This is a genomic window from Rhizobium sp. P43, assembly GCF_056730705.1.
The window spans coordinates 1456474-1677288 of the sequence record NZ_CM161539.1; the positions used below are offsets into that span (position 1 = coordinate 1456474).

Consider the following 220815-nt stretch of genomic DNA (forward strand, 5'->3'; position numbering starts at 1 on the left):
CATCGCCGAGGAGCGTGTCGATATCGAGATCAGCGGCACCGACCGTCGCGACGAGATTGGCGGCATGGCCAAGACTCTGGAGGTTCTGCGCGACAGCGTGCGCGATCGCATCAACCTGCGTGACCGCGAGGCTGAGCAGCAGGCGAGCCTGAACGGCGAACGCGAGCGCAACGAGCACAATCTGCGCACGGCCTCCGAGCGTCAGAATCATGCCATCCATGCCATTGGTTCGGCGCTGGAGCGTCTGGCCGAAGGTGATCTCACCGTGCAGATCGGCGTGCTGGGCTCCGAATATGAAAAGCTTCGCGACGACTTCAACCGTGCGGTGGAATCGCTCGGCAGCGTCATTGCAGCGATCAACCAGACGAGCGATATCGTCACCTCGTCGGCTGGCAATATTAGCGAAGCGACCAACAACCTGTCGCGTCGTACCGAACAGCAGGCTGCCGCTCTCGAAGAAACAGCAGCGGCCCTCGACGAGATCACCGCAACCGTGCGTACGGCGGCCGAGCGCGCCAACGAGGCACGGCAGATGGTGGCCGAGACGAAGTCGAGCGCCAACCGCTCTGGCGAGATCGTCCGCAGCGCTGTTGATGCCATGGGCCGGATCGAGGGCTCCTCGCAGAAGATCAGCCAGATCATCTCCGTGATCGACGAGATCGCCTTCCAGACCAACCTGCTTGCACTCAATGCCGGCGTTGAGGCGGCACGTGCGGGTGAAGCCGGTCGCGGTTTCGCGGTTGTTGCCCAGGAAGTGCGCGAACTTGCTCAGCGTTCGGCCAATGCAGCGAAGGAAATCAAGACGCTGATCAGTGCATCGGCCGCGGAAGTCGATACCGGCGTCGGTCTCGTTCGCTCCACCGGCGAGGCGTTGCTCGAGATCGAGGCGCTCGTCAACCGTGTCAACGAGAGCGTCAATACGATCGCGACCGCTGCGAAGGAGCAGGCCACGGGCCTCGCCGAGATCAACACCTCGGTCAACCACATGGACCAGATGACCCAGCAGAATGCCGCCATGGTCGAGGAAACCTCGGCTGCCGGCCAGTCGCTGGCGGAAGAGAGCTACAATCTGCGCCAGCTGCTCTCGCGCCTCAAGGTCAATGCGAGCCAGGCAGTATCGGGCCATCGTCGGGCAGCCTGACGGTTGAGCCAGAAGGGACACCAGGGGCCGGCGGAGCGATCCGCCGGCCCCTATTTTTTGCCTCTGATTCGTCCAGGCTTCCGGTCCAATTCCGTTCATGGCGCATTAAGCCGATCGGGCTTAGGATGGTGTGAGTTGTCCCATTTGGGGCCATCGAGGGTGAAATGAGTTTTGTGTTTTCGTCCTATGGCCGCCGCCTGACGGTGGCTGCGTTTTCCGCTCTGCTTCTAGCCGGCTGTTCCGGCAGCGATCGTATTCCCCTGGCGGATGTTGGTGGACCGCGGATTGGCGACGAGCTGATCGGCAAAGTGGACCCGAAGCGTGACGGGCGGCAACTGGTCGGGCGGGTTGGCGATCCCCAGGCGGAGGCGGCGGCCTATGCGCCGCCGGCCGCGGCCGAAAATACCGGCAGCGACGGGCTGGATTTTCTCGCGTCTTCCGAACCCTTAGGCAGCGACCCGGCCGAGCGCCAGACCATGAGCGCCATGGCGATCCCCGAGGGCGGCGTCAATATCGATGGCGAACTGGGGATCGGTGCCGCTCCCGCGACGGCCGGCGTGACCTATGCCGATGCGACCTATGCGGATGCCAGAAGCCCTGTCGGCGTACAGCCGCATCTGGTGACGGCGAACGGGGCCATGGCAATGGCCGAGGGCAATACCAGCCAGCCTGTCGTCGACGGGATCGGCTTTGACGAGCCGACAGAGATCGTGACCGGGCCGCGCGGGCCGCAGCCGGCAGCGCAGGAAACGCTGGTGGCCGGCGAAATGCCGGAGGAGGGCGGGATCCTGCCGCTTTCGGTGGACAGCGGCAATTCGGGGATGAGCGATCCGGCGCCGGTTTCGACCCGGCGGGCGGCTGCGTCTTCGCCCGCACCGGCCGGCAAGGATTGTTCGCTTTATCTCGACAAGCGGAATTGCCGCTGAGCGCTGGCGATTGATCGCTGGAGGTTTGGCGGCGGTGCATTTGGTACCCCCTCTGTCACTGCGTTACATCTCCCCCACACGGGGGGAGAGTGGAGCGTCGCGTTTGCCCATGTGTTGGGGGCGCCACGCGGGATGAGGGGGCCAGCGGACGCGGGCAGGACTTTGGCCGCGCCGTACCGCGTGGGGCTGTGGCGGGCTTGCGGGCGGGGCGGGCAGGGCCTAGAGGCTTGGCGGTATCCGTTGTCCGCTTCTGCGACTGTGTCGTGGGGCCACGCGGGCGCCTGATCCTGCCGCCTTTGGGCCGTCTCGAGCGGGCCCGCTGTTTCCCGGAGTGCCCCATGCCGCCGATTGCCGATATCCTGATGTTTGCTGCGATGCTGGCGGCGGCGGGGGCCGTGGCGGGGCTGTTGGCCGGCGTGTTCGGGATTGGCGGGGGTGCGGTGCTGGTGCCGGTCTTCTACCAGGTCTTCGGTTATGCCGGGATCCCGGAGGAGGTGATCATGCATCTCGCTGTCGGAACCTCGACGGCGCTGATCGTGCCGACCTCGCTCCGCTCGTTCCAGGCGCATCGCAAGCGCGGGGCGGTTGATACCGCGCTGCTAAAAGGCTGGACGGTCGCCGTGCCGCTCGGCGCGCTTCTCGCCACCGTCGTTGCCGCCTTCGTTTCCAGTGAGGGGCTCAGGCTGTTCTTCGCGGTCATGGGCCTGGTGCTGGCCGCGCGCATGCTGTTTCTCTCCAACCGGATGCATCTCGGCACGGAGCTACCCGGTCAGCCCTGGCGCTTCCTCACCGGTTCGGCGATCGGGCTTTTCTCCGGGCTGATGGGGGTCGGCGGCGGGGTGTTCAACAACACCTTCATGACGCTTTACGGACGGCCGATCCACCAGGCGGTGGCGACCTCCTCGGGCGTCGGCGTGCTGATCTCGATCCCGGCCTTTTTCGGCTTCATCTATGCCGGCTGGGGCGAGGCGGGCCTGCCGCCGTTTTCGACAGGCTTCGTCAACTGGATCGCCTTTGCGGTGATCTTTCCGATCGCCATGCTGGTCACGCCCTATGGGGCGCAGCTGGCGCATCGGCTGAACAAGCGGCAGCTGGAGATCGGTTTTGCGGTGTTTCTGCTGTTTGTGTCGGCGCGGTTCTTCTGGAGCCTTTACGGCTAGGAACGGACCGTCTCAGGCGCTTTTCCCGGTTGCCTCGACCCGTTCGATGACTATCATCGCGACTCCATGAATGGGCGAGGGAAATCGTGACGGTGCAGCCAAGGGTCGAGGCGTTTATCAAGCGCTGGCAAGGGCAGGAGGGTGGCCAGGAGAGGGCGAATTATGCGCTGTTTCTGACCGAACTCTGCGATCTACTCGACCTGCCGCACCCGGAACCGGCCTCTGCGGCCCATGAGAACAACGACTATGTGTTCGAACGGGTCGTGAAGGAAACGGCCCGCGACGGCGCGGCGACCCAAAAGCGCATCGATCTCTACAAGCGCGATTGCTTCGTGCTGGAGGCCAAGCAGAGCCGGTTGTCAGGCGACAAGAAGCTGCCGGAGGCGCCGCTCCTGCCAGGCCTTGATCGCGCCACGGAAAGCAGCCCGCGCGGCCGGCGCCAGAGCGCCAATCGCGCCTGGGACGTGCTGATGATGAATGCCCGCGCCCAGGCCGAAAACTATGTGCGGCTTCTGCCGGCAACCCATGAGCCGCCGCCCTTCGTGCTGGTCGTCGATGTCGGCCACGCGATCGAGGTCTATGCCAATTTCCGCCGCGACGGAAAGGCCTATGACCAGTTCCCCGACCGCCGCTCCTTCCGCATCTATCTGGAGGAGTTGCGCGACGAGACGGTGCGCGCGCGGCTGAAGGCGATCTGGACCGATCCGCTGTCGCTCGACCCGACGCGCCACGCGGCCAAGGTGACGCGCGAGATCGCGACGCGGATTGCCAAGGTGTCCAAGGCACTGGAGGAACAGGGACATCAGACCGAGGAGGTCGCCATGTTCCTGATGCGCACGCTCTTCACCATGTTTGCCGAGGATGTCGAGCTCTTACCGAAGGACAGCTTCAAGGAGCTCTTGGCCGATTGCGCACAGAAGCCTGAAATCTTCCCCGGCATGATGCAGGATCTGTGGAAGGCGATGGATGAAGGCGGTTTTACCGCGACGATCCGCGAGAAGGTGAAAAAGTTCAACGGCGAGTTCTTCAAGAACCGCCGCGCCCTGCCGCTGGCGAAAGAGGAGATCGGCGAGCTTGCGGCGGCTGCCCGCTACGACTGGAAAGATGTCGAGCCGGCCATCTTCGGCACCTTCCTCGAACAGGCGCTCGACCCCAATGACCGCCGCAAGCTCGGCGCCCATTACACGCCGCGCGCCTATGTCGAACGGCTGGTGATTGCGACCGTCATCGACCCCTTACGGTCCGAATGGGACGCTGCGCGTTCCACCGCCGACCGGCAGAAGGCCGAGGGCAAGGCGGATGCGGCGGTCAAAACCGTGCAGGCCTTCCACGACCGGCTCTGCGAAACACGCGTGCTGGACCCGGCCTGCGGCACCGGAAACTTCCTCTATGTCTCGCTGGAGCTGATGAAGAAGCTTGAAGGCGAGGTGCTGGAGGCGCTGGTCAATCTCGGCGGCCAGGAGGGCCTGGCGCTCGAAAGCCACACCGTCGATCCGCACCAGTTCTTAGGGCTGGAGGTCAATCCCCGCGCTGCCGCCATTGCCGAGCTGGTGCTGTGGATCGGCCATCTGCAATGGCATTTCAAGAACCGGGGTGTCGCCCCATCCGAGCCGATCCTCAAAGCCTTCCACAATATCGAGAACCGCGATGCGGTGCTGCTCTGGGATGGTTATCCGCTGCCCCAGGTGAAAGACGGTGTGGAAACCTATCCCAATCCGCGCCGGCCGAAATGGCCAGAGGCTGATTACATCGTCGGCAACCCGCCCTTTGTCGGCGGCAAGGATATCCGCGCGCGTATGGGGTCCGGTTATGCCGAGGCGCTGTGGAAGGCGCATAGCCACATGAACGACAGCGCCGATTTCGTCATGTATTGGTGGGACCGTTCCGCCGACATCCTGCTCAAACCCAAGACCCGGCTCAAACGCTTCGGCTATGTCACCACCAATTCGATCAGCCAGGTGTTTCAGCGCCGGGTGATGGAGCCCTATCTCAACGCCAAGAAGCCGCTGTCGCTCACCATGGCGATTGCCGACCATCCCTGGACCAAGGTCACGCGCGACAGTGCGGCCGTGCGTATCGCCATGACGGTGGCGCAGGCCGGCAAGCATGACGGGCGGCTGATGGAGGTGACGGCGGAGGAAGGGGTCGAGACCGACAGTCCGGTGATCCTGTTCGAGGAGAAGTTCGGGCGGATCAATGCGGATTTGACGGTGGGGGTGGATGTAACCTCGGCGTTGGAGTTGAAGGCCAATGCTGGTCTTTCTTCGCCGGGGGTGAAGTTGCATGGCGCTGGCTTCATCGTTTCACCAGAAGAGGCCGAGCATATCGGGCTAGGCCGAAGCCTTGGCCTCGAAAAACACATTCGTGTCTACCGCAATGGGCGTGATCTGACGGACCGCCCACGGGGTGTGATGGTAATTGATCTCTTCGGCCTGACGGCTGAAGAGGTGAGAACGAGGTATCCTGCTGTTTACCAGCATCTCCAGCTTACTGTGAAAGCCCCGAGAGACAAGCAAGTCACCGATGCAGTAAACCCGACGAAGGACGCTATTTCCTATGCTGAAAAATGGTGGCTATTCGGAAAGCCCCGAAGTGAGTTTCGCCCTGTGCTCGCCAACCTCCCTCGCTTCATCGCGACCGTCGAAACCGCCAAACACCGAGTCTTCCAGTTCCTCGATGCGTCCATCCTGCCGGACAATAAGCTGATCAACTTCGGAATGGATGATGGATGTTCTCTAGGCATCCTGCACTCTCGAATTCACTTCATCTGGTACGTGGCAAACTCAGCGAAGATTGGGATGTATGAGGGCGATGCTGTCTACGTCAAATCCCGCTGCTTCGACCCCTTCCCCTTCCCCGATGCTTCCGAAGCTCAGAAAGCCGCGATCGGGGCCATCGCCGAAGAGCTCGACGCCCATCGCAAACGCGTGCTGTCAGACCATCCGCATCTGACGCTGACCGGCCTCTACAATGTGCTGGAACGGCTGAAGGCGGGTGCCAAACCGGACGATCTCGACGCTAGGGAACGTCGCATCTTCGATGACGGTCTGGTGCTGATCCTCAAGGAATTGCACGAGAAGCTCGATCTCGCTGTGGCGGACGCTTATGGCTATCAGGCGGATTTGGCCGAGGAAGAGGTTCTGGCCCGGCTCGTTGCGCTGAACAAGGAGCGGGCGAAGGAGGAAAAGCGCGGGCTGGTCCGCTGGCTGCGTCCCGATTACCAGATCCCGCGTTTCGGCTCGGACAAGGAAAAGGCCGAACAGCTGGAGGCCGATCTCGGTGAGGCCATTCTGGAAGCCGTATCCGGCCCGAAGCCGAGCTTCCCCGCCGACGAACGCGACCAGACGGTGGCGATCCACGCCGCGCTGTTGTCTGCCGAGGGGCAGCTCGATGCGCTCACGATTGCGCAGAGCTTCAAGCAGGGCCGCAAATGTCTGCCCGCCGTCGAAGCGGTGCTTGCCGCCTTCTTCCGCATGGGGCTGGTGTCGAGTTCGGACGGGAAAAGTTTTCAGCTGCGGCGCGCGGCTTGAGACACACCCTCCCCTTGAGGGGGAGGGTCGGAGCGCAGCTCCGGGGTGGGGTGAGCGGGTGGCGGCAGGCGTGGGCTCACCCCACCCGCGCGTTTCGCGCGACCTCCACCTCAAAGGGAGGTTGGGTGTCGCAAGTGTTTTGCCGTGTGGTACCCCCCTCTGGCCTGCCGGCCATCTCCCCCTCAAGGGGGGAGATCGGACCCCGCGAGGGACTCCGATTGTAGCCGACGGCTTACACCACCACACCCGTGCGATTGCTCGACATCGTCAGCTTCCGTTCCGCGCGCTCCTGCTGGGGGGAGCGGTTGTAGAGTTCGCGGTAACACTTGGAGAAGTGGGAGGCGGAGACGAAGCCGCAGGCGACGGCGACTTCGACGACGGGCATGGAGGACTGGACGAGGAGGTGGCGGGCGCGGTCGAGGCGGATTTCGAGATAGTAGCGGGCGGGGGAGCGGCCCATCTCTTGTCTGAACAGGCGCTCGATCTGGCGGCGGGAGAGGCCGGCGTCGTCGGCGATTTCGAGGAGTGACAGCGGCTCGGACAGATTGGCTTCCATCAGCTCGATGATCTGCAGCACCTTGGAATTCTGCACGCCGAGGCGGGCGCGGAGCGGCAGGCGCTGGCGGTCGTTGGCGGAGCGGACGCGGTCGGTCAGGTGCTGTTCGCAGACGCGGTTGACGAGGCCCTCGCCAAAATCCTGGCCGATCAGGTTCAGCATCATGTCGAGCGAAGCGGTGCCGCCGGCGCAGGTGTAGAGATTGCCGTCGACTTCGTAGAGGTCGGCATAGACTTCCGCCTGGGGGAAAGTTTCGGAGAAGCCGGGCAGGTTTTCCCAGTGGATGGCGCAGCGCTTGCCGTTCAACAGACCGGCCTGGGCCAGCACATGGGCGCCCGTACAGAGCGAGCCGACGGCGACGCTGCGGTTATAGGCTTCTCGCAGCCAGGCATTGACCGACTTGTTGTTGAACTCCTCGACATAGATGCCGGAACAGACGATCGCCATATTCGGGCGGTTCTCGCCGCCGAGGAAACGGCGCTCGTCGGCCAGCGATGAATTCACCTCGATGCCGATGCCGGAGGAGGAATAGACCTTTTGGCCATCGACCGAGGCGAGGCGCCATTCATAGGCCGAATAACCCAGCATGCGGTTGGCAATGCGCAGCGTCTCGATGGCGCCGGCAAAGGGCAAAAGGGTGAAATGCGGAACGAGGAAGAAGACGATCGAACGCTTCTTGGTTTGTGGCTGCTGCTTGCTCATGATGTTGCCCCGTGGTGTGGCTGCCGTTCCCTTGTTTTCCGGCATGCTCCGCCTGAATCGATCGGCGCGATGGTCGTTTTACGACATTGTCATCTGATCGCGCGCCGCCGTCTCTTCGGTGATCGCTAAAGAGCGACATTTTTCGGCATTTTTCAGGCTGCGACGCCGTGGATCGGGCGGGGGGGCGTCACGGGTGGCAGGTGGTTGAAAAGCTTCGGCTTCGCGGGATCGGGCAGGTGGCGGATGATCGACGGGTATTGCCCCGTTTGCGACGCCATGGGGCGGCGGCGTCGCAAACGGGGCGGGGCCTGGGGGAGCCCCTGTGTGCCGTCAGCGGTTTGTGTCGCCGGCAGGCCAGCCGAGATCCTTGCGCAGATCGAAGGGCAGGGCTTCGAGCGCGCGCTGTTCGATGCGGCGGCGGCGGTGGTCGGACAGGGTGCGGGCCAGACCGTTGAGCCCGGTCGCAAGGCGGCCGGTCGCCGCCTTCGCCAGGCCGGCCAGCGTCGGGGCGGCGGTGGCGCTCGGGGTCATCGGTGAAACGCTGCAAACCATGGTCATGGTCGTGATCCTTTTCGGTTCGGTGGCCCCTTCGTCATCCCATGCCTTTCATCGGTGGCAGGGGCCGGGTTCGGTTATCGCGCACACTAATCAATCACTCAAACGAATGTTTCTGATGTTTATCATTCTGAAAACTGATGTATTGGCGATGGTGGGTCAGGCCGAGATCGTCGCGCAGGGCCGGGCCCAGCGGCGCGAGCATGCGGCACGCGGCAGCACGCATGGCGCGACGGCGGGATGCCTCCCCAAGCCTGGCAAAGATCGGCTGCAGGGTCTTAAACGTGTTGCGAAACATGGCGTGTCATCCTCCTTTCCGGTTGGTGACATGGAGGATGCGCCCGGATTGACATTCAATCAAACGCAATAGTATCGTCTTCAAGTTCAATTTTGTTGAAGGTCTATCGCCATGACGCTCATGCTGCGCCAGCCGCTTCCGCTTCTCGACAACGATGTTCTCCGGACCTTCGTGGCGATTGCCGAAACCGGCAGTTTCACCACCGCCGCCGACCGGGTGTATCGCACGCCCTCGGCGGTCTCGATGCAGATCAAGAAGCTCGAGGAGCAGCTGAACGTGACGCTGTTTTTGCGCGATGCGCGCTCGGTGGCGCTGACGGAAAGCGGCGAGGTGCTGCTTCCCTATGCGCGGCGGATGCTGGCGCTGTCGAACGAGGCGGTCGGGCGCTTCCGCATGCCGGAGATGAAGGGGGTCGTCCGGCTCGGCGCGCCAGACGATATCGGCGAGCGCTTCATGCCGACGATTCTGCGCCGTTTTGCCGAGCTTTATCCGCTGATCATGGTGGATCTGACGGTGGATACCTCGGGCGCCTTGCGGCGCAGGCTGGCCGAGCAGCGGCTCGATCTGACGCTGATCAATTGCGCGCCGGGCCAGGTGGTGCATGAGGGCGAGGTGATCCATCAGGAGCAGCTGGTCTGGGCAGGGGCGAAATGTGGCACGGCGCATTTGCGCGATCCGCTGCCCGTGTCGATCTGGGAGGATGGCTGCTGCTGGCGGGCGGATGCGCTGGCGAGACTCGACAAGGACAAGCGGCCCTATCGCATTGCCTATCTCTCGGCGCATACGATGGCGCAGCGGGCGGCCGTGATTGCCGATCTCGCGGTCGCGCCGCTTCCGCGCAGCTACCTGACCGACGACATGACGGCGCTGGGGGCCAAACACGGCCTGCCGGAGCTTGGGTCATTCGAGGTGCGATTGCTCACCGGCAGGGAGACAAGTGAAACGATCCAGGCGGTGGCCGACAGCGTGCGTTATGCCTTTGCCGAGATGATCGGGATGGCGGCGTGAGGTGATTGTGGATTTAGGGAAATAGCGAATAGCGAATAGCGAATAGCGAATAGCGAATAGCGAATAGCGAATAGCGAATAGGGTTTGACTGGATATGACGGATGACAAGGGGCAGCCGCTGCGGCTTGAGGATTTTGCCGGGCGGTCGTACGACAAGCTGCGTTATGGCGATACGGACCGGCAGGGGCATGTCAACAATGCTGTCTTTGCCACCTTCATGGAAACGGGACGTGTGGAGCTGATCTACAACCCTCAGGATCCGCTGCTGGAGGAGGGCTTTTCCTTCGTGCTCGCCAAGCTCGACATCAACTATATCGCCGAGGTGCTGTGGCCCGGAACGGTGGAGATCGGCACGCGCGTGCTGCGCGTCGGGCGGTCGTCGGTCACCATGCAACAGGCGGTGTTCCAGAAGGGCAAGTTGTGTGCATCCGCCGAGACGGTGGTGGTGCATTTCGACGAGAAGACGCGGAAATCGCATGCGTTTTCGGATCAGCAGCGGGCGAAGCTCGAGGGGTGGATCTCGGCGGAGTGAGGCCTGACGCGGGGTAGTTGCGCGAGGTTTGAGGGGCGGGCATCGGTTGATGCGCCGCCCTTTTTCATTCACAGGCTTAGGTATGCTTCTCATAGAGTGCCTGGCTCTCCGTCAAGACCTCGTCGAGGCGGCGGCCTTCGGCAAAATGCACGAGGTGGTCGGGGTAAGCCACGCCTTCCGGCACCTTGGGGCAGATTTCGGGGGCGCGCAGCCGGGTTTCGACCGGGATGACGCCGGCCCAGACGCGGGCGTCGACATCGGCGGGATCGTCGGAGACGCCGCCCGAGCGGACCTTGGCCGAGGCTTCCTCGATGCGCATGCCGATGACCATGGTGCCCTTGGCTTCCTGCGGGTCGTTGTCGCGCAGCACGTTCGTGCGGCCGGGATAGAAGCGGTCGACGACGGCTTTCAGCGCCTCGGCCTTTTCCTCCGGGTCGTCAATGATCTGGGCCGTGCCGAAGCACATGGCGGAGCGGTAATTGGCCGAATGGTGGAAGCCGGAGCGGGCGAGCACCAGGCCGTCGAGATGGGCGACGGTGAGGCAGACGGGGATACCGGCCTTCTGGCTCTTCAGCATGCGGCTCGCCGACGAGCCGTGCCAGAACAGCCAGTCCCCGTCGCGCCAGTGGATGGTCGGCGTGCAATAGGGCTGGCCGTCGATGACATAGGCGACGTGACAGAGGAGGGCCGCGTCGAGCACGGCATAGACGGCCTCACGGTCGTAAGCTGCGCGCTCATGCAGGCGCTTGGCCCGGTTGCGCGGGGTGACGGGGAAGGATTGCGGGTCGGGTCTGTCGTTCATGCTTGCCTCCTGACGGCTGATGCGGCAGGGATACTCGGATCAATTGGTCCAAAGAAGATCCACCATGATGCAGAAACTGCGAACCAATTCCGACTGGTCGGCCAGCACGCCCCTGCTGCCGGCCAAGGGTCCACGGCGGCTGGCGCTGTATCGCGCGCTGCGCGGACTGATCGAGAGCGGCCAGATGAAACCCGGCGACAAACTGCCGACGACGCGGGACATTGCCGGGCGCTTCGGTATTTCGCGCGGGGCGGCGGTTGCGGCTTACGAGATGCTGGTGGCGGACGGCTTTGCCGAGGCGCGGGTGGGGGCGGGGACCTATGTGGCCGAGGCCGTGCCGCTTTTGCCGCTAGCACCCGAGCCGCAGGTGATCGAGGCAAAGGAAGTGCTGGCGCCGCTGCCCGGGGCGCTCGGCTGCTCGACGGCGGACGAGACGACGCTCAGGATCTTCCGCATGCTGATGAATCGGCATCTAACGCAGCCCTCGGCGCGGCATTTTCATTACAACGACCCGGCCGGGAGTCTGGCGCTCAGGGTGGAGGTCGCGGCTTACCTCAAGGCGGCGCGCGGGGTGGCTTGCGAGCCGGACCAGGTGATCATGACGGCGGGCACGCAGCAGGGGCTGGATCTGGCGGTCAGGGCGCTTCTGAAACCCGGCGATCCCGTCTGGATCGAGGACCCCTGTTATGCGGCGGCGCGCGAGCTTTTCGAGGGCACGGGGCTATCAGTGACGCCGGTGCCTGTCGATGGCGAGGGGATCGATGTGGCCGCAGGGATTGCGGCGCGACCGGATGCCAAGGCGGTCTATGTGACGCCGTCGCATCAATATCCGCTGGGTGTGACGCTTTCCATGGCCAGGCGGCTGGCGCTCATCGACTGGGCGAGGGCTACGGGCGCCTATATCATCGAGGATGATTACGACAGCGAGTTCCGCTTTGCCGGGCCGCCCTTGAGCGCGCTTCAGGGCATCGATGGCTCGGGCCATGTGATCTATCTCGGCACGTTTTCCAAGACGCTGTTGCCGGGCTTTCGCTTCGGCTATCTCGTGGTGCCCCGGCATCTGCGTGAGCGGGTGCTGACCATTCGCCGGCTAACGGATCGCTTTCCCTCGACGCTGGCCGAGGATGCGCTGACCGAATTCTTGCGCGACGGGCATTTTTCGGCGCATATCAAGCGGGCGCGCAAGCGGGTGAAGGCGGCGCGGGATGCGCTGGTGGAGGCGTTGGAATGCGCCCGACTGACGGTGAGCGTGCCGGAGCAGGGGCTGCATCTGGTGGCCGAACTCGACGGCGCGGAAGACGATGTGGCGCTGGCGCATCAGGCACGAGCGGTCGGTTTCGGGGTCAAGGCGCTGTCGCCGCTTTATGCCGGGCCGACGGAGCGGCGGGGGCTGGTGATCGGCTTTTCCGGGTTTGAGCCGGATGTGCTGGCGGAGGCGGCGCGGCGGTTCGTGTCAACGCTCTAGATCGTCCAGCCTTGCAATTCCGGCCACCCAGATGTCCAGCATTTCGGCGAGCTGCGTCTCGGGCGGGGAAGGGCCGGGCCGGGCGGTCTTCAGCCAGTCGGACATTGCATAGACGATGACTTCGTGGAACAGCGCCTGGACGCCGCGGGCATAAAGCCGGGCCTGGTCCGCCGTGCAGGCGGGGTTGGCCTCGATGAACAAGCCGGCGATGCGGTCTTCGACTTCGAAGCAAAGCCGCAGGAAGGTCTCGGTATAGGGGCCACTGACGATCGCCGTCTGGCTGAGATAGAGGCCGGCAAAGGCCGGTTCGCGGCAGAAATAGTCGAGCCAGGGGGCGAGAAGGGCGAGGATCTTCTGTTCGAGCGGCGCCTGGAGGTCGATGCCGTCTCCCTGGCGCGTGGCTTCCGCAAGCGCCTCGATATCTGCGAGGCCGAGCGCCGCCAACAGGTTGGTCTTGTCGCCGAAATGGGCAAAGACGCTGGATTTCGCCACTTTGGCGGCTGCCGCGATCTGGTCGATGCTGGTCGTCTCGAAGCCCTGACGGGCGAAAAGCAGGCGCGCAGCGGCCAGGATCTGGTCGCGGGTCTGGCGGCTGCGTTGCTGGCGTAGCTTCATCAACGATTCCTTTTCCATGAGCCTAACCCGGGGAATAACTTGACCATGGTCATTTTATCGACCATATCTTGACCACGGTCAAATCTTGAGGAGCCTGCGATGTCCTTTCTTTCCACGACGGCCCAGCCGTCGCGCCTGCTTGTGCTGAACGGCAATCCGGCCCGCGACACGCTGTGCGGGGCAATCGCCGAACGGATCGCGGCGGTTGCCCGGGATCGCGGCCAGACCGTGCGGCTGGTGCATCTCGAGAATCTCGATTTCGACGCCAATCTGAAGGCAGGCTATCGCGCCCGGATGGACTGGGAGCCGGATCTGGTAGCGCTCGCCGACAGTCTCACCTGGTGCGACCGCCTCGTCCTCGTGCATCCGCTCTGGTGGGGTTCGGCGCCGGGGAAGCTGAAAGGCCTGTTCGACCGCGTGCTGATGCCGGGTTTTGCCTTCCAGTATATCGAGGGCAAGGCGCTGCCGAAGCCGCTGCTGGCGGGTCGCAAGGCACGGGTGGTGATCACCTCGGATACGCCGACATTCTTCCTCAGATGGATTTACGGCAATGGCTGGGTGAAGGTGCTGCGGCGGCAGATTTTGGCCTTTTGCGGCTTCAGGGATTTGAAGGTCAAGTATTTCAGCCCGGTGCGCGGGGCAAAACCGGAGGCGCTGGCGAAGATGGTGGAGGATGCGGCGGGGATTTTGGGGTGAGAGCCTTATTCAAAACCTCATAGAGCCAACAGAACTCCGACATGAAATTGACCATTCCGTCTAACGATTATTCCTTGTAGGGAATGCTGGCCTGAGTTACTAGATTCTACAACATGGAGTAGCGGAAATGGGAAGGCTGACGGGAAAAGTGATTGAGGCTTCGGTCGCTACCGAAATGCGTCAGGACCACGCTGCTGGTATTGATCTGCGTCGTCTTCGTCTTCTGTCAGGCCTAACACAGGCGGAAATGGCAGCTCGTATGAATGTTCAGCAAGCCGCTATCTCGAAACTGGAAAAAGGTGGGGAGGTGTATCTCTCCACCGTGCAGCGGTACGTTGAAGCTCTTGGTGCATCGTTGCGTGTCGATGCCGTATTTCCGGCAGACGCCCGCATCGTTCTTCGGATACGCGAAGGATTTGAGCTTGAGTATGGTCACGATGACCAACTTGTTTTTCCGATTTTGGCAGACGAACCGTTTCGTGCGCAGCGAGACGTGGTGCTATCCATACGACCGCAATACTCCGAGAAGATCTTGGATGGACAGAAAACGGTTGAACTGCGTCGCAGATTCCCTGTTTCGGCGCCCAGCGGAACAGTGGCCTACATTTATTCGACATCGCCGGTTCGCGCTATCGTAGGCATTGCTGAGATCCGGGATGTTCTTAAGCTCCCGATAAAGCAAATTTGGTCTGAATTCGAAGATGCCGCATCAATTGAGCGAGGCGACTTCGAAAACTATTTTCAGGGTCTGGATTTTGGGTTCGTGTTGATGTTTGAGGACGTGAAGCCTTTTTCCAGGCCTGTGCCCCTTTCAGAACTGCGCGAAAAGTATGGCTTTGAACCACCTCAGTCATTTTTGTACGCGAGCCGCGATCTGCGAAAGGCCCTGAGAGATGAGGCAACAGTCGTATCTCATTGATACGAACATTCTGATCGGCTTGGAAGACTATCGCGCGGTGGAGGCTGCCTACGCTAAATTTTCAAGCCTAGCAGCCGCGCATAAAATCACGATTTTCGTTCACGAAGCCGCGCGTGATGATATCGCCCGAGATCGAAATCCGGAGCGACGTCGCATCTCCCTTAGCAAGATCTCCAAGTACAGGATTCTTGAGAAGCAAAGGGGTTTGAGCCAGACCGACCTCGAATCGGATTTCGGTCCATTGAAGCGGCCCAACGACTTGGTAGACGCGACACTGCTTCATGCACTGAGGAGTGACGCAGTAGATTTTCTTGTCACTCAGGATAAGGGCCTTCACGAGCGTGCGTTAAGGCACTCTGCTGAGCTTGGTCGGCGTGTCTTGTTCGTTGGGGATGCCGTCGACCTTCTCACGCAAACTTATGAGCCAAAACAAGTTCCCATTCGGCATGTTGCTGAGGTCGAGGCACACACCATCAACCACAGAGATAGATTCTTCGACAGTTTAAGGGAAGGCTATCCAGAGTTCGACGATTGGTGGCGCCAAAAATGCGTGCGTCAACACCGGCCATGCTGGGTAGTCTACGATGACGACGAACTGGCTGGCTTGATCGTTCGAAAGGACGAGTCTGGTAGTGATACCGATGCCGCCACTAAAGCTGACAAGATCCTCAAAATCTGCACATTCAAGGTGGCGCCGGACAAGCGCGGCGTCAAGCTTGGCGAATTGCTTCTAAAGCAAGTTCTTTGGTATGCCCAGCGCAACGGATATCAGCTAGCGTATCTGACGACGTATGGTGACCAGGTAGCGCTGATCAATCTTCTTGAGTTTTACGGATTTTATAATGCAGGAAGTAAACCAGATGGCGAGCTAATTTACGAGCGTTCGTTCTCGTCCGCAAAGTTAACATACGATCCTAGTGCTAGCGTTTTTGAGGCTGCTAGGAAAAATTACCCGCGTTTTCTTTTGACTGACAAAGTCCGGGGGTTCGGAATTCCCATAAAGGAGGACTATCACGATACGTTGTATCCCGACCTGTGGCAGCCGATGCAGCGTGACTTTTTTCTCGGGGCTTCGCGGGCCGACCGTCCGTCACGGCCGGGCAATACGATTCGTAAAGTGTACCTCTGCAGAGCGCCATCTAATCTGGGCCCTTCGGGCTTGACCTTGCCCCCAAGTTTTATCCAGTTTTGAGTTCGCTCCGGCGGTTTTGTGTTGCTGTATTCGGGGCGGTAGCGGCGGGTTGCGGTGCGGAGCCATTCCGGCTGCGCAGCACCGCATCACGTCGCGGGTTGATGGTCTGGGCAAACTCGGTTGGCGTGAGCCAGCCGAGGGCTGAGTGTGGTCGATGATCGTTGTAGTCGCTACGCCAGCTTGAGAGCGCCGATCGGGCATGGTTCAATGACGAGAAGAGCGTCTCGTTCAGGAGTTCATCCCGCAGTCGGCCATTGAAGCTTTCGATGAAGGCGTTCTGGATCGGCTTACCCGGCGCGATGTAGTGCCATTCCACCTTGACCTGGTCCGTCCATTGCAGGATCGCGTTGCTGGTGAACTCGCTACCATTGTCGCTGACAATCATCTTCGGCTTACCGCGCTCCTTGATGATCCGGTCCAGTTCACGAGCAACGCGCAGACCGGAAAGGGATGTGTCGGCGACAAGACCCAGGCATTCCCTGGTGCAATCATCGACAATCGTCAGCACCCGGAACCTGCGGCCATCGGTGAGTTGATCCGACACAAAGTCCAGCGACCAGCGATCATTGGCCGTCATCGGGACCAGCATCGGTGCACGTGTGCCGATCGCTCGCTTGCGGCCGCCGCGCTTGCGCACCGTCAGCTTCTCCTCCCGATACAGCCGGAAGAGTTTCTTGTGGTTCACATGGTGCCCCTCGCGTTTGAGCAGCACGTGGATGCGTCTATAGCCAAAGCGGCGGCGTTCATGCGCCAATGCTTTCATTCGCTCGCGAAGACGATCATCGTCGCTGCGCCTGGTTTCGTAACGGACCGTCATTCGGCAAAAGCCGCTGGCTTTACACGCCCGCCGTTCGCTCATCTGGTGGTGATCCATCAGATGCACGACAGCTTTCCGCCTTGCTGCGGGCGTCACCACTTCTTTCCCAACAGGTCCTTCAAAGCTGCATTGTCGAGCATCGCGTCCGCCAGAAGCCGCTTCAGCTTCGCGTTCTCGTCCTCCAATGTCTTCAACCTCTTGGCTTCGGACACGTCCATGCCGCCGAATTTGGCCTTCCATTTATAGATGCTGGCATCGCTCACGCCGTGCTTGCGGCAAAGCTCTGAGACCGGCGTGCCTGCCTCGTGCTCCTTCAGTATCCCTATAATCTGTTCGTCCGTGAAACGGTTGCGCTTCATTCTCTGGTCCTCTCAATAGGCCAGAGCTTACTTCAAAATGGATTAGTTCAGCGGGGCAAGGTCATCTGGGCAAACTCGGTTGGCGTGAGCCAGCCGAGGGCTGAGTGTGGTCGATGATCGTTGTAGTCGCTACGCCAGCTTGAGAGCGCCGATCGGGCATGGTTCAATGACGAGAAGAGCGTCTCGTTCAGGAGTTCATCCCGCAGTCGGCCATTGAAGCTTTCGATGAAGGCGTTCTGGATCGGCTTACCCGGCGCGATGTAGTGCCATTCCACCTTGACCTGGTCCGTCCATTGCAGGATCGCGTTGCTGGTGAACTCGCTACCATTGTCGCTGACAATCATCTTCGGCTTACCGCGCTCCTTGATGATCCGGTCCAGTTCACGAGCAACGCGCAGACCGGAAAGGGATGTGTCGGCGACAAGACCCAGGCATTCCCTGGTGCAATCATCGACAATCGTCAGCACCCGGAACCTGCGGCCATCGGTGAGTTGATCCGACACAAAGTCCAGCGACCAGCGATCATTGGCCGTCATCGGGACCAGCATCGGTGCACGTGTGCCGATCGCTCGCTTGCGGCCGCCGCGCTTGCGCACCGTCAGCTTCTCCTCCCGATACAGCCGGAAGAGTTTCTTGTGGTTCACATGGTGCCCCTCGCGTTTGAGCAGCACGTGGATGCGTCTATAGCCAAAGCGGCGGCGTTCATGCGCCAATGCTTTCATTCGCTCGCGAAGACGATCATCGTCGCTGCGCCTGGTTTCGTAACGGACCGTCATTCGGCAAAAGCCGCTGGCTTTACACGCCCGCCGTTCGCTCATCTGGTGGTGATCCATCAGATGCACGACAGCTTTCCGCCTTGCTGCGGGCGTCACCACTTCTTTCCCAACAGGTCCTTCAAAGCTGCATTGTCGAGCATCGCGTCCGCCAGAAGCCGCTTCAGCTTCGCGTTCTCGTCCTCCAATGTCTTCAACCTCTTGGCTTCGGACACGTCCATGCCGCCGAATTTGGCCTTCCATTTATAGATGCTGGCATCGCTCACGCCGTGCTTGCGGCAAAGCTCTGAGACCGGCGTGCCTGCCTCGTGCTCCTTCAGTATCCCTATAATCTGTTCGTCCGTGAAACGGTTGCGCTTCATTCTCTGGTCCTCTCAATAGGCCAGAGCTTACTTCAAAATGGATTAGTTCAGCGGGGCAAGGTCAGGCTCGTTACTTTTCTTTTACAAAGGCGCCTCTAAAGAAGCGCCTTCGCAGGCCATAACGACCCTTGGCATCCTTGAAAGCGTAACTCTCGCCAACTCCACTAGAGAATTAATGCAACTAACTGGCGGACGGTCTGTATACAGTGAATCACAGTTGCAAGAGTGGGGCGCGACGTATGAACGGCCTGTAAAAGTTATAAATTACTTATTAGTTGCGTATTTGGAACCTCCAGTTGGCCTAAAAGAGCTGAGAGAATTGGGCGTGGTGAACGACAATCCGCAACAATCTATTTACGAGATTCGATCGGATATTCTCAGGCGGCTCATCGATCGCTGCAATCTGGAGTTTGAGGTTTAGCAGATAACAAACGGCGCTAATTGAATTTTCTAGGATTCAACGTCTATCTCCCAATGCTACTCCCGCGACCGCCTTCTCCTCCGTCCACCACCCTCGGCATCCCCCTCCGCCAGCACCTTCCGCTCCGGCAGCGTGACAACACTCGACAGCTTCGGGAACGGATCGACCTTGTTCGGCAGCGCCATGGCGTCGATGAAGAGTTGCTGGAAGTGGGGTTCCAGCGCCGTTTCGATCTTTTCGATGCGGGTGACGGTGTCTTCGATTTCGCGGCGGTGGTCGCGGTTGAGGAGGGCCATCAGGGCGCCGGTGCCGGCGGCGTTGCCGACGGCTTTGACGTCCGCGAGGTCGCAATCGGGAATGAGGCCCAGCACCATCGCGTATTTCGGATCGATGAAGGAGCCGAAGGCGCCGGCGAAGCGGATGGTGTCGACGGTTTCGACTTCGAGCTTTTCCATCAGCAGCTTGATGCCGGCATAAAGCGCGGCCTTGGCGAGCTGGATGGCGCGTACGTCGTTTTGCGTCACCGTAATCTTCTGGGCGCCGTCATGCAGCAGGTAGGAGAAGGTGCGGCCGTTTTCGAGGATGCGGTGGCTTTTCGCCGCCATCGCGCCATCGACGACGCCATCGGCGGAGATGACGCCGGAGAGATACATTTCGGCGACGACCTCGATGATCGCCGAGCCGCAGATGCCGGTGATGCCGGTCTTTTCCGCCGCCTCAGTGAATCCATCCTCATCCGACCACTGCTCGACGCCGATGACCTTGAAGCGGGGTTCCAGCGTTTCGGGGTCGATGCGGACGCGTTCGATGGCGCCGGGGGCGGCGCGCTGGCCGCAGGAGATTTCCGCACCTTCGAAGGCTGGACCCGTCGGGGAGGAGGCGGCAACGGTGCGCTCGCGGTTACCGAGCACGATCTCGGCATTGGTGCCGACATCGACCATCAGCATCATCTTGTCCTGGCGGTGCGGGCCTTCCGAGAGCGTCGCGCCGGCGGCGTCCGCGCCGACATGGCCGGCGATGCAGGGAAGCAGATAGGTGCGGGCGCCGGGGTTGAGCGACAGCTCGATGTCGGACGCCTTGCAGGCGACGGCACCGGAGACGGCAAGCGCAAAGGGCGCCTGGCCGAGTTCGGTCGGGTCGATGCCGAGGAAGAGGTGGTGCATGATCGGGTTAGCGACGAAGACCGCGTCGAGGATGTCGGTTCTGGCGACGCCGCCGGAGGCGCAGACCTGGTCGACGAGGTCTGAGACGGCCTGGCGGACGGCCTTGGTCATGGCCTCGCGGCCATCGGGGTTCATCATCACATAGGAGACGCGGCTCATCAGATCCTCGCCGAAGCGGATCTGCGGGTTCGACGCGCCGGAGGAGGCGACGATGCGGCCAGACAAGAGCGAGACGAGGTGCATGGCGATGGTCGTCGAGCCGATGTCGCAGGCGATGCCATAGGCCTCGTTGTGCAGGCCGGGCCAGAGGGCAATCACCGTCGGGCGCGAGGTTTCGCTGTCGCGGTGGATGGCGGCGGTGACGGTAAAATTCTGTTTGCGCAGGATCTTTTGCGCCTGGGGCAGGAGATAGGGTTCGATGCGCAGATCGGTGTAGCCCCAGTCCTTTTCCAGCATGACCTTCATGCGGTCGAGATCGCCCAGAGGCTTGTGCATGTCGGGTTCATCGACCTCGACATAGCAGAGATGGACGGCCGGGTTGCGCTCGATGACGCGGTCGGAGGCTGCCTTGCGCACGACCTGGGCATTGACCACGGCATCCTGGGGCACGTCGACGACGAGGTCGCCCTGGATGGTGGCCGAACAGGAGAGGCGGCGTCCCTCGGGCAGGGTGCGGACTTCGGCGTAGCGCTTTTCCTTCGGGCCAACTGGCGAGATATGGTCGTTGGACGAGGTGATGCCGTGTTTGGCGAACTGGCCTTCCTGAACCTCGATCTGGCAGCGCCCGCAGGTCGCTCTGCCGCCGCAGACGCTCTCGACATAGACGCCGAGCGTACGGGCCGCCTCCAGCACGGAGGTGCCGACCGGGAAATGGCCACGCTTGCCGGAGGGCATGAAGAGGACGAGGGGATCGGTGGTCTCGGTCATCAGGGTCTTTCGGTTTCGAGGGACGTCTCCCTCATCTGTGTTGCGAGGCGGTGTTACCCCCCTCTGTCACTGCGTGACATCTCCCCCACAAGGGGGGAGAGTGGTGTTTCTATCACTCCGTCGGCGCACCGCCTCCCACACGCGCCGCGCGGCCACCGCGGCGGCCACCGCCGGCTGCTGCGGATGCCGGGGCTGCGGCGGGGGCTGCGTGGGCGCCGCCTTCGGCGGGCTTGTAGTCGCGATAGGTCTTGATCCAGTTGTAGCAGTTCTCGTCGGTGCCATTGAGCACATTGGCGGCGCGGACGGCTTCCATTTCCTGTGGGCGGCAGGGGTTCATGATGGCGGATGTCATGCCCGCACCAATGACCATGGGGATGAAGCCGGCATTGATGCCGTGGCGATGGGGCAGGCCGAAGGAGATGTTGGAGAGGCCGCAGGTGGTGTTGACCTTCAGCTCTTCGCGCAGACGGCGGACCAGGGCGAAGACCTGCAGGCCGGCGGAACCGATGGCGCCGATCGGCATGACCAGCGGGTCGACGACGATGTCATGCGGCTTGATGCCGTAATCCATGGCGCGCTCGACGATCTTCTTGGCGACGGCGAAGCGCACATCCGGGTCCTGCGAAATGCCGGTTTCGTCGTTGGAGATGGCAACGACCGGAACATTGTACTTGGCGCAGAGCGGCAGGATGGCTTCGAGCTTTTCTTCCTCGCCGGTTACCGAATTGACCAGCGGGCGGCCCTTGGCGACCTTCAGCGCTGCCTCGATCGCGGCGGTAACGGATGAGTCGATCGCGAGCGGTACGTCGACCAGACCCTGGACGATTTCCATGGTCTGGACGAGCAGGCCCGGTTCGGTTTCGTTGGGGTTGACGGAGGTGACGCCGGCATTGACGTCGAGCATGGTGGCGCCGGCGGCGACCTGTTCCAGCGCGTCCTTGATGACGGTGTCGAAATTGCCGGCCTGCATTTCGGCGGCGAGCTTCTTGCGACCCGTCGGGTTGATGCGCTCGCCGATGACGCAGAAGGGCTGGTCGAAACCGATGATGATTTCCTTGGTGGCGGATGCGACGATGGTGCGGGTCATTTCAGTCCTCCGGTCGGTGCCGGCTCGCGCGCGGCGGGAATGGGATGTGCCGGCAAATGCCGGATAAAGGCAAGGCGGTTCATCAGTGTGGCTGGGCGTGTGCGGCCTTCGCGGCGAGTTCCTGCTGGTCCTGGACCGGATCGGCGCCGATCTCGCGCATGCGCTGGGCGGCCATGTCATCGGCGCGGGCATGCTCGCGCTTCCAGGGCTGGCGGCCCTTCAGGATGCCGGATTCATGCACGATTTCGGCGACATATTCCTCCTGGCGATAGGCCATGACATGCACGCCGGAAACGCCCTCGATCTCCTTCACCTCGTTGATGATGTCGATGCAGAGCTGCTTGCCTTCCTTCTTCTGATCCTGCGCGCCCTCCAAGCGAGCGATGACGGAATCGGGAATGTGGATGCCCGGAACGTTGGAGCGGATCCATTTGGCGGTCTTGGCAGAAGCGAGCGGACCGACGCCGACGAGGATGTAGCATTTCTCGTGGAAGCCGAGGTCGCGGACCTTCTTCATGTATTCGCGGAACATCGGTACGTCGAAGCAATACTGGCTCTGGACAAACTGGGCGCCGGCCTCGATCTTCTTGCCGAGCCGATAGGGGCGGAAATCGTAAGGCGGCGCGAAGGGGTTGATCGCAGCTCCGAGGAAGACCTTGGGCGGCGTCGTCAGCTTGCGGCCGGAAAGGAATTTCGATTCGTCGCGCATGGTGCGCACGGTTTCCAAGAGCGACATGCAGTCGAGATCGAAGACGGGTTTTGCGCCCGGCTGGTCGCCGGCCTGCACGCCGTCGCCGGTCAGGCAGAGGATGTTGGCGACACCCATGGCGGCGGCACCGAGAACGTCGCCCTGGATGGCGATGCGGTTCTTGTCGCGGCAGGCGATCTGCATGATCGGGGCGTAGCCCATGCGTGTCAGAAGCGCGCAGATGCCGACCGAGGACATATGGCAGTTGGCGCCTGACGCGTCGACCGCATTGATGCCGTCGACCCAGCCGTCAAAGACCTTAGCGCGCTCGTAGACGTCTTCCGGGTCGGCACTGTCCGGCGGGTTGAGTTCGGCAGTGACGGCAAACTCGCCGCGGCGCAGAACGCGCTCCAGGCGGCCGAGGGAGGAATGGCCGGGCAGGGGATCGAGCGGCAGGTGGACGCCAAGCGGATTTTCGTCGATCTGGGCCATGCTCTCAGGCTTCCTTTGCCGTCTGTTTTTCCCGCTCGGCGGCGGCTTCTGCCGTCACGCGCAGCCAGGAGGATGTTTCGCGCAGCGACTGGTTGACCGGCTTCTGAACTTTAAGGATCGCATCACCCGCGACCATGTTGCGCGAGCCGTTCCAGGCCTGGACCCAGACGCAGGGCATGTCGGGCTCCACCTCGCAATTGCCATTGGCGCGGACACCGCCGCAGGGACCGTTGCGCAGCTGTTTCGGACAGTTCATCGGGCAGGACATGCCGGTCGAGGAGAGCACGCACTGGCCGCACATGCGACAGTCGAAGAGAAGACCCTTCACATTGCGCTCGACAAAGGTGATCGGCTTTTCGACCCTGTTATAGCCGAGCTTCTTCCAGACCGGGTGGAGGAAGAGGAAGGCGTTGGCGAAGTTGCGGTAGAACCATTCGAGGAAGCGCGAATTACGCACCGCCCACAGACGGATCGTATAGGAGCGGCGGGCGCGGCGGTTGGGCGATACACCCGCCGGGGTGAAGGCGCCGCTGGCGGCCTTGGCGCCGGGGGCGGCATTGCCTTTTTTCGGTGGGCCGGGATCAACGAGTTTCGGTTCAGCCATTGTCGCGGCCTCCGGCATGGACGAGGGCCACGAGGCGGGCCTTGTCGTAAGCGGCCTCGATCTCGGCGGCGGCACTTTCGGCTTCGGTCTCCAGGTCGTCACCAACAGGCACCGGATCGGCCTTGCGCCAGTCGGCGAGATAGGCGTCGGTTTCGGCAGCACCCGATCGCATCGCGGCCATGTCGATCGCTTCGGTGAAGCGGAGCGAGAGCTCGCGTTTTGCGGATTTGCGTCCCTGCTTGACGATCACCTGGGCCGGGATATCCCGCCAGTAAACGACGATCTTGTCTGCCATGCCACTCACTCCCTTTGAAGCCAGAATGCACGGGGGGCATTCGCCGGACTGCGCTTTTCACGACGTCGCTTGTCGCCAAAAACGACGCTGCCATGAGTCCTGATGTTTTTACCAGATCCGGCGTGTCATGCCGCACCAGATCCACGACCAGAGGGTCGGCGGGAAGCGTAGCGCAGACGGGCCTTCCGGCGTCTTCGGAGAGAGGCGACCGTTGAGCGCGTCTTCGATCGATTGGCGCGTGATGTCGAGAGCGGCAAGGGTCAGCAGAAGCGGATAGGTGGAGATGAAATCGGCGCGCTCAGGCCGCGTGCGGACCTCGTAGAGCGTACCACCGGTATCCGTGCCGGCGTCGACGAGATGAAGCGTGGCGCCGAAATTCTGGCCGTCGTTTTCGCGCAGCGACCAGTAGCCACCCATCTGCCCCCGGTAATTCGGGTTGATCCCGGCATGCAGGTTGATGACAGGGCAGGGCATGGCGGCCAGTTGTCGTGCCGACATCAGGCGGGTCGAGACGAGCAGGATGGCGCCGGGCTTCAGTTCGGAGACGAGCGCTGCCGTTTCCGGTGCGTTGATCGAGGTGACCGGGTGGATCGGGACGGTCTCCGGCAGGGTGCGGTCGAGGCCGTGACGCGCAAGCAGGTCTGCAACGCGGCGGTCAGCAGCGCGGCGCAAGGCGCGGGCGGCGATCATCGTGCCGAGCTGGCCGAGTGCGTTGATCCAACCGAGCTTTTTCGCACGGCGTTTGACAATCTCCCCCTTGCCCTCGGGGTTTTCCAGGATGACCTGAACGTCCATGCCGGCGCGGGCAAGATGCTGGACAACAATCGTCGGGTTCAGGCCGCCCGCGGTCATCACAACCACGGGGCCTTGCTTGGTTTTGATATCGGTCATGGTCATCAGACGACGAGCGATACGACAGCGACAGCGGTGTAGATGACGAAGGCGGCGACGGCGAGCGAGAGAACGCCGATCAGACAGCCAATGAGCACGCCAAGCCCATCGCGCTGGGAATGGGCAAAGCCAAGGACGGCGAGGGCGAAGGCCGGCGGCCAGTTGCCGAGCGGGATCGGCAGGAAGACGACGATCGCCAGGATCAGCGCCAGGACACCGATCAGACGCTCGGCGAAACGGCTTTCGAAGAGCCAGAAACGGGGCACCACAAGCTTTTCGGCCCAGCGCATCCAGGGCACGAGCCGGTTGACGATGGCCTCGAAGGTCTGCGGTTCGACGCCGTAATCGCTGACAACGCGCGGAAAGAAAACGCGGCCGCCCGGAGAGGCCATCATCTGCCAAGCGACGAAGACGAGAGGAAGGCCGAGAATGAAGGTCGCGCCTGGCGGCAGCGGCACGAGATTGGGCAGGGCGAACACCAGCAGGAAGGCACCGAACGAGCGGTCCTGCAGGGCGATGGCAATGTCGCGGATCGTCACCTTGCGGTCCGTCGTGCGGGCCAGCCGGACCAGAAGGTCCGAAAGGTTTTCGGGATGCTTGTGTTCACGCGTGGTGACGAGACCCGCCACCCATGTATCCGCCCTGTCGGTCATTCCTGATTCTCTTGATTTCTTGTCGACCTGGAGCAGAGTTTCGCAAGGGGAGATTACAGGGGCATTAAAGCCCCCCGGGGTTGGCGTTCACGGTTTCGCGAATGGTGAAGGGAGGGTGAAGATTGACTGGATCAATATACCATATGTGATATAAATCGCTCATGTGGTCGGTCGAGACGCTGGGCAAAGTTGTTGACGATGAAATTGCGCGCTGGCCATCCGATCTGCGCGCTCGATTGGTGCGGGTTTCTGCCTTGATCGAGGACGTTGGTCTTGAACACTTGCCGAGCGGTACAATCAAACATGTCGAGGGCAGACTGTGGGAGTTGAGGCTTTCGGCTAAGAGCGGCATTTCTCGAGCCATCTATGTCACCGCATCGGGTAAGCGCGTCGTAATTGTGCATGCCTATGTGAAGAAGACCGAGAAAATGCCGAAGCGGCATCTGGAATTGGCCCGGCAACGGGCGAGGGACGTGATATGACGAAGATTAGAGATCTACACGAGGCCTGGCTTGAAAAGTCGGATTATCGCGCTGCCTATGATGCTCTTGAAGGTGAGTTCTCCCTCATTCGTGCCGTTATCGAGGCGCGACTTCAGGCAGGGCTGACCCAGGCCGAGCTGGCTGAACGCATGCAAACGTCGCAGAGTGCTGTGGCGCGACTCGAAAGTGGACGGGTGAAACCCTCCGCCGCTACCCTGGAGAAGCTGGCCAGGGCCACGGGTACGCGCCTGAAGATTTCCTTCGAGCCGGTGCTCGATACCATGCCTTCACCCTAAGCCTCTGCCTTGATTTCTCCGTGATGGCTTGTCACCTAAACGGCCTCAAACATGCAGACGGGGACTCAGGATGACTTTGATCGCTCATCGATCCGCAAAAATCGTGGCCATGCTTATGGTGCTGACGCTCAGCCTTTCTTCCTGTGGCAATACGATCCGCGGGATTGGGAATGATCTCGGCAATGCTGTGGATGCGACGCAGGATGCCGGGCGCAGCGTGGCGAATTCGGTGCGCTAAAGGCTGATCAGGCCGCCGTCTGTGTCGGTCTGCGGGCCGCAGCCACCAGTTCCGGATCGAGATCGCCATAGCCTGTGAAGCGGTATTCGTAGTCCAGCTTCAGATAATCCGCAGCCCATTTGGCCTTGGCCTGCAATTCGGCGTCTTCCGTCTGGGCGAGATAGACGATCTTTGTGTAATTGCCGAAGACCATGTCGCACAGTTCGGGGTGGCGGTCGAGTTTCAGGGGCTCGATGACGAAGGCCTCGAACTGCCTCGTGATCAGGTCCGTCAGGTAGAAGGCAGTGAATTCCGTTTCGCATTCGGCGAGGAATTTTTCCGTTCCGGTGAAGAAGGCGTAGCAATGCGGGCCGGAGAGGCGCTCGATGCCTTCCTCGCGACAGATGCGGTCGATTTCCCCTTGGGTGCCGCATTCGGCATAGCCGATGAAGATGTTGTCATGGCCGGCCGCGCGGGCTTCGGCGATCTTTTCGCGCAGCGCCGGCGCGATCTTTTCCGGCCAGACGTGCCAGATGGCCGGCAGACATTCCAGTGTCAGATGATCAAGCCCGTTCAAGGCTTTGACGGCCAGAATTTCGCGGGCGATCGCGCCGCAGGCGATCACGTGAACCTTTTCCGATTTGACGCGTTGTTCCATCGCATTCCACTCGTCACACCGACAGAAGGTATCTCAACATGATGGCGAAAAAACTGACAGCCGGCGCAGCCCTCGTTCTCACCGTCTTCGCACTCTCATCCTGCGGCAACACAATCCGCGGCGTCGGTCAGGACGCGGCCAACACGGTCAACGCGACACAGTCCGCTGCAAACAACGTCGACGCTGCGGCTTCACGCTAATCCCAGGCGAGGCAACGCTTCGAGCGCCGCTAGAACAGGAGAGGGAACATGACGCTCACGACGATTGCCAAGGCCAGTGCCATCTACATGCTGGCGGCCATCCTGTATGCCGGAGGGCATGTCGCATGGCAGTCCATAGCGACGGTCCCGCAGGACGACGCTTACGCAGAAGCCGGCCTCTAGGGCCGGCTTCTCTTTATTAGTCTCAGGCGCGGGCGCCGATGCTGTTGTGTTTGCGGCTGATGAATTCCTTGGCCGTTTCGACGGCGACTGCCGCATCGCGGCAATAGGCATCCGCACCAACGGCCTTGCCAAATTCCTCGTTCAGCGGCGCGCCGCCGACGAGCACAACGTAGTCGTCACGAATACCCTTTTCCTTCATCGTATCGATCACGACCTTCATATAGGGCATGGTCGTCGTCAGAAGGGCCGACATGCCCAGGATATCCGGCTTTTCGCGTTCCAGAGCTTCGAGATAGTTTTCGACCGGGTTGTTGATGCCGAGGTCGATCACGTCGAAGCCAGCACCTTCCATCATCATGCCGACCAGGTTCTTGCCGATGTCGTGGATGTCGCCCTTGACCGTGCCGATGACCATCTTGCCCTGCTTCGGCGCGCCGGTGGCGGCGAGCAGCGGGCGGAGAATCGTCATGCCGGCCTTCATGGCATTGGCGGAGAGCAGAACTTCAGGGACGAAGAGAATGCCGTCGCGGAAATCGATACCGACGATGCGCATGCCTTCAACGAGGGCCTGGGTCAGGATGTCATAGGGTGCCCAGCCACGGTCGAGCAAGATCTGTGTCGCTTCCTCGATCTCCTCCTTCAGGCCGTCATAGAGGTCATCATGCATCTGCTGCACGAGTTCCTCGTCGGAGAGTTCGGAAAGAATGATGTCGTCGTCGGCCATTGTGGTGCTTCCCGCTTCTTTTCAAACGCGATTCCGGTCGCGCCGGGCATGAGACTGCCCGATCGAAAGTTAAACCTCAAGTTCGTGAAAAACTCTTTTCGATTACGACGCCGCGCCCCTGAAAAGCGACGGTGACAGACAAGCCGCAGAAAAGACGATGTCTGTGAGACGCAAGCGCTTGGCGCATTAAGGATGGTTTCACATGCGGATTGGAATAGCATAATGAAGGAGAGAAGCAGCGCGGACGAGCGCTCGAGCGAGGAAGCAGACATGGACGACATCACGGCAGAACCGGGCGCAGGCCGCCGCCAACGCGGCGAGGGACGAGGGGCTGCGGCCCGCAGGGCATCGCGCAGCGGCGGCGGTGCCGGCCCGGCCATGCCTTACATCACCCGCAAGATCCAGACCTATGAGGTTCTGGACGAAGAAGGGCTGCAGCTGATCGAGCGCAATGCCGATATCGTTCTGGAGGAGATCGGCATCGAATTCCGCGACGACGCGGAGGCGCTTGAGCTGTGGAGACAGGCCGGCGCCGATGTGCGGGGCGAGCGGGTGCATTTCCCCAAGGGGCTTTGCCGCGAACTGCTGAAGTCCGCCCCTTCCGAATTCACCTGGCATGCGCGCAATCCGGAGCGCAGCGTTCGGATCGGTGGCAATGCCACGGTCTTTGCTCCGGTCTATGGTTCGCCCTTCGTGCGCGACCTGGAAGGCAATCGCCGCTATGCGACGCTTGAGGATTTCCGCAACTTCGTGAAGCTCGCCTATATGGCGCCTTCGATGCATTCCTCGGGTGGTACGGTCTGCGAGCCAGTCGACATTCCGGTGAACAAGCGTCACCTCGACATGGTCTACAGCCATATCAAATATTCCGACAAGCCGTTCATGGGGTCGGTCACGGCACCGGAACGGGCGGAAGATTCGGTTGCCATGGCCAAGCTCGTCTTCGGTGACGAGTTCGTCGAAAACAACTGCGTCATGCTCAACCTGATCAACGCCAACTCGCCGATGGTCTTCGACGAGACCATGCTGGGTGCGGCCAAGGTCTATGCCCGCCACAATCAGGCTTCCGTAATTTCGCCGTTCATCCTGTCGGGCGCCATGAGCCCGGTGACCGTGGCCGGCACGCTGACCCAGATCCTCGCCGAAGTTCTGGCGGGTGCATCGTTCACCCAGCTCATCCGTCCGGGCGCGCCGGTGCTGTTCGGTACCTTCGCGGCCTCGATTTCGATGCAGTCGGGCGCGCCGACGTTTGGTACGCCGGAGCCGGCACTCGTCTCCTATGGTGCCGCCCAGCTCGCGCGGCGCATGGGTCTACCATTCCGTACCGGCGGTTCGCTCTGTGCGTCCAAGGTACCGGATGCGCAGGCAGCACATGAAAGCGCCAATACGCTCAACATGACGCTGCTTGCCGGTGCGAATTTCGTATTGCATGCCGCCGGCTGGCTCGAGGGCGGCCTTGCCGCCTGCTACGAAAAGTTCATGATCGACCAGGATCAGCTCGGCATGATGCAGAAGATGGCGCAAGGCGTAGACCTGACGGAAAGCGGCCAGGCCATGGATGCCATCCGCGAAGTGGGTCCGGGCGCGCATTATCTCGGCTGCGCCCATACCCAGGCCAATTTCCAGACGGCCTTCTATCGCTCGGCGCTCGCCGACAACAATTCCTTCGAGCAATGGGAAATCGAAGGTCGCAAGCGCATCGAAGATCGCGCCAACGCGCTGTGCCGTTCGTGGCTGGATGCTTACGAAGCACCGGCTCTTGATCCGGCTATCGATGAAGCGCTGCTTGCCTATGTGGCAAAGCGCAAGGACTCGATGCCCGACGCCTTCACCTGAAAGGGTCCCGTTGCCAGGGAGCAAGGCGGAGCTAGCCAGGTTGCCGACATGATCCAGGAGGAGGTCTGGCGACCGCATTACAAGATCGAGGGGCCGCGATGAGCGGCCCTTTTTCCGTTGTGGCCGAGATCGGAGCGCTGCTTGCCCAGCATGGGCTTTCGCCGCGCGGACTGGTTCGCTTCGGGCCGCAAGACGAGGCACCTATTCTGGCCGATGGCTCAAGGGCCGAGGCTGTGCTGTTGATCGGTGTGACGGGTGGGGCGATGTGGCCGCATTTCGAGCGCTGGCGGATCGGTGAGGCCGATCAGGGAGGCGCCGACCCGCTGGATCGCTGGTCGAAGATCGTGATCGGCGAGATTGGCAGGCGTGTCGGGGCAGAGCCCTGCTATCCGTCGGATGCGCCTTACCAACCCTTCCAACGCTGGGCCATGCAGGCGGAAGGGCTAAAACCCTCGCCGCTCGGCATTCTCATTCATCCGCATTACGGTCTTTGGCACAGCTATCGGGGCGCGCTCATGTTTCGCGCTCTGGACGGCGCGGTGGAAACGCCAGTGCGCAGCGAGGTCCACCCCTGCGACAGCTGTTCCGACAAGCCCTGCCTTTCGACTTGCCCTGCCGGCGCCATCACCGCTGATGGCTTTGATGTAGCCGGCTGCCGCCGGCATCTCGTTACGCCGCCAGGGCAGGGCGGCTGTATGCTTGGCGGGTGCCTCGCCCGCAATGCCTGCCCAGTTGGAGCCGAGTACCGCTATCCGCAAGCGCAGCTGCGTTTCCACATGCAGGCGCTGACGTTGCCGGGCTGATGCAAGCCGGTCGAATGCGTTGATTTCCGTGCCACAGCCTTCACAAAGCCCGGAATCAGCGCCAAGACACCGGTCTCATTCCCAGGGGCCGTGCTTGTACACTCGATTCAGAACTCTCGTCCTTCTTGCCGCTTTCTTTCTGCCCTCGCTTGCCTTTGCGGCCTGCGAGGTAATGCGGGAGGGCTCGGCGAGCTATCTCGTTTGTCGTTTCGATCCCGCGCGCGACGATATCCGCCTGCATTTCGCCTCACCCGAGGGCCAGGCTTATGGCGGATTTCAGAGCCTGCGCCGGCAGCTCTGGGCCGAGCGGCGGGTGCTCACCTTTGCGATTAATGCCGGGATGTATCACGACGATCTGTCGCCGGTCGGCTACTTCGCCGAATATGGCCGCGTGGTGAAGCCCGCTGTCACCGGGGGCGGCTGGGGGAATTTTCATCTGTTGCCGAATGGCGTCTTCCTGATGAAGGACGGCAAGGCATCCGTGATGGAGACCAAGGCCTTTGTCGCGAGCGGCGTTAACCCCGACTTCGGGACGCAATCGGGGCCCATGCTCGTGATCGACGGAAAGCTGCATACGCGCTTCCTGCCCGACAGCGACAGTTTCAAGATCCGCAACGGTGTGGGCGTCGACGCGCAAGGCCGCGTCTTGATGGTCGTGTCGCGGTTTCCGGTCCGGTTCTATGACTTTGCCACTCTCTTCCGCGACCGTCTGGCTTGTGACAACGCGCTTTATCTCGACGGCACGATATCCAGCGTCTTCATCGCCGAGGAAAACCGGATGGACCGGCTTTTCCCGATGGGGCCGATCCTCTCCGTCAGCATGCCGATCCCGCAGTGAGGGTTAGACAGCGGCCTTGGGATAGGCGCGCTCGAGGCCACCGGAGCGCGAGAGGCCGGTGCGAAAGGCGGCGAAGGCCGGATGCTGGCTGGATTTTGCCGCCTCCATGAGACGGATCTGCAGACGCGCCGGTGCATGGGTGCCGATCCATTCGCCGTTACGCTCGAGCTTCAGCGAGTTGAGAAAACGGGATTCCGAGGCGATATCGAGATAGAGATAGAGGCCATCAAGCAATGCGTCGTCCTGGGCCGGATTCTCGAAGATGAGTTTCAGGAAGGCCTGGTCCGGCTCCTGCATCGAGGCAATCTTGGCGGCGACGGTGTCGCGGTCCGGAAAGGCGGACATGGGCTTACTCCCTGGTCTGGTCAAGCTGGCTGGAGGAGCGCGCGACGCGCCCGTCCATTAGGTCCAGCTACAGCATGCCAAGTTTGCCCGAGGCTGGTCGTCTTGGCCTTCGTCACGCAATCATTCGTGGCGCAGCGCGTCGATCGGGTTCATCTGGGCGGCGCGGCGGGCCGGGAAATAGCCGAAGACCATGCCGATCGCGGCCGAGAAGGCGAAGGCCAGAAGGATGATCGATGGGCTGGCGACGAAGGGGACGGACATTAGGGTGACCGCCGTATAGGCGATGGCGAGGCCGAGCGCGATGCCGACCACGCCGCCAAAGACCGAGAGGGTGACGGCCTCGACGAGGAACTGCATCAACACCTGGCGCTCGACCGCGCCGATGGCAAGCCGAATGCCGATCTCGCGCGTGCGCTCGGTGACCGAAACCAGCATGATGTTCATGATGCCGATGCCGCCGACGAGCAGTGACACGGCGGCGACCGCGCCGAGCAGTCCTGTCATCAGCGTTGTCGTGCCGGTCAGTGTGGCCGCCATCTGGGTCATGTCGTTGACGGTGAAATCATCATCGCGGCCGGCAACGATCTTGCGGCGCTCTCGCAGCAGTCGCTCGACATCGGCCTGGACCTTGGATGTCGAGACACCGTCTTCGGCCGAGAGCATGATGCTCGAGATATCAGTCGAGCCGCCGATGCGGCGCTGGAAGACCTTGAGTGGCATCATCACCACATCGTCCTGGTCGCTGCCCATGCCGCTCTGGCCCTTCTTGGCGAGGATGCCGATGACCTGGCAGGCGACATTGCCGACACGAATCGTCTGGTCGATCGCTGGCGTCGAGCCGAAGAGTTTGGAGCGCACGGTTTCGCCGACGAGACAGACGGCCTGGCCACCACGCTCTTCGGAGGCGAGGAAACTGCGGCCGGAGGCGAGCTCCCAGTTTTGCGCAACGAGATAGTCGGTGCCCGAGCCGATGATCGATGTCTGCCGGCTCTGGCCGCTGAAGATGACCGTCTGGCTCGACTGGTTGATGGCGGCGACGGCCCTAAGGCCCGGGATCTGCTCGCGGATCGCCTCGATGTCGCGGATCGTGAATTTCTTGGCATCGGTCGCGGCGCGCCCGGGGCCGAACTGGCCGGGGCGGACGAAGAGCAGGTTGGTGCCGAGTTTGGAGATTTCGCTCGTTACCTGGGCTGTGGTGCCATTGCCGATGGTGACCATGGCGATGACGGCGGCGACACCGATGACGACGCCGAGCACGGTCAGGAAGGAGCGGAGCAGATTGCGGCGGATGGCACGCAGCGCCAGCTTCAGGGTTTCACCGAACATTGGCCAGCTCCGTTGCTTTCAGACTATCGGACTGAATCCGGCCATCGACGAAGCGAAGCGTGCGTCGGGCGTAAGCCGCGATGTCGTCCTCATGGGTTACCATGATGACGGTGATGCCGTGGTCGCGGTTGAGGCCGGTGAGCAACTCCATGATCTCGCGGCTGGTCTTTGTATCGAGATTGCCGGTTGGCTCGTCGGCGAGCAGCACCGAGGGGCTGGTGACGATCGCGCGGGCGATGGCGACGCGCTGCTGCTGGCCGCCGGAGAGTTCCTGGGTGGTGTGGTGTTCGCGGCCGGCAAGCCCGACCTGGGCGAGCGCCTTCAGGGCAAGGGCACGGCGCTTGCGGCCATCCATGCCGCGATAGACCAGTGGCAGTTCGACATTCTCGACGGCCGAGGTGCGAGCCAGGAGATTGAAGCCCTGGAAGACGAAGCCCAACATGTGACGGCGCAGAAGCGTATATTGCGCACGGTCAAAGCCCGACGTGTCGATGCCCTGAAAGAGATACTGGCCGGAGGTCGGTACATCGAGGCAGCCGAGGATGTTCATGGCCGTCGACTTGCCGGAGCCGGAAGGCCCCATAATCGCGACGAATTCATGCCGGTTGATCGTCAGATCGACGCGGTCGAGCGCGCGGATGGTGGCTTCGCCGCGTCCATAGATGCGGGAGATCTGGCGGAACTCGATGAGCGGTGCAGGGGCCATCTGAGACCTCAGCGGCTGCGGACGGTCTGGTCGGTGATGACCTTGTCGCCCTCTTTCACATCGCCCTTGACGACGACGGTGTTCTGACCGTCTGACGCGCCGATCTCGATATTGACGGCAACGGGTTGACCATCGCGCAACAGCCAGATCGTACGCTCGGGCCCGGTCGGTTCAGGTGCGCTTGCCGGTGCCTGGCGCGGCGGACGGAAGAGGCTGAAGACGCCGCTGCCGCCGCTGGTCGTTTCCGTCACGGCGACCGGCGGGGCATAGCGCAGGCCGGCATTGGGGATCAGCAAACCGCCTCTGACCTGTTCGACGACAATGTCAGCGGTGGCTGTCATGCCCTGTCTCAGGAGGAGTTCGTCATTAGCGACCGACAGGATGCCTTTGTAGGTGACGACGTCATTCACGGTTTCGGCTGCGTAGCGGATGGAGGTGATCGTTGCGGGGAAGCGTTTTTCGGGGAAGGCATCGACGGTGAAGGTTGCAGCCTGACCGACGGAGACCTGGCCGACATCGGCTTCGTCGATCGAGACCTGCAATTCCATTTGTCTGAGGTCGCCGGCGATGGTGAACAGGGTCGGGGCCTCAAGCGAGGCGGCAACCGTGGCGCCGGGATCGACATTGCGCGACAAGACGATTCCGTCAATCGGAGAGACAATGGTCGCTTTGGACAGCGAAAGCTTTGATTGTTCAAGGGCCGCCTCTGCCGAGATGACATCGGCCTCGGCGCTTTCTCGCGCGGCAGATGCTGCCTGAAACGTAAACTCCGCCGTGTCGAGATCCTGCTGGGTGGAGACACGGCTGGAGACGAGGGCGGTCAGGCGATCGAGCTTGGCCTTGGCCGATTCTTCGTCGGCACGCGCTCTTGAAACGGCGGCCCGTGACGCGGCGAGGGCCGCCTGCTTCGCCTTCAAATCGGTCTTCAGCTTGTCCGTGTCGAGGCGCGCCAGAACGTCGCCCTTCTTCACCTCGCTGTTGTAATCCACCAGCACGTCACGGACGGTCCCGGATTGTTCGGAGGACACATCGACCTGGACGGTCGGCTCGACCGAACCGGTGGCTGTGACGACCACCGTGAGATCGCCAGGCTTCACGTCTGATGTCGTGTAACTGATCGTCGTATCGCCGGCAGACCAGAGATAGGCGCCGTAGCCGAGAGAAGCGAGAACCAAGAGGCCAAAAATACGCGGACCCCAGTGACGCTTCGGTCGCGCGGCAGAGGCGAGGAGAGCCTTCAGCTCTTCGGTCTCGGGTGAGGTCGAGGGGTTTGCGTTGTCGCTCACGTCTTGTCTTTCATTGTCATGCATCTGGCCCTGATCGTGCATCACGGAAGGGCCATTGCCCTTGATCGCGGTCAAGCGGCGTCTGTCTTCCATGGATACGGAGATAGACGTTCGGCGCGGAATTGACAGTGAAAGATTGGTAAGGTGACGGCAGGGCTGGCCAGACCCATCGGAAGGGCTCCAGTATCCGACTTTTCAGGCCGGGCCCAGCTGACGGCTAAGTGCGTGCATCATAGGCCACGCGGGCCGCATCAACCTCGGCCCGGTGCTCGATTGCCCAGGTCGCGAGATGGGAAAACCGAACGAAGAGGCTCTGACCCAGGGGGCGCAGGCGATAATCCACGCGCGGCGGAGCGGTGGGTGTGACAATGCGTTCGATCAGGCCATCCCGTTCCAGCTTGCGCAGGGTCTGGGTCAGCACCTTTTGCGATACATCGGGGATATCGCGGCGCAATTCTGAGAAGCGGCGCGACGACAGATGCAGCGCCGCCATCACCAGGATGGACCATTTGTCACTAATTCCGTCCAGCACATGGCGCACCGGACAGGTTGCCGGGTCGAGCGAGATTCCAGGTGTCTCGGGCAATTCCTTCGGGATCACGGCGTCCTCACGAGTTTCTGATCACGTAAGGATATGGTTACCAAAAAGTGCCTCCTTTATCAACTGCAACATTCCAAATAGAGTTTTGGTATCGATTGGAAACCAATGGTTCGGACAAGAGCTGCCCGGACCTCCGTCGAACCGATGCCGCATCGCTCTTGCCCTCGAAACCTTCAAGACAGGAAACCTTCATGTCCCTTCTCAGAACCGGCGCGCTTGCGCTCACCCTCACCCTTTCATCCCTTGCTGGAACCGCAATGGCGCAGGAATCCAACAAGGATTTTGTCGTGAAGGCGGTCACGGAGCTGTTTTCCAACAAGGATCTGACCGCGATCGACCGCTACTGGGCCGACAGCTACATGCAGCGCAACCCGGGTCTCGCCTCGACCAGCGCGGTGTTGAAGGAGGCGCTGAAGGATATGCCAGCCAACATGACCTATGAAATCGGCATGGTGATCGCCGAAGGCGATCTCGTCGCCATCCATGGTCGCTACACCGGCTGGGGACCGACACCGCTGATCGTTGTAGACATCTACCGTGTCGAGAATGGCAAAATCGCCGAACACTGGGATGTCGGCCAGGACGAGGTGCTGGAAACCGCCTCCGGCCTGCCTATGTTCGAACCCATGAAATGAGCCTGGAGGCAGGGGCTGCGGCTGCGATGCTCGGCCCCTGCCGTTTCAAGTCGGCATTTGCCGGCCACGTCGACAACAGGAGACAGACCGTGACCGACCAGAGCAAGACCTCCGCCCGTCGCAGGTTCCTGAAATTTGCGGCCATGGTGCCGGCCAGTCTTGGCCTCTCGGTCTCCTGGGCCGAGGCACAGGAAGCGATGATCCCGACCGCCGAAGACATGGAAGGGCCCTATTACATCAGCAACACCCCCGTGGTCCGCAACCTGAACCGTTTTGGCAAGCCGGGCGAGGTGATGCGGATCGCGGGCCGGGTGATGAATGCGGCGGCCCCGGACATGCCGGTGGCCGGCGCCCGGCTCGAACTCTGGCAGACGGACGGCCGGGGTCGCTATCACCCGCAGGCAAAGGGCGACTACAGCGATTTTCGCGATGACCAGATCGACCTGCGCGGCACCGTGATCGCGGACGAACAGGGCCGCTTCGACGTTCTGTCGGTCTTCCCGGCGGAATACTGGCCGCGACCGCCGCATATCCATTACTGGATCAAGGCCGACGGCTTTCGTCCGCTGGTCACCCAGCACTATCTCGACACAGGCCCCGGCAAACGGCCGCATCGCACCGCGCGCGTCCTGCGCGACCAGAGCCCGGCTCTCTATCCGGCGCCGACATTTTACATCGAACCAGTCTGAGCCGCTTGGACGCGCAATGTTCGGATTTCTGTCAACCGATTTTGATAAGTACTATCATAAGGTTGTGGCGGAAGAGGTGGGATTCGAACCCACGGTACGGTCTCCCGCACGCCGGTTTTCAAGACCGGTTCCTTAAACCACTCGGACACTCTTCCGGACGGCTGCGTTATGCGCAACGGAAGAGGATTTGGCAAGGGTGGCTTTTCGGAATTGTCGGGGCGAGGAGATTGTCAGGGCGGGTAGAAAGCCCCCCGCGCGCGGGCACCAATAAACCGCGCGTTAACCATATCCGCAGGAACTGCCCGGCCCAGATCGTTCAAATTGTGACTTTTCCCATTTTGGCCATTTTTGCACAGGCTTCATTGCGCGCAAGTGAGCGGGGCATGGGGGCCTCGCAGATAGGGCGTGGATGATCGGCGCCCGTGATCTGAAGTGGGACTTATGCAGCTTTCGATGCGCGGCCGCCTGGCCAATTCGGGGAAGTGGTTCGGGCTCGTGCTGCTCTGTGCCTTCACCGCCTCCTGTTCGACCACCAAAGAGACCGCCGAAAAGCCGAAGCGCTCCAAGGAGTTCTTTGCCGAGTCGGTCTATGGGGTGAAGGCCAGTCCGCGTGTCGTGGCGAGCGGTCCAGTGCCCAAGGGCGGCGGTCGTTATATGGTCGGCAAACCCTATGTGGTGAAGGGGAAGACCTTCGTGCCGAAGGAAAATCCCAATTACGACAAGGTCGGGGTTGCGTCCTGGTATGGCGATGCCTTTCATGGCCGGATGACGGCCAATGGCGAGCTCTATGACAAGGAGCACCTGTCGGCAGCCCATCCGACCCTGCCGCTGCCCAGCTATGCGCGCGTCACCAATCTCAAGAATGGCAGCTCGGTCATCGTGCGCATCAATGACCGTGGCCCGTTCCACAAGGGCCGGATCATCGACCTCTCCAGAAAGACGGCCGATCTCCTCGACATGAAGCATAGCGGTACCGGCGAGGTCCGCGTGCAGTATATCGGGCCGGCGCGCATGGACGGGCATGACATGCCCTATCTGATGGCTTCCTACATTCCGAAGGGGCAGCGCGGGCCGGTCATCGATCCGGGCGGACAGATTGCTTCTGGCGTGATGGTCGCGTCGAACGATGTGGCCGTGCCGCAGTTCCGGCCGACGGTCGAGCCGGTTTACCAGACGGCGCTCAATGGTTCGACACCGAGCGGCAATACAGCCGACCAGACACTCGATGCCCAGGATCTGATGCAGGGCGGCCATGCCGCGCCGGCAGGCGCTGTTCTCTCGGGCGACAGCTTCGCAGCCCTTCCGGATTTCGGGCCGATCCCGATGCCGCGTCCGCATCATATCGACGGCTATGATGGTTCAGGCTTTGCATCGGCCTATGCTGAGGAGCAGCGCAAAGCCGAAACTCTTGCTTTCGAGGCCATTCTTGTGCGCAATGAAGGTCTCACCGAGCGTTCGATTCTCGCCTCGGTCGCAAACGGCGGCATCCGGCTTTCGCAGGGGCAATGAACCGTCGGCGACGGGAAGAGCAGGGCACGGTGTCAACGAGTTCCGCAAGCGCGAACCCTGCCAGCCGAAGTGTGATGATGCGTTCCGTCTTTTCCGTTGTCGTGCTCATCCTCTCGCTTGTGCTGCCTCTCTTCGGTGGTGGCAATGCGGTTGCGCAGACCGTTCCAGCACCACAGCTGATCGAAACCAAGGCGGCACAGGCCTATCTCATCGAGGCTTCGACCGGCACGGTGCTGCTCGCGAAGAACGAGCGGCAGAGTTTTGCTCCGGCCTCGCTTGCCAAGTTGATGACGCTCGAAGTGGTGTTCGATGCGCTGAAGAAGGGCGAAATCCGGCCGGATACGATCTATCCGGTCTCCGAGTTTGCCTGGCGCACGGGCGGTGCGCCGTCGCGGACCGCAACCATGTTTGCGGCGGTCAAGAGCCAGGTCCCGGTTGCCGACCTCATTCGCGGGATTGCGGTGCACACGGCCAATGACGGCTGCCTTGTGATTGCCGAGGGCATGGCGGGCTCTGAGGCGAAATTCGTCGAGCGGATGAATGCGCGGGCGGCCGAACTCGGTCTCGCCGACAGCCGCTTCGGCAATGCCACCGGCCTGCCGCATCCCGATAACAGGTCGACACTCTATGATCTGGTCAAACTGTCGCGGCACCTCGTCGAGACCTATCCAGATCTCTACAAGACCTTCGCTTTGCCGGAATTCGAGTGGAACAAGATCCTGCAGCGCAACCGCAATCCGCTTCTCGCCTTCGGGGCGGATGGCTTGGGAACAGGCTTTGCCGAAGGCAGTGGATTTGCCATCGTCGCATCCATGGAGCGCAATGGGCGACGGCTGTTCTTGGGCCTGAGCGGACTTGCGACGGACAAGGAGCGGACGGATGAGGCGGTTCGGCTCCTCAACTGGGGTTTCGACAGCTTCGAAATTCGCACGTTGTTCAAGGCCGGCGAGGTGATCGGCGAGGCCAGTGTCTATGGCGGGGCTGAGGGGGCCGTGCCGCTGGTTTCCGCAAAGCCGGTCGAGGTCTACGTGCCGGTCAACAATCCCGAGCGGCTGCAGGCGCGCATCGTCTATCGCTGGCCGCTTTATCCGCCGGTTGCGGCCGATAGCGAGATTGCGTCGCTTAACGTTTTTTCCGGCGAGCGGCCGCTGGTCAGTGTGCCCCTGAAGAGTGCGGCTTCTGTTGAGGTGGGAACGCTGCGTCAACGGGCCTGGGATGCTCTGATCGAGCTCCTGTTTTTCTGGATCTGACGGAAATTTTTCCGCGACCGCGTGATCAATGGTTTCGCGGACTGCGGTCTTGGTTTAGAGCCGTAGGCATGCTCCTAGGGGCAGAACTTCAAACGCTCTAGGCGGGAAGCAGGCAAGACATTGGCGACGGCGCGCGGATTGTTCGTAAGTTTCGAGGGAGGCGAGGGGGCCGGGAAATCGACCCAGATCCGCCTTCTTGCCGAGAACCTGCGCGCCAAGGGCCATACGGTGATCACGACCCGCGAGCCGGGCGGATCGCCGGGTGCCGAGGCCCTGCGGCACGTGTTGCTGTCTGGAGCAGCCGAGGCCTTTGGTGTGCGCATGGAAGCGCTTTTGTTTGCCGCTGCCAGGGCCGATCATCTCGCTTGCGTCATCCGCCCTGCACTTCAGCGTGGCGAGATCGTGCTTTGCGACCGCTTCGTCGATTCCTCGCGCGTGTATCAGGGTGTCACGGGTAATATCGAGCCGCCGCTGATGGCAGCCCTGGAGCGCGTCTCGATCGGCGGGACCATGCCTGACCTGACGCTGGTTCTGGATTTGCCGGCGGAAGTCGGCCTGCAACGAGCGAGAAGGCGGGCAGGCGAAGAAGCCGAGGGGGCGTCGCCCGACCGCTTTGAGAAGGAAAAACTTGAGATCCACGAAAAGCGCCGGCAGGGCTTTCTCGACATCGCCTCGCGTGAACCGGAGCGCTGCCGGGTGGTGAATGCCTCGCTCGATCAGGCGCGGATCGCTCGCGACATCCTCGCCGAGGTGCAGCTGGTCATCGCCAGGCTTGCGCGCCTGGGCCACGACGGCGGGCAGGCGGCGCTGTTATGAGCGAGGAGAGGGCGGGGCTGCTTGACGGAGCGATTGCGCCGGTCAGCAATGTCAGGCTGTTCGGGCATGAGGCGGCGGAAACGTTTCTGGCGCGCAGCTATCGCTCGGGCAAGGGACACCATGCGATCCTCATCGAGGGGCCGGAAGGGATTGGCAAGGCAACGCTTGCCTTCCGCTTTGCCAACCACATCCTGCGCCATCCCGATCCCGCGACAGCACCGGAGGTGATTGCCGATCCCGATCCTGCCCATCCGGTGACCCGGCAGCTGGCATCCGGGGCGAGCCACAATCTCCTGCATCTGTCGCGGCCGGTGGACGAGAAGACCGGGCGCGTCAGGACCGCGATTACGGTCGATGAGGTGCGCAAGGCGGGACACTTCTTTGCCCAGACATCGGGCACGGGCAACTGGCGCATCGTGATCATCGATCCCGCCGACGATCTGAACCGCAATGCGGCGAACGCGATCCTGAAGATCCTCGAGGAACCGCCGAAACGGGCGATGTTCCTGGTGCTGTCGCATGCGCCGGGCAAGCTCTTGCCGACCATCCGCTCACGCTGCCTACCGCTCAAGCTGCACGAGCTCTCGCCGCAGGCGATGGATCAGGCGCTGGGGCAGCTGGGGCTCAGCATTCCCGCCGACAAGCGGGAAGCCGTGCTGTCGCTGGCCAAGGGCAGCGTGGCGCGGGCGCTAAAGCTTGTGAATTACGGCGGTGCCGATATCCTGGATGCCTTCGAGCAGATGCTGGCCGCCTCGGGGCCGGCGCAGCGCAAGCTGATGTACAAGATCGCCGAGGCGCTGTCGGGAAAGGATAGCGAGGTTGCCTTCGGCTTCTTTGTCGAACATCTCGGCGATCATCTGGCCGAGACCGCGCGCCGCCTGGCACTCTCGGGCAATCTTGCTTCAGCAGAGCATTACGCGCGGCTGACATCTGTCATCAACGAGCAGCTGACCGTTGCCTCGGCCTATAATCTCGACCGAAAGCAGACAATGCTCGACGTGCTGGCAGCGATCGTGCGCTGAGGGCAGCGCGGTCTGCTTCGTGGCGCTGCAGCAAAACGGATGTTCCTAAAGCCGCCGGAATGTTTTAAGAGCGTTCGACCCCATTTGTTTTTGCCGTTCATGGCCGGCCCTTCCGTGCCGCCATTGTTTGGCCCGTGACATCGCAACCGACGAAAAGACAACAAGAAGCCATGAGCGATCCCTTCTACATCACCACTGCCATTTCCTATCCGAACGGCAAGCCGCATATCGGCCATGCCTATGAGCTGATCGCGACCGATGCCATGGCGCGGTTCCAGCGGCTTGACGGGAAGGATGTGTTCTTCCTGACGGGCACGGATGAACACGGGCAGAAGATGCAGCAGACGGCACGCGCGGAAGGCATTTCGCCGGAGGAACTCGCCGAGCGGAACTCCAACGAATTCCGCGAGATGGGCAAGCTGCTCAACTCCTCCAACGACGACTTCATCCGCACGACCGAGAAGCGCCATCACGAGACGGTGCAGGAGGTCTGGCGGCGGATGGAGAAGAATGGCGACGTCTACAAGGGCGGTTACGCCGGCTGGTATTCGGTGCGCGACGAGGCCTATTATCAGGAAGAGGAAACCGAGCTGCGCGCCGACGGCGTGCGTTACGGGCCGCAGGGCACGCCGGTCGAATGGGTGGAAGAGGAAAGCTACTTCTTCAAGCTCTCGGCCTATGAAGACAAGCTGCTCAAGCTTTACGAGAAGCAGCCGGATTTCATCGGCCCGAACGAGCGCCGCAACGAGGTGATCTCCTTCGTCAAGTCGGGTCTCAAGGATCTGTCGATCTCGCGCACCACCTTCGACTGGGGCATCAAGGTGCCCGGCGACGACAAGCATGTGATGTATGTCTGGGTCGATGCGCTGACCAATTACATCACCGCAACTGGCTATGTCGAAGATGAGAACGGTCCGCGCGCCAAGTATTGGCCGGCGGACGTGCATATCATCGGCAAGGACATCATCCGCTTCCACGCCGTCTACTGGCCGGCCTTCCTGATGTCAGCGGGCCTGCCGCTGCCGAAGCGCGTCTATGCCCATGGCTTCCTGCTCAACAAGGGCGAGAAGATGTCGAAGTCGCTCGGCAATGTCGTCGATCCGGTGAACCTCGTGAACCATTTCGGCCTCGACCAGGTGCGCTATTTCTTCCTGCGCGAAGTCTCCTTCGGCCAGGATGGCAGCTATTCGGAAGAGGGCATCGGGACCCGCATCAATGCCGATCTCGCCAATGGCATCGGCAATCTGGCCTCGCGCTCGCTCTCGATGATCAACAAGAACTGCGAGGGCAGGGTGCCGGCACCCGGGCCGCTCACCGCAGAAGACGAGGCGATCCTGAAGATTGCCGACGAGGCGATCGACATCTGCCGCGAGGAGATGGGCAAGCAGCAAATCCACAAGGCGGTTGCTGCCATCATCAATATCGTCAACGAGGCCGACCGCTATTTCGCAGCCCAGGCGCCCTGGGTGTTGAAAAAGACCGACGAAGCGCGCATGGGCACGGTGCTTTATGTGACCGCTGACGTCGTGCGCCAGATCGCGATCCTGTTCCAGCCGATCATGCCGGCGTCTTCGGCGAAGATCCTCGATCTCGTAGCTGTGGCGGACGAAGACCGCGTGTTCGCCAAGCTCGGTGCCGTCGGACGGCTGACGCCGGGCACGGAACTGCCGGCACCGTCGCCGGTCTATCCGCGTTATGTCGCGCCGGAAGCGGCCAAGGCGTGAGACGATGCTGATCGATACCCATTGCCATCTGGATTTCGCCGACTTCGACAGCGAGCGTGACGAGCTTGTCACGCGCGCCCATCAGGCCGGCGTCAAACAGATGGTGACGATCTCGACGCGGGTTCGCAAGCTTCCGACGCTTCTGGCGCTGACCGAGCGCTATCCGAGCGTCTTCTGCTCGGTCGGCACGCATCCGAACAATGCCGGCGACGAGCTGGATGTGACGGCGGACGAGCTGGTGGAACTTGCGGAGAGCCATGAGAAGATCGTGGCGATCGGCGAGGCCGGGCTCGACTATTTCTACGACACGCAGAAGCCCGAGGACCAGAAGACCGGCCTGATCCGCCACATCGAGGCGGCGCGGCGCACGGGTCTGCCGCTGGTGATCCATAGTCGCAGCGCCGACGAGGACATGGCGGCGATCCTGACCGAGGAAACAGGGAAGGGGGCCTTCCCTTTCATCCTGCATTGCTTCTCATCGGGTCAGGCTCTGGCCGACACCGGCGTGGCGCTCGGCGGCTACGTCTCTTTCTCTGGCATTGTGACCTTTCCGAAGTCGGAGGAGCTGCGCGAGATCGCCAAAAGCGTGCCTATGGACCGATTGCTGGTCGAGACGGATGCGCCGTATCTGGCGCCGAAGCGCTGGCGTGGAAAACGCAACGAGCCGTCCTATGTGGTAAATACGGCGGAAGTGCTGGCAGAGGTCAAAGGCGTGAGCTACGCGGAGATGGCGGATATCACCACCGAGAATGCCTTCCGCTGCTTCTCGAAAATGCCGCGGGTGGCTTAAGGGAGCTTTGATGAAGGTCACGCGCCGGTTCACGCTGCTCGGTTGTTCCTCGTCTCCCGGCGTGCCCCGGATCAACGGCGACTGGGGCAATTGCGACCCCAACAATCCGCGCAACCGGCGCACCCGCGCCTCCTTCCTGATCGAACAAATTGGACCCGATGGCGGCAAGACGACTGTCGTCGTCGATACAGGCCCGGATTTTCGCGAGCAGATGATCCGCGCCAAGGTCGAGCGCCTCGATGCCGTCGTCTACAGCCATGCGCATGCCGATCATCTGCATGGGATCGATGATGTCAGAGGCTATTTCATCACGCAGCGAAACCGGATTCCGATCTATGCGGAGCCAGCTACGATGGCCCGGATCGAGGAAGGTTTCGGCTATTGCCTGAAGACGCCGCCGGGCAGCAGCTATCCGCCGATCGTTGCACCTGTCATCGTCGAGGACATGGACAAAGCGATCGTCATTGATGGCGCTGGCGGACCCATCGAGCTCATGCCGCTCGTCCAGCAGCATGGCGATATCATCTCGCTGGGATTGCGCATTGGTGACGTGGCCTATTGCTGTGATGTCTCCGACTTTCCCGAGGAAACCGTCGCCAAGCTCTCCGGGCTCGATCTGCTTTACATCGACGCTTTGCAGTATCGGCCGCATCCGAGCCATCTGTCGCTCGAACAGGCCCTTGGATGGATCGAGCGTTTGGCGCCCAAACATGCGGTTCTGACCCATATGCATACGCCGCTCGACTATGAAACGGTGATGGGCGAGACGCCGCCGCATGTCGAGCCAGGCTACGATCAATTTGTCATGGAATTTGAAATGGATGTCGCGGTTTCCTGAGAAACTGAATGCGAATTCCGGCGTCTATATTTCAGGCGCTTTGGCTGATCCGGGCCCTTGCAGGATGCGTCTTTTAGTTCCATAATCTATCTTATGCGATCTTTGTTTGTGGGTTTGTGGCGCTCGATCTGCAGGCTCCCCGGCTCCTAGAGATCCGCGACATGGAGGATAGTCTTGGCCGAGATCTCGGTTTCCTTGGGATAGCCGAAGGCATTGTTGATGTAGGTGACGCCGTCGATCTCCTTGTTGCGGTTCAGGTGGCTGTGACCGTAGAAATGCTTGGTCGAGCCGAGCGAACGAATGCGGCGCTCCAGGCGGTCTGTGCCAAGAACCGGAAACAGCGCCTTGTGCTTTTCCGGATAGCGCGCCGGCATCAGGTCGATGCGCGGCACGAAATGCGAGACGCTGTAGACGGCGGCGAAACCCGATGTGTCCGGGATCACATTCATCGCGTCGAAACGGGCCGCGACCTCGGCGGGTGTGAGGCCGTCCCAGTTGCATTTGTAAAAGTCCATCCAGCCGCGGCGGATGGTCGGTCCGGGTTCGCCGAAGGAATAATCATACCAGGCGAGCAAAGGCACGATCAGGGTCTTGCCGAAGGCCACCGGTCGGGTCTCTATGCCGTAGCCGTGGCAGAGCGCGTTCAGCGTCTCGAATTTCTCGAAGGATGGCCCCTTCCCGCTCCGCGCCGTCCAGAGATCGTGATTGCCGGGCAGGAAGAGCAGTTTCCGATAGCGCGGCACGAGTTCGTCGAAACAGGCTTTGACGAGATCGAGTTCGTCCGAGAGATCGCCGGCGACGATCAGGACATCGTCGGTGAAATCGGCGCGGGACAGCGCTCGCAGCCAGTCGAGATTCTGCCGGTAATCGACGTGAAAATCGGATCCGAGGAAGAGGCGCATGCTCAGGGGATCCGCTGCGGTTTCGAAGACATTCTAGCCTTCTAATTGAATTTCACGGCCCGGCAAGAGACGGCGGAGGCCGCGAAACCTCCGCCGCAGCGGATCAGTCGACGACATCAGGCAAAGGCGGTGCCGAGACCCCTTCCCGCCATTCGCTGGCCAGGGTCAGCGTCAGCGTGGCGCGGATATCCTCGGCATTGGCGGCAATCACGAGGTCATAGTCCCCGGCCTCGGCGATCCAGGCGCGCGCCTGCGGATCGAAGTAAGCGAGGTCGCGGACTGCGAGCGTGAGCCGTGCTGTTGCGGTCTTGCCGGCGGCGATATGCAGCTTGGCGAAGGCCTTGAGTTCCTTCACCGGACACAGCAGGCGTGAGGCCTTCGGCTTGACATAGAGCTGGACCAGTTCGGCGCCTGCCCGGTCGCCGATGTTCGTCACATCTACCTCGATGGTAACGCCTGTGGGTCCCATATCACGACTGGAAGCGCGTGGGGCTGACCAGTCGAAGCTTGTATAGGACAGGCCGTAACCGAAGGGGAAGAGCGGCTTGGCGCCATCGGCATCGTGATGGCGGTAACCGACGGCAAGGCCTTCCGCGTAGACGACATGGCCGTCCTTGCCGGGATAGGTCTTCGGATCGCCTGTCATGGCGGAATTGTCGGCGAGGCGCTTGGGGAAGGTCTGCGGCAGGCGCCCGCCGGGTTCGGCATCGCCGAACAGCACGTCGGCAATGGCATTGCCGGCCTCCTGCCCCGGATACCAGGCCTGGATGACAGCCAGGACCTTGTCGAGCCAGGGCATTTCGACCGGGCCGCCGGTCTGCAGGACGACGACGGTGCGCGGATTGACGGCGGCGACCTTCTCGATCAGTTCTTCCTGGCGACCGGGCAGGCGCATATCGGGCAGGTCGAGACCTTCGGTGTCCCACTCCCCTTCCCGGCCGACGAACAGCACGGCGATATCAGAGGCCTTGGCCTGTTCGACCGCAAGCTGGATGTCCTTGTCGGATGTCGGCAGCTCGACGCCGAAGCGGAGGGCACGAATTCGGATACCGGACTCGACCTCTGCCGGAGAGCGGTAATCCACGCGGATCTCGTAGCTTCTCCCCGCTTCGAGGAAATGTTCGACACGGACCTCGGTATTGCCATTGCCGAAGAAATTGTCGCCGCGCTTCCAGCCTTCATAGCTGTCGACCACAAGCACGTCATCAACATAGAGGCGGGCAAGTCCGGCATTGGCGAGGCCAAACAGGTGGTTGCCGCTTTCTTCCGGGCGATAGATCGTCTTCAGACGGACGGAGAAGTCGCGCGGATCGAGCGATGGCTTGGGCATGTCGAGCCAGAAGAAGTTCGAGACTTGCGCCTGGTCGCTATGCATCACGGGGCCCTCGCAGCGGGTCCCCTGGAAGAAGTCGAGGCTGATCTCGCCTTCGAGCATGCGGGTCAGGCGGTTGTTGCGGCAGCCCATGATGTGGCTGACGCGGTTGGTGCCGGAGAGCGCATTGCGGATACCCTCGAGCGGGCTCACCTTGTAATGCGCGTTGATCTGGGCGCTGCCGCCGCCCATGATACGTGGTTGCGTGGCATTGGGACCGAGCACGGCGATGCGGTCGAGGGCCGATTTGTCGAGCGGCAGGATGCCGTCATTCTTCAGGAGCACCATGCCCTCGGCGCCCAGCTTGCGGATGAGCGCGCGGTGTTCGGGGCGATCAATAGCTTTCTCGTCTGCCATGGAGGGATCGGCAAAGGCGCCGACGCGCTCGAGCAGCAGCAGGATACGGCGGGCGGCAGACTTGACGGTGTCTGCGGGCACCCTGCCCTCGCGGACAGCGCTAGCCAGCTTTTCGCCGCGGTCGCGGGTCGGACCCGGCATTTCCAGATCGAGGCCGCCGATTACAGAGGCTTCCGTGGTGTGCGAGCCGAACCAGTCGGACATCACGATGCCGTCATAGCCCCATTCCTCGCGCAGGAGTTCGGTCAGCAGCCAGCGGTTCTCGCTGGTCCAGACACCGTTCAGGCGGTTGTAGGAGGACATGATCGCCCAGACGCCGGCCTTTTTCACCGCTGCCTCGAAGGGGGGCAGGTAGATCTCGCGCAGTGTGCGCTCATCCATGTCGGACGACATGGTCTGACGCTCGATCTCGGATTCATTGCCGACGAAATGCTTGATCGTGGCGGCGATGCCCTCAGACTGCACGCCCTCGATATAGGCGACGGCCAGCACCGAGCTCAGCATCGGGTCTTCGGAGTAACATTCGAAATTTCGGCCATTGAGACCAGAGCGATGAATGTTGACGGTCGGTGCCAGCAGGACGCGGGCGCTCTTGGTCTTGGCCTCCTCCGCCAGCGCCACGCCCATCTCGCGCACAAGCTCCGGGTTCCAGGCAGCCCCGATGCCAATGGTAGCGGGGAAGCAGGCGGATTTGACGCCACCGACCAGCGAGCCGCCGCCGCGTGCGCCGTTCGGACCGTCGGTCACCTTGATCTTGGGGATGCCAATGCGATCGACTGCGACCGTCGTCCAGAAATCGGCGCCGGCCAGCAGGGCAACCTGCTCCTCAAGTGTCATCTGGTCGAGCAGGTCATCGATCATTGCAAGGCTCCTCATCTCGCAGTCGTGTTGGCGCGTGTCGCCACCTCCGGCAACGTTGCAGCCAACTCATGGTCTTTGTTTTTAAGCGGCTTCACCCCTGGCTTGTCCAGACCAGCCGGGGGTAATCCAGCGGGTTTTGCTCACGATATCGCGATGAACGACACGAAACCGTCATGAGGACTTTCCGACGGGGCGAATCGTCCTATCCTTTTGTTTCGGACCTTCTGAAACAAGGGGATGATGATGCGCATGCGGATTGGAATTGCCCTGTCTCTCGTGGTCGGCCTGCTTGCAGCACCGGTCATGGCCCAACAGGATGGAAAGACCGAGGCTGTGACCCTCGTGAAAAACGTCATCGAGCAGCAGATCACGGCCTTTCTGAACGATGATGCCCAGACGGCCTATTCCTTCGCTTCGCCGGAGATCAAGTCGGTGTTTCCCAATGCGGAGCGCTTCTTCGAGATGGTGAAGAAGAGCTATGGCCCGGTCTATCGTCCCGGCAACTATGCCTTCGGGCGCAATCAGGTGTCGCCCGATGGCACGGTGGCCTATCAGGAGGTGCTGATCTCGGCGCCCGATGGCAAGGACTGGGCCGTGTATTACGAGCTGAAGCGCCAACGGGACGGCCAGTTTGCCATCAATGGCGTGCGCATGAAGCGCGAGACGAACAGTCAGGGTATCTGAACCTTCAGGGCAGGACGATTGAGCGCCCTGCCCTCGATCACGCTCAGATCGGGTCGATGTCGCCGCGGTTCCACATCTCGATGGTTTCGGCCTTGAAATCCTCGAAGCGGTTTTCCGCGATCGCCTGGCGGATGCCCTGCATCAGTTCCTGATAGTAGCTGAGGTTGTTCCAGGACAAGAGCATTCCGCCGAGCGCTTCATTGGAGCGCACGAGGTGATGCAGATAGGCACGCGAGTAGTCGCGGGTCGCCGGGCAGGATGACTGTTCGTCCAGCGGACGCATATCCTCGGCATGGCGGGCATTGCGGATATTGACCTTGCCGCGGCGGGTAAAGGCAAGGCCGTGGCGACCGGAGCGGGTCGGCATGACGCAGTCGAACATGTCGATGCCTTCGGCGACCGATTTCAGCATGTCATCGGGCGTGCCGACGCCCATCAGGTAGCGCGGCTTTTCGGTGGGCAGCACCGGCAGCGTGATGCGCAGCATGTCGAGCATGACGGCCTGGGGTTCGCCGACGGCGAGACCGCCGATCGAATAGCCCTTGAGGTCCAACTGCTTCAGGCCTTCCGCCGAGCGGATGCGAAGCGCCGGCTGGTCGCCGCCCTGGACGATACCGAACATGGCCTTGCCGGGCTGGTTGCCGAAAGCGACGCGGCAACGTTCGGCCCAGCGCAATGAGAGTTCCATGGCGCGTTCGATCTCGCGCGGTTCGTTGGGCAGCGCCACGCATTCGTCGAGCTGCATCTGGATGTCACTGTCGAGCAGGCCCTGGATCTCGATCGAGCGCTCCGGCGACATGTGGTGCAAGCTACCATCGACATGGCTCTTGAAGGTCACGCCCTGCTCGTCGAGCTTGCGCAGGCCAGACAGCGACATCACCTGGAAGCCGCCCGAGTCGGTCAGGATCGGGCCGGGCCAGCGGATGAGTTCATGCAGGCCGCCGAGGCGGGCCACGCGTTCCGGACCGGGGCGCAGCATCAGGTGGTAGGTGTTGCCGAGGATGATGTCGGCGCCGCCTTCCTTGACCTGATCGAGATACATGGCCTTGACGGTGCCGACGGTGCCGACGGGCATGAAGGCCGGGGTGCGGATCGTGCCGCGCGGCATGGTGATCTCGCCAAGGCGAGCCTTGCCGCTGGTGGCCTTCAGATTGAACGTGAAATTCTCGGACATCGGTCAGTCGTCTTTCCGGAAGAGCAGGCTGGAATCGCCATAGGAATAGAAGCGGTAGCCGGTCTCGATGGCGTGGGCATAGGCCGCACGCATCGTGTCGAGGCCGGAAAAGGCGGATACCAGCATGAAAAGCGTGGATTTGGGCAGGTGGAAATTGGTCATCAGCATGTCGACTGCCTTGAAGCGATAGCCGGGCGTGATGAAGATGCCTGTCGCACCTGACCAGGCGGGAATGTGGCCATTCTCCTCGGCGGCACTTTCAAGCAGGCGCAGCGAGGTGGTGCCGACCGCAACAATACGGTTGCCCCGGGCACGAACGGCGTTGAGAGCGGCCGAAGTCGACGGCGAGATATAGCCGATCTCCTCATGCATCTTGTGCTCGGCGGTATCGTCCGCCTTGACCGGCAGGAAGGTGCCAGCGCCGACATGCAGGGTCACGAAATGGCGCTCGATGCCGGCGGCGTCGAGTTTGGCGAACAGGTCTGGCGTGAAATGCAGGCCGGCGGTCGGGGCGGCCACGGCGCCCTCCTCGCGGGCGTAGATCGTCTGGTAGTCGGCGCGATCCTTGTCGTCTTCCGGCCGCTTGGCGGCGATATAGGGCGGAAGCGGAATGTGGCCGACAGTGGCGATCGCCTGGTCCAGATCGGGGCCCGAGAGGTCGAAGGCGAGATCGATTTCGCCGGCTTCACCCTTTTCCGCAACGGTCGCAACGAGCGAGCCGAGCATGCAGGCGGCGCCTTCCCCCTGCCCCGTGCCGAAATCGATGCGGTCGCCGGCCTTGATGCGCTTGCCGGGCTTGGCAAAGGCCTTCCAGCGATTGGCGGCCACACGCATGTGCAGCGTGCAGGAGACGGCGATTTCCTCGGCACCTTCGCGGTGGCGCACGCCTTCGAGCTGGGCCGGGATCACCTTGGTGTCGTTGAAGACCAAGGCATCGCCGGGCTTCAGGAAGGAGGCGAGATCATAGACATGATGGTCTTCGAGAACCGGGTCGCCATTGGGGCGCACCACCAGGAATCGCGCATGGTCACGCGGGTTTGCGGGCCGCAGCGCAATATTGTCTTCCGGCAGGTCGAAGTCGAAGAGATCTACACGCATTGCTTCACATCAGGTCTGGATTGACGGGTTTAAACGCGAAAACCCGCCCGAGTGCCATGCACCGAGGCGGGCTTCCGTAGAAGAAGCCGATCAGGCGTCGGCAGCGACCTTCATCGAGACGATCGAGTCGGGATCGCGCACGGGCTCGCCCTTCTTGATCTGGTCGATGACGTCCATGCCCTCGATGACCTGGCCCCAGACGGAATACTGCTTGTTCAGCCAGGGTGCATCGGTGAAGCAGATGAAGAACTGTGAATTGGCCGAGTTCGGGTTCTGCGAACGGGCCATGGAGCAGGTGCCGCGAACATGCGGCGTGGCCGAGAATTCGGCCTTCAGGTCAGGCTTGGACGAGCCGCCCATGCCGGCGCGACCCGGGTTGAAGCTGTCTGCACCCTGCTTGCCATACTGGACGTCGCCGGTCTGAGCCATGAAGTCTTCGATGACGCGGTGGAAGACAACGCCATCATAGGCGCCTTCGCGCGACAGTTCCTTGATGCGGGCGACATGGCCGGGGGCCAGATCCGGGAAGAGCGCAATCACGACCTTGCCCTTGGTGGTTTCCATCAGGATGGTGTTTTCCGGATCCTTGATCTCGGCCATGGGGGTTCTCCTTGGTTGGGGCTTATCGCCCTTTTGATATCAGTTGCGACCGACGGTGACCTTGACCATGCGGTCGGGATCGGTGACTTCGCCGTTGCCGCCTTCGCCACGCTTGATCTTGTCGACGAATTCCATACCGGAGACGACCTGGCCGACGACCGTGTACTGGCCGTTCAAGAAATCGCCATCGGCGAACATGATGAAGAACTGCGAATTGGCGGAGTTCGGATCCTGGCTGCGGGCCATGCCGACCGTGCCGCGGACGAAGGGCTTGTCCGAGAACTCGGCGGGCAGATCCGGCAGGCTCGAGCCACCGGTGCCGGCGCGACCCGGCTCAAAGCCGTTCTCCATGTCGCCGAACTGCACATCGCCGGTCTGGGCCATGAAGCCCTCGATCACGCGGTGGAAGGCAACATTGTCATACTCGCCCTTGGCGGCGAGGTCCTTGATCTGGGCAACATGCTTGGGCGCGACATCCGTCGCCAGCTGGATCACGACCGGGCCGTCCTTCAGCTGGATGGTCAGGAAGTCCTCGTTGGACTGAGCCTGGGCGGCGCCGAAGCCGGCGATGGCCAGCACGAATGCGGTTGCGAGTTGGACGAGCTTCATGATCACTCCCGTTTGGATATTGCGGCTCAGCGGCCGTATCTTGAATTGAGGGCGGCCAGCACCGGAGCCGGCACGAAGGCGCTGACATCTCCGCCCATGGCGGCGATCTGGCGGACCAATGTGGCGGTAATGGGCCGCGAGGCGGTGGCGGCCGGCAGGAACACGGTCTGCAGTTCCGGCGCCATCTGGGCGTTCATGCCGACCATCTGCATCTCATAATCGAAATCTGTTCCGTCGCGCAGCCCACGAACGATGATCCGCGCGCCATGCCGGCGGGCGGCATCGACGGCGAGATCGGCGAAGGATACGACGTCCAGATCCCCTGCCCGGCCCGGCAAGACTTCAGCCAGGGAGGCACGGATCAGATCGGCACGCTGTTCGAAGGTAAAGAGCGGCGCCTTGCCCGGATGGGTGCCAATGGCGACCACCAGGCGATCAACGATGTTCAGCGCCTGAACAAGTACGTCCAGGTGGCCGTTGGTCATCGGATCGAAAGAGCCAGGATAGAAAGCGGTTGCCATGAGAACCCGTGTTTTGGTTTCGCCCGCCTTTTGTCACGGAAGCCGGGATATCGCAAGCACCCAACGGCCTCGCTTGCGTCACGCTTTTGCCAGATGAGAACCCTGCCCGCTGCGCTGAACGACAGATGAACGCGTCATTCAAGGCGGCTTCAGACGGGTTCCTCTATTCCTGAAGCATCAACCGAACCGACATACCCCAAGGATGTTCCGATGCTCGTTCTTCTGATTGCCTCCGCCATTGCCGCCTCGCTTCTCGTCGAGCTCGGCCTCATGGTTGCGCGGGAGTGGATGGAAGCGTCACAGTTCCGTCACGAAGATGAACCGCAGATGAACGGCGCGTTCAAGAGGACTTCAGGCGGCGGTTGGTAAACATCTTCCTACACTGTGCGGGAACTATTTTCGCACGCAAACATTTTACGGCAGCGAATGCCGGCATTCAAAGGACTAAAGCAATGCATGACAAGGTTACCCTGATCAACCTCGTATGGATGATGATGATGACTGCCATGGTTGCCACATCCGCAACCTTCTACGTCAAGGGCAGTGGTGACGCTGCTTTCTACGGCCCTCCGATGACGGCTCGCTATCACAGCTTCAGCCATTAATCGGATTTCAAATCTTCGCCGCTAGAAACGCAACATCACGCTGAACAAGAGAAAGGAAAAGACCATGTTTCTGACGCTTACGGTTCTTGCCGCTCTGATCAGTGGCATGTTTGTGGCCTCGGTCGTTTCCACGATCACGGCGCTCAAGCGCGAAAACGACGATTTCCGGGCCATGATGGAGCGCCGCAAGGCCTTCTGAGACCGATCCCAAGCGGTCACAGTCGGTGGATCCACACGCCGGCCCAAACAAGACCGCATCAAACCTGATGCAGACCTCCAGCAAAAAGCCCGCTCGGATCACAAATCCGGCGGGCTTTTCGCTTGTTCATGTCTCCATACGAAAACCGGCCCTTGCGGGCCGGCTCACATTCACTCGGTCGGGGCTTCGCCAGTATCGGTCGCCGGCTCAACGCCGCCCAAGCCTTCACTACCCTCTGCTGCCTCCGTTACTTCCTCGTCACCTTCCGGTTCCGTGATCCGCTCGACCGAGACGACCTTTTCGTCCTTGGCGGTGGAGAAGATCGTCACGCCCTTGGTGGCGCGGCTGGCGATGCGGATGCCGTTGACCGGCACGCGGATCAGCTGGCCACCGTCGGAGACGAGCATCAGCTGGTCGGTGTCTTCGACCGGGAAGGCCGCGACCAGTTCGCCGATCTCAGATGTCTTCGAGGTGTCGGTGGCGCGGATGCCCTTGCCGCCTCGACCGGAGGTGCGGAAGTCGTAGGAGGACGACCGCTTGCCGAAGCCCTTCTCCGAGACCGTGAGGACAAACTGCTCGCGGGCCTTGAGCTCCTGATAGCGCTCTTCGGACAGTTCGCCTTCGGCTCCGACTTCCTCGCCGACGAGAGCGATATCGTCTTCGTCGACGCCCAGGGCGCGACGCTCGGCGGCGGAGCGCTTGAGATAGGCCGCACGCTCCCATGGTTCGGCATCGACATGGGCGACGATCGCCATCGAGATCAGGCGGTCGCTGTCGGCGAGCGTCAGACCGCGGACACCGATCGAATTGCGGCCGGCAAAGACGCGCACTTCATCAACCGGGAAGCGGATCGCCTGGCCAAGCGCCGTCGTCAGCAGCACGTCGTCATGCTCGGTGCAGGTTTCGACGCCGAGGATCTCGTCGCCCTCTTCCTCCAGCTTCATCGCGATCTTGCCGTTGCGGTTGACCTGGATGAAATCGGAGAGCTTGTTGCGGCGAACCGTACCACGGGTCGTCGAGAACATGACGTCGAGGTTTTCCCAGCTCGTCTCGTCCTCGGGCAGCGGCATGATCGAGGTGATGCGCTCGCCGGGCTCCAGCGGGAACATGTTGATCATAGCCTTGCCGCGCGACGTCGGCGTGCCGATCGGCAGGCGCCAGACCTTTTCCTTGTAGACGATGCCGCGCGAGGAGAAGAACAACACCGGCGTATGGGTATTGGCGACGAACAGACGGGTCGCGAAATCCTCGTCCTTCATGGCCATGCCGGAGCGGCCCTTGCCGCCGCGACGCTGGGCGCGATAGGTCGTCAGCGGCACGCGCTTGATGTAGCCGGCATGGGACACGGTGACGACCATGTCTTCGCGGGCGATCAGGTCCTCGTCGTCCATATCCGGACCGCCATCGACGATCTGGGTGCGGCGCGGGGTGCCGAATTCGTCACGGATAGCCTTGAACTCGTCCTTGACGATCTGCTGGATGCGGACGCGGGACGACAGGATCTCAAGATAGTCGGCGATTTCGGCGCCGATCTTGTTCAATTCCTCGTCGATTTCGTCACGGCCAAGCGCCGTCAGGCGGGCGAGACGCAGCTCGAGGATGGCGCGCGCCTGCTCTTCGGAGAGATTGTAGGTCAGGTCATCGTTGATGCGATGGCGCGGATCATCGATCAGGCGGATCAATGCTTCCACGTCATGGGCAGGCCAGCGGCGCGTCATCAGCTGTTCGCGGGCGGTTGCCGGATCCGGCGCATTGCGGATGAGCGCAATGACTTCATCGATATTGGCAACGGCGATAGCCAGACCGACCAAGACATGGGCGCGCTCGCGGGCCTTGCGCAGCAGATACTTGGTGCGGCGGCTGACGACATCCTCGCGGAAGGCGACGAAGGCCCGGAGCATGTCGAGCAGCGTCAGCTGTTCCGGCTTGCCGCCGTTCAGCGCCACCATGTTGCAGCCGAAGGAGGTCTGCAGCGGGGTGTAGCGATAGAGCTGGTTCAGGATGACATCGGCATTGGCATCGCGCTTCAGCTCGATGACGACGCGGTAGCCTTCACGGTCGGATTCGTCGCGCAGGTCGGAGATGCCCTCGATGCGCTTTTCGCGCACCAGCTCGGCCATCTTCTCGATCATCGTCGCCTTGTTCACCTGATAGGGGATCTCGGTGATGATGATCTGTTCGCGATCGCCGCGCATCGGCTCGACGCGGGCAACGCCGCGCATCACGACCGAACCCCTGCCCGTCTCATAAGCCGACTTGATGCCCGAGCGACCGAGGATCATGGCGCCGGTCGGGAAGTCCGGACCCGGGATGATCTGCATCAGCTCCGGCAGCTCAATCGCCGGATTGTCGATCAGCGCCGTGCAGCCGTCGAGCACTTCGACCAGATTGTGCGGCGGAATGTTGGTCGCCATGCCGACGGCGATACCGCCGGCACCATTGACCAGCAAGTTCGGGAACTTGGCGGGAACGACGACCGGCTCCGACATGGTGCCGTCGTAGTTGTCGCGGAAATCGACGGTTTCCTTGTCGAGGTCGTCGAGCAGCGCGTGGGCGACCTTCTGCAGGCGGCATTCCGTGTAACGCTGGGCCGCCGGCGGGTCACCATCGACAGAGCCGAAATTGCCCTGACCGTCGATCAGCGGCATGCGCAGCGACCAGTCCTGCGCCATACGGGCGAGCGCGTCATAGATCGCGGCGTCGCCATGCGGATGGTATTTACCCATCACGTCACCGGTGACGCGGGCGCTCTTGACGTATTTCTTGTTCCAGTCGAGGCCCAGTTCGTTCATGCCGTAGAGGATGCGGCGGTGCACCGGCTTCAGGCCGTCGCGCACGTCAGGCAGCGCGCGGCTCACGATCACGCTCATGGCGTAATCGAGATACGACCGCTGCATTTCCTCCATGATGGAAATCGGCTGGATGTCGGACGGGAACTTGCCGCCGCCGGGAGTGCTTTGCTCAGTCAAATCAGGTCACGATCTCTGTTCGGAATCACTGGGGATTTTATAGCGGAACAGGCGGGGGAGCGCCAATTTTGCACCCGGTTATAAACAGGCTTTTGCGGCGCCGGAAAGGCATTTCTCCCAATATGTTGGGGGCGCGGCTTGCAAGGCTACCAGCGCTTCGGCTTTATGGGTGCTTCAACATGAGAAAGACCCGAGCATGGCCGTTACCGAAACGATGATCAGCGCCTTCACGACCCTCCTGGTCACCGTCGACCCGCCAGGGCTTGCACCGCTCTTCCTCGGCCTCACCCAGGGCATGACCCGCGCCCAGCGCCAGCAAGTGGCCATTCGCGGCTCGGTGATGGGCTTTGCCATCCTGACGGTCTTTGCGCTCTTCGGCGCCAGCATTCTCGGCGCACTCGGCATCTCCATGGGCGCCTTCCGCATCGCCGGCGGCCTGATGCTGTTTGCGATCGCCTTCGAGATGATCTTCGAGAAGCGCAACGAGCGGAAGGAGAAGACCACGGGCGACGCCATCACCAAGGATCACATCCACAATCTCGCGGTCTTCCCTCTGGCGATCCCGCTGATCGCAGGTCCGGGCGCGATTTCCGCGACGGTGCTGATCTCGGGAACGATGGAGGGCTGGGTCGGCAAGGCGCAGCTCGTGGCCGTGATCGCCGTGGTCCTCGGCCTGGTTTTCGTCTCGCTCTATCTGGCGGAGCGGCTGAACAAGTTCCTCGGCGTGACCGGCCGGGCGCTGTTGACCCGCCTGCTCGGCGTGTTGCTGGCGGCTCTTTCCGTGCAGTTCGTGGTCGACGGGGTGAAGTCCGCCTTTGCGGGCTGACGACCCTGCGCCAACGATAAGGCAATTCGGCAATCAGCTAACTTCCGTTTCGGCGCTCTGAGTTTGCCCGATCATGAAATGAAAATGGGGGCCGAAGCCCCCATCAATACCTGCCGCTCGCCGGGTTCTCAGAACGGGATGTCGTCGTCAAGATCGCGCGAGAAGCCGCCGGAGGGGGCGCTGCCGCCGCGGCTTGCGCCACCGGAAGAACCGCCGCGCGAAGGTGCCGGCGAGCCGTAGCCGCCGTCATAACCACCGCCGCCATAGCTGTCGCCGCCGAAGTCATTGCCGCCCCGCGAGGCACCGCCGCCATCACCGCGACCGCCGAGCATGGTCAGGTTGCCGTTGAAGCCCTGCAGGACGACTTCGGTCGAGTAGCGGTCGGCGCCGCTCTGGTCCTGCCACTTGCGGGTCTGCAGCTGGCCCTCGACGTAAACTGTCGAGCCCTTCTTCAGATACTGTTCGGCGACCTTGCAGAGACCTTCATTGAAGATCACGACCGAATGCCATTCGGTCTTTTCCTTGCGCTCGCCGCTGTTCTTGTCCCGCCAGGTTTCCGAGGTCGCGATGCGCAGATTGGCGATCGGACGACCGTCCTGGGTCCGGCGGATTTCGGGATCGGCACCGAGATTGCCGATCAGAATGACCTTGTTGACGCTACCAGCCATGACACTCACCTTACTGCCGCGCCGCCGCGGCGTTCAAACTTCAATCAATTTGCACCTTAGCCCAATCGCCGATGCGAATGGGCGTTGCGACCGTATAATCCACAGAATGTGGGCCGATGAAAAATGTTCTTTATTTGTTCTAGTATTTCCCTATGATCCTGTCAACAGAATCGAAATTGCGCTTCGGCGGCCCCTTGCGCCTCGACTCGGAGGGGCCGTTGCCTACATAAGGACAGTTCTCCCAGGAACCGTCCCCTTCCCTTTGCCGATCAGAGCCTGACATGAGCGAACTCAAGACCATTTCCATCCGTGGCGCGCGCGAGCACAATCTGAAGGGCATCGACCTCGATCTGCCGCGCAACAGCCTGATCGTGATGACCGGGCTCTCCGGCTCCGGCAAGTCGTCGCTTGCGTTCGATACGATCTATGCAGAGGGCCAGCGCCGCTATGTCGAAAGCCTCTCGGCCTATGCGCGGCAGTTCCTGGAAATGATGCAGAAGCCGGATGTCGACCAGATCGAGGGGCTATCGCCGGCGATCTCGATCGAGCAGAAGACGACCTCGCGCAATCCGCGCTCGACAGTCGGCACGGTCACCGAAATCTACGACTATATGCGTCTGCTGTTCGCGCGTGTCGGCGTGCCCTATTCGCCGGCGACGGGCCTTCCGATCGAGAGCCAGACGGTGAGCCAGATGGTCGACCGGATCCTGGCGCTGGAAGAAGGCACGCGCCTTTACGTCCTTGCGCCGATGATCCGCGGGCGAAAGGGCGAGTACAAGAAAGAACTCGCCGAACTGATGAAAAAAGGCTTCCAGCGCGTCAAGATCGACGGGCAGTTCTACGAAATCGCGGAAGCGCCGACGCTCGACAAGAAATACAAGCACGACATCGACGTGGTGGTCGACCGTGTGGTGGTCCGTCCGGACATCGCAAGCCGTCTCGCCGACAGTCTGGAGACCTGCCTGAGGCTCGCAGACGGGCTGGCGGTCGCCGAATTCGCCGACAAACCGCTGCCTGCAGAGGAGACCTCGGCCGGTGGTTCGGCCAACAAGTCGCTGAACGAGACGCATGAGCGCGTGCTGTTTTCGGAAAAGTTTGCCTGCCCGGTCTCCGGCTTCACCATTCCGGAGATCGAGCCGCGCCTCTTTTCCTTCAACAATCCGTTTGGCGCCTGCCCGACCTGCGATGGCCTTGGCTCGCAGCAGAAGATCGACGAGGCACTGATCGTACCGGAAGTGCATCGCAAGCTGAATGACGGGGCGATCGCGCCCTGGGCCAAGTCCAGCTCGCCCTATTACAACCAGACGCTTGAAGCGCTGGGCAAGGCCTTCGGCTTCAAGCTGACGAACAAGTGGTCGGAGCTTTCCGAGGCCGCGCAGAAGGCAATCCTGCACGGCACCGAGGAGAAGATCGACTTCCATTATGCCGATGGCGCGCGCTCCTACACCACGACCAAGACCTTCGAGGGCATTGTGCCGAACCTCGAGCGGCGCTGGAAGGAGACCGACAGTGCTTGGGCGCGCGAGGAGATCGAGCGCTTCATGTCGGCCGCCCCCTGCCCCGCCTGCAATGGTTTCCGCCTGAAGCCGGAGGCGCTGGCGGTGAAGATCAACGGGCTGCATATCGGTCAGGTGACCGACATGGCGATCCGTAATGCTGGCGCCTGGTTCGAAGACCTGCCGGGCAAGCTCACAGACAAGCAGAACGAGATCGCTGTCCGCATTCTCAAGGAGATCCGCGAGCGGCTTCGCTTCCTCAACGATGTCGGGCTCGACTATCTCTCGATGTCGCGCAATTCCGGCACGCTGTCGGGCGGCGAGAGCCAGCGTATTCGTCTGGCATCACAGATCGGCTCGGGTCTGACGGGCGTGCTCTACGTGCTGGACGAGCCGTCGATCGGCCTGCATCAGCGCGACAATGCGCGGCTCCTCGACACGCTCAAACACCTGCGTGACATCGGCAACACCGTGATCGTCGTCGAGCATGACGAGGATGCGATCCTGACGGCCGATTATGTCGTCGATATCGGCCCGGCGGCCGGCATTCATGGTGGCCAGGTGGTGGCCAAGGGCACGCCGCAGGAGATCATGGCCAACCCGAAGTCGCTGACCGGCAAGTACCTGACCGGCGAGATGGGCGTCAGTGTTCCGGCGCAGCGGCGCAAGCCGAAAAAGGGCCAGCAGATCAAGGTCGTCGGCGCCAAGGGCAACAATCTGAAGAATGTCACGGCCTCGATCCCGCTCGGCGTGTTCACGGCAGTCACCGGTGTTTCCGGCGGCGGCAAATCGACCTTCCTGATCGAAACGCTCTACAAGGCGGCCGCGCGGCGCATCATGGGTGCGCGCGAAAACCCTGCCGAGCATGAACGCATTGACGGGTTCGAATTCATCGACAAGGTGATCGATATCGACCAGTCGCCAATCGGCCGCACGCCGCGCTCAAATCCGGCAACCTATACCGGGGCTTTCACCCCGATCCGCGACTGGTTCACCGGCCTGCCGGAAGCCAAGGCGCGCGGCTATCAGGCAGGTCGCTTCTCGTTCAACGTCAAGGGTGGTCGTTGCGAAGCCTGCCAGGGCGATGGCGTGATCAAGATCGAGATGCACTTCCTGCCGGATGTCTATGTCACCTGCGATGTCTGCCACGGCAAGCGCTACAATCGCGAGACGCTCGACGTCACCTTCAAGGGCAAGTCGATCGCCGACGTTCTCGACATGACGGTCGAGGAAGGCGTCGAGTTCTTCCAGGCGGTGCCGGCGGTGCGCGACAAGCTGCAGGCGCTCTACAATGTCGGTCTCGGCTATATCAAGGTCGGCCAGCAGGCGAATACGCTGTCAGGCGGCGAGGCGCAGCGCGTCAAACTCGCCAAGGAACTGTCGAAGCGCTCGACGGGCCGCACGCTCTACATCCTCGACGAACCGACCACCGGCCTGCATTTCCACGATGTCGCCAAGCTTCTGGAAATGCTGCAGGAACTGGTCAATCAGGGCAACAGCGTGGTGGTCATCGAGCATAATCTCGAGGTCATCAAGACCGCCGATTACATTCTCGATTTCGGTCCGGAAGGTGGCGATGGCGGCGGCCAGATCGTCGCCGAGGGCACGCCGGAAGAGGTGGTGAAGGTCGAGGCTTCCTATACGGGGCAGTTCCTCAAGGAGTTGCTGCAGCGTCGGCCGGTGAAGAAGGTTCAGGCGGCGGAGTGATTTGCTGGAGGCTACCAGAGGCGTTGGATGCCAAAGGTGTCGAAGGCTGGATCGACCGAGATGATCGACAGAGAATCGAGCCGCACCTGCGCGGCCAGAATTCGATCGAACGGATCCTTGTGCGCGGACTGCATCTTGCCCGCGAGGATGGCGTGGGAGGCCGTCACCGGGAGCTTTTCGAAGCCCGCTTCTGCGACAACGAGTTCGAAGTTCTCGATGATTTCGCGCGCCATGTCGAGTTTGCCGATGCGGAACTTGTTCGAGATTTCGTAGGCTGTCACGGAGCTCACGTAGCGGCGTTCATTCGCGTTTTCGATGGCCGATCTGGCTGGTTGACTTAAGCGTGGATCTGCGGTGAGCCACCAGAGAAACGCATGAGTATCAAGGAGAAAGCTCATTCGCCGTTGTCGCCCGGAAATGAGTATTTGCCCTCCCATTCCGCGAGCTCGTCATCGGACATAGGCTCAAGAAACAGATTGGCCGGAAGCGTGGCGCGTAGATGCGCGAAGCGACCATAACCGCGTACGGGCTGCTGCTTCGGTTCGAACGGCACCAGTTTCGCAATCGGCTCGTCGCCGCGCGCGATGACGATCTCCTCGCCAGCTTCGACGCGGGCGAGAAGTTTGGAGAGTTCCGTCTTGGCCTTGTGGATAGTGACGACCGTCATCGCTCGCTCCTGGGCTGCAATTCATATTAGCTAATTGCCTAGCTAACTTCAATGGGAGGCATTTCGTGACCAAATCAGGCACTATTCGCACGGGGATCGGTGGTTGGACCTTCGATCCCTGGGACGACGGTTTTTATCCCGGTGATCTACCAAAGAAGCGGCAGCTCGAATATGCCAGCCGGCAGCTGACGGCGATTGAAGTGAACGGCACCTATTATTCCAGCCAGAAGCCGGCAACCTTTGCCAAATGGGCCTCGGACGTGCCGGAGGGTTTCGTCTTTTCGCTAAAGGCCAGCCGGTTCTGCACCAACAGGAAGGTGCTCGCCGAGGCCGGACCCTCGATCGACAAGTTCGTCAATCAGGGCATTGCCGAACTGGGCGACCATCTGGGGCCGATCCTCTGGCAATTCATGGGCACGAAGAAGTTCGAGCCGCAGGATTTCGAGGCCTTCCTGGAGCTCCTGCCGAAATCGCTGGAAGGCCGGCCGCTGACCCATGTGGTCGAGCCGCGCCATGAGAGCTTTCAGGTGCCGGAATTCATCGCGATGCTGCGCCGTCACGGCGTGGCGGCGGTCTGCGCCGATCACCAGGATTATCCGATGTTTGCCGATCCGACCGCGGATTTCATCTATGCCCGGCTGCAGAGGGGAACGGATGAGACCGAGACCTGCTATTCACTGGAAGAGCTTGATCAATGGGCCGGGCGGTTGAAGACCTATGCCAGCGGCAAGGTTCCAGAGGACCTGTCTCTGATCGCCAAGGACATGCCGGCTGAGGTTAGGCCGCGCAATGTCTTCGCCTTCTTCATCACCGGCGGCAAGGTGAACGCGCCGCGCGGGGCGATGGCGCTCAAGACGCGGATTGGCTGAGCAGGGCAACACGACTGACCGTCATCAATTTGTGACAATGGCGAATCTGGACTAGGCTCGGTCGCAGAGTCGCGGGCCTGCCCGCGATCTGGACCGGCATGCTTCCCCCTTTGGACGTGCACGTCCAGTCACTGAGGAATTGGGGCACTTCATGTCGGGCATTGCCGTTTTCATTCATCTCGCCGGAGCCGTGGCGCTGTTGCTCTGGGCGACCCGCATGGTGCGAACCGGCATTGAACGGGCCTATGGCGGCGTGTTGAAGGACAAGCTCCGGCATGCCGTGGGCAACCGCCTGTCCGCGGCCTTTGCCGGTTTCCTGTTTGCTGTCGCGCTGCAGAGCGCGACAGCCGTCGCCCTGATCGTCTCCTCCTTTTCTGCGGCGGGTTACGTTGCGCCGGCCATCGGGGTTGCCACGCTGCTTGGCGCCGATTTCGGCTCTGCCTTCGTCGTGCGCATCCTGCGCTATGATCTTTCGCTTCTCGTGCCCGTCCTGCTGCTCGCAGGCACGGTTGCCTTCCGGGCGTCGGAAGCGCGCGGCTGGCGGCAGATCGGGCGCATTCTCTTTGGCCTCGGCCTGCTCCTCTTGTCGCTGCGACTGATCGGCGAGGCTTCGGAGCCGCTGCGGGAGAGCCGCATCCTGCCGATACTGTTCAACTATCTGGCCAGCGACTGGATCAGCGCCTTTGCGCTTGCCGCTTTGCTCGCCTGGGCCTTCCATTCGAGTGTCGCCGCAGTGCTGCTGGTCGCCTCGCTCGCCGACAAACATCTGCTTCCTGACGCGCTGATCATCCCGCTTGTTCTCGGTATCAATTTCGGTGCGGCGATCATCGCTGCCTTGCTGACCAAGAATGCCGAACCGAACGCGCGGATCGTGCCGCTTGGCAATGTCGTCATTCGCGGTCTTATGACGCTGATTGCGCTTGCGGCGCAGTTTGTCTTTGCGCTCAGCCCCGCCGTTTTCGCCAGCCATCCGGGAGACGCGGTTGTCATGGTGCATCTGGCAATGAACGGCGCCGTGCTGGTTCTCGGGCTTCCCTTCGCCGGGCTCGTGGCCAATCTTCTGGCACGGTTTCTGGCGCGCAGCGGCGACAGAGCCGCGAATGACGACCGGCTGTCGGCGCTCAATGTCACCGATCTGGCCAACCCGCAGCAGGCGATCTCGAACGCGACGCGCGAAGTGCTTGCGGTGTGCGACAAGACCGAAGTCATGCTCAACGGGATCTTCGATCTCTTCGAGCATTGGGATCCGAAGAAGATGGAGCGGATTGCGGCGCTCGACGACCAGATCGACACGATCCATCGCGACATCAAGTTCTATCTCGCCCGGATTTCCGAGACCGCGCTTGACCAGACTTCGGCTGCGCAATGCCAGAACCTGCTTGGCGCCACCATCAAGATCGAGCAGGCGGCCGACATCATTTCGCAAAACATGCTGACGCGTGCGCGAAAGAAGAAAGAACGCAATGTCGCCTTCTCGGCGGAGGGCTGGGCGGAGCTCTGCGCCATGCATAACGAGGTGGTGCAGAATGCCCATCTCGCCTTCAATCTGCTTGTCACGCGCGATCTCGAACATGCCCGCCAGCTGGTCGCTCGCAAGGAGGCGATCCGCAACCTCGTCAAGACCAGCGAGGAAAGCCATCTGCAGAGGCTGCGCCAGGGCAATGCGGCCAGCTTCGAATCGAGTTCGCTGCATATCGACACGATGCGGGATCTGAAGGAGATCAACTCGCTTTTCGTTTCGATCGCCTATCCGCTGCTCGAAGGTGAAGGTCTGTTGCGGCGCAGCCGTCTCGTCCAGCCGGCAGAGCTGTAGTCGCGTTTCGAACCAATCAGTCGGGAAGGATATGGCGGACCAGAGTTTCCGCAGTCAGAGCGCGGCCGACACGCAGGCCCGCTTGCGCGTGTTGATGGACGCCGGCGCAGGCGGCCTCGAAGGCCGGCAGGCCGTTCGCCAATCGCGCGCCGATGATGCCGGCGAGCACATCGCCGGATCCGGCCGTCGCAAGGGTCGGCGGCGCCGTCTCCTCGATGGCGGCGCGTCCATCGGGTGCGGCAATGACCGTGTCTGCGCCCTTGTAGACGACGATGCCGCCCAGGGCTGATGCAGCCATCAGGGCTTTCTCGACCTTGCCTATCCGTGTATCGGCAGCGATATCGGGAAACAGCCGCGAAAATTCCCCCTCATGCGGGGTCACGACCAATCTTGGATCGCCTTTGCCGAATGCTTCTTTCAGCTCCCCGGCGCTCGCCTTGAAGGCGGAGATGCCATCGGCATCAAGCACGAGGCGGCGTCCGGCCTCGCCGATCATCAGGATGAATGCCCTCGCCCGATCGAGATCGCCAAAGGCAGGCCCGAGCACATAGGTGCTGCGGCGGGTGTCCGAGAGCCAGGCGGACAGATCTCCTGCTGTATCCATGCGCGTCAACATCACCGCGGTCAGGTGGGCGGCGTTGACCGAGAGCGCCGTTGCGGGAGAGGCAAGCGTCACGAGGCCGGCACCTGCAATCAGCCCCGCTTCGGCTGACAGTCTGGCGGCGCCGGTTGCCGTTTCCGGCCCCGACAAGACTGTCAGGTGGCCGCAGCTGTACTTGTGGTCTTCGGCGAGCGCCCGGCGGGCCTTGCCGGCCCAGACCTGCGGGCCGTTAATGCGGAGCCCCCCGGCTTCGGTTTCGACAATCCGCGAGGGAATCCCGATGTCGAAAACCTCAAGCGAACCGCAATACATGCGCCCCGGCAGAAGCACGTGCCCGGGTTTGCGGGCCATGAAGGTCACGGTGTGCTCGGCCTTAAAGGCATCCCCTCTGACAGCGCCGGTCTGGCCATCGATACCCGAGGGCAGGTCGACGGCGAGCACCGGAAGGTTCTGTTCCCGGACGCGACGGATGACGCCTTGCGCCTCGTCGGGCAGACCCCGGCTCAGACCAGCACCGAAGAGGGCGTCGATCACGAGATCGCCCTTTGCCGGGGTATACCGCTCGATTGGGAGAACCGGAACCGCGCAGGCGGTCTGCGCGCGAGCGGCGTCTCCCTTCAAGGCGGAAACCTGCGCCAAGCTGAAAAGGGCGACATGGCAGCCGGATCGGGCAAGGGCTGAGGCTGCGACATATCCATCGCCACCATTGTTGCCCGGACCACAGAGGACAACGAAGCGCAGCGCGCCTGGAAACAGGTGAAGGGCGGCTGCGGCCACCGCCTCCCCTGCCCGCAGCATCAACCCAAAGCTGTCGAGGCCGGAACGCGCCGCAGCGGCATCGACACGGGCCATGGCTTCCGGTGTCAAAAGAAACTCGGGATTTGAAGATCTGCTATGGCGGGTCATGGCCTCACGTTAGAGCACAATCCACGCCTTGCGCAACGCCGCACGTTTTTAGGCAGACATGTATGCATATTTTCTATGCATTTGCCTATTTTTAGCGCCGCCACATTCGAGATTGTGCAAGAAGCACAGGCGTTTAGCGCTGCGCCCGTTCACGAAAAAAGATTGGCCAAAATCGATATTTTGAACAAATCGGGCTGGCTTTTCCGGACATTTTGCTGGAGATTTGCCTTGTCGGACGGAGGAGGAACCGGTTTTCGCGGTATTTTTGCGAAAAACTGGCACATTCCCTGCATTCAGCCCGGCGGGCGGGGCTCATCCTGCTTTACTGAGGAAGCGGAGAGAAATTTTCTCATGAAAAAGATCGAAGCGATCATCAAGCCTTTCAAGCTCGACGAAGTGAAGGAAGCCCTTCAGGAAGTCGGATTGCAGGGTATCACCGTGACGGAAGCCAAGGGCTTCGGTCGCCAGAAGGGCCATACAGAGCTCTATCGCGGCGCCGAATATGTCGTGGACTTCCTGCCGAAGGTGAAGGTCGAAGTTGTACTGGCCGATGAAAACGTGGAAGCCGTCATCGACGCCATCCGCAATGCTGCCCAGACGGGCCGCATCGGCGACGGCAAAATCTTCGTTTCGAACGTCGAAGAAGTCGTCCGTATTCGTACCGGCGAGACAGGTATCGACGCCATCTAATCGGACCCGACACCTAGGGAGGTCGGGTTTAAATCGTCAGCTCACGCGAGGAACATAAAAATATGACGACCGCAAACGATATTCTGAAACAGATCAAGGACAACGATATCAAGTTCGTCGACCTGCGCTTCACCGATCCCAAGGGTAAGCTGCAGCATGTCACGATGGACGTGGCATGCGTTGACGAAGACATGTTCGCCGATGGCGTCATGTTCGACGGCTCCTCGATCGCCGGCTGGAAGGCCATCAACGAGTCCGACATGGTGCTGATGCCGGATCCGGCCACCGTGCACATGGACCCCTTCTTCGCCCAATCGACGATGGTCATCCTCTGCGACATCCTCGACCCGGTTTCCGGCGAAGCCTATAACCGCGACCCGCGCGGCACCGCCAAGAAGGCCGAAGCCTATCTCAAGGCATCGGGCATCGGCGATACGATCTTCGTCGGTCCGGAAGCCGAATTCTTCGTGTTCGACGACGTCAAGTACAAGGCCGACCCGTACAACACCGGCTTCAAGCTCGACTCGACCGAACTGCCGTCGAACGACGACACCGATTATGAAACCGGGAACCTCGGCCACCGTCCGCGCGTCAAGGGCGGCTATTTCCCGGTTCCGCCGATCGACAGCCTGCAGGACATGCGCTCCGAAATGCTGACGGTTCTAGGCGAAATGGGCGTCGTCGTCGAAAAGCATCACCACGAAGTGGCGGCTGCCCAGCACGAGCTTGGCATCAAGTTCGACGCGCTGGTGCGCAATGCCGACAAGATGCAGATCTACAAGTATGTCGTGCATCAGGTCGCCAATGCCTATGGCAAGACCGCGACCTTCATGCCGAAGCCGATCTTCGGCGACAACGGCTCGGGCATGCATGTGCATATGTCGATCTGGAAGGACGGCAAGCCGACCTTCGCTGGCGACGAATATGCAGGTCTCTCGGAAAGCTGCCTGTTCTTCATCGGCGGCATCATCAAGCATGCCAAGTCGATCAACGCCTTCTCCAACCCGTCGACCAACTCATACAAGCGTCTGGTCCCGGGTTATGAAGCACCGGTTCTGCTCGCCTACTCGGCCCGCAACCGTTCGGCTTCGTGCCGCATTCCTTTCGGCTCCAACCCGAAGGCCAAGCGCGTCGAAGTCCGCTTCCCGGATCCGACCGCGAACCCCTACCTCGCTTTCGCTGCCATGCTGATGGCCGGTCTCGACGGCATCAAGAACAAGATCCATCCTGGCAAGGCCATGGACAAGGATCTCTACGATCTGCCGCCGAAGGAACTGAAGAAGATCCCGACGGTCTGCGGCAGCTTGCGCGAAGCGCTCGAAAACCTGGACAAGGATCGCAAGTATCTGACCGCCGGCGGCGTCTTCGATGACGACCAGATCGATTCGTTCATCGAACTGAAGATGCAGGAAGTCATGCGCTTCGAAATGACCCCGCATCCGGTCGAATTCGACATGTACTACTCGGCCTGATTACCAGGGCTTCCAAGACCGGCGCCGGTGGAGAGATCCACCGGCGCTTTTCGTTGCGGGTCGTACTGTTTCGACGGAATGGCGCTTTCGCGAAGCGCTGCGGCACGGTAGCACTGAATTCCAGTTTCCAAGCTCGGTCAGAATTCTCCATGCCAGATTCATCCAAGACATCCGACCCGCGCCTCTATGACTGGCTGTTGTTTCTTTTGGCGCCGCTCTTCTTTTCATCGAACCTGATTTTCGGCCGGGGAATCACCGGCGAGGTGGGGCCGTTCACCACGGCACTGCTGCGCTGGGTGGGGGCTGCCCTTCTGATGTCGCCTTTCATCTGGCGGGAGCGCGAGGCATGCCTTTCCTTTGTCCGGCAGCATACGGCGCTCTGGCTGACACTCGGCATTTTGGGCATGGGCATTTGCGGCGGGGTCGTCTACTGGGCGCTGACGCTGACGACCGCCTCGAACGCGACCCTGATCTACACGACCTCGTCGCTGTTCATCATCCTGTTCCAGTGGCTGTTCCAGAAACGGGCGATCACGCGGCGCGAACTTTTCGGCATGATCATCGCATTTGCCGGTGTCGTTGCCATCGTGTTGAAGGGGCATCCCGAAGCTCTGCTCGATCTCACCTTCAATATCGGAGATCTGGCGATCCTCGTTGCTGCCATTGCGTTTGCAGCCTATTCGCTGCTGCTCCGGCGCCCATCGGTGCGGGAAATGCCGCCATTGCCGCTGTTTGCCCTGCTGGCGCTGTCGGGAGCGATCGTGCTCGTGCCGCCGGGGGTAATCGAAATGGCCTCCGGAGCCCCCCTGCCCGACACGCTCATGGAGTTTGCCAAGCTTGGCGGGATCATTCTCTTTGCCTCGCTTGCCGCCTTCTACTGTTTCCAGCATGCCGTCCAGGTCTTCGGAGCGGGGATTGCGGGTATGACGCTCTATCTGATGCCGCCGATGTCGATCGTGATGGCCGTCATCTTTCTTGGCGAGCGCTTCGAAAGCTATCATGCCGTCGGCATCGTGCTGGTCACGGGCGGTCTTGTTCTGGCGACGGCACCGGCGCGAAAGACGGGCTAGGGGTGACAGGCTGCCGCGCTGTCACACACCATCCCTTGATTTTGCCGGGCTTTCTTCCCAAATATGACAGGGAAAGGAAGTCATACCATGAAACAACGAAGCGCTAAATTTGGTATCGGGGACGTCGTACGGCACAAGTTCTTTCCGTTCCGCGGCGTAATCTTCGATGTTGATCCGGAATTCGCGAATTCCGAGGAGTGGTGGAACGCAATTCCCGCCGAAGTCCGGCCGCACAAGGACCAGCCCTTCTATCATCTGCTGGCTGAGAATGCGGAGACGGAATATGTGGCCTATGTGTCCGAGCAGAACCTGGAACGTGATCAGAGCGACCAGCCGCTGCGCAATCCGCAGATCCAGCAGATCTTCGTGATGGAGCAGGCCGGCCGTTACAAGCCGAAGATGAACTTCGCCCACTGACCTCCATCCGATGCCCTTAAACGAAAGAAGCCCGCGTCATCGACGCGGGCTTCTTGCATTTCATGCTGACGTCAGCCGATCAGTTGCCCTGCTTGGCAGCGTTCTGAGCGTCGGTGATCGCCTTTGTGCGTTCTTCCTGCTTCTTCTGCATGGCTTCCTGCAGCAGGCGCTGGCGCTCTTCGGCCTGCGACTGCGAGATGGCTTCGCCTTCAAAGGCGCCAGTAAAGCCGGTCAGCGGGATCTTGATCGGGTTCGGCGCACGGCGGAAGTTGATCGATGTGAAGACCACTTCGCCACCCTTCTTCAGGCTGTCGATGATGGCGTCGGTCAGCGGGATTTCAGCCGTGCAGCGGTCGGGCAGGCAGACGGCGTAATCGAGCTTGGTGCCCTTGCCGCCATCGATCTGCATCATGACACCCGGCGGGATCAGGCGCGCCGAGGGAACCGTGACCTGCAGAAGCTTGCGGTTGACCTTGCCTTCGACCGTGATCAGGCCAACGGCGGTGATCAGCTGGCCATTGGCCGCGACGAGCTGGTTCTGGACCACGCAGACGTCGGACTCTTCCTGCTTGGCGCAGGTCTTGAACCATCTTGCGTCGGTGGGGGCCGCAGCATCCTGGGCCTGCGCAACAACCGGCATGGCCGTGGCGGCAAAGGACAGTGCGAGTGCAGACACAGCCGTCCGCGTTGCGTTGGTAAGTTTGAACATCATACGTATTCCGTCTCCTGAAAACCCCTGTCGCGCGGACTTGCCTGCCGCGTCATTCGCCGGTCTTGCCTGCCCTCACCTGTCGTTCAAATGAGGCAAATACATGACCCGGCGTTCCGGCTCACCTGTTACATTGCAGCGGCTGGAATATCCAGCATTTCTTTGATGCCGGCGACTCAACATCCTTTGCATCTCACCCGCTTGTGTTGGTTTTATGGTGATTGTGGTAGCGTCCCGGCTTATTCGAGATTCTATTCCCTGGAGGATTACTGCCTTGCGCCGTTTGTTGTTCAGTCTTCTCTTGCTACCACTCGCCACTGTTGCCCAGGCAGAGCCCGTCCATGGCATTTCCATGCATGGCGAGCCGGCACTTAGCGCTGACTACACGCATTTTCCCTATGTGAATCCAGAGGTTAAAAAGGGCGGCAAGGTCAATTACGGCGTTGTCGGCACCTACGACGCCCTCAATCCCTTTGTTCTGAAGGGCATGCGCACCACGGCGCGCGGCGTCTGGGATCCGGAATTCGGCAATCTGCTCTATGAGCCGCTGATGACGCGCTCGGCAGACGAGCCCTTTTCGCTCTATGGCCTGCTGGCCGAAAGCGTCGAATGGGACGCGGACCGCACCTTTGTGCAGTTTAACCTTAATCCCAGGGCACGTTGGCATGACGGCAAGCCCGTCACTCCCGAAGATGTGATCTTCACCTTCGAATTGCTGCGCGACAAGGGCCGTCCCCCGTTCAATGGTCGGCTCAATGCCGTCGCCAAGATGGAGAAGGTCGGCGACAACGGCATCAAGTTCACCTTCAACGAAAAGGCCAATCGCGAGACACCACTGATCTTTGCGCTGTCGACCCCGATCCTGCCGAAGCATGCGATCGATCCGGCGACCTTCGATCAGGGCGGGCTTGCCATTCCGGTCGGTTCGGGCCCCTACAAGATCAAGGAGCTGAAGCCCGGCGAGAAGATCACCTGGGCGCGCGACCCTGACTATTGGGGCAAGGACATTCCGGCGAAGGTCGGTTTCGACAATTACGATGAGATCACAGTCACCTACTTCCTGCAGGAAGCGACCCTGTTCGAGGCCTTCAAGAAGGGTGAGATCGACATCTATCCGGATGGCGACGCCAATCACTGGGGGCGCGCCTATGACTTCCCGGCCGCGAAGAACGGCGACGTCGTGAAGGAGGCGTTCACGACGGGCCTGCCCACGGGCATGCTGGGCTTCGTGTTCAACACCCGTCGTCCGATCTTTGCCGACGTCAAGGTGCGCGAGGCGATCAGCACCGCCTTCGACTTCGAATCGATGAACAAGACGCTGTTCGGCAACGCCTTTACCCGCACGCAGAGCTACTGGCAGAACTCCAAACTTGGGGCCTTCGGCAACGCTGCCGATGAAAAGGAACTGGCCCTGCTCGGTCCCGCCAAGGACCGGCTTTCACCGGAAATCCTTGCCGGCACCTATACGCAGTCTGCGACCGATGGCTCGGGCGGCGACCGCAAGGCACTTGCGCAGGCGGTCAAGCTTTTCGGCGAGGCCGGCTACAAGATCCAGGGCGGCAAGATGGTGGATGCGTCCGGCAAGCAGCTCGCCTTCGAAGTGATGACGCAGAACGAGGGCCAGGAAAAAATGGCGCTCGCCTTTCAGCGGACGCTGAAGCTGATCGGCGTCGAGATGGCGATCCGCACGGTCGACGATGCCCAGTATCAGGCGCGGTCGAACAGCTTCGACTACGATATGATCATCAAGTCCTATACCTCCTCGCTCTCGCCGGGTGCCGAGCAGGTCAATCGCTGGGGTTCCGAATCGAAGGATGCCCAGGGCAGCTTCAACTATGCAGGCGTGGCCGATCCCGACATCGACCGGATGATCGAGGCACTGCTGCAGGCGCGCGATCCCGCCGATTTCCAGGCCGCTGTGCGTGCCTATGACCGTCTGCTGGTCGCCGGTCACTATGTCGTGCCGCTCTATCATATCGGTGAGCAATGGGTGGCGCGCTGGAAGCATATCGGACGGCCCGAAACGGCGCCGCTCTATGGCTACCAGCGGCCGACCTGGTTCGACGCGCGGGTGCAATAAGACATCAACCGTTTGACGCTGTGTTTTCGGGCCGGAGCTTGTCTCCGGCCCGCTTTGCTTTAAGGACGAGCCATCACACGGCCAGAAAGGACTGTAACATGGACCGCATCACCATCGACCTCGTATCGGACGTGGTCTGCCCCTGGTGTTATCTCGGCAAGGCGCGGCTGGAGCTCGCGATCGCCGAAGTGCAGGATGAGGTGAGTGTCGATATCAACTGGCGGCCCTATCAGCTCAATCCCGACTATCCGCCTGAGGGTGTCGACCAGCAGGTGGAACTGGCCAAGAAGCTCGGCGGCAAGGACAGGATGGACCAGGCGCATGCCCATCTGAAGTCGCTCGGTGCCGAGGTCGGCATCGCCTTCGACTTCGACGCCATCAAGATCGGCCCGAACACACTCGATGCGCACCGGCTCATTCACTGGGCGGGACAGGAAAGCCGCGAAACCCAAGGCCGTGTCGTCGATCTTCTGTTCAAGGCGAATTTCGAGCAGGGCCGCAACATCGGCGATCCGGCCGTGCTTCTCGACATCGCGACAGAAGCCGGGCTTTCGCGCCCCGTGATCGAATCGCTGCTCTCAGGCGATGCCGACGTGAAGCACGTGCTGTCGGAAGTCGATGCGGCCAAGCAGATGGGCGTGAACGGCGTTCCCTTCTTCATCTTCGATCAGCAATATGCGGTCAGCGGCGCCCAGCCGCCGGCAGAGCTTGCCAATGCGCTGCGCGAAATTGCCAAGGCGAAGGCCGAAGCTCTCCGCAATCTGAATTGACGGTTATGCCGAACACCCTTATCCCGGTGAGGTAACTCCTCCCCGGGATCGCCACCTTGTCCGCTGACACCACCTTCAAAGGCATCCTCCTCGCCTTCATCTGCTTTGCTGCCTATTCCTTCAGCGATGCTGCCGTAAAGCTCGTCGAGGGCCGCGTGCCGGCTTTCGAGGCTGGCTTCATCGGCAGTCTCTTCGGTTTTCTCGCCATACCCTTCCTGATGAAGCGCGGCGATCGCTATACGGATCTGGTGCGCAGCACCAACTGGCCGCTCTGGTGGCTGCGCTTCGTCTGCGCCACGGTCGGTACCGTCGGCAGCATCATTGCCTTTACCCGGCTGTCGATGGCCGAAGCCTTCTGCCTGATCTTCCTGCTGCCCTCCTTTGCCACGATCATGTCGGTGATCTTCCTCAAGGAACAGGTCGGCATGAAGCGCTGGGCCGCCGTTGTCATAGGCTTCATGGGCGTTCTCGTGGTTCTGCGCCCCGGTTTCCGCGAACTGGAGATCGGGCATCTCGCGGCCTTGATTTCGGGCTTTGCCGGCGGCGTGTCGATCGTCATCTACCGGGCGATCGGGCCGCAGGAAAAGAACATCTCGCTCTACGGCGCGGGCCTTCTCGGAAACGTCATCCTCTGCGGCGCGCTGTCACTTCCCGACTTCCATATGCCGTCGGCCTATGACATGGGCCTTCTCGCCGCCTTCGGCATCCTGGCTGCGGTCGGCAACATCTTCATGATGCTCGCCTCCTTCTATGCGCCAGCGGCAATCGTCGGGCCGATCCAGTACAGTCAGATGCTCTGGGCCATCCTGCTCGGCTATCTCGTCTTCGGCGACAAGGTCGATTGGCCGATGGGTATCGGCATCGCGCTGATCGTCGGGTCGGGGCTTTTGACGCTGATCCGCGAGCGCAAGCGCGACACGCCGCTTCCGCCGCCGGTGGCCGGCAAGACGGATGCGGCGCTGGCAATCAAGCCGGAGGATGGCGAAGCGCGCCGGGAGAGTACCTGACTACTCGCTGTCAGGCTGCTTCGGCCTCGCCGATCACTCCACCGTTCAAGAAGATGAAACGATCGAACAGTGAGAGATCAAGCGGGTTGGGAAGACGGATATGGGCATGGCCGGGTAGGCCTCCCTGCTCCGCATCAAAGCGTCGATCGACCTGGGAGATGAAGATCATCACGAACCCATTCGCCTTCGCGTTGGCGCGCACCTGGCGAACCTGATGCTCGAGATCCGGAGTTTCCCGTCGCTCGTTGAGCATCTGAAGGTAATCGATCACCGCCACAGTCCCGCGCGGCATGCCGTTCATTGAGGCGATGATGTAATCGGCATCGATGCGATCGGAATCATGAAGCTGGAATAGCCCGTCGAATTTTGACGGCGTCGCATCAAGCCGATGCATGCGCTCTAGGACTTCGCGTTCGGTATAGGCCAAGGTAAAAAACAGGCCGTGCTGACCTTTGCGCATGGCGTCTATGAGGATCTGCAGAGTAAGCAGCGTCTTGCCCTGCCCTGGTCGCGCAGCAACCAGCACCAGTTCACCAGCTTGCAAATCCCGATAGTCCATCCGGTTGGATGTTGCGGCGCTGCGTCTTTCTGCAAGCAGGCTCCAGCTGGGAAAACCCTGTTCGCGGGCGACCTCGTTAAGTGCTGCCGCCAGCGGAATGCCCTGCCGCCTGCTTATGAGACGTGCCTTGCGCTTCAAATAAAATAACGGAGTGGTTTGCGTCATCGTGTTACCTCTGATGACGGGCAGAAATCGCAACCCCTCCTCATGCCGCGCCCGAATCTTCGGTTCGGATGTCAATCAACGCCCAGCATGAAAAATGCTTTCCCGAATGGAGGGGGGAGGCACGGGCCGTGCACCCGAGGAAACTAAACTGATTCGCGAGCGGACAGAAAGAGCCGACGGATCAGCCCTTCGCCAGTTCCGCCAGCTGTGTCATCACCACCGCCGCGCCTGCCAGCCGCTTTTCCGGCGTCGGCAGGTCGCGGGTGAGGAAGACCGAGTGGTCGGGGCGGATCTTCGCCATCGTCCCCTGCTTGGCGATGTAGCCGACGAGGGCTGCCGGATTGGGGAACTGCTTGCCTCGGAACTGGACGACGACGCCCTTGGGGCCGGCTTCGAGCTTTTCGACATTGGCCACGCGGCAGAGCGCCTTGATGTAGACCACCTTCAGGAGATGCTGCACTTCAATCGGCAGCGGGCCGAAGCGGTCGATCAGTTCGGCGCCGAAGCCGTCGATCTCTCTGAGATCGTCGAGTTCGCCGAGGCGGCGATAGAGCGCCATGCGCAGATGCAGATCCGGCACATAGTTTTCCGGGATCATGACCGACGTGCCGACCTGGATCTGCGGCGACCAACCGGTATCGACCACTTCATCGACACCCTTCACCTCGGCGACCGCCTCTTCCAGCATTTGCTGGTAGAGCTCGAAGCCGACTTCCTTGATGTGGCCGGACTGTTCTTCGCCGAGCAGGTTGCCGGCGCCACGGATATCCAGATCGTGGCTGGCGAGCTGGAAGCCGGCGCCGAGCGTGTCGAGCGATTGCAGGACCTTCAGACGCCGTTCGGCACCCGCCGTCAGCACCTTGTTGACCGGCAGCGTGAGCAGCGCAAAGGCGCGGACCTTGGAGCGGCCGACACGGCCACGGATCTGGTAGAGCTGGGCCAGACCGAACATATCGGCACGGTGGACGATCAGCGTATTGGCGGTCGGGACATCAAGGCCGGATTCGACAATGGTGGTCGAGAGCAGCACGTCGTAGCGGCCTTCATAGAAGGCGTTCATGATGTCTTCGAGCTCGCCGGCTGCCATCTGGCCATGGGCGATCGCCACCTTCAGTTCCGGCACGTTCTCGTCGAGGAAGCTCTTCACATCCGCGAGATCGGCGAGACGCGGGCAGACATAGAAACTCTGGCCGCCGCGATAATGCTCGCGCATCAGGGTCTCGCGGATCACCAGGGGATCGAAGGGCGAGATGAAGGTACGCACCGCCATGCGGTCGACCGGCGGCGTGGTGATCAGCGAGAGTTCGCGCACGCCGGTCATGGCGAGCTGCAGGGTGCGCGGGATGGGGGTTGCCGAGAGCGTCAGGACGTGGACATCCGACTTCAGCTCCTTCAGGCGTTCCTTGTGCTTGACGCCGAAATGCTGCTCCTCGTCGATGATCAGCAGCCCGAGATTGGCGAAGGTGACGCCGGAGCCGAGCAAAGCATGGGTGCCGACGACGATATCGGTCTTGCCTTCGGCGACTTCCTTCTTGACGAGGTTAAGCTCCTTGGTGCCGACGAGGCGGGAGGCCTGCTGGACGCGGATCGGCAGGCCACGGAAACGTTCCGAGAAGGTCTTGAAATGCTGGCGTGCCAGGAGCGTGGTCGGCACGACGACGGCGACCTGGATGCCGTTCATCGCGGCAATAAAGGCAGCACGCAGCGCCACTTCCGTCTTGCCGAAACCCACGTCGCCGCAGATCAGGCGATCCATCGGGCGGCCCTGGCCGAGGTCGGAGCGGACGGCTTCGATGGCGTTTTCCTGGTCTTCCGTCTCGTCATAGGGAAAACGGGCGGCGAATTCGTCGTAAAGGCCTTCCTGCGTCGTCAGTACCGGTGCAGACCGGGTCATGCGTTCGGCGGCGATGCGGATCAGGGCACCCGCCATATCGAGCAGGCGCTTCTTGAGCTTGGCCTTGCGCATCTGCCAGGCGCCGCCGCCGAGCTTGTCGAGCTGGACCTCGGTCGCCTCACCGCCATAGCGGGAGAGCAGATCGATGTTTTCGACGGGCAGGAAGAGCTTGGCGTCATCGGCATATTGCAGTTCAAGGCAGGCATGCGGGGCACCTGCGGCCTCGATGGTGCGCAGGCCGACGAAGCGCCCGATGCCGTGCTCGGCATGCACGACGATTGAACCTTCGTCGATGCCGGCGACTTCCGATATGAAATCGGCGGCGCGCTTGCGGCGTTTGGAACGGCGGACCATGCGGTCGCCGAGAATATCCTGTTCGCCGATGATGACGAGATTGTTTGTCTCGAAGCCGCCTTCGAGGCTGAGGACGGCAGTGCCCGCCTCGCCCTTCTTGAGCTTGTCGACGTCTTTCAGCGCGGCGACGGGCACCAGCCGCTCCAGACCGTGTTCGTTCAGCACCTGCAGCAGGCGGTCGAGCGAGCCCTCGGACCAGCCTGACACGACAACCTTGGCGCCGGCGGCGCGCTTGTCGGCGATATAGGTTACGGCCTGGCCGAAGACGTTAACCCGGGCGCCTTCCGCACTGTCCTCGTTGGCGGCTTTTGCCCAGCGCGGCGTCGGGCGGGCATCTACCTCGATGACGAGACGGCTTTCGCCGCCGGCTTCGGCAAAGGGCGTGATGCGGATCGGATCGAAGGCGTCGAGCGCCTTGCCGAATTCGCTGGCGCCGAGATAGAGCCGCTCCGGCGGCACAGGCTTGTAGGGCGTGCCCTGGGCCAGATGGCCCTTGCCGGGTGTGGCGCTGTTGAGGCGCGCCTCGTAGTAGTCGCGGATAAGCTTGGCGCGTTCTTCCGCTGCCTCACGCACCGTATGGTCAGTGACCATACGGAAGCCGCGCAGATAATCGAAGGTGGTCTCCAGCTTGTCGTAGAACATGGGCAGCCAATGCTCCATGCCGGCATAGCGGCGCCCCTCGGAGACGGCGGCATAGAGCGCGTCATCGCGGGTGGCGGCGCCGAACAGCGACAGATAGTTCTTGCGGAACCGGCTGATGCTCTCCGGCGTCAGAGTCACCTCGCTCATCGGGTTCAAGTCGAGGGAACGGACCTGGGCGATCGTGCGCTGGCTTGCCGGATCGAAGGAGCGGATGCTTTCGAGCGTGTCACCGAAGAAATCGAGGCGGACGGGCTCTTCCGCGCCGGGCACAAAGACATCGAGAATGCCGCCGCGCACGGCAAATTCGCCGACTTCGCGCACCGTCGCGACCCGGTCGAAACCGTTGCGTTCCAGACGCGCGGCAATGTCGTCCATGCGCACCTGATTGCCCGGTTTTGCCGAAAATCCCAGGCTGTCGATCACATCCGCCGGCGCCACCTTCTGCAGCATGGCATTGACGGTCACCAGGACGATCGCCGGATGCGGCTTGAGGTAGAGCGAAATCAGGCCCGAAAGTGCGGAAAGACGGCGCGCAGAGACGTCGGCCGAGGGCGAGACGCGGTCATAAGGGAGACAGTCCCAGGCCGGCAGGCTCAAGACCGGGATATCGGGAGCGGCGAAGCTCAGCGTCTGTTCGATGTTCTGCAACCGCTGGCCGTCGGACACCACATAGGCGACCGGTTTTCCCTCGCGTGCGAGTTCGGCGAGGATGAAGGCATCCATGCCGTCGGGCACATGGGAGAGCGTCAGGGCGGATTGTGCGCCGACAATCCGCTTCACATCGATCAGGGGCATATCAGTTACTTTGCAGCGTGTTCTTCGCCGGTGACCGGTGAGAAATCCGGCCTGAGGGCGGCAATGCGTTCGAAGAGCGGTGTCTGGAGACGGGCGGGAACAGGCTCGGCGCCGGTGATGTAACGGACGAGGTCATTGTCTTCCTCGGCCATGATCACCTCGAGCTCGTCGAGTTCGGCCTCGGTCAGCCCCTCGATCTCAGCTTCGCAGAACTGGCCGAGCATCAGGTCCATTTCGCGGATACCGCGATGCCAGCAGCGGAACAGGATGCGCCGGCGGCGCGGATCGAGGTCGGCACTGCTTTTCACCAGTCCAGTCATATCGGCATCCTTCCAATTCTTGGGGCCTCTATAGAGCAGCAACCGGCAAATGTCAGCTTGCCAAAGGGGCAAATAACGAGGCATTTTGCCCCCATCATGCGCCCTCACCTGCTCGATCCCCTCTTCGCCTCCGTGGCCTCGCTCAGCGGAGTAGGCCCCAAACTCGCCCAGCTCCTCGCCACGCTGCTCGGGCGTGAGGATGCCGAGGACGCGCGGGTGGTTGACCTGCTCTTCCTTGCGCCACACAGGCTGATCGACCGGCGGCATCAGCCGGGCATCGCCTATGCGAACCAGGGCTCGCTGGTGACGATCACCGGCCGCGTCGACCGGCATCTGCCGCCGCCGAAAGGCAAGAGCAACCTGCCCTACCGCGTCATGCTGCATGACGAGACGGGGGAACTGGCGCTCACCTTCTTCCGCGTCAAGGGCAACTGGCTGGAAAAGGCATTGCCCGTCGACGAGATCGTCATGGTTTCGGGCAAGGTCGACTGGTTCAACGGTCGGCCATCCATGGTGCATCCCGACCTGATGGTGAAGGCGAGCGAGGCGGAGAACCTGCCGCTGGTCGAGCCGGTCTATCCGCTGACGGCGGGGCTCGGACCCAAGGTGCTGCGCAAGGCCGTGGAGGCTGCGGTCGAGCGCATGCCAGACATGCCGGAATGGGCGGATGCGCCGCTGGTGACAAAACAGGGTTTTTCGAGCGTGCGCGAGAGCCTCGTGGCACTGCATAATCCGCGCGACGAAAAGGATATCGACCCGCAGGCGCCTGCCCGGCGCAGGCTCGCCTATGATGAATTCCTGGCCGGCCAGGTGTCGCTGGCGCTGGTGCGGCAGAAGCTCCGGCGGGTGCCGGGCACGCCCATCAAGCCAACCGGCGAGATCAGCGAAAAGATCCGCGCCAGCCTGCCCTTCACACCGACCGGCAGCCAGGTGGCAGCGATCGACGATATCCTGAAGGACATGGCCTCCGACCAGCGCATGCTGCGGCTGGTCCAGGGCGATGTCGGCGCCGGCAAAACGCTGGTGGCGCTGTTTGCCATGGCGGCTGCCGTCGAGGCGGGCGGACAAGCGGTGCTGATGGCGCCGACGGAAATCCTGGCGCGGCAGCATCATGCGACCCTTGCCAAACTCGGTGCCCCCGCAGGCCTCAAGATCGAGGTCCTGACTGGCCGGACCAAGGGCAAGGAGCGCGAGGCGATCCTGGAACGGATAGCCTCCGGCGAAGCGCAGATCGTCATCGGCACGCATGCCCTCTTTCAGGATGCCGTCAACTACAAGAACCTGACGCTCGCCGTGGTCGACGAACAGCATCGCTTCGGCGTGCATCAGCGTCTGCGGCTGACTTCAAAGGGCATCTCGCCGCATATGCTGGTCATGACGGCAACGCCCATCCCGCGCACCCTCGTGCTGGCCGCCTTTGGCGACATGGATGTCTCCAAGCTCACCGAGAAACCGGCGGGCCGCAAGCCGATCCAGACGGTGACCGTGCCGACCGAGCGCGTGCCTGACGTCATCGAGCGGCTGAGGGCGGCGATCGCGGAGGGCAAGAAGGCCTATTGGATCTGCCCGCTGGTCGAGGAGACGGAAGAGAGCGAGCTGATGTCCGCCGAGGAGCGGCAGTCGGTGCTCGCGCAGTTCATCAAGGCGCCGATCGGCCTCGTGCATGGCCGCATGGCGGGGCCGGAGAAGGATGCTGCCATGCTCGCCTTCAAGAACGGCGAGACGCGGCTGCTGGTGGCGACGACCGTGGTTGAAGTCGGCGTCGACGTGCCCGATGCGACGATCATGGTGATCGAACATGCCGAGCGCTTCGGGCTTGCCCAGCTGCACCAGTTGCGTGGGCGCGTGGGCCGTGGCGACGAGGCCTCAAGCTGCATCCTGCTCTACAAGGGGCCGCTTGGAGAGACCGGCAAAGCGCGGCTGTCGATCCTGCGCGATTCGGAAGATGGCTTCCTGATCGCCGAGGAGGATCTGAAGCTGCGCGGTGAAGGCGAGCTTTTGGGGACGCGACAGTCGGGCACCCCGGGATTCAAAATCGCCAGCCTGGAGCATCATGGCGATCTGCTGGAGATCGCCCGCAAGGATGCGGCCTATCTGCTGGAGCGTGATCCGGAGCTCACCTCCGAGCGAGGCCAGGCGGTGCGCACGCTGCTCTATCTGCATCGCCGCGACGAGGCGATCCGCTTCCTGCATGCCGGGTGAGATGACTTAAGACTTGGTGCCGGATTTGCGGACAGGCATGTCGGCAGGCTCAGAATCAGGCTCGGCCATGGCAGCGACGACGTCGGCCGGCGTTGCCGGTTTGTAGTCCGGCGTGACCAGACCCGCAGAGATCAGAAGCTTCACGCCTTCTTCCGGGGTCATGTCGAGCAGCATCAGCTTGCTGCGCGGCACGAACATCAGGAAACCGGCGGTCGGGACCGGTGTCGGCGCCAGAAAGACCGCGACCATTTCCTCGCCGTCCTGATTGAGCTTTGCGGCGATCTCGCCCTTGGCGTCGGTGGAGACGAAAACCAGCGCCCAGGTGCCGGCACGGGGAAACTCGATGAGCCCAACTTTCTTGAAAGACGTCCCCTGCTCCTTTAGCACCGTCTCGAAAATCTGTTTGGTGCTTTTGTAGACAGTGCGCACCAGCGGCATCCGGTTGAGGATGTTCTCGCTATAGCCCACAATCGAGCGGCCGATGAGGTTGCGACCGAGAAAGCCGACCAGGGTGATAAAGATGATGGCAATCAGCAGACCGGTGCCGGGGATGGCGAACTTCAGATAGGCCTCCGGATTGTACCGGTCCGGGAGATAGGGCTTCACCCAGCTATCGGCCCAGCGGATAAAGGTCCAGGTCAGATAGATGGTGATCGTCATCGGTGCGCAAATGATCAGCCCCGTCAGGAAGTTGTTCCTGAGGCGTGTCGCCATCGAAATCTTGTCAGAACCTTCGGTCATGCCCACCGTCATTGTGCAGCGCCGTAATGCAGCGGACAATGCCGGAGTGACACCTGGGGCGCAAGAGCAAGAATTGGGGCAGCGGCCTGCCCCAACTAAGCCTCACTCAACCGTGACGGACTTGGCGAGGTTGCGCGGCTGGTCGACGTCGGTGCCCATGAAGACGGCCGTGTGATAGGCGAGCAGCTGGATCGGGATCGAATAGATCATCGGCGAGACGATCTCGGCGACCACGGGCAGCACGATGGTGGCCATGGTCGGGAGCTTGGAGGCGGCTGCCCCCTTCTCGTCGGTGATGAAGATGATCTTGCCGCCGCGCGCTGCGACTTCCTGCATGTTCGACACGGTCTTCTCGAAGAAGCGGTCGAAGGGGGCAATGACGATCACGGGCATGTTTTCGTCGATCAGCGCGATCGGGCCATGCTTCAGCTCGCCGGCGGCATAACCTTCGGCATGGATATAGGAGATTTCCTTGAGCTTCAGCGCGCCTTCGAGCGCCAGCGGATAGCTGGTGCCACGGCCGAGATAGAGCACGTCCTTGAACTTGGACAGATCGCGCGACAGGGCCTCGATCTGCGGCTGCACTGCGTTCAGGACCTGGCTCATGATGCGCGGCATTTCCGCGAGGCTCTTCACGAGCTGCTTTTCTTCCGCTTCCGTGATGGTGCCACGGGCACGGCCGGCGGCAAGTGCGAGCGAGGCAAGCACGGCGAGCTGGCAGGTGAAGGCCTTCGTCGAGGCAACGCCGATTTCCGGGCCGGCGAGGATCGGGAAGACGGCGTCCGATTCGCGGGCGATCGTCAATTCCTTGACGTTTACCACCGCGCCGATCTTCAACCCGTTGTCGCGGCAATAGCGCAGCGAGGCGAGCGTATCGGCAGTTTCACCGGACTGCGAGATGAAGAGGGCCGCCTGATCCTTAGACAGCGGCATTTCGCGGTAGCGGAATTCCGAGGCGACATCGATCTCGACCGGCAGACGGGCATAGCGCTCGAACCAGTACTTACCGACGAGGCCCGCGAGATAGGCCGTGCCGCAGGCGGAGATGGCGAGGCCGCGCAGGTTGGCGAAGTCGATCTCATTGGCGGCTTCGCGGACGGTGTGGTTGCCGAAGTCGACATAATGCGACAGGGCGTGGGAGATCACCTCCGGCTGCTCGTAGATCTCCTTTTCCATGAAATGACGGTGGTTGCCCTTGTCGATCATGTAGGCGGAAGCCGAAGAGATTTGGACCGGACGATCGACCGGATTCCCGTCGATGTCGAAGATATGGGCGCCCTGCTTGCCAAGGATCGCCCAGTCGCCGTCATGAAGATAGGCTATGCGGTTGGTGAAGGGCGAAAGCGCGATGGCGTCCGACCCCAAGAACATCTCGCCATCGCCGAAACCGATCGCAAGCGGCGGACCGGAGCGGGCTGCCATGATCGTCGAGGGGTCGTCGTTGAAGATGACGGCGAGCGCATAGGCACCCGTCACATGGCGCAGCATCTCGTGCATGGCTTCGCGGCGGCCAAGGCCCTTGCGACGATACTTGGCAAGCAGCTGCGCGACAACTTCCGTGTCGGTCTGGGTGGTGAAGACGGCGCCTTCGGCGGCCAGTTCTTCCTTGATCTCGGCGAAATTCTCGATGATGCCGTTGTGAACGACGGCAACGCCATCGACGAAATGCGGATGGGCGTTGGTCTCGTTCGGCACGCCGTGGGTTGCCCAGCGGGTGTGGGCAATGCCGATATTGCCGGGGAGCGGTTCGCCTGCAAGCTTGGTCTCGAGATTGAAGAGCTTGCCTTCGGCGCGACGGCGATCGAGCTTGCCATCGTTGATGGTGGCCACACCGGCGGAATCATAGCCGCGATATTCGAGCCGCTTCAAGGCGTCGACGAGACGCTCCGCCACGGGCTTGTTACCGACGATGCCGACGATGCCGCACATGAAATTCTCCGTTTCGTATTAACCACGCGGCTTTTCCTAGCGGTTTCATCGCAATAGGCAATTGTGCGTGAGGTCAAATTGCGTTTCGTCTCGTAATGCAACGCAGCATAACAAGCGGTGAAGATCGGGCTGACGCAGTTACTTGGCGGCCTTTTTTGCCGCCTTTATCGCGAGATTGCGTTCGCGGATGACGGCGGCGCGGCCCGGCTTCATCTCCTGGCGGGCGCGACCAAAGGCGAGCGCATCGGCTGGCACATCCTCGGTGATGACGCTGCCGGAGGCGATGAGCGCGCCATCGCCGATCTTGACCGGGGCCACCAGAGACGAGTTCGAACCGATGAAGGCCCCTGCCCCGATCTGCGTTTCGTGCTTGTTCACGCCATCATAATTGCAGGTGATGGTGCCAGCGCCGATATTCGTTTCCGCGCCGACGACGGCGTCGCCGATATAGGTCAAGTGATTGACCTTGGCGCCCTTGCCGATCTCGGCCTTCTTCACTTCGCAGAAGTTACCGACCTTGGAGCCTTCAGCGAGGTTGGCACCCGGGCGCAGCCGCGCAAACGGACCGACGGTCGCGCCTGCGGCGACATGAGCGCCTTCGAGATGCGAGAAGGCATGGATGACGGCACCGCCCTCGACGGTGACGCCGGGGCCGAAGACGACATTGGGCTCGATCAGCGCATCCTGGCCGATCGCCGTGTCGTGGCTCAGAAACACCGTTTCCGGAGCAATCATCGTGACGCCGGAGACCATCAGCTCATGCCGGCGGCGCTCCTGCCAGAGACGTTCGATGACGGCGAGTTCGGCGCGGTTGTTGCAGCCGGTCAGTTCACTTTCCGGCGCATCGACGGCGACAGCCTTGCCGCCCAGAGAGCGAGCGATCTCGACGAGATCGGTCAAGTAGTACTCACCCTTGGCGTTCTGGTTGCCGATCCGGGAGAGGAGATCGAGCGCCTTCTTGCCATCGATCGCCATCAGTCCGCTGTTGCACCAGGTGACGGCGCGCTCAGCTTCGGTCGCATCCTTTTCCTCGCGGATGGCGATGAGTTCGCCGTTTTCAACGAGCAGGCGGCCATAACCGGTCGGGTTCTTGGTGTGGAAGCCGATCACCGCGACGTCAGCGCCGCCAGCAAGCGCGTCTCGCGCGGCTTTGAGCGGGGCTGCGGTGATCAGCGGGACATCGCCATAGGCGACGAGAATTTCATCATAGCCACGGACGATCGCATCGCGGGCCATCTGGACGGCATGGCCGGTGCCGAGCCGTTCGGTCTGCAGGACACTTTCAACATCCAGCCCGTCGATCGAGGCCGCCTTCGCCACCTTCTCCGCGTCCCGCCCTAGCACCAATGTCACGTCGGAGACACCGGACGCGGCAATCGACGTCATCACATGTGCGATCATCGGCAAGCCGCCGACCGGATGCAGCACCTTGGACATCGAGGATTTCATGCGAGTGCTGTCGCCTGCGGCAAGCACGACGGCGAGGCATTTACGGGTCATAGATGGCTCCGGGCATGAGAGGCGGCGATGTTCACTAGCGCCGAGCGGTACCTACCGCAAGTCAAAACAGCCATTGATCAGGGCTGTGGGGCCGACTTCACAAGCGACGCCAAGGCGTTGTTCCGACCTATCTGCACGACGTTTTCAGTCGCACGGCGCGCTGCTTCAGCATCACCCTGCTCGATGGCGTCGACAATTGCCATATGGACCTTGACGATCCTGTCCTTGCGAGTCTCGTCCGGCACGTTCAAGGACAGCGTGAAGGCCCCGGCCAACGCGGCCTTGATGAAGCCCACCATGCTTTCCATAAACGGATTGCCGCTCATCAATGCCAGATAGACGTGGAAGCGCAGGTCCGCGAGCACCAACTCTTCGCTCCCTGGCTCCTGCACGCCAAGCTTCTGGGCGAAGTCGCGCAATTCGGCGCAATCCTCTGGGGTCGCACTCAGTGCCGCGAAAGCGGCGCTCGCCGGCTCCAGCACGAGGCGAATATCGTAGAGCTGATTGATGAATTCCGCAGTGATACCGGTATCGAAGTGCCAGCGTAGCACGTCTTCATCCAGAAGGTCCCAGTGGCAACGGTCCGTTACGCGCGTGCCGACCCGTGATTTTGCAACGACCAACCCCTTGGCCGAAAGGGTTTTCATGGCCTCACGCAGCACGGATCTTGAGACATCAAACTTTTGCTCAAGCTCCGCGTCACCGGGCAGCGTCTCACCAATGGCATAGCGGCCACCGACGATTGCCACACCCAGTCTCTCAACCACGCGGGCATGGCTGGTCTTCGGGTGGCTGGTGACGCAGAGATCCCGAACTTCTTCCTTGCGCATGCCACCTCACGCTTCATGCAGTAACCATCGGGTTAGTTACACGAAGTACCATACGTGGTGAAGTGCGTATCTGAGTAAATTCGTATTTTCAGCCGACTAAAAAAGAAAGGGCGCATTGTGCGCCCTTTCGAAATTGCAACTGATCGCCGATTACTGCGGCAGCTTATCGTCTACACCTTCAATGTAGAAGTTCATGCCGAGGATGGTGCCGTCGTCAGCCGATTCACCTTCCTTCAGCCACGGCGTACCGTCCTGCTTGTTAATCGGACCGGTAAACGGCTTCAACTCGCCCGACTTGATCTTGGCTTCAGTGTCCATGGCCATCGCCTTCACGTCGTCGGGCATGTTGGTGTAGGGCGCCATCGAGAGGATGCCGTCCTTGAGGCCGTCAAACGTCTGGCCCGAGGTCCAGGTGCCGTCGAGAACGGCCTGGGTGCGCTTGATATAGTAAGGCGCCCAGGTGTCGAGGATGGCGCTGAGCTGCGCGGTCGGGCCCGCAGCGATCATGTCAGAAGCCTGACCGAAGGCCTTGAGGCCACGCTCTTCGGCAACCTGCATCGGCGCGGTGGTGTCGGTGTGCTGTGTCAGAACATCGACGCCCTGGTCGAAGAGAGCCTTGGCCGCGTCCGCTTCCTTGCCCGGGTCGAACCAGGTGTTGACCCAGATGACCTTCAGCTTGAATTCCGGGTTGACGGTGCGGGCGCCATGCAGGAAGGCGTTGATGCCTGCGACAACTTCCGGAATCGGGAACGAGGCGATGTAGCCGGCAACGCCGGTCTTCGACATCTTGCCAGCGATCTGACCGTTGATGAAGCGGCCTTCATAGAAGCGCGAGTTGTAGGTCGCGACGTTTGCGGCGGTCTTGTAGCCGGTCGCATGCTCGAACTTCACATCCGGGAACTTCTCGGCAACCTTGAGCGTCGCATCCATGAAGCCGAAGGAGGTCGTGAAGACCAGGGCGCAGCCGGAACGGGCCATGCGCTCGATGGCGCGCTCGGCATCCGGACCTTCCGGAACGTTTTCGAGGTAAGGCGTTTCGATCTTCTCGCCGAAATGGGCCTGGAGCTGCTGACGGCCGATATCGTGCGCCTGGGTCCAGCCGCCATCGGTCTTAGAACCGACATGGACGAAGCAGACCTTCGTCTTGTCCTGGGCGGCGGCGGGTGCCGCAACGCCGATGATGGCGGCTGCCGAAGCGGCAAGCGCGAGAAGGAAGTTCTTCATAGTGTACCCCTGTCTGGTTAGGTTGAAGCTTTTGTTTTGATTATCTATCCGGCACGAACGGCTTGCCGAGACAAGCCGGCGTGTTGATCAGCGTCGTGCGGCGATTATGGGAGATTATGATCAGCACGACAATGGTTGCCGCATAGGGCAGCGCGGACAGAAATTGCGAAGGAAGGCCGATGCCGAGCGCCTGGGCATGCAGCTGGCCGATGGTGACGGCGCCGAAGAGATAGCCGCCGGCAAGGACGCGCCAGGGCCGCCAGGCGGCGAAGACTACGAGCGCCAGCGCAATCCAGCCGCGGCCGGCCGACATGTTCTCCACCCATTGCGGTGTATAGACCAGCGACAGCTGCGCTCCGGCGAGACCTGCACAGGCGCCGCCGAACATCACGGCGAGATAGCGCGTGCGAATGACCGGCAGGCCAAGCGTATGAGCCGAGCCGTGGCTGTCGCCGATGGCGCGGAGTTTCAAGCCCGAGCGGCTCTTGAACAGATACCAGTTCACGCCGATCACGAGCGCGATTGACAGATAAAAGAACAGATCCTGGGCAAAGAGGATCGGCCCGATCACCGGGATATCGGAGAGCAGCGGGATGACAATCGGCTGCATCTTGACGCCTGGGAGGCCGACAAAACTCTCGCCGATCATGCCGGACACGCCGAGGCCGAGGATCGTCAGCGCCAGCCCCGTTGCGACCTGGTTGGCAACCAGGGTGAGGGTCAGAAAACCGAAAAGAAGCGAAAAGAAGGCCCCCGTCGCGATGCCCGCGAGAACGCCGAGATAGGGCGAACCCGTCAGGTTGGTGGCGATGAAGGCGCAGACCGCGCCGATGATCATCATACCCTCAACGCCGAGGTTCAGCACGCCTGACCGCTCGGTGACCAGTTCACCCATGGCGGCGATGACCAAGGGGGTCGATGCGGTGATGATGGTCAGAAGGATGGCTTCAAACATGGTCAGGCCTCCTTCGACACTGTGTTGCGGGCACGATCGAAGACGATGCGCACCTTGTAGAGAATAAGCGTGTCGCAGGAGAGCACGAAGAAGAGCAGAAGGCCCTGGAAGACGCGGGTGACCTTGTCGGAGACACCGATCGAGAGCTGCGCTCCTTCGCCGCCGAGATAGGTCAGCGCCAGGACAAAGCCCGAGGCGATGATGCCAAGCGGATTGAGACGGCCCAGGAAGGCAACGATGATGGCGGTGAAGCCGTAGCCGGGCGAGATCGTCGGCTGGAGATGGCCGATCGAGCCCGAGACTTCCGAAATGCCGGCAAGGCCCGCAAGCGCGCCGGAGAACATCATCGAGAACCAGACCATCTTGCGCGAGGAGAAGCCGGCAAAGCGCCCTGCTCGCTCCGACTGGCCCAGCACCACGACCTGAAAGCCCTTCAGCGTGTAGCGCATCATGAACCAGACGGCGACGGCGGCAATCAGAGCGAAGACAATTCCGAGATGGGCGCGGCCCGAATCGAGGATCTCCGGCAGCACGGCCTCAGGCACGAAGGACCGCGACTGCGGGAAGTTATACCCGGCCGGATCCTTCCAGATGCCGCGTGTCAGCCAGTCGAGGAAGAGCTGGGCGATATAGACCAGCATCAGGCTGGTCAGGATTTCATTGGTGTTGAAGCGGGTCTTCAAGAGCGCCGGAATGGCCCCATAGGCTGCACCGCCGATGGCCCCCATCACGATCATCATCGGCAGCAGCAGGGGCGAGGACCATTCGTAGAAGGTAATCGGCAGGATCGAGCCAACGATGGCTCCGACGATGAACTGGCCTTCGGCGCCGATGTTCCAGTTGTTGGAACGATAACAGACGGAGAGACCGACACCGATCAGGATGAGCGGTGCCGCCTTGACCGCGAGTTCATGCAGCGACCAGACCTCAAGCAACGGCTCGATGAAGAAGCTGTAGAGCGCCGAGACGGGGTCCTTACCCAGCATGGCGAACATGATGCCGCCGAAGAAGACCGTCAGCGCCAGCGCCAGCAGCGGCGAGACGATGGCGAAAAGACTGGACTGGCGGGAACGGCGTTCAAGTTCAATGCGCATGGGCCGCCTCCGGGGCAGTCTGAAGACCATGGACGCCACCCATCAGGATACCGATGCGTTCGCGGGTCATGGTCGAGGCGGGATAGGCGTCGGACAATTTGCCTTCGGAGATCGCCGCAATCGAGGTGGCGACTTCGAAGATCTCGTCGAGGTCCTGGCTGATCACGACAACGGCAGAGCCGGCCTTGGCGAGATCGACGAGGGCCTGGCGAATGCGGCTTGCAGCACCGGCGTCGACGCCCCAGGTCGGCTGGTTGACGACGAGCACGGAGGGCTGCCGATCGAGTTCGCGGCCGACGATGAATTTCTGCAGATTGCCACCCGAGAGCGATCCGGCTGCGGGGTCGTCGCCGCTCTTGCGCACATCCATCATTTCGGAAATGCGGCGCGCCGCCTGCTGCACGAGGCTGTGGCGAATGAGGCCAAGCTTGCCACCGGAGAGGTAGGCGGCGCGATCGGATGCATTGCGCGAGAGGAAGAGGTTTTCGGACAGGCTCATGGCGGGGATCGCCGCATGGCCGTGTCGCTCCTCCGGCACGAAGCCGGCCCCGAGCAGGCGACGTTCGTTGATGCCGAGACGGCCGACGGACTTGCCGCGCAGGCGGATCGCATCGGCGTTACTCACCGGATATTCGCCGGAGAGCGCGTCGAAGAGTTCGCTCTGGCCATTGCCGGCGACACCGGCGATTGCCAGGATCTCGCCTGCCTTGACCGTCATCGAGATCGTCTTGAGCGGCATGGCAAAGGGGGTGCGCGGGCTAACCGAGAGGTCGGTCACCTGCAGCTGGATCGCTCCATCCGCCGGCGGCTCGACTTTTTCGACACCCGCGACATCGGCGCCCACCATCATGCGGGCGAGCGAGGCCGGCGTTTCCTGACGCGGATCGCAGGCGCCGGTCACCTTGCCGTGACGAAGCACGGTGGCGCGATCGCAGATGCGCTGCACTTCCTCGAGGCGGTGGCTGATATAGAGAACCGAACGCCCTTCCGCCTTCAGCTTGAACAGGGTCTCGAACAGCTTGTCGGCTTCCTGCGGCGTCAGCACGGATGTCGGCTCGTCGAGAATGATGAGCTTCGGGTTCTGCAGCAGCGCGCGGACAATCTCGATGCGCTGGCGCTCGCCCACCGAGAGATCGGCGACATGGGCGTCGGGATCAAGCGGCAGGCCATAGGCGACCGAGAGTTCCGCAGCCTTTTTCGACAGTTCCGAAATGGAGATTTTCTCATCCAGCGACAGGGCTATGTTTTCGGCAACGGTCAGCGCTTCAAACAGCGAAAAATGCTGGAAAACCATGCCGATGCCAAGGCGACGCGCGGCGCCCGGATTGGGGATCACCTGATCTCTGCCCTGCCAGCTGATCGAGCCAGCAGAGGGCGCCAGGATGCCGAACAACATCTTTACGAGGGTGGATTTGCCAGCACCGTTTTCGCCAAGAAGGGCGTGAATCTCGCCGTGGCCGATGTCGAGATCAATGCCGTCGCAGGCCTTGAAACTGCCGAACAGCTTCGTGAGGCCCCGCACGGTCAAAAGCGGCTTTTCGCCCTCGGGCGGTTGTTGCGGCACAGGTCCCCCTTGCACTCTCATGCGCATCGGCCGGGTCTTGCGCCCGGTCCATCGCTTAATTCATAACCGGTTTGCGGCAGCGCACAATATATAGGCAAAAGTTTTTTTTGGTTTTGCCCAGACGCGTTCGCCGACCATCAATCCCGACGACCGAGCCCCGGGAAAAACTGCAGGATACCGCCGATGACGTAGAGATAGATGCTGGTGACAATGGTGCCGACCACCACCCATTGCGGGGATTCGAAATGGAGGAGCAGCGCATAGCCGCCGAAACCGCACCACAACAGAAAGACCGCGAGATTGAGCGGGCGTAGCCGCTTGACGCGGACCGGATGGAGGAAATGGATCGGCAGGAAGGTCAAAAAGACCGACAGCAAAACTGCAACCAGCGCGGTTGTGGCGCTCGCATCGATGACGAAGAGCGTGAAGATCAGCATGTTCCAGACGACGGGAAAGCCGGAGAAGAAATACTCGTCCGTCTTCATGCCCATGTCGGCATAATAGATGGCGCTCGACACGACGATCAGGCCGGCGGCGACGAAGGACCAGGGCTCACCGATCATGCCGCTCTGGTAGAGCGCGAAAGCCGGGAGAAGAACATAGGTGACATAGTCGATGATGTTGTCGAGTGTATCGCCGGACCAATTGGGCAGGACTTCCTTGACGCGCACCTTGCGGGCAATCGGACCGTCGATGCCGTCGACGAGCAGCGCAAGCCCCAGCCACCAGAACATGTCGACGAAACGCTTTTCGGCCGCGGCAACAACGCCGAGGAAGGCGAGGAAGGATCCGGAAGCGGTGAGCATATGGACCGAAAAGGCGCGAATCTCGGCGTAAGGCACGCGCTTGTAATTGAAGATTTTCATCCCTGCTCCAGTCGGCGGCACTTCGGAGGGAACGGTATCGGATGAAATGACGCGGTTTGCAACACAGGTGCTCGCCTATGCCCTGATTTCGGCAGAGGGCCCTTAATCAGGCTGCGCCATTTGGGCCCATGGATTTTATGCCTTCTGAGTTCTAGATAACGATTGGAAGATCAACTGGAATTTCCCTCATGAGCCAGCAATTCGATATTGCCGTCATCGGTGCAGGCCCGGCCGGCCAGATCGCTGCCATCGCCATGGCGCGCGGCGGGCGGCGCGTGGTTCTGATCGGACCCGAGCCTGATGGTTCGGATCGCCGGACAACGGCGCTGATGGATCAATCGCTGGCGATGATCGAACGTCTGGGGCTCTGGCAGGACCTCAAGGCACGCGCGGCGCCACTTCAGGTCATGCAGATCATCGACGGCACCAAGCGGCTGCTGCGCGCACCCACGGTCGCCTTCCGTAGCGCCGAGATCGAGCTCGACGCCTTCGGCTACAATGTTCCCAACGCGGCCCTCATCGAAAGGCTGTGCAAGGCGGTTGCCGAGGAAGGCCTGATCACCCGCAAGCCGCTTTCGGCAGACACCATTCATGTGGGTCGCGATGCGGTGACAGTCGGCCTGGGCGGCGGGGAAACGGTGACGGCAGATTTCGTCATTGGCGCCGACGGCCGCCGCTCGAAGACCCGTGAAAGCGCCGGCGTCGGCGTCAAGACCTGGTCCTATCCGCAGACGGCGGTGGTGATGAATTTCACCCATAGCCTGCCGCATCAGAACATCTCGACGGAATTCCACACGGAATCCGGTCCCTTCACACAGGTTCCGCTGCCGGGCCTGCGCTCGAGCCTGGTCTGGGTCGTGGCGCCGCAGGAGGCGGAGCGCCTGACCGGGCTGACCAGCGAAGAATTGTCGCTTGAGGTCGAAGGGCGGATGCAATCGATGCTCGGCAAGGTCACCGTCGAAGACGGGGTGCAGGCCTGGCCACTGTCGGGCATGACCGCCACGCGCTATGGCCAGGGTCGTGTCGCCTTCATCGGCGAGGCCGGCCACGCCTTCCCGCCGATCGGCGCCCAGGGACTGAACCTGAGCCTGCGTGATATCGCAGCCCTCGAAGAGATCCTGATCGATCCCAGCTCGGCACCGATTCCTGGCGACAGTGGCGACCGTTTTGACCGGAAGCGGCGGTTCGACATTGCAAGCCGCACGGCGAGTGTCGACCTGCTCAACCGCTCGCTGCTGTCAGGCCTCCTGCCGGTACAGATGCTGAGGGCTGCGGGGCTGCAGGTGCTGGCGAGCGTCGCTCCGCTGCGCAACTTGGTCATGCAGGAAGGTGTTGCCCCCGGTCGCGGCCTGAAAAGCCTGCCGTCCCTGTTACGGAAAAAGGTCGGGCGGCAATAGGCCGTGGGTGATGGCGAAGAGCAAAGCCGACACCGAGAACACCGAAAGGACCGTCGTGATCAGGATCGTGGCTGACGCGCGTTCCTGCCAGACGGCATATTGCTGGCCGATTACGAAGACATTCGTTGCCGTCGGCAGCGAGGCAAGCAGGATTGCCGTATAGACCCAGAGCGGGTCGAAATTGCCGACAAAACTCAGGACGACATAGACCAGAACCGGATGCACGACGAGCTTGATCGGCACGATATAGCCGATCTCGGCCGGGATTCGCTTGAGGGGACGCAAGGCGAGCGTCACACCCATGGCAAAGAGCGCGCAAGGGGCTGCCGCCTGCGCGAGATAATCGATCAGCCGCTGGAGGGCGAGCGGCGGCTCATAGGCAAAGGCTGCCGCGACAAAGCCGACCAGGGTCGCGATGATGAAAGGATGGGTGAGGATCTTACGGGCCACATCCAGCGCAAGCTGTGCCGGCGGGCGCTTGTCACCGCCGGCAAAGGCCATGAGGGCCGGAGCTGCGATGAAATGGGCGGCATTTTCAAAGCAGAAGACGAGCGCCACGGGAACGGCCGCCTTTTCTCCAAACGCGAGCAGCGCCAGACCAGGGCCCATATAGCCGATATTCCCGTAACAGCCGGCAAGAGCCTGGACGGTTGCCTCGGGGATGGTGTTGCCACGCAACAGACGGCCGATCGCAAACACCAGCACGAAGATGGTGTAGGTCGCGGCCAGACAGGCGGCGATGAAGTCGATGCGGGTCAGCTGCTCGATCGGCGTGCGCGAAACGAGCTTGAAGAAGAGCGCCGGCAGGGAGACGTAAATGACAAAGAAGTTCAGCCAGCCGAGCGCCTGTGCCGAGTGATCGCCGAGCCTGCCGGAGACATAGCCGATCAGGATCAAGCCGAAAAACGGCAGTACCAGCGCGACAATTTCGGCCATCCGCAGTCTCCTTCGGGTCGCCTCAGCGCGCCCTTTCCGGACTTAGCCGATTTGCGACAGGATTGGAAAGGTCTGCTGGAACCAGATCGCCATGTCCGAGACATAGCCGAAGATGAAGGCAAGACCGGTCAGCACCAGCAGAGCACCCATGGCCTTTTCGACATGGCCGAGATGACGGCGGAATTTGGTGAGGAAGCGCATGAAAGGGCCGGAGAAGCCCGCAGCGATCCAGAAGGGGACGGCAAGGCCGAGTGAATAGATGGCCAGCAGAAGGGCTCCGTCACCAACGGTTTCCTTCGAGGCGGCCACACCGAGGATCGCGCCGAGCACCGGCCCGATGCAGGGCGTCCAGCCGAAAGCAAAGGCCAGGCCCATGACATAGGCACCCGAGAGGGTTGCGGGCTTACCGCCGCCTGCGAATCGGTATTCCGAGGAGAGGAGACCGAGCCGGAAGAGGCCGAGGAAATTCAGGCCCATCACGATGATGATGACCCCACCGATCTTCGACAGAATGTCAATATGTTGGCGAAGCAGGCCGCCGATGGTCGAGGCTCCTGCCCCCAGCGACACGAAGACGGTGGCAAAACCGAGCGTGAAGACAAGCGAGGTCAAAAGAACCGTTCGACGTGCAGCGGCATTTTGCGCCTGGTCGCCGTCACGGAACTGGTCGACCGAGATTCCCGCCATGTAGCACAGGTAAGGCGGCACCAGCGGCAGGACGCAGGGTGACAGGAAGGACAGGGCACCGGCCAGAAGCGCGCTGAAAAAAGAAATATCGGCAATCGACACGACGAACTCCGGAACCCATATTGCCGCCCTTCCTAATCCCGCGACCCCCGGCTTGCCAATCACCATTGCGTAGGCTGCGACAACGGGGCTGAATTTTGCAGGTAAAACTGTATTTTTGCGGTTGACCACCCGGGGTCACCTGCCTATGTTCCGCGCACTTCTTGAGGCGGCGCAAAAACCGCACGGGAGAGCGTAGCTCAGCCGGTAGAGCAACTGACTTTTAATCAGTAGGTCCAGGGTTCGAATCCCTGCGCTCTCACCACCGAAGTCTTAACGATTTCAATGGTGTAGCCATCGTAAAAGGCGGTAATCTTTAACGAGATTTACCGCCTTTTTTGTGCCGTTCGCGAGGTTTTACGGCACACGCGCGACACATGACACACGCGCATGTGGAAATGGAAGGGCCTTATGCCATTCGGCGCGACTTGCGTTTATTGTCGGTCAAGCGATTCAAGGAGAACCACATGGCAGAGAAGCGATACGTTTTCACGGCAGAAATCGTTATGACGCAGCCCGACGGAATCGATCCGCGCAACGGCGAAGATCTATACCGCACCTTCACCAGCAGAAAGACATGGACGGCCAGCGCATCCCACACTGTGGGCGAGATGATGGCCATGGTGGGAGAGACCTACGGAAACATCGTTCAAGTCACAGTCACCGAGGACTTGAATAAGGCATAGCCACCCCTGCCCTCCCAAGATTTGGCCCGCTCAAGTCTCTCGACGAGCGGGCCGCGGCGTTTCGTTGAGGTTGGTAGCCTCGCGAGGTGGTGTCTACGCGCCGCTGTCTTGGCGATCCCGGCAGGATTCGAACCTGCGACAAAACCTAATTAGAAGTTAGGTGCTCTATCCAGCTGAGCTACGGGACCGTGGCTTTCATTCATCGACGCTCAACTGGACAATCGAGCCATCTTCATCAAGGCCCATCGCGAAGGCCTTTCCGCTGATGATGCAGCGCCTGGCCGAGCAAAGGCGCCTAACGCCGCGCCGTGCGGCGATGCGATCAAGAATTGCATCAATGTCCTGCGGGTCAAACTCAATTCTCTTGCTTGCCGTCTGCATGTCCTGGCTCCTCGTGCTAACTGTTTATTAACCGCACTCAGCGGCTCGTGTTGTGTTTGTCACGCTGCATTTGTACACTGTCATCAAAATACTAGGTTTTGGTTTTCTGTCAACGCGCATTTGGACAGGGTACAAAAATGTTGCCAATTCAACTGCGGATGGCCCGTGCGGCGCTCAACATAGGTGTGCGTGAACTAGCGGAGTTGTCCGGTATTACAGCGAACACGATTTCCCGCATCGAGAACGGGAATGACGCAAAGCAATCGACTATCAGCGCCTTGCGGGCCGCCCTTGAAAAGGCTGGCGTTACCTTCATCGACGAACGCACGACGAGCGCAGCAGGCGGCCCAGGCGTCCGCCTATCTGTGCCAGTGACAGCTTCGATCGATACGAACACCCAAGAGACCGTTCAGTATCGCGAGATGAAGGACGGTCCGTTTGGCGCCGGCGGTTAGAGCCAGTCAATCGCGGTCTGACCCGTTCCACAAATTTGTCAAAAATATAGATTTTACAATGTCTTGACTCAATCCATTTCGCAGCATTAGGTCTGCGTTATGGACCAGTTAGACAGACGCCTCCGATGACTTCGCCGCTATCGACGCTCCCACTCTTCGCAACAGACCAACAGCTGGCCGTCGCCATCGTTGGCAAGGAACGCGCGGCCATGTGGATGAAGACAGTCATCCCGCAACTCGAGCGCGAAGGCTTCCCGCGGGTTGACCCACTGCATGACGGACGGCCGGTCCCGTTGGTCATGAAATTCTATGACGGGTATTTTGGCTTAACGGCCGGCTTTGCCGCAGTCGACGGCGAAGAGCGGCTGGGGCAATTTAGCAGGAGGCGCAAATGAGGACGCGCAAAGCGAGACTTCGAAAGCACCTTCTCATGGCGGCAGAACTCGTCGATCGCTACCCCGAGCTCATGCCGCTGCTGGAGCGCGTGGAGCGGGAGTACGATACCGCTGTTGCTCACGGCTCCACGCTTGCTCGCGTCAAAGCCAAGCTAGAGCTTGCCGATGATTGACGAACCCCGCCTAATCGGCCGCAAGGAAGCCGCCGAATACTGTGGCATCAGCCCGACTACCTTCTCAATGTGGGTGGCCAGCCACAAGATGCCGCCGTCCATCCCTGGCACGCGCAAGTGGGATAAGCGGGCGATAGACGCCAAACTGAACGAGATCAGCAGGCTAGCTGGCGATGAAGACCCCTATGAGAAGTGGGAACGTGAGAACGGGAAAGAAACTGATCTCCAAAAATGGAAGCGAGAGCGCGATAAAAAGCTGTCAGGAAAAGCCTGAAAAGAGGCTTCCCAACTCGCAACCTCGACGGTACGCTCTGCTAAACAACACTGCTGGGGAGCAATCATGAAAAAAGCAATCGTCGCCGCGGCTACGCTGGTCGCTCTAACGTCATGCGCCAAGCGCCCCGACGCCATCGTGCCTGTCGACATTCCTATGGCGGTCTATCAGAGCCAATCGTGCGAAAGCCTTGGCCAAGAGCTCATTCGGGAGCAGCAGAACCTTGCGGCAGTCTCAAAGGCACAGAACGAAGCCGCCACGGGGGACGCGGTCGGCGTCTTCCTAATTGGCGTGCCGATGTCGTCTGCCGTCGGTGGTGACAAGGAAGGTCAAGTAGCCGTTGCTAAGGGCAAGGTGCAGGCCATCGAGAACACCCTAAAATCCAAGGGTTGCAAGTAAGCAAATAGGCACAGCGGTTGCAGAAACCAACCGCTGTGCCTATGTTAATGTGGGTACTGGCAAATACGAAGCCTACGTTTGCTAGTACCATATCCCTTGGTCTGGGTTACGTCCGGTAATCCTCTTCGGTTTCTTTACTGATCGGAAACGTAGACGCCGGCCTCTGAAGCACTGTTGTATATGCGTGTGTTTGCGCCTGAGTTGGAGAACCCGGAACGCCACCTGGTGTTGTAAACAATGTTGCGCGATCCGCTGACGCCTAGTTGCCCGCAGAAGCAGGCATCAAGCTTGTTGTTGTTGCCGCCCCAACCCCACACTCCGTCCGCACCTCTGCACTGCTCCAGAGTGTTGTATTTTCCCAGGCAGCTGACGTCACCATTCGCGCCGTTACCTTCCATGAAGATCCCGCGGACAACGTTGTTCTCGCTGTTGGCACTGATCAGAACTCCGCCACCGTTGGCTTCGGACGTGCCGAACTCAACCTCTGTCGCGGTGCAATTCTCAAATCGGATGCCGAACCCAGACACGCCCTCAATGATCGGGTGAAGAACACGGCAAGCAGTAGTGTTGCTAAGCGAGGCGTTGCGGTCCATGAAGAGGCCCGTGGTCGGATCCATGATGAATCCCCACGCATTCGCGGAAACGTGCGGCATGATTTCGCACAGAACCGCGCACTCGGTCCTGATTGCCGAACCCCACACGTCTCGAACAGCCACATACACCTTGGCGTGCGCAACATTGCGCATGAGCAAGCCGCCTTCGGTCTTGCCGCCGTAAAGCGTTACAGTTCTGCTTCCCGTTAGACCACTGGCAACCGTTATGGAGGTGGATCCGACGGCCGTGATGGCAAACTTGAACCGGAAAGTGTCAGTCCAATCCCGTACGCGATCGCCGACAACGAGACCAGTAGCGCCAACGTCGCTAATACCAGTGATGACAGCAGATCCGTTTGTGATTGTTCCGGTGAAAGCCGTAGTTCGGCCGATCAGCATGATCGGGTTTTCCTGTGTCCCGAAGACTTGCCGGAATGTGAACGGCTTGGTCGTCATCGCCGGATTTGGCGCCATGGAGACGATGTACTGTTGACTTCCACTAGCCCGCAGCCGAACCTCGCCATATCCAATGACAGAAGGCGCCTTCACATTGTTGGTGTCCGACAAGTTCCAAGTGTTGGACAGGTAGTAGTCTCCTGCGACAAGGAGAAGATCTTTTTTGGCGGCCAGGGCTGCTGCGTACGCAGTGTTTAGATCGGTCAGCCTGTCAGTCGTATCGCCCGTCGGGTAGACAATGACGTACTGCGATTCAATTAAGTCCAAGCGAGCATTGGCAGCGCCGCCGCCAGCATCGTCGTCGAGCATTTTAGCAGAAACTTTAGTTAGGGCCATGTCATATCCTTCGCGCGCGTCCGCGATCGTCGCGGCGGCGGCGTTGTGGTGGGTTGGGGTTTTGGGGTTTGGGTAGTTTTAGGCGGCCGGCGTGATCGGCTGACCGACCACGTCCGGCCACTCGTGCAACCGCTTGCTGGTGATACCGTCGGCACGGATGACAGTTAGGTCGACATGGCCGCCAATATTGTGCTTAGGCGGCGCGTCGGGATTTGTGGGGCTTGGAATCTTCTGCTCACGCATGGCGCCAATCAGAAAAACGCCGTCGCGCTCAAGGCCGTGGTCCAGATCAATCGGCCGCCCGTACACTGAAAACTGCTCAGGAGTCGGTCTGGCACCCTGAGCGAAGATTGAGAACTTCCGCTCGAGATGAAACGCCGGGATATCACTGCCAAGCTCCGCAAATGTCGAAACTATGTAGGCGACGGGCCCGAAAGCTTCCGAAATCCCGGCAACTACGAGCCGAAGCCGAGTATCGTCGTTTGGCGCGAGCGCGATGTCGGCAAGCGCGTTTTGCAGCATTTCAATCGTCTCATCGAAAGACCGCGTAACCGCCGCAGCCATCAAGACCACTTCGGAAAGTAAAGCGATATCTTTGGTGCTGCCGCTGCCGACAACAGCCAGCGGGACGAGTCCAGAGGGGATCACTTTCTCGGCAGTGCCGAGGAGTATGCCGTCTTCGGAGTACAGAGCGCCATCGCTCAGGATCTCGACGCGATCGTGAAACGGTTTAACGATAAATCCCGTCATAGGGTCTCCATATCAATCAGTGGGGCAAGGACGCGGAGCGCTTCCGTCTGCGCCATGAGGGCGGAAGTTTCTTCCTTGATTTGCTCGATTTCGCGCTTGAAATCGGAAGCCTTTGACTTGCTTCCGGCACTTCCGCCGCCGCCCGACTTGCTGCCAGATGGTGCCGCGAAATCCTTGATGCTGACCGGATCGACCACGGCTGGAGCGGCCGGCAAACGCCCCGACTTCGGTGCCGCCTGGCCGATGCCGTTGCGCGCCGCATAGTCTTGAATTGCCTCAGGCGTCAGGCCGCCCGCTGATGCCCGAACCTGATTGATCGCGTCCTGCACCTCGCCGATGCGTGCTAGCGCCCCGGTGTTGTCGAAGCCAAGTTCTGTGTTGAGAGCGATCCGCTCCTGTAGGGTCTTGAGTTCGCCCTCAAGGGAAGCAATCTCGGCCTCAGCGGATGCAGTCGCGTCGGGTGCGATGAGGGTAGAGAAGATCTCATCGTTGAGTGAGAAATTACTGAGGAAACCAAGGACCGACCGCGCCTTTGCGTCGAGCTCGTCCAGCTGTCCGAGTAACTGGCCAATAGGTCCGTTGGCAATTCTTACGATGATTTCGCCAAGCACCTCGACGGCGCCGCCAAGTCGCTCAATTGCCCCGCCGGCCTTGTCGCTCGCGCCCGTCGCTTCATTGATGCGGCCAGCCACGTCTACGAGGGTATTGCGCAGCTTTTCGTATTGCTGGCCGACCGTCAGGACCGAGCCGGCGACCTTGTTCTCTAGGATGACCGAACCGGCTTCGAACGCGCGGAAGAAAGCTTCCGAGGATATCTTGCCATCGACGACAAGCTGCCGGAGTTTCGCAACGGATCCACCCGCTTCCGTGAGGCCAGCCGCAACCGCCTGGGCGATCGTGGGAGTCAATTCTAGCACCGAGTTCAGCTCCTCGGCGCGAACGACCCCGCCGCCCATCGCCTGGCTCAACTGGAGGAGCGCGCCGCTGGCCGCTGTGGCATCTGTACCAGCCACACGAAGGGCAAGCGCCACATTGCCGGAGAACTTGATCAAGTCCTCGTTGGAGACGTTGAGCTCCTTCTGGACAAGTGAAACCTTGCTGTACAGGTCGACGAGCGACTGGATCGGCGCGGCATTCTTCTGTGCCGACGCGAACAGCTGCGTATAGACACTGGTCAGCGCCTCGCCCTCAAGGCCGGCAACCTTCAGTGCGTTCTGGATCTGCGTAGCTGTGTCGATCAACTCTTGCGCATTCCGCAGCGCCGCGCCGCTCACGAACCCGGCTGCAAGCGCGCCGCCAAGGCGGCCGAACGTCGCGCCGATGGTGTTTGCGGACTTTTGTGCGCGCTTCTCAATCGTGGATAATTGTTTGTTGGCGACGCCGGTCGCCTTCCGCATCGCATTTTCAAAACGCCGAGTGTCGGCGGAAAGCTGAACGATCAGCTTCTCTAGGTCTGTGGCTGCCATATGGCCTCCTTCTTTGCGCACGACTGCCCGCCGCGGCGGTGGCCACGGGGTGATTGTGAATTGGTGGGGATTAGTGCGCGATTGCTTCCATTTTTAGCGAATCGTGACAGCCTATCGGTGGTTGCCGTCGTCAACCTTCTCTCGCGGCGCAAGCCGGCTCAAACGGCGCAAGGCCAATAGTGGCCTGAGCGGCAGGAATGATCCTGCTTTGTAGAGAAAGGAGGCAATGACATGCCTGGCATGTTGAAGTCTAAAGTCGTGAAAGTTCGCGCATATGTGCGGCGCAGATTTGGACGTCTAGAACACGTCTGCTCGCACTTTCGCTCCTGGCCTGGCCAGCTTTCATTTGACTTTTAATCCGGGCTCGTAATCCGGACCGACGACGGCAGCCACCAAAGCTTGTGAGGATGAAATGCCAAAACTGCGATCATCAGCTATCCGGCAGGCCGAATACACCGCCGCCACTCGGACACTCCATATCTGGTTCGTTGAGAGCGGTGGGCCGTACGACTATTATGGCGTGCCGGAAAGTGTCTATGAGGGACTGATTAACGCCAGGTCGGCGGGCGGGTACTTCAACGACTACATTCGCGATCGGTATTCATCCAACCGTTGAGCACACGCTAGGCCGACACCAGTCGCCGATAGATCGCCACAGCATCCGGACAAGCGTCCCAGTTGGCATACGATCGCGGATGCCAGACAAACGGCGGGCAAAACGGTGTCGCCAGCACCCCCGCGTCTGCGAGCACGCCATGCAGGCGCCATTGCTCCGGCCAAGCGGCAGTCTCTTCGCTTTCAATATAGGCCTTAAACGCGGCCAGCATCGCGGGCGTAACATCAAAATCCGCCCGATTTGCGCGCCTGTTTTGCCTGCGTCTTACCGGCATCTGCGCAACCTCGCTTTTGGTGGGCCGAACTGCTCTACGGCCCACGGTTCCTTTTCGTGGTGCACGCGGGTTTTAGCCCAGATGGCCAAGAGATCGTCAGCGTAGGCTTGCCAGGCCTCGGCTGCCTCTTCCATTGAAGGGTGACCGGTCTCATCGACTGACACGCCAGCCGACGGTAGGTCGTCAAAATAGTCGTGGCCGGTCTCCAGGTAGATTGCCCACGCTTCAAGTGACGCAGAAGCGCGCCGTCGGTTCACCTTGCGACGAACGGGCATCAGCGGCGGTTCCCGTAGTCTGCGGTTCGCGGCGGGCGCGGTGTCTCCGGGGTGTCGACGCCATCTAGGGCGAGCTCACGCAGCAGCCTGGCGAAGCCAATCCGGCTGTCTCGTTCGATGGCCACTTCAGGACGCGCCTTAGGCTGGCCGAAGCGGTCGTCGTAGGTCAGCCCCTCAACCTCGACCACACGGCGGGCCGCACTCGCACGGTCCCATGCTTCCGCGGCCAAAACGAGCAGTTTGAAGTGGTGTTCTTCCAAATCGAAGTCAGAAACGACCGATTTTACCCATGTTTGAGTAGGCTTTTCGAGGTGCTTTGGCGCCCTGAAAGCCGCAGTTTCCTTGGCCATCAGGGCCTCCAATTTTTATGTGAACCGGGGCAAGGCGAATACACGATGTGGGACCGCACCGGTCCTGCGGCCTGAGACGCCCGAACACTGAAGGCCCCCGGTGCCCTCACAGCTTGGCCAGCGCTGCCCGCATCTTCTCGAGCGGATCCGATGGACCGGACTTAGCGGACGCCGCAGACAGGGCTTGCCTGACCCGTTCCGCAGCCTCGTCGTAGTCTGACACTGCGACAACGCGCGCTAGGTCGTTGCTCGGCTCGTCGACGATTGAGAGCTCACGAAGGTCGATTTCGTCCAGGTAGCGCTTGACACCGCCCTTGCCCACTGAGGTGCGTTCCGGAATAAAGCCGATGGACAGTCCGTCGAGGACGCCCGCGCGCATGAGGCTCAGCAAGCGCTTGCCCATGTCCGTCTCGAGCGCCAAGAGTCGCCCCTCGACCCAAAGCCCTTTGCTGTCCTCGCGCATCACGGTCCAAACACCGACGGGCAGGTCGTCATATGCAAATGGGTTGCCAGCGCTGCCGTGCATCAACCGCATCGCCGGAAACCTGCCTTTGATCCGCCAGGCGCGGAGTGACTTTTCAAACGCGCCACGGCGGATGACGTCACGATGGCTGTCGAGGTTATCGAACACTGCCCCGTATCCGGAGAAGGCGCCATCTGCGGTCACGACTGGTCGGAAGAAGCTACTTTTGTTTTCCACTGTTCCGCTCCAGCCACGTGCGGAGTGCCTTAGCCGCTTTCTCACCGATCGCCGGCACGAGCACCTTGTTTTCAGTTTCTTCGATAGCCTGGCCGCGGTCGTCAGTTTTGGTTGCGGTTTGCATTAGCGATACCCCGCTGGGATTTGAATCTCTTTGATGATGCCGGAGCGCGCCGCCTTGCGCAGGTCGATCGCCAGGTCGTTATTCCTGTCTGTCGCTGAACCAAAGAAGTCGCGGCCGACATCGACGAGGCCAGATGGCTCTACACCTGCTCGCATCAGATCCGTGCGCAGTGCGCCGATCTTCCATTGTGCGGCCGCAGCGGCACATAGGGCGCCGTAGAATTCCGCGACGATTGCGTCGTATTCTGACCGGAATAGCTGCGAGATCTCGTAGGAAGCTCGTCGCGCCAGTTCGTTCTTCTTGAGCGCGAGCTCGTCCAGCGCGTCTTTGATGTCCCTGTCTTCACGCACCAGCCGCGCCAGCGCATCACGATCGTCTGCAGGAGGTTCGTACGAGATGCCGGCCACCAGGGCGGCGACGCGGTCCTTGTGTTCTGTGGGCTGCGTCTGAGCCTTGGCGTGGATAGCGCCTTGCTCCTGGCGAATGGTGGCCTGTCGCTGGATAAGCTGCGTCTGCCGTTCGACTAGAGCCGCGAGCTCGGCTGAGTGATCCTCAGGCCGTGGGATTTTTCGCATGAGGGTTTCCTTACGAGATCAATTGTGTGGCCAGGCGCTTCAGCGTTGGCAGCGGAATGAGTGCCAGCCGGATCATGCGATCAGGAGTGCCGTGGCCGCGCTTGTAGATGCGGGTGACGGGGTCGCCATGGAAGCGACGAGCAGCAACAGTGACGAAATTTGATTCGGAGACGAAGACGTCGCCAGACCTGAAGTCGATGTCGCCACCCGCGAGGCCAGCTGCCTGGTCAAGCAGATCGGTGATCTCCGTCTCGGCATTGATGGCTCCATTGCCAGCGGTTCGCGGCAGATCGCCCGTCGTCATCTCGCTGGCGACGCTAGTAACGGCGCGGTTGGCCGACAGCGCAAGGATAATGCGTGCAAGCTCGCGAGAGGAGAATGTAGCTTTGCGACCGGAAGAAATGCGGTCAGCTTCCCGCAGCCGGCGGACGGTGTCGCGGACGACCGAAGGGGCCACCGCGAGCTCGCTCGCAATGACCTCCTCCGCCTCTGCGGAAGTCGGTTTTTTGTTCATGTTGAAATTCCAGATTTCAGAGGAAAGGAAGAGCGCAGCAACCAGCCAGGCATGAAGCCCGACCGGTGCGCGATCAACACCCGGCGTCGCCGTCACGGGTGGATGGTATTTGCTGCCAGTACTTCCGTGGTCAGCAAATGGGGAATGAAAAAGCCAGCCCGAAGGCTGGCGAGGTGGAACCCTACGAGGTCCTATATTGTATATCCGCGCCAGTCTGCAGAATGGGACTAGGCGGCCTGTAGGACCTTTGAGAGTCTGGCGCATGCTTCTTCAAGCGCCTGCCGTCCCTTGCGTTCCGCCACCTTTCCAGCAAAACCGATTACGTTGCCGACCTCTGCCATGTTGCGTGCGGTTAGCGCCGCATCAAGGACGGCCACGTCTTGTGGGGGCAGCTTTGATGCGACTTCGGCCCGATCCACAAAGGTGTCATCGTCAAAAATCATAGCGCCTTGGTTCGCCTTCTTCGGCACGGCCACCCACGATGAGAAGATGTTGCCGACGTCAATCGAGCCAGTTGGAAGGGCCGGCATGGATTCCTGCTCGACTGGAGGAAGCCCTACAAAGGCCCTTGCGTCGTTCAGCGACATGGTGGTCGGTGGTAGAGGCGGCAATGCCTTCCCCCTGACGCGAGCCGCGCGCGCTCTCGCGTTCGCTCTGCTTTTCGGGGTTTGCGGTATGAATTCGCCTGGATAACAGCCGAGCCAATCCGCAAGCCGTTCCCTGAGGGCCAACTCTTCGTCGTTATTGATGTCCGCCCCTTTGGCTCGTCCAAAACGGTCCACTGGTCGCTTCCCGCGCCACGTGATGATGTGTCGGTCGTTGCCGGGTCGTGTAGTCGTGCCGTCCGCGACGGTCGGCATAGTTCCAAATCGTAGTTCGCCAAGCCTGACAATCTTACCGGCGCGCTTCTCGATATCACCCCCAATCGGCTGCCGATCAATAAGGCCTGGCCGATTGGGGGCGAACTTAACGTTCTTGACCGCAGTCAACAGCGCCCCAACGGTCGGGCGTACCTCGTGCTCGCATTCAACAATGGGCGGTGCGGGCTCTTCCGTCTGTTCATCTTCAGCTAGATTGTCATTCGCGGGGATGATTGACCAGTTCGTTCGCAAGGGTTCGGCTGGCGGGCGGGAGATTGCTCGCCATTTGAGAAGTACAGCCAAGTCATCCGACAGCTTGGCATGGCGAGGTGATGAACTTCTTGGGGTAGTGAAGATTTCAGAGTCGTTCGCTGGCGCGAGCTCACGCCAAGCGGCCACGGCCGCGCGGTGCTGTTCTGCTGTTCTCACAATGGTTCTCGTAGGTTCGAAAGCGCCGACCGTTATCCGGCTCTTGGCGCGTGCCGTCGTGCGGCTTGCTATAGTGTCGACTAGGCGACACAGGGGCATATAAGCCAAACGCCCGCAGGAATCATGGGGCGCCTAAAAATAAATCAAAGCGAGCATGCGCCTGTTTTGATTTATTCGTTGTTTTCATTTGGTAATTTTGAATAAATGTTCAAAATCAAGATTTAGTTTTGCGCATGAGATGGCCGCGGGTTTGTTAGCTTCCCAAGCTGTGAAGATTGTAGGCCGGGGGCTTGCAACCGGACATTCCGGAACCTACGTTCTACAACAACTCGGGACAGCCGCGCATGGGGAAGCGACCAGGGCTGTTGCAATCTGGAAATTCCCTAAAAGTCTGGCGGGCGGTACGCGGTTCATCAAGGACTTCGCCCAGAGAATAGGAGATGCGTATGAACGCTTCTTTGCTTCTCGAAGCCAGCCAGTCGAGGAAGACCATCCGACTGAAGCTTGATCTTAGGATCAGCTGGGCTTCGATCGTAGCCTTCTTCGGGCTGTAATGCGAAAGGCCCTCTGGAGCGATCCGGAGGGTCTTTTTGTTTCGAGACTAAAGGAGGGTGTTGGTTATGAAGCACATCGACTTAAACGAGAGTGACGGTCCTTCACAGTCTGAGGATCCGGCGCCTGCACACTGGCCTAAAGGCGTAAGTCCGATATCGTTCGACGGTCTTGGTCGTGTGGGGGTTGATGGTGACCATAACCTCTACTGGGATGGCCAGAGGATCCAAACCGTCAGCAGACTTGGATTCATTGAGAGGTTATTGGCGACGGCCGTAGCGCTCGGCACCCTATCGATGGCCATCTTTGACGCATTGCGCTTCTTTGCCGGCCAATGAGTGCTGCACAAGCTCCTCTTGTCTCACAGCGCCCGCCACACCTGCACGCTAGCAGACACGATCGTGGCCAGGATCATGAGCGCCGTCAGCACGAGCAGGATTTTATCGAGCATAGCGCAAGCCGCATCTCAAACCGTTCGGCGTCGGTGCGTTAACCAAGCTGCATCCCTCGGCTTTCGCGATCCTGCGCAGCAGATCCGGCAGCACCGCGTCGGGGCCTATTTTCGCAATCATCGCGTTGCCGTCATACCGCTTCGACATGCCGCACCGTTCGCAGGCAACTACAATTTTCTGGTTTCGACAACTAAAAAGGCGACGCGCGCCCGGCCCATGCGACATGGATTTCTCCTGCCGCCGCCTTGGTGATGGCCACCGCTGGCCTGACGTTACACTTTGAGCATGTCTAGGAACATAACCGGTTGGTCAAGTGCTCTGTTACTCGGCGTATCCAGTAGTGTGAATCCGAGCCGCTCATAGAACTCGACTGCAGATGACTTCGAGTCTACGACAACAAAACGGCATCCAACGTGTGGCATTATCGCATTCTTCACCACACCTACGGCGAATAGCACCAATTCAGCGCCAAGTTTTCGACCACGGTAGCGCTTATCTACAGCCAACCTGGCAATTTTCACAGATGGGTACGTCTTGAAGTCGTACTGATCGTCGCCATCTGCGTTGGCGATTGGTGTCTCTGTAAGGATCTCGCCACATATGAGGGTGACGTAACCGACTATCCGGTTGCCATCTACAAACAAGCCGTACGTTCGCGCGTAGCTGTTCTGCTGATAGGATTTGGCCTTCTTCTGCAGAAAGGCCTTAAGAGGAACATACTCAAGGCCGCCAAGAGAAAGCCCGGTGACCTTGTCACCGGGCTCAATAGGCCTTAGTTCAATTTCTTCATCCATTTCGATTACTTGGAAGAGTTATTGACTTTAAAAACAATTTTGCCCTTAGACGCGTATTCTTTAAATCGTTCGCTACCTTTTTCAGCAGTAGCTTTTGCAGTTGCCTTCGGTTTACCGTAGGTAACCTGATTTTTGAATTTCTTCGCGTCGCTCTCAGTCAATTTCACCTGACCGAAAGCGCTTGATATAACAGCCATCTTAACGCTCCTTTCGTAGGTGGTGGTTGTTAAGTCTACATATAGAGTATTGACGAAGGGTTATCAACGTGCTACGAACCTCGCGTTCTTGGTTCGTAGCACGTCACGCCATTTTGGGCGTTAAAATTAATTTACGTGCAATCCCAGTGACTTAACTCAGCAGCGCTACTTCGGTTCCATTTCCCACCGCGATTCCATCATTGCGTGCGGCAGGATTCGGGTGCTTTCAAAGACATCCAGCCTTGCGTAAACGAGGCCTGCACTTGTCGTTTGCTGCCAGTTCGCATGGCTCATGTACAAGCCGGCTCTTCTCCTCGTGTAAGTGTTCAGGATTGCGGTGGCGTGGCGCAAGTCGCGCCAGCCGATCGGCGATCTCGTGCAGCGGGCCGCTGTTGTGTTTGTCAAGCCGCGGACATGGCATCCACTGAGTTGACGACTTCGGCGCGGATGCCGCGCTCATCAGAGCGGATGACAATAAGAGCCGGCGCGATGCCGCTCATGTCCACGCCGACGACGGTGACAGGCTTGCCGGTGTCAGGATGGAGCCCTCGGTAGGTTTCGTTCAGTGGGATCACGTTCGTCATTCTTTCTCTCCTCTGTCGGCAGAGGGACAAAGGGACATTTGTCCCCCTTTTTCCCGTCTGTCCCTTTAACTTTGGACCTATAGAGGGGGACAGACAGGGACACACTCCTTTAGGAGTGTCCCTTTGTCCCCCCTGCTTGTCCCGTTACTTGATGAAGTAGAATTGCCCGATGCGAACGACGTGGCCGGCGCTATCAAGCGCTTCGATGGCGCGGCGGAAAGCCTTCTTCTTCGCCTCAGTTGTTCCTGTGATGGCCTCGTAGAATGCCGCCCGCCATCGATCCTCGGAAATCACCAGGGCGCCGTCCGGATAGCCAGGACCGTCCGGTTTGATGCCTTCTGTTTCGCAAAGCTTGGTGAGGATCTCGAGGGCTTGCGCCGTCTTGCCGCGAACGTTGCGCATCAGGCTTTCGGCCGGAGCTTCGGCAGATACGACGACAGGCGCCGTCGTCGGCTCGCCGTCTTCATTTGCACCGATCTCTACTCCTTCCATTCGGAAGCGCGTGACAATGCCCTCTTCGCCGTCGTTGGTGCCGTCGCATTCTAGCAGATATGCGCCGCCTTCCTTCTTCACGAGGAACGAGGCGTCCACAGCGCCGTCAAGGTCGATCGCACCCTTGCCGCGGTCGCCAGCCCATCCGGTGTGGTGGATCACGCTCACGTGGCTGCCTGGGACAGCTTCGCGCAGGGCGTCACATGACTGGACAAAACGGGACATGTCTTTGCTGGCGTTCTGGTCGCCGGGGCCGAATACACGTGTAAGCGTGTCGATGACGATCCACACGCATTCGGATCCGCAATCTTTTTCCAGATCGAGAATGTAGTCGGCCAAGGCCAGCGCGTCGGCCGTGTTGGACGTCATGTCGAGCCGCGCACCGAGGATGGCCATAGGCACGCCGTCAGCGTCGTGATGCTTGCGCCAGGCGCGAACGCGGCGCTTCGTCAGGTCCTTGCGTTCTGCCGCTATGTAGACGACGAGGCCCTGCTTAACGCGCCGGCCGTGCCAGTCCTTGCCGGCCGCTACATGGCAGGCCATGTCGGTGACAATTACGGATTTGCCCGATCCGGGCTTGCCGCTGATAACGGTGAATTCGTCGACGCCGAGGACGCCTTTGAGGACGTGCTCTTTCGGCTCGTCTTCTTCCAAGTCGTCGAACCAGTCGACAGAAAAACGCGCACGGGGCTTCTCCGGCAGTTCAATCTTCCGGCTGGACTTGATCGCGCCGCCCCATTCAAACCACCAGCAGCCGGCAGCCTTGTATATGTTGCCCTTAACGCCGTCGACGGTTGCGCCGTGCAGCTTCTGCCCTGAGATCATTCCGTCATAAGCGGCCGCGAAGTCGTGAAGCTCTTCAGGGAAGTTGTCATTCGCCGCGACTGACTCGGCCCCTACTTCAGTATGCTTTGCGACTGGTGCCATTGGCGAGTGCCTCACGTGCGAGTTCTACCAGGTCGTCGACAATCGACGGCGGGAATGTCACGGCCGCGCCAGTGCCGAGCGATGGGCCATATACCCGCCAGCCGTTCGGTCCCTGCGCGAGTTTGAGCTCATAGGCACGCACACCGTTGTCGAGCTCGGCATCAAAACGAGCGACTACTTTTCCGCTGCCGGCGTGTGCCGGGCGGATTGAAAGAATTCTCATTATGTCTCCTGATTTTAGGCCGCCTGATCGGCCGGTTCGTTCCCGTTGTCGTTATCGGCTTCCGGCTTCTTCCGGCCGGTGAGTTGTTCGAATTCGCGCCGCATTGATGCGGCGCCCACGGTAGGGGCGGTCGGGGTCGGGTTTGGTTGTGGTCATGCGGCCTCCTGTTGCTCGAGCCATTTGGTCAGGGTGGATCGGCGAGCGGCGACTGTGCCGCCGAGTTTGAAGGAAGGCAGGATCTGGTCGTAGATCAACCGATAGGTCTGGCGCTGGGAGATGCCGAGGAAGTCGGCAATGGCCTTGGCGCCGAAAAGAAGATCCTGCATTGGCAGGTTGTCGTTTGCTTGCTTCATAATTCCCTCCATTTGTCAAGACGTAATTGGCCGGCAATGGGCAGATAAGGAAAACGGGCAACGCAGGCCACCCCCTGCCTAAAATTTTCTTTGATTGCCTAATTCTACCGTGTGCCCTATTCGTCGTGTGTCGAAATATCAGGAGGTCGAATGGCGAAGATAAAGAAACGAACCTGGACGAACGCAAAAGGTGTCCAGACTGCCTACCAACTCGACTTCACAGACAAGAACGGCAAGCGCCACCGTGAGCAATTCCCGCTCAAGCGCGATGCCGAGACACGGCTTGCGGAGTTGCAGGGATCGACGCGCGCGGGAACCTATCGCCCGCTTGCCGATGCGCTGCGGGTGCGGGATGCCTGCGAGGCGTTTCTGAACCACATGGAAGTCAGACACGGCCGTAATGAGAAGGTAACGACGACGTATCTTAAGGCATGCCGGCAACACTGCCAGAACTGGATAGACCCCTCTGGCGACTATGTCGAAAAGAAGGGCGAGAAGATTGGCTTCAAGAATGGCATTGGCAGCATAAAGCTGGCCGACTTGCGCGCCTCTCACGTCGTCACGTTCCGGGATGCAATGCGGGACCATGGTGCTGGTATTGTCACCACACGGCGCGTCATAGGCACGCTCTCTCGCATCCTCAAGCATGCGGCCGAGCGGGACATGACTGCTTCAAACGTGGCCAAGGGTGTCCGCGTGACTGGCACAAGGGACGAGGACCGCGAGAAGGTGAAAGCCCCTGCCCGCTCCGATGTCGCCGCACTCCTGCAGCACGCAGAAGGACAGGACCGGCTGGCCGTCATGTTTGCCGCTCAGACGGGTCTACGCGCATCTGAGCAATGGGCCTTACGTTGGCGCCACCTCGACATGGATGCTGGCCGTGTGACCGTACAAGAGCGCGTGGACGCATTTGGGGAACTGGACACAACCAAGAGCAAGGCAGGCAATCGAACAGTGCCCCTCGGCAAGGCGCTCGTTGCAGCCCTGAAGCAGCATCGAGAGACGACAAAACACGCCAAGGAGTCGGATTTCGTTTTCACCAACAGCCGAGGGGGGTTTGTCAGACATACAAACCACACCAAGCGCGTATGGCTGCCCCTTATAGAGCGGGCCGGTATTGAGCCGATCGGCTGGCACTCACTACGGCACTTCGCAGTGAGTGCATGGATTGCGGCAGGCTTCCAACCAAAGGAGGTCCAGACACTCGCCGGTCATGCGTCATTCCAAATCACGATGACGACCTATGGCCATATGTGGGAAAAAGAGGACCATCAATCCAAGTTTGACGCCATAGCAGACGCATTCACCTGAAGTTTGGCACATGCCAGTCACATGAAGCTTTGCACACCCTGCAAACCATGGCTTTATGTCGCGACTTTTAATCAGTAGGTCCAGGGTTCGAATCCCTGCGCTCTCACCACTTCTCTAGAACTTCGTGAGATCAATCAGATTGTAGCAATCGTTTTAGCCGGCTGCCAATGCCTGTGTCTTATTCTGGACCAAGCTCAGGCAAGAGGAACTGGCAAATGCGTGTGACGGTGGCCCTGATGATTGCCGCAGTCTTCAGTATTCTGGCAATCAAATACTCGGAAAACTCCATGGGCAACGGTCAGTTGTCCGCGTCCGCAGCCGACATTACGGCCAGCTGAGACAGTTGCGCGATGGATTTGTGATATTCAGGCAACAGCTACGAGCCATTGATACGCTCGACTGCTGCTATTCTTCTCGGCCGGAACCGCTTTTGCCGCAATCTCGTTGACGATGAGCTGGCAGGAGCCAAATATGAGATACATCTTCATCCTGCTGATCGCCTCGGTGCTCAGCATACTTGTTTTCAAATATGCGAATAATTCGCTCGGCGGTGGAGAGCTGATGGCGTCACCGATGGATGTGACTGCGGCTTCTTGAGGACTTGTGCCGCCTTGTGCAGCAAAGGCCTGATATCAACCAAGCAGCGTTTTAAGCCATTCCTGAGAGAGCCGTCCTTCAAGCTCCGCTGCCAGTTCGTCCAGGGCGTCATCGACCATGCCGCGATAGCTGCGGCCTCCCCCCTCGATACCGAAACTCGCGAGAAGTTTTCGACGGTAAGAATCGCTGGAGAAAAGGCCATGCAGATAGGTGCCGACCACACGTCCATCGGCGCTTGAGGCTCCGTCGGCACGACCGTTGATCGTGATGGGCGCCCGCACGGTATCAGCACCTTCCGTTATGCCCAGATGGATCTCGTAACCTGAGAGCGGTACGCCATACTCGCGCGAATAGGCTTGGCTGTTGCGGACTGTCTTTTCCGCGGCCATGACCGTCTCGACGTCAAGCAGACCAAGACCATCCACGGCGCGTGGAATGCCCTCAAGACCCAAAGGATCTGCGACGCTTCTGCCGAGCATCTGATAGCCGCCGCAGATGCCGATGACCCGGCCTCCGCGCTTTACATGCATGTGAAGGTCATGATCCCAGCCATGCGCCCGAAATTCCTCAAGATCCGCAATCGTCGATTTCGAACCTGGCAGCACCACCAGACCGGCATCGGCAGGCAAGGCCTCACCGGCACGCACATAGACGAGGTCGACTTCCGGCTCAGCTGCGAGCGGATCGAGATCATCGAAATTGGCAATTCGGGACAGAACAGGCACCGCAACCTTCAAGGCTCCGCCATTCCCTTTGACGAGACGTTCCAGAACGACGGAATCTTCCGCCGGCAGGCGTGCCGCCGCCTTCAGCCAGGGTATGACGCCGAAGCAGGGCCATCCCGTGAAGTCAGCGATCGCCGACAGGCCATCGTCGAAGAGGCTGACGTCGCCCCGAAACTTGTTGATGATGTAGCCGACGATCTGGGCGCGGTCTTCATCCGGCAGAATGGTGTGGGTGCCGACGAGCGAGGCGATGACCCCTCCCCGATCGATATCGCCGACGAGCACAACGGGGACGCCTGCGCGCGTGGCAAACCCCATATTGGCGATATCGCCGGCCCTGAGGTTGATTTCAGCGGGTGAGCCGGCCCCTTCGATGATCACAAGGTCCTTGTCGGCGCACACTTTCTCGAAACTCTCGAGGACCGCGCCGAGGAGCTGTGGTTTCAGCCGCTGGTAATCGCGGCCCTTGGCCTGACCGAAAACCTTGCCCTGAACGATAATCTGGCTGCCGACCTCGCTTTGTGGCTTAAGGAGAACCGGATTCATGTGGACAGAAGACGGCGTACGCGCTGCCATCGCCTGGAGCCATTGCGCCCGGCCGATTTCTCCTCCGTCATCCGAGACGGCCGCGTTGTTCGACATGTTCTGCGGCTTGAACGGCGCGACCTTCAGACCCCTGTTCGCGGCAAGCCGGCAAAGGCCAGCGACCAGTATCGTCTTTCCGACATCCGATCCTGTTCCCTGCAACATGATCGTTCGTGTCATCGCATTCTGTCCTATTTCCGCCACAGCGTTGACCGCCTTGTTTTCATGGTTTTGCCCCGATTTCGCCATCACCGTTACCGTGAATGCGACACCGCGTCAGCCTGTCGCAGGTAAATCCTCTTTACTGGACAATTTGCGACATTCGATGACGGTTTGCGCCCTGGTGCGAAGGCATTCTAGTGATTATCTGCGCTCCGAAATCAGCGCCCTTAAGAGCGCAGCCATCAAGGAAACACCCATGCTCTACATCCTGCAGAACCGCAATAGCCTCGCCATCGCCTGGAACGGCCGTGCGCCGCAGCACAAGACTGTCGCCCGCTGGGAAGTGCGCAATCCGATCTCCAGCCGCAAGGGCTGATTGATCCCGTCTATTTTGGAGAAACGGGCTGATCCAAGCCGATATCAGGCTGGATCTAATGGTCCAAAAAAACAAACGCCCCGGGACGCAATACTCGATCCGGGGCGCAACCGACAGTAACGCGTCGGCCCCTCCATCTATCGTTGCAGACGTTACCGGATGGTTAGCAGCGGCGCTGCTCACGAAATTTTTCAATTTTTTTTCGCGCCGAAGAGGCGTGCTGCGCAGCCGTCATATTGACGCAGCTGGGATAGCTTAAGTCTCATCTGGGAAGGCGCGCCGCCTTGCAAACCGTTCCATCCATCGCAACTGCCAGTCTCTTGAGCAGAGTGCAGCCGCGCGCGCGCCAGAATGCGGCATAATCAGTCGCACCAATGGCTTGGGTCGATCGCGAAGCAGCGGTCAGTACCCGGCGGGAGGTTGATTTTCAAAACCAAAGACGTAGGCTGTCCTCCGTGACACGCGGTCGATAGGGCAGCAAGGCCCCTCAAGACAAGACCCGGTCCAATGGATGACGTACCGGTGCGACGCGTCCCGGTCAGCCATCCCCGTGAAGACAAAAATTGGCAGTACGGTCTGCAGTAGCCGTTTCTGCCCGTCCCGATGAACGCTGCAAGATAAGACTGGGAGGTCTTAACTCCATGAAGAAGCTGCTTGCTTCCACCATTCTCGCCGCGGGTCTCTACGCAGGTGCTGGCTCTGCCCAGGCCGCCGAATGCGGTGATGTCTCGATTGCCGAAATGAACTGGGCATCGGCCGGTGTTGCCGCCTATGTCGACAAGATCATCCTGGAAAGCGGCTATGGCTGCACGGTGACCGTGGTCACCGGCGACACCATGCCGACCTTCGCCTCGATGAACGAAAAGGGCCAGCCGGACATCGCTCCGGAATTCTGGGTCAATGCCGTACGCACCGCCCTTGACCAGGCGATTGCCGAAGGACGTCTGATCCAGGCCGCTCCGCTGCTTTCCGACGGCGGCGTTGAAGGCTGGTGGATTCCGAAGTTCATCGCTGATGCCAACCCCGACATCAAGACGGTCGAAGATGCGCTGAAGCGTCCGGATCTCTTCCCGGCTCCGGAAGATCCGTCGAAGGGTGCTGTCACGAACTGCCCGGCGGGCTGGAACTGCCAGGTATCGACGGCAAACCTCTATCGCGCCCTTGGCGCCGAGGCGAAGGGCTTCGAACTCGTCGATACCGGCTCGGCTGCCGGCCTCGACGGCTCGATCGCCAACGCCTTCGAAAACCAGAAGGGCTGGCTCGGTTACTACTGGGCACCGACCGCCATCCTCGGCAAATACGAAATGGTCAAGCTCTCCTTCGGCGTCGAGCATGACAAGGCCTCCTGGGATGCCTGCACTGCCGTTCCGGATTGCCCGGATCCGAAGGTGAACGCCTATCCGGTGTCAGACGTCTACACCGTCGTCACCAAGGGCTTTGCCGAAAAGGCCGGCGTTGCCATGGACTACGTGAAGACCCGTAAATGGGACAACGCGACCGTCGGCAAGGTTCTCGCCTGGATGGAAGAAAACCAGGGCACGAACGAAGACGGCGCCAAGCATTTCCTGGAAACCTATCCGGAAATGTGGACCACGTGGGTTGCTCCTGAGGTCGCCGAAAAGGTCAAGGCCGCTCTCTGAGCCTTACATTTTGGTCTATGCGGCGGGCTTAACAGCCCGCCGCACTTTCTGAGAAGCGGCATGCCGCATCACGCCATTCAACGACTCCCGACGTCGCAGACGGCATGAAGTCCCTTCCGGAACTCGACTAGCCTCTCGCCTCGGGAACATGGCATCGCCGTCAAGGCCCATCGCAGCGTCAAGGACGTGATAAGAAGCGGGGGTCGATAAGGGGAACGAGATGGCTTCGACTTTATGCAACTACCTGCCGGAACTGCTCTGCAAGTTTCCGGAGATCGACGACACGGTCATGCGCGGAATACGCAAGACTGTCGATGACAGCTTCAAGGGCTTCGTGCGTGCCTATGGCAATGTGATCGATGCTGTCACGCATCCGCTGCAGCTCTTCCTCAACTGGCTCGAGGCGCTTTTCGTCAACACGCCATGGTTCATCTTCCTGGCGGTGATGGTCGTGATCGTCTATCTCGCCAGCCGCAATCTCCGGATCGTCGCTCTGACCATCGTGGGAATGCTGATGATCGGGTTTGTCGGACTTTGGGAAGACACGATGATCACGCTGGCGATCGTCACAGTCTCGACCCTGCTCGCGATCCTCATTGGTATCCCGATCGGCATCCTGATGGCGCGCTCTGACCGTGCGCAGTCGATCGTCAATCCCATCCTCGACGTGATGCAGACATTGCCGAGCTTCGTCTATCTCATCCCGGTCGTCATGGTCTTCGGCATCGGCAAGGTGCCGGGCGTCATCGCCGTCGTGATCTATGCCGTGCCGCCGATGATCCGCCTGACCAATCTCGGCATCCGGCTCGTCGATCGCGAGGTGCTGGAAGCGGCCGATGCCTTTGGCTCGTCACCGGGCCAGAAGCTGATGAACGTGCAGATTCCGCTGGCGCTGCCGACGGTCATGGCCGGCATCAACCAGACCATCATGATGTCGCTCGCCATGGTCGTCGTGGCCTCGATGATCGGTGTGGGCGGTCTCGGCAAGAACGTGTTGCAGGCGATCTCCAACCAGTTCCTGACCATCGGCTTCCTCAACGGCTTCGCGCTTGTTGCCATCGCCATCATCTTCGACCGCGCCAGCCAGGCCTATGGCAAGCGCCTTCAGCGCCATACGGAGGTGGTCCATGGCTAGTCACGACATCGAGATCCGCAATCTCTACAAGATCTTCGGTCCGAATGGCGGTGCCTTCATCGACCAGGTGAAGTCCGGAATGTCGAAGTCCGAACTGAACGAAAAGCATGGTCACGTTCTCGGCCTGAAGGACATCAACATTCAGATGCCGGGCGGCGGCATCACGGTTGTCATGGGTCTTTCCGGCTCGGGAAAATCGACGCTGATCCGGCATATCAATCGGCTGATCGAACCGACCGCAGGCGAAGTTCTCTATGATGGGGTCGACGTCTGTCGGATGACGCCGCTGGAGCTTCGCGAATTCCGTCGCCACAAGACGGCGATGGTGTTCCAGAAGTTCGCCCTTCTGCCGCATCGCACGGTGCTTGAGAATACCGTCTACGGTCTCGACATCCAGGGCATACCGCGTTCGAAGAGCGAGGAAATCGGCCGCCGATGGATCGCGCGTGTCGGCCTGTCCGGCTTCGAGAGCCACTATCCAAACCAGCTTTCGGGCGGCATGCAGCAGCGCGTGGGTCTGGCGCGCGCGCTTTCCAACGATGCAGACATCCTTTTGATGGACGAGGCCTATTCGGCGCTCGATCCGCTGATCCGTGTCGATATGCAGACGGTTCTGCTTGATCTGCAGCAGGAGTTGAAGAAGACGGTCGTCTTCATCACCCACGATCTCGACGAGGCGCTCCGGCTTGGCGACAAGATCGCGATCCTCAGGGATGGTCAGGTCATCCAGCAGGGCACAGGTCAGGAAATCGTGCTGCAGCCGGCAGACGATTACATCTCGGCCTTCGTCAAGGAAGTGAACCGCGGCCGCGTCATTCGTCTCGACACGATCATGGGACCGATCTCGGGATCTACCGAAGGTCTGGCGCTTACCGGCAGCACGGTCCTTGAGACCGCTGCACGGGTCATGACGGATGCACGGCAATCGAGTGCCACGGTCACCAACGAATCCGGGAATGCCATCGGCCGGGTCGACCTGCAGCAGATCATTGCGGCGATGGTTACGCCAAAGAGCCACGAAGACAATCAGCTGGCCGCGGAATAGCGGCCTCATCCTCTCCCCCGGGAGATGTGGCGTGACGGCCCCGCGACAGGCGGGGCCGTTGTCGTTTTGACGATTGAAACGACATAAAGACTTCTTTATATGATTGATACGACAACCAAAGGATCCGCCATGGCAACCCCGTCCAATCCGCTTTCCGAACTTCTCGCCGAAAAGGGCGTGCTCCTCGCCGACGGCGCCACCGGCACCAATCTCTTTGCGCAGGGTCTCGAGGCCGGCGAAGCACCGGAACTCTGGAACGAGGCGCAGCCGGAAAAGATCGTCAAGCTGCATCAGGATTTCGTCGATGCCGGCGCCGACATCATCCTCACCAATTCCTTCGGCGGCACGCGCCATCGCCTGAAGCTGCACCATGCCCAGGACCGAGTCCACGAGCTGAACAAGAAGGCTGCCGAGATTGCCCGTTCGGTGGCCGACAAGGCGCCGCGCAAGGTGATCGTGGCCGGCTCCGTCGGCCCGACCGGCGAGTTGTTGATCCCTCTTGGTGCGATGTCCTACGAGGATGCGGTCGCGGCCTTCGTCGAGCAGATGGTAGGGCTGAAGGCTGGCGGCGCCGATGTTGCCTGGATCGAGACTATGTCCTCGCCAGATGAAATCCGCGCTGCAGCCGAAGCTGCCGTCAAGGTGGGCATGCCCTACACGTTTACCGGCTCCTTCGACACCGCCGGCAAGACGATGATGGGCCTGCACCCGAAAGACATCCACGGCGTGGCCGCCGATATCGGTTCCGGTCCGCTGGCGGTCGGTGCAAACTGCGGCGTCGGCGCCTCCGACATCCTGCAGAGCCTGCTCGACATGACGGGCTCGAACCCGGAGGCGACCGTGATCGTCAAGGGCAATTGTGGCATTCCGGAGTTCCGTGGCTCCGAGATCTTCTATTCCGGCACGCCGCCGCTGATGGCGGATTATGCCCGCCTTGCCCGCGATGCCGGCGCCAAGATCATCGGCGGCTGCTGCGGGACGTCTTGCGACCACCTGGCCGCCATGCGCAAGGCACTCGACGACTATACGCCGGGTCCGCGCCCGACGCTTGAGGTCATCATCGAGCGTATCGGCCCGCTGCGCAACAAGACCGCCGACGAGAGCGGTGCGCAGGAAAGCGGACGCCGCAGCCGTCGCCGCGGCAACTGAAGCAAGCCACGGACATCGAAATCAAAAAAGGGCGCCGCAGGGCGCCCTTTCCGTTTCAGCAATTTGCCGATGACATCAGCCGACGAAGGCGCGCTCGATGACGAACTCGGCCGGCTTGTTGTTGGCGCCTTCGGTAAGGCCTGCCTTTTCCAGGAGTTCCTTGGTATCCTTCAGCATGGCTGTCGAGCCGCAGATCATGCCGCGATCGATGGCGGGGTCGAGCGCCGGGACGCCGAGATCGGTGAACAGCTTGCCGTTCTCGATCAGGTCGGTGATCCGGCCCTTGAAGGGGAAGTCTTCGCGGGTCACCGTCGCATAGTGCTTCAGCTTGTCGCCCACGACTTCGGCGAGGAATTCATGGTTCTTGATTTCCTCGACCAGATCAAAGCCGTATTTCAGCTCCGCCACGTCGCGGCAGGTATGGGTGAGGATGACTTCCTCGAACTTCTCATAGGTCTCGGGGTCGCGGATCAGGCTGGCGAAAGGCGCGATGCCGGTGCCGGTCGAGAACATGTAAAGGCGCTTGCCGGGGGTAAGCGCATCGAGCACCAGCGTGCCGGTCGGCTTCTTGCGCATCAGCACCTTGTCACCCGGCTGGATCTTCTGCAGATGCTGGGTCAGAGGGCCGTCGGGAACTTTGATCGAGAAGAACTCGAGTTCCTCGTCCCAGGAGGGGCTGGCGATCGAATAGGCGCGGTAGATTGGCTTGCCCTCGACCATCAGGCCGATCATCGCAAACTCGCCCGAGCGGAAGCGGAAGCCGGCGGGACGGGTCATGCGGAAGCGGAACAGGCGGTCGGTATAGTGCGTGACGCTCAGAACCGTTTCGGCATAGACGCCTTCGGGCACGATCAGTTCGGCGTTGTCGGTCTTCACAGGAGCATTCATAGGCTGTCGGTCCTATCGTTCAGTCGATTGGGAAGAGCCTATAATCCAGACCGTCCCATTCCACAATTCAGCCGGCATGCGCATTTCGCAGCCGATATATCCGTTAAAGCGAAGGCGGCAACCTTGACCGAGGTCAATTTGCCGCCCTTTGATAGCGATATTTCTATGTCTCAGGCGCCCGTAGAGCCAAGGCGACGCCAGCTGAAGCCGCCGGCAGCTTCCGATGCACGGGCCGTCGGCTGGTAACGCTGGGCAACGCCCGTGAGACAGTTCTCAGCAAGCCGCCGCTGGGCGACGGGATTGGTCACGGCGAAGCTGTCGAAGCCGGTGCGCAGCATCAGCGGAACCTGGTCGATCAGCACGTCGCCAACGGCGCGCAGTTCGCCGGCATAGCCCAGACGCTCGCGCAGCAGCGACGCATGGCTGAAACCACGGCCATCATTGAAGGCCGGGAAGGCGACTGCGACCAGCGCGATGCGGTCGAGATGCGGCTCGAGCTTCTTCACGTCGTCCGCCGGTGCGATCAGCACGCCGAGGCCGACATCGTTGGTCTCTCCCACGGCCTCCAGGAAAGCGTCCAGCGGCAGAATGGCCTTTTCGCCCTCGCCTGCCTTGCGCTCTTCCGTTTCGGTCACCCAGATATCGCCATCGACGAAACCGGTTTCTTTCCAGATCTTGGTCATCGTTCTTCCAGTCTCACGCGGCTTCGGCAGAGGCGTTGCCATAAAGCGCGTCCTTGAACGGCTTCGGGCCGACGCGGCGATAGGCTTCGAGGAAGGTCTCCTTCGGATCGAGGCGCAGGCCGAGATAGGTATCGACGATCGTCTCGACGGCGTCGGTTACCTTTTCCGGCTCGAAGCCGCGACCGATGATCTCGCCGATCGAGGAGTTTTCGTCACCGGATCCGCCCAGCGTGATCTGGTAGAGTTCGGCACCCTTCTTCTCGACACCGAGCAGGCCGATATGGCCGACATGGTGGTGGCCGCAGGCATTGATGCAGCCGGAGATCTTGATCTTGAGTTCGCCGATCTCCTGCTGGCGCTCCAGCGAGCCGAAACGCTCGGAGATCGCCTGGGCAACAGGGATCGAACGGGCATTGGCGAGCGCGCAGTAGTCAAGCCCCGGACAGGCGATCATGTCGGTGATCAGGTTGGAATTGGCGGTCGCGAGCCCTGCCTTCTCCAGCGCCTGGTAGAGCGGATAGAGATCACCCTTGGCGACATGCGGCAGGATCAGGTTCTGCTCGTGGCTGACGCGGATTTCGTCGAAAGCATAGTTTTCAGCAAGATCGGCCACGAGATCCATCTGGGCGTCCGAGGCATCGCCCGGCGTGCCGCCGATCGGCTTCAACGAGATCGTCACCATGGCATAATCCGGGTGACGATGTTCCTTGACGTTGTGGCGCACCCACGAAGCAAAGGCGGCATCCGCCTGCTGCGCACGGGCCAGCGCATCCCAGCCGTCGGCCCTGGCAGCGAGTGCCGGAGGGGCGAAATAGGTCTCGATGGCGCGGATATCGCCTTCCGGCAGCTTCAACTCACTGTCGCGGATTTCGGCGAATTCGGCTTCGACCTGACGCGTCAGTTCTTCGACACCGGTTTCGTGCACGAGGATCTTGATGCGGGCCTTGTACTTGTTGTCGCGACGGCCATGCAGATTGTAGACGCGCACGATCGCGGTGATGTAGGTCAGCAGATCGGCTTCCGGCAGGAAGTCATTGATCTTCTTGGCGATCAGCGGAGTGCGGCCCTGGCCACCACCGACATAGACGGCAAAGCCGAGTTCCCCTGCTTCGTTCTTCTTCAGATGCAGGCCGATGTCATGCACCTGGATGGCGGCGCGGTCCTTCTCGGCGCCGGTGACGGCGATCTTGAACTTGCGCGGCAGGAAGGAGAATTCCGGATGCAGCGAGGACCACTGGCGCAGAATTTCGGCATAGGGACGCGGATCGGCGACTTCGTCGGCAGCAGCACCGGCGAAATGGTCGGCAGTCACGTTGCGGATGCAGTTGCCCGAGGTCTGGATGGCGTGCATCTCGACGCTTGCGAGGTCCTTCAGGATATCGGGCGTGTCGGAGAGCTTGGGCCAGTTATACTGGATATTCTGGCGGGTGGTGAAGTGACCATAGCCGCGGTCATATTTGCGGGCGATATGGGCGAGCATGCGCATCTGCTTCGAGTTCAGCGTTCCATAGGGAATGGCGACGCGCAGCATGTAGGCATGAAGCTGGAGATAGACGCCGTTCATCAGGCGCAGCGGCTTGAAGGCGTCTTCTGCCAATTCACCCGACAGGCGGCGGGCCACCTGGTCACGGAACTGTTCTACACGCGCCGACACAAAGGCGTGGTCGAATTCGTCATAACGGTACATGTCTAAACCTCAGCCTCAAGCGGCGATGAATGCCGGGTCGGCATAACCGTGACCCTCGGCATATGCAATGGTCGGGCCTTCCGCCCGGATACGTTCGCGAAGGCGCAGCGGACGAAGCTTGCCGTCCTTCTCCTCGATCTCGATAACATTGACATCCACGACGAGGTTGCTGGCGAAAGCCTGCTTGCCGGCAGCTTCCAGGGCTTCGACGGCCTCGGCATGGCGCGCGACGAAGGCTTCCTGCAGACGCTCGGTCCACTGGCCATTGGCATCAAGCCAGACGGCGATGCCGTCGGTCAGGCGGTTTGCTGTGAGAACCTTGTCTACCATCGTCAAATCCTTGCAGTTTCCAATTCAGCCGTGACACGCGCGCCGAGCGGTTCGGAGCGGCTGAAATCGGCGCCGGCGACAGCGTCGCCGATAATGACCATGACCGGGCCGGTCAGCTCGGTGCGAGCTTCGAGACCCGGCAATTCCTTGAGCGTCCCGTGCAGCAGACGGCTGTCGCGACGCCCGGCATTCTCGACAACGGCAACCGTCGTATCCTCGGCGAGACCGCCCTCCATCAGTCGCTCGGCGACGGAGGCGGCGACCGTGCGACCCATATAGACGGCGACGGTGGCACCCGACAGCGCAAGCCGCGCCCAATCCGGCAACACATTACCCTGCAAATCATGACCGGTCGTGAAGACCAGCGACGAGGACACGCCGCGCAGCGTCAGCGGCAGTTCGAAATCGGCGGCGGCTGCCAGTGCTGACGTCACGCCGGGGACAATCTCGTAGGCGATGCCTGCATCACGCAGCGCCGCCATCTCTTCGCCGGCGCGACCGAAGACCAGCGGATCGCCGGACTTAAGACGGACGACACGCTTGCCGGCATGGCCGAGTTCGACGAGGAGCGCGTTGATTTCGCTCTGCGACTTCGAATGACAGCCCTTGCGCTTGCCGACCGGAATGCGCTCAGCGTCGCGGCGGCCCATATCGACCACTTCGCGCGGCACAAGTGCGTCATAGACGATGACGTCGCATTCCATCATCAGGCGATGGGCGCGCAGCGTCAGCAGATCTTCGGCACCAGGGCCCGCACCGACGAGGAACACGCGGCCTTCCACACGATCGGCAGCAACGCCCTTCAACAAGCGGGTCGCTTCGCGACGGGCGAGGCTGATTTCGTCAACCTCGACGTGATCGGCGACCTTGCCCTTGAAGAAATCGCGCCAGAACAGGCGACGCGGCGCACCGCGCGGCACGAGGCGATCAACGGCGCGGCGGTAGGAATTGGCGAGACGCCCCAGCTTGCCAAGCGAGCGGGGCAGCAGACGGTCGATATCGGCGCGGATCATCTGGGCGAGAACCGGGCCAACGCCTTCGGTGCCGATGGCAACGGCGATGGGCGCACGGTTGACGAGCGCCGGTGTGTAGAAATCGCAATAGTCGGGTTGGTCGACGGCATTGGCCGGAATGCGGGCCGCGCGGGCGGCAGCGACGATCTCGCGGTCGAGAGCGCCCTCGCCCGTTGCGGCAAAGACCAGCCGCGCGCCCTCGACCTGCGATGGATCGAAAGGCTCGGCGACCTGCTCGATCGCGTTGACTGCAAGGAACGCTGCGTAATCGGCTTCCGGGGCATCGGCATAGGCGACGATGCGGGCCTCGGTGTTCTTCAGCAGACGCGCCTTGGCATAGGCCTCGTCACCGTTTCCAAAAACGGCGGCGACCTCGTTCTCGACCTTGAAGAAGGCCGGAAAGACAGAAAGCTGTTTGTCCTGCTGTGCCATGAATCATCCGATGCCAGTGGACGACACTATCGCGTCCCGGTCTTAAAAATTGAAGAAACAGAAATTCCTTCGCTCTGCACCTTGCGTATTTCTGTCCTAGTCCCCTTGCCGATGCGAGCAAAACTCACCGACTGACACTGAAATCCCCCTTCAGGGGCGAGGCTGGCCCACATCCCGGAAAAAGTTGGAGACAGAGCATCATTTCACTTTCGGCGCCGGTTCTGCAAGCGATAGGATTGCAGCGCACAACAGCGGAGCGGCACCAGATGACCTCACCCGAATTGACACGTCGACTGCTCGACGTGATCGAACACGATATTCTGCCGCTGACGGCAAAGGGCGTCGCCGCCGGCAACAAGGTGTTTGGAGCCGCGATCCTTCGCAAGTCGGACCTGTCGCTCGTTCTCGCCGAAACCAACAACGAGCTGGAAAACCCGCTCTGGCATGGCGAAGTCCATACGCTGAAACGCTTCTACGAGCGGGGCGAGCGCCCCAACACGAAGGATTTGATCTTTCTGTCGACGCACGAACCCTGCACCATGTGCATGTCGGCGATCACCTGGGCCGGTTTCGACAATTTCTACTATTTCTTCAGCCACGAAGACAGCCGAGACGCTTTCGCCATCCCGCATGACCTGAAGATCCTCAAGGAAGTCTTTGGTCTCGAGCCCGGTGGCTATCGCCGGCAGAACGCCTTCTGGCTCAGCCATGCGATGATCGAAATGGTGGCCTCCGCAGACGATGCCGAACGCCCAGCCCTTTTCGAGCAGGTCAGCCGGATCAAGGCGGACTATGACCGCCTGTCGGAGACCTACCAGTCGTCCAAGGGCGAAAACGACATTCCGCTCAACTGAGCGATCAGACAGGACCATCATGGAAGCCTCCAAGGACATCAACCGTCTGCTCGAAATCATGGCCGCGCTGCGCCAGCCCGAGACGGGCTGCCCCTGGGACATCGTCCAGACTTTCGAGACGATCAAACCCTATACGATCGAGGAGGCCTATGAGGTGGCCGACGCCATCGAGCGCAAGGATCCGGATGATCTCTGCGAGGAACTGGGTGACCTTTTGCTACAGGTGGTCTTCCATGCTCGGATCGCCGAAGAGGAAGGCCTCTTTTCCTTCGGCGATGTTGTCGAGGCGATCACCCGCAAAATGATCCGCCGCCATCCGCATGTCTTTGCCCGCTCCGATGCTGACACGCCGGAGGCGGTCAAGGCGCAGTGGGACACGATCAAGCAGCAAGAAAAGGCCGAGCGTCTCGCGCGTCGCGCCGCCCGCGGTTCGGCTGCCGATCCCGACACCGGCTATCTCGGTTCGGTGCAGCGGTCCTTTCCGGCACTCACCGAAGCCTTGAAACTGCAGGAGCGTGCGGCCAAAGTCGGCTTCGACTGGTCGGAGGCAGCCCCCATCCTCGACAAGATCGAGGAAGAGATCGGCGAACTGCGCGAGGCGCTTGCCGAAAACAGGCCGGACAAGGTCAAGGACGAACTCGGCGACCTGATCTTCGCGCTCGTCAATATCGGCCGCCATGTGGGTGCGGAACCGGAGCAGGCCCTGCGCGGCACGAACACGAAGTTTCGACATCGATTCAGCTATATAGAAAGATCTCTTCAAGCATCAGGTGAAACGCTGGACGGCGCGTCTCTGGAGCGCATGGAGGAATTGTGGCAGGCGGCGAAGGGCAGGTAGACGGCGGGCAAACGGCGTCCCGCAGTCAGCCGCAGCGCTATTGATGACTGCGACCGAGATCCTCCTGAATGCTCGGGCTGTGCGTACCAATCTTGTTTATCCGCCACCACGCGAAAGCCGTGAGAAGGACGATAGCGGCAAGCAAAACAACACTTGCAAAGCCCCATCCCGATTCCACAGCCTCCTCCACCTGTGAACCGAAAACGAAACCCACCGAAACCAGCAAGGCCGTCCAAAGCATGGCCGATGCTGCATTCAGGACCGTGAACTTGCCCCAGGACATGCTCCCGAGGCCGACCGGGAGAGCCCCGATCGTCCGCATACCCTTGGGATATCTGTAGATAAAGATGTAGGCGCTGCCATACTTCGCAATCAGGGCTGTCGCTCCCGCGTAAGTCCTTTCGGCGAAGCGCCACCTCTTTACCCAAGCGTCTCCGTATCGTCTGGCAACGAAGAACCGGGCCTCGTCACCCAGATAGCCACCGGCAAAGGTCACGAGCAAAACAAGCGGCAGTTCCAGAACTTGGGCTTGAGCCGCATAGCCCGCGAACAATGGGAGAGTTCCGCTTTTCAACATGCAGTATGCGAACAGCAGGATGTAGATCCATGTCCCGTAAGCTCTTATCAGCTCGGCCAAACCGTCCATTTCACTTCACCACATCAACGTAACGCATCAAACAACCAGCGTCGTAGATACGGTCTACGCGTTGTATCGGATCTTGCTCTCCCCCTGATCCGCCTGGTGAATGAATGGTCGTTGGCCGCTGAGGTCAGTTTGGCTGCGCAGACCCCACACTTCGGAAGATCCAGTGCTCGGCGGAACTGCTTTTGAAGCGGCTGCGACCGGCATCATGGCATCGGGGCGAGACCCAGCTGGGTGATACAAGCGCCGTCCCCACGGGCGCAGCACTGTGTGTGCCGGACGGATGCCACATCACCACAGAGGCTCGCAAACAGGCGGTGAAAGACCGCGCCATGCCAGGGGCATCCGGGCGTGGCGAGCGGGTTCGTGGCGATCACCAGTGTGACGACCGGGCGGTTCCATCCGGTCACCCTGCCCTCAAAGCGGCCGCTGCCGGCAAAGGTCCAGGCGTGGCGGGCAATGGCGGATACGAGCAGGCGCGAGGACAGCCCGGCCGGCAGCTTCGGCAGAATTTGCCGTGCAATCGGCGGAATGCGATTTTCCAGGATGTAGTGTCCCGTGCGACGCCCCGCCTCCGCCAGCACGCGATCGGCCTCGGCGCGCGGGAGCGTTGCCTGAATGGCGGCAAAGAGCGCCACGGGCTCGTGCTCGTTTAACATTGTCGTGGGCAGCGCACCGATATAGTGCCCGAGCCCGGCTGCCTCGAAAATCAGACGTGCGACACCGGGCCCGTAGAGGGCGGACAGCGCCTGACCGGTCTGGATGATTGCGTTCGGACCGATGCGGGCTGGCGGACGCGCCGGAGTCTTTTCCGGCCCTTCGGCGTCGGCGAAGAGCCGTGCCAGACCCCCGTCAGACGTGGGCATCGTGGCTCTCCGGCCCTCCGCCGCAGGCCATGACGGGGGTGCGGGCCTCTTCCGCCTCACCGGCCTTGCGGGCGCGCAGCTGGCTTGCGCGGTCGGAGGCCGCCTGCCAGTCGGCCATCTGGGCTGGTGCGATCTTGCGGCTCATGTCGAAGCCGAAATCGACCTTGTCCTTCGATTGCGGCCCCCAGTAATTGTGCTTGCCTAGGTCATAGAACTTGCGCTCGAAGCCAGCCTTCATGAAGGCTTTGAGGCAGCCGAGCAGGTAGCGGCGGCGAAACCCCTTGCCGCGCCAAGGGTAATGGAAGAGCGCCTTGATCATGTAGAAGCGGCGGTAGTTGTTCATCACGCGGTCGAGCAGTTCGGCACGGTCCATGGCATCCGGTTTCATGATCGGCGTGACGAAATTGTATTTCGAGAAGTCGAAGATCTCGACCTTGTCGCCCAATTCCTGGAAGAGCGGCGAGAAGGGCCAGGGGGTATACATGGCCCAGTTGGCGAGATCCGGGTTCCAGTCGCGCGCCATGCGATAGGTTTCCTCCAGCGTCTCTGCCGTCTCGTTTTCCAGGCCAACGATGAACTGCGCCTCGGTGAAGATATCGGCTTCGCGCAGCAGACGGATCGCCTTCTTGTTCTCGGCGACCTTGGTTTCCTTGTTGAAGCGGTCGAGCTTCAGCTGGGCGGCGGCTTCCGTGCCGAGGGAGACATGCACGAGGCCGGCCTTGCGATAGAGGGCCAGATATTCCTCGTCTCTGATAATGTCGGTGACGCGGGTGTTGATGCCCCATTTGACCTTGTCGGGAAGCCCGCGCGCAATCAGCTCCTCGCAGAAGGCGATGAACTTCTTGCGGTTGATCGTTGGTTCCTCGTCGGCGAGGATGAAGAAGCCGACCTGATGGTCTTTGACCAGCTTTTCGATCTCGTCGACCACCTTTTTCGGATCGCGGATGCGATAGTCGCGCCAGAATTTCCATTGCGAGCAGAAGGAGCAGGTGAAGGGGCAGCCACGCGCCATATTGGGGATCGCGACCCTGACGCCAAGCGGCACATAGATGTATTTCTCCCATTCGAGCAGCGTCCAGTCCGGCTCGACGGCATCGAAATTCTTGACAGTGGGTGCCGCTGGCGTCGCGATGATCTTGCCGTCGTCGGTGATGTAGGCGAGGCCCTTGATGCCTGCCCTCGCCTCCTTCCAGCTGCCGGCGGCAAAGGCGCGGGCGAGTTCGACGATGATCTCCTCGCCTTCGCCCCGCACGATGACGTCGATATAGGGCGCCTCGGTCAGCACCTGCTGGTACATGAAGGTGGCATGAATGCCGCCGAGGACCCGGAGCGCTCCCGGGCAGACCTCTTTTGCGATCTCCAGGCAGCGCTCGGCCATGTAGATCGATGGCGTGATTGCGGTGCAGCCGATCAAATCCGGCTGCAGGCGGCGCAATTCCTCGCGCAGCCGGTCCTCGGTCATGTCGTTGGTCATGGCATCGAGGAAATGGATGTCGGTGAAGCCTGCGGACTTCAGCGCGCCACCAAGATATGCGACCCAGGCAGGTGGCCAGTTGCCGGCAATCTCGGCGCCACCGGAGTGATAGTTCGGATGGATGAAGACGACGCGCATGACCACCTCCCATGTGTGTAAACAAAAGTTGACACATCGGATGCGGTAGCCTGTTGACCTGGATCAAGGGCGTTTGACGAACGTCAGGCCGGGAAAGATAGCTCTACGGTTGGTGTCCTTGTACCGCTGGGCAGGCCAGGACCCTTACCGCTCCCAGTCTTCCTTCGGCGCGGGACGCAGGCCACCGAGCTTGCGTTCGAGTTCCTGGGCCTGGCGGTCCGTCAGGCGCACGTCGAGGCTGACGGAGCCGTCTTCATGATCCTCGCGGCCGCTGACAACAGCGTTTTCATAGAGCCAGGAGATCACCGCGTGCTTGTCAGCTGGAATGGTGATCGTCGCCTCGGTCAGGACGCCGGAGAGGCGCTGCGAGATCACGTCGAGAAGCGTGTCGACGCCCTCCCCGCTGACGGCGGAGACGGGCAGTACATTTTCGCGGCCGGCCGCCTTTTGAAGGATGCCGTCGTGGTTCTCGGGATCGAGGCGGTCGATCTTGTTCCAGACTTCAAGGATGCGCTCGGCGCGTTCCTTCTCGTCGATGCCGAGATCGTCGAGAATGCGCAGGACATCGGCAGACTGGGCACCGTTGTCCGGGTCCGACATGTCGCGGACATGCAGGACGAGATCGGCTTCCAGCACTTCTTCCAGCGTCGCGCGGAAGGCGGCGACGAGGTGGGTCGGCAGGTCGGAGATGAAGCCGACGGTGTCGGACATGATCACGGTTCGGCCATGCGGCAGCTTCATCCGGCGCAGCGTCGGGTCAAGCGTCGCGAACAGCATGTCTTCGGCGAGTACACCCGCACCGGTAATGCGGTTGAACAGCGTCGACTTGCCGGCATTGGTATAGCCAACCAGAGCCACGATCGGATGCGGCACCTTGCGGCGCTTGGCGCGGTGCAGCTGGCGGGTGCGGACCACCTGCTCAAGCTCACGCTCCAGCTTGATGATCTTGTCCTGCAGCTGGCGGCGGTCGGCTTCGATCTGGGTTTCACCCGGACCGCCCATGAAGCCCGCGCCACCGCGCTGGCGTTCAAGGTGGGTCCAGGAACGGACCAGACGGCCCTTCTGATAGTTGAGATGCGCAAGCTCGACCTGCAGCGTGCCTTCCTTGGTGGAGGCACGGCGGCCGAAGATTTCGAGGATGAGGCCGGTTCGGTCGATGACCTTGGCGCCCCATTCCTTTTCGAGATTGCGCTGCTGAACAGGTGTCAGCGGGTGATCGACGATGACGAGGCCCGCGTCATGCTCGTCGAGCAGTGCCTTGACCTCGGCGATCTTGCCGGTGCCGAGCAGGGTCGCCGGGCGCGGCTGGCTGACCGTGACGATCAAACCCTGAACGATGGTGAGATCGATGGCGCGGGCAAGACCGATTGCCTCTTCGAGGCGCGCTTCATTCGAGCGACTCGGAGCCGGCGGCGCGCCCTCGGGCAGCGGCTGTGGCCTGCCCTGCTTCAGGACCGGCACGAGCACGAGCGCCCGCATGTCATCCCGGCGCTTTTCGTCTTCCGGGATGATCGACTCGTTTGTTGTATCGCGGCTGGTGATGATCTCAGTCCTGTCCGGAAGACGCGTCTTCGCTCTCGAACATCGACATCGGCTGGCCCGGCATGATGGTCGAGATTGCGTGCTTGTAAACGAGCTGCGAGTGGCCGTCGCGACGCAGGAGAACGCAGAAATTGTCGAAGGATGTCACAACACCGGTGAGCTTGACGCCATTGATCAAAAAGATCGTCAGCGAAATCTTCTGCTTGCGAACGGTATTGAGAAAAAGATCCTGGAGATTCTGAGAACGTTCCGCCATGGCGCCGCTTCTTTCTTTTTTGCCGGCCTTTTGTCGACCGGTGTGATTATTGTCTGACAGTTGATCAGCTTGGGCAATAGGCCCCTCGCCCTCCTGCCGGAAAAAGGTGGTATCAAATCACCGTCTTCTCCGCAACGTCGAAAAAGGACGAGCGGATCCGCTCCGCCACCTCTCCCGGGTGGCGATTGCCGATCGGGTGGCCGTCGATCTCGATGATGGGGAAGCAAATGCTGGTGGCAGCTGTGATGAAGACTTCGCGGGCCGAGAGCATCTCGTCGCGCGAAAACTCGCGCTCCTCCACCTTAATTCCCAATTTGGCCGTGACATCCATCAGGCCGGTGCGGGTGATGCCGCGCAAGATTCCGTGTTCGGCGGGACGGGTTACGAGCACGCCGTCCTTGTCGATGATCCAGACATTGGTCGCCGCCCCCTCGGTCACCATGCCGCGTGCATCGACATAAATCGCTTCCTGGGCACCCTTTTCCTTCGCCGCCTGTCGCGCCATGACGTTCGGCAAGAGGCCAACGGTCTTGATATCGACCCGATCCCAGCGATTGTCGGGAAGCGTGATCGCCTTCAGACCGGTCTCGTTCTTCTTGGCGATCACAGCCGGATCGGTCATCTTGGCAGTGATCACGAGGCTCGGCGGGGTGTCGGCCGAGGGGTAGACATGATCGCGCCGGGCGACGCCGCGGGTAACCTGCAGATAAAACAGGCCGTTCTTCACGCGGTTGCGGCGGGCCACCTCCCGGATCACCTGGGTGAGCGCTGCACGGCTCATCGGGCTCTTCATCTGAAGCTCCGACAGCGAGCGGTCAAGGCGATCCAAGTGGCGCGTCAGATCGACAATCATGCCATGACGGATCTCGCAGACCTCGTAAACGCCATCGGCAAACTGATACCCGCGATCCTCGATATGAACACCTGCCTCGGAATGCGGCAGATAACGGCCATTGACATAGGCGATGCGGGGCATGGGGATCTGAACCTTCAGAAATACTGGATCGAAACGCGGAACAACTGCTCGACATGTCGAACGGCGTCGGCGGAGGCGAAGAGAACGACACGGTCCTTCGCCTTGATCTTGGTGTCACCGTCCGGGCGGATAACCATCTTGTCGCGCAGGATGGCGCCGATCCGCAGTCCTCGCGGCAATTCGAGGTCGCGGAACGGCTTGCCGACCAGCGGCGATGTCTCCAATGCTTCCGCTTCGATGACCTCCGCCTTGCCCTTCTGGACCGCATAAACGGCGCGGATACGGCCCTTGCGAACGTGCTGGAGCACACGCGAGATGGTGACAGCACGCGGATTGATATGCGCATCAATGCCAATCGATGTGGCCAGATCGTGGAAGGACGGGCTATTGATCAGCGCCATGCCGGACTTGCAGCCCAGGCGCTTGGCCATGGCGGCGCTCAAGATATTGGTCTGGTCGTTGTTGGTCAGCGTCACCATCAGGTCGGCATCCTGAATGTCGGCCTGCTGCAGGATGTTCTGGTCGAGAGCGGAGCCGTGCAGCACGATGCCGTCCTGCAACTGGTCAGAGACGGCGAGCGCGCGTTCACGGTCGTTCTCAATGATTTTCAGGCGGGTCTTCGGCTGCATTTGCTCGAGCGCCCGGGCGACATAGTAACCAATATTGCCACCGCCGGCGATGACGATCCGGCCCGCCTCCTGCTCCTCGTGACCGAAGAGGCCAAGCGTGCGGCGCGCGTGATCCCGCTGGCAGATGACATAAGCGAGGTCACCCACCTGCAACTGATCCTGGGATCGCGCAACGGAGAGCCGGCCATTGCGCCAGATCGCACAGACGGTTGCCATGAGATCGGGGAAGAGTTCACTCAGCTGGTTGAGCGGCGTGTCGACGACCGGGCAATCCTCCATGCATTCAATGGCCAGCATGGCGATGTGATCGTCGGCAAAGCGGACGATATCGGTGGCGCCGGGGAAGGAAATGCGGCGCAACACCATCTTGCCGACCTCGATCTCCGGGGAAATCGTCACATCAATCGGCAGATTTTCGCGGCTGAAGAGATCGGAATATTCCGGCTTCAGATAGTTCTGCGAGCGGATACGGGCAATCTTGGTCGGCACGTTGAACAGCGAATGCGCGACCTGGCAGGCGGTCATGTTGATCTCGTCGTAGAGCGTGACGGCGATCAGCATTTCCGCCTGATCTGCACCTGCGCGCGCCAGCACATCCGGATGGGCGCCGTGGCCGACATAACCGCTGACATCCAGGGTCTCGGTGATGTGGGAGACCAGGGACGCGGATGTGTCGATCACCGAGACATCGTTGCCCTCTTGAGAAAGGCGTTCGGCAATACCGTAACCCACCTGGCCCGCGCCGCAGATGATGACTTTCATGGTATGCTTCCCGCCTCAGGCTCGCTTTTACCGGACTCGCTTCGCCCGCTTATACGCCAAGCGATTTCAGTTTGCGATGGAGGGCCGAGCGTTCCATGCCAACGAATTCCGCTGTCCTGGATATGTTGCCGCCAAAGCGGTTGATCTGGGCGATCAAATAGTCGCGCTCGAACATTTCACGCGCTTCGCGCAAGGGAAGCGTCATGATGTGCGTGTCGTTGCGCGCCGACACCTTGGGCAACATGTCGGACAGATCCTGCGGCAGCATCTCGGCACTGATCGGAGCTTCTGGACTGTCGCCCTGGGCGAGGATCATCAGGCGCTCGATATTGTTGCGCAGCTGGCGGATATTGCCCGGCCAGTCATTGGCCTGCAGCACGGCCATCGCGTCGTCGCCGATCTTGCGCTGGCGAATGCCGGCCTGTTCGGAGATCTGGCGCATGAACATATCGACGAGGAAGGGAATGTCCTCGCGACGTTCTGCCAGTGCCGGCACTTTAACCGGCACGACGGCGAGACGGTGGAAGAGGTCTTCGCGGAACCGGCCCTCGGCAATCAGGCTTTCGAGGTTGTAGGCGCTGGAGGAGATGATTCGCACATCGACCTTGACGCGCTTCGAACCGCCGACGCGTTCGAACTGCTGTTCGACGAGCACGCGCAGGATCTTGTTTTGCGTTTCGCGCGGCATTTCGCCGATCTCATCGAGATAGAGAATGCCGCGATGGGCTTCTTCGAGTGCCCCGATGCGGCGCGGCTGGCCGGGCGTGCCTTCGGTGCCGAACAAGGCCATTTCCATGCGCTCCGGCGTGATGGCCGCCGCGTTCAAGGAGACGAAGGGACCCGCGGAACGGGCGGACCGCTTGTGGATCATGCGCGCCACCAGTTCTTTGCCGCAGCCTGAGGGGCCGAAAATCATGATGCGGCTGTTGGTCGGCGCAACCTTCTCGATGGTCTGGCGCAGCTGCGAGACGGCCACCGAGGTGCCGATCAACTCGATCGCATCGCCGGTGCGGCGCTTCAGCTCGGAGACCTCACGCTTGAGCTTGGAGTTTTCCAGCGCGCGCTCGGCAATCAGGATGAGACGGTCGGCCTTGAAGGGCTTTTCGATGAAGTCGAAGGCGCCGCGTTTGATGGCGGAGACGGCCGTTTCGATGTTGCCGTGACCGGAAATCATGACCACCGGAAGATCGGGATGACGCGTCTTGATTTCGTCGAGCAGCGAAAGACCATCAAGGCGGCTACCCTGCATCCAGATGTCAAGGAAGACGAGACGCGGGACGCGATCCGAGATGGCAGCCAGTGCGCTGTCGGCATCATGCGCGGTGCGCGTTTCATGCCCCTCGTCGCTCAAGATGCCGGAGACGATCTCGCGAATGTCCTCTTCGTCGTCGACTACCAGAATATCAGAGGCCATAGACCTTTTCCTTATCACTTTCAGTCTCGACGGCAGCACCGTCTGCGCGCGGCAGGATGATGCGGATCATGGCACCCCTGCCCCGGTCGAAATCAACCGGCGCGTCGTGAAGCTCAAGCTGCCCGCCATGCTCTTCTATGATTTTCTTAACGATGGCGAGACCAAGGCCGGTGCCCTTCTCGCGCATCGTCATATAGGGTTCGAGAATCCGGTGCCGGTTCTCGGTTGGCAAACCGCGCCCATTGTCGATGACATCCACGACGAAGCGGTCGTGTTCACGGTCGAACGAGGAGCGGATCAGGATCTTGCCGCCATCGCCCAGTTCCTCCTTCGGCACCGACTCGATCGCTTCGACGGCATTCTTGACGATGTTGCCAACCGCTTGTGCCAGCATGCGGGCATCGAAATTGCCTTCGAGCGCTTCGCTGCCGAAGTCTCGCTGGAATTCCACCTCCGCACTGCCGATCTCGCGCAGGAAGACGGCATCCGTCAGGATTTCGCGCAGGTCGGAGCGCTGCTTAGTCGGCTTCGGCATCCGGGCGAAGGCGGAGAACTCATCGACCATTCTGCCGATGTCCTCGACCTGACGCACGATGGTATCCGTGCATTGATTGAAAACCGCCTTGTCGTCGTCGGCGATCTGCTTGCCATAGCGACGCTTCAGTCGCTCAGCAGAAAGCTGGATGGGGGTCAGCGGGTTCTTGATCTCATGGGCAATGCGCCGCGCCACATCCGCCCAAGCGGTCGAACGCTGCGCCACCACGAGATCAGTGATGTCGTCGAGGGTGATGACGTAGGAATCAACGGAGCCGCGGGTTTCCTCGCGGGTGACCTGGACGTTGAGCGTCCGCTCCTTGCCGCCACGGATCATGTTGATCTGCTCACGATATCCGCCGCGATGCCGAACGGCGGCCTCGGCCAGAACACCATCCACTTCTGGCGCCACTAGGGCCAGTTTCTGGCCGATCAACTGGTCGCTGGGCAGCGCCAGGAAGTATTCGGCCGAGGGATTGACGATGGTAATGATGCCATCATCCTCGACACCGATGACGGCCGCGGTGACGCCCGAGAGAACAGCCTCGATGAAGCGCCGGCGGTCATCGACCTCGTCCTTCGCCTCCAGGATCTCGTCGCGCTGGGAGCGGATCTGCGAGACCATCTTGTTGAAGGTGCGCGACAGGCTTCCGACGTCTCCATCTGCCGCACGCACCGGCACAATCACGTTGAGATTGCCAGAGGCGATGCTATCAGCCGCGCCGATCAGCAGGCGGATCGGCCGAACGATACGGTCGGCCACGGCAATTGCCGTCCAGATGGCGGCCAGAAGAACGATCAGGGCAAAGCCGAGATAAAGGATGGCAAAGGCGATCTGCAGCGTTGTGCGGCCGTCTTCCATCGACTGGTATTCGGCCGTGTTCTCCTCCATCAGGCGCATGGCCTGCATGACCTTCGGATCGACAGCGCGGATGGTGTAGAGATAAGTGCCGGAAATACTCTCAAGCTTGATGATCGCGCCGACGAGGTTCGTGACACCCGGCGGGATCAGGGTTGGCTGGCCGGCGGCCGCGCTGCTCAGGGCATCGCGAGGGATCGCCGGAAGCGGCTTATCGGTATCGATGTCGGCTTGGGTGATCGGCGAACCATCTTCCCGCACCAGAAAGGCACCGAGCATGCCACGGCCCCGGGCCTGGCGCGTCATCAGATCCACGAAGCCCTTGCGGTCGAGATAGAAGAGCGCGCGGTTGCGTTCCAGGTCGTTGGCCATCGAGATCGTCTGGCCCTGGAGATAGCTCGCGCTCTCCAACATATAGGCCTGGGCGACATTCATGGAGGACGAGACGATCGACTGGGTTCTGATCGAGAACCAGCGGTCGAGACCGACGTTGAGCGTGATCGAGGCAAAGATCGCAACGAGAATCGCAGGCGTGATGGCGATGATCGAAAACAGCGCGACGATCCGCACATGCAGGCGAGCGGCGGCACGGCCCCGGTTGCGGGCCTTGAACAGCCGCATGACCTCGCGCCCGATCAGGAACATCAGCCCGACGATGAACAGGGAGTTGACCACGGCGGAGGCGACCAGCACCTGCGAGGTCGGCTCGATCGATGTCAGGCCAAGCAGAATCGGCAGTGTGAGCGAGGCACATAGCAAGGCTCCGCCGGCCAGCAGCAGGCCTGGCAGCGCAAAGGATGCGCGCCGATCATGCGCCAGCGCCGTATCGGCCTCTGTTGCGGCGGCGTTTCTCACGCGTGCCATGCTTCCCCCGGATCCGCTCGATCGGATCTCATTGACGCGACAACCTCATGATTGCCGTCGGCTCTGCTGCTCAAAGGCTTCGTCACACCGGCGCCGCATGCAGCAGGGCCGAAGAGAAACCAACGTGGCTTTTGAGCAACGCAATGTGGCGAAATTGCAACGGCGGTTCCAAGGATGTCAAGCGGAACGCGAGCTCCGGTAAACCGAGACGCCAAGCTCCCGGATCTTCTTGCGCAGCGTGTTGCGGTTGAGGCCAAGCAGATCGGCGGCCTTGATCTGATTGCCACGGGTCGCTGTCAGGGCGGCGAGGATCAGCGGGTACTCCATTTCGGTCAAAACCCGATCGTAGAGGCCGGAGGGCGGCAGCGCATCGCCGAAGGAGGCGAAATAGGTTCGCATGTTTTCCTCGACCGCCTGCGAAATCGTCATCGTACCCGTCGGTATGCCGACTTTGGCAATCGGACTGTCGGCAACGTCGGAGCGCAGCTCCTGCTCCACCACCTCTCGGGCGATGACATCCTGTGGATAAAGCGCCATCAGGCGGCGAACGACGTTTTCGAGTTCGCGGACGTTGCCTGGCCAAGGATAGGACTTCATCACTTCGAGCGCCTCATGGTCGAAGCGCTTCGAATCAAGGCCCTCTTTTTCGCCCTGTTGAATAAAGTGACGTACCAGATCGGGAATATCCTCGGCGCGGTCGCGCAACGGCGGGAGGCGCAGCGGCACCACGTTCAGGCGGTAATAGAGATCCTCGCGGAAAAGGCCCTGGTTGATCGACTGCTTCAGGTCCTTGTTGGTCGCAGCGACGATGCGGACATCGGTGCGGATCGGCGTGCGACCCCCAACAGTCGTGTACTCACCCTGCTGGAGAACGCGCAGAAGACGGGTCTGGGCATCCATCGGCATGTCGCCGATTTCATCGAGGAAGAGTGTGCCGCCTTCGGCCTGTTCGAAACGGCCGGTCGAGCGCGTCTGGGCACCGGTAAAGGCGCCCTTCTCGTGGCCGAAGAGCTCCGATTCGATCAGATCACGCGGGATCGCTGCCATATTGATGGCGACAAAGGGACCGTTGCGACGTTTGCCGTAGTCGTGCAGCGCCTTGGCGACGAGTTCCTTGCCGGTGCCGGATTCGCCGGTGATCATCAGCGTCAGGTCCGTCTGCATGAGGCGGGCGAGCACGCGGTAGATTTCCTGCATGGCCGCCGAGCGACCCACGAGCGGCATGCCGTCCTGCATGTCGTCGTCGAGACGGGCCGGACGCTTCTTGGGCTCGGACAATGCACGGCCGATGATCGCGATCAGTTCGGTCAGGTCAAAAGGTTTCGGCAGGTAGTCATAGGCGCCCTTCTCCGAAGCCTTTATGGCGGTCATGAAGGTATTCTGGGCGCTCATCACGAGGACCGGCAGCTCGGGCCGCGCCTTCTTGATGCGTGGCAGAAGATCGAAGGCGTTCTCATCCGGCATCACGACATCGGTCACGACGAGGTCACCCTCGCCTGCCGAAATCCAGCGCCAGAGGGTCGCCGCATTCGAGGTGATCCTGACGTCGTAACCGGCGCGGCTGAGCGCCTGGTTCAGGACCGTGCGGATCGCAGCATCGTCATCTGCAACAAGGATCGTCGCTGTCATCAGTTCGTTCCTGTGGATTTTGGCAGAGGCGCGTCATCCAGCGCCGTTTCTTTCGACATGGGCATCAAGACCCGGAAGGTGGTGCGGCTCGCCTGGCTGTCGCATTCGACGATCCCGCCATGGGCGCCAATGATCTTGGCAACCAGCGCCAGGCCAAGCCCGGAGCCATTCGTCTTCGTCGTAATGAAGGGATCGAAGAGATGCGGCAGAAGATCGGACGGCACGCCCGGACCGTTGTCATGGACGCAGAATTCCAGCGGCAGCGAGATCTTTTCACGCGAACCGGCGACCGAGAGGCGGATGCCGGGGCGATAGGCCGTGGTCAGCTGGATCTCGCCATCCGAGCGCTCGCCGATGGCTTCGGATGCGTTCTTGACCAGGTTCAGGAAGACCTGCACCAGCTGATCCCTGTTGGCAAAGACAGGCGGCAGCGAGGGGTCGTAGTTCTCGGTGATGCGGATGTTGCGTGCGAACCCGGCTTTCGCCACCGCCTTTACCTGATCGAGCACCGAGTGGATGTTGATCGACTGACGGTCCACGGGCCGCTCGTCGGAGAAAACCTCCATGCGGTCGACCAGCGAGACGATGCGATCCGTCTCGTCGCATATCAAGCGGGTGAGTGCCCTGTCTTCGTCTGTTACCGCTGTCTCAAGCAGCTGCGCCGCGCCGCGGATGCCGGATAGCGGGTTCTTGATTTCATGCGCCAGCATCGAGGCAAGCCCGGTCACCGAGCGCGCCGCCGCGCGGTGCGTCAGCTGCCGGTCGATCTTGTCGGCCATGGAGCGTTCCTGGAAGACCACCACGACATTGCCGGGCTGGCTGAGAACCGGCGCCACATAGAGATCGACCAGCTTCTCCTGGCCAAGGCGCGGCGAGCTTAAGTCGACACGGTATTCATTGACGGGCGCGCGGCGTTCGCGCACCTGCTCGATCAGCGACAGAAGCGGGCTGCCGAAAGGAATGAAGGTGGAAATTCGATAACGGGACAGATGCGTGGCGCTTGCCCCGAAAAAGGCCTCTGCTTCCCAATTGGCAAAAGCGATATGGCCGTTCGCATCCACCATGACCACCGGGTTCTGGATGGCGTTCAGCACGGCCATTGCGAGGCCACCGCTTTTATCGTTCGCCGTCATGCGGCCTCCTGTCTGGCGCTGGCGCCACCCATATCTGAGAGCGCCTGCTGCAAGGCTTCGACCACGAAGGCCTGATCTTTCGATGTCATGATGGATGCCTTGGCCTCGGATGCGAGATGTGGAGCAAAGCGATCAAGGTACCAGCCGAGATGCTTGCGCGCGTGGCGTATGCCGACTTCAGCACCGTAATGCTCCAGCATCGCCTGATAATGCTCCACGACGACATCGGCTATCTCCGATTCAGCAGGTCCAGCATGACCGGCCAGCATCCCCGCATGCCAGGGTCTTCCCTGGCAGCCGCGGCCGATCATGACGGCATCGGCACCGGAGCGGCGGAGGATCTCGTGGGCATCCTCGACAGTCTCGACGTCGCCATTGGCAATCAAGGGCAAGCGAACGGCATCCCGAACGGCGGCAATCGCGTCCCAGTTCGCCTTGCCCTCATAAAACTGCATGCGGGTTCGCCCATGGACCGTCACCAGCTGCACACCGGCCGCTTCGGCACGAGCGGCGATGTAAGGCGCATTCATCGAGGCCTCGTCCCAACCCAGGCGCATCTTGACCGTCACCGGGACCTTCACCGCTTTCACCGTCGCCTCGATCAGCGACAGGGCGTGATCCGGCTCACGCATCAGAGCAGAGCCGGCATAACCGCCGATGACCTTTTTCGCCGGGCAACCCATGTTGATGTCGATGATGTCGGCGCCATTGGCTTCGGCGATGACGGCGGCCTCCGCCAGCCACCTCGCGTCTCGCCCCGCAAGCTGCACCATATGCGGCGTGAGGCCTGCCCCCTTAAGCCGCGACCAGCTTTCGGCCGCATTGAACACCAGTTCGCGGCTTGCCACCATCTCGGTTAACACGAGGCCTGCGCCATAACGGAAGGCGAGCTGACGGAACGGCAGATCGGTGACACCGGACATGGGCGCAAGCACCACCCGGTTCCGGATGGGAACCGGACCGATGCTGAAGGGCGTGTCCAACGCGACGGATATCAATTGATTATCTTTCAGGCAAAGAACCTATATGCACTATTTTTAGCCAGCGATCTCTGGCTTGCCAAGTGGCAAAGCTCACTGATCGACAAAAATTCGTGCAAATGCTGGAAAAGCCGATAGCGAGCCGATAGAGCACGGTTGCGAAGGAAATGTGTCATGGACCAGGCGGGACGATGGAGCAAGGGCTGAGCGGAACAATCGGGATCGTGGTGGTTGCCGCCGGCCGTGGAGAGCGCGCGGGCGCCTCGATCGAAGGACCCAAGCAATACAGACGCATCGGCGGAAAACCGGTGATCTGGCACACGCTGAAGCGCTTCCTCGACTGGCCCAAATGTGGTCCGATCGTCGTCGTCATTCACCCAGATGATCATGCGCTCTTGCAGTCCGCCATCGCCGATCTGCCACAACGGGACGCCCTGATCATCGTACAAGGGGGAGTGACGCGTCAGGCTTCTGTTCTCAACGGGTTGCAGGCGCTACGTCCTCAGGAGATTCGCCATGTGATGATCCAGGACGCCGTGCGGCCCTTCGTCGACCCGGCACTCCTTGACCGGATCGCCGTCCAACTCGATGCGGGAAAAACCGCCGTGCTGCCTGCCATACCCGTCTCTGACACCATCAAGCGTGGCGACGCGGCAGGCCTGGTCACCGCAACGGTCTCCCGCAAAGATCTTTACGCCGCACAGACACCACAGAGCTTCCACTATGAGACCATCCTGGCAGCGCATGAGCGGGCAGCCACAGAGCAAGCCGTGGATTTTACCGACGACGCCTCGATTGCCGAATGGGCTGGCATTCCGGTTCATCTGGTGGAGGGATCGATCGACAATGTCAAACTGACCGTGAAGAGGGATATCGCCATGGCCGACGAGAAGCTGAAGGGCACCGCCCTGCCCGACGTTCGCACCGGAAACGGCTATGACGTGCACCAGCTCGAGCCCGGCGATGGCGTGACGCTCTGCGGGATCTTCATTCCGCATGACCAGAAGCTTAAAGGACACTCGGATGCAGATGTCGCGCTGCATGCGCTGACCGACGCGCTGCTCGCCACCTGCGGTGCCGGTGATATCGGCGACCATTTCCCACCGTCGGACATGCAATGGAAGGGAGCGCCGTCTCGCATCTTTCTCGAACACGCGGCAAAGATCGTGCGCGAAGCCGGCGGCACAATCATGAATGCCGACATTTCGCTCATTGCCGAAGCACCTAAGGTCGGACCGCATCGACAGGCCATGCGGGAAAAGCTCGCGGAAATCCTTGGTATTTCGCTCGATCGCTGCTCGGTGAAGGCGACGACGAATGAAAAGATCGGCTTTATCGGTCGCCGCGAGGGTATCGCAGCGATTGCCACGGCGACTGTGGTTTTTCGGAGTGCGGTGTGATGGGGCTCTATCCGGCGGATATCGAAGACAAGGCACGGGCGATCGTTGACTCCTATCGCGACCTTGGCTGGATGATCGCCACGGCGGAATCCTGCACAGGCGGGTTGATCGCCGGAGCACTCACGGAGATTTCCGGATCATCTGCGGTCGTCGATCGCGGCTTCGTCACCTATACCAATCAGGCGAAGATGGATCTGATTGGCGTTACCGCCAAAACGCTAGAGAGTTTCGGGGCCGTCTCGAGGGAGACCGCCCTGCAGATGGCGCATGGCGCACTCATGCGCTCTGATGCCGAGGTCGCCGTTGCGGTGACCGGTATTGCCGGGCCGGGCGGAGGATCGGCGGAGAAGCCGGTCGGGCTGGTGCATCTGGCATTGACGACCCGAAGCGGGCTGATCGATCACCGGGCGATGCACTACGGCGATATCGGTCGTGATCAGGTTCGGCTTGCGACTGTCAGGACTGCACTTGAAATGCTGGCAGCCGCCGCTCAGGCGTCGGCATAGATCTTGTCGGCGCGTTCCTCGAAGGCTTCCGAAAACATCCGGAAGGCGCGGTCGAACATCGAGCCCATTAGGGCACCGAGGATGCGGTTCTTGAACTCGTAGTCGATGTAGAAATGCACCGAGCAACCGCCCTCGCCTGCCTCTTCGAAGCGCCAGCGATTGTCGAGATATTTGAACGGACCCTCGATGTATTTGACGTCAATCGCACGCTCGGCTGCCGTCAACAGCACCTGCGTGGTGAAGGTCTCGCGGATCGCCTTGTAGCCCACCGTCATGTCGGCGAGCAGCAGTTCCTTGCCGTCGCGCTCGCGGCGCGAGCGAATGGTCAGCGCTTCGCAGAGGGGTAAGAATTCCGGATAGCGCTCGATGTCGGCGACAAGCGCATACATGCGGTCGGGCGAGTGCTTGACAGGGCGGCGGGTTTCGAACTGAGGCATAGCGCGGACTTAATGATGAAGCCCCGCAAGATCAAGCAGCTGCGCCATTTCGCCATGGGATTTCAGGGTTACGACGGGGACGTTTGGACCGTGACGCTCGATTTCCTGGATGATCCGCGGGGCGAAGCGGCGTTCGAAGTGCCAGATATAGGAGAGGAATTCGCGGTCGGGCCATTTCTCGATGCATCCGTCGGCCATGTCGGGGCGATGGCGACCGATATTGCGGCTGGCACGGCGATAAACGCCAAGCAGGGAGCGCCACCGCGGCAACCGCACCCAGATGACGAGATCGGTGCGCGGCAGGCGGATGTCGAAGCTTGACGGATTGGTGCCGTCGAGAAGCCATTTGTCTGTTGCTACGATCGCAGAGAGTATCGCCCTTTGCTCGGCCTTGGGGCGCTCGACCCAATTCGGAAGCCAGAAGATTTCGCGATCCATCGAGTGATTGGGAAGATCCAGCGCTGTGGCGAGCTTGCGAGAGAGGGTGGATTTGCCGCCGCCGGAGCAGCCGATCACCATGATGCGTCGGGCTTGGACCAGGAGGTTCGCGGCTTCTTCGCGCGTTTCAACTGAGAACACTGATTGTCGCTATCAAGCTGCCGCGACCGGCCTGATCTGGTCGATCCCGGTCACTGTCTTACTGGCCAAAGCAAGGTCATAGGTGCGCTGAAGATTGAGCCAGAACTCCGGTGTGGTGGAGAAGTAGCGGGCCAGTCGCAGAGCGATCTCAGCCGTTATTGCGCCATTGCCATCTTGCAAGGCCTCGAGCGCAGCCCTCTCGATACCCGTATCAGCAGCGACTTTCTCTAAAGTCAGGCCGAAGTCAGCGATGAAGTCGTCAAACAACACGCAACCGGGATGGATTGGTTCTTCAGGCACATGCAACATTGCGCACCTCAGTGATAGTCGCACACTTCGACATCGAACGCGTCCCCTTCAGCCCATCTGAAGCATATCCGCCACTGATCATTGATGCGGATCGAATGCTGCCCCTCTCGTTTCCCCTTGAGCGCTTCAAGCCGATTGCTCGGCGGCACACGCAAATCCGAAAGGACGTGAGCTGCGTGGATCGCCATCAGCTTTCGCCGAGCACGCTCGGTAACGTCTGACGGAAATCCTCGGACGTTCGATGTTCTGAAAAGCTCTTCCGTCAGTTTGTCTTTGAAATCTCGTATCATGATTTCACTCAAACCGACAGAGGTAGACTAGGTCCGGACCAATTGCAGCTTCTCCCGCGCCGCCTTCAGCCTTGCAAAGTCATCGCCGGCATGGTGCGACGAGCGGGTCAGCGGGCTCGACGAGACCATCAGGAAGCCCTTGGTATAGGCGATGTCCTCATAGGATTTGAACTCTTCCGGCGTGACGAAACGCTCGACCTTGTGGTGCTTGCGGGTCGGCTGGAGATACTGGCCGATCGTCAGGAAATCGACGTCGGCGGAACGCAGGTCGTCCATCAGCTGCAGGACTTCGTTGCGCTCTTCGCCGAGGCCGACCATGATGCCCGACTTGGTGAACATGGTCGGGTCGAGTTCCTTCACCCGCTGCAGAAGACGGACGGAGTGGAAGTAGCGCGCGCCCGGACGGACCGTCAGATAGTTACCGGGCACGGTTTCCATATTGTGGTTGAAGACGTCGGGCTTGGCAGCAACGACGCGCTCCAGCGCGCCCGGCTTCTTCAGGAAGTCCGGGGTGAGGATTTCGATCGTCGTTTCGGGCGAAGCCTCGCGGATGGCCCAGATCACCTTCTCGAAATGCTCCGCGCCGCCGTCGGCGAGGTCGTCGCGGTCGACCGAGGTGATGACGACGTGGGAGAGGCCCATCTGGCGGACGGCCTTGGCGACGTTGGCGGGCTCTTCGAGATCGAGCGGGTTCGGCTTGCCGGTCGCGACATTGCAGAAGGCACAAGCGCGGGTACAGATCTCGCCCATGATCATGAAGGTCGCGTGCTTCTTGTCCCAGCACTCGCCGATGTTCGGGCAGCCAGCTTCCTCGCAGACCGTCACCAGCTTGTGGGAGCGAACCAGCTCGCGCGTCTCGTGATAGCCCTTGGAGGTCGGTGCCTTGACGCGGATCCATTCCGGCTTGCGCAGCACTTCCGTGTCGGGCTTGTGGGCCTTTTCCGGGTGGCGGACGCGCTTTTCCTCGCCGGACGCCACGGGGGCAGCGGTCGGAAGATTGGTCCTGTCGAGAATGGTGACCATGGTCAAAACCCTATCCCGCCGCGTCTGCGGCCTAATCGATGTTTAGCGCCGAACGAGCTTTGCGACGAAAAGCAGAATGCTGGCGCCGACGAAGCTGGTGATCAGGTAGCCGAGCCAGTTGCCTTCGACAAAGACACCGAAGGTCCGAAACATGGCGGCTGCAATCACCGCGCCGACGATGCCGATCACGATGTTCATGAAGACGCCGAAGCGCATGTCCATGAGCTTGCCGGCCAGCCAGCCCGCAAGGCCACCGAAGAATATCGTTGCGAGAATACCGACTTCGAAACCAGCCATGTCGAGCCCCTTTCGGATCGTCAATTGAGAACCTGCCGCCCATATAGGCGGCAAGCCCCTGTTTCACAACCGGACTTTAGGCGTTCAATACGCGGCCATAGGCATCGAGCACGCTTTCCTTCATCATTTCCGACAGGGTCGGATGCGGGAAGATCGTGTGCATCAGCTCTTCTTCGGTCGTCTCGAGGTTCATCGCGACGACGAAGCCCTGGATGAGTTCGGTGACTTCCGCGCCGACCATATGGGCACCGAGGAGCTCGCCGGTCTTCTTGTCGAAGATCGTCTTGATCATGCCCTGGTCTTCACCAAGCGCGATGGCCTTGCCGTTGGCGGCAAAGGAGTAACGGCCGACTCGAATATCGCGGCCCTCAGCCTTGGCCTTGGCTTCCGTCAGACCGACAGAGGCGACCTGCGGGTTGCAATAGGTGCAGCCCGGGATCTTGGCCTTATCCATCGGGTGAACGCCCGGAACACCGGCGATCTTCTCGATGCAGATGACGCCTTCATGCTCGGCCTTGTGGGCGAGCATCGGCGGGCCGGCAACGTCGCCGATCGCGTAGAGGCCGGGCACATTGGTCTTGCCGTAACCATCGATGACGATACATCCGCGATCGGTCTTCACGCCGAGCGCTTCGAGACCGAGGTTCTCGATATTGCCCTGGACGCCGACGGCGGAGATCAGACGGTCAGCGGTGATCGTCTGAACCTTGCCATCCTTGGTCTCGACATGGGCAGTGATCGAGTTGGCGCCCTTCTCGACCTTCGAGACCTTTGCCTCGGTGATGATCTTGAGGCCGCGCTTTTCCAGCTGCTTGCGGGCGAAGGTGGAGATCTCAACGTCCTCGACCGGCATGATGTTTGGCATCAGCTCGACGACGGTGACATCCACGCCCATGGAGCGGTAGAAGGAGGCGAATTCGATGCCGATGGCGCCCGAGCCCATGACGACCAGCGACTTCGGCATGAAGTCCGGCTTCATCGCTTCGAAATAGGTCCAGATCAGCTTGCCGTCCGGCTCGATGCCCGGAAGCGCGCGCGGACGCGCACCGGTGGCAACGATGATATGCTTGGCGGTGTAGGTGCCCTCGCCCAGCACACCCTTCGGAACAGGGTTCTGTGGCTCGACCACGGGCTTGGTCATCTTGCCGACGACGACTTCGCCGGGCTTGGAAAGCTTGGCTTCACCCCAGATGACGTCGATCTTGTTCTTCTTCATCAGGAAGCCGATGCCGCCATTGAGACGGGCCGAGACGCCTCGCGAGCGGGCGACGACTTCCTTGACGTCGGCGGTCATCGTGCCGTTCAGCGTCAGGCCGTAAGCCTTGGCGTGGTTGGCATGATCAAGGATCTCGGCGGAGCGCAGCAGTGCCTTGGTCGGGATGCAGCCCCAGTTCAGGCAGATGCCGCCCAGATGCTCGCGTTCGACGATCGCGGTCTTCAGGCCGAGCTGGGCCGCACGGATGGCGGTGACGTAACCGCCGGGGCCGGAGCCGATGATGATGACGTCGTAAGCATTCGACATGGGCGCTTCCACTCCTCGGTTTCTTGCGAGCCCCCGCTCCAAGCGGAGGCCCGTTTCGGGACTGGAAGCGAGACCCTCAGGCTGCGGGTGTCTCGGCCTCCGGTTCATGACGAACCAGCATCCCGTAGATTTCATCCTTGAGCTGCATCCGCTTCTTGCGCATTTCCACGATGTGGAAGTCGTCTGCAGGCTCGACATCTGTTTCGGCGCGGTGGATGGCCCGGTTCACCTCGTGATAGGTCTCGAACAATCTCGCGAAATGACCATCCGTTTCTTTCAGATGACGCATCAGCGCGACGTGTTCCGGGAATTCCACTGCCAGTTCGTGCGGTGTGTTCGACATGATCCCATCTCCTCTTTCGGGGTTGATGGGCTCAGGTTAGACGCAGCGCACAAGACCTCCTTGATTTTGATCAACGCGCCCTGACGGAGAGGTCAGGCCGCGGTTTTTCTTCAAAGACCTAGCATCATCCGGACGATCGGCTCGAGGCCTCGTCCAATGGCGCGGGTGTTTTCGGCGTCCAGATGGATGCCGTCTAGCGGCGTGGTTTCCGCCACCGATCCCGCGTCGAAGAAGGCACATCCCGATTCGTCCGCCGCGTCGCGGTACATGCTGGCGAGCATGGCACCCTCTTCCACCGAGTGGTTGAACATGGCACCAAAGACCGAATTGGCCGTCTCGCGGATCGGAGGCGGTGCGACGATCAGGATCTCGGGCTCCTCGAACTCGAAACCCCAGTCATGCTTCTGGACGAGCTTGACCAGTCGCTTCACGCCACTGGTCGCGCCGATCGCCGTTCCCTGGATGCCACGCTTGAGGTCGTTCGTCCCCAGCATGATGATCACGAGATCGATCGGCTTGTGCGTCGCAAGGATCGTCGGCAACAGCTTTGCACCGTTGCGCTCACAATCACCCAGGTGGTCGTCATAGGCGGTGGTGCGACCGTTCAAACCTTCGGCGATGACCCGGACCCCATGGCCGAGCGCCTTCTGCAAGACGCTCGTCCAGCGATCCTCGTGGGCATGCCGACCCAGATTTACCGGGTCGTATCCCCATGTCAGGCTGTCGCCGTAAGCGAGAACGGTCTTCATTGCACCGCTCCCCGGATCAGACCAGCATGCCCATCGGATTTTCGATGTAGCGCTTGAAGGCGCCGAGCAGCTCGGCTCCGAGCGCGCCATCGACGCAGCGATGGTCGGTGGAGAGCGTCACGGTCATGACATTGGCGATCTTCATCTCGCCATTCTTGACGACAACCCGCTCTTCGCCGGCACCGACCGCAAGGATCGTTGCATGCGGCGGGTTGACCACGGCCGAGAAGCTCTTCACGCCCATCATGCCCATGTTGGACACGGCGGTCGTGCCGCCCTGATATTCCTCGGGCTTCAGCTTGCGGTCCTTGGCGCGCTTGCCCAGGTCCTTCATCTCGTTGGAGATGGTGGACAGGCTCTTCGTCTCGGCCTTGCGGATGATCGGGGTGATCAGGCCGCCGGGGATCGAGACAGCCACGCCGACATCGGCATGCTTGTGCTTGACCATGTTGGTGTCCGTCCAGGAGACGTTGGCATCCGGCACGTCGCGGAGCGCGAGGGCCAGGGCCTTGATCACCATGTCGTTGACCGACAGCTTATAGGCCGGCTTGCCGTCCTTTTCCGGGGCGGCGGCGTTGAGCTGGGCACGCAGCGCCAAGAGCGCATCCAGTTCGCAATCCACGGAGACGTAGAAGTGCGGAATGGTCTGCTTCAATTCCTGCAGGCGCTTGGCGATCGTCTTGCGCATGCCGTCATGCGGCACGAGATCGTAGGAACCTTCGGCGAAGTTCTTGAGAACGGCTTCGTCGGACGGACCCTTGGCAAGAGCCGGTGTCGGCGCGGCAGCCGATGCAGCAGCAGCAGGTGCCGGAGCAGCATTGGCACCACCGGCGCTGACGGCCTTTTCGACGTCGCTCTTGACGACGCGGCCCTTCGGACCGGAGCCCGAGACGGCCTTGAGGTCGAGACCGGCTTCCTTCGCCAAACGACGGGCGAGCGGCGAAGCGAAGACGCGTTCGCCTGTCGAGGCTGCCGGCGCCACCGGAGCAGCTGCCGTAGTGACGGGCGCAGGAGCAGCCGCCGGGGCGGCTTCCGCCTTCGGAGCCGGGGCAGCCTCGGCCTTCGGGGCGGCGGTGCCACCACCGGCCGCAGCGGCCGCCAGATCCTCGCCATCGGCGGCGAGGATTGCGATCACGGCATTGACCTTGACGGCTTCCGTGCCGGCGGGAACGACGAGCTTGGCCACGATCCCTTCATCGACGGCTTCCACTTCCATGGTTGCCTTGTCGGTTTCGATCTCGGCGATCACGTCGCCGGATTTGACCTTATCGCCTTCCTTGACCAGCCACTTCGCCAGATTGCCCTCTTCCATGGTCGGAGAGAGAGCCGGCATGGTGATATTGATCGGCATGAGCCTCGCCTCCCCTTACTTGTAGCAGACGGCTTTGACCGCCTGGATCACTTCGCCGACATTCGGCAGAGCGAGCTTTTCGAGGTTTGCCGCGTAAGGCATCGGCACATCCTTGCCGGCGATCGTGATGACCGGGGCATCGAGATAGTCGAAGGCTTCGCGCTGGACGGTGTTGGAGATGAAGTCGCCGACGGAGGACTGCGGGAAGCCTTCCTCGACGGTGACGAGGCGACCTGTCTTCTTGACCGATTCGATGATCGCCGGCAGGTCCATCGGACGGATGGTGCGCAGGTCGATCAGCTCGACATCGATGCCTTCCTTGGTCAGCTCGTCCACGGCCTTGACCGCATAGGTCATGCCGATGCCCCAGGAGACCATGGTCACATCCTTGCCGGCCTTGTGCAGGCGAGCCTTGCCGATCGGCAGGACGAAATCGTCCATCTTCGGCACTTCGAAGGACTGACCGTAGAGGATCTCGTTTTCGAGGAAGATGATCGGGTTCGGATCGCGGATGGCAGCCTTCAGGAGACCCTTGGCGTCAGCCGCCGAATAGGGTTGGATGACCTTGAGGCCCGGGATGTGGCTGTACCATGCGGCATAATCCTGGCTGTGCTGGGCGGCAACGCGGGCTGCTGCACCGTTCGGTCCACGGAAGACCATCGGCGCCCCCATCTGACCGCCCGACATGTAGAGCGTCTTGGCCGCCGAGTTGATGATCTGGTCGATCGCCTGCATGGCGAAGTTGAAGGTCATGAACTCGACGATCGGGCGCAGGCCAGCCATGGCGGCGCCGACGGCGATACCGGCAAAGCCATGCTCGGTGATCGGGGTGTCGACGACGCGCTGTGGGCCAAACTCCTGCAGCAACCCTTGCGTGATCTTGTAGGCACCCTGATATTCGGCGACTTCTTCACCCATGATGAAGACGTCGGGGTTGGCGCGCATTTCCTCGGCCATGGCTTCGCGAAGGGCTTCGCGAACGGTCATGGTCACCATTTCGGTGCCAGCCGGAATGGCCGGATCGGCGGCGGCGACCGGTGCCGGGGCAGCAGGTGCCGCCGGAACGGGTGCTGCGGCAGGGGCGGCAGCAGCGGGAGCTTCCGCCGGAGCTGCGGCCTTCGGAGCCGAAGCAGCATCGGCACTTTCACCATCCTGCAGCAGGACAGCGATCGCGGTGTTGACCCTGACGTTTTCGGTGCCGGCAGCGACCAGGATCTTGCCGAGGACGCCTTCGTCCACAGCTTCGACTTCCATGGTGGCCTTGTCGGTCTCGATTTCGGCGATCACGTCACCAGACTTGATGGTGTCGCCTTCCTTCTTGACCCACTTGGACAGCGTGCCTTCTTCCATGGTCGGAGAGAGGGCGGGCATGAGGATTTCGATCGGCATGGGTTCCCTCCCCGATTAGAGCAGAATGTCGGTGTAGAGCTCGGATACATCCGGCTCCGGATCGGCCTGGGCGAAATCGGCCGAGTCGGCCACGATGTCGCGGACGTCCTTGTCGATTGCCTTCAGCTCGTCCTCGGATGCCCAGCCCTTTTCCAGGAGACGGGCGCGAACCTGCTCAATCGGATCCTGTTCGGAGCGCATTTTCTGCACTTCTTCCTTGGAGCGATATTTCGCCGGGTCGGACATGGAGTGACCACGATAACGATAGGTCAGCATTTCCAGGATGATCGGACCCTTACCCGAGCGGCAGTGCTCGACAGCCTGATCGGCCGCCGCCTTGACGGCGCGGACGTCCATGCCATCAACCTGAATACCCGGAATATTGAAGGACACGCCGCGCTGCGAGAAGTCGGTCTGAGCCGAGGCGCGCGAGACTGCGGTGCCCATGGCGTAGCGGTTGTTCTCAATGATGTAGATCACCGGCAGGTTCCACAGGCGAGCCATGTTGAAGCTCTCATAGACCTGGCCCTGGTTGGCCGCGCCATCGCCGAAATAAGCGAGCGAGACATTGTCATTGCCGCGATACTTGTTGGCGAAGGCGAGACCGGTACCAAGCGACACCTGAGCACCGACGATGCCGTGACCGCCGTAGAAATGCTTTTCCTTGGAGAACATGTGCATCGAGCCGCCCTTGCCTTTCGACAGGCCGCCGCGACGACCGGTCAACTCGGCCATGACGCCACGGGCGCTCATGCCGCAGGCCAGCATGTGACCATGGTCACGATAGCCGGTGATGACCTGATCGCCTTCCTTCAGCGCCATCTGCATGCCGACAACGACAGCTTCCTGGCCAATGTAAAGGTGACAGAAGCCGCCGATGAAGCCCATACCGTAGAGCTGGCCGGCCTTTTCCTCGAAACGGCGGATCAGCAGCATTTCGCGATAGGCCAGGAGTTCCTGGGCCTTATCGAACTCGACAATCGCTCCTTGGGTAAACTCTTTCTTGGCAGGCTTGGCCGAGGTTTTCCGACCGGTCGCAGTCGCAGGCTTGCGAGCCATGCATCCCTCCCATGGGTTATTATGGTCCAAAGTTGGACACAGAATAGGGAAGAAACGAGGCGGCGGCAATGCCATAAATGCATGGCTCACATTCGCCGCAAGCAACTGTAATAGCAGAAAAATTTACGATTAACTCAATTTCAGTTAATCAGAAATACGTGTTGAATATCACGATTTCATCCGGGCGCGACATGTTCAGCTGGTAACGCGCCTTCTCGTCGATGATGTCTTCGTCGAGCGAGCCATCGCTGAGCAAGCCGACCTCCTTCTCCAAGGTGGTCCTCTGGGCTACCAGCTTCTCCAATTCTGCAGCCCGCTCCGTGCGAATGCGCTCAAATTCCTGGCCGGCCTTCAGGCCATAGTCGCCGTGAACCGAGTGGTAGCCAAAATAGGACAGGAAAGCGATGGTGACGGCTGGGAGAATGAGACGACCGTATTTCTTCTTTTTATGATGTCTGGTCCACATGCCGACAGATGCCCTGAAACGCGAAACTGATCTCAAGGGTAACCGTCATATCTTAACCGACCGTTGACCTTGATTGCAGCGCAAAAGAAAAAGCCCGCACCGGTGGGAACCGGCACGGGCTTCAATTCAGGATAGCCGTTAATCAGCCGCGCAGGATCGAGGTGCCTGCGTAGACTGCTTGCGGACCGAGCTCTTCCTCAATGCGGATCAGCTGGTTGTACTTAGCGGTGCGGTCCGAGCGGGCGAGCGAGCCGGTCTTGATCTGACCGCAGTTGGTGGCGACCGCGAGATCGGCAATCGTCGAATCCTCGGTTTCTCCCGAACGATGCGACATCACGGCGGTGTAGGCGGCGCGATGGGCGGTCGAGACGGCGTCGAGGGTTTCCGAGAGCGAACCGATCTGGTTGACCTTGACGAGGATGGAGTTGGCCACACCCATCTTGATGCCGTCGCGCAGGCGGGCCGAATTGGTGACGAAGAGATCGTCTCCGACGAGCTGAACCTTCTTGCCGATCTTGTCGGTCAGGGCCTTCCAGCCGTCCCAGTCGTCTTCTGCCATGCCGTCTTCGATCGAGAAGATCGGGTACTTGGCAGCGAGTTCGGCGAGATATTCCGCCATGGCTTCCGGCTCAAGCGTGCGGCCTTCGCCTTCGAGAACGTACTTGCCGTCCTTGAAGAACTCGGTCGAGGCGCAGTCGAGCGCGATATGCATGTCTTCGCCCGGACGATAGCCGGCCTTTTCGATCGACTTCATGATGAAGTCGAGGGCAGCCGGAGCCGAGGCGAGACCCGGGGCGAAACCGCCTTCGTCACCGACGTTCGTGTTGTGGCCGTCGGCGGCAAGCTGCTTCTTCAGCGTGTGGAAGACTTCCGAACCCATGCGAACGGCGTCGCGGATGGTCTCAGCGCCGACCGGAACGATCATGAATTCCTGGAAGTCGATCGGATTGTCGGCATGGGCGCCGCCATTGATGATGTTCATCATCGGAACCGGCAGGACATGGGCGTTCGGGCCGCCGACATAGCGGTAGAGCGGCAGGCCAGAGGACTGAGCGGCAGCCTTGGCAACGGCCAGCGAGACGCCAAGGATGGCGTTGGCGCCAAGGCGCGACTTGTTCGGCGTGCCATCGAGCTGAATCATCAGATTGTCGATCTGGATCTGGTTTTCAGCATCATGACCGCCGATCGCGTCATAGATCTCGCCGTTGACGGCTTCGACGGCCTTCTCGACGCCCTTGCCGAGATAGCGCTTGCCACCGTCACGCAGTTCGACGGCTTCGTGCGCGCCAGTCGATGCGCCCGAGGGAACGGCTGCGCGGCCCATGCTGCCGTCTTCCAGATAGACGTCGACCTCGACGGTCGGGTTGCCGCGGCTGTCGAGTATTTCGCGGCCGATGATGTCGGTGATGGCGGTCATGTTCGCTCCCTGAAGACGGAAATTGGAGAAGGCTCGGAAGGCCGATCATCGGGCGCACTACCGCCGGACCTGCCTGTGAGTCATCCTCTCATATCCGATGATCGGGAAAATACAATGACGGATAGGACGTGAAATGAACGAAATCTAATCGATTTAAATCACAATGATTGGCGGCGCTTCCAGTTCAACCGATTGAAGCGCCGCCAGAGAGGCTCAAGCAGCCTTGGCGATATCGTCAAAGGCGATCAGCTTTTCGAGCAGACGACGCATGTCGGTGATCTTGACCATGTTCGGGCCGTCGGAGGGGGCATTGTCCGGGTCCTGGTGAGTCTCGATGAAGAGACCGCCGACACCGACCGCGACGGCTGCACGCGCCAGCGTCTCGACGAATTCACGCTGCCCGCCCGACGAGCCGCCCTGTCCGCCCGGCTGCTGGACCGAATGGGTCGCGTCAAACACCACGGGCGCACCCATGGCGGCCATGATCGGCAGCGAGCGCATGTCGGAGACGAGCGTGTTGTAGCCGAAGGAGGCGCCACGCTCGCAGAGCAGAACATTCGGATTGCCGGAACCGGTGATCTTGTTGAGGACATTCTTCATGTCCCAGGGGGCGAGGAACTGGCCCTTCTTGACGTTGATCGCACGACCGGTTTTGGCTGCCGCGACCAGGAGATCCGTCTGGCGGCAGAGGAAAGCCGGGATTTGCAGGACGTCGACGGTCGGGGCCACGGCGGCGCACTGCTCTTCGGTGTGAATGTCGGTCAGAACCGGAACGCCGAATTCCTTCTTGATGTCGGCGAAGACTTCCATTGCCTTTTCGAGCCCGATGCCACGCTCGGCAGACAAGGAGGTGCGGTTCGCCTTGTCGAAGGAGGACTTGTAGACCAGGCCGAGGCCAAGCTCGCGGCAGAGCTCGACGAGTTGACCGGCGATCATGAAAGCGTGGTCTCGGCTTTCCATCTGGCAGGGACCGGCGATCAGGGCAAAGCGGCCCTTCTGGGAGAAGACGGCCTTGGCCGAACCTTCACCGACCACGACTTCCGAATTGGGAGAAACGCTCATTTCAACTCCTCGAAGGCGAAGGTCACGCCTTGCCCCTTTTCCGGCGCGACGACGAGGCGCGCGCCCGTTTTGTGATAGGTGACGCCTTTAGCAGCGAGGCAGGCTTCTGTCACGCCGAGATCCGTTACGGAGAATATGATCGCCGCTCCGCGCAGGCCGCGCTCCGGAATGTGAACCTCGTGCCCAAAATGCATCATGAACCCTTGAGGCGTCAGAATATCGACCACTGCGTTGGCGCTTTTGATCGACAGCCCGAAAGAGTGAGCAGTCACATCGCGCTGCAGCAGCAATTCCAGAAAGTATTGAAAGTCACTCGGGTTTTCCTCGACCAGCACGATACGCGAAAGACCTGCCGCACCGTTCGCGTGAACCAGCAGAGGACCACGATATGCGGGGATCGGATTTACGCGTTCGCAGGCAAAGCCGAAGAAGTCTGGAGCGCGAAGGTCGGCTGCGAAGGCAAGCCTGAAGGCTCCCTCTGCCATCCGACCATCCGGGAAACGGAACTGGCGGGAAAATTCGAGCAAGGAACCCGCACTCATACCCTCATCGCGATACCGCGCATCGTCCGCCATGGCATCGACGGTCTTGACCACGAGGGCTGACATGCCTTCGCCGTGGCGAAAGCGGAAAGCCTGATCGCGGGCGACAAAGACATTGCCGCTGCGCACCGCGTCGAGACAGTCCTCCCGGCTGCCCACGGCCAGCGGTTCAAGATAGGTGTCGTCGCCGAAGAAGACGCAGGCGTTTTCCGTGCCGAAGGGGTGGCGCGCATCCGACGCAATCGTAAAGCCGAGGTTCGCGAGCCTTAATCGAGCGGTGTCGAGATCAATGACAGGCAGAACAAGGTGATCAATTGCGCGGGGCGCACCAGACGTCTGGGACATGGACAATCTCGTCTTCTGCTCGCTGAGGACGCCTTGCATCTAGGAAAGGCGGTTCTGATTTTGAAGGTTCTCGATCAACGCACGCAGAGCACTCAGCTCCTGGCGGGCCTCACGCAGTTCTGTCAGGACCTGCTCGTCAATCTTGTGATGAAGCGCCAGGACCTCGATCTCCGCCTTCAAATTGATCTCGTAATCCTTGGCCGCCATGAACCGATCCCGCTCCGCCTGGCGGTTCTGGCTCATCATGATGATGGGCGCCTGGATCGCCGCAAGCATAGAAAGCAGCAGGTTGAGAAATATAAAAGGATAGGGATCGAGGGCCCCGCTGGCCAGAATCACGGTGTTGAGAATCACCCAGCAGACGAGAAACAGCATAAAGCTGATGATGAAGCCCCAGGACCCGCCGACCCTTGCAATTGCGTCGGCAAGTCTTTCCCCGAAGCTCGCATTGGCGAGAAAATCCTCACCGGCGTTGGTGGAGACCGTCCGACGCTCGCGCGCTCGCTTCAGCACGTTTTTCTCGGCCGAGGAAAGATCAGATGACGACTTCCCCAGAACGAGCTTCTCGATATCCTTGAGCATTAACAACATCCTGAAAGATGGTTCCCCGGTGCCTCCCGGGGCTTATCGACCACGGCTCTGAGGCGCTTCGAACCAACGGTTTGAATAGCCTTTCCGTGGGCTATCGCATTTTCTCACCCGTTCTTCACGAAAATTTATCCACTTGCGGAACACAACTGGAACATATAGTGTCTGTTCTGGCTTTGTTTCATCTTAGGGGCACCACATATGCTGACGCGCAAGCAACAGGAACTGCTTCTCTTCATCCACGAACGGATGAAGGAATCGGGTGTCCCGCCGTCCTTCGACGAGATGAAGGACGCGCTGGACCTCGCATCGAAATCCGGCATCCACCGGTTGATCACGGCGCTTGAAGAACGGGGCTTCATCCGGCGCTTGCCGAACCGTGCGCGGGCACTGGAGGTCATCAAGCTTCCGGAAGCCTATTCGCCGAGCATTCAACCGCGTCGCGGCTTTGCGCCGAGTGTGATCGAGGGCAGTCTCGGCAAGGCGCCGCCGCCGCCTGCTGCGCCCGTCAAGTCCACAGAGCAAGACAATGGCGCCTCCGTCTCGGTGCCCGTCATGGGCCGGATTGCAGCGGGCGTGCCGATTTCGGCGATCCAGAACAACACGCATGACATCACCGTCCCGGCTGAGATGATTGGCTCCGGCGTGCATTACGCGCTTGAGGTGAAGGGGGATTCGATGATTGAAGCCGGCATTCTCGACGGCGACACCGTGATCATCCGTAATGCGTCGAATGCCAATCCGGGCGACATCATCGTCGCGCTGGTCGATGATGAAGAGGCAACGCTCAAGCGCTTTCGTCGCCGCGGTGCGTCGATTGCCCTCGAAGCCGCCAACCCGGCCTACGAGACCCGAATATTCCCGCCGGATCGCGTCAAGATACAGGGCAAGCTGGTCGGTCTCATTCGACGCTATCATTGAGCTGCATATCGGTGTGCCTCGGGCGCGCCGTTGCTGAATTCATGTGCGGTCGCCATTGAGCCTGTGCGCCAGTCGTAAAGACGGTGCGCAGTCCAGGGACGTGGTGGCCCGTGATAGGCGGGGATGATGTTGATGGCGTTTCGATCGCCATCAAGTCCTGAGATCTCCAGGGATCCCGTGGCCCGAAGGCTGGTTTCTGAGATCAGCAACGCGCCCGAGCGGCAGCCTTGCATGCGGATGCGTGCCGAAAGCACCAGAATGTCCGCGCGGTCACAGGCCGTTCCGGCGAGATCGGGACGCTCCAGCGTCAGAAGCGTGGTGCCATTTCTCAGTTTGATGGTGCAAGCTTGCTTGATGCAAGTGAAATGGCTCGTTACGGCGGAAGCACGAAGAACATCCAGAATCTCCTGCGCGTCTCGCCGCTGATCCGCAGAGAGACTTTGCTGCGATCCTCTGTCGGGTGCCGGCGGCAGCGGGCCGATGGACAGCATGGTCGGGGGGATCGCCTCTCCAATGCCAAGCACAGGCCGCCACTGATCGAAAACGAAGGCGGGCGGGCCGGCTCTGTTGACGGCCACCTTAGTCGTCTCGCCCTCGCCCAGTCTGAGCGCAACGAGGCGGGCGTCCTCGCTGATCAACAGTTCCCCGATGGGTTGCTTCGGACCAAACCAGGTGACGGCGATCGTGCAGGCGATCAAGGCCGTCCCGATATGCCTGATCGGCGTCTTCAATAGGGTCAGCAAGAGCATGCCGGCAATCGTACCGAGCATGAAGATGTCTGGCAGTCGGGGAAACACATAGCCGCCGCCCCAACTTGAAACCTCGTAGGCAACGGCGAGCACCAATTCCAGCCCCTGCCCCATGATCCAAAAGAATGGCGCATCCAGCCCGAAGGGCATCAGCAGCATGGCAATGAAACCCGAGGGCATCACGACGAGCGAGATCAGCGGCATGGCTGCCAGATTGGCTTCCAAGCCGTGGGTAGAGAGGCGGTGGAAATGGCTAATGGCAAAGACGGCCGTTGCGACCCCGCCAATCAGGGACGTCGCGAGTGTGCCCCCGACGAATTTGACGCTGCCCGAGGCGATCCGCAGCGACAGCGACTTGGCCTGGGGGAGAATCGCTCGCGGTCGCGCGCGCCACCCGGCGTAACCGGCAATCAGGGCGGCGGTTGCGGCGAACGACATCTGGAAGCTTGGTCCCATAACCGCAGAAGGCTGCACCGCGAGGATAGCCGTCGCTGCCAGCGCGAGATTGTGAAGGCTGACGGCGGGGCGATCGAAGAGCACGGCGCCCAACATGATAGCCGTCATCAGATAGGCTCGCAGTGCCGAGACCTGGTAACCGGATATCAGCACGTAGCCGGTGGTCGCTAGAAGCGCGCCGGCAGCAGCGATTTTCTTGATTGGATAGCGATGCGCAAAGGCTGGAAAAAGGCTGAGCAAACCTCGCAAGCCGACGAAGAAGATGCCAGCGGCGAGTGCCATGTTGAGGCCTGAGATCGCCGTTATATGGGCAAGACCCGACAGCCGCAGCGCTTCGGTCGCTTCGTCCGACATTGATCGCCGTTCGCCGGTGATGATGGACGCGGCAAAGGCTCCTGGATCACCTGGCAAGACCGTCCGGATGCGATGGGAAATGCGATCACGCAGCGAAAACAAGGCGGCATCGAAGCGGGTCAACAGATCCTGCCCCCCCGGGTCTGCCGTGTCCCGCGCCTCTGGTGGGCCGAGGAAGAAGCCGACAGCACCAATCCCGGCGAAGTAGCTCTGAAACGCAAAATCATTCAAACCGGGCAAGGCGGGCCCCGACGGCGGCGATAGTCGCGCGCGACCGGTCAGTTGCTCGCCGATGGCAGCCGGAACATGGTCGCTGCGTGCGAGCAGCGAGACACGTCCGGGCGGACGACGGATTGTCGGTTGCTCGGTGCCGGTGACCCGCAGCGTATAGCGCCATTCTCCCGACGCGCCCTGCTCACGTCGTTCGACTGTTCCTGTGACCGTCGTGACCAGTGGCTGATCCAGGATGACGGTGGACACCCGCCCTGTCTCCCAAACGGCCAATAGAATCCCACAAAGGATCAGGCTTGCGCTCCAAAGCACAATTGCAGTCGCCGTGCCTCGAGCCGAACGCGTGAGTAGGACGCCCAGACAGGCGAGGACAAACCAAAGGACGATCGAAGACGGAGGCTGCGGGACCGAAAACCAGATCGCGGCGCCGGTCCCGATCCAGACCGGTAGAAAAAGAAAGAAATGACCGTATCGACTTTCGTCTGAAAGCGATTGTCGCACCCGGCTGCTCAGTCGTAGCACGGCGGCGCGCACTGCAACCGAGTGGCCCGTCACCGTGGGCATGGGCAGATAAGTTGCTCTCAACAGTCGCGGGGCCTCTAACCGGGCCGATGCTTGACCGGCCCGGGGGCCCTCTTCCCCCTTGGTTTCCAACACTTCCGCCATCCGGCTCACCCGTGCGGAGCCACCCCATCCGCTGACAGAATAGGGGAATTTGCAAATCAATCAATGCGTGCAAAAATTCGTAAGTCTGCCGCCTATCCGGGCTTCAGCCGGCTAGAACCGTTCGGTTCGATTGTTGCCGTTTTCGCGACGCACAATTTGCCCTTTGGATAGCTTGGCATTAACTTCGGTATCATATAGCTACATCGATACGCTTAACCGATGGCGGCTTTTCCAAGACGCCTTCCCGCCAATTCCGGAGGACAGCATGACGGACAAAAGCGCTACTTTGAAACTCGGGGACAAGACTGTCGACCTGAGCGTCAGGGCCGGCACGATCGGCCCCGACGTCATCGACATCGGCGCCCTTTACAAGCACACGGGTACGTTTACCTACGATCCGGGCTTTACGTCCACGGCATCCTGCGAATCCAAGATCACATATATCGACGGTGACGAAGGCGTTCTGCTGCATCGCGGCTATCCGATCGAACAGCTCGCCGAGAAGGGCGACTTCCTCGAAGTCTGCTACCTGCTGCTCTACGGCGAACTGCCGACGGCTGCGCAGAAGAAGGATTTCGATTACCGCGTCACGCATCACACCATGGTGCATGAGCAGATGAGCCGCTTCTTCACCGGCTATCGTCGTGACGCCCATCCGATGGCCGTCATGGTCGGCACGGTTGGCGCTCTCTCGGCCTTCTACCACGACTCGACCGACATCACCGATCCGCATCAGCGCATGGTCGCTTCGCTGCGCATGATCGCGAAGATGCCGACGATCGCCGCCATGGCCTACAAGTACCACATCGGCCAACCCTTCGTTTATCCGAAGAACGATCTCGATTACGCCTCGAACTTCCTGCGCATGTGCTTTGCCGTGCCGTGCGAAGAGTACAAGGTGAACCCGGTTCTGGCCCGCGCCATGGACCGCATCTTCATCCTGCACGCCGATCATGAACAGAACGCGTCCACCTCGACCGTTCGTCTCGCCGGCTCGTCGGGTGCGAACCCGTTTGCCTGCATCGCAGCCGGCATCGCCTGCCTCTGGGGCCCGGCACATGGTGGCGCAAACGAAGCGGCGCTCAACATGCTGCAGGAAATCGGCTCGGTTGACCGCATTCCGGAATACATCGCCAAGGCCAAGGACAAGAACGATCCGTTCCGCCTGATGGGCTTCGGTCACCGCGTCTACAAGAACTACGACCCGCGCGCCAAGATCATGCAGAAGACCATGTATGAGGTGCTGGAAGCGACCGGTCACGGCGACGATCCGCTGATGAAGGTAGCACTGGAGCTTGAGAAGATCGCGCTCAGCGACCCCTACTTCATCGAGAAGAAGCTCTACCCGAATGTCGACTTCTACTCGGGCATCACGCTTCGTGCACTCGGCTTCCCCACGACCATGTTCACCGTTCTCTTTGCGCTGGCACGTACCGTCGGCTGGATCGCACAGTGGAACGAAATGATCGAAGATCCGCAACAGCGCATCGGCCGTCCGCGTCAGCTCTATACGGGCGCTCCGCAGCGCGACTACAAGCCGCTCACCGAGCGCTGATTGAGGTTGCTATAAACGAATTGCAGAAGGCCGGCTTGTCCGGCCTTCTTGCGTTTGAGCGTGTTCGCCGCCGCAATCATGGCAATTGCTGATCAAACTCCGCGTGATGGCTGCGCATTTCGCGGCCAGATGCCTTCATTTCCCGAAAGCTTTGTTCTAAGGAAGTCAACCTGCTTCGTCCCGGACGAAGATTGACAATGAGGTTTATGCGTCCCGATGCTCGTCTTCCTGAGAAAAGCTTCCCAAACCCTGTTCGCCAAGATCCTGCTTCTCCTGCTCGTCGTGTCCTTCGGCGTCTGGGGTGTCTCGGCATCGTTGTTCAGCAACACGTCCGATACCGTTGTAGCTGTCGGCGATCAGAGCGTGTCGTCGGCCGACTTTGCCTTTGCCTATCAGCGGCAGGTCGCAGACATGAGCAACCGGTTCGGGATGCAGCTGACGACCGAACAGGCGCGTGCCTTCGGCATTGAGGCGCAGGTGTTCTCGCAGCTTGCTGCCGGTGCCGCCCTCGACCAGCTGGCGGCAGACATGAATCTCGGCCTGTCGCAGGATCGCCTCGCGCAGCTGATTGCCGAGGATCCGGCCTTCATGAATGCCGCCGGAAGCTTTGATCGGGCGCTGTTTTCGTCGCGTCTGCGCAATGCCGGCCTGCGCGAAGACGACTACATCGAGGAACGTTCAAGGGTCGCGATCCGTAGCCAGATCGTTGATGCGACGGCAGACGGGTTCGTCGCACCGAAGGTCCTGGTCGATGCCATCAAGGCCTATCGCTATGAGAACCGCGACATCAACTACATCCTTCTGACCAATGCCAATATCGAGCCGATCAAGGCGCCCGATGACGCAACGCTTGCGGCCTGGTTCGAAACGACCAAATCCGGTTACCGTGCGCCGGAATATCGCAGCTTCAGCTATGTAAAGCTGGAGCCGGCCGACATCGCCGACACAGCATCGATCACCGATGAACAGATCCGCGAAGACTACGAGCGACGGAAGGCCTCCTACGAGGTCGCGGGAACGCGTACGATCGAGCAGCTCTCGTTCGAAAACCGCGAAATGGCTGAAGCGGCGTTGCAGGAACTGCAAAACGGCACGAGCTTCGATCAGTTGGTAACCGATCAGGGCAAGACTGCAGGCGATGTCCTGCTCGGTGACTTTACCCGCGACCGTCTGCCGGATCCGGCCCTTGCCGAGGCAGCCTTCGCCGTGACGACGGAGGGTGGAACAACGGCTGTTGTGGACGGCGCTTTTGGGCCGGTCATCCTGCGGGTCACCAATATCAAGGAAAGCCGTACCCGGAGTCTGGACGAAGTCAGGGAAGAAATCCGCGAAGAACTCGCGGAGGCTGCGGCCATCGCCGATATTACAGCCGTTCATGATCAGTTTGAGGATCTGCGCGCTGGCGGCTCGACGCTGAAGGAAGCTGCAGACCAGCTGAAGCTGCAGACGGCGACAGTCACCGACATCGACCGTCGGGGTCTCGACACCCGCGAAACGGAAGTGGCCGGAATTCCGGAACGGGACAGGCTTCTGAATGAAGTCTTCCGGACCGAGATCGGCGTCGAAGCCCTTTCGGTGACCCTCGGCAGCAGCGGTTTCATCTGGTTCGAGGTAACCGACATCAAAGCTGAGCGGGATCGCGAACTGGCGGAAGTCCGCGAGAAGGCTGTCGCTGATTGGACTGCAGAACAGCAGCGCATTGCGCTTGGCGTTCTGGCAGAAAACCTGCGCAAGCGGATCGCAGATGGCGCAAGCCTGGACGTCATTGCGACGGAACTGGGTCTTGCGGTCGAAAGCAAGGCAGGCATTACGCGTCGCAGCGAAGACGGCGTGCTCGGAGCAACCGCCATCCTCGCGGCCTTCTCGGGCCCACAGGGCACGGTCGCGACCGCTTCCGGCGAGGATCCATCGACCCAGATCCTTTTGACCGTGACGGCCGTGCGTGACCAGCCCACGGGCGGCGTTCCGCTCGGCGAAGACGAGCAGATCGCCCAGATGGCCAATTCCGCCGGTGACGACATCCTTGATCAGATGGTCGGTCAGCTGCAGGCGGAATACGGCGTGACGATCAACCAGACGCTGGCCCAGCAGGCGATCGTCCGCTAAACGTCGGCACAGGGGGAGCTGCAGTATGTCCGGGTTGAAGCCCTTCATCGCCAAGATCGCCGCGCGCCAGCCTCTGACCCGGCAGGAAGCGAGCGACGCGTTCGAAATCCTGATGTCGGGCGAAGCCAGCATGGCGCAGGTCGGCGGCTTCCTGATGGGTCTTCGGGTCCGCGGCGAGACTGTCGACGAAATCGCCGGTGCCGTTTCGATCATGCGGCAGAAGATGGTGCCGGTGGATGCTCCCGAGGATGCCATCGACATCGTCGGAACCGGCGGTGACGGCACCAACACCTACAATATCTCGACGCTGGCTGCCTTGATCGTGGCGGGCGCCGGTGTTCCGGTTGCCAAGCATGGAAACCGGGCGCTGAGCTCGAAGTCCGGCACGGCCGACGCCCTCTCGCAACTCGGTGTCAAGCTCGACATCGAGCCCGACCTTATCTCCCGCTGCGTTCGCGAAGCCGGCATCGGCTTCATGTTCGCGCAGCTGCATCATCCGGCCATGCGCCATGTCGGCCCTGCCCGCGTCGAGCTCGGCGCACGGACGATCTTCAACATTGTCGGCCCGCTTTCGAGCCCTGCCCGCGTCAAGAAACAGCTCTTCGGCGTCTATTCGCCTGAATGGCTCGTGCCCGGCGCCGAGGCGCTGAGGGACTTGGGGCTGAGCAGCGCCTGGGTCGTGCATGGCAGCGGTCTCGACGAGATCACCACCACGGGCCCGAGCCAGGTGGCCGAGCTGAAGGACGGCGAGATCCGGACCTTCGAACTCACCCCCGGCGATTTTGGCGTTGCAACGGTTTCGCTCGACGCGATCCGGGGTGGCGACGGCGCCGTCAATGCCGCAGCACTTCGCGATGTGCTGGGCGGCGCAAAGACTGCCTATCGTGATGTGGCGCTCTGCAACGCAGCGGCCTCGCTGATCGTTGCTGGCAAGGCCAAGGACGTGACCGAGGGCATGCATCTCGCCAGCCAGTCGCTCGACACGGGAAGCGCCGCTCGGGCGCTCGAAAAGCTGATCGCCATTTCCAACTCTGCTGCTTGAGGGTAAGTTCAGCGTATGACCGATATCCTGAAGCGCATCGAAACCTACAAGCGCGAAGAAATCGCAGCCGCCAAGGCCGCCGTTTCGCTGGCTGAACTCAAGGACCGGATCGCGGGCCAAGACACGCCGCGCGGCTTTTACCGCGCGCTCGTGCGGGCCCGGGACGAAGGGCGTTTCGGCCTGATCGCCGAGATCAAGAAGGCAAGCCCGTCCAAAGGGTTGATCCGCCCGGATTTCGACCCGCCTTCCCTGGCTGCGGCCTATGAGGCCGGTGGTGCTGCCTGTCTTTCCGTTCTTACCGACACACCGAGCTTCCAGGGCGCGCCGGAATTTCTGACTGCGGCGCGCAAGGCCTGTGCGCTTCCGGCGCTGCGCAAGGATTTCATGTTCGACGCCTACCAGGTCTATGAAGCCCGCGCCTGGGGTGGGGACTGCATTCTGCTGATCATGGCCTCGCTGTCGGATGGCGAAGCGGCGGAGCTCGAGGCGGTTGCATTTGAACTCGGCATGGATGTGCTGATTGAAGTGCATGACGCGGACGAGATGGAACGGGCGCTGAAGCTCAAGTCGCCGCTGGTCGGGATCAACAATCGGAATCTGCGCACCTTCGATGTGAGCCTCACGGTGAGCGAGGAACTGGCATCGATGGTGCCTGCCGATCGCCTGCTCGTCGGCGAAAGCGGCATCTTCATCTATGAGGATTGCCAGCGACTTCAGAGGTCCGGCATCACCACCTTCCTCGTCGGCGAGAGCCTGATGCGCAAGGACGATGTGACGGAGGCGACCCGGATGTTGTTGACCGGCAAGACCGGCGCACTGGCTGCGGAATGACGACCGGGTCGAATGGTCTGACGCATATCGGCGCCTCCGGCGAGGCGCATATGGTCGATGTCTCGGCCAAGGATGACACGGTTCGTGTGGCCGTGGCCGAAGGCTTCGTAAAGATGAAGCCCGAGACGCTTTCGACGATCCGGGAGGGCAACGCCAAGAAGGGCGACGTGATCGCAACGGCCCGGATCGCCGGGATCATGGCTGCCAAGCAGACCAGCAATCTCATCCCGCTCTGCCATCCGCTGATGCTGTCCAAGGTGACCGTCGATATCACCGAGGATGCACAACTCCCCGGTCTCCGCGTCGAGGCCACCGTCAAGCTCACCGGCAAGACCGGCGTCGAGATGGAGGCACTGACCGCCGTCTCCGTGACCTGCCTGACGATCTACGACATGGCCAAGGCCGTGGACAAAACCATGGAAATCGGCGGCATCCGGGTGTTGGAAAAGAGCGGTGGCAAGTCGGGCGACTTCCGCCATCCGGAGCGAGGCTGATGTCGCTCCTGCCAGTCGAGGACGCGCTTTCACGGCTTCTGGCCGCAGCGCGATCGATTGCCGAGACTGAGCAGGTTTCGCTGCATGAGGCCAACGGCCGGGTGCTGGCGACCGATCTGACGGCACGCCTCACCCAGCCACCCTTCGATGCCTCGGCCATGGACGGCTATGCGCTGCGTGCCGAAGACGCCGCCGAAGTCGGGTCAATTCTGACGGTCGTTGGCGAATCGGCAGCCGGGCATGGATACTCCGGGACCCTCGCTTCGGGCGAAGCCGTGCGTATCTTCACCGGGGCCCCCGTCCCTGATGGTGCTGACAGCATTCTTCTGCAGGAGGATGCCGGGAAGCTTGAGGGCGGTCGCATCCGAACCAATTTTGCCGTCAGCAAGGGGCGACATATCCGACCGCGTGGGCAGGACTTTGCCGAGGGCGATGTTGCGCTCTCTGCAGGTGTGCACCTCGATTTCAGCCATCTGACGCTTGCGGCTGCGATGAACCATGCCGCACTTCCCGTCTTCCGTCGTCCGCGAGTCGCGATCCTCGCCACAGGCGACGAACTGGTATACCCGGGGGCGTCCCGCGGCCCGAGCCAGATCATCGGCTCCAACACCTTTGGTATTGCGGCACTCGCCCGCGACAATGGCGCAGAGGTCATCGATCTCGGCATTGTCCCCGACAACCGGGACCTGCTGCTTGAAGCGATCGGGCGGGCGCGATCCAGTGGTGTGGATGTCCTGGTGACGCTCGGCGGCGCCTCGGTCGGCGATCACGATCTCGTGCAGTCGACGCTCCTCTCCGCCGGCATGGAACTGGATTTCTGGCGGATCGCCATGCGCCCGGGCAAGCCGCTGATGGTCGGGCGGCTGGATGCGATGCAGGTGCTGGGGCTGCCCGGCAATCCGGTCTCCAGCCTTGTCTGTGGGCTGCTGTTTCTGGAGCCGCTGCTGTGCCATCTCGGACATCGAATGCCTGCGCGGCGGATGGCTTCGGCGAGGCTGCGCATTGGCATGCCCGCCAACGACAAGCGGCAGGATTACGTGCGGGCAAGGCTCCTGGCTGACGGCGGCGATATTCCGCTCGTCGAAAGCTTCGGCAAACAGGATTCGTCGATGATGCGGATCTTCTCGCAGTCGGACTGCCTGATCATACGACCGCCGCATGCACCAGCCGCCGAGGCGGGCGAGATGGTCCCGGTGTTGCTGTTGCGCCCTTGAACGCATCTCCCAACTGCCTGCAAGGTGATTGAAACAGAAGACCCGGCACTCAGGCCGGGTCTTTGCATGTGTTTCTCGTCGCTTGTCTCAGACCAGTCGGCTCTGTTCCAGCGCCGCACCGATGAAGCTCGCAAAGAGCGGATGCGGGTCCAGCGGACGTGACTTCAGTTCCGGATGGTACTGGACGCCGATGAACCAGGGATGGTCGGGATATTCCACCGTCTCCGGCAGCAGGCCGTCGGGCGACATGCCTGAGAAGACCAGGCCGCAGGATTCCAGGCGGTCCTTGTAATCAACATTGACCTCGTAGCGATGGCGGTGACGCTCGGAGATGTCGGTCGAGCCGTAGATCTCCGAGATCTTGGTGCCCTTCTTCAGCGAGGCCTTGTAAGCGCCGAGACGCATGGTGCCGCCGAGATCACCCGCTGCGGAACGCTTCTCAAGCGCGTTGCCCTTCATCCATTCTGTCATCAGACCGACAACCGGCTCTTCGGTCTTGCCGAATTCGGTCGAGGACGCATTTTCGATGCCGGCGAGATGACGCGCCGCTTCGACGACGGCCATCTGCATGCCGAAGCAGATGCCGAAGTACGGCACCTTGCGTTCACGGGCGAATTGGGCCGCCAGGATCTTGCCTTCCGAGCCGCGCTCGCCGAAGCCGCCGGGCACGAGGATACCGTTGACCTTTTCGAGCCACGGGGCCGGGTCTTCCTTCTCGAAGATTTCCGACTCGATCCATTCGAGCTTCACCTTCACGCGGTTGGCGATGCCACCGTGATAGAGCGCTTCAATGAGCGACTTATAGGCGTCCTTGAGGCCGGTATACTTGCCGACGATCGCGATGGTGACTTCGCCTTCCGGCGTGCGAATGCGGTTGCAGACCTCTTCCCATGCATCCAGACGCGGCTTCGGTGCCGGTTCGATACCAAAGGCGGCCAGAACCTCGTTGTCGAGGCCTTCCTTGTGATAGGCCATCGGCACGTCATAGATGTTGGCGACGTCGAGGGCCTGGATCACGGCGCTTTCGCGCACGTTGCAGAACAGCGACAGCTTGCGCCGTTCGGCCTGCGGGATCTCGCGGTCGGCACGGACGAGCAGAATGTCGGGATGGATACCAAGCGCCTGCAGCTCCTTCACCGAATGCTGTGTCGGCTTGGTCTTCAGTTCGCCCGCTGCCGGGATATAGGGCATCAGGGTCAGGTGAACGTAGACGGCCGTGCCGCGGGGCAGGTCGTTGCCGAGCTGACGGATCGCTTCCATGAACGGCATGGCCTCGATGTCGCCGACGGTGCCACCGATCTCACAGATGACGAAATCATAGTCGTCATTGCCTTCGATAACGAAGTCCTTGATCTCGTTGGTGACGTGCGGAATGACCTGAACGGTTGCGCCGAGATAGTCGCCGCGACGTTCCTTGTCGATGATGTTCTTGTAGATGCGACCGGTGGTGATGTTGTCGGTCTTGGTGGCCGAACGCCCCGTGAAGCGTTCGTAGTGACCGAGATCGAGGTCGGTCTCGGCGCCGTCGTCGGTGACGAAGACTTCGCCGTGTTGAGTCGGGCTCATGGTGCCCGGGTCAACATTGAGGTAGGGGTCCAGCTTGCGCAGACGCACGCGGTAACCCCGTGCCTGCAACAATGCTCCGAGTGCCGCGGCCGCAATTCCTTTGCCAAGAGAGGAAACCACGCCGCCAGTGATGAATACATATCGCGCCATGGGCTTCACCGGATACCGTTTCAGATTCGATTCCGCCAGTCCCAATCGGGCTTGTCCCAAATTTTTCGTGAACAGGGCGGAATATGCACAAAAGAAAACCGGCGGACCCTTGAGCCCGCCGGAGTGATGGAAGTCGTTCCGATCAGTTGTTCGGAACGGCGTTGGGGTCTGCCGCCGGGGCGGGTGCTGCCGGCGTGGTCGCCGGTGCCGCAGGTGTGGAGGCAGCCGGTGCGGTCGTCGACGGCAGAGCCGGTGCTGCGCCCGGGAGCTGGTCGAGAACGCTGCCGCCGCCCTGCGTCGTGCCGTTGCCGGCCGGGATGCGGTCGAGAATGTCGGTCGGACGCGACTCATGACGCGCCAGGATGCCGAGCGCCAGCGAGATGACGAAGAACAGCGTCGCAAGGATCGCCGTGGTCCGGGTCAGGGCATTGGCTGTGCCACGTGCCGACATGAAGCCCGATCCGCCGCCGATGCCGAGACCACCGCCCTCGGAGCGCTGGATGAGGACGACGCCGATCAGGGCGACGACGACCATGAGGTAGATAACGAGCAATACGGTCTGCATGGAATGTCCATCCTGCCCTGTCAGGGCAAAATCAATGAGGTTGGCGGCTCTTTACATGAGAGGACCGGGCTTTGAAAGCCCCTCTCCCGCTTTTCGAGGCTTTCGCCGTCAGGCGGTCAATTCCTCGTAGACCCGGTATATGGCGAGGAAATCCGCAGCCTTCAAGCTTGCACCACCAATCAGGGCACCGTCGACATTCTCGACCGCCATGAGTTCGCGGGCATTCGACGGCTTGACCGAACCGCCATAGAGCAGCCGCATCTTCTTGCCTTCTTCGCCGAAGCGCTTGACGAGCTCGGCGCGCAGGAAGGCATGGGCTTCGGCGACATCGCCCGTGGTCGGCGTCAACCCCGTGCCGATCGCCCAGACCGGTTCATAAGCAATCACGGTGCGTTCTGCCTGGGCTCCATCCGGAACGGATCCGGCAAGCTGGCGCTTCAATATGTCGAGCGTCTGGCCAGACTTGCGCTCCTCGGCTGTTTCGCCGATGCAAATCACGGCAGTCAGATCCGCCTTGAATGCCGCTTCGGCCTTCGCCCGCACGAGATGATCGGTTTCGGCATGGTCGGTGCGACGCTCCGAATGGCCGACGATGACATGGGTACCGAAGCAGTCCGCGATCATCTCTGCCGAGAGATCGCCGGTATGGGCGCCCGACGCATTCTGATGGCAGTCCTGGGCACCGATTTCGAGCGGGCTGTCGGTGCAGAGCGCGGTCGAGACATAGAGCAGGGTCGCCGGCGGGCAGATCAGGCTGTCGACCTTGTCGGACAGCGGTCCCTGCACACCTTCTGCGATCGCCTTGATCTGATCAAGCGAAGCCCGCGTGCCGTTCATCTTCCAATTGCCCGCAACCAGCGGACGAACATCCGGTGTCATGTCGTGAAAAACCCCTATTTCGCTTTTGCGAAGTAGCAAATCTGAACCTGTATGGAAAGATTATGCAAATGGATTGGCCGCTTTATCGGGCGATATGGTGAAAATGTGAACCTTCGCCGCCCGGATAACCGGCAATGCGTCACGCTCAGCGGATCAGCCAGTTGAGTACAGCCCGCCAATCCGTCATCCGGACAGGCGTGCCATGGGAGCCAGTCTCGAACAGCGTGAAGCGAACCGGTTGCCTGGCGGCTCTCAGCTTCCGGTAGATGGAGATCTGGTCATCGGCGGCATAGACGCTGTCACGGCTGCCATGGGTAAACCAGATTGGCAGCTTTGCCTTGGCAGCCGCACTCTTCGGCAGCGCCGGATCGGGCGCGCCTCCGAGGATCGCCATCCCTGACAGCTTTGCGACCGTAGCGGCATCGCGGGAAATGCCCCAGCATATGAAGCTTCCCATGGATGCGCAGGCGAGCACCACCGGTTTGCCACCGGACTGGGCCGAGGCGTGGGCGATCAATGCTGCGATGTCGGCAACACCTTTGTCGTCGAAGCTTCGGACAGAGGGGGCGTAGTAGGTTCCGCCGTTTTCGGCGGCGAGGTTCTTCAGGCGATTGAAGTTGCCGCCGAAACTGATGTCGTTCAGCCCGAGACGCCGGTCGCCGCCCCGGCCATGAATGAAGATCACTGTGAAGGCCTGCCCCTGATCGCGCCCGACGCGTCCGACCTCCATCGGCCCCGTCGCAAGCTGCAGCGTCTGGTTTTCCTGAACCCGCCGAACCTTGAGGGAGACGTAGCGATCCTTCACGCGGCGCTCGGGAATGCTGTCGCGACCGTTAATGTCCCGCATCTCGTCGTAATCAACACGGGTAAAGTCGCCACCATCCAGCGATTCAATCACCGTCTGCGCCGAGAAGAGCTCGTCCTTGAAGGGGCCTACCGTCTCGGCGCGGACACTGGTGAGAAACAGAAACGGAAAGAGAACGCAGGAAATCGCCGCAGTGCGGAAATGAGCTGTGGACATCTGCATGGAAGATGGGTTTCCTCTCGCCTCGCGCTTGCCTTCGCGAAATGGCCCACGCAAAGCTGGCCCGCATTCAACATGCGCCGGCTGTCTGGCCCTTCGCGCCTGCCCTGCCTTTCTGGCACAATCCGACCGATTCGCAACAGCGACGGGCCTGGAGCGGCGGCTTTCCGAAGGGGCCGCAGACCCGGCAACGAACAGCAACAGAGTATCGAACGACGCCATGGACGACAACGATCTCTTTTCCGGCATGCCGATCGACCGCAAGGTCGAGGCAGATCCGACGCCTGCGCCCTCCCCGGCGCCGGTCGCCCGACCCGCTGCAACGGCTCCGACGCCGGGTGCGGACGAATACGGCGCGTCCTCGATCCGCGTTCTCGAGGGGCTCGAGCCCGTGCGCATGCGTCCCGGCATGTATATCGGCGGGACCGACGAGAAGGCGCTGCATCACCTCTTTGCCGAAGTCATTGACAACTCGATGGACGAAGCCGTCGCAGGCCACGCGAACTTCATCGACGTGCATCTCGATGCCGAAGGCTTCCTGACAGTCACTGACAACGGCCGTGGTATCCCGGTCGAACTGCATCCGCAGGTACCAGGCAAGTCGACGCTTGAAGTCATCATGACCAAGCTACATGCCGGCGGCAAGTTCGACGGCAAGGCCTATGAGACCTCGGGCGGTCTGCACGGTGTGGGTGTGTCCGTCGTCAATGCGCTGTCCGACCTGCTGGAAGTCGAAGTCGCACGCAATCGCAAGCTCTATCGCCAGCGCTTCTCGCGCGGCGTACCGCTGGGCGGGCTTGAAGAACTGGGCGAAGTCCACAATCGGCGCGGCACGCGGGTGCGTTTCCATCCCGATCCGCAGATCTTCGGCGACCACGCGAAATTTGACCCGGGCCGGATCTTCCGCATGGCGCGGTCCAAGGCCTATCTGTTCGGTGGCGTCGAGATCCGCTGGTCCTGCGATCCCGGCATGGTGCAGGAAGGTGGCGAGATCCCGGAAAAGGCGGTCTTCCACTTCCCCGGAGGTCTGAAGGACTATCTGGCCGCCACACTCGGCAAGGAATTCACGGTTACCCGAGAGATCTTTGCCGGCAAGACGGAAAAGACTGGCGGGCATGGCGCGCTGGAATGGGCGATCACCTGGTATGGCGGGGACCCGCAGGTCCACTCCTACTGCAACACCATCCCGACTCCCGAAGGCGGCACGCATGAGGCCGGCCTTCGCATCGCGCTCACCAAGGGGCTGAAGAACTACGCCGAACTGACGCAGAACAAGCGGGCGCAGCAGATCACCACCGACGACGTGATGATCTCGGCGGTCGGCATGCTCTCGGTCTTCATTCGCGAGCCGGAATTCGTCGGCCAGACCAAGGACAAGCTCGCGACCGTCGAGGCGCAGCGCATCGTCGAAAACGCGCTGCGCGATCCCTTCGACCATTATCTCGCCGACAATCCGAACGAGGCGGCCAAGCTGCTCGACTGGGTGATCGAGCGGGCCGAAGAGCGCCTGCGTCGCCGCAAGGAAAAGGAAGTCAACCGCAAGACGGCGGTGCGCAAGCTGCGCCTGCCGGGCAAGCTTGCCGACTGCTCACAGAATACAGCCGAAGGCGCCGAGCTTTTCATCGTCGAAGGTGACTCGGCCGGTGGCTCGGCCAAGCAGGCGCGCAACCGTGCCAATCAGGCCATTCTGCCCCTGCGTGGCAAGATTCTGAACGTCGGTTCGGCAAGCCGCGAAAAGCTGATGGCAAACCAGCAGATCGCCGACCTGATCCAGGCACTGGGCTGCGGTACGCGGTCGAAGTACCGCGAGGAAGATCTGCGCTACGAGCGCATCATCGTCATGACCGATGCCGACGTCGACGGTGCGCATATCGCGTCTCTGCTGATCACCTTCTTCTACCAGGAAATGCCGGAGCTCATCCGCGGCAATCACCTCTATCTTGCGGTGCCGCCGCTCTATGTCATCCGCCAGGGTGCCAAGACGGTCTATGCCCGTGACGACGCTCACCGGGCGGAGCTGATGGAAACGGTGTTCAAGGGCAAGAAGGTCGAGATCGGCCGTTTCAAAGGTCTCGGTGAAATGATGCCGGCCCAGCTCAAGGAAACCACCATGGATCCGGGCAAGCGGACGCTGCTGCGCGTCGAGATCGATGATGTCGATTTCGAAGGCACGCGTGACGCCGTGGATGCGCTGATGGGAACGAAGCCGGAGGCCCGCTTCCGCTTCATTCAGGATCGGGCGGCGTTTGCGGAAAATCTCGACATCTGAGGTCATTAGAGCAATGAGGGCATGCAGCGCCGCTTGTCTCACGGACGATAATGCTCCATATGCAGGGCAGCTTTAACGGGACATTCCAGATCGTGAGCCAGGCTGATATCCAGACCCCGTCGAAAGGGCCGCGTTGGCTCGGCCAGGCGACGGCCAACCGCATCGCCCTGATTACGCCGATTTCCGTGGCGCGCTGGCTGCTGGTGCTGATCGGGATTGCCGCGATCTATTTCTTCCATGGCTTCGTGGTGCCGGTGCTTGCCGCGCTGGTCATCGCCTTTGCCAGCTGGCCGCTCTATCGACGCCTGCTTGAGCGGATCGGCGGCAACACGACCATCGGCGCCACCATCGCATTGACCGCCATACTGATGTTTCTGATCATCCCGATCGGGATCGCGATCTCCTATGCCGTAGACGAAATGCGCCAGTGGATCAGCTGGGCGGTGCAGGCAAACGAGACCGGTGCCCCCCCGCCGGCCTGGATTGCCGCCCTGCCCCGCATCGGTGATTGGCTTTCAACGCAGTGGAACGAGCATATCGGGCAGCCGGGTGCGATCGGTGAGCTTATCCAACTGGTAAGCGGCGCCAATATCGGCAACATCTATCGGGCCGTCATCGCCGCAGGTGATGGTCTGTTCCATCTGGTGCTGACGCTTCTCTTCATGCTCATCGCCCTGTTCTTCGTTTATCGCGATGGTGCCAACTTCTCACGTCAGCTCGACCTGCTCGGCGAACGCATTCTGCCCAACCGATGGGAACGGATTTCCCGCGTCGTTCCGGCAACGATCAGCTCGACCGTCACCGGCATGACGCTGATCGCCATCGCCGAGGGCATCATTCTCGGCATCGCATACTGGCTGGCCGGCGTCCCCTCGCCCGTCACCCTGGGCGTCATCACCGGCGTCATGGCCCTCATTCCGGGCGGCGCACCGCTGTCGTTCACGCTTGTCTCGATCTACCTCGTTGCCAGCGGTTCGATGTTCGAAGGCGTTGCTCTCTTCGTCTGGGGCTCCGTCGAACTCTTCATCGTCGACAAGACGGTACGCCCGAGGCTTGTCGGCGGGCCGATCCAGCTTCCGTTCCTTCCCACATTCTTCGGCCTCGTCGGCGGCGTGAAGACCATGGGTTTCCTCGGTCTGTTCCTGGGACCGGTACTGATGGCGCTGCTGGTATCGATCTGGCGGGAGTGGATCCGCGAAGTGGAACTCTCCGACGAGGATCCTTCACTGGAGGCACAGGGTGAACTGGATCTAGTGCGTCAACCGGAGCCGGAAACGCGACGGCTTTCAACCGGGTAGCTCGGTCAGCCGGCTTCAGAGGCATGAAACTTTGCCGAGATAATCAAGGCGTCGCCAGACCGATACGCGATATGCCTTGGTTTGGCTCCAATCCTTCTGTTTCGTCGGCCAATTCAAAAATCATCCGGAGCCAGAGATGAAGACCGCCCTGATCATGATGACGATCCTTGGCTGCGACGATAGCGTCAGCCAATGCGAATTCGTCGAGACCCCGCCGGAGCGCTTTGTTTCGATCGAACTTTGCAACGCTGCTTCCGAACAGGTTCTCGGACGTTATACCAATATCGGATATCCAACCGCCGTTGCTGTCTGCCAGTTGCCGCCGCCGGACATTACGGAGGCGCTCGCCGCTCAGACACCTACCCAGCAAAACGCCACGGAGGCAGCTGTGGTCTCCGAGCCCACCGAAGAGCAGAAGAAGACCCTCAAGGACAAGGCTATCGATGCGGTGCGCGAAGTCCTGCCCGGCAAGGCCCAGATCAAGATGATCTTCGAAAAACCCATTCACGTGGTGTCGGAGAGCTATTCCTGGGTCGCCAAGAAGATTGTCCCCTGATCCGATCAGGCTGCCGCCAGCGCGAAACCGCTCGCATAATCCCGAGCGATACGGCGTTCTTCCTGAATGGCCAGTCGCTCGACCATGTCGATCAGAGCGCGGGCGGGCTCACTCAAACTGTGATCGCCACGGTAACGCTCGACGATGCGCTGGGCGATATGGTCGAGCTCGAAGCCATTCGCCGACTGGATGAGATTTCTCCAGAGCATGATTGCTTCGACGAACAGCGGGCTCACATCGCGCTTCAGACCGGCTGATTCGAGAAGAGCCCGGACGGCGTGAAAACGACCCGTTGCCAGAATGGAGCGGACGCGGCGTTCTTCCAGGCCGGAGATGGCTACAATCGCTGCGGAGAAGAAGTCCGTGCGCGCCGCGCAAAGAGCATGCATCAGGAAAGCTGGCGTCAGGCGGCCCGCCTCAAGCAGTTGATCGGTCAAACGCGTGAGTTCATCTCCGTGCACATCGGCGAGAAGCGCGATCGTCGCGCTGTCACCGGCCTCGCGGGCTATGCGTTCAATACGACGAGTACCGATTGCTCCAATGACCAAGTCAGACCCGGCAAGAGCTTCAGCCACGAACTGCACAAGCAACTGACGTGCAGCGCTCGTCAGATCCGCGCGATCAAGGAGAAGCGCGCGGATCCGTTCGTTGTCCCCATGGCGCTCTGCAATACGGCGCAGTGTGAACGCTGTGATGCGTGCACCGGGGTTCTCCAGCAGCACTTCAAGCTCGGCTGCATCGCCAATCTCGGCGAGCGCGGCAGCAACGCCAACGCTGACCTCTCGGCGCGCAGCAATGAGCGCGCGCGTCTCCACGGTCCCCCGACCGGCAATATCAACGAGGTCGGCATCGCACAGGACCGGAGAATAAAGGATGACGGCCGACGCGATTTCAGGCTGGTCCTCGGCCAGAGAAACCATCATGGCACGTGGCGCCTGTTCTTCATGCGCCAGCACATCGACAAGCGCCAGACGAACCTGGGGCGACGGATCGTCCAAAAGATAGGTCATGGCCATCTGAGCGGACTGCCGCTCCTGCGGCGACATATCCGACCTCAGATACGCACGCGCCAGAGCGTTTGCGGCACGCGCCCGCTCATGCGACTTCGCCGTTTCGACCCATCTGAGAAAAGCTGCAACGATCAAAGCCGAACCCACTCTTTACCCGTCCACAAACCGAAGTTCTCGGTAAATTCGACAATAGGTTCAAAGTGGTTAAGAAACGTTCACCACGTTGATTAACCATCCGGCCCTGCAGTCGAATGGGTCGCTTAGAGACGTGAGGCAGATCAGCTTCGCTGGTTTGGCCTTCTCAATTCAAAGACCGGCCCCATGCCGGCGTAGTCCATGTAACCCAGCCGCATGATCGGTTCGGCTGCGGCCAGATCGAAACGGCCGTCGCGTATCATTTCATCCGCTATATGGATGCCAACGACCTGACCGAAGACTGCATGGCTGTCGGTCTCGTTGCCGTTCATGTCAGGCAGGGTCAAGACTTGCGTCACCCGGCATTCAAGTGCTGCGACGGCCTCACCGACGAAGGGAGCATCAACGATACGGCCCGCAGATGCAGTCAGTCCCGCCAATTCAAATTCATCTGTTCCGTAGGAGACAGGAGCCGATGATTCGTTCATTTGCCCCAACAAGCTGCGGCTGACGAAGCTTGCCGTGAAGACGCCGGTCTCCTCGACATTGCGCAGACTGTCCTTGCGACCGCTCGAGGAGAACATCACCATCTTTGGACGATCACCGACCGCATTGAAGAAAGAGTAGGGCGACAGGTTCCGGCTGCCGTCCCTGCCCTTCGTGCCGATCCAGCCGATGGGCCTTGGCGCGACGATCGCCTTGAAGGGATCGTGGGCCATTCCATGATTGTTCGTCTCGGTGTCGTAGAACATCAGTCTTCGCCACCCTGCCAGGAGACGACGTCTTCCAATGCCGGGCGCGGACGCTCGACGATCGGAAACTCGGTCGAGCCGATGTGAATGAAGCCGGCGACCTTTTCGCCCGGTTTCACACCGAGAAGCGGATGGGCGCGCTCGTCGAAGGCGAACCACTCGGTCAACCAGTTCGACACATAGCCATGGGCGTTTGCCGCCATCAGCAGGTTGAGGCAGACCGCACCGGCCGACATGACCTGCTCCCATTCGGGGATCTTCACATGCGGAGCCGCTGTCGAGACGACACCGATGACGACAGGAGCGCGGGTGAAGCGGGTGCGCTCGACCTTGATCATCTCCTCGGACAGATCAGGGTTCTTTTCCAGTGCCATCTTCAGCAATTCTTCGCCAATCGTGGCCCGCTCGTCACCGCGATAGACGATGAAGCGCCAGGGAGCGAGCTTGCCGTGGTCGGGCACGCGCACCGCCAGCGTCAAAATCGACTCGATCTCGGCCTTGTCCGGACCCGGCTCACACATCTGAAATGCGGGCACGGAGCGGCGAACTGCGAGATAATCGAGCAGCTTGATGTCTTTTTTCATTTTCTTGATACCTTCATAGGCCTTGGCGGGGTCGGCAGGTCTTGAAATTGCCATGCGGTTCGGTTTGAAGTTGCCGGCATTGGGAAGGAAGTCAACACACAGTGCGTCGCATGTTTCGCCAAGATGGTCTCGTCCGCCTGCTGCTCTGGCTTTTCGTCGCCTCAGCCGCGACGTCACCAGCCGTCGCGCAGGAAGCTTTTGATACCTTCAAGCAGTTGAACGGCTCTACCAAGATGCCGAAGCTGAAAGCGTTCTCTTCGCCGGCGGCCGGCGCCATTGCCAATGTCACGCAAGGCCGCAGCGTCAGGCTCGATGCCAAGCTCACCGAAGGCGGGGAGCCGATGCAGCATGGTTTGTCCTGGCGGGTGTTCAGCCCCATCCCCGGCTCTGATGGAAAGCTGCCACTTTTGGCAAGTGCGGAAGGTGGATCTGCCGCCTTTCAGCTCGCGCCGGGAGACTATTTCGTCAATGTTTCCTTTGGGCGGGCAGGTGCGACGAAGAAGCTCAGCATACCCGCGGATGGCGATGTGGCCAATCAGGTGCTCGTTCTTGACGCCGGCGGCATGGCGCTCAACGCGATCTCGGGTGCCGACACGCATATTCCCGACAAGCAGCTGAGCTTCGACATCTATTCGTCGGAAGTGCGTGAGGACGGTGAAAGGGGCCTGGTGCTGGCGGATGTCAAGCCGAACACCATTGTGCGCCTGAATGCCGGCACCTATCACGTCGTATCCGAATACGGCTCAATCAATGCCGTTGTCAGGGCAGACATAACGGTGGAAGCCGGTGAACTGACGGAAGCGACCATGCAGCACCGTGCGTCGCAAGTGGGCTTCAAGCTGGTATCGGACGAAGGTGGCGAAGCGATTGCCGATACGGCATGGTCTGTCCTGACGTCAGGCGGCGACATCGTCGCCGAAAGCGTCAGCGCCTTTCCGGTCATGGTGCTGGCAGAAGGCCAATACACGGCTGTTGCCCGCAACAAGGACAAGCTTTTCCAGAAGGATTTCGAGGTCAAGGCAGGCGTCAACATGGACGTCGAACTGTTGCTCGACGACCAATCCTGATCCTGTGTCAGGCCGCGCGGCGGAACTTTCGCGACTCGGCAGGCGCCATGCTGAAGACGGCGCCGAACAGCCGTGCCAGCAGATCCTTGCGGTCAGCATGGCTGCTCAGGTCTTCCCAGGGCATCGTCTCGCCGACGCGGGCTCGGATCGTTGAACCCGACAGACGGCGGAATTCGCGGATCAGCAAGGAGACGCGCAGCGTCAGCGAAATCTTGCTGGCAAGGTGAAACAGCCGACCGTTCTGACCTTCGAAATAGACTGGGATGACATTCGCCTTCGCAGCCTGGATCAGCTTGGCGGGAAACATCTTCCACGGCAGGTCCTCGGCACGGCCAAAACCCTTCTTGGCCGTCGCAACACCGCCAGCCGGGAAAATCACGACAGTCACACCCTCCTTCAACAGTCTCAACGCCTCGTGGCGGGTCTGCATGTTGATGGCCAGCGCTTCCTTGGTTTCCTCGAAGGAGACGGGCAGCGAGTAAGGCGCCATTTCCGGCACCTTCAGCAGTTCGTTATTGATGAGCACACGGAACGGCCGCCCGAGTTGCTCAGCAAGCGCAAGCACGGCGATGCCGTCGCCGATGCCGAACGGATGGTTGGCGATCAGCACAATCGGACCTTCTGGTACATTTTCCGGCGGCCAAGTGCCCTCGACCTTCAGTTCGACATTGATCAGATCGAGCATCTTGCCGAAGACCCGGTCCGTCTTGCCGACAATGTCGTTGCGCCAGATATCGTAGAGCCTCGTGAAACGGTCACGACCGGAGAGCCCTTCGATGGAGCGGATGAACCAGCGCTTAAGCTTCGGATCGCGCTCGTTGGCGTAAGACAGTTCTTTGAACTTCACGGGAGTGCTCCAGAGGGGCGGAGAGTCATCTGACCGTCATATGCGGTTTTGATGACAGCCGTCTGACAGCGTGGTGACACGCCGTCAGACGGTTGATCCTTTTCAGATCTTTCGGTTTGCCAGCCTGCGCTTGACGTCCGGAGGTGTCGCTTCCCCCGCAAGCACGGCAATCGCTTCCGCAAGCGGCATCGAGACCTGGTCCTGGGAACCGAGGCGACGGATGTTGACGGTCTTTTCCTCTGCCTCGCGCTTGCCGCAGACGATGATGACCGGGACCTTGGTCACGGAATGCTCGCGGACCTTGTAGTTGATCTTTTCGTTGCGGAAGTCCGTTTCGACCTGAAGGCCGGCATCGCGGAGCTGCTCGGCCACTTCGCGACCGTAGTCGTCGGCGTCCGAGGTGATCGTTGCCACGACGACCTGCAGCGGTGCAAACCACAGCGGCATGTGGCCAGCGAAGTTCTCGATCAGGATGCCGAGGAAACGCTCCATCGAGCCGCAGATGGCGCGATGGATCATGACCGGCTGAACCTTTTCCGAGTTCTGGTCGATGTAGAAGGCGCCGAAGCGTTCCGGCAGGTTGAAGTCCACCTGCGTCGTGCCGCACTGCCATTCACGGCCGATGGCGTCGCGCAGGGTGTATTCGAACTTCGGACCATAAAAGGCGCCCTCGCCCGGCAGAATGCCGGTCTTGATGCGTCCGCCGGACTGCTCCTCGATCTGCTTCAGGACGTCCATCATCACGCTTTCGGCGCGATCCCAGAGCTCGTCGGAGCCGACGCGCTTTTCCGGACGGGTCGAGAGCTTCACGACGATCTCGTTGAAACCGAAGTCCTCGTAAACGGAGAGAATCAGGTCGTTGATGCGCAGGCATTCGGCCGCCATCTGCTCTTCCGTGCAGAAGACGTGGGCATCATCCTGGGTGAAGCCACGCACGCGCATCAGGCCGTGAAGTGCCCCGGAGGCTTCATAACGGTGAACCGTGCCGAATTCGGCGAGACGGACAGGCAGTTCGCGATAGGATTTGAGGCCATGCTTGAAAATCTGCACGTGACCTGGGCAGTTCATCGGCTTCAGCGCGAAGACCTTCTGGTCGGCTTCCTCGTCATCGGGGTTCATGAAAGCATGGGCCGATTTTACGGCGAACATGTTTTCCTGGTACCAGCCCCAGTGACCCGAGGTTTCCCAGAGCGACTTGTCGAGGATCTGCGGCGCATTGACTTCCTGATAGGTGCCCTCAAGACGACGGCGCATGTAGGATGTCAGGGTCTGGAACATGCGCCAGCCCTTGCCGTGCCAGAAGACGACGCCAGGGCCTTCTTCCTGGAAATGGAAGAGATCCATTTCACGGCCGAGCTTGCGGTGGTCGCGCTTTTCGGCTTCGGCCAGAATGTGCAGATAACGGTCCAGATCTTCCTGTTCGGCAAAGGCGGTGCCGTAGATGCGGCTCAGCATGGCGTTGTTGCTGTCACCGCGCCAATAGGCGCCGGCCACCTTCATCAGCTTGAAGGCCATGCCGATCTGCCCGGTGGACGCCATATGCGGCCCACGGCAGAGGTCGAACCAGTCGCCCTGATAGTAGATCTTCAGGTCCTGGTCTTCCGGGATCGCGTCGACCAGCTCGACCTTGTACTTTTCGCCCTTGGAAGCAAAGACTTCCTTGGCCTTGTCGCGCGACCAGATCTCCTTAGTGAAGGGCTTGTTGCGCTGGATGATCTCCTTCATCTTCTTTTCGATCTTCGGCAGATCGTCGGGCGTGAAGGGTTCAGCCTTGGCGAAGTCGTAATAGAAACCGTTCTCGATCACCGGACCGATGGTGACCTGCGTGCCGGGCCAGAGCTCCTGCACGGCTTCAGCCATCACGTGGGCGGCATCGTGGCGGATGAGTTCCAGCGCACGCGGATCGGTGCGGGTGACGATCTCGATCTTGCCGTCGATGATGGGGTCTGAGAGGTCGCGCAGCGTGCCGTCGAGCGCAATGGCGACGGCCTTCTTGGCAAGCGACTTGGAAATGGATTCGGCGACCTCGGCACCGGTCGTGCCGGCTGCGAATTCGCGGATGGAGCCATCGGGGAAAGTGAGAGATACGGAAGCGGACATAAACGTCTCCTGATCCAGTCCCGCCAACGAATGCGGGTGGTGAAAATTGCGGGATGAGACACCCCGCCACGAACCGGCGCTTGATAGGCCGAAAGCGCTGCTGAGTAAAGGATCTTGCTAGGCCTGCCCCATGAACCAGAAGCGGCGCGCCTCTGCGGGCAACGTGTTGAGGATCCGCTCCAGCGCCTCTGGATCGACGTGACGGCGGATTGTGGACGTCACGTCCTCGATGGCGGTTTCTGTCGAGAGATTGTGGTCATGGCGGAAGGCACGCACTTCCTTCATGAGGGCATCGCGATCGGCGAAAGGTTTTACCGGCGCCTCGGTATCCCAGTCGCTGACGAAGATGGCGCGTAGGACAGGCGGTAGGACATTGGCAAAGGCAATCGCTTGGCCGACGGTCAGGCGGCGCCGAAAGACCTGAAGCACCGCCTGCAGCATGGTGTAAGCCTGGTGAGACGTCTGGATCATAGACGTCGCGACGAGATCCTTCATGAAGGCGTCAAAGTCGGCGGAGGCCTCGCGGTATTCGAGCGGCATCGGCATGCGATCGTGTCCCAAAAGCGAATCGACCGCTCAACTATGCCGCGATCTCTAATCTTGGTCAGCCGCCTTGCTTGCGGCCGAAGATCCAGAGGCGCCAGGGTGTGTACCAGGAAAAGCTAGTTCCCAGCGTTTCCGGCACGGGATCTGGACCCCAGGTTCCGCCGGGCCCACAGCGGACGACCCTGAATAGCGTCAGCCAGCCGCCCGACCACAGACCGTGACGGGCAACGGCCTCGTAGCCGTATTCGGAACAGGTCGGCATGTGCCGGCAGGAACTGCCGACAAGGCTCGAGAAGGTCAGCTGGTAGAGGCGGATGAAACCCATGCCGAACAGGCGGCCCGGGGTCTTTCGAATGGGCCCCTGCCAGTTGCGGCTTCTTGGGGTCGCTTTAGCCGGCTCATGCCCACAGTCGGGGCCGTTGCACATGATCAGCTCGCCTCGGCGGGCATCGCCGGATGCTCGATCTGATCGAGACAGTCGACAACAGCATCGAAGGTCAGCATGGTCGAGGCATGGCGCGCCTTGTACTCCCGCACGGGCTTCAGGAAGCGCATGTCCTCGAAACGCCCCTCCGGCCCCTCGCCATCCTCCTTGAGCATCGCAAGCATATCGAGCCGCGCCTTGCGCAATTCCTCGGCCTTTGCACCCACGACATGGCGGGCCATGATGCCAGACGAGGCCTGGCCCAGCGCGCAGGCCTTCACCTCATGGGCGAAATCCGTGACGACGCCGTCCTTGACCTTGAGGTAGACCCTGACCTTGGAGCCACAGAGCTTCGAATGTTTTTCGGACATGGCATCGGCATTGGCGAGTTGCCCAATGCGGCCGATGTTTCCAGCAAATTCGAGGATCTTGGTGTTGTAGATGTCGTCCATGGTCAATCCGCTCCGGCGCTTCTCCCGTATATAGGGAGTGACTGCAGCAATGCAGCCATCATCATGTCGCAGGCACCGTCTTATCATCGTTCTGGTCAGCCACTATATCGGAGAGACTGGCACAGAACAAACGCAAGCCGTCCCGTAGTGCGGACGATCTTCTCACCGCAGATTTCGACAACGGACTTGCAATATGAGCCGCATTACGCATTTACAATCCGGCAAAGCCAAACAAGCGGCTCGCCTTGCGCGGGACCGGGAGACCAAGGCCATGGATGCCATTGTCAAGAAACTGACCGTCGAAGCCCCGCGCCCCACGCGCGAAGAAGCCGAGCAGGCGGTACGTACGCTTCTCCTCTGGGCCGGTGACGACCCGGAGCGCGAGGGTCTGCTCGACACGCCGGCCAGGGTCGCCAAGGCCTATGCTGAGCTTTTTGCCGGTTACAGCGCCGATATCGAGGATGTTCTCGGTCGGACGTTCGAAGAGGTCGGCGGCTACGAGGACATGGTCCTGGTGCGCGACATCTCGTTCTTCTCGCATTGCGAACATCACATGCTGCCGGTCATCGGCAAGGCGCATGTCGCCTATCTGCCGAAGGGCCGCGTGCTCGGCCTGTCGAAAATCGCGCGTGTGGTCGACGTCTTCGCCAAGCGTCTGCAGACTCAGGAAAACATGACGGCGCAGATCGCCCAGGCGATCGACGAGACCCTGCAGCCGCGCGGGGTTGCGGTTTTCCTCGAGGCCGAGCATATGTGCATGGCAATGCGCGGGATCCAGAAGACGGGTTCCACGACGCTGACCACCACCTTCACCGGCGCCTTCAAGGATAATGCCGCCGAGCAGGCGCGCTTCATTTCCATGGTTCGGAGCCGCTAAGCTCGCGAGTTTTGACATGTCTGGTTTTGATTTCGATGCGCCCTCGAGCGACAAGAAAATCCTTGAGGAAGGTCTCGCCTTCACGCCGAAGTTCGACGATCACGGTCTGGTGACCGCCGTGGTCACCGATGCGCGCGACGGCGAGCTCTTGATGGTGGCGCATATGAATGCCGAGGCCATCGCGCTGACGCTTCAGACCGGCATCGGCCACTATTACAGCCGCTCCCGGGCGAAGATCTGGAAGAAGGGCGAGAGTTCCGGCAATCTCCAGACGGTCAAGGAAATGCGGGTCGATTGCGACCAGGATGCGATCTGGCTGAAGGTGGAAGTCGCCGGGCATGATGCCACCTGTCATACGGGCCGTCGCTCCTGCTTCTATCGGAGGGCTCAGGTGGTCGAAGGCAAACCAGTTCTCGCGATCGCGGATGATCACCGTCATTTCGATCCCGATCACGTCTACGGCCACTGACGGCATCTTCGGTCCTAACGAAATCGTAAGCAGACAGTGTCCTAATGTGACCCGGAGTGTTCAGCTTGTGGGGTACGGAGATGCTGAACTGGAGCATGATTTCGAACGGCGGCGCGACGGTAGCGCAACCTGCCAAGGAAGGCGGAGCATCACCGCCTGGACGAGTTGTTGCTGAAAAACGGCCAAAGGCGAAAGTGGCCCTGGCGCTCGGCGGAGGTGCTGCCCGCGGTTGGGCGCATATCGGTGTCCTCAGAGCACTGGATGAAGAAGGCATCGAGGTCGGCATGATCGCGGGCACATCCATCGGCGCCCTGGTCGGCGGATGTTATCTCGCCGGAAAGCTCGACGAACTGGAGGCCTTCGCCCGTTCGCTGACCATGCGCCGCATCGCTTCGCTGCTTGACCTGACCATCGGTGGCGGCGGCCTTCTCGGCGGCATGCGGCTGACAAAGCGGATGCAGGAGCACCTCGAAGGACTGACGGTCGAAGATCTGCCGAAACCCTTTGTGGCGGTCGCCTCAGAGCTCAATAGCGGCCATGAAGTCTGGATCGATGGCGGAAGCTTGATTACGGCGCTTCGGGCGTCCTATGCCCTGCCCGGCATCTTCGAACCGATCCATTGCAACAATCGCACGCTGATCGACGGCGCGCTCGTGAATCCCGTGCCGGTGTCGGTCTGCCGGGCCTATGAGCAGCCGTTGGTGATGGCCGTCAACCTGCATTACGACGTCTTCGGGCGGTCGGCGGTGGTCAAACACAAGGCGTCCGCACCGGATCAGGCCAGCGCAGAAGCGGCAAAGGCCCCCAGCAAAGTCGGCCTGACCGGCGTCATGGTGCAGGCCTTCAACATCATCCAGGACCGAATTTCACGCGCGCGCCTTGCCGGCGACCCGCCGGATCTGGCACTCCATCCCCGCCTCAATGATATCGGCCTTTCCGAATTTCATCGCGCCGGTGAGGCGATCGAGCGGGGCTATGAAGAAGCGAAGGTCCGCGTCGCGGAAATCCGACGCATGCAAGAAGCCGTCTTGCGCTAAAGGCGGCCGCAACCGCCCTTAGCTCTTGTCACCGCAAGGCAGCAGGATTACCCGGCGATGTAAGCCTTGATGTGCTCGGCTTCCTGTTCGATCTCGCGGATACGGGACTTGACGACGTCACCGATCGAAATGATCCCGGACAGCTTGCCGTTGTCCTCGACGGGCACGTGACGGAAGCGGCGGCTCGACATCATCTCCATTAGTTCATTGACGCTGGTATCTTCGCGGCAGCGATAGACATTCGCGGTCATGAAGGCAGACACCGGCTGATCGAACGCATCCTTGCCAGCCGTCCCGATCGCTCGAACCACATCGCGCTCGGTGAAGATGCCGACAATTCGGCTTTCCATGCCGACAACAACAACGGCACCGATCTTGTGTTCTTCCAGAACATGCGCCGCTTCACCCAGCGTCACAGTCGGACTGATCGTGATGACGTTGCGACCCTTTTGCTCAAGTATGCTTCTAGCAGATGCAGGCATGCGTTCCTCCTCGCATAGAACACCCGGATGGCAGCCCAACCCTCCTCAGGCCGCCATCAAAAAGGTGCCCTCATTTCAGGAAGAATGCAACAAGCACGGCGTCACGCAGCTGTGTGTCGGCGGCTATGCGGGTCGAAGAGGGCAAAACAGAAAAATCCAAGCAGGAAACCGCCGATATGGGCATCCCAGGCGATCGCGGCTGAATCGGCGCCCAACATCGGCAGACCGAGCGCGATTGCCACGTTTCCAAGAAACCAGACAATGATGAAAACGCGCACCGTGCGATCGGCAAGTGCCTGACCGATCGAGAGCAAGGGCGGCTCGCCGCCGGTCAAACGCATCAGGCTGCGCTGGCGATCTCCAAAGGCGAATCGGCAGGCCGCTCCCATCAGAGCCGAGATGACCCCGGAGGCTCCCACCATCAGCGAAGGCTCGCCCCAGTTGACGAGAGCATGCAGCGCTGCAGCTGCAACCGACGACACGACCCAGAACAGGACAAGCCGCGCTTCGCCGATGCGGCGGCAAACAGGAGTGCCGAAGGCGGCCAGCCAGAGGCTGTTGAAGGCGAGGTGTTCGAAGCTTCCATGAAGCAAGGAATAGCTCACCGGTGTCCATAACCAGGCCAGGGATTGCTCGGACAGTGGATAAAGATAACGGATGGGCGAGAAGCCGAACTCCACGGCAATCCATTGGTTCACTGCGGCAGACAGGACGAATTCCTGCAGCCCATAGATACCGCAGATCAGAGCGAGCGCCGCGAGGATGCCTGTCGGCAGGTTGAAGATCGGCGGGTTGTTGGGCGAATCATTCCGATCTGACAGCTGACCTGCCTCGCCCGTCGCCCCCTCACCCCCTCGCGATCCCGTATCATCCTGCATCTGGCCATCCTTTTGCTGCGACAGCCATCAGGTAATGCAGGTGGAGATCAAAAAAAAGGCCGCTCGGTTGACCGAGTGGCCTATGCCGACGCCAGGCGGATCGTCGCGTCGGTTGGAGGTGGCGCCGAAGGCTTTCCTTCGCGTGTGATGCGGTTTCATGCCATTGCTGCACGAAGCCCGCAATCGAAAGCCTTTCTTAACCTTAACTCAAGACAGAATTCGGTTCCGTCTGGCAAAAGCGCCTGCAAAAGCAAACACTATATTAACGGCTCAACGGCTAATCTTGATACACAGAGGAATAGACAGAATTTCCATGATGTACTCGACCCAGGCAAGCCAAAGCAACACGATCGCCTCGCCGGGACAGCAGCGCGCATTCCAGCGCGTCGCCGTCAGCCTGCAAGGCCGCCTCATGCTCGCCAATTACGAAGAGTATGTCTGCAAGGTCATCGACATGTCGCCGGGCGATGTCCGATTTGCCTGCGCTGGCATGCCTCGCCCGACAGAACGGGTTATTGCCTATATCGACCATCTCGGACGCATAGAGGGTACCGTCGTCAAGCTGACCGAAGACGGCTTCGTCATCTCCATCAATGCGACCGTCCGCAAGCGCGAGAAACTCGCGGCGCAGCTGACCTGGATTGCCAACAAACATGAACTCGGACTGCCGGAAGACCGTCGTCACGATCGATTGACGCCGCGCCAGACCCGGACCCAGCTGACCCTTGAAGACGGCAAGGTCTATCCATGCCGCCTGATGGACCTTTCCCTGTCCGGGGCTGCTGTCGATATCGATATCCGTCCGCCGATCGGTTCGGCGGTGCGCCTTGGCAATATGCGCGGACGCGTGGTGCGCCATTTCATGGAAGGCGTGGCGATCGAATTCCTGTCGCTTCAATCCAAGGAAGCACTCACAGAGTTTCTCTGAGTCTCTCTTCAGCACCCAGATCGGAAGGCGCCCGCAAATTTTTGCGAGGCGCCTTTCTTCATGGCAGCCCGAAATCGTCCCAGAGCGGAACACTTTCTTCAAAAAAAATTTTAGCGCCGTTTCCCGCCCCTGCAGGTCAAGCTAACTCATCCACGATCTGGGGAAGGCTTGAAGCACATGCCGGAACTCCAGTGACAACGAGTTGGCCGGTCAGATGCTTCACCGCCAGCGCATAGGGCATGTGATTTAAGTCTTTGTTTTTACATCATACTTTCGAGACAGCGCGCCCACGAGGTGCGCATCTGATAAAATGCCACTCAAATGCGCAGCAAATTTTATTCAATAGATAATCAAATACAGATCGAATACAAATAAATATAGATTCTGATTTTCATTTATTTCTACTTTAATCTTAGAACTATTCTTCGCGGGACATCAAAATTTCTATGTCATTGCTATCTCCATCACCAGGAGACAACCAATGACAACAAAGAAAAATCTGGGTATTGGAACTCTGGCCACCGTCTTCGCAGGCGCAATGGCCCTTCAGGTCTCGGCCATGCCGGCCAACATGCAGATCGTCGGCAAGGCCAATCCGCCCATCGGGCACTACGAATTCTGCCAGACCTATTCAGGCGAATGTGACGGCCGACAGACTGACAGCGGCCCCATGGCTCTGACGGAAGATCTGTGGAAGGCAATTCTCGACGTCAATTACACCGTCAACAGCTCGATCACGCCGCTTACGGATATGGAGATCTACGGCGTCGAGGAGCGCTGGACCTATCCGCGCAGCGTGGGCGACTGTGAAGACTTTGCGCTTCTGAAGCGCAAGATGCTGGTCGATCGTGGCGTCGATCCCGCCGATCTCCTGATGACGGTCGTGCTTCAGCCAAACGGCGAAGGTCATGCTGTTCTGACGGTGAGAACCGACCACGGCGACTTCATTCTCGACAACATGCGCAACAAGGTGCTGCTGTGGTCTGAGACTGAATACACCTATTTGAAGCGTCAGTCCTCAAGCAATCCCGGTCGATGGGTGAAGCTTCAGGATGGTCGCGCAGGCATCGTCGGCAGCGTGTCCCAGTAAAACAAGCCGCCGTCCGCTTCTGGCCCGGTCTGTCCCCGCCTACCCGTCCCCCGACCGGAGCCAATGAGCCGGTCCCGTCCAACCGGGACCGGCTCTCTTTTTGGGCTGAAGCCCGAAGGCGTCAAAATTTAACGCCATGTTAACCACGTTCACCGAAGTCTGATCCCGTGATGACTCCTGCACTAGGAGCCCACCCGGGGGACCATATCGATATGCGAGGCGAGGCAAACGGGCTGCAGGTAGATGATGAGCGGGCGCCGCTGATCTCCCCCCGCTTTCTGATCATTGCTACTCTGACCATCACGGCGCTCGCCTGCGCTTCTCTTTTGATCAGCTGGTATGGACGCGCTTATGGCGAGCGGCTTTCGCGCGCTGGACATAGTGAAAGCACCGATATCGTTGAGATAAACATCGGCAGTGACAGGCTGTCCTTACCTGAAAACACCATACGCTTCGAAGAGCAGCGCCGCGGTGGCGACGCAGAGCGCGTTGATCTTTATCTTCTGTGGCCCGAAATGACGGGGTATTCGAGCGCAAAGCGGCGCAGATTCGATGACATCGACCTCTCTCAGTCTCTGATTTTTCTACAGATTTCACAGAGCACCATGTCTCGAGACATGTCCGGTCGACTGGAGCCGATCTACATGAACTTGCTGGAGCCGGAGCAGCAGGCCGGACCGGCCGGCTTGACACTGCGGACATTTCGCGATGGCACGGGCTATGAAGGCGAAGCTCTGCTGACGGCAGTGACCGGTGACGGGGCCCATTATGCGATCCGTTGCGTCATGCCTAAAACTGTTGACCAGGCCAGCAGCAGCGATTGTCAGCGTGACATTCATGTCGGCGAGGACCTGACGGTTCTCTATCGTTTCTCGAGCCGCCTGCTCAACGACTGGCAAGCGATCGATACGGCCGTTCACGATTATGTGCTCCGCCATCAAAGCCCCGCCACAGCTGCGACGACGCTTAAAATCCCATCCAAAGCGTCAACCGACCGTTCATCATAAACCTCTTGGTAAGGCTAATTCCGTAGGGTCCAGCGAGATGGTCGCGATTGGGGGAGAGCGTCCGGTCGTCAATGGTGAAATTCAAAGAGTATCGTGGTGCATAAAGTTTTCGGAAGCTCCAACTTCGCAGCCGCTGTGCGTCGGCTTGTCCTCGCGGCGTTTGCGGTCTTCGTGACACTTATCGCTGCCGTTGGCACTGCCCAGGCCAATCCCAAATATGCCGGCATCGTCATCGACGCCAAAACCGGCAAGGTGCTCTACAGCGAGAATGCCGACAGTCTGCGCTACCCGGCCTCGCTGACCAAGATGATGACCCTTTATATGGTCTTCGAGGCGCTGGAAGCTGGCCGCATCTCGTTGAACAGCAAGATTCCGTTCTCTGCCAATGCCGCCAAGGAGCCGCCGTCGAAGCTCGGCGTGGGCACCGGTCGCAGCATTACGGTCGAACAGGCAATCCTTGCGCTCGTCACCCGCTCGGCCAATGACGTGGCGACGGCTGTTGCAGAACATCTCGGCGGCTCTGAAAAGCGCTTTGCCCAGATGATGACGACCAAGGCCCGCAGCCTCGGCATGACCAAGACCACGTATCGCAATGCACATGGCTTGCCCAACACCGCGCAGATGACGACGGCGCGCGATCAGGCTCGCCTCGGCATCGCCCTGCGTCAGCATTTCCCGCAATACTACGATTACTTCTCAACGCGCAGCTTCCGCTTCGGCAAGCAGACCATCGGCAACCACAACCGGCTGCTCGGCCAGGTTCGCGGCGTCGACGGCATCAAGACGGGCTTTACCCGCGCTGCCGGTTACAACCTGGCCACCTCGGCCGAGGCGGGCGGTCGTTCCATCGTTGCCGTCGTGCTGGGCGCTACCTCTGGGGCGCGCCGCAATGCGCAGATGACCAATCTCGTTCAGCGCTATCTGCCGGCCGCGTCGAGCACGCGGGGCAATGGAAACCTGATTGCCAAGAACGACACCTCCGTTGCGCCGTCTTCGGCTGCAGCTTCGGCGTCTGTGAGCGGCGATCTGCCCACTCTTCCTCGCACAGGTCCACTGCCCGATCCGCGCTATACCGGCGTCGCACAGGCCTATGTTGCCCCGCAGACATCGAATGCAGCGGCTGCGCTTGAAACCCTTCGGCCAGCGGCGCCTGCAGCCGGTGTTCCCGTTCCGCAACCGGCACCTGCCTATATGCCGGACACCGGTGCGTCGATCGCTCCCGCCGCGACAACCCAGTCGGTTGCGGCCGCATCGGCGACTGCACCGGATGTCGATGCCATGACCACCGCCTCCACTGCACCTGCTGGTGGCTGGGTGGTGCAGATCGGGACGTCGCCGGACAAGGAACTGGCCATGGATCTCCTGCGCGACGCGCAGGAAAAAGGCGGAAAGGTATTGCGTTCCGCCACCCCCTTCACCGTCGCTTTCGGCGAGGGTGCCAACCAAATCTACCGCGCGCGCTTTGGCGGTTTCGACGAGCAGCGGGACGCGGTCAATGCCTGCAATGCACTGAAGAAAAAGGGAATCCGCTGCTGGGCTGCGGCCCAGTAAAACGGTCGCCCAAAACCCTCGATTTGTACTGTTTACGAGGATCATGGAATGGCATCGAAAGACTTCAGATACGGTCCCGTCGAGGACCAGGACAATGGCGGGCAGCTCGCTGCCAGCGGTGTTCTCCATCCGCTGCACGAGGCGGCCTACCGGCTCGCGGATCTCGGGCTTCGGGAGAAGCGGTCGAAGACCAAGGACCTGATCGGGCTTCTGCTCAGCCATGGTGCTCGCGCCTGGCGCTATTCCCAGCCAGAAGCCAATATCCATCTGCACGTCTCGGCCCAGGGCGGTCGTTTCCCCGTCGTGCTGCGGCTGCGCTGAAAAAGGCGGTTTCTGAATGCCGCTTTACCGTCTGGGTGACCGGATCCCGCAGGTTCCTGCTGCCGATCAGTTCTGGCTAGCACCCGATGCTAAGGTCATCGGCGATGTGCGCCTCGGCGACGAGGTCGGCATCTGGTTCGGCGCCGTCCTGCGCGGCGATAATGATCCGATCGCAATCGGTGCCCGGACCAATATCCAGGACGGCGTGATGGTACACACGGACCCAGGCAAGGGCGTGACCATCGGCGAGGGCTGCACGATCGGCCACCACGCCATCATTCATGGCTGCAGCATCGGCAACAACTCGCTGATCGGTATGGGATCGACGGTTCTCAACGGGGCGCGCATCGGCGACAATTGCCTGGTGGGTGCCAATTCCCTGATCACCGAAGGCAAGGTCTTCCCGGACAATTCCCTCATCGTCGGATCGCCGGCGCGCGTCGTCCGGATACTGGATCACGTCGCAATCGCGGGCTTGCGGCTCTCAGCCGAAAACTATGTGCGCAACTGGCGCCGTTTCGCGAGTGGACTGCAACCCCTTTAATCGCGGAGTGTTCTATGCCGCGATTTCCGCGCAGGACGAGCATATCCCTCGCACCTCGATCGTAGTTTTCTCCGACTTGAACCTCAATCCCCGCGCCACCGTCGCCAGCTTGTGGTCGATATCGTGGTCGTGGAACTCGGTGACATGGCCGCATTTGTTGCAGATCATGAAGGCAACGGTGCCATGACCGGAGCAGCCGTCATGCGGGTGTGCGCAGGCGACGAAGGCATTCAGGCTTTCCAGCCGATGGACCATGCCGAATTCGACCAGCTTGTCGAGCGCACGGTACACCTGCAGAGGCGCGCGAAAGCCATGTTCGCGCAGCTTGTCGAGCAGCGTGTAGGCCGATAGCGGTCCTTCCGAATGGACGAGCGCGTCGAAGACGAGGGACTGGTTGCGCGTGAGATCAGTCTTGGTCATGGTCATGCACCCGGTCTGGCGTCTGAGGATCTGATGCCCGGCTTTGGCAGCAGGCTGATAAGGAAGAGCAGGAGGGCCGCCACGACGATCGACGGGCCCGAGGGCGTGTCGTAGGTCAGCGAGCCGAAAAGGCCCATGACGACAGCGACCGCGCCGATCACAGAGGCCAGAACCGCCATGACTTCCGGCGTCGAGGCAAAGCGGCGCGCGGCAGCTGCCGGGATGATGAGCAGCGAGGTGATCAAGAGGATCCCCACGATCTTCATGGCAATCGCGATGACCAGGGCCATCAGCAGCATGAAGATCAGTCTCGCCCGCTCGGGCTGCATGCCCTCGGCTTCGGCCAGTTCGACATTGACGGTGCCGGCGAGCAGAGGGCGCCAGAGCCAGGCAATGATGGCGAGGACGAAAAGGCCCCCGATCCAGACGATGGCGACGTCCGTCGGGGTTACCGCGAGGATATCGCCGAACAGGAAGGCGATGAGGTCGAAGCGGACCCAACTCATGAAGGCGACCATGACCAGGCCGATCGCGAGCGTAGCATGGCTCAGGATGCCCAGGAGAGCGTCAGCCGACAGCCCCTGTCGCTTCTGCAGGACGATCAGGATCAGCGAGACCATGGAGGCGACGACAAACACGCTGACCATCAGGTTCAATGAGAAGAACAGCGACAGCGCGACACCCAGGAGCGCCGAATGAGCCATGGTGTCGCCGAAATAGGCCATGCGCCGCCAGATGACGAAACAGCCAAGCGGACCAGTGGTCAGGGCGAGACCGATGCCGGCGAGAATGGCGCGGACAAAGAAATCATCCAGCATAGCCATGCTCCCTGTCCTTCACGACAGTTGCACCGCCATGCGCGTGGGCATGGTCATGGTCATGACTGTGGTCGTGGTGATGATGGTCGTGACCGTGGTCATGATGGTGATCATGGTCATCGTGATGGTGGTGGCCGTCATCCGGATGGCAATGGTCCGTGACGCTGCCATCGGCATGCAGAACGCGTCCATCGGGCAGATGGGTGTGATCGTGGTCGTGGCTGTAGACGGCCAGAGTCTGGGCTGCCTTGGCGCCGAAGAGCCGCATGTATTCAGGGCTTTGGCTGACGGCCGCCGGCGTTCCGCGGCAGCAGACATGGCCGTTGAGACAGATCACCGTGTCGGTTTCGGCCATCACCACATGCAGGTCGTGGGAGATCAGCAGGATGCCGCAGCCGGTCGTATTTCGGATCGAGGTGATCAGATCATACAGAGCAATTTCACCCGAGAAATCGACACCCTGGACGGGTTCATCGAGCACCAGGATATCCGGCTTTCTGGCCATGGCACGGGCAAGAAGCGCGCGCTGGAATTCGCCACCCGACAAATGCTGCACTTCGGCATTGGCAAGATGCGCGATGCCGACAGCCTCAAGCGCGCTTTCCACCTCGAACGTGGAAAGCGGTGCGGTGAGGGTCATCAGCCGGCGAACGGTCAGCGGCATGGTCCAGTCGACCGTCAGCCGCTGCGGGACATAGCCGACCGTGAGACCGGGCTTGCGCTCCACCCTGCCCTCGTCCGCCTTTATCACGCCAATCGCCATCTTGGCACTGGTGGATTTGCCGGAACCATTGGGGCCGATCAGGGTCACGATTTCACCCGGGCGGACGGAAAAGTCGACGCCGCGGACCAGCCAACGACCGTTTCTGCTGATACCGGCGCCGGTCAGCGACACCAGCGGCGCGGCCTCCCGTGATTTCATGGCATTCATGGAGTTCTCGAGATTTTGATGTTGCCACCTCCTATGCCACACGTTATAGCATAACGCAACGCAGGTAATAGTATTACATAACCACTCGCAGGAGCTTTGCATGACCCGCTATCGCCTCGGACTGGCTGCCTCGACGGCGTTTCTCATTCTCTCGCCGACACTGGCGTCCGCCGCTCCCGACGTCGTGGTTTCGATCAAACCGGTTCATTCGCTCGTCGCCTCGATCATGAAGGGCGTGGGTGAGCCCTCGCTGATTGTCGAGGGTGCCGCGTCCCCGCATACCTACACGCTGAAGCCGTCCAATGCGCGTGCGCTGGAAAATGCCGACCTCATCTTCTGGGTCGGCCCTGGCCTTGAGGCCTTCCTTGAAAAGCCGCTGGAGGCGCTGCCGAAGGATGCCAAGGTGGTCGAGCTTGAAGATGCCGATGGCCTGACGAAGCTGCCCTTCCGGGAAGGTGGCGCCTTCGAGGGCCATGACCACGGCGAGCATGCGGGTGGCGATCATGCTCATGAGCACGACGACCATGGTCATGGCGAAACGGCCGAGGCCGGCCATGACCATGATCATGATCATGGTCACAAGGAGGAGGTTGCAACGGATGGCCATGATCATCACGATCACGAGCATGGTGGCATCGACATGCATCTCTGGCTCGATCCTACCAATGCGAAAGCAATGGCCGCCGAGATCACCAAGAGCTTGAGCGAAGTCGATCCGTCAAACAAGACGACCTACGAATCCAACCTTACCGCCCTGAATGCGGAGATCGACGCGCTTGATGCCGAGATTGCCGCGCAGTTGAAACCGGTCCTGGAAAAGCCGTTCATCGTTTTCCATGACGCCTACCAGTATTTCGAGAAACGCTACGGCGTGCGGGTGGCCGGTTCCGTGACCGTCAGCCCCGAGACCATGCCGGGCGCCGAGCGCCTTTCGGCCATCCACGCCAAGATCGAAGAACTGGGTGCTGCCTGCGTGTTCGCGGAGCCGCAGTTCGAGCCCAAGTTGATCGGTGTGGTGACCGAAGGCACCGAGGCGAAGTCGGGCGTGCTCGATCCCGAAGGCGGCGCGCTGGAGGCCGGCCCCGCGCTCTATGGACAGCTGATGCGCAACCTCGCAACGTCGATGAGCACCTGCCTGTCGCAGTAATCCTCCCTCCCCCGGGCAAGAAGGCGGGACCACGGTTCCGCCTTTTTCGGATCATCAAGTGTTATGTTATTACATTAAGTGAGCCCATCATGAAGAAGCTTCCTGTCACCGTTCTCTCCGGTTTCCTTGGCGCCGGCAAAACGACGCTGCTCAACCACGTTCTTGCCAATCGCGAGGGTTTGCGTGTCGCCGTGATCGTCAACGACATGAGCGAGGTCAACATCGACGCGGCCCTTGTGCGTGGTGGTGATGCTGCCCTCTCGCGCACCCAGGAACAGCTGGTGGAAATGAGCAATGGCTGCATCTGTTGCACGCTGCGCGATGACCTCCTGAACGAGGTGCGTGGGCTCGCCGAGCAGGGACGTTTCGACTACCTCTTGATCGAGGCAACCGGCATTGCCGAGCCGCTGCCAATCGCCACGACCTTCGATTTTCGTGACGAGGAGGGCCGCAGTCTTTCCGACATCGCGCAACTCGATACGATGGTGACGGTTGTCGATGCGGCCAATCTGATCGGCGACTATTCGTCGAGCGATTTTCTTGCTGATCGTGGCGAGACGGCCGGCGAAGGGGATAACCGGACGCTGGTCGATCTGCTCGTCGAGCAGATCGAATTCGCCGATGTGATCATCCTCAACAAGGTCGGGACGGCAACGCCGGATCAGCTCGACGCGGCCCGCAAGATCATTGCCGGCCTCAATGCCGATGCCCGCGTCATTGAAACAGATTTCGCCAAGGTCGCGCCAAAAGACATTCTCGGGACAGGTCTCTTCGACTTTGCCAAGGCTGAGACCCATCCGCTGTGGTTCAAGGAGCTGCATGGCTTCCGCGACCATGTTCCGGAAACCGAAGAATATGGCATCCGCTCCTTTGTCTATCGCGCCCGGGCGCCCTTCGATCCCAGCCGCTTCAGAGATTTCCTCGATCGTTCCTGGCCGGGTGTGATCCGCGCCAAGGGCTTCTTCTGGCTGGCGACCCGCCCGCATCATGTAGGCGAACTGAGCCAGGCCGGACCGCTGGTCAGGACCACCAAGATGGGACTCTGGTGGGCGTCGGTGCCAAAATCCCGATGGCCCGACGATCCGAGCTTCATGAATGCCATGGCACCCTATCTCGACAAGGAATGGGGAGACCGGCGACAGGAAATCGTCTTCATCGGTGCTGACCCGATGAACCAGAAGACGATCGAGGCTGAGCTTGATGCCTGCCTGGTACCGGCCAGGGCGTTTACGCCCTCGGCTTGGGAAGCGCTGCCCGACCCCTTTGCCCGCTGGGCGTAGTGGATCAGAGCCGACTTCTTCTTTGTAGAAGTGACAAAACCACGGCTGCGCCGGCTTCTCCGGCGGGACTTTCCGTAGACAGGCGCTGCCAGACATCGTCGTAGCCTGTGAGCATCGCCACACGCTGCGGTGTCTCGGTCGAAAGCCGCTCGGCCCAGCGAACGAGGCTTGCGGGCCGCAGAACATCGTTGAAATATTCCGGAACCACCGCGTAATCGGCAATCAGGTTCGGTAGTGCTCCGGTCCAGATCTTGATGCGGTGGCTCAGCATGCGGATGATCCAGTCGCCCTTGTAGGTCGAGACGACAGGGACATGGGCGAGTGCCAGTTCCAGGATCACGGTCCCGGAAGCGGCAATGGCTGCGTCGGCTTCTTCAAAAGCGCGCCACTTCGCCTCATCCCCCAGCACGATCTCCGGTCTCAGCGCCCAGCCTGCAGTGATCTCCCGAACGCGTGCCTCCTGGCGCGGTACGGTCGGCAGGACAAAGCGCGTGTCGCCGTTGCGGGCCACGAATTCCTCCATCGCCTGCCCGAAGATGGGCAGAAGCTGGGTAATCTCGCCACCACGTGACCCGGGCAGCAGAAGGATGGAGCGCTTTTCGCCGACAGGCCCTGTGCCCCTCGCCTTGCGCGCCTCGCGGACGCGGCGGATATCCGGATGACTGGCAAGGCGGTGCCCGACAAAGTGCGTCTCGGGTCCACCGAGCCGCTGCATCACGGCGCGCTCGAAGGGCAGCACCGCCAGCACGGCATCGACATAGTCGAGCATGGCCTTGGCGCGGTATTCCTTCCAGGCCCAGACGCTGGGGCAGACATAGTTCACGACCGGCAGATCGGGCAATCTGCGCCTGACCTTCTTGGCCACCCGATGGGTGAAATCGGGACTGTCGACGATCAAGAGGAGATCCGGCCTTGCCTTGACTATTTCGTCTGCGGTCCAGGAGATCAGCTTGATCAGCCGGGGCAATTTAGACAGGACCTGCGTGATGCCCATGATCGAAAGCTCGGAGAAGTCGAAGAGTGACTTCAAGCCCTGAGCCTCCAGCGCTTCGCCGCCGACGCCGAGGAGGTCGACGCGTCCTGCGTGCATCGTTTTCAAATAAGCGATTAGATCAGCGCCCAGAAGATCTCCGGACACTTCGCCGGCAATCACGGCAATCTTCAGCGGTCTGTCCGTCATCAGGCCTGCTCCTTGCCGGTGCGGTCAATACCGACCACGAAAAGGCCTGCGGCATCTGCGGCCTCGATCACGGCTTCCCGTTCCACCACAAGTGCGCGTCCCGCCTCAACGGCGATACCGGCGAGGCCTGCAGCCTTGGCGTTTTCAACCGTCGACACACCGATGGTCGGAAGGTCGGCGCGTAAATCCTGCTGCGGCTTGCAGAGCTTGACCAGAACACCCTTGCGACGCTGGGAGATGCGCCCCTCGCCCCTGAGATCCCTGACCCGGGCCAGCATGGCATCTGTTCCCTCGACGCCTTCCAGCGCCACGATGCGGCCACCGACCGCGACCGACCCCTGCCCCACGTCCAGCCTGCCGAGCGCTTCGGCGGCTTCGGCGGCTCTGTCTATGTCCTTGAGATCATCGGCTGTCGGCGTGACGGCGCCGATCGGACCAACAGTGGCGAGCAAGCCCGGCAGAATTTCATGGGCGCCGAGAACTTCGCAGCCCTGTGCCTCGATCAGTGAGATCACCATGCGAAGAACCGCGTCGTCACCGCCGGCCAGCAGCGTGCGGATCGCCATCGGCAGCTTCAGAATGGATTTCCAGTTGACGCGGATGTCACCGAAAGCGGGGCGGCGCTTGACCGCGCCCGACATGACGACCCTTCGAATATCATGCTGCCGAAACAGGGCCGACAGGCCGGCCATGTCGCCCACGCCGATCACGGCATTGTCGAACCCCTGCCAGATCTCATCGGCCTCGTTCTTCAGGCGAAGGACGAAGGGGCTTTCTCCGGCCTCACGGGCGGCTTCTGCAAGGAAGAGCGGCAGTTTTCCGCTGCCGGCGATGATCGCAAGGCGACCGTTCCGCGGTAGGCCGTCAGTCCGAGCGGCCGCCGTCATGGGTCAGTTCTTGCCGCGATTGGGCGATGACAGCGCCCGATCGCTTTCAGCCGCGATGAAATCGAGGATTTCCATGACCGGAGGGCAGTCGAGATATTCGTCACGGATCGCTGCCGCATTGGCGCGGGCAGAGCCTTCACTCTCGAAGATCTGCTTGAAGGCGCGACGGACCTGGTGGATCACAGCTCGTTCGATGCCGGACCGCGTCATGCCGACGACATTAAGTCCGCCGAGGATACCGGGATTGCCGTTCAGCATGCCATAGGGAATGACGTCGTAGCTGACCGCAGACAGGCCGCCAATAAAGGCATGACGGCCGATGCGGGTGAACTGGTGCACGGCGCAGCCGCCGCTCAGGATCGCACGGTCTTCGACGCGCACATGGCCGGCGAGCATGACATTGTTCGACAGGATGATGTCATTGCCGAGGATGCAGTCATGCGCCACGTGCGAATTGGCCAGGAAGAGGCAGTTGTTGCCGACGCTGGTAATCCCGCCACCGCCAACGGTGCCGCAGTTCATGGTCACGCCTTCGCGCATGGTGCAGTTTTCGCCCACAACCAGTCGCGAATCCTCGCCGGCTTCGTGAAGGCTCTGGGAGACACCACCAATGACGGCCATCGGATGGATCGTCGAGCCCGCGCCGATCTCGGTGAAGCCTGTCACTACAGCGTTCGAAATCAGTTCGACGCCATCTTTCAGCGTCACGCGCGAGCCGACCCGGCAAAATGGACCGACCTTCACATTCTCGCCGATCACCGCGCCGTCTTCGATCACGGCCATCGGATGAATGACGGCGCTTGTGGCAATCCGGCTCATTTCTGATCCTTGCGCATGATCATCGCACCGATATCGGCTTCCGCGACCAGTGCTCCGTCAACCTTGGCATCGCAGTGGAACTTCCAGATATTGCCGCGCTGCTTCTGCTTGACGACGTGATACTCGACTCGGTCACCGGGAACGACCGGCTTGCGGAAACGGGCATTGTCGATCGTCATGAAGTAGACGAGATTGCCGGCCTCGCCTTCCTTGCGCGCGCAGATCGCACCGGCCGTCTGGGCCATGCCTTCGATCAGCAACACGCCCGGCATGATCGGGCTTTCCGGAAAGTGACCGGTGAAATGCGGCTCATTGGCCGTCACGTTCTTGATACCGATGGCGGAGTTGTCGCCGTCAATCTCGATGATCTTGTCCACCAGCAAAAAAGGATAGCGGTGGGGCAGAAGCTTCATGATCTCGAGGATATCAGCCGAACCCAATTCGCTTTTCGCGAGTTCAGTCATTGCTGGCTCCCTTCTCCTTGGCGCGACTGTCATAGCGGCTCAACGTATCGGCCACTTCGCGCAGATAATCTCTCAACGGTCGGGCAGGAACGCCGCCATATTTCTCTCCGGGCGGCACCTCGGCGAGGACACCGCTCATGGCAGCAATCTGAGCACCATCGCCAATCTTGATATGCCCGTTGATGCCGGCAGCGCCGCCAATCATCACGCCATCACCGATCACCGTGCTGCCGGCGATGCCCACCTGGCTGACGATACCGCAGTGGCGGCCGATACGCACGTTGTGGCCGATCTGGACCAGGTTGTCGATCTTCGTCCCCTCACCGATCACGGTGTCGTCCATCGTGCCGCGATCGATCGTGGTGTTGGCGCCGATCTCGACATGGTCCTGAATGATCACGCGCCCAATCTGGACGATCTTCAGCATGCCGCGAGGACCCGGCGCGTAGCCGAATCCATCTTGGCCGATGCGGGCGCCGTTATGAATGATGACATTGTTGCCAATCAGGGCCACCTGGATGGTCGCGCCACCGGCAATCACGCAATCACGGCCGATGCGAACGCCGGGACCAATAACAGCGCCGGGACCGATCCTGGTTCCAGCGCCGATCTCCGCATCAGCGCCGATGACGGCCATAGCCTCGACTTCAACCCCGTCTTCCAGACTTGCTGTCGGATCGACATAGGCCGCCGGGGAGATCCGCGCAGGCTCGGACGTCATTCGAACCGGCTTCAAGCCTGTCGGATGCAGAAATGCACCGGCCAGAGCAAAAGCCGTCTGGGCACTCTTGGCGAGAAGAACGGGAATGTGCGCGGGAATAAGCGACAGAAGAGGCTTTTCGCAGAAGATTGCAGCCGCCTGGCAGGTCGCCAGCTCTTCCTTGTTGCGACGGGAGAGGATGTAGCAGACGTCCCCTTCCTTCGCCCGAGAGACTGGAGACACGGACCTGACGATCCGCTCCCCATGGCTCGCATCCTGCAATTCCGCCCCAGTCTGGGCTGCAAGCGCAACCAAGGTCACCCCCGAATGGGGCGGAAAGAAATGATTGTGGTCCATCAGCAAACGCTCCAGAACGTCAACCTGTCAGCAGTTCTGGACGGCCAGCCTTAGAACTGGTTCGCCATGCTGAAACGGAATTCCTGGGTGTCGTCGAAGTCTTCCTTCGCGACCGGAACAGCGTAGTCGACACGAAGCGCACCGAAGGGCGAATTCCAGATCACACCAGCACCGACCGATGCACGCAGAGACATGTCTGTGCCCAGCGCACCTGCCTGGTTGCGCAGATCGCTGCCGTACAATGTACCGGCATCTGCAAACACCGCACCGCGGAAGCCCAGATCCTGCGGGATGGCCGGAAGCGGGAAGGTCGCTTCAGCCGAAGCCGTGAAGTATGTCGTACCGCCGAGCGCGTCGCCGTTCAGACGCGGGCCGATGCCGCTGGTGTCGAAGCCACGGAGCTCCTTGCCGCCGATCTTGAACTGATCGAAGACATTGAGATTGTCACCGAGGGCGACGACATGGCCGGCAGAGCCAGCGAGAGAGCCGACGATGTCAAACTCATCCGACAGCGTGTAGAAGACGCGAGCGCGAACAAAAGCCTTATAGTATTCGGAATCGCCACCCAGGCCAGCATATTCGTGCGTGAAGCTCGCATAGATCCCTTCATGCGGGCTCTGAGGGTCGTCCACGGTGTTGTAGACCAAGGAATGACCAAGAATGGACTGCTTCCAGGTGCTGCCTCGGATCGCGTCGATATAGGGTGCCGCAACACGGTCGTCGCCACCACCGGCTACACCGTTCGGACCAAAGGCGCCGTCATTGATGTAGTCGAGCTCCTTGTAGGTATACCGAAGCGTCGTCGCCAGATCTTCCGTGATCGGCGCGGTTACGCGAACGGTAGCACCTTGCTCTTCATAGTCGTAGAACGAGTTGGCGCTGGTCGAGCTCTTGAAGACGTCAAAGCCTGCAGCGAGGCGATAACCGAGGAAATAGGGCTCGGTGAAGGAGAAGTTGTAGGTCTGGGTTTCATCGAAGCCACCACCAGCGGCAACGCGAATGAACTGGCCGCGACCGAGGAAGTTCTTCTCCTCAACGGACGCCTCGAGAACCACGCCGCCGTCACCGACGGAGTAACCTGCGCCGATGCCGAAGGAGCCGGTCGGCTGATCCTGCACGTCAACAATGACGACGACACGATCCGGAGAGCTGCCAGGCTGCGTCGAGATGTTGACCGTCGAGAAGAAGCCGAGCGCTTCCAGACGACGCTTGGCGCGCGAAATCGTCTCCTGATTGAAGGCGTCGCCTTCCGAGATGTCGAATTCGCGACGAATGACGTAGTCGCGGGTACGGGTGTTGCCACGCACCTCGATGCGCTCGACATAAGCGCGCTCGCCCTGGTCAACCAGATAGGTCACACCGATGGTGTTGGTCTCGAAGTTACGGTCGCCACGCGGAACAACGCGGGCAAACGGGTAACCAGCCGACGATACGCGACGGGAGATCGCTTCCATAGACTTCTGGATGTCGCGGGCGCTGTAAATCTGGCCTTCGCGCGTCTCCAGGAGACCCTGGAGCTCGGCGCCATCGATGCCATCGACAGTCGACTCAACGGAAACCGAGCCGAAGCGATAGCGCTGACCTTCGTCGACAGTGATGTTGACCGTGTATTCGTTCCCGGCCTCGTTGAGGATTGCCTCAGACGAGATCACGCGGAAGTCGGCATAGCCGTGATTGTAATAGAACTGGCGCAGCGCTTCTTCGTCAGCGCGCAGCTTGTCCTCGTTGTAGACATCCTTGCGGGTCAGGAAGGACAGAATGCCCGATTCCTTTGTCTGCAACACAGCGGCAAGGCGGCCATCGGAATAGGCGTTGTTGCCAACGAAGTTGATCGAGCTGATCTTGGTACGCTCACCTTCGTTGATCACAAAAGCAAGGTTCACGCGGCCTTCAGCCACCGGGACAACCTGCGTCGTAACCTCGACGTCGGAACGGCCGATCGCGGCATAGGCTTCGCGGATGCGCTGGATGTCGGCGCTGATCAGGCTGTCGCTGTAGGGACCCTGCGAGCGGGTCTGCACGATGCCCTGAAGCTTGTCGTCCTTGATCTTGCGGTTGCCGTTGAAAACAACCTGATTGATCAGCTGGTTTTCGACAACGGTAACGACCAGCGAACCACCGGATACGGCGATACGGACATCAGAGAAGAAGCCCGTCGCGTAGAGGCGCTTCACCGATTCATCAATGTCGGCATTGGAGAAAGTCCGACCCGGCTGGATCGACAGGTTGGAACGCACAGCTTCCGGGCCCACACGCTGTGCTCCGCGTACGTCGATACGCTGAACCACTGCGGCTTCGGCAGCAATTGCCGATGCGAGAACGGCAAGACCTGCGCCCGAAGACACGACACCAGCAGACAGCGCGACCGCCGATACTGCGTTCAAAAACTTTGAACCAGCCTTCATGTGTATACTTTACCTTCTTCCATTGCCCCGCAGTCGGCACCCGACTCCGGCCCGTGTGTGGTTTTAACGGGTTTTACCCTACAAGCAAGTGCGCGCGTTAATTTCTATTTACTTCGTTTCAACGCGTGACCCAATCGCCACTATCAATTTGAAACAGCGTAAACAAATGGTTTCGCGACTTGCAAGCCCCCGCGTTAGCCAATCAACCGGCTGATATCGTTCCAGGTGGCAAAGACCATGAGAGACAGGATCATCGCCATGCCAATGCGGAAAGCGATCTCCTGGGCACCCTGCCCCATCGGCCTCCCCCGCACTGCCTCAATCGCGTAGAGAACGAGATGGCCGCCGTCAAGCACCGGAACTGGGAACAAATTCAAAAGCCCCAGAGAAACGGAAAGAACCGCGGCCAGATTTAACAGAGCGATAACGCCAAGTGTCGCCATCTCCCCTGACGCCTGGACGACGCGAACCGGTCCGCCCAACTGATCGGCATTCATGCGCCCTGCAATCATGTTGCCGATATAGTCGAATGTGCCTGTGACGATGTGTCCGGTCTGGCGCACGCCTTCCCAGACGGCCTCGAGCGGCGATAGCGGCACGATCCGGAAATTGCCGGCCTGCTGGTCGGTGATGATACCGATCTGGCCTACTTCCATCTCATTGCCAAAACGATCGGCGACGACGGCGCGTTTCGGGGTGAGCGCAAAGGGGATTTCCTGACCATCACGGCGGACCGTCACCTCTACGGGAATCTCCGGACGCATGGTGATGTAGCGCACAACATCGTCAAAGGTCTCGATCGTGCGACCATCCAGGGTCAGAAGAACATCGCCGCGCTGGATGCCAGCTGCTTCCGCAGCACTTCCGGGCTTGATGTCTGCGACGACAGGATCGGAGATTGGCTTGCCCATGGTGGCAAACATGCCGGCAAAGATCACAATTGCGAGAAGAAAATTTGCAAGCGGTCCGGCAGCAACCGTTACGGAACGTTTCCACAGCTTGGCCCCGTTCAACGTTTGCGCCAGCTCTTCCTCGGTAAGCTCTTCTGCCATGGAACCATCAGGACGGCTCGCAACGTCAGCATCGCCAAAAAAGCGCACGTAGCCGCCGAGCGGGATGGCCGAAAGCTTCCAACGGGTCCCGTGCTTGTCCGTAAAGCCCAGAATTTCGGGTCCGAAACCGACGGAGAAGGCCATGATTCGGATGCCCGACCAGCGCCCCGCCAGATAGTGGCCCATCTCGTGGACGAAAACGAGCAGAGACAAGATCAGGATATAGGGGAGAATGTACCCGAAGAGGAAGTTGAAGACTGCGCTGATGTGTTCCATCTGTCCGTTTCCTGATCTCGCCGCAGCGAAGATTGATGTCGTCGCGTCAACGGCGAGAGCCTCACCTCAAAGCCCGAAGAGAATAGCCCCCATCGACACCGCCACGGTGGTACCACCGGCAGAACTGCCGACCGCCAAGAAGAACGCGGCAAAACAGGCAAATACAAGGCCGTCCACACGGTCCATGACACCGCCATGGCCGGGAATGAGCCGGCTGGAATCCTTCACGCCGAAACGGCGCTTGATGAAGGATTCAAAGAGATCTCCGATCTGACTGGATACAGAGAGGGCGAAGGCGACGAACGCGACCCAGAGCCCGACATCCTGGAAATGCGCCATGGCGACCATCAGACCGCCAACCACACCGGCAATTGTACCGCCAATCGCACCGGACCAGGTCTTTCCGGGGGAGATCCTTGGGGCAAGCTTGGGCCCACCGATCGCACGTCCGACAAAATAGGCGAGGATGTCGGTCGACCAGACAACGATGAAGACAAAGAGCATCGCGATGAAGCCGAGCGAATCTTCGCCCCGAATGGCAGACAGCGAAATGGCGCTCAGCCCCGCATAAAACAGGCCGCCTGGCTGCCACCAACTGACACGGCGCAACAATGCGGGTATCGATGCCGTGATCACCAGACCGGCAAACAGCGGAACTGTGAGATCGGCGTAACCAAACAACATGTTCAGGCTGATCAACGCCATCGCAAACCAGCCGAAGGCATCAGCCCGCAGGCTCCGCTCGGCAAGATGGGTCATCTTCGCCCATTCATAATAGACGAGCAAACCGATGGCGACTGCGACCAGACGGAACCAAAGTCCCCCGAACCATGTCGCGGCCAGCACCACCAGGATCATCACGATGGCAGATGCAATTCGGAGCTGGAGTTCTCGCGACATTGTGAGCGTCATGAGCCAACGGCCAGGGCTTTGGCCGACAGACCGCCAAAGCGACGGTCGCGCGCTGCGTATCGTTCCAGCACGGAATCAAACAGTGCCGGCGTGAAGTCAGGCCAGAAATCCGGCACGAACATCAATTCGGCATAGGCCGCCTGCCAGAGAAGAAAATTCGAAAGGCGCTCTTCTCCACTGGTGCGGATAACCAGATCGGGGTCCGGGATACCCGCAGTGTCGAGGCATTCGCTGATTTTTTGCGCATTGATCTCAGCCGGATCAAGCCTGCCTGATTGGACTTCGACTGCCAGCCGCGCGGCCGCGCGGGCGATCTCGTCGCGCGATCCGTAATTGAAGGCAATCACCAGGGTCATGCCGTCATTGTTCGCGGTCGTCTCTTCGGCTTCGAGGAGCAGGGAGCGGATATCATCGCGCAGATTGACGCGGTCGCCGATAATGCGAATGCGCACACCGGCCTGATGCAGATCGGCGAGGTCACGGCGGATGAAGGCCTTCAGCAAGCCGAACAGCTCGTTGACCTCAGCCTCGGGCCTGCGCCAGTTCTCAGAGGAGAAGGCAAACAGCGTCAAAAATTTGACGCCCGCCTCACCGGCCGCCTTCACGGTCTCGCGCACCGTTTCGACCCCCTTGCGATGGCCGAATGTGCGCGGCAGGCCACGGGCGTTTGCCCAGCGGCCATTGCCATCCATGATGATCGCAACATGCTGTGGAACGATGCGATGTTGAACTGTCGACATTGGCGAGGATCCAGGCGAGATGGAAAATGCGGCGTCAGGCGACTCTGCCTTAAACCTGCATGATTTCCTTTTCCTTGTCCGCGAGCAAGCGGTCGACGTCGACAATCGTCTCGTCGGTCATCTTCTGGACCTTGTCGGACAGAGAACGGCTGTCATCCTGGCTGATGGAACCGTCCTTTTCGGCCTTCTTCAGGCTGTCCATGCCGTCACGGCGAACGTGGCGGATCGCGACCTTGGCCTTCTCGGCATAGTCATGTGCCACCTTGACCAGCGACTTGCGGCGCTCTTCGTTGAGCTCGGGCAGCGGGATGCGCAGGTTCTGGCCGTCGACGATCGGGTTTAAGCCGAGATTGGCTTCGCGGATGGCGCGATCGACGGCGTTGACCATCGACTTGTCCCAGATCGAGACGCCTAGCATGCGCGGCTCCGGAACGGTCACGTTGGCGACCTGGTTCAGCGGAACGCGCGAACCATAGGCTTCGACCACCACCGGATCGAGGACGTTGGCCGACGCACGACCCGTGCGCAGCGATGCGATGTCGTTCTTGAACGCGTTGATCGCGCCATCCATGCGGCGCTTGATGTCGTTGAGATCAACCCCTGCGGTCATCATGGTTCTCCCATTGCTCTGTCATTCGGCGGGACGAATTGCCCGCGCTTGCGTGTGATCAATTGTCGGTGACGATCGTCATGCGGCCGGCGCCGGACAGGATTTCGCCGAAACCACCCTTCTCATGGATCGAGAAGACGATGATCGGAATTCGGTTTTCGCGGGCAAGTGCGACCGCGGCGACATCCATCACGGCCAGTCCCTTCTGCAGGACTTCGTCATGGGTCAGGCTGTCAAAGCGGGTCGCAGTCGGATCCTTCTTCGGATCGGCGGAATAGATGCCATCGACCTGCGTGCCCTTGAAGATGGCTTCGGCACCGATTTCGGCAGCTCGCAGCGCGGCGGCAGAATCGGTGGTGAAGAACGGGTTGCCTGTACCGCCGGCAAAAATCACCACCCTGCCCTGCGCCAGATGATGAAGCGCCGCGCGCTGCGAAAAGCTCTCGCAGATTTCCGGCATGGCGATCGCCGACAGCACAACCGTGTCGATGTCGAGCTTGCGCAGCGATGTGGCGAGAGCCAGCGCGTTGATGACGGTTGCCAGCATACCCATGTGGTCGCCGGTCACGCGATCGCCGCCCTTGGAGGCCACGGCCACGCCGCGGAAGATGTTGCCGCCGCCGACCACGACACCGACCTCGACGCCCATGCGACGGGCCTCGGCGATGTCACCGGCGATCCTGTCGGCCACTGCCACATCGATCCCGAATCCCTGGCTACCCATGAGGGCTTCGCCGGAAGCCTTGAGGAGGACACGTTTGAACAATGGCTTGGCTGACATGAATGCTCCCGAGATCAATTCTGTGCCGGATACACGAAGGGCATCGCGTTGTCACGCGATGCCCGATGTTTTCCCTCGAAGAAGGGTAACTGAAATCAGCCCTTGGCGGCAGCTGCGACTTCGGCAGCGAAGTCGGATTCTTCCTTCTCGATGCCTTCGCCGAGCAGCAGGCGAGCCATGCCGGTAACTTCGATCGGAGCGCCGGCTTCCTTTTCGGCTGCCTTGATGGCGTCGCCGACGGTCTGGTCCGGATTGATGACGAAAGCCTGCGAGAGAAGGGCGACTTCCTCGAAGAACTTGCGCATGCGACCTTCAACCATCTTTTCGATGATGGCGTCCGGCTTGCCCGAAGCGCGGGACTGCTCGATGAAGACGTTGCGCTCGCGCTCTGCAACGGCGGCGTCGACTTCTTCCGCACGGATGGCGAGCGGGTTGGTCGCGGCGATGTGCATGGCGACCTGGCGGCCGATGGCGGACAGAACGTCCTTGTTACCGGTCGACTTCAGGGCGACGAGAACGCCGAGCTTGCCGAGGCCGTCAGCAACGGCGTTGTGGATGTAGGTGGCGACAACGCCATCTTCGACCGAGAGCTTGACGGCGCGGCGCAGCGTCATGTTCTCGCCGATATGGGCGATTGCGTCCTTGATGGTGTCGGTGACGGTCTTGCCGCTGGCCGGATAGGTGGCAGCGCCGATCGCCTCGACGGAACCGTCGGTGCCGATGGCAACCGAAGCCACGCCACGGACGAGGTCCTGGAAGGCGTCGTTGCGGGCAACGAAGTCGGTTTCGGAGTTGACTTCGACGACCACAGCCGAGGTGCCGGCGCCGTTGATGCCGATCAGGCCTTCAGCAGCCGTACGGCCGGACTTCTTGTCGGCCTTGGCGATACCCTTGGCGCGCAGCCAGTCGATGGCGGCTTCGATGTCACCGTTGTTTTCGGTCAGAGCCTTCTTGCAATCCATCATGCCTGCGCCGGACTTTTCGCGCAGTTCCTTTACCAGTGCTGCAGTGATTTCAGCCATTGTGTGCCTCTTGTCTGTTCAGGCGGTCGATCCGTAACCTCAAGGCGACGGATGGCCGCTGTGTTGGGACGAAATGTACCCGGATGTGTGACAACGTGATGAAGCGGGTCACCACGGAAACAATCGGCCGTCTTCGACGCCGTCCCGCCTAAAGAGGAGGCATCCGGAAGAACGGAGGCCGCCCGCTGCTCAACAGAGCGCACAGGCGGCCATTCCCTTGACGGGAAAGTGCGGCGGGAACCCGCCGCGAACGCGATTACGCGTCGGCTTCGGTCTCGAGAGCCGGCTCGATCGGGGCTTCAGCGGAAGCGCCGATGTCACGACCCGAAGCGCCCTGCTGGCGAGCGATGCCGTCGATGGCAGCGCGCGAGATCAGGTCGCAGTAGAGAGCGATGGCGCGCGAGGCGTCGTCGTTGCCCGGGATCGGATAGTCGATCAGGTCCGGATCGCAGTTCGAGTCGATGACTGCAACAACCGGGATGCCGAGGCGCTTGGCTTCGTCGATCGCGATCTTTTCCTTGTTGGTGTCGATGATGAACATCAGGTCCGGGGTGCCGCCCATGTCGCGGATACCGCCGAGAGCCTTTTCAAGCTTCTCGCGTTCGCGCTCGAGGTTCAGGCGCTCCTTCTTGGAGTAGCCGGAAGCTTCCGAAGCCAGGATCTCGTCGAGCTTGCGCAGACGGGCGATCGAGTTCGAGATGGTCTTCCAGTTGGTCATCATGCCGCCGAGCCAGCGGGAGTTGACGTAGTACTGGGCCGAACGCTTGGCGCTGTCAGCGATGATTTCCGAAGCCTGACGCTTGGTGCCGACGAACAGGACGCGGCCGCCACGAGCAACGGTGTCGGACACGACCTGCAGAGCGCGCGACAGCATCGGAACGGTCTGAGCCAGGTCGATGATGTGGATGTTGTTACGATCGCCGAAGATGTACGGCTTCATCTTCGGGTTCCAGCGGTGCGTCTGGTGACCGAAGTGAACGCCAGCTTCCAGAAGCTGACGCATGCTAAAATCAGGCAATGCCATGCCTTTTTCTCCTTTTCCGGTTGAACCCCCGCGAGACAAACAGCAGGCCTTGCGGCCTGCCACCGGGCGGAAGCGGCAGGATTTCTCCCTGTCGATCCCAAGCCTCGCGTGTGGAATGACGCCGGCCATACAGGGGCGTCGAACAAAAATCAAGGGCGCAAACGCCGAATTTTCCAGCATTCGTCCCGGTTTACGGGCAGCCGACGTCCGGCTTGCCAAGCACTTCCAGCTTGGTCAGCTTGCCGGCCAGAACGAAATCACCATAGTCGAGCGTCAGGTCGCGGGTGACGCCGTTTTCATAGAGCTTGAAGGACTGGCTGTAGATCGGCTCCTGATCGCCCTTGGTCTTCTCATCGAAGTAAGCAATCGAAACCGGCCAGTAATCCTGCGTTCCGAGCAACGCCAGAGCCTGAGCTTCCGGTTCTGCCGCGTTGGATTTCTGCGGGCCGCCCACGATGGTTGTCGTCAGGAAGGTCTGGTCGCCATCTTCGGAGCCGTCGAAGATCCGCGATTCAAAAACCCGTTCGCCCTTACGGGCACGGGCAATGACTTCCAGCATATGCTCAGCCGGAAAACGGCTTTCAGCGAGTTCCACCGCGCGCTTGTCCGGACCTGTCAGTTCGATCTTGACCTTGCCATCGGCCTCAGAAGCGGCGCCGCTGACATCCTTGTCGAGCTGATCGTCGGTGAAGGACTTGTTCTCGAAGCGGAAGGTGCCGGCAGCAACATCCTCGAACGTCGTCGAGCGCTGGTCGGTGACCCGCACGCCTTCGCCGACGTCGATCCGCGTCACGAAACGGAACTGGGTGTTGAAGCCCTTGCAGGCCGAGCCGCTGAACTCATAGACCATGCGACCACGCACGGACTCGATGCCGGAGCGATCGGAGGCTTCCTTCAGCACGACCTCGTAGACGGCGCGATGCGGCACCAGGCCGACGGTCGCGGCGGATGCCGCATGACCCATGGCGCCCACAGTCGTCAGGGCCATCGTCGCGCGGACCGCCATTCGCAAAGGAAACATCGACACCCTCCTGTTGGACTCGTCAGCGATGTTATAAGAACACATCCGGCAAAAGCGAGACATGCTTTTCGTCGCCACAACTTTCTCAACTTTTATCAACAGACCGGGAATCGACCATGTCCGACACAATCGACGGCCGCCTTGCAGCGCTGGGCATCAGCCTGCCGGAAGCCGCAGCCCCCGCCGCCAATTACGTGCCCTATGTGATCAGCGGAAACCTGCTCTTCCTCTCAGGCCAGTTGCCGATTGAAGGCGGAAAAGTGGCAGTGACCGGTCTTGTCGGCGGCGACGTCGCTCTCCCCGAGGCACAGCGGGCCGCCGAACTCTGCGCGATCAACATCCTGGCCCAGGCCAAGGCCGCGCTTTCCGGCGACCTCACGCGGATTACCCGGGTCGTCAAGCTCAACGGTTTCGTTGCGTCTGCCCCCGGCTTCGTCGAACAGCATCTCGTCATCAACGGCGCCTCCAACCTGATTGCCAATGTGCTGGGTGAAGCCGGCAAGCATGCACGCGCTGCCGTCGGCATGGCCTCGCTGCCGCTGAACGCCGCCGTCGAGATCGATGCGATCCTGGAGATTTCCCTGTGAGCCAAGTCGACTGGATCAAGGACCTGCCCGTCGCCCATCGCGGCTATCACGACATGAACAAAGAGATCTGGGAAAACACGCTTTCGGCCTTCCGTCGGGCAATCGAGGCGGGTTTTGCGATCGAATGCGATATCCAGCTGTCCTCCGACAGCGTGCCGATGGTCTTTCACGACCACGACCTGCAACGGCTCTGCGGCATTTCAGGTGAAGTGCGTGAGCGCACGGCCGGCGAGTTAAAGATGCTGTCGATCGGCGGCACAGCGGACAAGATCCCGACGCTTCGCCAGATGCTGGATCTCGTGAAGGGCAAGGTACCGCTTGTCATCGAGCTCAAGGGCATCGACGCGGAGCAGGATGACGGCTTCGTCGAAGCCGTCCTGGAAGTGCTCGAAGGCTATGAGGGCAAGGCCGCGCTGATGAGCTTCGACTATCACCTTCTGCGCGCGCTCAAAGTTGCCGAATGCCCCTGGCCGGTCGGCTTGACCGCTGAAGGCGTCAAGCCCGAAGTGCTGGAAGCGCACCAGGAAGCCATGGATCTCGGCCTCGATTTCACCTCCTATTGTGTCGTTCACCTGCCAAATCCGTTCGTCACGGGCCTGCGTGAAAAGGGCACACCCGTGATTACCTGGACGGTCAGGGATGAAATCATGCGGGCACAGACCTATACATATGCAGACCAGATGACATTCGAAGGCTTCGACCCGCGCCAGTCGCCGGCGATCGCCTGACGGGAGATCCATGGCAGACGAGGTGACGATCCGCGTAGTCCGCTCCTTCACGGAGATCGCTTCGGCCGAATGGGGAGAGCTCACTGGAGCGTCCCGCTCGGCCCCCGGCTACAACCCCTTCACCTCGCATGCCTTTCTCTCGTCCGTCGAGGAATCGGGTTCGGCGACCGCCGAGACCGGCTGGATGGGCCACCATCTGCTGCTCGAAGAGGAAGGGCGCCTCATCGGCGCCGTTCCCGCCTATCTGAAGAGCCACAGCCAGGGTGAATATGTCTTCGACCATGGCTGGGCCGATGCCTTCCACAGGGCCGGCGGGCGCTACTATCCCAAGCTCCAGGCTTCCATTCCCTTCACGCCGGCCACTGGGCCCCGGCTGCTTGTCCGACATGGCGAGGACGTGTCTCGCGTTCAAGCGCTCCTCGCACAAGGACTGCAGCAGGTAGCCCGCGACCTCGGCACCTCGTCAGCGCATGTCACTTTCCTTCCGCAAGGTGAGCTCCCTGCCCTAACGGAAGCTGGATTTCTGCATCGCACGGACCAGCAGTTTCATTTCATCAATCGTGGCTATGCCAATCACGAAGCGTTTCTGGCGGAGCTCTCGTCGTCCAAGCGGAAGAACCTGCGCAAGGAACGGCGGAATGCGCTGGAAAACGGCCTCTCCATCGACTGGCTGACGGGCAGCGACCTGACGGAAGAGATCTGGGACCAATTCTTCCGCTTCTACATCGATACCGGCAGCCGCAAATGGGGCCGACCATACCTGACCCGAATGTTCTACTCGCTGGTCGGCGAGCGCATGGCCGATGACATCCTGCTGGTGATGGCCAAGCGAAACGGCCGCTATGTCGCCGGCGCCATCAACTTCATCGGCGCGGATGCGCTTTACGGCCGCCATTGGGGATGCATCGAGGACCACCCGTTCCTGCATTTCGAGGTCTGCTACCACCAGGCGATCGATTTTGCGCTTCATAAAGGCCTCGCCCGCGTCGAGGCGGGCGCGCAAGGGGAGCATAAGCTGGCGCGCGGCTATGAGCCGGTGACGACCCATTCGGCGCATTTCATCACCCATCCGGGCCTGCGCCGGGCCGTTGCCGACTATCTCGAACACGAGCGCCGGGAAGTCGCCCAGGTGGGCGAATATCTTGGCGAACATACGCCGTTCCGCAAGGGCGAACGCCAGCTTCGCGAGGGCGAGGAAATCGACGGTTGAGAGCCTCGCTCAGAGGCTTGAAGATCGCTCGTCCTTCCCGTTAAGTGACGCCAGCAATCGAGGAGACGACCATGACCGCCTATGATCCCGACAACATCTTCGCCAAGATCCTCGCCGGCACCATTCCGTCGGTGAAGCTCTACGAGGACGACGACACGCTCGCCTTCATGGACGTCATGCCACAGGCGCCGGGCCATCTCCTGGTCATCCCGAAGACCGGTTCGCGCAATTTGCTCGACGCAGACCCGGCGGTGCTTTCAAAGCTCATGCCGGTTGTCCAGAAGCTCGCCAATGCCGCAAAGGAGGCGTTCGAGGCCGATGGTGTCTACATCGCCCAGTTCAACGAGCCGGCGGCCGGGCAAACCGTCTTCCACCTGCATTTCCACATCATCCCACGGCACGAAGGACTGCCGCTCAAGCCGCATGCAGGCGGCATGGCGGATGTCGAGCTCTTGAAGGCCCAGGCCGAAAAGATCAAGGCGGCGCTCTGAGCGGAGCGCTTGGCGGCCAGCTTTCTCGGGATCAACCTACGAAGCCGCCGATCACCAGAACGGCTGCGATGCCGACAAGGGTCAGCACCATGATTGGAAAAGACCCGGTCGCGCGCCATCCACGGCCTCTGGGGGTAGACTTGCGCAGATCGTCGGGCAAGACCTTGAAACGGGGCGGATCCCCGTGTTTCAGCTTGCGGAAGCGTACTACCTTGGACATTTCGCTTTCCTTCCTGTTGATCGGTGGACCCGATCTGGGAAGCGAATTGTGGCAAGTCCAGTCCAGACACGCGCCTGTGATTGCACGCGATCTCACAGCAACAGCAGACCGGCGCCCAGGATCGCAAGCGGGACCAAGACCCCGACAAGGACCCGCTGGCCAGACAGCAGGAAAGCCGCAAAGCCAAGACCTGCTGCGGCAAGCCGGAGCCAGAGCGGCGAGCTCTCGAGCGTACCGGTCGGGAAAACGACGAGCTTGGCGGTAACGGCCATCACCAGTGCTGTCGCAACCGCCCTCACCCAGTTCAGCGCCTCGGATCCCTCCTGAAGGCGGTTGCCGGCAATCACGCCAAGCCAGCGCCACATGTCGGTCGCCAGCCAGCCTGCAATGATGATGACGATATACGGCCAGTAGTCCTGCATCAGACAACCTCCTCTGCCTGGGCTTGCGCGTCCTGTTCCTTCGCAGCCCTCTGCGGCCTGTCCTTGCGAATGACATAGCGGTCGAAGAGATAGGCGAGTGTGCCGCCACCGAGACCTGCAATCAGGATGTCGAAACCAGGCACAACAAGCGCCAGCAGCGGACCGGCGACGGCCCCGACGATGAAGGCGACCTTGACCACGGATTGGCGGCCCGTCGCCCAGATCGAGGCGATGAAATAGACGGGCGTGAGGAAGAACAGGAGACCCGCCACGACAGGCGGAAACTTTGCCACCAGCCCATAACAAACACCGACGAGAATGGTATTCACTGTCACCAGCGTGATTCCAAAACCGGCGAAATAGGCGACGCGCGCCTCGCGCGGCACGGTCTTGAAACTGCCCATCGCAAAAACCCAGGCAGTGATCGCGACGAAATGCGACAGGAAGAGCAGCAGCCAGGTCGGCGTTCGCTCGGTGCGCATCTCGGGCACCAACGAGGCGACCATGGGCATCATGCGGATGGACGAGAGCGAGACCGCGAGAAAGATCGCCAGCAGGTTTGCGCCGCTGGTCATGGTGCCGATGAGGATCATCTTGGCCGGAAGCGCCCAGACGGTGGCCGTCATGAACATGGCTTCAGCGCGGCTGACGCCCGATTCGAGCGCAAAGGCCGAGAAGCCGACGAACGAAATCATCAGAATGATCGCGGGAAGGCTGAAAAGGCCCCGCATACCGGTGAAAAACCACCGCGCTTGAGAAAGTTCGGGAGAAGCCGAAGACATATGCAATTCCGGATCGGCAAAATGAAAGTGCCGGGCTTAACGCCCGGCACGGATGGTTTGCAAGTGCTGTGCTTACTTCTTCTTCGGAACCTTTGGCACGGCCGAGCGCTTCGGCTGCTTCGGCGCCTCGTCGATCACCGCCACATCGCCTTCATCGACAATGGCGGTCGCCTTGGCTGCCGGCTTGCGCTTGGCCTTGACGGGCTTGGCCGAGGCAACCTCGGCTTCCGGCTTCGGCTTGACGGGCGCCACTTCGGCGATCGCCTCGAGATCGAGCACTTCGGCGCCGGCTTCGTCGGACTTGGTGCCGACCTTGACGACGCCACCCTTCTTCAGCTTGCCGAAGAGGATCTCGTTGGCGAGCGGCTTCTTAATGTGCTCCTGGATGACGCGCGACAGCGGGCGGGCGCCCATCTTCTCGTCGTAACCCTTGGTCGCCAGCCAGGCGATCGCAGTGTCCGACAGGTCGAAAGTGACGTTGCGTTCCGAGAGCTGTGCTTCCAGCTGCATGACGAACTTCTGCACGACCTGATGAATGACTTCCGTCGGCAGCGGCGCAAACGGGATGGTAGCGTCGAGACGGTTGCGGAATTCCGGCGTGAACAGGCGGTTCAGCGCCTCCTCGTCTTCGCCGGTGCGCTTGGAGGAGCCGAAGCCGATCGCCGACTTCGCCATTTCCGATGCGCCCGCATTGGTGGTCATGATCAGGATGACGTTGCGGAAGTCGATCTTCTTACCGTTGTGATCCGTCAGCTGGCCGTGGTCCATGACCTGCAGCAGGATGTTGTAGATATCCGGATGTGCCTTCTCGATTTCATCGAGCAGCACGACCGAATGCGGATGCTGATCGACGCCATCCGTCAAGAGACCGCCCTGGTCGAAGCCGACATAGCCGGGAGGTGCACCAAGGAGACGCGAGACCGTGTGCCGCTCCATGTATTCCGACATATCGAAGCGCAGAAGCTCGACGCCGAGCGACGAGGCGAGCTGCTTGGCCACTTCCGTCTTGCCCACACCGGTCGGACCGGAGAAGACATAGCAACCGATCGGCTTGTTGGGTTCGCGAAGGCCCGCGCGAGCGAGCTTGATCGATGTCGCGAGCGCCTCGATGGCCTTGTCCTGGCCATAGACCACGGAGCGCAGGTCCTTTTCGAGATTGGCAAGCACCATCTCATCGTCCTTGGACACCGTCTTCGGGGGAATGCGGGCCATGGTGGCGATGGTGGCTTCGATCTCCTTCTCGGTGATCAGCTTGCGGCGGCGCGAGGCCGGCAGCAGCATCTGGGCAGCACCCGTCTCGTCGATCACATCGATCGCCTTGTCGGGCAGCTTGCGGTCGGAGATGTAGCGGGCCGAAAGCTCGACGGCCGACTTAATCGCCTCGTTGGTGTAACGGAGCTTGTGATAGTCCTCGAAATAGGGCTTCAGGCCCTTCATGATCTCAATCGCATCATCGATCGACGGCTCGTTGACGTCGATCTTCTGGAAACGGCGTACGAGCGCCCGGTCCTTTTCGAAGAACTGGCGATATTCCTTGTAGGTGGTCGAACCGATGCAGCGGATCGCCCCCGAGGACAGAGCCGGCTTCAGAAGGTTGGAGGCATCCATCGCGCCGCCCGAGGTGGCACCGGCACCGATGACGGTGTGGATCTCGTCAATGAAGAGAACCGCGCCCGGATAATCCTCGAGTTCCTTGACCACCTGCTTCAAGCGTTCTTCGAAATCGCCACGATAGCGGGTGCCGGCCAGCAGCGTGCCCATGTCGAGCGAGAAGATCGTCGCGTCGGCCAGCGCTTCCGGCACCTTGCCCTCGACGATGCGCTTGGCGAGACCTTCGGCGATCGCCGTCTTGCCGACGCCGGGGTCGCCAACATAGAGCGGATTGTTCTTGGAGCGGCGGCACAGCACCTGGATGGTGCGGTTGACCTCGTCGTGACGGCCGATCAGCGGGTCGATGCGACCGGTCTTCGCCTTTTCGTTGAGATTGACGCAATAGGCCTTGAGAGCCTCATGCTTGCCCTTGGCCGAGGCTTCGTCGGGCTCACGACCGCCCTGCTTGGCTTCGGGTTCACCCTCGTCGGCGCCGCGCGGGCTGCGGACCTGCGAGGAGCCTGGGCGCTTGCCAATGCCATGCGAGATGTAGTTGACCGCGTCGTAGCGGGTCATTTCCTGTTCCTGCAGGAAATAGGCGGCATTGCTCTCGCGCTCGGCGAAGATCGCAACGAGCACATTGGCACCGGTCACTTCTTCACGACCGGACGACTGCACATGGATGACCGCACGCTGGATGACGCGCTGGAAGCTCGACGTGGGCTTCGAATCCTCGTCGTAACCGGTGATCAGGTTGGCGAGGTCGTTGTCGACGAAATCGGTGACGGTCTTGCGCAGAGCATCGAGGTTGACGTTGCAGGCCCCCATCACGGCGGCGGCATCAGCGTCGTCGATCAGAGCGAGCAGCAGGTGCTCCAGCGTCGCATATTCATGGTGACGCTCGTTTGCGTAGGTCAGGGCCTGATGCAGCGCTTTTTCGAGGCTGGGTGAAAATGTTGGCACGTCTGATCCTCACTTCTTTTCCATGACGCATTGAAGCGGATGTTCATGTTGCCTGGCGAAATCCATCACCTGTGAGACTTTGGTTTCGGCGACTTCGTAGGTAAAGACACCGCATTCGCCCACGCCATGATTGTGAACATGCAACATGATGCGGGTAGCGGCTTCCCTGTCCTTCTGGAAGAAGCGCTCCAGGATATGGATCACGAATTCCATCGGGGTGTAGTCGTCGTTCAGAAGCAGGACGCGATACAGGTTAGGCTTCTTCGTCTTCGGCTTGGTGCGGGTGATCACCGAGGTGCCGCGATTGGCATTGTCCCCGTCACCCTGGCTCTGCATGAAGACCGGCTTGGCAGTCATTTCAGTTCATTCTCCGTTGTCCGGCCGGTTTGCCGTTACACATCGGTGCGGACGAACACTCAGCACAGTAAGGTAGTTCATTATGCGGTGATTTTAAGCCCCCCTGACCCCGGTGACGACAATTTGTCACGAAGCCCGGAAAAGCGAGAAAATTGAGGATTTAGGTTATACAAGCGGCCACAAATGACAAGACCGGCCGTGCGGGGCACGGCCGGTCTTGCAGGTTACGCGCAAGCTTGGGATCAGGCAGCCGCAGACATCGGCGCCATGGCCTTGGCAACAGTCGCCTCGTAGGGCTTGTAGGCCATCTTGGCAAGTTCGGCATACATTTCGCCCATCTTCGTCGCCTCCGCAACAAAGCCCTCGTAGGAGGACTTCATGAAGGACGTCTGCAGCTCGAAGGCTGCCTCGACACTCTTCACCGATGTCATGGCCTCCATGAACGAAGCGAGATCCTGGAACGACTTCTTGGAGTAGTCGGTGGCCTCGGTGGCGATGGCCTGGAAACCCTTGGTCACTTCGGAATAATTCTTCAGCATGGTGTCCATGGCTTCCTTGCTCTTCTTGCTGGCGTCATCGATGTTGAACATGCGAGCATCCTCCTTCTGTTCGGCATATCAGTTGGCGCGAACATAGCACCCGCACAAAAATGGTCAAGGGAATTTGTGCGGCGCACAACAATCGTCAATTGTAAGCCGGATAAGGAAATGGGGCCGCACCGTCAGGCACGACCCCATAATTTCTGACCTGGTCCGAAGTGCCGGCACGCCGCAGAAGGCTGCCGGACCTCGCATGCATCAGAGGTCCACGTCGAGGATCGCCATGGAGAAATTGTAGGAGAGATCGCCGTCTTCCTCGTCCTTGAAGACGACGCCGAGAAACTCGTCACCCACGTAGACTTCGGCGGAATCGTCCTTGCGGGGACGGGCCTTCACGCTCATCGTCGGGTTGAAGGTGCGCTTGAAATAGGCGTCGAGTTTCTTCAGTTCTTCGGGCTTCACACTGCGTCTCCGTGGACTGTTTCTTGGGTGCGCGCTTGTCGCACGGGCATTCCGGGCCTGTAAAGACGCGAAAGTAAGTTTGCCCAACGAAGCCGGGCGCAAACCTCAACGCTCACAATTTCGTGCAATCAATCGTCAGAGACGATCATCTGGTCCATTGATCGGCTCGGCTCGGCACAGCCAGCCTCACCCACGACGCGCGCAGGCACGCCGGCGACCGTCGTGCATCGGGGAACCG

227 protein-coding genes and 3 tRNA genes (2 of these 230 cut by a window edge) are annotated in these 220815 nt (G+C 60.9%); 90 read left to right on the forward strand and 140 right to left on the reverse strand.

Going from position 1 to position 220815, the window contains the following annotated elements; all coding sequences use genetic code 11:
* The 4 genes from AC1PUL_RS07185 to AC1PUL_RS07200 all read left to right on the forward strand — a co-directional run.
* Nucleotides 1-1141 carry the 3' portion of a methyl-accepting chemotaxis protein gene (locus AC1PUL_RS07185; protein ID WP_480467501.1) on the forward strand. Its footprint begins 674 nt before the window's first position, so 1141 of the gene's 1815 nt are visible here — the last part of the coding sequence; its start codon lies off the left edge, out of view; it ends in the stop codon at nucleotides 1139-1141.
* A gap of 164 nt (nucleotides 1142-1305) precedes the next feature.
* A complete protein-coding gene (locus AC1PUL_RS07190; protein WP_480467503.1) occupies nucleotides 1306-2067 on the forward strand; it encodes a hypothetical protein in 762 nt (253 codons plus the stop codon).
* Nucleotides 2068-2405: 338 nt separating this feature from the next.
* Entirely contained in the window at nucleotides 2406-3227 is an 822-nt protein-coding gene (locus AC1PUL_RS07195) for a sulfite exporter TauE/SafE family protein (RefSeq protein WP_480467505.1), read from the forward strand.
* 86 nt (nucleotides 3228-3313) lie between these two features.
* Nucleotides 3314-6757 (forward strand): class I SAM-dependent DNA methyltransferase, encoded by a 3444-nt coding sequence (locus AC1PUL_RS07200; RefSeq protein WP_480467508.1) that lies wholly within the window; start codon nucleotides 3314-3316, stop codon nucleotides 6755-6757.
* Between the two features lie 232 nt (nucleotides 6758-6989).
* On the opposite strand, the gene AC1PUL_RS07205 is transcribed toward AC1PUL_RS07200, so the two are convergent.
* From AC1PUL_RS07205 to AC1PUL_RS07215, 3 genes are all read right to left on the reverse strand, one after another.
* On the reverse strand, nucleotides 6990-8015 hold the full coding sequence (locus AC1PUL_RS07205; RefSeq protein ID WP_166604030.1) for a GlxA family transcriptional regulator: 1026 nt from the start codon (nucleotides 8013-8015) through the stop codon (nucleotides 6990-6992).
* 330 nt (nucleotides 8016-8345) lie between these two features.
* A complete protein-coding gene (locus AC1PUL_RS07210) occupies nucleotides 8346-8573 on the reverse strand; it encodes a hypothetical protein (RefSeq protein WP_480467510.1) in 228 nt (75 codons plus the stop codon).
* 94 nt (nucleotides 8574-8667) lie between these two features.
* A complete protein-coding gene (locus AC1PUL_RS07215) occupies nucleotides 8668-8868 on the reverse strand; it encodes a hypothetical protein (protein ID WP_480467512.1) in 201 nt (66 codons plus the stop codon).
* Nucleotides 8869-8979: 111 nt separating this feature from the next.
* On the opposite strand from AC1PUL_RS07215, the gene AC1PUL_RS07220 reads away from it, so the two are divergent.
* A complete protein-coding gene (locus AC1PUL_RS07220) occupies nucleotides 8980-9876 on the forward strand; it encodes a LysR family transcriptional regulator (RefSeq protein ID WP_480467513.1) in 897 nt (298 codons plus the stop codon).
* 94 nt (nucleotides 9877-9970) lie between these two features.
* Complete coding sequence (locus AC1PUL_RS07225; protein WP_480467515.1) at nucleotides 9971-10408, forward strand: acyl-CoA thioesterase; 438 nt, start codon at nucleotides 9971-9973, stop codon at nucleotides 10406-10408.
* A gap of 76 nt (nucleotides 10409-10484) precedes the next feature.
* On the opposite strand, the gene AC1PUL_RS07230 is transcribed toward AC1PUL_RS07225, so the two are convergent.
* Nucleotides 10485-11210, reverse strand: coding sequence for a pyridoxamine 5'-phosphate oxidase family protein (locus tag AC1PUL_RS07230; RefSeq protein WP_480467516.1), 726 nt, complete (start codon nucleotides 11208-11210; stop codon nucleotides 10485-10487).
* A gap of 64 nt (nucleotides 11211-11274) precedes the next feature.
* Here AC1PUL_RS07230 and pdxR point away from each other — a divergent pair, with 64 nt between their 5' ends.
* The gene (pdxR, locus tag AC1PUL_RS07235) at nucleotides 11275-12675 is read left to right on the forward strand and encodes a MocR-like pyridoxine biosynthesis transcription factor PdxR (RefSeq protein ID WP_480467518.1); all 1401 of its coding nucleotides are present in this window, start codon (nucleotides 11275-11277) and stop codon (nucleotides 12673-12675) included.
* Here the strand turns inward: pdxR and AC1PUL_RS07240 are convergent.
* Complete coding sequence (locus tag AC1PUL_RS07240) at nucleotides 12664-13290, reverse strand: TetR/AcrR family transcriptional regulator (RefSeq protein WP_480467520.1); 627 nt, start codon at nucleotides 13288-13290, stop codon at nucleotides 12664-12666. The genes pdxR and AC1PUL_RS07240 overlap by 12 nt on opposite strands.
* A gap of 99 nt (nucleotides 13291-13389) precedes the next feature.
* On the opposite strand from AC1PUL_RS07240, the gene AC1PUL_RS07245 reads away from it, so the two are divergent.
* The 3 genes from AC1PUL_RS07245 to AC1PUL_RS07255 all read left to right on the forward strand — a co-directional run bounded on the left by AC1PUL_RS07245 (nucleotide 13390) and on the right by AC1PUL_RS07255 (nucleotide 16097).
* Nucleotides 13390-13986, forward strand: a complete 597-nt coding sequence (locus tag AC1PUL_RS07245; protein ID WP_480467522.1) for an NAD(P)H-dependent oxidoreductase — start codon at nucleotides 13390-13392, stop codon at nucleotides 13984-13986.
* Between the two features lie 127 nt (nucleotides 13987-14113).
* Complete coding sequence (locus tag AC1PUL_RS07250; RefSeq protein ID WP_480467523.1) at nucleotides 14114-14905, forward strand: helix-turn-helix domain-containing protein; 792 nt, start codon at nucleotides 14114-14116, stop codon at nucleotides 14903-14905.
* Nucleotides 14880-16097, forward strand: a complete 1218-nt coding sequence (locus tag AC1PUL_RS07255) for a GNAT family N-acetyltransferase (protein WP_480467524.1) — start codon at nucleotides 14880-14882, stop codon at nucleotides 16095-16097. The genes AC1PUL_RS07250 and AC1PUL_RS07255 overlap by 26 nt, the downstream gene beginning before the upstream one ends.
* On the opposite strand, the gene AC1PUL_RS07260 is transcribed toward AC1PUL_RS07255, so the two are convergent.
* The 9 genes from AC1PUL_RS07260 to AC1PUL_RS07300 form a co-directional block, all read right to left on the reverse strand.
* Nucleotides 16084-17273 (reverse strand): IS3 family transposase gene (locus AC1PUL_RS07260; RefSeq protein ID WP_480465857.1). Its coding sequence is split into 2 segments (ribosomal slippage): nucleotides 16084-17024 and nucleotides 17024-17273, totalling 1191 coding nucleotides; the frame shifts between segments, so codons are not numbered across the junction. The two genes, AC1PUL_RS07255 and AC1PUL_RS07260, sit on opposite strands and share 14 nt — an antisense overlap.
* Nucleotides 17274-17320: 47 nt before the next feature.
* A protein-coding gene (locus AC1PUL_RS07265) for an IS3 family transposase (protein ID WP_480467526.1) occupies nucleotides 17321-18408 on the reverse strand; the annotation gives its coding sequence in 2 pieces (ribosomal slippage) (nucleotides 17321-18159 and nucleotides 18159-18408; 1089 coding nt in all).
* A 477-nt stretch (nucleotides 18409-18885) separates the two neighbouring features.
* Nucleotides 18886-20919, reverse strand: a complete 2034-nt coding sequence (locus AC1PUL_RS07270; protein ID WP_480467527.1) for an ASKHA domain-containing protein — start codon at nucleotides 20917-20919, stop codon at nucleotides 18886-18888.
* Nucleotides 20920-21031: 112 nt separating this feature from the next.
* Entirely contained in the window at nucleotides 21032-22006 is a 975-nt protein-coding gene (locus AC1PUL_RS07275) for a methyltetrahydrofolate cobalamin methyltransferase (protein WP_480467529.1), read from the reverse strand.
* 82 nt (nucleotides 22007-22088) lie between these two features.
* Entirely contained in the window at nucleotides 22089-23186 is a 1098-nt protein-coding gene (locus AC1PUL_RS07280; RefSeq protein WP_480467530.1) for a methylenetetrahydrofolate reductase, read from the reverse strand.
* A 4-nt stretch (nucleotides 23187-23190) separates the two neighbouring features.
* Nucleotides 23191-23790, reverse strand: a complete 600-nt coding sequence (locus AC1PUL_RS07285) for a methylenetetrahydrofolate reductase C-terminal domain-containing protein (protein WP_480467532.1) — start codon at nucleotides 23788-23790, stop codon at nucleotides 23191-23193.
* A complete protein-coding gene (locus AC1PUL_RS07290; RefSeq protein WP_480467534.1) occupies nucleotides 23783-24085 on the reverse strand; it encodes a virulence factor in 303 nt (100 codons plus the stop codon). The genes AC1PUL_RS07285 and AC1PUL_RS07290 overlap by 8 nt, the downstream gene beginning before the upstream one ends.
* 108 nt (nucleotides 24086-24193) lie before the next feature.
* Nucleotides 24194-24976, reverse strand: a complete 783-nt coding sequence (locus AC1PUL_RS07295; protein WP_480467536.1) for a formyl transferase — start codon at nucleotides 24974-24976, stop codon at nucleotides 24194-24196.
* Between the two features lie 5 nt (nucleotides 24977-24981).
* Nucleotides 24982-25629 (reverse strand): exopolysaccharide biosynthesis protein, encoded by a 648-nt coding sequence (locus AC1PUL_RS07300; protein ID WP_480467538.1) that lies wholly within the window; start codon nucleotides 25627-25629, stop codon nucleotides 24982-24984.
* A gap of 161 nt (nucleotides 25630-25790) precedes the next feature.
* On the opposite strand from AC1PUL_RS07300, the gene AC1PUL_RS07305 reads away from it, so the two are divergent.
* The 3 genes from AC1PUL_RS07305 to AC1PUL_RS07315 all read left to right on the forward strand — a co-directional run bounded on the left by AC1PUL_RS07305 (nucleotide 25791) and on the right by AC1PUL_RS07315 (nucleotide 26645).
* Nucleotides 25791-26111 carry a type II toxin-antitoxin system RelE/ParE family toxin gene (locus AC1PUL_RS07305; protein ID WP_298468807.1) on the forward strand — a complete coding sequence of 107 codons (321 nt, stop codon included), beginning with the start codon at nucleotides 25791-25793 and terminating at the stop codon, nucleotides 26109-26111.
* Complete coding sequence (locus tag AC1PUL_RS07310; protein ID WP_480467540.1) at nucleotides 26108-26407, forward strand: helix-turn-helix domain-containing protein; 300 nt, start codon at nucleotides 26108-26110, stop codon at nucleotides 26405-26407. Before AC1PUL_RS07305 ends, AC1PUL_RS07310 begins: the two co-directional genes overlap by 4 nt.
* Nucleotides 26408-26477: 70 nt before the next feature.
* A complete protein-coding gene (locus AC1PUL_RS07315; protein ID WP_480467542.1) occupies nucleotides 26478-26645 on the forward strand; it encodes an entericidin domain-containing protein in 168 nt (55 codons plus the stop codon).
* Between the two features lie 7 nt (nucleotides 26646-26652).
* Here the strand turns inward: AC1PUL_RS07315 and AC1PUL_RS07320 are convergent, their stop codons facing one another.
* A complete protein-coding gene (locus AC1PUL_RS07320) occupies nucleotides 26653-27282 on the reverse strand; it encodes a DUF1638 domain-containing protein (protein ID WP_480467543.1) in 630 nt (209 codons plus the stop codon).
* Nucleotides 27283-27320: 38 nt separating this feature from the next.
* Here AC1PUL_RS07320 and AC1PUL_RS07325 point away from each other — a divergent pair, with 38 nt between their 5' ends.
* Both AC1PUL_RS07325 and AC1PUL_RS07330 read left to right on the forward strand, forming a co-directional pair.
* The gene (locus AC1PUL_RS07325; protein WP_110790482.1) at nucleotides 27321-27482 is read left to right on the forward strand and encodes an entericidin domain-containing protein; all 162 of its coding nucleotides are present in this window, start codon (nucleotides 27321-27323) and stop codon (nucleotides 27480-27482) included.
* Between the two features lie 48 nt (nucleotides 27483-27530).
* Entirely contained in the window at nucleotides 27531-27665 is a 135-nt protein-coding gene (locus AC1PUL_RS07330; RefSeq protein ID WP_480467545.1) for a hypothetical protein, read from the forward strand.
* 22 nt (nucleotides 27666-27687) lie between these two features.
* Here AC1PUL_RS07330 and AC1PUL_RS07335 read toward each other — a convergent pair whose 3' ends face one another.
* The gene (locus tag AC1PUL_RS07335; RefSeq protein ID WP_480467547.1) at nucleotides 27688-28389 is read right to left on the reverse strand and encodes a corrinoid protein; all 702 of its coding nucleotides are present in this window, start codon (nucleotides 28387-28389) and stop codon (nucleotides 27688-27690) included.
* Nucleotides 28390-28659: 270 nt separating this feature from the next.
* Here AC1PUL_RS07335 and AC1PUL_RS07340 point away from each other — a divergent pair, with 270 nt between their 5' ends.
* The 3 genes from AC1PUL_RS07340 to AC1PUL_RS07350 all read left to right on the forward strand — a co-directional run bounded on the left by AC1PUL_RS07340 (nucleotide 28660) and on the right by AC1PUL_RS07350 (nucleotide 31866).
* A complete protein-coding gene (locus tag AC1PUL_RS07340; protein ID WP_480468524.1) occupies nucleotides 28660-30225 on the forward strand; it encodes a trimethylamine methyltransferase family protein in 1566 nt (521 codons plus the stop codon).
* Nucleotides 30226-30323: 98 nt separating this feature from the next.
* Nucleotides 30324-31028, forward strand: a complete 705-nt coding sequence (locus AC1PUL_RS07345; RefSeq protein WP_480467548.1) for a ferredoxin — start codon at nucleotides 30324-30326, stop codon at nucleotides 31026-31028.
* A 94-nt stretch (nucleotides 31029-31122) separates the two neighbouring features.
* Entirely contained in the window at nucleotides 31123-31866 is a 744-nt protein-coding gene (locus AC1PUL_RS07350) for a phosphodiester glycosidase family protein (RefSeq protein ID WP_480467550.1), read from the forward strand.
* Nucleotides 31867-31869: 3 nt separating this feature from the next.
* Here AC1PUL_RS07350 and AC1PUL_RS07355 read toward each other — a convergent pair whose 3' ends face one another.
* The 5 genes from AC1PUL_RS07355 to AC1PUL_RS07375 form a co-directional block, all read right to left on the reverse strand.
* Entirely contained in the window at nucleotides 31870-32211 is a 342-nt protein-coding gene (locus AC1PUL_RS07355) for a hypothetical protein (protein WP_298468839.1), read from the reverse strand.
* A gap of 120 nt (nucleotides 32212-32331) precedes the next feature.
* Nucleotides 32332-33537, reverse strand: a complete 1206-nt coding sequence (locus AC1PUL_RS07360) for an ABC transporter permease (RefSeq protein ID WP_480467551.1) — start codon at nucleotides 33535-33537, stop codon at nucleotides 32332-32334.
* Nucleotides 33527-34243 (reverse strand): ABC transporter ATP-binding protein, encoded by a 717-nt coding sequence (locus AC1PUL_RS07365; protein WP_480467552.1) that lies wholly within the window; start codon nucleotides 34241-34243, stop codon nucleotides 33527-33529. The genes AC1PUL_RS07360 and AC1PUL_RS07365 overlap by 11 nt, the downstream gene beginning before the upstream one ends.
* Before the next feature lie 8 nt (nucleotides 34244-34251).
* A complete protein-coding gene (locus tag AC1PUL_RS07370; protein WP_480468525.1) occupies nucleotides 34252-35571 on the reverse strand; it encodes an efflux RND transporter periplasmic adaptor subunit in 1320 nt (439 codons plus the stop codon).
* A gap of 175 nt (nucleotides 35572-35746) precedes the next feature.
* A complete protein-coding gene (locus tag AC1PUL_RS07375; protein ID WP_480467553.1) occupies nucleotides 35747-36130 on the reverse strand; it encodes a winged helix-turn-helix transcriptional regulator in 384 nt (127 codons plus the stop codon).
* A gap of 191 nt (nucleotides 36131-36321) precedes the next feature.
* Between AC1PUL_RS07375 and AC1PUL_RS07380 the strand changes: the two genes are divergently transcribed.
* On the forward strand, nucleotides 36322-36765 hold the full coding sequence (locus AC1PUL_RS07380) for a nuclear transport factor 2 family protein (protein ID WP_480467555.1): 444 nt from the start codon (nucleotides 36322-36324) through the stop codon (nucleotides 36763-36765).
* Nucleotides 36766-36854: 89 nt separating this feature from the next.
* Nucleotides 36855-37454 carry a dioxygenase family protein gene (locus tag AC1PUL_RS07385; protein WP_480467556.1) on the forward strand — a complete coding sequence of 200 codons (600 nt, stop codon included), beginning with the start codon at nucleotides 36855-36857 and terminating at the stop codon, nucleotides 37452-37454.
* A 65-nt stretch (nucleotides 37455-37519) separates the two neighbouring features.
* Here the strand turns inward: AC1PUL_RS07385 and AC1PUL_RS07390 are convergent.
* Nucleotides 37520-37609, reverse strand: a tRNA-Ser gene (locus tag AC1PUL_RS07390).
* A 298-nt stretch (nucleotides 37610-37907) separates the two neighbouring features.
* Here AC1PUL_RS07390 and AC1PUL_RS07395 point away from each other — a divergent pair.
* From AC1PUL_RS07395 to AC1PUL_RS07425, 7 genes are all read left to right on the forward strand, one after another.
* On the forward strand, nucleotides 37908-38963 hold the full coding sequence (locus AC1PUL_RS07395; protein ID WP_480467557.1) for a septal ring lytic transglycosylase RlpA family protein: 1056 nt from the start codon (nucleotides 37908-37910) through the stop codon (nucleotides 38961-38963).
* A gap of 77 nt (nucleotides 38964-39040) precedes the next feature.
* Complete coding sequence (locus AC1PUL_RS07400) at nucleotides 39041-40213, forward strand: D-alanyl-D-alanine carboxypeptidase family protein (RefSeq protein ID WP_480467558.1); 1173 nt, start codon at nucleotides 39041-39043, stop codon at nucleotides 40211-40213.
* Nucleotides 40214-40333: 120 nt separating this feature from the next.
* Entirely contained in the window at nucleotides 40334-41029 is a 696-nt protein-coding gene (gene tmk / locus AC1PUL_RS07405; protein ID WP_480467559.1) for a dTMP kinase, read from the forward strand.
* On the forward strand, nucleotides 41026-42051 hold the full coding sequence (locus AC1PUL_RS07410; protein ID WP_480467561.1) for a DNA polymerase III subunit delta': 1026 nt from the start codon (nucleotides 41026-41028) through the stop codon (nucleotides 42049-42051). The genes tmk and AC1PUL_RS07410 overlap by 4 nt, the downstream gene beginning before the upstream one ends.
* Nucleotides 42052-42221: 170 nt before the next feature.
* A complete protein-coding gene (gene metG / locus AC1PUL_RS07415) occupies nucleotides 42222-43775 on the forward strand; it encodes a methionine--tRNA ligase (RefSeq protein WP_480467564.1) in 1554 nt (517 codons plus the stop codon).
* 4 nt (nucleotides 43776-43779) lie between these two features.
* Nucleotides 43780-44565, forward strand: coding sequence for a TatD family hydrolase (locus tag AC1PUL_RS07420; protein WP_480467565.1), 786 nt, complete (start codon nucleotides 43780-43782; stop codon nucleotides 44563-44565).
* A 10-nt stretch (nucleotides 44566-44575) separates the two neighbouring features.
* Nucleotides 44576-45403, forward strand: coding sequence for an MBL fold metallo-hydrolase (locus AC1PUL_RS07425; protein ID WP_480467566.1), 828 nt, complete (start codon nucleotides 44576-44578; stop codon nucleotides 45401-45403).
* Nucleotides 45404-45549: 146 nt separating this feature from the next.
* Here the strand turns inward: AC1PUL_RS07425 and AC1PUL_RS07430 are convergent, their stop codons facing one another.
* The gene (locus AC1PUL_RS07430) at nucleotides 45550-46305 is read right to left on the reverse strand and encodes a metallophosphoesterase (protein ID WP_480467568.1); all 756 of its coding nucleotides are present in this window, start codon (nucleotides 46303-46305) and stop codon (nucleotides 45550-45552) included.
* A 103-nt stretch (nucleotides 46306-46408) separates the two neighbouring features.
* Nucleotides 46409-48895 (reverse strand): glycoside hydrolase family 3 C-terminal domain-containing protein, encoded by a 2487-nt coding sequence (locus AC1PUL_RS07435; protein ID WP_480467569.1) that lies wholly within the window; start codon nucleotides 48893-48895, stop codon nucleotides 46409-46411.
* A gap of 243 nt (nucleotides 48896-49138) precedes the next feature.
* On the opposite strand from AC1PUL_RS07435, the gene AC1PUL_RS07440 reads away from it, so the two are divergent.
* The gene (locus AC1PUL_RS07440) at nucleotides 49139-49579 is read left to right on the forward strand and encodes a DUF4864 domain-containing protein (RefSeq protein ID WP_298465584.1); all 441 of its coding nucleotides are present in this window, start codon (nucleotides 49139-49141) and stop codon (nucleotides 49577-49579) included.
* Nucleotides 49580-49622: 43 nt separating this feature from the next.
* Here AC1PUL_RS07440 and tgt read toward each other — a convergent pair whose 3' ends face one another.
* The 5 genes from tgt to coaD form a co-directional block, all read right to left on the reverse strand.
* Nucleotides 49623-50753 (reverse strand): tRNA guanosine(34) transglycosylase Tgt, encoded by a 1131-nt coding sequence (tgt, locus tag AC1PUL_RS07445; RefSeq protein ID WP_298465582.1) that lies wholly within the window; start codon nucleotides 50751-50753, stop codon nucleotides 49623-49625.
* A gap of 3 nt (nucleotides 50754-50756) precedes the next feature.
* On the reverse strand, nucleotides 50757-51851 hold the full coding sequence (gene queA, locus AC1PUL_RS07450; RefSeq protein WP_480467572.1) for a tRNA preQ1(34) S-adenosylmethionine ribosyltransferase-isomerase QueA: 1095 nt from the start codon (nucleotides 51849-51851) through the stop codon (nucleotides 50757-50759).
* Nucleotides 51852-51941: 90 nt separating this feature from the next.
* The gene (locus tag AC1PUL_RS07455) at nucleotides 51942-52451 is read right to left on the reverse strand and encodes a peptidylprolyl isomerase (RefSeq protein ID WP_298465578.1); all 510 of its coding nucleotides are present in this window, start codon (nucleotides 52449-52451) and stop codon (nucleotides 51942-51944) included.
* Nucleotides 52452-52490: 39 nt separating this feature from the next.
* On the reverse strand, nucleotides 52491-53060 hold the full coding sequence (locus tag AC1PUL_RS07460) for a peptidylprolyl isomerase (RefSeq protein ID WP_298465575.1): 570 nt from the start codon (nucleotides 53058-53060) through the stop codon (nucleotides 52491-52493).
* 26 nt (nucleotides 53061-53086) lie between these two features.
* Nucleotides 53087-53581 (reverse strand): pantetheine-phosphate adenylyltransferase, encoded by a 495-nt coding sequence (gene coaD, locus AC1PUL_RS07465; RefSeq protein ID WP_298465572.1) that lies wholly within the window; start codon nucleotides 53579-53581, stop codon nucleotides 53087-53089.
* A gap of 210 nt (nucleotides 53582-53791) precedes the next feature.
* Here coaD and AC1PUL_RS07470 point away from each other — a divergent pair, with 210 nt between their 5' ends.
* The 3 genes from AC1PUL_RS07470 (at nucleotide 53792) to AC1PUL_RS07480 (ending at nucleotide 54385) form a co-directional block, all read left to right on the forward strand.
* Nucleotides 53792-53950: a hypothetical protein gene (locus AC1PUL_RS07470; RefSeq protein WP_480467573.1), complete on the forward strand. Its 159-nt coding sequence runs from the start codon at nucleotides 53792-53794 to the stop codon at nucleotides 53948-53950.
* Nucleotides 53951-54033: 83 nt separating this feature from the next.
* Complete coding sequence (locus AC1PUL_RS07475) at nucleotides 54034-54186, forward strand: hypothetical protein (RefSeq protein WP_298465566.1); 153 nt, start codon at nucleotides 54034-54036, stop codon at nucleotides 54184-54186.
* A 64-nt stretch (nucleotides 54187-54250) separates the two neighbouring features.
* Nucleotides 54251-54385 carry a hypothetical protein gene (locus tag AC1PUL_RS07480; RefSeq protein WP_281418986.1) on the forward strand — a complete coding sequence of 45 codons (135 nt, stop codon included), beginning with the start codon at nucleotides 54251-54253 and terminating at the stop codon, nucleotides 54383-54385.
* Nucleotides 54386-54555: 170 nt separating this feature from the next.
* Here AC1PUL_RS07480 and gyrA read toward each other — a convergent pair whose 3' ends face one another.
* Nucleotides 54556-57354, reverse strand: coding sequence for a DNA gyrase subunit A (gene gyrA, locus AC1PUL_RS07485; RefSeq protein ID WP_480467575.1), 2799 nt, complete (start codon nucleotides 57352-57354; stop codon nucleotides 54556-54558).
* A 196-nt stretch (nucleotides 57355-57550) separates the two neighbouring features.
* Between gyrA and AC1PUL_RS07490 the strand changes: the two genes are divergently transcribed.
* Complete coding sequence (locus AC1PUL_RS07490; protein ID WP_298465557.1) at nucleotides 57551-58180, forward strand: MarC family protein; 630 nt, start codon at nucleotides 57551-57553, stop codon at nucleotides 58178-58180.
* Nucleotides 58181-58308: 128 nt separating this feature from the next.
* Here the strand turns inward: AC1PUL_RS07490 and AC1PUL_RS07495 are convergent, their stop codons facing one another.
* Nucleotides 58309-58848: a single-stranded DNA-binding protein gene (locus AC1PUL_RS07495; protein WP_185812139.1), complete on the reverse strand. Its 540-nt coding sequence runs from the start codon at nucleotides 58846-58848 to the stop codon at nucleotides 58309-58311.
* A gap of 281 nt (nucleotides 58849-59129) precedes the next feature.
* Here AC1PUL_RS07495 and uvrA point away from each other — a divergent pair, with 281 nt between their 5' ends.
* Nucleotides 59130-62051: an excinuclease ABC subunit UvrA gene (uvrA, locus tag AC1PUL_RS07500; protein WP_480467577.1), complete on the forward strand. Its 2922-nt coding sequence runs from the start codon at nucleotides 59130-59132 to the stop codon at nucleotides 62049-62051.
* A gap of 11 nt (nucleotides 62052-62062) precedes the next feature.
* Here the strand turns inward: uvrA and AC1PUL_RS07505 are convergent, their stop codons facing one another.
* Both AC1PUL_RS07505 and AC1PUL_RS07510 read right to left on the reverse strand, forming a co-directional pair.
* Nucleotides 62063-62488 carry a type II toxin-antitoxin system VapC family toxin gene (locus tag AC1PUL_RS07505; RefSeq protein ID WP_480467579.1) on the reverse strand — a complete coding sequence of 142 codons (426 nt, stop codon included), beginning with the start codon at nucleotides 62486-62488 and terminating at the stop codon, nucleotides 62063-62065.
* A complete protein-coding gene (locus AC1PUL_RS07510) occupies nucleotides 62446-62718 on the reverse strand; it encodes a type II toxin-antitoxin system Phd/YefM family antitoxin (protein ID WP_480467581.1) in 273 nt (90 codons plus the stop codon). Before AC1PUL_RS07510 ends, AC1PUL_RS07505 begins: the two co-directional genes overlap by 43 nt.
* A gap of 65 nt (nucleotides 62719-62783) precedes the next feature.
* Between AC1PUL_RS07510 and AC1PUL_RS07515 the strand changes: the two genes are divergently transcribed.
* Entirely contained in the window at nucleotides 62784-63587 is an 804-nt protein-coding gene (locus tag AC1PUL_RS07515) for a DUF72 domain-containing protein (RefSeq protein ID WP_480467583.1), read from the forward strand.
* A gap of 151 nt (nucleotides 63588-63738) precedes the next feature.
* Nucleotides 63739-65400 (forward strand): Na/Pi cotransporter family protein, encoded by a 1662-nt coding sequence (locus AC1PUL_RS07520; RefSeq protein WP_298465544.1) that lies wholly within the window; start codon nucleotides 63739-63741, stop codon nucleotides 65398-65400.
* 16 nt (nucleotides 65401-65416) lie between these two features.
* Here AC1PUL_RS07520 and AC1PUL_RS07525 read toward each other — a convergent pair whose 3' ends face one another.
* Complete coding sequence (locus tag AC1PUL_RS07525) at nucleotides 65417-66907, reverse strand: NAD(P)H-hydrate epimerase (protein WP_480467584.1); 1491 nt, start codon at nucleotides 66905-66907, stop codon at nucleotides 65417-65419.
* 351 nt (nucleotides 66908-67258) lie between these two features.
* Here AC1PUL_RS07525 and AC1PUL_RS07530 point away from each other — a divergent pair, with 351 nt between their 5' ends.
* The 4 genes from AC1PUL_RS07530 (at nucleotide 67259) to hspQ (ending at nucleotide 70556) form a co-directional block, all read left to right on the forward strand.
* Nucleotides 67259-67597, forward strand: coding sequence for a P-II family nitrogen regulator (locus tag AC1PUL_RS07530; RefSeq protein ID WP_006727717.1), 339 nt, complete (start codon nucleotides 67259-67261; stop codon nucleotides 67595-67597).
* A gap of 62 nt (nucleotides 67598-67659) precedes the next feature.
* Nucleotides 67660-69069 carry a type I glutamate--ammonia ligase gene (gene glnA / locus AC1PUL_RS07535; protein WP_480467587.1) on the forward strand — a complete coding sequence of 470 codons (1410 nt, stop codon included), beginning with the start codon at nucleotides 67660-67662 and terminating at the stop codon, nucleotides 69067-69069.
* Nucleotides 69070-69218: 149 nt separating this feature from the next.
* The gene (locus AC1PUL_RS07540) at nucleotides 69219-70139 is read left to right on the forward strand and encodes a DMT family transporter (RefSeq protein ID WP_480467588.1); all 921 of its coding nucleotides are present in this window, start codon (nucleotides 69219-69221) and stop codon (nucleotides 70137-70139) included.
* Between the two features lie 87 nt (nucleotides 70140-70226).
* Nucleotides 70227-70556, forward strand: a complete 330-nt coding sequence (hspQ, locus tag AC1PUL_RS07545) for a heat shock protein HspQ (protein WP_162547893.1) — start codon at nucleotides 70227-70229, stop codon at nucleotides 70554-70556.
* A 79-nt stretch (nucleotides 70557-70635) separates the two neighbouring features.
* Here the strand turns inward: hspQ and AC1PUL_RS07550 are convergent, their stop codons facing one another.
* Nucleotides 70636-71268: an invasion associated locus B family protein gene (locus AC1PUL_RS07550; protein WP_480467589.1), complete on the reverse strand. Its 633-nt coding sequence runs from the start codon at nucleotides 71266-71268 to the stop codon at nucleotides 70636-70638.
* 211 nt (nucleotides 71269-71479) lie between these two features.
* Between AC1PUL_RS07550 and AC1PUL_RS07555 the strand changes: the two genes are divergently transcribed.
* The 3 genes from AC1PUL_RS07555 (at nucleotide 71480) to AC1PUL_RS07565 (ending at nucleotide 75122) form a co-directional block, all read left to right on the forward strand.
* Nucleotides 71480-73345: an extracellular solute-binding protein gene (locus tag AC1PUL_RS07555; protein WP_480467591.1), complete on the forward strand. Its 1866-nt coding sequence runs from the start codon at nucleotides 71480-71482 to the stop codon at nucleotides 73343-73345.
* 98 nt (nucleotides 73346-73443) lie between these two features.
* Nucleotides 73444-74115, forward strand: coding sequence for a DsbA family oxidoreductase (locus AC1PUL_RS07560; RefSeq protein WP_298465513.1), 672 nt, complete (start codon nucleotides 73444-73446; stop codon nucleotides 74113-74115).
* Nucleotides 74116-74171: 56 nt separating this feature from the next.
* On the forward strand, nucleotides 74172-75122 hold the full coding sequence (locus AC1PUL_RS07565) for a DMT family transporter (RefSeq protein ID WP_298465511.1): 951 nt from the start codon (nucleotides 74172-74174) through the stop codon (nucleotides 75120-75122).
* 10 nt (nucleotides 75123-75132) lie between these two features.
* Here AC1PUL_RS07565 and AC1PUL_RS07570 read toward each other — a convergent pair whose 3' ends face one another.
* From AC1PUL_RS07570 to AC1PUL_RS07580, 3 genes are all read right to left on the reverse strand, one after another.
* Nucleotides 75133-75846, reverse strand: a complete 714-nt coding sequence (locus AC1PUL_RS07570; protein ID WP_298465508.1) for a DNA helicase — start codon at nucleotides 75844-75846, stop codon at nucleotides 75133-75135.
* A 181-nt stretch (nucleotides 75847-76027) separates the two neighbouring features.
* Nucleotides 76028-79531 (reverse strand): transcription-repair coupling factor, encoded by a 3504-nt coding sequence (gene mfd / locus AC1PUL_RS07575; RefSeq protein ID WP_480467594.1) that lies wholly within the window; start codon nucleotides 79529-79531, stop codon nucleotides 76028-76030.
* Between the two features lie 5 nt (nucleotides 79532-79536).
* Nucleotides 79537-79851: an FAD assembly factor SdhE gene (locus AC1PUL_RS07580; RefSeq protein WP_166599247.1), complete on the reverse strand. Its 315-nt coding sequence runs from the start codon at nucleotides 79849-79851 to the stop codon at nucleotides 79537-79539.
* A 96-nt stretch (nucleotides 79852-79947) separates the two neighbouring features.
* Here AC1PUL_RS07580 and recG point away from each other — a divergent pair, with 96 nt between their 5' ends.
* The gene (gene recG, locus AC1PUL_RS07585; RefSeq protein ID WP_480467596.1) at nucleotides 79948-82053 is read left to right on the forward strand and encodes an ATP-dependent DNA helicase RecG; all 2106 of its coding nucleotides are present in this window, start codon (nucleotides 79948-79950) and stop codon (nucleotides 82051-82053) included.
* A gap of 6 nt (nucleotides 82054-82059) precedes the next feature.
* On the opposite strand, the gene AC1PUL_RS07590 is transcribed toward recG, so the two are convergent.
* From AC1PUL_RS07590 to pcsA, 9 genes are all read right to left on the reverse strand, one after another.
* A complete protein-coding gene (locus tag AC1PUL_RS07590) occupies nucleotides 82060-82794 on the reverse strand; it encodes a DUF502 domain-containing protein (RefSeq protein ID WP_480467598.1) in 735 nt (244 codons plus the stop codon).
* Nucleotides 82795-82896: 102 nt separating this feature from the next.
* Nucleotides 82897-84723: a glutamine--fructose-6-phosphate transaminase (isomerizing) gene (gene glmS / locus AC1PUL_RS07595; RefSeq protein ID WP_480467600.1), complete on the reverse strand. Its 1827-nt coding sequence runs from the start codon at nucleotides 84721-84723 to the stop codon at nucleotides 82897-82899.
* 138 nt (nucleotides 84724-84861) lie between these two features.
* Nucleotides 84862-86223, reverse strand: a complete 1362-nt coding sequence (gene glmU, locus AC1PUL_RS07600; RefSeq protein WP_480467601.1) for a bifunctional UDP-N-acetylglucosamine diphosphorylase/glucosamine-1-phosphate N-acetyltransferase GlmU — start codon at nucleotides 86221-86223, stop codon at nucleotides 84862-84864.
* Between the two features lie 77 nt (nucleotides 86224-86300).
* Nucleotides 86301-87053, reverse strand: coding sequence for a FadR/GntR family transcriptional regulator (locus AC1PUL_RS07605; protein WP_480467602.1), 753 nt, complete (start codon nucleotides 87051-87053; stop codon nucleotides 86301-86303).
* Nucleotides 87054-87203: 150 nt separating this feature from the next.
* A complete protein-coding gene (locus AC1PUL_RS07610) occupies nucleotides 87204-88277 on the reverse strand; it encodes a BMP family ABC transporter substrate-binding protein (RefSeq protein ID WP_480467604.1) in 1074 nt (357 codons plus the stop codon).
* Nucleotides 88278-88317: 40 nt separating this feature from the next.
* Nucleotides 88318-89238: an ABC transporter permease gene (locus AC1PUL_RS07615; protein ID WP_480468526.1), complete on the reverse strand. Its 921-nt coding sequence runs from the start codon at nucleotides 89236-89238 to the stop codon at nucleotides 88318-88320.
* Nucleotides 89235-90326 carry an ABC transporter permease gene (locus AC1PUL_RS07620; RefSeq protein WP_480467605.1) on the reverse strand — a complete coding sequence of 364 codons (1092 nt, stop codon included), beginning with the start codon at nucleotides 90324-90326 and terminating at the stop codon, nucleotides 89235-89237. Before AC1PUL_RS07620 ends, AC1PUL_RS07615 begins: the two co-directional genes overlap by 4 nt.
* On the reverse strand, nucleotides 90316-91911 hold the full coding sequence (locus tag AC1PUL_RS07625; RefSeq protein WP_480468527.1) for an ABC transporter ATP-binding protein: 1596 nt from the start codon (nucleotides 91909-91911) through the stop codon (nucleotides 90316-90318). The genes AC1PUL_RS07620 and AC1PUL_RS07625 overlap by 11 nt, the downstream gene beginning before the upstream one ends.
* A 116-nt stretch (nucleotides 91912-92027) precedes the next feature.
* Nucleotides 92028-92756, reverse strand: coding sequence for a phosphatidylcholine synthase (pcsA, locus tag AC1PUL_RS07630; protein WP_298465479.1), 729 nt, complete (start codon nucleotides 92754-92756; stop codon nucleotides 92028-92030).
* A gap of 188 nt (nucleotides 92757-92944) precedes the next feature.
* On the opposite strand from pcsA, the gene AC1PUL_RS07635 reads away from it, so the two are divergent.
* Nucleotides 92945-94153 (forward strand): UbiH/UbiF family hydroxylase, encoded by a 1209-nt coding sequence (locus tag AC1PUL_RS07635; protein ID WP_480467606.1) that lies wholly within the window; start codon nucleotides 92945-92947, stop codon nucleotides 94151-94153.
* On the opposite strand, the gene AC1PUL_RS07640 is transcribed toward AC1PUL_RS07635, so the two are convergent.
* Complete coding sequence (locus AC1PUL_RS07640; protein WP_298465473.1) at nucleotides 94127-95089, reverse strand: AEC family transporter; 963 nt, start codon at nucleotides 95087-95089, stop codon at nucleotides 94127-94129. The two genes, AC1PUL_RS07635 and AC1PUL_RS07640, sit on opposite strands and share 27 nt — an antisense overlap.
* Nucleotides 95090-95131: 42 nt before the next feature.
* Nucleotides 95132-95878, reverse strand: coding sequence for a cytochrome c biogenesis CcdA family protein (locus AC1PUL_RS07645; RefSeq protein WP_480467607.1), 747 nt, complete (start codon nucleotides 95876-95878; stop codon nucleotides 95132-95134).
* A gap of 186 nt (nucleotides 95879-96064) precedes the next feature.
* On the opposite strand from AC1PUL_RS07645, the gene AC1PUL_RS07650 reads away from it, so the two are divergent.
* Together AC1PUL_RS07650 and AC1PUL_RS07655 are read left to right on the forward strand one after the other, a co-directional pair.
* Nucleotides 96065-96140 (forward strand) — tRNA-Lys (locus tag AC1PUL_RS07650).
* Between the two features lie 202 nt (nucleotides 96141-96342).
* Nucleotides 96343-96561 carry a hypothetical protein gene (locus tag AC1PUL_RS07655; protein WP_480467608.1) on the forward strand — a complete coding sequence of 73 codons (219 nt, stop codon included), beginning with the start codon at nucleotides 96343-96345 and terminating at the stop codon, nucleotides 96559-96561.
* Between the two features lie 109 nt (nucleotides 96562-96670).
* On the opposite strand, the gene AC1PUL_RS07660 is transcribed toward AC1PUL_RS07655, so the two are convergent.
* Both AC1PUL_RS07660 and AC1PUL_RS07665 read right to left on the reverse strand, forming a co-directional pair.
* A tRNA-Arg gene (locus AC1PUL_RS07660) sits at nucleotides 96671-96749 on the reverse strand.
* A 7-nt stretch (nucleotides 96750-96756) separates the two neighbouring features.
* Entirely contained in the window at nucleotides 96757-96942 is a 186-nt protein-coding gene (locus AC1PUL_RS07665) for a hypothetical protein (RefSeq protein ID WP_480467609.1), read from the reverse strand.
* A 137-nt stretch (nucleotides 96943-97079) separates the two neighbouring features.
* On the opposite strand from AC1PUL_RS07665, the gene AC1PUL_RS07670 reads away from it, so the two are divergent.
* The 5 genes from AC1PUL_RS07670 to AC1PUL_RS07690 all read left to right on the forward strand — a co-directional run bounded on the left by AC1PUL_RS07670 (nucleotide 97080) and on the right by AC1PUL_RS07690 (nucleotide 98638).
* Nucleotides 97080-97397 carry a helix-turn-helix domain-containing protein gene (locus tag AC1PUL_RS07670; RefSeq protein ID WP_480467610.1) on the forward strand — a complete coding sequence of 106 codons (318 nt, stop codon included), beginning with the start codon at nucleotides 97080-97082 and terminating at the stop codon, nucleotides 97395-97397.
* 125 nt (nucleotides 97398-97522) lie between these two features.
* Nucleotides 97523-97792 (forward strand): hypothetical protein, encoded by a 270-nt coding sequence (locus AC1PUL_RS07675; protein ID WP_480467612.1) that lies wholly within the window; start codon nucleotides 97523-97525, stop codon nucleotides 97790-97792.
* Nucleotides 97789-97965 carry a hypothetical protein gene (locus AC1PUL_RS07680; RefSeq protein ID WP_480467613.1) on the forward strand — a complete coding sequence of 59 codons (177 nt, stop codon included), beginning with the start codon at nucleotides 97789-97791 and terminating at the stop codon, nucleotides 97963-97965. The genes AC1PUL_RS07675 and AC1PUL_RS07680 overlap by 4 nt, the downstream gene beginning before the upstream one ends.
* A complete protein-coding gene (locus tag AC1PUL_RS07685; RefSeq protein ID WP_480467614.1) occupies nucleotides 97958-98239 on the forward strand; it encodes a helix-turn-helix transcriptional regulator in 282 nt (93 codons plus the stop codon). The genes AC1PUL_RS07680 and AC1PUL_RS07685 overlap by 8 nt, the downstream gene beginning before the upstream one ends.
* Nucleotides 98240-98305: 66 nt before the next feature.
* Complete coding sequence (locus AC1PUL_RS07690; protein ID WP_480467615.1) at nucleotides 98306-98638, forward strand: hypothetical protein; 333 nt, start codon at nucleotides 98306-98308, stop codon at nucleotides 98636-98638.
* 134 nt (nucleotides 98639-98772) lie between these two features.
* Here AC1PUL_RS07690 and AC1PUL_RS07695 read toward each other — a convergent pair whose 3' ends face one another.
* The 3 genes from AC1PUL_RS07695 to AC1PUL_RS07705 form a co-directional block, all read right to left on the reverse strand.
* A complete protein-coding gene (locus AC1PUL_RS07695; protein ID WP_480467616.1) occupies nucleotides 98773-100023 on the reverse strand; it encodes a hypothetical protein in 1251 nt (416 codons plus the stop codon).
* Between the two features lie 78 nt (nucleotides 100024-100101).
* The gene (locus AC1PUL_RS07700) at nucleotides 100102-100773 is read right to left on the reverse strand and encodes a hypothetical protein (protein ID WP_480467618.1); all 672 of its coding nucleotides are present in this window, start codon (nucleotides 100771-100773) and stop codon (nucleotides 100102-100104) included.
* Nucleotides 100770-102239 carry a tape measure protein gene (locus AC1PUL_RS07705; RefSeq protein ID WP_480467619.1) on the reverse strand — a complete coding sequence of 490 codons (1470 nt, stop codon included), beginning with the start codon at nucleotides 102237-102239 and terminating at the stop codon, nucleotides 100770-100772. Before AC1PUL_RS07705 ends, AC1PUL_RS07700 begins: the two co-directional genes overlap by 4 nt.
* A gap of 412 nt (nucleotides 102240-102651) precedes the next feature.
* Here AC1PUL_RS07705 and AC1PUL_RS07710 point away from each other — a divergent pair, with 412 nt between their 5' ends.
* The gene (locus tag AC1PUL_RS07710; protein WP_480467620.1) at nucleotides 102652-102855 is read left to right on the forward strand and encodes a KTSC domain-containing protein; all 204 of its coding nucleotides are present in this window, start codon (nucleotides 102652-102654) and stop codon (nucleotides 102853-102855) included.
* 548 nt (nucleotides 102856-103403) lie between these two features.
* On the opposite strand, the gene AC1PUL_RS07715 is transcribed toward AC1PUL_RS07710, so the two are convergent.
* The 5 genes from AC1PUL_RS07715 to AC1PUL_RS07735 form a co-directional block, all read right to left on the reverse strand.
* Complete coding sequence (locus AC1PUL_RS07715) at nucleotides 103404-103754, reverse strand: P27 family phage terminase small subunit (RefSeq protein ID WP_480467621.1); 351 nt, start codon at nucleotides 103752-103754, stop codon at nucleotides 103404-103406.
* Nucleotides 103755-103860: 106 nt separating this feature from the next.
* Nucleotides 103861-104499 carry an HK97 family phage prohead protease gene (locus tag AC1PUL_RS07720; protein WP_480467622.1) on the reverse strand — a complete coding sequence of 213 codons (639 nt, stop codon included), beginning with the start codon at nucleotides 104497-104499 and terminating at the stop codon, nucleotides 103861-103863.
* A gap of 78 nt (nucleotides 104500-104577) precedes the next feature.
* Nucleotides 104578-105153 carry a hypothetical protein gene (locus AC1PUL_RS07725; RefSeq protein ID WP_480467623.1) on the reverse strand — a complete coding sequence of 192 codons (576 nt, stop codon included), beginning with the start codon at nucleotides 105151-105153 and terminating at the stop codon, nucleotides 104578-104580.
* 10 nt (nucleotides 105154-105163) lie between these two features.
* A complete protein-coding gene (locus tag AC1PUL_RS07730) occupies nucleotides 105164-105667 on the reverse strand; it encodes a hypothetical protein (protein ID WP_480467625.1) in 504 nt (167 codons plus the stop codon).
* A gap of 227 nt (nucleotides 105668-105894) precedes the next feature.
* Nucleotides 105895-106956: a hypothetical protein gene (locus AC1PUL_RS07735; RefSeq protein WP_480467626.1), complete on the reverse strand. Its 1062-nt coding sequence runs from the start codon at nucleotides 106954-106956 to the stop codon at nucleotides 105895-105897.
* A gap of 620 nt (nucleotides 106957-107576) precedes the next feature.
* On the opposite strand from AC1PUL_RS07735, the gene AC1PUL_RS07740 reads away from it, so the two are divergent.
* On the forward strand, nucleotides 107577-107846 hold the full coding sequence (locus tag AC1PUL_RS07740; protein WP_480467627.1) for a hypothetical protein: 270 nt from the start codon (nucleotides 107577-107579) through the stop codon (nucleotides 107844-107846).
* A 386-nt stretch (nucleotides 107847-108232) separates the two neighbouring features.
* Here the strand turns inward: AC1PUL_RS07740 and AC1PUL_RS07745 are convergent, their stop codons facing one another.
* The 6 genes from AC1PUL_RS07745 to AC1PUL_RS07770 form a co-directional block, all read right to left on the reverse strand.
* Nucleotides 108233-108754: a GNAT family N-acetyltransferase gene (locus AC1PUL_RS07745; protein ID WP_480467629.1), complete on the reverse strand. Its 522-nt coding sequence runs from the start codon at nucleotides 108752-108754 to the stop codon at nucleotides 108233-108235.
* A gap of 5 nt (nucleotides 108755-108759) precedes the next feature.
* Complete coding sequence (locus tag AC1PUL_RS07750) at nucleotides 108760-108951, reverse strand: hypothetical protein (RefSeq protein ID WP_480467630.1); 192 nt, start codon at nucleotides 108949-108951, stop codon at nucleotides 108760-108762.
* 401 nt (nucleotides 108952-109352) lie between these two features.
* Nucleotides 109353-109535: a hypothetical protein gene (locus AC1PUL_RS07755; protein ID WP_480467632.1), complete on the reverse strand. Its 183-nt coding sequence runs from the start codon at nucleotides 109533-109535 to the stop codon at nucleotides 109353-109355.
* Nucleotides 109536-109679: 144 nt separating this feature from the next.
* Complete coding sequence (locus AC1PUL_RS07760) at nucleotides 109680-110954, reverse strand: AAA family ATPase (RefSeq protein WP_480467634.1); 1275 nt, start codon at nucleotides 110952-110954, stop codon at nucleotides 109680-109682.
* Nucleotides 110929-111177 (reverse strand): hypothetical protein, encoded by a 249-nt coding sequence (locus tag AC1PUL_RS07765; RefSeq protein ID WP_480467636.1) that lies wholly within the window; start codon nucleotides 111175-111177, stop codon nucleotides 110929-110931. Before AC1PUL_RS07765 ends, AC1PUL_RS07760 begins: the two co-directional genes overlap by 26 nt.
* A 152-nt stretch (nucleotides 111178-111329) precedes the next feature.
* The gene (locus AC1PUL_RS07770; RefSeq protein ID WP_480467638.1) at nucleotides 111330-111530 is read right to left on the reverse strand and encodes a helix-turn-helix transcriptional regulator; all 201 of its coding nucleotides are present in this window, start codon (nucleotides 111528-111530) and stop codon (nucleotides 111330-111332) included.
* 150 nt (nucleotides 111531-111680) lie between these two features.
* Between AC1PUL_RS07770 and AC1PUL_RS07775 the strand changes: the two genes are divergently transcribed.
* The 3 genes from AC1PUL_RS07775 to AC1PUL_RS07785 all read left to right on the forward strand — a co-directional run bounded on the left by AC1PUL_RS07775 (nucleotide 111681) and on the right by AC1PUL_RS07785 (nucleotide 113438).
* A complete protein-coding gene (locus AC1PUL_RS07775; RefSeq protein ID WP_480467639.1) occupies nucleotides 111681-112841 on the forward strand; it encodes a tyrosine-type recombinase/integrase in 1161 nt (386 codons plus the stop codon).
* Nucleotides 112842-113056: 215 nt separating this feature from the next.
* A complete protein-coding gene (locus AC1PUL_RS07780) occupies nucleotides 113057-113179 on the forward strand; it encodes a hypothetical protein (protein WP_480467641.1) in 123 nt (40 codons plus the stop codon).
* Nucleotides 113180-113312: 133 nt separating this feature from the next.
* Nucleotides 113313-113438: a hypothetical protein gene (locus AC1PUL_RS07785; RefSeq protein WP_480467643.1), complete on the forward strand. Its 126-nt coding sequence runs from the start codon at nucleotides 113313-113315 to the stop codon at nucleotides 113436-113438.
* Nucleotides 113439-113473: 35 nt separating this feature from the next.
* Here AC1PUL_RS07785 and AC1PUL_RS07790 read toward each other — a convergent pair whose 3' ends face one another.
* Nucleotides 113474-114928 (reverse strand): cobyric acid synthase, encoded by a 1455-nt coding sequence (locus AC1PUL_RS07790; RefSeq protein WP_480467645.1) that lies wholly within the window; start codon nucleotides 114926-114928, stop codon nucleotides 113474-113476.
* Between the two features lie 999 nt (nucleotides 114929-115927).
* Here AC1PUL_RS07790 and AC1PUL_RS07795 point away from each other — a divergent pair.
* The 4 genes from AC1PUL_RS07795 (at nucleotide 115928) to bmt (ending at nucleotide 120255) form a co-directional block, all read left to right on the forward strand.
* The gene (locus AC1PUL_RS07795; RefSeq protein WP_480467646.1) at nucleotides 115928-116926 is read left to right on the forward strand and encodes an ABC transporter substrate-binding protein; all 999 of its coding nucleotides are present in this window, start codon (nucleotides 115928-115930) and stop codon (nucleotides 116924-116926) included.
* Nucleotides 116927-117146: 220 nt separating this feature from the next.
* Nucleotides 117147-118061 (forward strand): ABC transporter permease, encoded by a 915-nt coding sequence (locus tag AC1PUL_RS07800; protein ID WP_480467647.1) that lies wholly within the window; start codon nucleotides 117147-117149, stop codon nucleotides 118059-118061.
* The gene (locus AC1PUL_RS07805; protein WP_480467648.1) at nucleotides 118054-119106 is read left to right on the forward strand and encodes a quaternary amine ABC transporter ATP-binding protein; all 1053 of its coding nucleotides are present in this window, start codon (nucleotides 118054-118056) and stop codon (nucleotides 119104-119106) included. Before AC1PUL_RS07800 ends, AC1PUL_RS07805 begins: the two co-directional genes overlap by 8 nt.
* Before the next feature lie 129 nt (nucleotides 119107-119235).
* Nucleotides 119236-120255: a betaine--homocysteine S-methyltransferase gene (bmt, locus tag AC1PUL_RS07810; protein ID WP_480467650.1), complete on the forward strand. Its 1020-nt coding sequence runs from the start codon at nucleotides 119236-119238 to the stop codon at nucleotides 120253-120255.
* A 75-nt stretch (nucleotides 120256-120330) separates the two neighbouring features.
* Here bmt and AC1PUL_RS07815 read toward each other — a convergent pair whose 3' ends face one another.
* The 5 genes from AC1PUL_RS07815 to cysG all read right to left on the reverse strand — a co-directional run bounded on the left by AC1PUL_RS07815 (nucleotide 120331) and on the right by cysG (nucleotide 125288).
* The gene (locus tag AC1PUL_RS07815; RefSeq protein WP_113377544.1) at nucleotides 120331-121143 is read right to left on the reverse strand and encodes a ferredoxin--NADP reductase; all 813 of its coding nucleotides are present in this window, start codon (nucleotides 121141-121143) and stop codon (nucleotides 120331-120333) included.
* A gap of 170 nt (nucleotides 121144-121313) precedes the next feature.
* Nucleotides 121314-121826 (reverse strand): DUF934 domain-containing protein, encoded by a 513-nt coding sequence (locus tag AC1PUL_RS07820; RefSeq protein WP_480467653.1) that lies wholly within the window; start codon nucleotides 121824-121826, stop codon nucleotides 121314-121316.
* A 13-nt stretch (nucleotides 121827-121839) separates the two neighbouring features.
* The gene (locus AC1PUL_RS07825; RefSeq protein ID WP_480467655.1) at nucleotides 121840-123513 is read right to left on the reverse strand and encodes a nitrite/sulfite reductase; all 1674 of its coding nucleotides are present in this window, start codon (nucleotides 123511-123513) and stop codon (nucleotides 121840-121842) included.
* A gap of 15 nt (nucleotides 123514-123528) precedes the next feature.
* The gene (locus AC1PUL_RS07830; RefSeq protein WP_136540786.1) at nucleotides 123529-123843 is read right to left on the reverse strand and encodes a DUF2849 domain-containing protein; all 315 of its coding nucleotides are present in this window, start codon (nucleotides 123841-123843) and stop codon (nucleotides 123529-123531) included.
* A gap of 2 nt (nucleotides 123844-123845) precedes the next feature.
* The gene (gene cysG / locus AC1PUL_RS07835; protein ID WP_480467657.1) at nucleotides 123846-125288 is read right to left on the reverse strand and encodes a siroheme synthase CysG; all 1443 of its coding nucleotides are present in this window, start codon (nucleotides 125286-125288) and stop codon (nucleotides 123846-123848) included.
* 266 nt (nucleotides 125289-125554) lie between these two features.
* On the opposite strand from cysG, the gene AC1PUL_RS07840 reads away from it, so the two are divergent.
* Both AC1PUL_RS07840 and mazG read left to right on the forward strand, forming a co-directional pair.
* A complete protein-coding gene (locus AC1PUL_RS07840) occupies nucleotides 125555-126142 on the forward strand; it encodes a nucleoside deaminase (protein WP_298465408.1) in 588 nt (195 codons plus the stop codon).
* A 19-nt stretch (nucleotides 126143-126161) separates the two neighbouring features.
* Complete coding sequence (mazG, locus tag AC1PUL_RS07845) at nucleotides 126162-126980, forward strand: nucleoside triphosphate pyrophosphohydrolase (protein ID WP_480467659.1); 819 nt, start codon at nucleotides 126162-126164, stop codon at nucleotides 126978-126980.
* 37 nt (nucleotides 126981-127017) lie between these two features.
* Here the strand turns inward: mazG and AC1PUL_RS07850 are convergent, their stop codons facing one another.
* The 12 genes from AC1PUL_RS07850 to dusB all read right to left on the reverse strand — a co-directional run bounded on the left by AC1PUL_RS07850 (nucleotide 127018) and on the right by dusB (nucleotide 141712).
* Nucleotides 127018-127626, reverse strand: coding sequence for a DedA family protein (locus AC1PUL_RS07850; protein ID WP_480467660.1), 609 nt, complete (start codon nucleotides 127624-127626; stop codon nucleotides 127018-127020).
* 203 nt (nucleotides 127627-127829) lie between these two features.
* Nucleotides 127830-128489: a bacteriochlorophyll 4-vinyl reductase gene (bchJ, locus tag AC1PUL_RS07855; protein ID WP_480467661.1), complete on the reverse strand. Its 660-nt coding sequence runs from the start codon at nucleotides 128487-128489 to the stop codon at nucleotides 127830-127832.
* A complete protein-coding gene (bchE, locus tag AC1PUL_RS07860; protein WP_480467662.1) occupies nucleotides 128476-130101 on the reverse strand; it encodes a magnesium-protoporphyrin IX monomethyl ester anaerobic oxidative cyclase in 1626 nt (541 codons plus the stop codon). The genes bchJ and bchE overlap by 14 nt, the downstream gene beginning before the upstream one ends.
* A 144-nt stretch (nucleotides 130102-130245) precedes the next feature.
* Nucleotides 130246-131580 carry a GTPase HflX gene (hflX, locus tag AC1PUL_RS07865; RefSeq protein ID WP_480467663.1) on the reverse strand — a complete coding sequence of 445 codons (1335 nt, stop codon included), beginning with the start codon at nucleotides 131578-131580 and terminating at the stop codon, nucleotides 130246-130248.
* A gap of 67 nt (nucleotides 131581-131647) precedes the next feature.
* Nucleotides 131648-131899, reverse strand: a complete 252-nt coding sequence (hfq, locus tag AC1PUL_RS07870; RefSeq protein WP_480467665.1) for an RNA chaperone Hfq — start codon at nucleotides 131897-131899, stop codon at nucleotides 131648-131650.
* Between the two features lie 112 nt (nucleotides 131900-132011).
* Nucleotides 132012-132875, reverse strand: a complete 864-nt coding sequence (locus AC1PUL_RS07875) for a D-amino-acid transaminase (RefSeq protein WP_480467666.1) — start codon at nucleotides 132873-132875, stop codon at nucleotides 132012-132014.
* Between the two features lie 14 nt (nucleotides 132876-132889).
* Nucleotides 132890-134266 (reverse strand): Trk system potassium transporter TrkA, encoded by a 1377-nt coding sequence (gene trkA, locus AC1PUL_RS07880; protein ID WP_480467667.1) that lies wholly within the window; start codon nucleotides 134264-134266, stop codon nucleotides 132890-132892.
* Nucleotides 134267-134315: 49 nt separating this feature from the next.
* Complete coding sequence (gene ntrX / locus AC1PUL_RS07885; protein WP_480467669.1) at nucleotides 134316-135680, reverse strand: nitrogen assimilation response regulator NtrX; 1365 nt, start codon at nucleotides 135678-135680, stop codon at nucleotides 134316-134318.
* Nucleotides 135670-137937, reverse strand: a complete 2268-nt coding sequence (locus AC1PUL_RS07890; protein ID WP_480467670.1) for a sensor histidine kinase NtrY-like — start codon at nucleotides 137935-137937, stop codon at nucleotides 135670-135672. Before AC1PUL_RS07890 ends, ntrX begins: the two co-directional genes overlap by 11 nt.
* A gap of 177 nt (nucleotides 137938-138114) precedes the next feature.
* Nucleotides 138115-139566 (reverse strand): nitrogen regulation protein NR(I), encoded by a 1452-nt coding sequence (gene ntrC, locus AC1PUL_RS07895; protein WP_480467671.1) that lies wholly within the window; start codon nucleotides 139564-139566, stop codon nucleotides 138115-138117.
* Nucleotides 139566-140699 carry a two-component system sensor histidine kinase NtrB gene (locus AC1PUL_RS07900; protein ID WP_480467673.1) on the reverse strand — a complete coding sequence of 378 codons (1134 nt, stop codon included), beginning with the start codon at nucleotides 140697-140699 and terminating at the stop codon, nucleotides 139566-139568. Before AC1PUL_RS07900 ends, ntrC begins: the two co-directional genes overlap by 1 nt.
* Nucleotides 140696-141712: a tRNA dihydrouridine synthase DusB gene (dusB, locus tag AC1PUL_RS07905; protein WP_480468528.1), complete on the reverse strand. Its 1017-nt coding sequence runs from the start codon at nucleotides 141710-141712 to the stop codon at nucleotides 140696-140698. The genes AC1PUL_RS07900 and dusB overlap by 4 nt, the downstream gene beginning before the upstream one ends.
* Before the next feature lie 158 nt (nucleotides 141713-141870).
* On the opposite strand from dusB, the gene AC1PUL_RS07910 reads away from it, so the two are divergent.
* Together AC1PUL_RS07910 and AC1PUL_RS07915 are read left to right on the forward strand one after the other, a co-directional pair.
* Nucleotides 141871-143079, forward strand: coding sequence for a bifunctional 2-C-methyl-D-erythritol 4-phosphate cytidylyltransferase/2-C-methyl-D-erythritol 2,4-cyclodiphosphate synthase (locus AC1PUL_RS07910; protein ID WP_480467675.1), 1209 nt, complete (start codon nucleotides 141871-141873; stop codon nucleotides 143077-143079).
* Nucleotides 143079-143585, forward strand: a complete 507-nt coding sequence (locus tag AC1PUL_RS07915; protein ID WP_480467677.1) for a CinA family protein — start codon at nucleotides 143079-143081, stop codon at nucleotides 143583-143585. Before AC1PUL_RS07910 ends, AC1PUL_RS07915 begins: the two co-directional genes overlap by 1 nt.
* Here AC1PUL_RS07915 and AC1PUL_RS07920 read toward each other — a convergent pair.
* From AC1PUL_RS07920 to AC1PUL_RS08000, 17 genes are all read right to left on the reverse strand, one after another.
* On the reverse strand, nucleotides 143570-144022 hold the full coding sequence (locus tag AC1PUL_RS07920) for a type II toxin-antitoxin system RatA family toxin (RefSeq protein WP_480467679.1): 453 nt from the start codon (nucleotides 144020-144022) through the stop codon (nucleotides 143570-143572). The genes AC1PUL_RS07915 and AC1PUL_RS07920 overlap by 16 nt on opposite strands.
* A 9-nt stretch (nucleotides 144023-144031) precedes the next feature.
* Nucleotides 144032-144541, reverse strand: coding sequence for a P-loop NTPase family protein (locus AC1PUL_RS07925; protein WP_480468529.1), 510 nt, complete (start codon nucleotides 144539-144541; stop codon nucleotides 144032-144034).
* 72 nt (nucleotides 144542-144613) lie between these two features.
* Nucleotides 144614-144910 carry a HigA family addiction module antitoxin gene (locus AC1PUL_RS07930; RefSeq protein WP_480467681.1) on the reverse strand — a complete coding sequence of 99 codons (297 nt, stop codon included), beginning with the start codon at nucleotides 144908-144910 and terminating at the stop codon, nucleotides 144614-144616.
* Nucleotides 144911-144918: 8 nt separating this feature from the next.
* Nucleotides 144919-145200, reverse strand: a complete 282-nt coding sequence (locus AC1PUL_RS07935; RefSeq protein ID WP_480467682.1) for a type II toxin-antitoxin system RelE/ParE family toxin — start codon at nucleotides 145198-145200, stop codon at nucleotides 144919-144921.
* A 27-nt stretch (nucleotides 145201-145227) separates the two neighbouring features.
* Nucleotides 145228-146223: a lipoyl synthase gene (gene lipA / locus AC1PUL_RS07940; protein WP_480467684.1), complete on the reverse strand. Its 996-nt coding sequence runs from the start codon at nucleotides 146221-146223 to the stop codon at nucleotides 145228-145230.
* 42 nt (nucleotides 146224-146265) lie between these two features.
* Nucleotides 146266-146520: a GlsB/YeaQ/YmgE family stress response membrane protein gene (locus tag AC1PUL_RS07945; protein WP_480467685.1), complete on the reverse strand. Its 255-nt coding sequence runs from the start codon at nucleotides 146518-146520 to the stop codon at nucleotides 146266-146268.
* A 76-nt stretch (nucleotides 146521-146596) separates the two neighbouring features.
* A complete protein-coding gene (gene lpdA / locus AC1PUL_RS07950; protein WP_480467687.1) occupies nucleotides 146597-148042 on the reverse strand; it encodes a dihydrolipoyl dehydrogenase in 1446 nt (481 codons plus the stop codon).
* A 76-nt stretch (nucleotides 148043-148118) separates the two neighbouring features.
* Nucleotides 148119-148385, reverse strand: a complete 267-nt coding sequence (locus AC1PUL_RS07955; RefSeq protein ID WP_102020031.1) for an HP1242/YdcH family protein — start codon at nucleotides 148383-148385, stop codon at nucleotides 148119-148121.
* 110 nt (nucleotides 148386-148495) lie between these two features.
* The gene (locus AC1PUL_RS07960; protein ID WP_480467689.1) at nucleotides 148496-149134 is read right to left on the reverse strand and encodes an SGNH/GDSL hydrolase family protein; all 639 of its coding nucleotides are present in this window, start codon (nucleotides 149132-149134) and stop codon (nucleotides 148496-148498) included.
* A 16-nt stretch (nucleotides 149135-149150) separates the two neighbouring features.
* A complete protein-coding gene (locus AC1PUL_RS07965) occupies nucleotides 149151-150485 on the reverse strand; it encodes a pyruvate dehydrogenase complex dihydrolipoamide acetyltransferase (RefSeq protein ID WP_480467690.1) in 1335 nt (444 codons plus the stop codon).
* Nucleotides 150486-150500: 15 nt separating this feature from the next.
* Nucleotides 150501-151874, reverse strand: a complete 1374-nt coding sequence (locus tag AC1PUL_RS07970; protein WP_480467692.1) for a pyruvate dehydrogenase complex E1 component subunit beta — start codon at nucleotides 151872-151874, stop codon at nucleotides 150501-150503.
* Nucleotides 151875-151889: 15 nt separating this feature from the next.
* Nucleotides 151890-152933: a pyruvate dehydrogenase (acetyl-transferring) E1 component subunit alpha gene (gene pdhA / locus AC1PUL_RS07975; RefSeq protein WP_480467694.1), complete on the reverse strand. Its 1044-nt coding sequence runs from the start codon at nucleotides 152931-152933 to the stop codon at nucleotides 151890-151892.
* Between the two features lie 148 nt (nucleotides 152934-153081).
* On the reverse strand, nucleotides 153082-153399 hold the full coding sequence (locus AC1PUL_RS07980) for an FtsB family cell division protein (protein ID WP_480467695.1): 318 nt from the start codon (nucleotides 153397-153399) through the stop codon (nucleotides 153082-153084).
* A gap of 142 nt (nucleotides 153400-153541) precedes the next feature.
* The gene (eno, locus tag AC1PUL_RS07985; RefSeq protein WP_185810218.1) at nucleotides 153542-154816 is read right to left on the reverse strand and encodes a phosphopyruvate hydratase; all 1275 of its coding nucleotides are present in this window, start codon (nucleotides 154814-154816) and stop codon (nucleotides 153542-153544) included.
* Nucleotides 154817-155029: 213 nt separating this feature from the next.
* Complete coding sequence (kdsA, locus tag AC1PUL_RS07990; protein WP_480467697.1) at nucleotides 155030-155878, reverse strand: 3-deoxy-8-phosphooctulonate synthase; 849 nt, start codon at nucleotides 155876-155878, stop codon at nucleotides 155030-155032.
* Nucleotides 155875-156765 carry a VOC family protein gene (locus AC1PUL_RS07995; RefSeq protein ID WP_480467698.1) on the reverse strand — a complete coding sequence of 297 codons (891 nt, stop codon included), beginning with the start codon at nucleotides 156763-156765 and terminating at the stop codon, nucleotides 155875-155877. Before AC1PUL_RS07995 ends, kdsA begins: the two co-directional genes overlap by 4 nt.
* Nucleotides 156766-156804: 39 nt before the next feature.
* Nucleotides 156805-157347, reverse strand: a complete 543-nt coding sequence (locus AC1PUL_RS08000; protein WP_480467699.1) for a DUF1003 domain-containing protein — start codon at nucleotides 157345-157347, stop codon at nucleotides 156805-156807.
* Nucleotides 157348-157554: 207 nt separating this feature from the next.
* Between AC1PUL_RS08000 and lexA the strand changes: the two genes are divergently transcribed.
* Nucleotides 157555-158274, forward strand: coding sequence for a transcriptional repressor LexA (gene lexA, locus AC1PUL_RS08005; protein WP_480467700.1), 720 nt, complete (start codon nucleotides 157555-157557; stop codon nucleotides 158272-158274).
* Here lexA and AC1PUL_RS08010 read toward each other — a convergent pair.
* Nucleotides 158268-160730 (reverse strand): ComEC/Rec2 family competence protein, encoded by a 2463-nt coding sequence (locus tag AC1PUL_RS08010; protein ID WP_480467702.1) that lies wholly within the window; start codon nucleotides 160728-160730, stop codon nucleotides 158268-158270. The genes lexA and AC1PUL_RS08010 overlap by 7 nt on opposite strands.
* 265 nt (nucleotides 160731-160995) lie before the next feature.
* Between AC1PUL_RS08010 and gltA the strand changes: the two genes are divergently transcribed.
* The 6 genes from gltA to AC1PUL_RS08040 all read left to right on the forward strand — a co-directional run bounded on the left by gltA (nucleotide 160996) and on the right by AC1PUL_RS08040 (nucleotide 167972).
* Nucleotides 160996-162285, forward strand: a complete 1290-nt coding sequence (gene gltA / locus AC1PUL_RS08015) for a citrate synthase (RefSeq protein ID WP_298465318.1) — start codon at nucleotides 160996-160998, stop codon at nucleotides 162283-162285.
* Nucleotides 162286-162501: 216 nt separating this feature from the next.
* The gene (locus AC1PUL_RS08020) at nucleotides 162502-164391 is read left to right on the forward strand and encodes a peptidylprolyl isomerase (protein ID WP_480467703.1); all 1890 of its coding nucleotides are present in this window, start codon (nucleotides 162502-162504) and stop codon (nucleotides 164389-164391) included.
* Between the two features lie 25 nt (nucleotides 164392-164416).
* Nucleotides 164417-165433: an anthranilate phosphoribosyltransferase gene (gene trpD, locus AC1PUL_RS08025; protein ID WP_480467705.1), complete on the forward strand. Its 1017-nt coding sequence runs from the start codon at nucleotides 164417-164419 to the stop codon at nucleotides 165431-165433.
* Between the two features lie 15 nt (nucleotides 165434-165448).
* Entirely contained in the window at nucleotides 165449-166264 is an 816-nt protein-coding gene (gene trpC, locus AC1PUL_RS08030; protein ID WP_480467706.1) for an indole-3-glycerol phosphate synthase TrpC, read from the forward strand.
* Entirely contained in the window at nucleotides 166261-166758 is a 498-nt protein-coding gene (gene moaC / locus AC1PUL_RS08035; RefSeq protein WP_480467707.1) for a cyclic pyranopterin monophosphate synthase MoaC, read from the forward strand. The genes trpC and moaC overlap by 4 nt, the downstream gene beginning before the upstream one ends.
* A complete protein-coding gene (locus tag AC1PUL_RS08040; RefSeq protein ID WP_480467708.1) occupies nucleotides 166758-167972 on the forward strand; it encodes a molybdopterin molybdotransferase MoeA in 1215 nt (404 codons plus the stop codon). Before moaC ends, AC1PUL_RS08040 begins: the two co-directional genes overlap by 1 nt.
* 87 nt (nucleotides 167973-168059) lie before the next feature.
* On the opposite strand, the gene AC1PUL_RS08045 is transcribed toward AC1PUL_RS08040, so the two are convergent.
* From AC1PUL_RS08045 to AC1PUL_RS08060, 4 genes are all read right to left on the reverse strand, one after another.
* Nucleotides 168060-169697: a CTP synthase gene (locus tag AC1PUL_RS08045; protein WP_480468530.1), complete on the reverse strand. Its 1638-nt coding sequence runs from the start codon at nucleotides 169695-169697 to the stop codon at nucleotides 168060-168062.
* A gap of 133 nt (nucleotides 169698-169830) precedes the next feature.
* A complete protein-coding gene (secG, locus tag AC1PUL_RS08050; protein ID WP_298465298.1) occupies nucleotides 169831-170253 on the reverse strand; it encodes a preprotein translocase subunit SecG in 423 nt (140 codons plus the stop codon).
* Between the two features lie 108 nt (nucleotides 170254-170361).
* Complete coding sequence (tpiA, locus tag AC1PUL_RS08055; RefSeq protein ID WP_298465295.1) at nucleotides 170362-171132, reverse strand: triose-phosphate isomerase; 771 nt, start codon at nucleotides 171130-171132, stop codon at nucleotides 170362-170364.
* Between the two features lie 145 nt (nucleotides 171133-171277).
* The gene (locus tag AC1PUL_RS08060) at nucleotides 171278-172159 is read right to left on the reverse strand and encodes an alpha/beta fold hydrolase (RefSeq protein WP_480467710.1); all 882 of its coding nucleotides are present in this window, start codon (nucleotides 172157-172159) and stop codon (nucleotides 171278-171280) included.
* A 217-nt stretch (nucleotides 172160-172376) separates the two neighbouring features.
* Between AC1PUL_RS08060 and parE the strand changes: the two genes are divergently transcribed.
* The 3 genes from parE to AC1PUL_RS08075 all read left to right on the forward strand — a co-directional run bounded on the left by parE (nucleotide 172377) and on the right by AC1PUL_RS08075 (nucleotide 176279).
* Nucleotides 172377-174425 carry a DNA topoisomerase IV subunit B gene (gene parE, locus AC1PUL_RS08065; RefSeq protein ID WP_480467712.1) on the forward strand — a complete coding sequence of 683 codons (2049 nt, stop codon included), beginning with the start codon at nucleotides 172377-172379 and terminating at the stop codon, nucleotides 174423-174425.
* 59 nt (nucleotides 174426-174484) lie between these two features.
* Nucleotides 174485-175723, forward strand: a complete 1239-nt coding sequence (locus AC1PUL_RS08070; protein ID WP_480467714.1) for an AI-2E family transporter — start codon at nucleotides 174485-174487, stop codon at nucleotides 175721-175723.
* 136 nt (nucleotides 175724-175859) lie between these two features.
* Nucleotides 175860-176279, forward strand: a complete 420-nt coding sequence (locus AC1PUL_RS08075; RefSeq protein ID WP_480467715.1) for a hypothetical protein — start codon at nucleotides 175860-175862, stop codon at nucleotides 176277-176279.
* A 5-nt stretch (nucleotides 176280-176284) separates the two neighbouring features.
* Here AC1PUL_RS08075 and AC1PUL_RS08080 read toward each other — a convergent pair whose 3' ends face one another.
* From AC1PUL_RS08080 to AC1PUL_RS08090, 3 genes are all read right to left on the reverse strand, one after another.
* Nucleotides 176285-177424 (reverse strand): DUF2336 domain-containing protein, encoded by a 1140-nt coding sequence (locus tag AC1PUL_RS08080; RefSeq protein ID WP_480468531.1) that lies wholly within the window; start codon nucleotides 177422-177424, stop codon nucleotides 176285-176287.
* Between the two features lie 143 nt (nucleotides 177425-177567).
* The gene (locus tag AC1PUL_RS08085; protein WP_480467717.1) at nucleotides 177568-178176 is read right to left on the reverse strand and encodes a flavin reductase family protein; all 609 of its coding nucleotides are present in this window, start codon (nucleotides 178174-178176) and stop codon (nucleotides 177568-177570) included.
* Nucleotides 178176-178760, reverse strand: coding sequence for a nitroreductase family protein (locus AC1PUL_RS08090; protein WP_480467719.1), 585 nt, complete (start codon nucleotides 178758-178760; stop codon nucleotides 178176-178178). The genes AC1PUL_RS08085 and AC1PUL_RS08090 overlap by 1 nt, the downstream gene beginning before the upstream one ends.
* Before the next feature lie 110 nt (nucleotides 178761-178870).
* Here AC1PUL_RS08090 and AC1PUL_RS08095 point away from each other — a divergent pair, with 110 nt between their 5' ends.
* Nucleotides 178871-179827 (forward strand): hypothetical protein, encoded by a 957-nt coding sequence (locus AC1PUL_RS08095; RefSeq protein ID WP_480467721.1) that lies wholly within the window; start codon nucleotides 178871-178873, stop codon nucleotides 179825-179827.
* Between the two features lie 7 nt (nucleotides 179828-179834).
* Here the strand turns inward: AC1PUL_RS08095 and AC1PUL_RS08100 are convergent, their stop codons facing one another.
* The 5 genes from AC1PUL_RS08100 to AC1PUL_RS08120 all read right to left on the reverse strand — a co-directional run bounded on the left by AC1PUL_RS08100 (nucleotide 179835) and on the right by AC1PUL_RS08120 (nucleotide 184196).
* Nucleotides 179835-180674, reverse strand: coding sequence for a lysophospholipid acyltransferase family protein (locus AC1PUL_RS08100; protein WP_480467722.1), 840 nt, complete (start codon nucleotides 180672-180674; stop codon nucleotides 179835-179837).
* A 102-nt stretch (nucleotides 180675-180776) separates the two neighbouring features.
* Nucleotides 180777-182774 carry a threonine--tRNA ligase gene (thrS, locus tag AC1PUL_RS08105; RefSeq protein ID WP_480467724.1) on the reverse strand — a complete coding sequence of 666 codons (1998 nt, stop codon included), beginning with the start codon at nucleotides 182772-182774 and terminating at the stop codon, nucleotides 180777-180779.
* A 117-nt stretch (nucleotides 182775-182891) separates the two neighbouring features.
* Complete coding sequence (locus tag AC1PUL_RS08110; RefSeq protein WP_480467726.1) at nucleotides 182892-183320, reverse strand: DUF2267 domain-containing protein; 429 nt, start codon at nucleotides 183318-183320, stop codon at nucleotides 182892-182894.
* Between the two features lie 58 nt (nucleotides 183321-183378).
* Nucleotides 183379-183747 (reverse strand): membrane protein insertion efficiency factor YidD, encoded by a 369-nt coding sequence (gene yidD / locus AC1PUL_RS08115; protein WP_480467727.1) that lies wholly within the window; start codon nucleotides 183745-183747, stop codon nucleotides 183379-183381.
* Nucleotides 183748-183749: 2 nt separating this feature from the next.
* The gene (locus AC1PUL_RS08120) at nucleotides 183750-184196 is read right to left on the reverse strand and encodes an iron-sulfur cluster assembly scaffold protein (RefSeq protein ID WP_480467729.1); all 447 of its coding nucleotides are present in this window, start codon (nucleotides 184194-184196) and stop codon (nucleotides 183750-183752) included.
* A gap of 271 nt (nucleotides 184197-184467) precedes the next feature.
* Between AC1PUL_RS08120 and folE the strand changes: the two genes are divergently transcribed.
* The 3 genes from folE (at nucleotide 184468) to AC1PUL_RS08135 (ending at nucleotide 186579) form a co-directional block, all read left to right on the forward strand.
* The gene (folE, locus tag AC1PUL_RS08125) at nucleotides 184468-185073 is read left to right on the forward strand and encodes a GTP cyclohydrolase I FolE (RefSeq protein ID WP_480467731.1); all 606 of its coding nucleotides are present in this window, start codon (nucleotides 184468-184470) and stop codon (nucleotides 185071-185073) included.
* Between the two features lie 16 nt (nucleotides 185074-185089).
* Nucleotides 185090-185542, forward strand: coding sequence for a phosphoribosyl-AMP cyclohydrolase (hisI, locus tag AC1PUL_RS08130; protein ID WP_480467734.1), 453 nt, complete (start codon nucleotides 185090-185092; stop codon nucleotides 185540-185542).
* 80 nt (nucleotides 185543-185622) lie between these two features.
* Nucleotides 185623-186579 (forward strand): patatin-like phospholipase family protein, encoded by a 957-nt coding sequence (locus AC1PUL_RS08135; RefSeq protein ID WP_480468532.1) that lies wholly within the window; start codon nucleotides 185623-185625, stop codon nucleotides 186577-186579.
* Nucleotides 186580-186626: 47 nt separating this feature from the next.
* Here AC1PUL_RS08135 and AC1PUL_RS08140 read toward each other — a convergent pair whose 3' ends face one another.
* Nucleotides 186627-187061, reverse strand: coding sequence for a CBS domain-containing protein (locus AC1PUL_RS08140; protein ID WP_480467736.1), 435 nt, complete (start codon nucleotides 187059-187061; stop codon nucleotides 186627-186629).
* A gap of 101 nt (nucleotides 187062-187162) precedes the next feature.
* Nucleotides 187163-187939, reverse strand: a complete 777-nt coding sequence (locus AC1PUL_RS08145) for a rhomboid family intramembrane serine protease (protein ID WP_480467738.1) — start codon at nucleotides 187937-187939, stop codon at nucleotides 187163-187165.
* 316 nt (nucleotides 187940-188255) lie between these two features.
* Here AC1PUL_RS08145 and AC1PUL_RS08150 point away from each other — a divergent pair, with 316 nt between their 5' ends.
* The 6 genes from AC1PUL_RS08150 (at nucleotide 188256) to AC1PUL_RS08175 (ending at nucleotide 193380) form a co-directional block, all read left to right on the forward strand.
* Nucleotides 188256-188867 (forward strand): PilZ domain-containing protein, encoded by a 612-nt coding sequence (locus AC1PUL_RS08150; RefSeq protein WP_480468533.1) that lies wholly within the window; start codon nucleotides 188256-188258, stop codon nucleotides 188865-188867.
* Nucleotides 188868-189348: 481 nt separating this feature from the next.
* Nucleotides 189349-189957, forward strand: coding sequence for a transglutaminase-like cysteine peptidase (locus tag AC1PUL_RS08155; protein WP_480467740.1), 609 nt, complete (start codon nucleotides 189349-189351; stop codon nucleotides 189955-189957).
* A 212-nt stretch (nucleotides 189958-190169) separates the two neighbouring features.
* Nucleotides 190170-190964, forward strand: a complete 795-nt coding sequence (locus AC1PUL_RS08160) for a hypothetical protein (RefSeq protein ID WP_480467742.1) — start codon at nucleotides 190170-190172, stop codon at nucleotides 190962-190964.
* Between the two features lie 96 nt (nucleotides 190965-191060).
* Nucleotides 191061-192515: a serine hydrolase gene (locus AC1PUL_RS08165; RefSeq protein ID WP_480467744.1), complete on the forward strand. Its 1455-nt coding sequence runs from the start codon at nucleotides 191061-191063 to the stop codon at nucleotides 192513-192515.
* Nucleotides 192516-192563: 48 nt separating this feature from the next.
* The gene (locus AC1PUL_RS08170; RefSeq protein WP_480467746.1) at nucleotides 192564-192836 is read left to right on the forward strand and encodes a hypothetical protein; all 273 of its coding nucleotides are present in this window, start codon (nucleotides 192564-192566) and stop codon (nucleotides 192834-192836) included.
* A gap of 16 nt (nucleotides 192837-192852) precedes the next feature.
* The gene (locus AC1PUL_RS08175) at nucleotides 192853-193380 is read left to right on the forward strand and encodes a gamma carbonic anhydrase family protein (RefSeq protein ID WP_480467748.1); all 528 of its coding nucleotides are present in this window, start codon (nucleotides 192853-192855) and stop codon (nucleotides 193378-193380) included.
* 12 nt (nucleotides 193381-193392) lie between these two features.
* Here the strand turns inward: AC1PUL_RS08175 and AC1PUL_RS08180 are convergent, their stop codons facing one another.
* The 3 genes from AC1PUL_RS08180 to znuC are packed head-to-tail and all read right to left on the reverse strand — an operon-like array spanning nucleotide 193393 to nucleotide 195549.
* On the reverse strand, nucleotides 193393-193800 hold the full coding sequence (locus tag AC1PUL_RS08180) for a Fur family transcriptional regulator (RefSeq protein ID WP_480467750.1): 408 nt from the start codon (nucleotides 193798-193800) through the stop codon (nucleotides 193393-193395).
* A gap of 2 nt (nucleotides 193801-193802) precedes the next feature.
* A complete protein-coding gene (gene znuB, locus AC1PUL_RS08185) occupies nucleotides 193803-194618 on the reverse strand; it encodes a zinc ABC transporter permease subunit ZnuB (RefSeq protein WP_480468534.1) in 816 nt (271 codons plus the stop codon).
* On the reverse strand, nucleotides 194608-195549 hold the full coding sequence (gene znuC, locus AC1PUL_RS08190) for a zinc ABC transporter ATP-binding protein ZnuC (RefSeq protein WP_480467752.1): 942 nt from the start codon (nucleotides 195547-195549) through the stop codon (nucleotides 194608-194610). The genes znuB and znuC overlap by 11 nt, the downstream gene beginning before the upstream one ends.
* Nucleotides 195550-195649: 100 nt before the next feature.
* Here znuC and znuA point away from each other — a divergent pair, with 100 nt between their 5' ends.
* Together znuA and AC1PUL_RS08200 are read left to right on the forward strand one after the other, a co-directional pair.
* Nucleotides 195650-196696 carry a zinc ABC transporter substrate-binding protein ZnuA gene (gene znuA / locus AC1PUL_RS08195; RefSeq protein ID WP_480467754.1) on the forward strand — a complete coding sequence of 349 codons (1047 nt, stop codon included), beginning with the start codon at nucleotides 195650-195652 and terminating at the stop codon, nucleotides 196694-196696.
* An 86-nt stretch (nucleotides 196697-196782) separates the two neighbouring features.
* Nucleotides 196783-197976 (forward strand): GTP-binding protein, encoded by a 1194-nt coding sequence (locus AC1PUL_RS08200; RefSeq protein WP_480468535.1) that lies wholly within the window; start codon nucleotides 196783-196785, stop codon nucleotides 197974-197976.
* Between the two features lie 4 nt (nucleotides 197977-197980).
* Here AC1PUL_RS08200 and lpxB read toward each other — a convergent pair whose 3' ends face one another.
* The 14 genes from lpxB to AC1PUL_RS08270 all read right to left on the reverse strand — a co-directional run bounded on the left by lpxB (nucleotide 197981) and on the right by AC1PUL_RS08270 (nucleotide 212211).
* A complete protein-coding gene (gene lpxB, locus AC1PUL_RS08205) occupies nucleotides 197981-199156 on the reverse strand; it encodes a lipid-A-disaccharide synthase (protein WP_480467755.1) in 1176 nt (391 codons plus the stop codon).
* Complete coding sequence (locus AC1PUL_RS08210; protein WP_480467757.1) at nucleotides 199156-200043, reverse strand: LpxI family protein; 888 nt, start codon at nucleotides 200041-200043, stop codon at nucleotides 199156-199158. The genes lpxB and AC1PUL_RS08210 overlap by 1 nt, the downstream gene beginning before the upstream one ends.
* A gap of 3 nt (nucleotides 200044-200046) precedes the next feature.
* Nucleotides 200047-200862 (reverse strand): acyl-ACP--UDP-N-acetylglucosamine O-acyltransferase, encoded by an 816-nt coding sequence (lpxA, locus tag AC1PUL_RS08215; protein WP_480467759.1) that lies wholly within the window; start codon nucleotides 200860-200862, stop codon nucleotides 200047-200049.
* A complete protein-coding gene (gene fabZ / locus AC1PUL_RS08220) occupies nucleotides 200859-201326 on the reverse strand; it encodes a 3-hydroxyacyl-ACP dehydratase FabZ (protein WP_298465223.1) in 468 nt (155 codons plus the stop codon). Before fabZ ends, lpxA begins: the two co-directional genes overlap by 4 nt.
* On the reverse strand, nucleotides 201319-202383 hold the full coding sequence (gene lpxD, locus AC1PUL_RS08225) for a UDP-3-O-(3-hydroxymyristoyl)glucosamine N-acyltransferase (RefSeq protein ID WP_480467761.1): 1065 nt from the start codon (nucleotides 202381-202383) through the stop codon (nucleotides 201319-201321). The genes fabZ and lpxD overlap by 8 nt, the downstream gene beginning before the upstream one ends.
* A gap of 50 nt (nucleotides 202384-202433) precedes the next feature.
* Nucleotides 202434-204788 carry an outer membrane protein assembly factor BamA gene (gene bamA / locus AC1PUL_RS08230; RefSeq protein ID WP_480467763.1) on the reverse strand — a complete coding sequence of 785 codons (2355 nt, stop codon included), beginning with the start codon at nucleotides 204786-204788 and terminating at the stop codon, nucleotides 202434-202436.
* Nucleotides 204789-204982: 194 nt separating this feature from the next.
* Nucleotides 204983-206116 (reverse strand): RIP metalloprotease RseP, encoded by a 1134-nt coding sequence (rseP, locus tag AC1PUL_RS08235; RefSeq protein ID WP_480467765.1) that lies wholly within the window; start codon nucleotides 206114-206116, stop codon nucleotides 204983-204985.
* 66 nt (nucleotides 206117-206182) lie between these two features.
* Nucleotides 206183-207016 (reverse strand): phosphatidate cytidylyltransferase, encoded by an 834-nt coding sequence (locus AC1PUL_RS08240; protein WP_480467767.1) that lies wholly within the window; start codon nucleotides 207014-207016, stop codon nucleotides 206183-206185.
* 8 nt (nucleotides 207017-207024) lie between these two features.
* Nucleotides 207025-207768: an isoprenyl transferase gene (locus tag AC1PUL_RS08245; protein ID WP_480467768.1), complete on the reverse strand. Its 744-nt coding sequence runs from the start codon at nucleotides 207766-207768 to the stop codon at nucleotides 207025-207027.
* A 49-nt stretch (nucleotides 207769-207817) separates the two neighbouring features.
* Nucleotides 207818-208378 (reverse strand): ribosome recycling factor, encoded by a 561-nt coding sequence (gene frr / locus AC1PUL_RS08250; protein WP_185810268.1) that lies wholly within the window; start codon nucleotides 208376-208378, stop codon nucleotides 207818-207820.
* Between the two features lie 58 nt (nucleotides 208379-208436).
* Nucleotides 208437-209159 carry a UMP kinase gene (gene pyrH / locus AC1PUL_RS08255; protein WP_298465210.1) on the reverse strand — a complete coding sequence of 241 codons (723 nt, stop codon included), beginning with the start codon at nucleotides 209157-209159 and terminating at the stop codon, nucleotides 208437-208439.
* A 95-nt stretch (nucleotides 209160-209254) separates the two neighbouring features.
* The gene (tsf, locus tag AC1PUL_RS08260; protein ID WP_480467771.1) at nucleotides 209255-210181 is read right to left on the reverse strand and encodes a translation elongation factor Ts; all 927 of its coding nucleotides are present in this window, start codon (nucleotides 210179-210181) and stop codon (nucleotides 209255-209257) included.
* A gap of 256 nt (nucleotides 210182-210437) precedes the next feature.
* On the reverse strand, nucleotides 210438-211205 hold the full coding sequence (rpsB, locus tag AC1PUL_RS08265) for a 30S ribosomal protein S2 (protein ID WP_185810271.1): 768 nt from the start codon (nucleotides 211203-211205) through the stop codon (nucleotides 210438-210440).
* A 190-nt stretch (nucleotides 211206-211395) separates the two neighbouring features.
* Nucleotides 211396-212211: a cell envelope integrity EipB family protein gene (locus tag AC1PUL_RS08270; protein ID WP_480468536.1), complete on the reverse strand. Its 816-nt coding sequence runs from the start codon at nucleotides 212209-212211 to the stop codon at nucleotides 211396-211398.
* 131 nt (nucleotides 212212-212342) lie between these two features.
* Between AC1PUL_RS08270 and AC1PUL_RS08275 the strand changes: the two genes are divergently transcribed.
* The 4 genes from AC1PUL_RS08275 to AC1PUL_RS08290 all read left to right on the forward strand — a co-directional run bounded on the left by AC1PUL_RS08275 (nucleotide 212343) and on the right by AC1PUL_RS08290 (nucleotide 215242).
* Nucleotides 212343-212813 (forward strand): RidA family protein, encoded by a 471-nt coding sequence (locus AC1PUL_RS08275; protein ID WP_298465203.1) that lies wholly within the window; start codon nucleotides 212343-212345, stop codon nucleotides 212811-212813.
* Nucleotides 212810-213541: a glycerophosphodiester phosphodiesterase gene (locus tag AC1PUL_RS08280; protein ID WP_480467773.1), complete on the forward strand. Its 732-nt coding sequence runs from the start codon at nucleotides 212810-212812 to the stop codon at nucleotides 213539-213541. The genes AC1PUL_RS08275 and AC1PUL_RS08280 overlap by 4 nt, the downstream gene beginning before the upstream one ends.
* A 10-nt stretch (nucleotides 213542-213551) precedes the next feature.
* Nucleotides 213552-214751, forward strand: a complete 1200-nt coding sequence (locus AC1PUL_RS08285) for a GNAT family N-acetyltransferase (RefSeq protein ID WP_480467775.1) — start codon at nucleotides 213552-213554, stop codon at nucleotides 214749-214751.
* A gap of 71 nt (nucleotides 214752-214822) precedes the next feature.
* Nucleotides 214823-215242 carry an HIT family protein gene (locus AC1PUL_RS08290; protein WP_480467777.1) on the forward strand — a complete coding sequence of 140 codons (420 nt, stop codon included), beginning with the start codon at nucleotides 214823-214825 and terminating at the stop codon, nucleotides 215240-215242.
* A gap of 31 nt (nucleotides 215243-215273) precedes the next feature.
* Here AC1PUL_RS08290 and AC1PUL_RS08295 read toward each other — a convergent pair whose 3' ends face one another.
* The 8 genes from AC1PUL_RS08295 to cysE all read right to left on the reverse strand — a co-directional run.
* Nucleotides 215274-215462, reverse strand: coding sequence for a hypothetical protein (locus AC1PUL_RS08295; protein ID WP_480467779.1), 189 nt, complete (start codon nucleotides 215460-215462; stop codon nucleotides 215274-215276).
* Nucleotides 215463-215554: 92 nt separating this feature from the next.
* Nucleotides 215555-215884 (reverse strand): AzlD domain-containing protein, encoded by a 330-nt coding sequence (locus tag AC1PUL_RS08300; RefSeq protein ID WP_480467781.1) that lies wholly within the window; start codon nucleotides 215882-215884, stop codon nucleotides 215555-215557.
* Entirely contained in the window at nucleotides 215884-216666 is a 783-nt protein-coding gene (locus AC1PUL_RS08305) for an AzlC family ABC transporter permease (RefSeq protein ID WP_480467782.1), read from the reverse strand. Before AC1PUL_RS08305 ends, AC1PUL_RS08300 begins: the two co-directional genes overlap by 1 nt.
* Nucleotides 216667-216738: 72 nt before the next feature.
* Nucleotides 216739-219219, reverse strand: coding sequence for an ATP-dependent Clp protease ATP-binding subunit ClpA (clpA, locus tag AC1PUL_RS08310; protein ID WP_480467783.1), 2481 nt, complete (start codon nucleotides 219217-219219; stop codon nucleotides 216739-216741).
* Between the two features lie 9 nt (nucleotides 219220-219228).
* Nucleotides 219229-219576, reverse strand: coding sequence for an ATP-dependent Clp protease adapter ClpS (clpS, locus tag AC1PUL_RS08315; RefSeq protein ID WP_054151297.1), 348 nt, complete (start codon nucleotides 219574-219576; stop codon nucleotides 219229-219231).
* 242 nt (nucleotides 219577-219818) lie between these two features.
* Nucleotides 219819-220166 (reverse strand): phasin family protein, encoded by a 348-nt coding sequence (locus AC1PUL_RS08320; protein ID WP_480467785.1) that lies wholly within the window; start codon nucleotides 220164-220166, stop codon nucleotides 219819-219821.
* A gap of 207 nt (nucleotides 220167-220373) precedes the next feature.
* A complete protein-coding gene (locus AC1PUL_RS08325; protein WP_166599392.1) occupies nucleotides 220374-220577 on the reverse strand; it encodes a DUF3126 family protein in 204 nt (67 codons plus the stop codon).
* A gap of 128 nt (nucleotides 220578-220705) precedes the next feature.
* Nucleotides 220706-220815, reverse strand: the 3' portion of a protein-coding gene (cysE, locus tag AC1PUL_RS08330; protein WP_480467786.1) for a serine O-acetyltransferase. The gene runs 715 nt beyond the window's last position; 110 of the gene's 825 nt are visible here — the last part of the coding sequence; its start codon lies beyond the right edge, outside the window; it ends in the stop codon at nucleotides 220706-220708.

Bases quoted from the DNA above. Each gene is read 5' to 3' on its own strand.
- AC1PUL_RS07335 (WP_480467547.1), bottom strand. From the start codon at position 28,389: ATGGCCGACGACGACATCATTCTTTCCGAACTCTCCGACGAGGAACTC.
- AC1PUL_RS07680 (WP_480467613.1), top strand. From the start codon at position 97,789: ATGAGGACGCGCAAAGCGAGACTTCGAAAGCACCTTCTCATGGCGGCA.
- AC1PUL_RS07725 (WP_480467623.1), bottom strand. From the start codon at position 105,153: ATGCGAAAAATCCCACGGCCTGAGGATCACTCAGCCGAGCTCGCGGCT.
- AC1PUL_RS08040 (WP_480467708.1), top strand. From the start codon at position 166,758: ATGTCGCTCCTGCCAGTCGAGGACGCGCTTTCACGGCTTCTGGCCGCA.
- AC1PUL_RS07915 (WP_480467677.1), top strand. From the start codon at position 143,079: ATGGGGCTCTATCCGGCGGATATCGAAGACAAGGCACGGGCGATCGTT.
- AC1PUL_RS07225 (WP_480467515.1), top strand. From the start codon at position 9,971: ATGACGGATGACAAGGGGCAGCCGCTGCGGCTTGAGGATTTTGCCGGG.
- kdsA (WP_480467697.1), bottom strand. From the start codon at position 155,878: ATGAGCGTTTCTCCCAATTCGGAAGTCGTGGTCGGTGAAGGTTCGGCC.
- bamA (WP_480467763.1), bottom strand. From the start codon at position 204,788: ATGAAGGCTGGTTCAAAGTTTTTGAACGCAGTATCGGCGGTCGCGCTG.
- AC1PUL_RS07290 (WP_480467534.1), bottom strand. From the start codon at position 24,085: ATGGCAGACAAGATCGTCGTTTACTGGCGGGATATCCCGGCCCAGGTG.
- AC1PUL_RS07250 (WP_480467523.1), top strand. From the start codon at position 14,114: ATGGGAAGGCTGACGGGAAAAGTGATTGAGGCTTCGGTCGCTACCGAA.
- trkA (WP_480467667.1), bottom strand. From the start codon at position 134,266: ATGAAAGTCATCATCTGCGGCGCGGGCCAGGTGGGTTACGGTATTGCC.
- AC1PUL_RS07755 (WP_480467632.1), bottom strand. From the start codon at position 109,535: ATGACGAACGTGATCCCACTGAACGAAACCTACCGAGGGCTCCATCCT.
- AC1PUL_RS07750 (WP_480467630.1), bottom strand. From the start codon at position 108,951: ATGGCTGTTATATCAAGCGCTTTCGGTCAGGTGAAATTGACTGAGAGC.
- AC1PUL_RS07995 (WP_480467698.1), bottom strand. From the start codon at position 156,765: ATGTCCCAGACGTCTGGTGCGCCCCGCGCAATTGATCACCTTGTTCTG.
- AC1PUL_RS08180 (WP_480467750.1), bottom strand. From the start codon at position 193,800: ATGACCAAGACTGATCTCACGCGCAACCAGTCCCTCGTCTTCGACGCG.
- AC1PUL_RS07275 (WP_480467529.1), bottom strand. From the start codon at position 22,006: ATGACCCGCACCATCGTCGCATCCGCCACCAAGGAAATCATCATCGGT.
- AC1PUL_RS08295 (WP_480467779.1), bottom strand. From the start codon at position 215,462: ATGTCCAAGGTAGTACGCTTCCGCAAGCTGAAACACGGGGATCCGCCC.
- AC1PUL_RS08300 (WP_480467781.1), bottom strand. From the start codon at position 215,884: ATGCAGGACTACTGGCCGTATATCGTCATCATCATTGCAGGCTGGCTG.
- hspQ (WP_162547893.1), top strand. From the start codon at position 70,227: ATGAAACAACGAAGCGCTAAATTTGGTATCGGGGACGTCGTACGGCAC.
- AC1PUL_RS07330 (WP_480467545.1), top strand. From the start codon at position 27,531: ATGACGCTCACGACGATTGCCAAGGCCAGTGCCATCTACATGCTGGCG.
- AC1PUL_RS07980 (WP_480467695.1), bottom strand. From the start codon at position 153,399: ATGTGGACCAGACATCATAAAAAGAAGAAATACGGTCGTCTCATTCTC.
- moaC (WP_480467707.1), top strand. From the start codon at position 166,261: ATGACGACCGGGTCGAATGGTCTGACGCATATCGGCGCCTCCGGCGAG.
- AC1PUL_RS08090 (WP_480467719.1), bottom strand. From the start codon at position 178,760: ATGAAAAAAGACATCAAGCTGCTCGATTATCTCGCAGTTCGCCGCTCC.
- AC1PUL_RS07760 (WP_480467634.1), bottom strand. From the start codon at position 110,954: ATGGCACCAGTCGCAAAGCATACTGAAGTAGGGGCCGAGTCAGTCGCG.
- AC1PUL_RS07625 (WP_480468527.1), bottom strand. From the start codon at position 91,911: ATGAGAGTGCAAGGGGGACCTGTGCCGCAACAACCGCCCGAGGGCGAA.
- AC1PUL_RS07560 (WP_298465513.1), top strand. From the start codon at position 73,444: ATGGACCGCATCACCATCGACCTCGTATCGGACGTGGTCTGCCCCTGG.
- AC1PUL_RS08270 (WP_480468536.1), bottom strand. From the start codon at position 212,211: ATGGCGGTCCGCGCGACGATGGCCCTGACGACTGTGGGCGCCATGGGT.
- lpxD (WP_480467761.1), bottom strand. From the start codon at position 202,383: ATGGACCACAATCATTTCTTTCCGCCCCATTCGGGGGTGACCTTGGTT.
- AC1PUL_RS07640 (WP_298465473.1), bottom strand. From the start codon at position 95,089: ATGGCCGAAATTGTCGCGCTGGTACTGCCGTTTTTCGGCTTGATCCTG.
- AC1PUL_RS07510 (WP_480467581.1), bottom strand. From the start codon at position 62,718: ATGACGGTCGTCACTATCCACAAGGCCAAGACGGAACTCTCCAAACTT.
- fabZ (WP_298465223.1), bottom strand. From the start codon at position 201,326: ATGACTGAACTCGCGAAAAGCGAATTGGGTTCGGCTGATATCCTCGAG.
- AC1PUL_RS07795 (WP_480467646.1), top strand. From the start codon at position 115,928: ATGAAGAAGCTGCTTGCTTCCACCATTCTCGCCGCGGGTCTCTACGCA.
- AC1PUL_RS07530 (WP_006727717.1), top strand. From the start codon at position 67,259: ATGAAAAAGATCGAAGCGATCATCAAGCCTTTCAAGCTCGACGAAGTG.
- AC1PUL_RS08140 (WP_480467736.1), bottom strand. From the start codon at position 187,061: ATGCCTGCATCTGCTAGAAGCATACTTGAGCAAAAGGGTCGCAACGTC.
- AC1PUL_RS07875 (WP_480467666.1), bottom strand. From the start codon at position 132,875: ATGCCCCGCATCGCCTATGTCAATGGCCGTTATCTGCCGCATTCCGAG.
- AC1PUL_RS07540 (WP_480467588.1), top strand. From the start codon at position 69,219: ATGCCAGATTCATCCAAGACATCCGACCCGCGCCTCTATGACTGGCTG.
- znuC (WP_480467752.1), bottom strand. From the start codon at position 195,549: ATGAATGCCATGAAATCACGGGAGGCCGCGCCGCTGGTGTCGCTGACC.
- AC1PUL_RS07525 (WP_480467584.1), bottom strand. From the start codon at position 66,907: ATGACCCGCCATAGCAGATCTTCAAATCCCGAGTTTCTTTTGACACCG.
- AC1PUL_RS07395 (WP_480467557.1), top strand. From the start codon at position 37,908: ATGCGCGGCCGCCTGGCCAATTCGGGGAAGTGGTTCGGGCTCGTGCTG.
- tgt (WP_298465582.1), bottom strand. From the start codon at position 50,753: ATGTCCGAGAATTTCACGTTCAATCTGAAGGCCACCAGCGGCAAGGCT.
- glnA (WP_480467587.1), top strand. From the start codon at position 67,660: ATGACGACCGCAAACGATATTCTGAAACAGATCAAGGACAACGATATC.
- AC1PUL_RS07620 (WP_480467605.1), bottom strand. From the start codon at position 90,326: ATGCGCATTGAACTTGAACGCCGTTCCCGCCAGTCCAGTCTTTTCGCC.
- hfq (WP_480467665.1), bottom strand. From the start codon at position 131,899: ATGGCGGAACGTTCTCAGAATCTCCAGGATCTTTTTCTCAATACCGTT.
- znuB (WP_480468534.1), bottom strand. From the start codon at position 194,618: ATGCTGGATGATTTCTTTGTCCGCGCCATTCTCGCCGGCATCGGTCTC.
- AC1PUL_RS07580 (WP_166599247.1), bottom strand. From the start codon at position 79,851: ATGACTGGACTGGTGAAAAGCAGTGCCGACCTCGATCCGCGCCGCCGG.
- AC1PUL_RS07670 (WP_480467610.1), top strand. From the start codon at position 97,080: ATGTTGCCAATTCAACTGCGGATGGCCCGTGCGGCGCTCAACATAGGT.
- AC1PUL_RS07455 (WP_298465578.1), bottom strand. From the start codon at position 52,451: ATGGCCGAGATCAAGGATCCGGAAAACACCATCCTGATGGAAACCACC.
- AC1PUL_RS07280 (WP_480467530.1), bottom strand. From the start codon at position 23,186: ATGGCCCAGATCGACGAAAATCCGCTTGGCGTCCACCTGCCGCTCGAT.
- recG (WP_480467596.1), top strand. From the start codon at position 79,948: ATGCGCCCTCACCTGCTCGATCCCCTCTTCGCCTCCGTGGCCTCGCTC.
- AC1PUL_RS08240 (WP_480467767.1), bottom strand. From the start codon at position 207,016: ATGTCGCGAGAACTCCAGCTCCGAATTGCATCTGCCATCGTGATGATC.
- AC1PUL_RS07780 (WP_480467641.1), top strand. From the start codon at position 113,057: ATGCGTGTGACGGTGGCCCTGATGATTGCCGCAGTCTTCAGTATTCTG.
- AC1PUL_RS07960 (WP_480467689.1), bottom strand. From the start codon at position 149,134: ATGAAGACCGTTCTCGCTTACGGCGACAGCCTGACATGGGGATACGAC.
- AC1PUL_RS07460 (WP_298465575.1), bottom strand. From the start codon at position 53,060: ATGAAGCTCGTCCAACTCGCAACCGCATTCGTGCTGGCCATCGCCGGC.
- AC1PUL_RS07245 (WP_480467522.1), top strand. From the start codon at position 13,390: ATGTCCTTTCTTTCCACGACGGCCCAGCCGTCGCGCCTGCTTGTGCTG.
- AC1PUL_RS07690 (WP_480467615.1), top strand. From the start codon at position 98,306: ATGAAAAAAGCAATCGTCGCCGCGGCTACGCTGGTCGCTCTAACGTCA.
- AC1PUL_RS07785 (WP_480467643.1), top strand. From the start codon at position 113,313: ATGAGATACATCTTCATCCTGCTGATCGCCTCGGTGCTCAGCATACTT.
- bchJ (WP_480467661.1), bottom strand. From the start codon at position 128,489: ATGCCCACGTCTGACGGGGGTCTGGCACGGCTCTTCGCCGACGCCGAA.
- AC1PUL_RS07550 (WP_480467589.1), bottom strand. From the start codon at position 71,268: ATGATGTTCAAACTTACCAACGCAACGCGGACGGCTGTGTCTGCACTC.
- AC1PUL_RS07765 (WP_480467636.1), bottom strand. From the start codon at position 111,177: ATGAGAATTCTTTCAATCCGCCCGGCACACGCCGGCAGCGGAAAAGTA.
- AC1PUL_RS08210 (WP_480467757.1), bottom strand. From the start codon at position 200,043: ATGACGGCGGCCGCTCGGACTGACGGCCTACCGCGGAACGGTCGCCTT.
- AC1PUL_RS08020 (WP_480467703.1), top strand. From the start codon at position 162,502: ATGCTCGTCTTCCTGAGAAAAGCTTCCCAAACCCTGTTCGCCAAGATC.
- tpiA (WP_298465295.1), bottom strand. From the start codon at position 171,132: ATGACACCGGATGTTCGTCCGCTGGTTGCGGGCAATTGGAAGATGAAC.
- AC1PUL_RS08160 (WP_480467742.1), top strand. From the start codon at position 190,170: ATGCGAGGCGAGGCAAACGGGCTGCAGGTAGATGATGAGCGGGCGCCG.
- hisI (WP_480467734.1), top strand. From the start codon at position 185,090: ATGTCTGGTTTTGATTTCGATGCGCCCTCGAGCGACAAGAAAATCCTT.
- lpxA (WP_480467759.1), bottom strand. From the start codon at position 200,862: ATGAGCCGGATTGCCACAAGCGCCGTCATTCATCCGATGGCCGTGATC.
- eno (WP_185810218.1), bottom strand. From the start codon at position 154,816: ATGACCGCCATCACCGACATCATCGGCCGCGAAATACTCGACAGCCGC.
- AC1PUL_RS07740 (WP_480467627.1), top strand. From the start codon at position 107,577: ATGAAGCACATCGACTTAAACGAGAGTGACGGTCCTTCACAGTCTGAG.
- AC1PUL_RS07215 (WP_480467512.1), bottom strand. From the start codon at position 8,868: ATGTTTCGCAACACGTTTAAGACCCTGCAGCCGATCTTTGCCAGGCTT.
- AC1PUL_RS07365 (WP_480467552.1), bottom strand. From the start codon at position 34,243: ATGGCCCCTGCACCGCTCATCGAGTTCCGCCAGATCTCCCGCATCTAT.
- parE (WP_480467712.1), top strand. From the start codon at position 172,377: ATGGACGACAACGATCTCTTTTCCGGCATGCCGATCGACCGCAAGGTC.
- AC1PUL_RS07400 (WP_480467558.1), top strand. From the start codon at position 39,041: ATGCGTTCCGTCTTTTCCGTTGTCGTGCTCATCCTCTCGCTTGTGCTG.
- AC1PUL_RS07605 (WP_480467602.1), bottom strand. From the start codon at position 87,053: ATGCGCAAGGAAGAAGTTCGGGATCTCTGCGTCACCAGCCACCCGAAG.
- tsf (WP_480467771.1), bottom strand. From the start codon at position 210,181: ATGGCTGAAATCACTGCAGCACTGGTAAAGGAACTGCGCGAAAAGTCC.
- AC1PUL_RS07685 (WP_480467614.1), top strand. From the start codon at position 97,958: ATGATTGACGAACCCCGCCTAATCGGCCGCAAGGAAGCCGCCGAATAC.
- AC1PUL_RS07555 (WP_480467591.1), top strand. From the start codon at position 71,480: ATGGTGATTGTGGTAGCGTCCCGGCTTATTCGAGATTCTATTCCCTGG.
- AC1PUL_RS08135 (WP_480468532.1), top strand. From the start codon at position 185,623: ATGCTGAACTGGAGCATGATTTCGAACGGCGGCGCGACGGTAGCGCAA.
- AC1PUL_RS07425 (WP_480467566.1), top strand. From the start codon at position 44,576: ATGAAGGTCACGCGCCGGTTCACGCTGCTCGGTTGTTCCTCGTCTCCC.
- secG (WP_298465298.1), bottom strand. From the start codon at position 170,253: ATGCAGACCGTATTGCTCGTTATCTACCTCATGGTCGTCGTCGCCCTG.
- rpsB (WP_185810271.1), bottom strand. From the start codon at position 211,205: ATGGCATTGCCTGATTTTAGCATGCGTCAGCTTCTGGAAGCTGGCGTT.
- AC1PUL_RS07520 (WP_298465544.1), top strand. From the start codon at position 63,739: ATGTCGGGCATTGCCGTTTTCATTCATCTCGCCGGAGCCGTGGCGCTG.
- AC1PUL_RS07665 (WP_480467609.1), bottom strand. From the start codon at position 96,942: ATGCAGACGGCAAGCAAGAGAATTGAGTTTGACCCGCAGGACATTGAT.
- AC1PUL_RS07635 (WP_480467606.1), top strand. From the start codon at position 92,945: ATGAGCCAGCAATTCGATATTGCCGTCATCGGTGCAGGCCCGGCCGGC.
- AC1PUL_RS07475 (WP_298465566.1), top strand. From the start codon at position 54,034: ATGCATGACAAGGTTACCCTGATCAACCTCGTATGGATGATGATGATG.
- AC1PUL_RS07890 (WP_480467670.1), bottom strand. From the start codon at position 137,937: ATGGCACGCGTGAGAAACGCCGCCGCAACAGAGGCCGATACGGCGCTG.
- AC1PUL_RS08285 (WP_480467775.1), top strand. From the start codon at position 213,552: ATGGCAGACGAGGTGACGATCCGCGTAGTCCGCTCCTTCACGGAGATC.
- AC1PUL_RS07285 (WP_480467532.1), bottom strand. From the start codon at position 23,790: ATGGCTGAACCGAAACTCGTTGATCCCGGCCCACCGAAAAAAGGCAAT.
- AC1PUL_RS07830 (WP_136540786.1), bottom strand. From the start codon at position 123,843: ATGGTAGACAAGGTTCTCACAGCAAACCGCCTGACCGACGGCATCGCC.
- AC1PUL_RS07970 (WP_480467692.1), bottom strand. From the start codon at position 151,874: ATGCCGATCGAAATCCTCATGCCCGCCCTCTCTCCGACCATGGAAGAA.
- cysG (WP_480467657.1), bottom strand. From the start codon at position 125,288: ATGGCACAGCAGGACAAACAGCTTTCTGTCTTTCCGGCCTTCTTCAAG.
- coaD (WP_298465572.1), bottom strand. From the start codon at position 53,581: ATGGCAACCGCTTTCTATCCTGGCTCTTTCGATCCGATGACCAACGGC.
- clpS (WP_054151297.1), bottom strand. From the start codon at position 219,576: ATGACTGCCAAGCCGGTCTTCATGCAGAGCCAGGGTGACGGGGACAAT.
- AC1PUL_RS08275 (WP_298465203.1), top strand. From the start codon at position 212,343: ATGTCCGACACAATCGACGGCCGCCTTGCAGCGCTGGGCATCAGCCTG.
- AC1PUL_RS07590 (WP_480467598.1), bottom strand. From the start codon at position 82,794: ATGACCGAAGGTTCTGACAAGATTTCGATGGCGACACGCCTCAGGAAC.
- AC1PUL_RS07695 (WP_480467616.1), bottom strand. From the start codon at position 100,023: ATGGCCCTAACTAAAGTTTCTGCTAAAATGCTCGACGACGATGCTGGC.
- AC1PUL_RS07930 (WP_480467681.1), bottom strand. From the start codon at position 144,910: ATGTTGCATGTGCCTGAAGAACCAATCCATCCCGGTTGCGTGTTGTTT.
- AC1PUL_RS08070 (WP_480467714.1), top strand. From the start codon at position 174,485: ATGCAGGGCAGCTTTAACGGGACATTCCAGATCGTGAGCCAGGCTGAT.
- AC1PUL_RS07700 (WP_480467618.1), bottom strand. From the start codon at position 100,773: ATGACGGGATTTATCGTTAAACCGTTTCACGATCGCGTCGAGATCCTG.
- AC1PUL_RS07775 (WP_480467639.1), top strand. From the start codon at position 111,681: ATGGCGAAGATAAAGAAACGAACCTGGACGAACGCAAAAGGTGTCCAG.
- AC1PUL_RS07355 (WP_298468839.1), bottom strand. From the start codon at position 32,211: ATGTCCGCCTTTCCGGACCGCGACACCGTCGCCGCCAAGATTGCCTCG.
- lpdA (WP_480467687.1), bottom strand. From the start codon at position 148,042: ATGTCGAATGCTTACGACGTCATCATCATCGGCTCCGGCCCCGGCGGT.
- pyrH (WP_298465210.1), bottom strand. From the start codon at position 209,159: ATGTCAGCCAAGCCATTGTTCAAACGTGTCCTCCTCAAGGCTTCCGGC.
- AC1PUL_RS08305 (WP_480467782.1), bottom strand. From the start codon at position 216,666: ATGTCTTCGGCTTCTCCCGAACTTTCTCAAGCGCGGTGGTTTTTCACC.
- AC1PUL_RS07305 (WP_298468807.1), top strand. From the start codon at position 25,791: ATGTGGTCGGTCGAGACGCTGGGCAAAGTTGTTGACGATGAAATTGCG.
- AC1PUL_RS08095 (WP_480467721.1), top strand. From the start codon at position 178,871: ATGTTTCGCCAAGATGGTCTCGTCCGCCTGCTGCTCTGGCTTTTCGTC.
- AC1PUL_RS07945 (WP_480467685.1), bottom strand. From the start codon at position 146,520: ATGGCTGGTTTCGAAGTCGGTATTCTCGCAACGATATTCTTCGGTGGC.
- AC1PUL_RS07410 (WP_480467561.1), top strand. From the start codon at position 41,026: ATGAGCGAGGAGAGGGCGGGGCTGCTTGACGGAGCGATTGCGCCGGTC.
- AC1PUL_RS07815 (WP_113377544.1), bottom strand. From the start codon at position 121,143: ATGAATGCTCCTGTGAAGACCGACAACGCCGAACTGATCGTGCCCGAA.
- AC1PUL_RS07770 (WP_480467638.1), bottom strand. From the start codon at position 111,530: ATGAAGCAAGCAAACGACAACCTGCCAATGCAGGATCTTCTTTTCGGC.
- AC1PUL_RS07230 (WP_480467516.1), bottom strand. From the start codon at position 11,210: ATGAACGACAGACCCGACCCGCAATCCTTCCCCGTCACCCCGCGCAAC.
- gltA (WP_298465318.1), top strand. From the start codon at position 160,996: ATGACGGACAAAAGCGCTACTTTGAAACTCGGGGACAAGACTGTCGAC.
- AC1PUL_RS07300 (WP_480467538.1), bottom strand. From the start codon at position 25,629: ATGACCGACAGGGCGGATACATGGGTGGCGGGTCTCGTCACCACGCGT.
- thrS (WP_480467724.1), bottom strand. From the start codon at position 182,774: ATGTCCGCTTCCGTATCTCTCACTTTCCCCGATGGCTCCATCCGCGAA.
- AC1PUL_RS07435 (WP_480467569.1), bottom strand. From the start codon at position 48,895: ATGATCGATGACCTGCTCGACCAGATGACACTTGAGGAGCAGGTTGCC.
- AC1PUL_RS07255 (WP_480467524.1), top strand. From the start codon at position 14,880: ATGAGGCAACAGTCGTATCTCATTGATACGAACATTCTGATCGGCTTG.
- AC1PUL_RS07210 (WP_480467510.1), bottom strand. From the start codon at position 8,573: ATGACCATGGTTTGCAGCGTTTCACCGATGACCCCGAGCGCCACCGCC.
- AC1PUL_RS07900 (WP_480467673.1), bottom strand. From the start codon at position 140,699: ATGACGGCGAACGATAAAAGCGGTGGCCTCGCAATGGCCGTGCTGAAC.
- AC1PUL_RS07420 (WP_480467565.1), top strand. From the start codon at position 43,780: ATGCTGATCGATACCCATTGCCATCTGGATTTCGCCGACTTCGACAGC.
- pcsA (WP_298465479.1), bottom strand. From the start codon at position 92,756: ATGAAAATCTTCAATTACAAGCGCGTGCCTTACGCCGAGATTCGCGCC.
- AC1PUL_RS07345 (WP_480467548.1), top strand. From the start codon at position 30,324: ATGAGCGGCCCTTTTTCCGTTGTGGCCGAGATCGGAGCGCTGCTTGCC.
- AC1PUL_RS07655 (WP_480467608.1), top strand. From the start codon at position 96,343: ATGGCAGAGAAGCGATACGTTTTCACGGCAGAAATCGTTATGACGCAG.
- AC1PUL_RS08085 (WP_480467717.1), bottom strand. From the start codon at position 178,176: ATGTTCTACGACACCGAGACGAACAATCATGGAATGGCCCACGATCCC.
- AC1PUL_RS07380 (WP_480467555.1), top strand. From the start codon at position 36,322: ATGTCCCTTCTCAGAACCGGCGCGCTTGCGCTCACCCTCACCCTTTCA.
- AC1PUL_RS07195 (WP_480467505.1), top strand. From the start codon at position 2,406: ATGCCGCCGATTGCCGATATCCTGATGTTTGCTGCGATGCTGGCGGCG.
- AC1PUL_RS07220 (WP_480467513.1), top strand. From the start codon at position 8,980: ATGACGCTCATGCTGCGCCAGCCGCTTCCGCTTCTCGACAACGATGTT.
- uvrA (WP_480467577.1), top strand. From the start codon at position 59,130: ATGAGCGAACTCAAGACCATTTCCATCCGTGGCGCGCGCGAGCACAAT.
- AC1PUL_RS07675 (WP_480467612.1), top strand. From the start codon at position 97,523: ATGACTTCGCCGCTATCGACGCTCCCACTCTTCGCAACAGACCAACAG.
- AC1PUL_RS07800 (WP_480467647.1), top strand. From the start codon at position 117,147: ATGGCTTCGACTTTATGCAACTACCTGCCGGAACTGCTCTGCAAGTTT.
- AC1PUL_RS08245 (WP_480467768.1), bottom strand. From the start codon at position 207,768: ATGTCGACAGTTCAACATCGCATCGTTCCACAGCATGTTGCGATCATC.
- frr (WP_185810268.1), bottom strand. From the start codon at position 208,378: ATGACCGCAGGGGTTGATCTCAACGACATCAAGCGCCGCATGGATGGC.
- AC1PUL_RS07270 (WP_480467527.1), bottom strand. From the start codon at position 20,919: ATGACCGAGACCACCGATCCCCTCGTCCTCTTCATGCCCTCCGGCAAG.
- ntrC (WP_480467671.1), bottom strand. From the start codon at position 139,566: ATGACAGCGACGATCCTTGTTGCAGATGACGATGCTGCGATCCGCACG.
- AC1PUL_RS07745 (WP_480467629.1), bottom strand. From the start codon at position 108,754: ATGGATGAAGAAATTGAACTAAGGCCTATTGAGCCCGGTGACAAGGTC.
- AC1PUL_RS08075 (WP_480467715.1), top strand. From the start codon at position 175,860: ATGAAGACCGCCCTGATCATGATGACGATCCTTGGCTGCGACGATAGC.
- trpC (WP_480467706.1), top strand. From the start codon at position 165,449: ATGACCGATATCCTGAAGCGCATCGAAACCTACAAGCGCGAAGAAATC.
- AC1PUL_RS07920 (WP_480467679.1), bottom strand. From the start codon at position 144,022: ATGCCTCAGTTCGAAACCCGCCGCCCTGTCAAGCACTCGCCCGACCGC.
- ntrX (WP_480467669.1), bottom strand. From the start codon at position 135,680: ATGGCCTCTGATATTCTGGTAGTCGACGACGAAGAGGACATTCGCGAG.
- AC1PUL_RS07325 (WP_110790482.1), top strand. From the start codon at position 27,321: ATGATGGCGAAAAAACTGACAGCCGGCGCAGCCCTCGTTCTCACCGTC.
- AC1PUL_RS07480 (WP_281418986.1), top strand. From the start codon at position 54,251: ATGTTTCTGACGCTTACGGTTCTTGCCGCTCTGATCAGTGGCATGTTT.
- mazG (WP_480467659.1), top strand. From the start codon at position 126,162: ATGGAAGCCTCCAAGGACATCAACCGTCTGCTCGAAATCATGGCCGCG.
- lipA (WP_480467684.1), bottom strand. From the start codon at position 146,223: ATGGTCACCATTCTCGACAGGACCAATCTTCCGACCGCTGCCCCCGTG.
- queA (WP_480467572.1), bottom strand. From the start codon at position 51,851: ATGCGTGTAGATCTCTTCGACTTCGACCTGCCGGAAGACAATATTGCG.
- AC1PUL_RS08150 (WP_480468533.1), top strand. From the start codon at position 188,256: ATGTACTCGACCCAGGCAAGCCAAAGCAACACGATCGCCTCGCCGGGA.
- AC1PUL_RS07360 (WP_480467551.1), bottom strand. From the start codon at position 33,537: ATGTTCGGTGAAACCCTGAAGCTGGCGCTGCGTGCCATCCGCCGCAAT.
- AC1PUL_RS07205 (WP_166604030.1), bottom strand. From the start codon at position 8,015: ATGAGCAAGCAGCAGCCACAAACCAAGAAGCGTTCGATCGTCTTCTTC.
- AC1PUL_RS07295 (WP_480467536.1), bottom strand. From the start codon at position 24,976: ATGACCGATATCAAAACCAAGCAAGGCCCCGTGGTTGTGATGACCGCG.
- AC1PUL_RS08320 (WP_480467785.1), bottom strand. From the start codon at position 220,166: ATGTTCAACATCGATGACGCCAGCAAGAAGAGCAAGGAAGCCATGGAC.
- AC1PUL_RS07820 (WP_480467653.1), bottom strand. From the start codon at position 121,826: ATGACCAAGATCTGGAAAGAAACCGGTTTCGTCGATGGCGATATCTGG.
- AC1PUL_RS08000 (WP_480467699.1), bottom strand. From the start codon at position 157,347: ATGCTCAAGGATATCGAGAAGCTCGTTCTGGGGAAGTCGTCATCTGAT.
- metG (WP_480467564.1), top strand. From the start codon at position 42,222: ATGAGCGATCCCTTCTACATCACCACTGCCATTTCCTATCCGAACGGC.
- AC1PUL_RS08010 (WP_480467702.1), bottom strand. From the start codon at position 160,730: ATGGCGGAAGTGTTGGAAACCAAGGGGGAAGAGGGCCCCCGGGCCGGT.
- AC1PUL_RS07315 (WP_480467542.1), top strand. From the start codon at position 26,478: ATGACTTTGATCGCTCATCGATCCGCAAAAATCGTGGCCATGCTTATG.
- AC1PUL_RS07710 (WP_480467620.1), top strand. From the start codon at position 102,652: ATGCCAAAACTGCGATCATCAGCTATCCGGCAGGCCGAATACACCGCC.
- AC1PUL_RS07470 (WP_480467573.1), top strand. From the start codon at position 53,792: ATGCTCGTTCTTCTGATTGCCTCCGCCATTGCCGCCTCGCTTCTCGTC.
- AC1PUL_RS08170 (WP_480467746.1), top strand. From the start codon at position 192,564: ATGGCATCGAAAGACTTCAGATACGGTCCCGTCGAGGACCAGGACAAT.
- AC1PUL_RS07790 (WP_480467645.1), bottom strand. From the start codon at position 114,928: ATGACACGAACGATCATGTTGCAGGGAACAGGATCGGATGTCGGAAAG.
- AC1PUL_RS08060 (WP_480467710.1), bottom strand. From the start codon at position 172,159: ATGCAGATGTCCACAGCTCATTTCCGCACTGCGGCGATTTCCTGCGTT.
- mfd (WP_480467594.1), bottom strand. From the start codon at position 79,531: ATGCCCCTGATCGATGTGAAGCGGATTGTCGGCGCACAATCCGCCCTG.
- AC1PUL_RS07730 (WP_480467625.1), bottom strand. From the start codon at position 105,667: ATGAACAAAAAACCGACTTCCGCAGAGGCGGAGGAGGTCATTGCGAGC.
- AC1PUL_RS07570 (WP_298465508.1), bottom strand. From the start codon at position 75,846: ATGACGCAAACCACTCCGTTATTTTATTTGAAGCGCAAGGCACGTCTC.
- rseP (WP_480467765.1), bottom strand. From the start codon at position 206,116: ATGGAACACATCAGCGCAGTCTTCAACTTCCTCTTCGGGTACATTCTC.
- AC1PUL_RS07370 (WP_480468525.1), bottom strand. From the start codon at position 35,571: ATGCACGATCAGGGCCAGATGCATGACAATGAAAGACAAGACGTGAGC.
- AC1PUL_RS07310 (WP_480467540.1), top strand. From the start codon at position 26,108: ATGACGAAGATTAGAGATCTACACGAGGCCTGGCTTGAAAAGTCGGAT.
- hflX (WP_480467663.1), bottom strand. From the start codon at position 131,580: ATGCGGGCGCTCGTGCTCGTGCCGGTCCTGAAGCAGGGCAGGCCACAG.
- yidD (WP_480467727.1), bottom strand. From the start codon at position 183,747: ATGTGCAACGGCCCCGACTGTGGGCATGAGCCGGCTAAAGCGACCCCA.
- AC1PUL_RS07505 (WP_480467579.1), bottom strand. From the start codon at position 62,488: ATGGGAGGGCAAATACTCATTTCCGGGCGACAACGGCGAATGAGCTTT.
- AC1PUL_RS07705 (WP_480467619.1), bottom strand. From the start codon at position 102,239: ATGGCAGCCACAGACCTAGAGAAGCTGATCGTTCAGCTTTCCGCCGAC.
- folE (WP_480467731.1), top strand. From the start codon at position 184,468: ATGGATGCCATTGTCAAGAAACTGACCGTCGAAGCCCCGCGCCCCACG.
- AC1PUL_RS07430 (WP_480467568.1), bottom strand. From the start codon at position 46,305: ATGCGCCTCTTCCTCGGATCCGATTTTCACGTCGATTACCGGCAGAAT.
- AC1PUL_RS07965 (WP_480467690.1), bottom strand. From the start codon at position 150,485: ATGCCGATCAATATCACCATGCCGGCTCTCTCTCCGACCATGGAAGAG.
- AC1PUL_RS07925 (WP_480468529.1), bottom strand. From the start codon at position 144,541: ATGGTGATCGGCTGCTCCGGCGGCGGCAAATCCACCCTCTCTCGCAAG.
- AC1PUL_RS08155 (WP_480467740.1), top strand. From the start codon at position 189,349: ATGACAACAAAGAAAAATCTGGGTATTGGAACTCTGGCCACCGTCTTC.
- AC1PUL_RS07490 (WP_298465557.1), top strand. From the start codon at position 57,551: ATGGCCGTTACCGAAACGATGATCAGCGCCTTCACGACCCTCCTGGTC.
- bmt (WP_480467650.1), top strand. From the start codon at position 119,236: ATGGCAACCCCGTCCAATCCGCTTTCCGAACTTCTCGCCGAAAAGGGC.
- AC1PUL_RS07850 (WP_480467660.1), bottom strand. From the start codon at position 127,626: ATGGACGGTTTGGCCGAGCTGATAAGAGCTTACGGGACATGGATCTAC.
- glmU (WP_480467601.1), bottom strand. From the start codon at position 86,223: ATGACCCGTAAATGCCTCGCCGTCGTGCTTGCCGCAGGCGACAGCACT.
- pdxR (WP_480467518.1), top strand. From the start codon at position 11,275: ATGATGCAGAAACTGCGAACCAATTCCGACTGGTCGGCCAGCACGCCC.
- AC1PUL_RS07955 (WP_102020031.1), bottom strand. From the start codon at position 148,385: ATGTCGAACACACCGCACGAACTGGCAGTGGAATTCCCGGAACACGTC.
- AC1PUL_RS08175 (WP_480467748.1), top strand. From the start codon at position 192,853: ATGCCGCTTTACCGTCTGGGTGACCGGATCCCGCAGGTTCCTGCTGCC.
- bchE (WP_480467662.1), bottom strand. From the start codon at position 130,101: ATGCGCGTCGTCTTCATCCATCCGAACTATCACTCCGGTGGCGCCGAG.
- AC1PUL_RS07715 (WP_480467621.1), bottom strand. From the start codon at position 103,754: ATGGCCAAGGAAACTGCGGCTTTCAGGGCGCCAAAGCACCTCGAAAAG.
- znuA (WP_480467754.1), top strand. From the start codon at position 195,650: ATGACCCGCTATCGCCTCGGACTGGCTGCCTCGACGGCGTTTCTCATT.
- AC1PUL_RS08290 (WP_480467777.1), top strand. From the start codon at position 214,823: ATGACCGCCTATGATCCCGACAACATCTTCGCCAAGATCCTCGCCGGC.
- AC1PUL_RS07440 (WP_298465584.1), top strand. From the start codon at position 49,139: ATGCGCATGCGGATTGGAATTGCCCTGTCTCTCGTGGTCGGCCTGCTT.
- AC1PUL_RS07910 (WP_480467675.1), top strand. From the start codon at position 141,871: ATGGAGCAAGGGCTGAGCGGAACAATCGGGATCGTGGTGGTTGCCGCC.
- AC1PUL_RS07240 (WP_480467520.1), bottom strand. From the start codon at position 13,290: ATGAAGCTACGCCAGCAACGCAGCCGCCAGACCCGCGACCAGATCCTG.
- AC1PUL_RS07495 (WP_185812139.1), bottom strand. From the start codon at position 58,848: ATGGCTGGTAGCGTCAACAAGGTCATTCTGATCGGCAATCTCGGTGCC.
- lpxB (WP_480467755.1), bottom strand. From the start codon at position 199,156: ATGACGGACAGACCGCTGAAGATTGCCGTGATTGCCGGCGAAGTGTCC.
- pdhA (WP_480467694.1), bottom strand. From the start codon at position 152,933: ATGGCTCGCAAGCCTGCGACTGCGACCGGTCGGAAAACCTCGGCCAAG.
- AC1PUL_RS07610 (WP_480467604.1), bottom strand. From the start codon at position 88,277: ATGAAGAACTTCCTTCTCGCGCTTGCCGCTTCGGCAGCCGCCATCATC.
- AC1PUL_RS07840 (WP_298465408.1), top strand. From the start codon at position 125,555: ATGACCTCACCCGAATTGACACGTCGACTGCTCGACGTGATCGAACAC.
- trpD (WP_480467705.1), top strand. From the start codon at position 164,417: ATGTCCGGGTTGAAGCCCTTCATCGCCAAGATCGCCGCGCGCCAGCCT.
- AC1PUL_RS08145 (WP_480467738.1), bottom strand. From the start codon at position 187,939: ATGCAGGATGATACGGGATCGCGAGGGGGTGAGGGGGCGACGGGCGAG.
- AC1PUL_RS07935 (WP_480467682.1), bottom strand. From the start codon at position 145,200: ATGATACGAGATTTCAAAGACAAACTGACGGAAGAGCTTTTCAGAACA.
- AC1PUL_RS07825 (WP_480467655.1), bottom strand. From the start codon at position 123,513: ATGTACCGTTATGACGAATTCGACCACGCCTTTGTGTCGGCGCGTGTA.
- lexA (WP_480467700.1), top strand. From the start codon at position 157,555: ATGCTGACGCGCAAGCAACAGGAACTGCTTCTCTTCATCCACGAACGG.
- AC1PUL_RS07340 (WP_480468524.1), top strand. From the start codon at position 28,660: ATGGACGACATCACGGCAGAACCGGGCGCAGGCCGCCGCCAACGCGGC.
- AC1PUL_RS08120 (WP_480467729.1), bottom strand. From the start codon at position 184,196: ATGGACGACATCTACAACACCAAGATCCTCGAATTTGCTGGAAACATC.
- AC1PUL_RS07320 (WP_480467543.1), bottom strand. From the start codon at position 27,282: ATGGAACAACGCGTCAAATCGGAAAAGGTTCACGTGATCGCCTGCGGC.
- AC1PUL_RS07805 (WP_480467648.1), top strand. From the start codon at position 118,054: ATGGCTAGTCACGACATCGAGATCCGCAATCTCTACAAGATCTTCGGT.
- AC1PUL_RS08110 (WP_480467726.1), bottom strand. From the start codon at position 183,320: ATGCCGATGCCGCTCGAATACCGCGAGGCCTCCGCCGACTTTGACGCC.
- glmS (WP_480467600.1), bottom strand. From the start codon at position 84,723: ATGTGCGGCATCGTCGGCATCGTCGGTAACAAGCCCGTGGCGGAGCGT.
- AC1PUL_RS07190 (WP_480467503.1), top strand. From the start codon at position 1,306: ATGAGTTTTGTGTTTTCGTCCTATGGCCGCCGCCTGACGGTGGCTGCG.